Here is a 192796-nt window from a genome sequence, read left to right on the forward strand (position 1 = left end):
GGAACGGGGCGGGGGAGGTGTGCGTTCGGGTCTCACAGGGCGGAACCTGGCCCGGACCTGAGGGGTCCGTATCTGTTCTGCGACGGGGACGAGGCCGGTTCGACCACCGGCGTACGACGTGCCCTCGACGTCTCCACCATACTCCGGGGGCCGCGCCCGGGAGGCGGTCACGAGCGGTCCTCGTCCCTGCGGTCCTCGCGCGTCCACCGGTCCCTGTTCTGGCGGCGGTAGCGGCGGTCCCAGCGCTCCCGGCGCACCCGGTCGTCGCGGTACCGGGCGTAGTCGGAGTCGGTCTCGCCGCCCCGGCCGTCGAGGCGGGCCCGACCGCGGACGACGCCGAAGAGCAGCACCGCCCCGGCCAGCCACCACAGGGGGTTGACGAACCCGAGCCCGAAGAGGATCACAAGGAGAATGAGCGCGAGCACGAACACGGCGGGCCCCCTCGAAGCGGAACGGAGTCGGCGCTGCCGGGGGCTGGGGCCTCTGCGTCCAAAGTACTCCTCCGCCGGAGCGGGGTGCCCGCGGTTCAGCGCGGCAGCGCGAAGCGCAGGATGCGGCCCCAGGTGGAGCCGTACTGCCGCCACAGCGGGCCGGTGACGTACGGAATGCCGTACTTCTCGCAGAGTTCCCGCACGCGCGGGGCGATCTCGGCGTAGCGGTTGCTGGGCAGGTCGGGGAAGGCGTGGTGCTCGATCTGGTGGCCCAGGTTCCCGCTGAGCACGTGGAAGAGCCGGCTGCCCTCGATGTTGGCCGAACCCTGGACCTGCCGCAGGTACCACTCGCCGCGTGTCTCCCCCTCGACGGACTCCTCGGTGAAGGTGCGCACGTCGCCGGGGAAGTGGCCGCAGAAGATGATGGTGTGCGACCAGAGGTTGCGCACGGTGTTGGCGGTGGCGTTGCCGAGCAGGCAGGGCAGCGCGGACGGCCCCGCGAGCAGCGGGAAGAGCACGTAGTCCTTGGCGAGCTGCCGGGTGGCCTTGGCGGCGAGGGTGGTCAGGTCGGTGACGAGGGAACGCCACGGCTTGCGGCCCGCGACGACGGCGTCGGGCTCCAGGTCGTAGAGCGCGATGCCCCACTCGAAGAGCGGCGCGAGGACGAGGTTGTAGAGCGGTTGGACGGCGTGGCGCGGGAGCCATCGCTGGTCGGCGCTCATCCGGAAGACCACGTACCCGAGGTCCCGGTCGAGGTCGACGACGTTCGTCCAGGTGTGGTGCAGGTGGTTGTGGGTGTGCTTCCACGCCTCGGCGGGGGTCGGGAAGTCCCACTCCCAGGTGGCCGAGTGGATGGCCGGGTCGCCCATCCAGTCCCACTGGCCGTGCAGGATGTTGTGGCCCAGCTCCATGTTCTCCAGGATCTTGGCGAGCGAGAGCAGGGCGGTGCCCGCCGCCCAGGCGGGCGGGAAGAGCGAGACGCCGAGGGCGAGCCGGCCGCCCGCCTCCAGACCGCGCTGGGCGGCGACGACCGTGCGGATGTAGCGGGCGTCCTCGGCGCCGCGCGCGGCGATGATCTCGGCGCGGATCCGGTCCAGTTGCGCACCGAACTCCTCGCTGACGGGGTCGGCGGGCACGAGCGGGGTCGTGGTCACGGGTACTCCTCGGGTGACTGGGCGTCGAGGTCGGGTGACTGGGCGTCGAGGTCGGGTGACTAGGCGTCGAGGGTCAGGGGTCCGGCGGCGGCGACGACGCAGGTCTGGATCAACTCGCCCTGCCGGTCGATCACTTCACCGGTGCGCAGATCGCGTACCCGGCCGTGCGTCACGGGGGTGAGGCACCCGAAGCAGATGCCGCGCCGGCAGCCGTACCGCATCGGCACCCCCGCCGACTCGCCCACGACGAGGAGCGGGACGGCCGGGTCCGCAGTGGCCTCGGCGCCGGTGCGGGTGAACAACACCCGGTTCCCCGCGGCGCCTTGGGCGGTCCGCGGCGGGACGGGAGCGAGCCGGAAGCGTTCCACGTGGAGCCGCCCGGCGAGCCCCGCCGCGCGCCAGTGACGCTCCACGGCGTCGAGCAGGGCGGTCGGCCCGCAGGCCCAGGTCTCCCGCTCCCGCCAGTCGGGGCAGAGCCGCGTGAGCCCCTCGGGCGTGAGCCGGCCGAGCCGCCGCGAGTGGTGCTCGCGATAGTCCAGCCAGCTCAACTCGGCCTGCATGGCTTTCAGTTCGGAGCCGAAGATGCTGGCGCGGGCCGTGGGCGCGCTGTGCACCAGCGTCACGGCGGGGTGCGGCGGCGGACGGCGCGCCAGCGCGCGCACCATGCCCATGACCGGGGTGATCCCGCTGCCCGCGGTGACCATGAGGATGCGCGGCGGGGGACGCTCCGGGAGGACGAACCCGCCCTGTGCCGGGCCGATCCGGAGGAGCGTTCCCGGCGCGGTCCGGTGGGCGAGCCGCGGTGACACGGCGCCGCCGGGGGCCGCCTTGACGGTGATCGTCAGGAGCCCGTCCGGGCGCTGCGGCACCGAGGTCAAGGAGTAGGTCCGCCACTGCCACGCCCCGTCCGCCTCGACGCCGACGGGCAGATACTGCCCGGGCCGGTGCCCGGCCCAGCCCCGGCCGGGCCGCAGCGTGAGCGTGGTGGCGTCCGCGGTCTCCGCGCGCACCGCCGTGACCCGGCACGCCGGATGGCGGGCGCCGAGCAGCGGGTCGATCAGGGAGAGGTAGTCGTCCGGGGCGTGCGGGCTGGTCAGCCAGGAGGCGACGGTCATCAGCCTGTTCGTGAGGGCCGATAGCGCGGGCATGCACGGGTTCCTCTCAGAGGGCAGCACGACAGGTCGCGTACGTCGAGTCGTCCCGGGCCCGGCGGGGACAACGTAACCACGAGGGTGCGCACCGGCGCCGAACGGTGAGGCGCATCCCGCCACGCCCCAACTGCGGTGTCGGCCTCCGCGCGGCCGGGCGGTGCGGTGATCTGCACGGACGGGACGGGCCACGGGAGGGGTAAATGGCCGGAACCGAACACCGGTTGGCCGCAACCGGACATCGGCGGGATCGTCCCGGCGGGGCTAGACTGACGGACGAAGGCGCCGCACTCGGACGGCAGTCGGACCGCGTCCCTGTCGCCATCCCTTCTGCCCCCAGCCCCGGGCAGGCGGCCGCGATCCCGGGCGGCGTAGGGAATCCCTGTTCCGCCTTCACCCCCACTCCCCCCACCTTTGCCCCACCTTCAGATTCAGCAGCGATCGGTTCGCCCCACCCCTGCGAGAAATGCGCGGACCGCAGTGCTGCCGTAGTGCTTGGGACCACAGGCGCTCACGCGAGAGCGGCGTACCCGGGCACACCCCTGTCCCCGGCCTCCGCGCTCGCCGTCACACGCCGGCATCCGCCGGCAGTCACGCCGAGGAGGGCCCATGACAGGCCGACATTCCCATCACGACTCCCCCGACACCGCGCAGTCCTTCGCCCGGTTCGCCTCCTGCCCCGTCGGGCGCGAGCACGACGAGCTGTGCGCGGAACTGGTCGCGGCCTGGCTGCCCATGGCCCACCGCATCGCCAGCCGGTTCCGCAACAAGGGCGAGAACCTCGACGACCTCCGGCAGGTCGCCGCGCTGGGCCTGCTGAAGGCCGTACTCCGCTTCGATCCCGCGCGCGGCGCCTTCGAGATCTACGCGGTGCCCACCATCACCGGCGAACTGCGCCGCCACTTCCGCGACTACACGTGGGACGTCCGCGTGCCGCGCCGGGTCCAGGAACTCCGCTTCAAGATCCGTCTCGCCCGCACCGAGCTGGCCCAGCACCCCGGCCGCCTCGACGTCGAGCCCAGCGCGCAGGAGATGGCCACGCAGGCGGATCTCACGCTGGAGGAGGTCGGCGCCGGCATGCAGGCCCTGGAGAGTTACAGCGCCCTCTCCCTCGACGCGGACGTGCCCGCGGCGGGCGGCGGCTCCAGCATCGTCGACACGCTCGGCGAGGACGACCCCGGGTACGCCCTCGCCATCGACCGCAGCGCGGCCAAAGAGGCCCTGCACGACCTCCCCGTACGCGAACGCACCATTCTCTACCTGCGGTTCTTCGAGGACATGAGCCAGGCCCGCATCGGGGAGGAGATCGGGCTCTCCCAGATGCACGTGTCCCGGCTCATCGCCCGCAGCTGCGCCCACGTCCGGGCCTGTTCGACCTGACCGGGGCCCCGCCCTCACCGCCCGCTGGTGGGGCGGGGAATGGTGCGGGTGTCGAAGGTGCCGTCGGTGATGCCGACGGCGAGGGCGGTGATGGCCTGCTGGTGGGTGCGCGCGTAGGCGCGCATGAGGTGGAAGGCGGCGTCGGGCGTGGTGTTCCAGCGTTCGGCGAGGACCCCCTTGGCCTGCTCGACGGCGATGCGGCTGTGCAGGGCGTGCTGGAGCTGGTCGCGTTCGGTCTCCACCGCGTCGATGGTGCGCTGTTGCAGCAGGGCGATGGTGGCGACGTCGGCCAGCGCCTGCCCCAGGGCCAGATCGGAGTCGGTCAGCGGCTGCGGGCTGACGCTGAACAGCCCGAGCACGCCGATGGTGCGTCCGCGCAGCCTCAGCGGCACGGCACTGGCGCCGGACAGCCCGCCCTCCAGCGCGGCAGGGGTGAAGTGCGGCCACTCACGGGCCGCGTCGGCGGTGGTCAGATCGACACCGGTGCGGGCGGTGCCGGTGCGGTAGCACTCCTGGCAGGGGCCTTCGGTGTGCTGGAGGGCGAACAGCTCCAGCAGGCGGGTGTACTCGTCCGAGGCGGCCAGCACCTGGAGGACGTCGTCGGCGTCCGCGAGCATGACCCCCGCGGCGTCGATACGGAGCAGGTCCATGCAGTGGCCGCACAGGCGTTGCAGCAGGTCCAGCACGTCGAATTCCGCCGTGAGGGAGTCGGCCATCTCCACGAAGACGGGTGCCAGGAGCTGGTCGCGGTTCATGCGGGCGGGTCCTTGTCGTCAGAGGGGTCGCAGCCGGGGTCCGCGAAGTGCGGCCGTGACGGTGCCGTGCCCGGCGGGTTCACCGGCGGCGCCGAGGCCGCCTCGGGTGGTTCGGGTCGGCGGAACATCGGGCTCCCGGAGCGTGGAAGGTCGACACTCCCGGCCGGCCGGGCGCGACACCCGGGGGCCCTGCGCGACACACGGCATCGTGCGACGACATGGGGCATCCGGCACGGTGTGCCCGACGGACGAGGAGTCTTGGCCGACTGCCCGGAGGAACCGGAGCCGACGCACGTCGGGGGCTCGGACGCACCCCGAGCCTACCGCTCGTACGACCCGTGGGGACAGGGGCGCATCGGGCGGGCGACGCGCCCGCACGGTGGGCGGGACGCGGCTGGTCGAACGGCCCGGACGGCCCGGGCGGCACGCCGGGCGCGGGGCGCGCACCGGCCTCCGCACCCACACCCACACCCATGCCCGCCGGCCACATCGGTCTGGACACCGGCACCGGTTCGCACACGTGCCGCGCGTCCAGGGGCGCCGTCCGTCGTCCGGGCCGTCCGGTCGTGCCAGGGGGTCAGCCGACGGCTCGTCCGCGCAGCGGCGCTCCGGCCGCGTGGAGGCTCCTGAGCGCGAGCACGTAGGACTGGAACAGGCCGGTCTCCAGGTAGGGCACCCGCAGCTCCAGGCAGTGCGCCCGGACGATGTGCTGCGCGGCGCGCAGGTTCGGCGAGGGCATGTGCGGGAACAGGTGGTGCTCGATCTGGTAGTTGAGGCCGCCCAGGAGTACGTCGGTGAGCCGGCCGCCCCGCACGTTGCGCGAGGTCAGCACCTGACGGCGGAGGAAGTCGGGGCGTTCCTGCGCGCCGAGGATCGGCATGCCCTTGTGGTTGGGCGCGAAGATGGAGCCCAGATAGAGGCCGAACAGGCACTGGTGCACGAGGAGGAACACCACCGCCTTGCCCGCCGGGAGCACCAGGAACAGCGCGCCCGCGTACAGCGCGACGTGGCCGGTCAGCATGAGGGCTTCCGTCCGGCGCCGCTTCAGGGCGGGGTCGGCCAGTGACCGCAGGCCGGCGACGTGCAGGTTGAACCCTTCGAGGGCCAGCAGCGGGAAGAAGAGGTACGCCTGCCATCCGCCCAGGAGGCGCGGGAGGCCCTCCGCCCGCTCGGCCTGTGCCGGGGTCCAGACGAGGATGTCGGGCCGCACGTCCGGGTCCAGGTCCTCGTGGTTGGGGTGGGCGTGGTGCCGGGAGTGCTTGTCCTGCCACCAGCCGTACCCCATGCCGATGCCGAGGTTGCCGAGCAGCCGTCCCGCCCGCGCGCTGCGCTCGCCCCTGAGCCAGACCTGATGGTGCGCCACATCGTGGGCCAGCAGGGCGACCTGGCCGAAGGCGAACGCCAGCGCCGCCGCGAGAACCAGGGTCCACCAGGAGTTGCCGACCAGTGCGAACGTCGCCCACAGCAGACCGTACGCGGCCAGGACCGCCGTGATCCGGACCACGTAGTACCCGGGGCGTCGGTCCAGCAGCCCGGCGGCCTTGATCTTCTTCGACAGGAGCGTGAAGTCACTGCCCGAAGGGGTGACGGCGGAAGCGACGGGGGCGGCGGCGAAGGGAGGGGAGAGAGGGGAGAGAGGGGAGAGAGGGGAGAGAGGGGAGGGACCGGAGAGAGGGGAGAGTGGGGAGGTGTGGGGTGATGAGGGTGTGGAAGTGGCCATGGGCCCCGACTTTCAGAGACATCCACGTCCGGCGGCGGTCCCGGGAGAGCGGCGTGCGCACGGGGATGCCGTGCGGGTGAGGCCGCCGTCCGCGTTCGTGCCGGCGGATCGAATGGGCTGCCCGGGGCTGGGGGCCAGGGAGCGGCCGACGGCCGCCCCTTCCTCTTCAGAGTAACCGGACCGCGCCCGCCCATGTGTGCGGCCGGGACTCTGTCGGAACCGCTGCCCGGACCACCGTCGGACCGTCGTCGGGACGCCGTGGGAGGCGTCGCTGGAAAGCCGTCGGGACGCCGTCGGGACGCCGTCGGGACCGCCGAAGACCGGACACGAAGGGCCTCGCGTGCCCCGAACGGACGGAGGCTGTGAGTTACTGATGGCTTTGACCTGTTCCCACCGCGTTCCAGCGGTTTCCGGAAGGCGGCACATGACCGAAGCCATCCATATCGGGCGCAATCCCGCCCACGAGCCCGACCTCCAGAAGCTGATGACGCAGGTGGCGCAGGGCGATCAGGGGGCCTTCGCCGCGCTGTACGACGCCGCCGCCGGAGCGGTGTTCGGCATCGTCCGCAAGATCCTGCGCGATCACGCGCAGTCCGAGGAAGTGGCGCAGGAGGTGTGGCTGGAGGTGTGGCGCACCGCCCCCCGCTACCGCGTCGAGCGCGGGACGGTCCTCAACTGGCTGCTCACGCTGGCGCACCGCCGCACCGTCGACCGCGTCCGCTCCGCCGAGGCGACGACCGCCCGTGATCACAGGGCCGCGCTGCTGGAGCAGACGCCCGGTTTCGACGAGGTCTCCGAGCAGGTCCAGGCGCGGGCCGAGCGGGAGGAGCTGCGCCGCTGCCTGCGCACCCTCACGGAGATCCAGCGGCAGTCGGTGACACTGGCGTACTACCAGGGCCTCACGTACAAAGAAGTGGCCGAGCAACTGTCGACGCCTTTGGGCACGATCAAGACGCGGCTGCGGGACGGACTCATCCGGCTCCGCGACTGCCTGGGGGTGACGGCATGACCACCGACTCGACCGATCCGCACACGCTCACCGGCGCGTACGTGCTGGACGCGCTGGAGGACGACGAACGTGCGGCGTTCGAGGAGCACCTGGCCGGGTGCGGGACCTGCGCGCAGGAGGTGCGTGAGCTGTCCGCGACCGCGGGCCGTCTCGGCCTGGCCGCCACGACGGCGCCGCCCGATCACCTGAAGTCGCAGGTGCTGGGGATGATCGGCGAGGTCCGGCAGGAGCGGCCCCAGGACCCGCCGGCCCCCGTCTCCCGTAAGGGCCGGGGCCGGTTCGGGCGTGGCACGCACTGGGCGCTCGCCGCCTGTGTGGCCGCGATCGCCGGTCTGGGCGGGACGGCCGTGTGGCAGCACCAGCAGGCGGACGACGCCCGCCAGGAGGCGCGGTCGGCGCAGCGGCAGGCCGATCAGGTCGCGGCCGTGCTGTCGGCGCCGGACGCCGCGGTGACCTCGGCTTCGCTCGACGGCGGGGCGCATGGGTCCGTCGTCGTCTCGCGGGCCGGCGGAAAGGCCGTCTTCATCGCGTCCGGCATGGCCGCACCGCCGAAGGGCAAGGTCTACCAGCTGTGGTTCGCCGACGGCGGCCACATGCGGCCGGCCGGACTGATGAACCCCTCCCGCACCAGCCAGAGCGTCCTGATGGCGGGGAGCGTCGACGGCGCCTCGGGCATGGGGGTCACCCTCGAACCGGCCGGCGGCTCCCGGCAGCCGACCAGCCGGCCCCTCGCCACGATGAAGCTCCCGGCCTGACGTTTCGGGACGAGTTCGGGCCGCGCACCTCACCCGTTCGGGTGGGCACCGGGAATCCACCAATCCGTCGTCCGGAGCGCTCCGGATTCCCGGTGATGGAGGCGGATGGCCTTCACAGTTCTGATCGTTGAGGGATTCTCATGCAGACTCGCCTGCGCCGTGCCGCCGTTGTCGTCGCCGCTGCCGCCATGCTGCCGCTGGCGCTGACCGCCTGCTCCGACAGCGACTCCAAGGACAAGGCGTCCGACAGCTCCTCGGCCGCCGCGTCGAAGGGCTCGGACATGGCCAGCCCGTCCGACGACATGGCCGCCGCCGACGACGCGCCCTTCGGCACCGCCTGTTCGTCCGTGCCCAAGGACGGCGCCGGCTCCTTCGACGGCATGGCCAAGGACCCCGTCGCCACCGCCGCCTCGAACAACCCGGCCCTGTCCACCCTGGTCACCGCCGTGAAGAAGGCCGGCCTGGTCGACACCCTGAACAACGCCAAGAACATCACCGTCTTCGCCCCCACCAACGACGCCTTCGCCAAGATCCCGAAGGCCGACCTGGACAAGGTCCTCAACGACAAGGCCCAGCTCACCAAGATCCTCACGTACCACGTCGTGGGCCAGAAGCTGGCCCCCAAGGACCTGGAGAACGGCTCCTTCGCCACCCTGGAGAAGTCCAAGCTCACCACCATGGGCTCCGGCGACAAGTACAAGGTCAACGACACCGCCAACGTCGTCTGCGGCAACGTGAAGACCGCCAACGCCAACGTCTACATCATCGACTCGGTCCTCATGCCCAAGAGCTGACGACCCCTCGACCGACGCGACCGCGCGGCCCCGCCGACGGCCACGCACCCGCCCGCCTCGGCACCCGTGACGGGCGGGCGGCTCCCCGAACGACGGGGCGCCGCCCGCCCGTTGTGCCGAGGTGCGCCGACGCGCCGGAGGCCGGGACGACGCGATGCCGGAACACCGGCATATCGGGAGGGCGGAATACCGGGATGACGGGATGACGGGACGCGACCAATCCGGCGCCCGTGCGGGCTCCGGACTAGAGGCGTCAGAAGTTCGAGAATCCGACGCCGCCCCCGCGACCCACGAACGGGGCGGCACAGGAAAGAGGCTCGCTGTGACAGCCCGTCGCACCGCACGACTGACCATCCTCGCCGCGGCCCCCGCGGCCCTGGCGCTCTGCGCCGTTCCCGCCGTCGCGCACGAGGGCCACACCACGGCCGCGTCCGGCGACACCTACCAGGTCGACCTGGCGCCGCTGAACGACTCCGGCTCCAAGGGCACCGCGATGCTCTCCCTGGACGGCACCCGACTCACGGTGAAGATAGAGGCGTCGGGACTCGTCCCGGGCCAGCCGCACGCCCAGCACATCCACGGATCCACCACCGGGCACGACTTCCACTGCCCCGACGCGTCCGCGGACAAGAACAAGGACGGCATCGTCACCACCGCCGAGGGCCTGCCCTCCTACGGTGACATCAACATCTCCCTGACCACCAAGGGCGACACCTCCAAGGGCAGCGGCCTGGCCGTCGACCGCATGCCGACCGCCGACAAGAGCGGCAAGCTCTCCTACCAGCGCACCCTCACCGTCTCCCAGAAGGTCGCCGACCACATCAAGGACCTGCACGTGGTCCAGCACGGCATCGACCCCAACGGCAACGGCACGTACGACTTCGGCAAGGGCAAGAGCGAACTCGACCCGAAGCTGCCCCAGGAGGCCACCGCTCCCGCCGACTGCGGCATGCTCCAGGGAGCCGCGGTGGGCTCCATGCCCGTCGGCGGCGTGGAGACGGGCTCCGGCGGCACGGCAGGGGTCGAGGCCCCCGGCCTGATCGCCGGCGGGAGTGCTGCGGTCCTGGCCGGCGCCGGCGTGTTCCTCGCCCGTCGCCGCAGCAACCGGGCGACCAGCAGCGGAAGCTGACGGATCATCATGGACTCGCGTGACGCCCCGCGTGGTTCCTGGTGGCGCGGTGGCCGACAGCGCCTGCTGTCGGCCACCGCGGCCGCGGTTCTCATCGCCGCGGGGATCGTCGTCCTCACGGTCGCCCTGCTGCGCCAGACCCCGCCCCCGCCCGGAGCAGCCTCGGCCCGCTCCCCGGGCACGGCGACATCCCCCTCGGCGCCTCCTGCCACGGGGCACGACGGGAAGCACCGCCCCGAGGCGGCGCCCAGGACGATGCCTGCGTCGCCGCCGACCCGGCTGTCCATCCCGGTCATCGGGGTGAAGACCTCCTTGGAGCGGCTCGGGCTCGACGGGAAGGGGGCCATGCGCACGCCCGAGGATCCCGCCCGTGCGGGCTGGTTCACCCCCGGCCCCGCCCCGGGGGCGAAGGGACCCGCCGTCCTGGCGGGCCACGTCACCTGGAACCGGGCCCGGTCCGTCTTCTTCGACCTCGGCAGCCTGCGGGCGGGCGACCACGTCTATGTCGACCGCGAGGACGGCACCACCGCCCGCTTCACCGTGACCCGCACCGCGCAGTACGCGAAGGACCGGTTCCCGTCCGTCGAGGTCTACCGCAACACCGACTACGCCGCGCTCCGCCTGATCACCTGCGCCGGCACCTACCGCGACCACAGCTACGCCGACAACATCGTCGTCTACGCCCGCCTGGACACCGCGGGCACCTGAGCGTTATTCGACGGTGCGGGCGAGGATCCCGAGCGTGGCCCGCAGCCCGGCCTCCGGAATCACGGGGAAGATCCCCGCCTGCCGGTACTTGTCGTCGACCTGGCTCCAGTCGTAGTAGGAGGTGACGGCGGTACCGGTCCCGCTGGGCCGCAGGCGGTAGCCGTAGAGGTGGCGGATGGGCGGCTGGACGGTCCCCGAGATGGTCCACTCCAGGAGGGCGTCGCGTTCGTACCCGGTGATGATCACGGTCACGTCGTACCGCCCCATGGGCAGATCCCCGAGGGCCTCCCGGTCCATGTGCACGACGAACTCGTCCCCCACCGCACCGACGGGCTCCCCCTCCGCGGACTGCAACATCCCGGAACTGTCGATGCGCACGTGCCCCTGCGGCGACCGCAGCACATCGAAGATCACGGAGGGGGCGGCGTCGATCTGCCGCGTGACGTCAAATCGCTCTGCTGTCATGTACCACCCTTAACACCCCCACTCGGAGCCCGCGGCCGCAGGCCCGCGTACAGGTCAGGAGGATTCAACCCCTCTTGGCCTCTGCACCCACGAGTAGGCGAAAATCCCGACCGCCCACATCACCAACCGAGTACTGCCGACAGGGCGACGAGTGGCGCACACGCCAAGATTCCTACCCCCAGAGCGAGACCGACATCGAGCCGAACCTTCTTTTCGGAGGCCTGAACAAGGGCCAGGGCCACCGAGAGCCCCATCATAATCCCGAAAAGGAAGGAATCCACAACATTCCCCATTCTGATTCCAGGCACTACCAGCAGGCACCATCCGGCAGGAATCGCCACGCGATATCAATTACATGCAGCACTCACAGAACTTGCCCCAGGAAGCCTTATGCGCGGTCTCGATTTCGACTGCGAGAAGGCGCGGGAGCGGGCGGCGCCGAAAAGGAAGATATTTACTGCTCCTGACCGACTGACATGGACCAGCGAACCGAAGCGGGCGCTTCGACCTTCACGAAGGCGTCGCTCCGCCCCCGCCTGAGCTTTACCTGATTATAGGCACTGCTGACCTTCCCCGTCACACACTCCAACGGGAAAGATATTCCCATCGGCTGCATGGTCACTGTCAGCTCCCCCTTACCCTTGCAGTTGATTGCGATAGCGAGCGGAGCCGCGTTGCTGACTCCCTCCGATATTTCTATTTCTCGATTGCCGGTAACAGATTCGGCGTGGGCGAGAACCTTTCCTCCGGGGAGCGCCGGAGCGCGCGTCACCGATTCACCTGGGATGCCCGCCCGATCTTCCGTGGCATCGTCGCGATCGCCACTGCTCTTTCGAGCGGCGCCCGAAGGAGCCTCAGCACCGCCCTGTTCAGCACCAGTGCAACCGCTGACCACCACCGCGGCTGCCAGGACTCCCGCGCCGACCGCGACCCGAAGCCCACGCACATCCATCAGGATTCCCATATGTACCAACCAATTCTCTGGGGCTGTAGCTGGCGATCGTGTTCTTCGTACTCGCCTGGCAGTTGCTGTAGATGCGGTAGCTCTTGCCCGTGTTCTTGAGCCGGCAGACCCCGAACTTTCCGTTGACCACCCTGTTTACGGGCGTGAGAGATAGGCGTTGTACGTCTCCTCGATCTCGGCGACCATCACGCTCACCTTGGCCCTCAAATTGCCTGAGAGGGCGCCGTATTGACGTACGCGTAGTCGCCCGGCGTCGGCGTCGAGCCTGCGGCGCATGCGGTACCCTCCGCGCCGATCATCGGTGGTACATCTGCGGAAACCGCAATATGCCTTGGAGCGTTGATGTCCACAAGGAATCTTTCGACCGGGCCACCCCCCTGGGAGCCGGATGGGAGGAATTTACGCCCTTTGATCCCCCGAACTGGATGCCCGCCACCACCGCCCGCACATCGAACGCGCCTCCTGCGAACGAGGCCAGATCCGCGCCGTCCGCCAGCGCTCGGCACATCTCGAACGCCGGATCGGTCCGCCAATCCCTCACACCACACCCCCGCCATCGAATCCCCAAAGACTCGATCATGCCCCGCCCGGCTGCCCCCGACGGTCAGCTACCGGACATCCTTGGGCACAACCCGACGCGCCACCGCCTTCGTCTGGGCCTGCGTCACCGGAGGCGAGCCCCGTTTCGCTCCGCGACCCATCGAGGCCGAGCAGTCCGATGACGTCCGCCGGGCCTGGCTCCCCTGGCGCAGCAACACCTGGTTCCAGCTTTCACGATCCGATCCGCTCAACCACTACGCGGCCCTTCGAAGGCTCCTCATCCAACACGCTGAAGGCCTCACGCAGAGAATCAATCAGGGAGACGAAGCCGCGTGAAGGGCTTGCCGATGGAGCCATGCCCAGGCCTGACGCAGGCCAGCATCGGCCACCAATTTTCGCAGTTCGGTAGGCATATTGGGCGCATCCCGCCAGGCGCCCGCGGTCGCGATAAGCGCGTCCCACAGAACCTCGGCAGCAGCACCAGGCTGACCAGTATCGAGTTCGGTGAGCAGCCGCCTGCAGAGGACGTTGGTGACGTCATACACCGCGCCCGCAGCCCGGGCCGCATCGGCCACACCCGAGTCCGCGGGGTGAAACGGCTCGCCAGGAAGCCGAATGGCAACCGAACCAGCGGAGTGACTACGCCCGTGAACGAAGTCACGCAGAGCGCGGAGTTGCTCCCGGGTCGGCAGCGCCGTTCGCTCGGTCACGAGCCGACTCTATCGACGCCCGTGACTCAGCACGGTGCCGCCTGTTGCGGCCGGCCAGCGAGCACGAAGTCGCGGTACTCGTCCTGAGCCACACCCTGTTTGACCCAGCGGCCACGAACGGCGCCAGTTCGGTGCTCCGCAAGCGCGAGCGCGTCCCGCGGTCCCGCTGCCGTGGCGATCTCCAGGCCGAACTCGTCATCCTCGGACTCAGGATCCAGCGGTGGGAACTCGACGAGGTCGTAGAAGCCCTCGTTTCCGACGTCCGCCGACATGTGGAGAACGACCTTGAACTCAGAATTAGTCGGGACAACCTCGACCCAGCGGACCCCAGGAGCGTGGGCATCACCGACGGGCCCGAGGAACTGTTCGACCGATCGACCGCGGGTCAGGGCACTGACCGCGAAGGACTCGACTAGGTAGCGCACCTGGGCAGCATAGGGGCAAGGGGGGACAGTGCGCTTCAGCAGCGGCTGTGGGTGGACGATCGATTCCGCGCTGACCCGACAGTCAGCGTGCCGAGTTACGACGCTGTCCCCCTGCCACTCTCGGTGCCGCTTCCAACTCTCGTGACCAGGTTCCAACTATCGCGTCCCGGCTCAGGCATCCGCTCGACGGCGCGCGCAGGTGAGAGAGCACGCGGGCCGCGAAGTCAACGACCTCCGCGGCGCTGAGTTCCGCGATGAACTCAGCTGTCAGCCACGAGCACCAATCTGCAGTGACCTGCCAGCTGTCGTCATCGCTCCGAGCCAGCTCCAGCCACGCATCAGCACTGCCGAGGCGTATCCGCGGTTCTTCCATCGCCGCCCTCCGACATCGGTGCCCGGGCTCGCGCTCCTAGGCTCTCTGTCGTCAGACGTCATCGCACGCCATCCCCCCTCTCCCAAGCCGGCGAGCCTTCACGGACAGAGCGCTAGATGGTGGAGCGGACCTTCGCCTGGCTCCACGGCTTCCACCGACCCCGGGTCCATCGGGAACGCCGAGTCGGCATTCCCAGAGCCTTCCTCAAACTGGCCTGCTGCCACCCTGACCATCGGCCGCCGGGCCATGCCGCACAGCCGGTGGGATGACGGCGACATCGCCGACAGCAAGTTAGTTCGACCGGCTCCGCACCGAGCGCGAGGAGAGCCCAGGCGCCCGCCTACTCCTCACCGAGCGGGACGACGGGTAGGAGTGGCCGCTCCGCGAATGGCCCACCGAATCAGGGGCATCGAGTGGGCATGAATGACTTCTTGAAGCTCGTCCTCGCGCTCGTCGTCATTGGCATCGCGGGCCTCGGCATGTGGTTGCGGTCGACGAGCGCCCGCGACTTCTGGCGCCGCCGCCGCGCCCGCTGAGCGGTGGCCTACTCCTCAGGCTTCGGAGCTTGCCGGACACCGGACAATCGGCCGGAGCGCCGTTTCCACCTCGTGCCGGTCGAGGCCCTCTGCGGCGGCGTACTAGGTCACGGCGTCCTGCGCGCGGGCCCCTGCCTCGAACCAGGGCATCTGCTACCTCACCAAGGCGGACCCACAACCGAATCACCGCAAGAGCGACCGTGCCGCGGAAGGCAGCGGAAGGCATAGGCCCTCTTCTCCTAGCGAGTCGCCACGGCCCCGGAGCTTTCGAGGGCGCGGAAGCAGCGCTCGACTTCGTTCCTCCGCCCATAGGCAGTGCTGGCGACGCCGGCCAACCGCCGTCCACCGGGGCCGCCGTCACTCGCGAGATGAACCTTCGTCGTGCGACCACCCCGTGACCGACCGAGCGCCTCATCAAGGCGATGCTCGGCCGCACGACCCCGGCGCCCCAGCACCCGAGGCGGCGCGGCGATGAGCCCCGGCCACCGCCTGCTGGTCAGTCGTCCTTCTTGGCAGGCTCAAGAATCGCCACGCATTCCACATGGTGCGTCATCGGAAACAGATCGAACGCCCGAAGCGTCCGCACCCGGTACCCGCCCTCCCGGAAGTACCCCAGATCCCGGGCCAGCGCTGCCGGATCGCAGGCCACGTACGCGATGCGGCGGGCGCCCAGGGTCGAGAGGTGGGCGACCGTCTTCTTGCCGGCGCCCGCGCGCGGCGGGTCCAGGACGATGAGGTCGACCTCGGTGATGCCGGTGCGCGGGAGGACCGACTCGACCTTGCCCTGCTCGATGCGGACCCGGTCGAAGGCCTCCAGGTTGTGGCGGGCGTCCTCGACGGCGCGCTTGCCGGACTCGATGCCGAGCACCGCGCCCTTGTCGCCGATCCGGTCCGCGAGCGCGCCCGCGAAGAGGCCGACGCCGCAGTAGAGGTCCAGGGCCATGTCGCCCTTGCGCGGCAGCAGCCCCTGCATGACGGCCTTCATCAGGGTGTCCGCGGCCCTGGGGTGGACCTGCCAGAAGCCGCCGCTGCCCACCCGGTACGTACGGTCGTCGGCACGCTCGCGCACGAACGGGCGTCCGTGGACGCGGTGGACGCCGCCGTCCTTCTCGCCGATCCGCATCACGGAGACCGGCTTGTCCAGCTCCACGATCGGCAGGCGGGCGCCCACCAGCGGCTTGAGGATCACCTGGCGGTCCTGCGAGCCGCTGGCCGCGATCGCCTCGACCGACTCCATGCCGGTCCAGTCGCGCTGCTCGATGCCCAGCTCGGAGACGCCCTCGGCGGCGATCATGCAGTGCTCGATCGGCTCGACCTCGTGCGAGCGGTGGCGGCGCAGACCGGCGTGGCCGTCCTCGGTCACCGCGTACTGCACGCGCGTACGCCACTGCGGGACCTCGCCCGCCGGCAGCTTGTCGCCCTCGGCCGGCATGACCGTGCCGTCCCAGCCGGCCTCCTCGGGCGTGAGGCCCGCGAGGCGCTGCAACTGCTCGGCGATGACCTCGCCCTTCATGCGGCGCTGCGCGCCGGGCTTGGCGTGCTGCCAGTCGCAGCCGCCGCAGCGGCCGGGCCCGGCGTAGGGGCAGGGCGCCTCGACGCGGTCCTTGGCGGCGTCCAGGACCCGCACGGCGTCGGCGCGCAGGAAGCGGTCGCCGTCCTCGCCGTCCGTCACCCGCGCCACGACCCGCTCGCCGGGCAGCGTGTGCCGGACGAACAGGACCTGGCCCTCGGCCGTGCGCGCGATGCAGTGACCGCCGTGCGCGACGGGGCCGACCTCGACCTCGTACTCCTCCCCCACCAGTGACTTCTTCGGTTCTGCCTGCATGGCGGGGGCTCCAGTACGTCAGGGGGGAACTAAAAACGAGCAAAGACAAGCAAGGACAAGCAAGGACAAGCACGGTCAAGCACGGCCACGTGCCAGCGGCCGGACAACAGCCCACCAGTCTACGTGGCTGTCGCCCGGCCGCTCACCACGAGCCGACCGTCCGGGAACGGGGCTACTTGCCGGTCGGCTCCTTCGGGCGCTTCTCCACCGGGCCGCGGCGCACCGCACCCGGCGCACTCCACTCGGAGCGCCGGCGGGCCCGCTTCTTCGCGGCCTCGGACGACTCCAGCTGGTAGGGCACGGAGGTGACCATGATGCCGGGTGTGAAGAGCAGCCGGCCCTTCAGGCGCAGCGCGCTCTGGTTGTGCAGCAGGTGCTCGTACCAGTGGCCGACCACGTACTCGGGGATGATCACGCTGATCGCGTCGCGCGGCGACTCCCGGCGCAGGCTCTTCACGTATTCGATGATCGGCCGGGTGATCTCGCGGTAGGGCGAGTCGAGGACCTTCAGCGGTACGTCGATGCCGCGCCGCTCCCACTCCTCGCGCAGCGCCTTGGTCTCGGCCGGGTCGACGTTGACGCTGAGCGCTTCGAGGGTGTCCGTGCGCATCAGCTTGGCGTAGGCCAGGGCCCGCAGCGTGGGGCGGTGGATCCTCGACACGAGGACGATCGAGTGGACGCGGGACGGGCGGACGCTGTCGTCGGAGGGCGTCTCCGGCGCGGCGATCTCCTCGGCGACGCGGTCGTAGTGCTTCCGGATCGCGGTCATCGTCGCGTAGAAGATGCACATGCCGAGCAGTGCGACCCAGGCGCCGTGGGTGAACTTCGTGACGAGGACGACGACGAGGACCAGGCCGGTGAAGAAGGCGCCGAACGCGTTGATCGCGCGGGAGCGGATCATGTGGCGGCGCTTGTCGGCGTCCCGCTCGGAGCGCAGGTGGCGGTTCCAGTGCCGGACCATGCCGGTCTGGCTCAGCGTGAACGACACGAAGACGCCCACGATGTAGAGCTGGATCAGCCGGGTGGAGTCGGCGCCGTAGATGACGACCAGGAGCATCGCCGCGCCCGCGAGCAGCACGATGCCGTTCGAGAAGGCGAGGCGGTCGCCGCGGGTGTGCAGCTGGCGCGGCAGGTAGCGGTCCTGGGCGAGGATCGAGCCGAGCAGCGGGAAGCCGTTGTACGCCGTGTTGGCGGCCAGGAAGAGCACCAGGGCCGTCGCCGCGGCGAGGATGATGAAGAGGAAGCTGCCCTTGCCGAAGACGGCCTCGGCGACCTGGGAGATGACCGGGTTCTGGACGTAGCCGCCGCCGACCGCGAGACCGTTGTGGATCAGGTCGGTCGCCGGGTGCTCGGCCATGCGGACCTTGGTGGTCATGGCGAGCGCGATGATGCCGCAGAACATGGTGACGGCGAGCGCGCCCATGAGGGCCAGCGTCGACGCCGCGTTCTTCGACTTCGGCTTGCGGAACGCCGGTACGCCGTTGGAGATCGCCTCGACGCCGGTGAGCGCCGCACAGCCGGACGAGAAGGCGCGCAGCAGCAGGAAGACCAGGGCGAACCCGGCCAGCCCCTGGTGCTCGGCCTTGATGTGGAAGTCGGAGGTGGGGGCCCGCATGGTGTCGCCGAGGACCAGGCCGCGGAAGGCGCCCCAGGCGATCATGATGAAGACGCCGGCGACGAACACGTACGTCGGGATGGCGAAGAGCTTCCCGGACTCCTTCACCCCGCGCAGGTTCATCAGCGTCAGCAGGACGATGACGACGCAGGCGCAGAGCACCTTGTGCTCGACCACGAAGGGGACCGCGGAGCCGAGGTTCTCGATGCCGGAGGCGATGGAGACGGCGACGGTCAGGACGTAGTCGACGAGCAGGGCGCTGGCGACGGTGAGTCCGGCCTTGGGGCCGAGGTTGGTGTTGGCGACCTCGTAGTCGCCGCCACCGCTCGGGTAGGCGTGCACGTTCTGCCGGTACGAGGCGACGACCGTGAACATCAGCACGACGACCGCGACCGCGATCCAGGGGCTGAAGTGGTACGCCGACACGCCCGCGATGGACAGGACCAGCAGCACCTCGCCGGGCGCGTACGCGACGGAGGAGAGCGGGTCGGAGGCGAAAACGGGGAGTGCGATGCGCTTCGGCAGGAGCGTTTCTCCGAGCCGATCACTGCGCAGTGCGCGCCCGATCAAGATCCGTTTGGGCACGTCGGTCAGTTTGGACACGCAGAGGATCGTAAGCGTTCGAACGGGGGGCCGCCCACCCGCCACCCCCATTCGCCCCCAGCCCTCCTCGTGACCCTCCCCACGCCCTGCCCCGCGCCCCGCCCCGCGCGGCTCCCCCGAGCGCCCGTCGCCGCCCTCCCGCGCCCCCGGTCCGCCACCTCGTCCGGCCTCGCCTTTCCCCCGTTCCGTCCGTTCTCCCCCGTCCCCGTTCTCCCGTCGCTGCGCCCCCTTCCCCCGTCCCCGCGCCCCTTCCCCCGCCTCACGCCCCGGCTCCCGCCCCCTCTCCCACCCGTTGCCGCACTCCATCCGCGCTCGACCCGCCCTCCGCGCGGGCCGCTCCCCCTTCCCGTCCTCTCCCCGTCCCCCGCCCCTCTCCTCCGTCGTTCCTCCACCCTTCCCCCCTCGCCCACGTCCGGGCGTCCGGGCGGGCGCGGGCCCCGGACGGACGCCCGGACGATCTAGTGCCTCCACGCGAAGGTCGAGTTCGCGCCCATTGCCGATACGGTGGTCCAGAACGCGAGCCGCAACACAAGCCCGCACCGTGCCCGAGATCGAGCCAGACTGGCTGGGCCGAGCCGCGAGAGAGAGACATGAGCAGGACGTTTACGCAGGTCGGTAGGCCTATGAGGAGTGCGGGGTAGGGCCGTGCATATCGTGATCATGGGCTGTGGCCGAGTAGGGTCCCAGCTTGCCCAGACCCTGGAACAGCAGGGCCACACGGTCGCCGTGGTCGACCAGGATCCGACGGCCTTCCGCCGTCTGGGCTCCGGGTTCGGCGGCCGCCGTGTCACCGGTGTCGGTTTCGACCAGGACACCCTGCGCGAGGCGGGCATCGAGGAGGCCGGCGCCTTCGCCGCCGTCTCCAGCGGTGACAACTCGAACATCATCGCCGCCCGGGTGGCCCGCGAGATGTTCGGGATCGAGAACGTGGCGGCGCGGATCTACGACCCCCGCCGCGCCGAGGTCTACCAGCGCCTGGGCATTCCGACGGTCGCCACGGTCCGCTGGACCGCCGACCAGATGCTGCGCCGTCTGCTGCCGTCCGGTGCGGAGCCGCTGTGGCGCGACCCCACCGGCGGGGTCCAGCTCGCCGAGGTGCACGCCTCGGAGTCCTGGGTCGGCCAGCGGATCAGCCGTCTCCAGGAGGAGACGGGCGTCCGTGTCGCCTTCCTGACCCGGCTCGGCGAGGCGATCCTGCCCACGTCGCAGACGGTGCTCCAGGAGGGCGACCTCGTCCACGTGATGATGCGCACGGACGATGTCGAGAAGGTCGAGGCGGCGTTCGCCGACGGCCCTGAAGGGGAGGGCGGTCACTGATGAGGGTCGCCATTGCCGGAGCCGGTGCCGTCGGCCGCTCGATCGCGGGCGAGCTGCTGGAGAACGGGCACGAGGTCCTGCTCGTCGACAAGGCGCCGACCGCCATCTCGGTCGAGCGCGTCCCGCAGGCGGAGTGGCTGCTCGCCGACGCCTGCGAGATCACGTCCCTGGACGAGGCGGCGCTCCAGCGCTGCAACGTGGTCATCGCGGCCACCGGCGACGACAAGGTCAACCTGGTCGTCTCCCTGCTCGCGAAGACCGAGTACGGGGTCCCGCGCGTCGTCGCCCGGGTCAACAACCCCAAGAACGAGTGGCTGTTCAACGAGTCGTGGGGCGTGGACGTCGCCGTCTCCACCCCGCGCCTGATGTCCGCCCTGGTCGAAGAGGCCGTCAGCGTGGGCGACCTGGTCCGGCTGCTGCGCTTCAGCCACGGTGACGCGAACCTGGTCGAGCTGACGCTCCCGCCCGAGTCGGCGCTCGCCGGCACGCGCGTGGGTGACGTCCAGTGGCCGGAGGACACGTCCCTGGTGACGATCATCCGTGGCACGCGCGTCCTGGCGCCCAGCCAGGAGGACTCCCTGGAGGCGGGCGACGAGCTGCTGTTCGTGGCCGCCCAGGCCCGCGAGGAGCAGCTGGAGGACCTGCTGTCGGTCCGCCGCGCGGACGCATAGCGCACGAGGATCTTGGACAGGGGCGGGCCCCGGTGAGCGTGCTCACCGGGGCCCGCCCCTGTCCGATCGATTCGGTGCGACCGCGCGCGGGCCGCACCCGCACCCGCGAGCCGCGAACCGTCAGCCGTCAGCCGTCAGCCGTCAGCCGTCGCGACGATGCCGTGCGGGCCCGCCGGAGGCAGCGGTCCCCTCAGAGGCGGTGGCCCCCTCGGAGGCGGTCTCCCGCTCCTTGGCCGCGGCCTCCTCCGCCTCCATCTCCGCGAACACGTCGATGGGCGGCGGCGCCTTGGCGAGGAACACCCAGGTCAGCCACACGGCGAGCAGGAACGGCGGGATCTTCAGCGCGATGAGCACCCAGCCGAACTGCGTGTTGTCGGAGTCCGTGTCGGCCCAGAAGTACATCGGGAAGAGAATCGCGCACTTGGCGAGCAGGATGAGCCCCCAGGCCCAACTCGCCTTCGCGTAGGCCTTCTTGCGGCCCGGGTTCCGCGTCCGCCAGGACAGGTTCTCCTTGAACACCGGGCCGAGGATCAGCCCGATCAGCGGGACCCCGCACAGAGTGGTCACGATGTACGCGACCGCGAGCCCCAACGTGTAGAGCATGCCCGGCAGATAGAAGTCCTTGGCGTTGCCGGTCATCATCGCGAAGACGACACCGAAGGCGACGCCGAAGACCCCGCTGAAGGCGTGCTTGACCGTGCCCTTCCTGACCAGGCGCACGACCACCAGGACGAGGGACACCGCGAGGGCCGCGATGGCCGACACGTGCAGGTCCTTGTTGATCGTGAAGATGGTCACGAAGAGGAGGCCGGGGACCACGGTCTCCACCATGCCCCGCAGGCCACCGAAGGCCTCGAAGAGCGCGGCCTCGGTCACCGCCCTGTCCGTGGTCGCGTCGGCATCGACACCGGCTTCGCGATCGGTCGGCTTGTCGAGGGACGTCACCGGCTACTCCCGTCCGAGCGGTCTGAGTTCGTATTTGGGGTTGAAGAGCACCCTACGGCCCCGGATCATCGAGATCCGCCCCGATGCGATCAGCTTGCGGCCCGGCTCGATGCCCACGATCGAGCGCCGGCCGAGCCAGACCACGTCGAGCGCGGCCGAGCCGTCGAACAACTCCGCCTCCAGAGCGGGGACTCCGGCGCGTGGTCGCAGGGTCACCGTGCGCAACGTACCAGTAACGGTCACGATCTGTCGGTCGTGGCAGTCACCGATACGCGTACAGCCAGTGGTCTCCGAGTCCTCGCGCAGCTCCTCCGACTCCAGGTCCTCCTGCGAGGTGGAGAGTCGGTCGAGCATGCGCCGGAATCGGCCCGCAACAGCACTCATACAGGAAGCGTACCCGGGGCCACGGACACGGACGCAGGGGCTACTTCTCGAACCTGTAGCCCATTCCCGGCTCCGTGACGAAGTGCCGCGGATGCGAGGGGTCGGTCTCCAGCTTGCGGCGCAGCTGCGCCATGTACACCCGGAGGTAGTTCGTCTCCGTCCCGTAGGACGGCCCCCACACCTCCTGGAGCAACTGCTTCTGGCTCACCAGGCGTCCCGTGTTGCGCACCAGCACCTCCAGGAGGTGCCACTCGGTCGGGGTGAGCCGGACGTCCCGGCCGTCGCGGTGGACCTTCTTGGCGGCCATGTCGACGGTGAAGTCGGAGGTCTCGACGATCCCCTCGTCCTCGCCGCCGCCGGTCGGCTCGGCCCGCCGCACGGCCGCGCGCAGGCGTGCCAGCAGCTCGTCCATGCCGAACGGCTTGGTGACGTAGTCGTCGGCGCCCGCGTCGAGCGCCTCGACCTTCTCGTCCGAGGAGTGCCGGGCGGACAGCACCAGGATCGGCACCCGGGTCCAGCCGCGCAGGCCCCGGATCACCTTGACGCCGTCCATGTCGGGCAGCCCCAGGTCGAGCACCACGACGTCCGGGTGGCGCGCGGCGGCCAGCTGCAACGCCTGCGCGCCGTCGGAGGCGGCGTCCACCTCGTACTTGCGCGCCTTCAGGTTGATGACGAGGGCGCGGACGATCTGCGGCTCGTCGTCGACCACGAGCACCCGGGTCATGCGGACCTGCCTCTCTGAGCTGTCGTGCTGATCAATGGTTGATCAAGTGTGGGGTCCGGCGTCCGGCCGGCGTGCGCCGCGCGCAGGGTGAGGACCATGGTGAGGCCGCCGCCCGGGGTGTCCTCCGCGGTGAGGGTGCCGCCCATCGACTCGGCGAAGCCCCGCGCGACCGCGAGGCCGAGGCCCACTCCGGCGCCCCGGGGGGCGTCGCCGTAGCGCTGGAAGGGGGCGAAGATGCGGTCCTTCGCCTCGTCCGGGACGCCGGGGCCGCGGTCGACCACCCGCAGTTCCACGCGGTCGCCGAGCGTGCTGGCGGCGACCAGGACGGGCTCGTCGGGCGGGCTGTACTTGACGGCGTTCTCGACGATGTTCGCCACCGCGCGCTCCAGCAGCCCCTTGTCGACGCTCACCATCGGCAGCGTCTCGGGCACGTCCAGGTCGACGCTGAGGTCCGGGTCCGGTACGCCGACCAGGGCCAGCGGCACCACTTCGTCGAGGTCGATCTCCCGGATCAGCGGGGCGACCGTGCCCGTCTGGAGGCGCGACATGTCCAGGAGGTTGCCGACCAGGTGGTCGAGGCGGTCGGCGCCCTCCTCGATCCCGGCGAGCAGTTCCGCCTGGTCCTCGGGCGACCATTCGACGTCCTCGGAGCGCAGGGAGGACACCGACGCCTTGATGCCGGCCAGCGGGGTGCGCAGGTCGTGCGAGACGGCCGCCAGCAGGGCCGTGCGGATGCGGTTCCCCTCGGCGAGCGAGCGGGCCTGGTCCGCCTCGGAACGCAGCCGCTGCCGGTCGAGGACCACGGCGGCCTGCGCGGCGAAGGCGGCGAGCACCCGCCGGTCCTCGGCGGGCAGGACCCGGCCGGACAGGGCGAGGGCCAGGTGGTCCCCCACCGGCATGTCGACGTCCGCGTCCTCGGGGCGCCCCAGCGGGCGCGGTCCGGCGCTGCCCGCGCAGGTCCAGGGCTCGGTGTCGCTCTCCCGTTCGAGGAGGGCGACGGAGTCCATCGCGAAGGTCTCCCGTACGCGTTCCAGGAGCGCCTCCAGGCTGGTCTCGCCGCGCAGCACGCTGCCCGCGAGGAACGACAGGATCTCGGACTCGGCGCGCAGCCGGGCCGCCTGGTGGGTGCGCCGGGCCGCGAGGTCGACCACGGACGCCACCGCCACCGCGACCCCGACGAAGATCGAGATGGCCACGATGTTCTTCGGGTCCGCGACCGTCCACAGGTGCAGCGGCGGGGTGAAGTAGTAGTTCAGCAGGAGCGAGCCGAACGCGGCCGAGGCGAGCGCCGGGAGCAGCCCGCCGACCAGCGCCGACGCCACGATGAGCGACAGGAACAGCAGCATGTCGTTGGCGAGGCCGAGGTTGCTGTCCACGTTCGTGAGGATCAGGGCGAGCAGCGCGGGGCCGCCGACGCCGATGAGCCAGCCCCACACGACGCGGGAGCGGCCGAGCCGGGCGCCGCGTGCGACGGGCAGGCCGCGCCCCTTGGCGACCTCCTCGTGGGTGACGATGTGCACGTCGAGGTCGGGCCCCGACTCGCGGGCGACGGTGGCGCCGACGCCGGGCCCGAACACGTACTGCCAGGTCTTGCGGCGGGAGGAGCCGAGCACGATCTGGGTGGCGTTGACCCCGCGCGCGAACTCCAGGAGGGCGGCGGGGATGTCGTCGCCGATCACGTGGTGGAACGTTCCGCCGAGGTCCTCGACGAGGGTGCGCTGGAGCGCCAGTTCCTTGGGGGACGCGGCCGTGAGGCCGTCGCTGCGGGCGATGTACACGGCCAGGACCTCGCCCCCGGCGCCCTTCTCGGCGAGCCGCGCGGCCCGCCGGATCAGCGTCCGGCCCTCGGGGCCGCCGGTGAGGCCGACCACGATGCGCTCGCGGGCCTGCCAGGTGGAGCGGATGTTGTGCTCGCCCCGGTACTCCTGGAGGTAGGCGTCCGCGCGGTCGGCGACCCAGAGGAGGGCCAGTTCGCGCAGCGCGGTCAGATTGCCGGGGCGGAAGTAGTTGGAGAGGGCCGCGTCGACCTTGTCCGGCTTGTAGATGTTGCCGTGGGCCATGCGGCGGCGGAGCGCCTGGGGCGACATGTCGACCAGTTCGATCTGGTCGGCCCGGCGGACCATCTCGTCGGGGACGGTCTCGCGCTGGCGGACCCCGGTGATCGACTCGACGACGTCGCCCAGCGACTCCAGGTGCTGGATGTTGACGGTGGAGACGACGTCGATGCCGGCGGCGAGCAGCTCCTCGACGTCCTGCCACCGCTTGGCGTTGCCGGAGCCGGGCACGTTCGTGTGGGCCAGTTCGTCGACGAGGGCGACGGCCGGCGCCCGCCGCAGGACGGCCGCGACGTCCATCTCCTGGAAGGCCGCACCCCGGTACTCGACCCGCGCGCGCGGGACCTGCTCCAGGCCGTGCAGCATCACCTCGGTGCGGGTGCGCCCGTGGTGCTCGACGAACGCGACCACGCAGTCGGTGCCGCGCTCGACGCGCCGGTGCGCCTCGGAGAGCATCGCGTACGTCTTGCCGACGCCCGGTGCCGATCCGAGGTAGATCCGTAGCTTGCCGCGTCCCATGGCCCCATTGTCTTCCAGTCGGCGTCGTTCGGTCGGCGCTCCACGCAGCGTCGACTGTACGGCCGGTGATCCGGACAAAGGGGATGGTTGCCTGGTGGGCGGGCGGCTTTGACGCAACCCTGATGCGCCGGGGCCGCCCGCCCCCTCCGGTCAGCTCGGGTTCTCGGCGTGGGTCAGGGTCTCCCAGGCCACGAACAGGTTGTTCGAGCCCGCGGGCCGCTGCTGCTCGGTGAGCTTCTGGGTGTTGCTCATCGCGGTGCCGAGGCGGGTGTGCAGGGCGTTGTAGCCGACCTCCGTGACCGGGCCGAGTCCGCGGGTGACGCTGCCGCCGCACAGCCAGCCGGGCGGCGCCTCGCCGAGCTCGTACCTGGCCTGGAAGCCGAGCGCCTGCCGCAGCCGCTCGCCGACGTCCGTGCCGTACAGGTCCTGGCCCTGGATGCGGCTGGTCTCGGCGATGTGCGAGATGGCCGAGATGCCGTACCCGGTGTGCGTGAAGTCGCGGCAGGTCTCCTGCGTCAGACCCGCCACGAAGGTCGACTGCCCCTGCCAGTAGGCGACGATCTTCGCCTTGGTGTCGAGGTTCTGGCCGGGCACGGTTCTGGGGAGGGCGCCGTCGGTGGGCAGATAGACGTACGCGGCCGTGCGCGTCCGGAACGTCGCCATGGCCTTGTCGTACGAGGCCCTGTCCTCCAGGAAGACGGAGATCCCGACGGCGGCCTCCATCATCGACAGCTCCCAGTTGCCGTTGGAGTGGCTGCCGTTGATGACCTCGGCCAGGTAGACGTCGCGCAGCAGCGTCCGGAAGCGGCCCTCGTTCGCCCAGCCGCCGCTGTACGTGTATTTGATGATCTCGGCGGCCTTGGGCCAGGAGGAACCGGCCCAGCCGGTCTGGAGCGGCGCGTTGCTGTTGGTGTGGCTCTTGAGGGTGCCCGACCAGGCGTCCATGAGCGCGATGGACTTCTTCGCGTACCGCTCGTCGCGGGTGATGTACCAGGCGAGGGCGTCCGTGTACGCGGCTATCGCATCCTCGCGCTCGTCGGTGCAGCCGTAGTTGGGGTCGGAGTACGGGCCGCACTCGACGGTGGCGCGGGGCTTGGGGGTGCGGTTCAGGTCCGCGTACTTGCTGGCCATCATCTGGTCGAAGGCGCTCTTCCAGGGCTGCGCCCCGGCGGCGACCTTGGCCCTGGCGAAGTCCAGCTGTCCCTGGGAGACGGTGACTCCGGGGTGCGCGAAGGCGGCCGGCGCGGCGGCGGCGCGCTCGGCGCCGGGCCAGGCGAGGACGCCGGCGACGAGGGCGGTGACGGCGGTGGTGGTCGTCAGGGTGGCGAGCAGGGCGGTGCGCGAACGTCTGTGACGAGCCTGCATGGTGGGGGCCATCCGTTCCCGTATATGAACGTGGGGCGCCGATGTGAACTCCGGCGTTGGGCGGTGACCCTAGGTACGGACCAGCCTTCCGTCAAGACCTGAAGAAAGAACCGCGCCGGGGCGCGGGCAGCGAAAAGCCGGGGGCCGCGCACCCCTGAGGGATGCGCGGCCCCCGGCCGCGTACGACTGCCGAACCGCGTCAGCGGATCTCGGTGATCTCCGGACCGCGGGCCAGCTGGCCCATGCCGCCGGAGAAGCGCGAGGCCTCCTGGCTGTCCTGACCGGCACCCTCGGCGACCATCTGCGCGTCGTCCGGGAGCTTGAGGACGATCGGGTCGCGGGGGGCCATCGGACCGTCACCGCGCACCACGACCGTGTCCCGGAAGATCTGCTCCAGCAGACCGGCGGCCTGCGGCTGCACCGCGCCCTGACCGGAGATCACGCCCCGCAGGAACCAGCGCGGGCCGTCCACACCGATGAACCGGACGACCTGGAAGCCGCCCGTGCCGTCGGGCAGCTGCACCGGCACCTGGGCGCGCAGCTCCCAGCCGAGCGAGCCCTCGATCTCGTCGATGACACCACCCTGCTGGGTGATGCCCGAGGCGATCTCCTCGCGGACCTCGCCCCAGATGCCCTCCTTCTTGGGGGCGGCGAAGGCCTGCAACTGGATCGCGCTGTCCCGCAGGACGACGGTCGCGGCGACGATCGCGTCACCGGCGACCTCCACGCGCAGCTCCATGCCCTCCACACCGGGGACGAAGAGGCCGCCGAGGTCGACCCGGCCCTCGCCGGGCTCGCGCACCTCGGAGCCGTCCCAGGGGCCGTCGGGACGCGGCTCGGGCTCGAGTCGCACCCGCCGCGACCCGGTCGCGGCGTCGTCGTCGGCACTGTCGACGCTGTCGTCGACGACCTGCTCGGCCTCGCCCGCCGCGTCCACTGCGTCCTCAGCGGAGCTGTTCTTCTTGCGACGTCCGAACACGTCACTGTCCTTCCCGGTCGGATACGACCGAAGCGTATCGATTCCCACCCTTTTGACCGCCTGTGTCCTCGACGGCCCCGGCGGAGCCGCCCACAGAGGCATGCCCGCCGGTGGACCCGAAGCCCCCCTCGGCCCGCGCCGATCCGGGAAGCTCCGCGACCTCGTGGAAGCGGACCCTCTCGACCTGCTGGACGACCAGTTGGGCAATCCGGTCGAAGCGCTCGAACCGCACGCTCTCGCGCGGGTCGAGATTCACCACGATCACCTTGATCTCCCCACGGTACCCGGCATCCACCGTCCCCGGGGCATTCACCAGAGCGACACCGCAGCGTGCGGCGAGACCGGATCGTGGGTGCACGAAGGCCGCGTACCCCTCGGGGAGGGCGACAGACACTCCGGTGGGCAGCACGACGCGCTCGCCGGGGGCGAGTTCGTGCGCCTCGGTGGTCCGCAGATCGGCACCGGCGTCGCCGGGCTGCGCGTACGCGGGCAGCGGTACGTCGGGGTCGACGCGCCGGATGAGCACGTCGAGCGACTGCTGGGTCACGGGTTCACCTCGAAGGCACGGGCGCGCCGGATCCGATCCGGGTCGCTCATGGCAGCCCGGATCTCCTCCGGGCGGCCGTTGTCGATGAAGTGGTCGACCTTGACCTCGATGAAGAGGGCGTCGGCGCGGACGGCGACGGGCCCGTCGGGGCCGCCGATCCTGCCGGTCGCGGTCGAGTAGATCTTGCGCCCGGCCACCGCGGTGATCTCGGCGGACAGGTGCAGCACGGTGCCCACCGGCACGGGCCGCACATAGTCCGTCTCGAGGCGTCCGGTGACGGCGATGGCCTGCGTCAGCCAGTTCAGCGAGCCCAGCGTCTCGTCGAGCGCGGTGGCCAGCAGGCCGCCGTGTGCGAGACCGGGGGCACCCTGGTGCTCGGGGCGTACGGTGAACTCGGCGGTGACGGTGACGCCGTCGCCGGCCCGGGCGGCCAGGTGCAGCCCGTGCGGCTGTTCGCCGCCGCAGCCGAAACAGTGTCCGTAGTGCGGGCCGAGGAGGTCGCCGGGGGCGGGCGCGTCGGGGTGCCGCACCGGCGCTATCGCGTCGGCCGGGGGCGTCAGAGCTGCTGAAGTACCACTCACAGGCGCAGACCTTACCTGCGCGTCCAGCACCCGCACGCATCGTGCCAAGCTAGTCCGCATGGAGCTCTCGACTGTGCCGTACGAAGAACGACTCACCGCGCCCCGTTCGTGGTGGCTCATCACCTTTCTCGTCGGGGTCGCGGGCGGCATCATCGCGCTGCCCTTCGGCACGCTCCCGCTGCTGGGCGGCTTCGTCGTCTTCCTGCTCGTCGCGGCCGTCATCACCAGTTCGTACGGCTCTGTCCGCATCCGTGTCGTGGGCGACTCGCTGATCGCGGGCGACGCGAAGATCCCGCTGTCCGCACTGGGCACCGTGGAGATCCTGGACGCCGAGGAGGCGCGCGCCTGGCGCATGCACCGGGCCGACCCGCGCGCCTTCATGCTGCTGCGCAGCTATGTGCCGACGGCGGTGCGGGCCGAGGTCGTCGACCCGCAGGACCCCACCCCGTACGTGTATCTCTCGACCCGCGAACCTGAAGCTTTGGCAAAGGCTCTGGGCGGCGGGTCAGCCCTCTAGCTCCAGGGGGTCGCCCGGGGGCTCCAGGGGCGGCAGGTCGGCGAGGGCGTCCCACGGCACCTGGACGGGCCGCAGGTCCTTGCGGATCCGCTCGGCGAGCTTCTTGGTGTCGCGCCGGTTCATCACCGCGCCGACCGCGGCACCGACCATGAACGGCGTCAGGCTCGGCAGGTTCCGCACCATCCGCTTCATGATCTGCTGGCGCAGCTCGCGCTTCATCTGGCCGCCGAGCGCCGCGTTCACCGTCGTGGGCTTGGTCATGTCGATGCCGCGCTCGTCCGACCAGGAGTGCAGATAGGCCGTGCTGCGGTCCTTCAGACCGCCGGGCGGGCGCAGTCCGTAGACCTCGTGCAGTTCGGCGATGAGCTTGAGCTCGATGGCCGCGACGCCCGTGATCTCCGCGGCCAGCTCGGTGGGCATCGCGGGCGGTACGGGCAGCATCGCCGCGGCACCGACTCCGGCGCCCACGGTGGACGTCGCGTTCGCCGCGCCGGCGACCAGCTTGTCCGCGAGCCGCTCGGGCCCGAGGCCGGGGAACTGTTCGCGGAGGGTCGCGAGGTCCCGTACGGGCACCCGCGGCGCGTTCTTGATGATCTGGTCGGCGAGATAGCCGATACCGGCCCTGGCGGCGGCGCCGCCCTTGGCCATCCCCGTTCTCGCGGCACTGCCGCCTCTGGTCATCCCCGTTCTCGCGACGCCGCCGCTCTTGCGGACGCCGTCCCTGACGGCGGCCACCCGGCGTCGGGCCGCCTCTGCCCTGGGGTGCGTCCCGGTGGCCCGGTCGGCCTCCCGCAGCTCCACGGCGTCCACGGCTCCCGCCGACGCCGCTGCCGACAGGTCGCCCGTCACCTCGTGACCGTCCGCCACTTCGAGCGAGGCCTCTTCACCGGCTGCGCCGGGGAAAGAGCCCCGCTCGTCGTCACGCACGGCCTCCGACGGGCCTTGAGCCGCATCCCGCTGCCTACTGCGGATGCGGCGCTTCCAGGGCGGGGTCGAGCCAGTCATGCCCGACCCTGCCTCAGTCGCAGTCGCGACAGATCGGCTGCCCGTTCTTCTCCCGCGCGAGCTGGCTCCGGTGGTGCACCAGGAAGCAGCTCATGCAGGTGAACTCGTCCTGCTGCTTGGGCAGGACACGGACGGCCAGCTCCTCGTTCGAGAGGTCGGCGCCCGGGAGCTCCAGGCCCTCGGCCGCCTCGAACTCGTCCACGTCGACGTTCGACGCGGACTTGTCGTTCCGCCGGGACTTCAGTTCTTCGATGCTGTCCTCATTGAGGTCGTCATCGGTCTTGCGTGGAGTGTCGTAATCCGTTGCCATGTCGCCTCTCCCCCTCTGGGTGTATGCGGTGTCTCAGCGCACGTAACGCATGAGAGGCCGGACTTGTGCCCGACCTGAGGCGGAGATTTTGCCTCACATCAAGGTCTGTTACTCAATCGACACCCAACCGGATCCCCCGAGAGTGATCAGCTTGGGTGGCGAACGGGACCGTACACGGTCCCGATATCGCACTGCACGACCGCCATCCCGTGTACTTCCCGTGATCAAGGCGCCCGAAAACCCGGATTTTCCAGGCTTTCTACCGTCTTGAGCGATCACGGACCGTAGATGACCGGAAATTCGCCCATGTGATCGATCACACAGGATCCCTCCCGGCGCAGGTCCCGAAAATTCCGCTAAAAGCGAACTCCGTCAGCGCGTCGGCGGAAGCATGTCAGATCCGCACGCGCTGTGCATCTCGAACCGCTTCAGTACTCGCCCTAGAGGGGCAGGGTGACGCGCATCACCAGGCCACCCCCCTCGCGGGGTTCCGCCACGATCCGGCCGCCGTGGGCGCGCGCCACGGACCGGGCGATGGAGAGCCCGAGGCCCACGCCCTTGTCGCTGCCGGTCCGCTCGGTGCGCAGCCGCCGGAACGGTTCGAAGAGGTTGTCGATCTCGTACGCGGGGACCACCGGCCCGGTGTTGGCCACGAGGAGGACCGCCTGACCGTGCTGCGCCTCGGTGTCGACCTCGACCCAGCCGTCCTCCGGCACGTTGTACCGGATCGCGTTCTGTACGAGGTTGAGCGCGATGCGTTCCAGGAGCACGCCGTTGCCCTGGACGACGGCCTCCTTGCGCTCGCCGCGGATCTCCACGCCCTTGTCGTCCGCCTCCGACCTGGCCTGGTCGAGCGCCTGGGAGGCGACCTCCGCCAGGTTCACGGGCTTGCGCTCCACGATCTGGTTGTCGCTGCGGGCGAGCAGCAGCAGGCCCTCCACGAGCTGCTCGCTGCGCTCGTTGGTGGCCAGGAGGGTCTTGCCGAGCTGCTGGAGCTCGACGGGGGCGCCCGGGTCCGAGAGGTGGACCTCCAGGAGGGTGCGGTTGATCGCGAGCGGGGTGCGCAGCTCGTGCGAGGCGTTGCCGACGAAGCGCTGCTGGGCGGTGAACGCCCGCTCCAGGCGGTCGAGCATCTCGTCGAAGGTGTCCGCCAGCTCCTTGAGCTCGTCGTCCGGGCCGTCCAGTTCGATCCGGCGTGTCAGGTCCGTGCCGGCCACCCGGCGCGCGGTGCGCGTGATGCGGCCGAGCGGGGACAGCACGCGGCCGGCCATGGCGTAGCCGAAGGCGAACGCGATGATCGCGAGGCCGAGCAGCGCCATGAGCGAGCGGCTGAGGAGGACGTCGAGCGCGTGCTGGCGCTGCTGGTTGACGCAGGCGTTCAGCGCGTCGTTCAGCTGGGAGTCCGACGGGTTGGACGGGAAGCTGCACACATTGCTGACGATGTTGACCGTGCTGCCGTTGTCGACGATCTTGAACGGCAGTTCGCTGCCCACGTTCAGTGCCTGCGCCGCGAGCAGATAGATGATCGACAGCAACAGGATGCCCGCGATCAGGAACATGCCCCCGTAGAGGAGCGTGAGCCGTATCCGGATCGTGGGGCGCAGCCACGGGAAGGGCGGTTCGTCCTTCGGTCCTGGCAGCCAGGTCGGCTTCGGCGGCGTCGTGGGCCTGGGGGGCGCGGGCGAGGTGGCCATCGAGTGATCAGATCCGGTATCCCGAGCCCGGCACGGTGACGATCACAGCGGGTTCGCCGAGCTTGCGGCGCAGGGTCATGACGGTGACCCGCACGACGTTGGTGAACGGGTCCGTGTTCTCGTCCCAGGCCTTCTCCAGGAGCTGTTCGGCCGAGACCACCGCTCCCTCGCTGCGCAGCAGCACCTCCAGCACGGCGAACTCCTTGGGCGCCAGCTGGATCTCCTTGCCGTCGCGGAACACCTCGCGGCGGTTGGGGTCCAGCTTGATGCCGGCGCGCTCCAGGACGGGCGGCAGCGGCACGCTGGTGCGCCGGCCCAGGGCCCGGACCCGGGCCGTCAGCTCGCTGAACGCGAAGGGCTTGGGGAGGTAGTCGTCCGCGCCGAGCTCCAGGCCCTCCACCCGGTCGCTGACGTCGCCGGAGGCGGTCAGCATCAGGATGCGGGTGGACATGCCCAGCTCGACGATCTTGCGGGCGACGTCGTCGCCGTGGACGAGCGGGAGGTCGCGGTCGAGGACGACCACGTCGTAGTCGTTGACGCCGATGCGCTCCAGGGCGGCCGCTCCGTCGTACACGACGTCGACGGCCATGGCCTCCCGGCGCAGTCCGGTGGCCACCGCATCGGCGAGCAGTTGCTCGTCCTCGACGACGAGTACGCGCACGTCGCTTGTCCTTCCACTAAAGCCTTCGGTCGCCCACGGACAGCGCTCGGGCGCAGGTGGACAGGTCCGGTCACGGGGTTGTGGGTCACCATCCTGCCCCTTTCGGCCATAAACCGGCTGTAAGGCGGCCTGGCGTCCGGGGAATGCGGGATTTTCTCGCCGGGTTGAGGTTTCTGCGGAAGGGCCCGCGGGGAGGACGGAGCTACACCCGCGATCACGCTTTGTATGTGGCATGCCACGAGCCGCTGTCGAGTCCGCCTCCCGCACGGCGGGCCGATTCGTGATCGCCCCTTCCACAGGGCACACCCCCGTGCCACCGACCCACGACCCAGGACGAGGGGGCGCAACCATGGACGCATTCACCGCAGGCCTGCTCCAGCGCATAAAAGCGGCCGAGACCGACCTGACGCTGGCGCGCGAGACCGGCGACGACTTCCTCGCCGAGGTCGAGCAGGGCGAGCTGGACGATCTCCACCGCCTCGCGGCCGAGCACGGCGTGGAGATCCACGCCTCGGCCGTCTGACGCACGCACCGCTCCACGTACCGCACGCACCGCACACAGAGGCACACCGCACCACCACAGGGAAGGGCCCCGGCGCCTGGTTCGATCCAGGCGGGCGCCGGGGCCCTTCTCGCGCCCACCGTGGGGCTCGGGGAGATCAGTCGTGCCAGGCGCCGAGCTCTTCGAGGCGGTTCTGGAGCGCCTCGAAGAGGCCGGGCGGAGCGGCGACCGTCAGCTCGCCCGACAGCACGTCCCCGGGGCGGCCGCCGGTGCGGGCCCCCGCCTCGCGCGCGATGAGGTCGCCGGCCGCGAAGTCCCAGGGGTTCAGGCCGCGCTCGTAGTAGGCGTCGAGCCGGCCGAGGGCCACGTCGCACAGGTCGATGGCGGCCGAGCCGCCGCGCCGGATGTCGCGGACGTGCGGCACCAACTCCCGTACGACATCGGCCTGACGGGCCCGCCGCTGCGCGAGGTAGCCGAATCCCGTTCCGACCAGTGCCTGCTCGAAGGGCGGCGCCACGCGCACGCGCGCGGGCTCGTCGTTCACGAACGCGCCGCCGCCGAGGACCGCGCGGTAGGTCTCCCCGCGCATCGGGGCCGCGACGACGCCGACGAGTGTCTCGCCGTCCTTGCGGGCCGCGATCGACACGGACCACTCGGGGCGCCCGTACAGGTAGTTGACCGTGCCGTCGATGGGGTCGATCACCCACTCGACGCCGCTGGTGCCCTCCGTGGCGGCGCCCTCCTCGCCGAGCACGCCGTCCCCGGGGCGGCGCCCGGCCAGGAAGTCGGTGATCAGCTTCTCGGAGGCGATGTCCATCTCGGTGACCACGTCGACGGCGCTGGTCTTGGTGGCGGCGACGCCGAGGTCGGCCGGGCGGCCGTCGCGCAGGAAGGTGCCCGAGCGGGCCGCCGCCTCCAGGGCGACGTCGAGGAGCTCTGCCTTCAGATCGCTCACAGCGGTGTCCTTACGCGTACGGGCTGTCGGCGCCCGCGGCCGCGGGCTTGGGGGCGCGGGCCGGGCAGCAGCCCACCGGGCAGAGGTCGTGGCTCGGGCCGAGCGCGCCGAGTGCGCAGGGTGTGACGTTCCTGCCGCTCTCGGCGGCGGCGCGCTCCAGGATCAGCTCGCGCACGGCGGTGGCGAAGCGCGGGTCGGCGCCCACGGTGGCGGAGCGGCGCACCGGCAGGCCGATCTCCGCCGCCTTGTCCGTGGCCTCCGTGTCGAGGTCGTACAGGACCTCCATGTGGTCCGAGACGAAGCCGATGGGGGCCATGACGACGGCGGGCACGCCGGCGTCCCTGCGCTCCTCCAGGTGGTCGCAGATGTCGGGCTCCAGCCAGGGGATGTGCGGGGCGCCGGACCGCGACTGGTAGACGAGCCGCCAGGGGTGGTCGACGCCGGTCTCCTCGCGCACGGCGTCGGCGATCAGCCGCGCGACGGCCAGGTGCTGCGCCACGTACGCGCCGCCGTCGCCGTGGTCCTCGACGGGTCCCGAGGTGTCGGCCGCGGCGGTCGGGATGGAGTGCGTCGTGAAGGCGATGTGCGCGCCGTCGCGGACGTCGTCGGGGAGGTCGGCGAGCGAGGTCAGGACGCCGTCGACCATGGGGCGCACGAAGCCGGGGTGGTTGAAGTAGTGCCGCAGCTTGTCGACCCGCGGGACCTCCAGGCCCTCGGCCTCCAGGGCGGCCAGCGACTCCGCGAGGTTCTCCCGGTACTGGCGGCAGCCCGAGTAGGACGCGTAGGCGCTGGTGGCGAGGACCACGATGCGGCGGTGGCCGTCGGCGACCATCTCGCGCAGGGTGTCGGTCAGGTAGGGCGCCCAGTTCCTGTTGCCCCAGTAGACCGGCAGGTCCAGGCCGTGCTCGGCGAAGTCCTTGCGCAGGGCGTCGAGCAGCGCCCTGTTCTGGTCGTTGATCGGGCTGACCCCGCCGAACAGGAAGTAGTGCTGTCCGACTTCCTTGAGCCGTTCCTTGGGGATGCCGCGGCCCCGTGTCACGTTCTCCAGGAACGGGACGACGTCGTCGGGGCCCTCCGGGCCTCCGAAGGAGAGCAGGAGCAGGGCGTCGTACGGGCGGGCGTCGAGGCTGGCAGCGTGCGCTTCTGGCATGTGTTCGATCCTGCCACCCGTCACTGACAGGCGGAAAACTGCCATGCCGGTCGAACTCCGACACGCGTAAGCTGTTTGAGCCGCGTTCACGCCTTACCTGTTACGCCCCGCACCGTGCCGAGCCGCCCTCGGGCACACCGGGAGCCCGCTCGACCGGAGTCGCTTTGCCCAGCCCCTACCGCGCCATTTTCGCCCTGCCCGGCACCAAGAGCTTCTCGGTCGCCGGATTCCTGGGCCGGATGCCCCTGTCGATGATGGGCATCGGCATCGTGACGATGGTCTCGCAGCTGACCGGGCGCTACGGCCTCGCGGGCGCCCTGTCCGCGACGGTGGCGCTGTCCGCCGCGGCCATCGGGCCGCAGATCTCGCGCCTCGTCGACCTGCACGGCCAGCGGCGGGTGCTGCGCCCCGCCACGCTCGTCTCGCTCGTCGCGGTCACCGGGATGCTGCTGTGCGCGAAGTACGAGGCGCCGGACTGGACGCTGTTCGTGAGCGCCGCGTTCATCGGCTGCGTCCCGAGCGTCGGCTCGATGATCCGGGCCCGCTGGGCGGTGCTCTACCGGGACACCCCGCGGTCGCTGCACACGGCGTACTCCTTCGAGTCCGTGATCGACGAAGTCTGCTTCATCTTCGGGCCGATCATCTCGATCGGGCTGTCCACGGCCTGGTTCCCCGAGGCCGGTCCGCTGCTCGCGGGCTGTTTCCTGGCGGCCGGGGTCTTCTGGCTCACCGGGCAGCGCGCCACGGAGCCGCTGCCGCATCCGCGTACCCATGAGAGCTCGGGATCGGCGCTCCGCTCGCGCGGGTTGCAGGTCCTGGTGGCCACGTTCATCGCCACCGGCGCGATCTTCGGGTCGATCGACGTGGTGACGGTGGCCTTCGCCGACGACCAGGGGCACAAGTCGATGGCCAGCCTGGTGCTCGCCGTGTACGCGGCCGGCTCGTGCGTCGCCGGGGCCGTGTTCGGGCTGCTGCACTTCAGTGGCGCACCCGCCCGCAGGTGGCTGGTGGGTGTGTGCGTGATGGCCGTGAGTATGATCCCCCTCCAACTGGTCGGGAACCTGTCACTCCTGGCCGTGGCGCTCTTCGTAGCGGGCCTGACCGTCGCTCCCACGATGATCACGACGATGGCCCTCGTCGAGCAGCACGTACCGCGCGCGAAGCTGACCGAGGGCATGACCTGGGTGAGCACCGGACTCACCGCCGGTGTCGCGCTCGGCTCCTCCGTGTCCGGCTGGGTGATCGACGCCGCCGGTGCGAAGGCCGGGTACGGGGTGCCGGGAGTCTCCGGCGCCGTCGCGGTCCTGGTCGCGTTCCTGGGGTACCGCCGGCTGAAGCAGCCGGTTCCGCAGCGGGGAGGAACAACCGATGAGCACGGCGCAGACGGGCAGCAGCAGCAAGAGCGGCGCAGCGTGGCGTAACTGGGCGGGGAACGTCGTGTCGCGCCCGGTGCGCGAGGTGACGCCCGCCTCGGTCGAGGAACTGACCGAGGCCGTGCGCAGGGCCGCCGAGGACGGGCTGAAGGTGAAGGCCGTCGGCACGGGCCACTCCTTCACGGCCGCGGCGGCGACCGACGGTGTGTTGATCCGCCCTCAACTGTTGACGGGCATACGGAACATCGATCGCGACAAGGGCACTGTCACGGTCGAGGCCGGCACGCCGCTCAAGCGGCTCAACCTGGCTCTGGCCCGTGAGGGCCTGTCGCTCACGAACATGGGCGACATCATGGAGCAGACCGTCTCCGGTGCCACCAGCACCGGCACCCACGGCACGGGCCGCGACTCGGCGTCCATCGCCGCGCAGATCAAGGGGCTCGAACTGGTCACGGCGGCCGGTGAGCTGATCTCCTGCTCCGCGACGGAGAACCCCGAGGTCTTCGCGGCCGCGCGGATCGGCTTGGGCGCGCTGGGCATCGTCACGGCGATCACCTTCGCGGTGGAGCCGGTCTTCCTGCTCAGCGCCCGCGAGGAGCCGATGGCCTTCGACAGGGTGCTCGCGGACTTCGACGAGCTGCACGCCGAGAACGAGCACTTCGAGTTCTACTGGTTCCCGCACACCGGCAACTGCAACACCAAGCGCAACAACCGCAGTGCGGGGCCCGAGGCGCCGGTTTCGAGGGCCGGCAGCCTGTGGGAGGACGAGATCCTCTCCAACGGTCTGTTCCAGGTGGTCAATTCGATCGGCCGGGCGGTGCCCGCCACGATCCCGGCGATCGCCAAGGTCTCCAGCAAGGCGCTCTCCGCCCGGACCTACACCGACATCCCCTACAAGGTCTTCACCTCGCCGCGCCGGGTGCGCTTCGTGGAGATGGAGTACGCGGTTCCGCGCGAGGCCCTCGTGGCAACGCTGCGCGAGCTGAAGGCCATGGTGGACGGTTCGGACCTGCGGGTCAGCTTCCCCGTGGAGGTCCGCACCGCCCCGGCCGACGACATCGCGCTGTCCACGGCGTCGGGCCGGGAGAGCGCCTACGTCGCCGTCCACATGTACAGGGGCACGCCGTACCAGCGGTACTTCACGGCCGCCGAGCGCATCTTCACCGCCCACGAGGGCCGCCCGCACTGGGGCAAGGTGCACACCCGCGACGCCGAGTACTTCGCGGGGGCCTACCCGCGCTTCGGCGAGTTCACGGCGCTGCGCGACCGCCTGGACCCGGACCGCCTGTTCGGCAACGCCTACCTGCGCCGGGTCCTCGGCGACTGACCGCGCCTACTCCCCCGGCACCTGCGTGCCGGTGTCGCTGGTGGCACCGGTGTCCGGGCCCGTGCTCTGCGACGGGGTCGGCGTGGGCGTCGGGGTGGGCGACGCGCCGTCGTCACCGGTGTCCGAGCCGTGGTCGGACCCGCTGTCGGAGCCGTTGTCCGTGTCGCTCCCCGTGCCGGGGTCGCCGCCGCTCCGGCTGGGCGTCGGCGCGGGATCGACGCTTCCGCCGGTGGACGAGCCGTCGCCGTTCTCCGTGGCGCCGTCCGTGCCGGTGCCGCTAGTGCCGGACGGCTCCTGCGAGGTGCCGGGCTCGGGCCCGGTGTCGCGGCCGGAGGACCGGTTGTGCCCCTTGAAGGCGTCGCCGATGGTGGTGTCGCGGCCACCGCTGAAGCTCTGGCCGCTCACCACCTCGTACGTCGTGATGCCGCCCATGGTGACGCCGAAGACGACGGCCGCGGCGATCAGTGGCCGCTTCCAGCTCTTGACGCGGCTGCGGTGGACCGTGCCGTCGGTGAACTCCCCGTCGCCCGCGTCCGGGGTCCCCGGCTGTCCGGGTCCGTCGTCGGTGACGCGCAGCAGGCGCGTGGCCTCGTCGGCCTCTGCGGTGGCCGCGAGCAGCTGTGTCCTGTCCGGGTCGGCCGGGCGGACCGTGCCTAGGACGCGCGTGCGGTCGTCGTCGGCCACCGGGTCGGTGGCCGTCGGGCCCGTGGTGTCGGCCAGCAGGTCGGCCGTCGGGCCCGTGGTGTCGGCCAGCAGGTCGGCCACCGCGCCGGTGTCGAGCAGTTGCGTCCCGTCGAGGTCCGTCGCCGGGCCGGTGGAGACGTGCGGCAGCAGCGTGGTCCCGTCGGCTTCCGTGCCGCTCTCGGGTGTCGCGGTGTCCGCCGGATCGGGCCTGCCCCACGTCGTGGTGGTCGGCGTGGTGGGCAGCGCGCTCACGGCGGGCCGGGCCGCGCGCGGGGGCTCGCCCGTGACCATCGCCGCGGTGGCGTCCATCGAGGTGTCCGAGCGGAACGTGCGGGGAACGGGGCGTCCTTCGGCCGTCACCGGGACCTGTCGCCCCTTGGGCTTCGTGGTCACGGCGACGTCGCGTATCTGCTCGCCCGTGCGCCGGAAGAAGTGCTGGAAGACGGTGCCGCCGCAGGTGGCGAGGGCGCTGACCACGCCCGCGCCCAGGATGGTCCCGTAGACGCCGAAGCTGGAGGCCAGCTTCGCGGCCACGACGGCGGCGACCGCACTGCCCGCCACCTGGGGCACGCTCAGATCCAGCCGCTTCTTCTCCTTGGGCTCGCCCTGATCGTCCTTGGAGTTCTCCGGCTTCTCGCCCATTTCCCTACCTAGCCTGCCCTTCTCGACATACGCGAATGATTCGTACAGAAGTTCCCGAGGTTACGCGAACTACCTGTGTCGTATGAGAGAGGGACGTACATGAGGAGCACTCAGTTCCGGTTCCACGTTTTTCGTGAAGCACGCCACGCACAATCTCCACGAACGGGACGTCCGCGACCGTCGCCCCGTACCCAACTCCCCGCCAGCGTGAGAAGTTGAGCGGCGTGCCGATCCACGCAAGTGGCCCGAATGGAGTACTGTTGCGAGCCCTGGGTCCGGTCTCCCGCCAGGGTGTACCGGGGCCTGCCAGGACCGCCGGGAGGGGGCTCGTTGCACAGGGTGACGGACTCGGTCACTTAGCGTTGCGAACAAGTAACCGTGCCATAACGGCGATCTTGGGCCCATGCCCGACACGCCGGGCAACTCGGCAAGGTTGTGGCAGGCTGCACCCGGGCAGGCCACACTCGACTAGCGGAAGCAGCGACGCACGTGACGTCGGCAGGCACCACCCGGGAGGTCCCCATGCCCGAACTGCGTGTCGTGGCCGTCTCTAACGACGGCACACGGCTGGTGCTGAAGGCTGCGGACAGCACGGAGTACACGCTTCCGATCGACGAGCGCCTCCGGGCCGCCGTGCGCGGCGACCGTCCGCGTCTCGGCCAGATCGAGATCGAGGTGGAGAGCCACCTCCGCCCGCGTGACATCCAGGCACGCATACGAGCAGGAGCCTCCGCCGAGGAGGTCGCCCAGCTCGCAGGCATTCCGGTCGACCGCGTACGCCGTTTCGAGGGCCCTGTGCTCGCGGAGCGCGCGTTCATGGCCGAGCGGGCCCGGAAGACTCCCGTGCGCCGTCCCGGCGAGAACACCGGCCCCCAGCTCGGCGAGGCGGTGCAGGAGCGACTCCTGCTGCGCGGCGCCGACAAGGAAACCGTCCAGTGGGACTCCTGGCGCCGCGACGACGGCACCTGGGAAGTCCTGCTGGTCTACCGGGTCGCGGGCGAACCGCACGCGGCGAGCTGGACCTACGACCCGCCCCGCAGACTCGTCCAGGCCGTGGACGACGAGGCGCGCTCGCTGATCGGCGAGTCCGACGACATCGGCGCGCCCGAACCCACGTTCCCGTTCGTGCCGCGGATCGCCCGGCTGCCCCGGGACCGGCCGCTGGACCGCGCCCTGGACCGGCAGCTGGAACGTCCCGTTCCGCCGCCGGAGCCGTCCTCCGAGGAGAACCTGCCGGCGATCGCCTCCTCGGAGCGCGACTCGCTGACCAGCCTGCTGGAGGCGGTCCCCAGCTACCGCGGCGACATCGTGGTCCCGGAGCGTCCGACGGCGGCCCCCGAGCCGCCGGAGGAGTCGGAGCCGCCCGCGGCCGCCGAGCTGGAGGAGCCGCCCGCCGCGTCGGCCGGAGCCGGCGCGGCCTACGCGGACGTGCTGATGCCGCGCTCCGTCGCGGGCCACCGCGACCGCCTCACCGGCACCACCGACCGCCAGGCCGAGGCCGACGGGGTGCGCCCCGGCCGCCGGGCCGCGGTGCCGAGCTGGGACGAGATCGTCTTCGGCACGCGCCGCAAGAAGCAGGAGTAGCGACCAGAGGTACGCGAGCGGGGCCCCGGGTGTTCACCGCCCGGGGCCCCGCTCGCGTCACCGGGGACGGCTACTGCGGGTCGGGGCCGGTCGCCACGGGGCGCGAGGTGTCCGCCGACCACTGCGACCACGAACCGACGTACAGCTCCGCGTCGATCCCCGCGACCGCGAGCGCCAGCACCTCGTGGGCGCCCGAGACGCCGGAGCCGCAGTAGACGCCGACCCGGCCCGGGCCGCCGCTCGCGCCGAGCGCCCCGAAGCGCTCGGCGAGTTCGGCCGCGGGACGGAAACGGCCGTCGTCCGCGACGTTCTCGGTGGTCGGGGCCGACACGGCGCCGGGGATGTGGCCGCCGACCCGGTCGATGGGCTCCACGTCGCCCCGGTAGCGCTCGGCGCCCCGTGCGTCCAGGAGCAGTCCGGAACGGGCCAGCGCCGCCGCCCCGTCCGCGTCGAGGAGGCCGGTGGCACCGGGTGCAGGGGTGAAGGTGCCGGGCCGCGGCGCCGGGCTCGCGGTCTCCAGGTCGCCCTCCCAGGCGGGCAGCCCACCGTCCAGGACCCGGACGGACGGATGCCCCGTCCAGCGCAGCAGCCACCAGGCGCGCGCGGCGGCCCAGCCCTGTCCGCCGTCGTACACGACCACGTCGCGGTCCGCCGACACGCCCGCCGCCCGCATGGCGGCACCGAACACGTCGAGATCCGGCAGCGGGTGCCGGCCCGCCTCGGGGCCCGCCTTCCCGGCCAGTTCGTGATCCAGGTCGATGTAGACCGCACCGGGGACGTGACCTGCCGCATGAGCGGCGCGCCCGTCGAATTCCGGGGCTCCGGCGGCTTTCGCGAGGCTGAGCTGCCAACGGACGTCCAGCACGACGGGTGGGTGCTCCCCCGCCAACTCGCTCGCAAGTTCGGATGCGGTGATGATGGCATTCATGTGGGTCATCCTTGCTCATGCTCTGGCCCGAGCGCCCGCGTTCGGATAGCGTGCTCGATCGACTACACAGCGTCGACCGTCCGGTCACGGTCGGGTGATGGCGAGGCAACGTACGCGAAACGTCGTTGCGGGCATCCACGGCGCGGGGCCCGCTGGTTCCGGCGCGGTCAGGAAGCGCCGCGCGGCACTCGGTGCCACCATCAGCACGGGCGCGAAGCGCCGTGCGGGATCCCGACGCAGGGCCCGAGGGTTCTGGTCCGAGAAGTCCGAGGAGAGAGTGACGATGACCGAGGCAGCAGCCCGGCGCGTGCCCGGCACCCCTTGCTGGGTGAGTCTGATGGTGCACGACATGGCGGCGACCCAGGACTTCTACGGGGCGCTGTTCGGCTGGGAGTTCAAGCCAGGGCCGCAGCAGCTGGGGCCCTACGCGCGGGCCCTGCTGGACGGCCAGGAGGTGGCCGGCATCGGTCAGCTGCCGCCCGACCGGCAGCTGCCGATCGCCTGGACGCCGTATCTGGCCGCGGAGGACGTGGACGCGACGGCGGAGACGGTGCGGCACCGCGGCGGCACGGTGGGCGTCGGCCCTCTGGACGCCGGTGAGGCGGGCCGGATGGCGATGGCCTCCGACCCGGCGGGCGCGGTGTTCGGGCTGTGGCAGGCGGCCTCGCACCTGGGCATGGCGGTCACCGGCGTCCCCGGCTCGGTGGTGTGGAACGAGCTGGTGACCCGGGAGACCGCGAGCGTCGCCACGTTCTACCGGGCGGTCTTCGACTACACCGAAGAGGCCGTGGTCTCCGCCGACTTCGACCATCTGGAACTGTGCCTGGAGGGTCGGCCGGTGGCGTCCGTGCACGGTGTGGGGCACTCCCTGCCCCGTGACCGCGGATCGCACTGGATGACGTACTTCGAGGCCGCCGACGTGGACGAGGCCGTGGAGCGGCTCGCCGACCTGGGCGGGCACGTGGTCCAGCCGGCGCGGGAGGGCGCGCACGGGCGGGTGGCCACGGTCGCGGACCCGGAGGGGGCGCGGTTCGCGCTCGTGACGTCGCGGAAGGCCTGATCCGGCCGGACGGCCGGGCCGAAGCCGGTCGTCCGGGGTCGCGCGGGCGGCTCAGGCGGAGGCGACCGGCAGCACGTCGGGTGAGAGCGCGGCGGCGCGGGCGCCCGCGCTCGTCATCCGGCGCCGGTGGTGGCGGCGGCACAGCACCTCGTAGCCGATCCGGTCCTCGACCTCGTCGACATCGCCGACGACGACCTGGGCGCCCTCGACCACCATCTCCCCGTTGACGGTGCGCGCGTTGTGGGTGGCGCGCGCGCCGCACCAGCACAGCGCCTCGACCTGGAGCACCTCGACCCGGTCGGCGAGTTCGACCATGCGCTGGGAGCCGGGGAACAGCTTGGAGCGGAAGTCGGTCGTGATGCCGAAGGCGTAGACGTCCAGTTCGAGGTCGTCGACGATCCGGGCGAGCTGGTCGATCTGGCCGGGCGCGAGGAACTGTGCCTCGTCGGCGATCACGTAGTCCACCTTGCCGCCCTGGGACAGGTGATCGACGACGTACGCGTACACGTCCAGGTCGTCGGCGACCTCCACGGCGTCGGTGACCAGGCCGAGGCGTGAGGACAGCTTTCCCTGGCCGGCCCGGTCGTCCCGGGTGAAGATCATGCCCTGGAGGCCGCGCGCGGAGCGGTTGTGCTCGATCTGCAGAGCCAGGGTGCTCTTTCCGCAGTCCATCGTTCCGGAGAAGAACACCAGCTCGGGCATGGGGGGTCGAGCACCTTTCGGGTCGCGGGAGGGCGTGGGAGGTCGTGGGGGGACGGCGGCGGGGCGGGCTTCAGGTGCGGACCTCGAGGAGCGGTACGAGCTGTTCGGCCGGTGTCATGGAGCCGTGGTTGCCCACCATGAGGGACTCCTTCGGCTCGGACCGCGAGGCGATGATGAGCACGTCGTCGCGGGCGGCGGCGATCACGTCGCCGAGGCGGTCGCGGACCCGCTCGTCGACCTGGGGGCCGAACCAGCCGGCGGCGATCGCCTCGTCGCGGCTCGCGATCCAGAACTGCTCGCCGAGGACCTCGCGCCAGACGGCGAGGACGTCGCCCTGGGCACCGGGCACGGCGTAGACGTGGCGGGCGCGGCCCTCGCCGCCGAGCAGGGCGACACCGGCGCCCAGCTCCCAGTCCTCGTCGAAGTCGATCCGGGACTGCTCGTCGAAGGGGATGTCGACCATGCCGTGGTCGGCGGTGACGTACAGGGCGCTGCGCGGCGGCAGTTGCTCGGCGAGGCGCTGGGCGAGCCGGTCGACGTACATCAGCTGGCCGCGCCAGGGGTCGGAGTCGAGGCCGAAGCGGTGCCCCTTGCCGTCGACCTCGCTGTAGTACGTGTAGACCAACGACCGGTCGCCCGCCGCCAGTTGCTCGGCGGCCAGGTCCATCCGGTCCTCGCCGGAGAGCCGGCCGTAGAAGGTGCCGCCGCTCAGCGCGATCTTCGTGAGGGGGGTCGACTCGAAGGCGGGGGCGGACACCTGGGCGGTGCGCACGCCCGCGTCGTGCGCGCGCTGGAAGATCGTGGGGTGGGGCTGCCAGGCCTTCGGGTTCGTCCAGGGCTTCCAGCGGAGCTGGTTCATCAGCCGGCCGGTGTCGGGATCGCGCACCGTGTACCCGGGCAGGCCGTGGGCGCCCGGCGGCAGTCCGGTGCCGACGGAGGCGAGGGAGGTCGCGGTGGTCGCCGGATAGCCGGCGGTGATCGGGCGGCCCGTGCCCCCGCGCGAAGACGCTATGAGGGAGTGCAGGAAGGGCGCCTCGTCGGGGTGGTCCTTCAGCTGCTCCCAGCCGAGGCCGTCGATCAGGAAGACGCACGCGCGGTCGACGGGGGCCAGCTCGGTGATGGCCGGTGCGCAGTCGGGGACGCCCAGGTGGGCGCCGAGGGTGGGCAGCAGGTCCGCGAGGGATCCGGTGCCGTACGCCGGGACGGGAGCGGTGTGGACGGGCAGCGGCTCTACGTCGTCCCAGGCGGCCTGCGTCATCAGCGTCCCGCGCCCGCGGTGGCCTCGGAGAGGGACTGGGCGAAGGCGAGGGCCTGGCGCACGGTCTCCGGACCGTCGCCCGCCTCGCTGACGCGCAGGCTCAGGTCGTCCGCCGTCGAGCTGCCCGTGTAGCCGTGGTCGGCCTCGCAGTTGGGGTCGCCGCAGGCGGCGGGCTCCAGGTCGAGGCGGGAGACGGCGCCCCAGCCGATGGTGAGGACGACCTCGCGGGGCAGGGTGCCCGGGACGTACTTCTCCGGATTGGCGACGACACGGCTGAGCACGACCGAGGAGATCCGGTCGAGCTTGACCGATTCCGTGGACGTCGTCGCGTACGGGGTCGGGGAGGTGCTGTCGGCCGCCTGCTCGTCGGTGTGGCTGACGATGAAGCGGGTGTCGGTCAGGACCAGGACGGTGACGTGACGACGGACCTCGTTCGCGTCGAACGTGGTCTCCTGGTGGACGAGATACGACGAGATCGGCTCGCCGCCGACCGCGGCCTCCACCGCCTCGGCCACGAGGGCCGGGTAGTAGCCGCTGCGCTCGATCGCCGCTCGCAGCCCTTGGGTCGTCGTACTGGTCTTGGCCATGAGGTCCATCCTAAGGCCCGGGAAGAGGCTGCCGATGCCCCTGTGGATAACTCTCCGTGAGGGCGGATCGGCGCCGTGCCGGGGCGCGGGCCGGGTCAGTAGTCGCTGGGCAGCGTGCGCGGGCCCAGGTCGTCGCGGGCGGGCGGGGGCGCGAGCCGGACGGAGGCGCCGAGCACGGTCAGTCCGGCCTGCGCGACGACGACCGGTTCCAGGGTGACGCCGACGACCTCGGGGTGGTCGTCGACCAGCCGCGACACCCGCTGGAGCAGTTCCTCCAGAGCGGGGGTGTCGACGGGGGCGGCGCCGCGCCAGCCGAACAGGATGGGGGCCGTCTTGATCGATCGGACCATCGCCTGGGCGTCGCGGTCGGTCACCGGGACCAGGCGGTGCGCGTTGTCGCCGAGCAGTTCGGACGGGGCGCCGGCCAGACCGAAGGAGAGGACGGCGCCGGCGGCCGGGTCGATGACGGCGCGGACCACCGTGTCGACGCCGCGGGGTGCCATGGCCTGGACGACCGGCCGCAGTTCGGCGGGCCCGCCGAGCCGTTCGGTGAGGTCGTCGTAGGCGCGGCGCAGATCGTCCTCGTCGGCGAGGTCGAGGCGGACGCCGCCGAGGTCGGCGCGGTGGCGCAGGTGCGGGGCGGTCGTCTTGAGGGCCACCGGGTAGCCGAGCGTGCGGGCGGCCTCGGCGGCCCGGTCGGCGTCGGGGGCTGGCAGGGTCCGGCGGACGTCGATCCCGTAGAGGGCGAGCAGGTCGCGGGTGCCCTCGGGGGCGAGGTCCGTGCCGCGCGGGTCGTCCTCCTTGGCGAGCAGGGCGGTGATCAGGGCGGCCGCCGCCTGCTCGTCGAGACGGTCGTACTCGGGCACCTTGCCGGGCTCCGCCGCGTCGCGTCGCCACTGGGCGTACTTGGCCGCCTCGGAGAGGGCGCGGACGGCCCGCTCGGCCGCGGGGTAGGCGGGGATGAGGCGTGGGGCGCCCTCCCCCGGGGCGTCGGTGGCCGCGGGGGCCGGTCGCGACGGGGCGTTGGGTCCGGTGCTGGCAGCGGCCGACAGGGCCTCGGCCAGGCCGCCCAGTTCGACGTGGACGACGAGCACCGTCTTCGTGGGGGCGGTGGCCGCGGCCGCGCTCAGGGCGGCGGCCAGCTCGGCGTCCCCGGTGGGGTCCTCCCCCACCACCGGCATCGCCGTGACGACGACGGCGTCGGTCTTGTCGTCGGCCAGCGCCTCCTCCAGCGCAGCCCGGAAGTCCGCCGCGGAGGCCTGGGTGGTGAGGTCGCGCGGGGTCTTGGGCCGCAGTCCCTCGGAGAGGCAGACGTCGTAGGTGAGCAGGCCCAGTGACTCCGAGTTGCCCAGGATGGCGACGCGCGGGCCCGCGGGCAGCGGCTGACGCGCGAGGAGGAGTCCGGCGTCGACGAGTTCGGTGATCGTGTCGACGCGGATGACCCCCGCCTGGCGGAGCAGCGCGGAGACGGTGGCGTAGGGCAGGCGGGTGGCGCGGACGGCGTGGCCGGTCGGCGCGATGCCGCTGTGCCGGGCGCCCTGCACGACCACCAGCGGCTTGGCAGCCGCCGTGCGGCGGGCCAGGCGGGTGAACTTGCGCGGATTGCCTATCGATTCGAGGTACATCAGGGCGACGTCGGTGTCCGCGTCGTCGTACCAGTACTGAAGAACGTCGTTCCCGGACACGTCGGCGCGGTTGCCCGCCGAGACGAACGTGGAGACGCCGGTGACGCCGGTGACGCCGCCGCCCCTGCGGTGCAGCCGGGCCAGCAGGGCGATGCCGATGGCGCCGGACTGGGCGAACAGGCCGATGCGTCCGGCGCGGGGCATCTCGGGGGCGAGGGAGGCGTTGAGCCGGACGTCGGGGGAGGTGTTGACCACCCCGAAGGCGTTCGGCCCGATGAGGCGCATTCCGTAGGAGCGTGCCTGGCGGACGAGGTCGCGCTGGCGCTCGCGGCCCTCGGGGCCGCTCTCGGCGTATCCGGCGGACACGACGACCAGGCCCCGCACCCCGCGTGCGCCGCATTCGGCGACGACCTCGGGCACGTAGGGCGCGGGTACGGCGACGACGGCCAGGTCGACCGGCTCGGCGGGGTCGATGTCCTGCACGGAGCGGTGGGCGGGGACGCCGTCGACGTCGGTGAGGCCGGCGGGGAACGCCTTGTTCACGGCGTAGAGGCGGCCGGTGAATCCGGCCTCCCTGAGGTTGCCGAGGACGCTGAGGCCCACGCCTCCGGCGGTGCGTCCCACGCCGATCACGGCGACGGAGGAGGGGGCGAGCAGGCGCTGCACGGAGCGGGCCTCGGCGCGCTGCTCGCGCGCGTGCTGCACGGCGAGGGACGCCTCGGTGGGTTCGATGTCGAACTCCAGGCGGACGACGCCGTCCTCGAAGCTGCGCTTCTGGGTGTATCCGGCGTCCCGGAACACCTTGATCATCTTGGTGTTGGCGGGCAGCACCTCGGCGGCGAAGCGGCGGATGCCGCGCTCGCGCGCGACGGCCGCGACGTGCTCCAGGAGAGCCGAGGCGACACCGCGTCCCTGGTGGGCGTCCTGCACCAGGAAGGCGACCTCGGCCTCGTCGGCCGGGGCGGAGGCGGGCATCCCCCGCGCGTCGATCCGGTCGAAGCGGACCGTGGCGATGAACTCGCCGCCCACGGTGGCCGCGAGGCCGACCCGGTCCACGTAGTCGTGATGGGTGAAGCGGTGCACGTCCTTGGCGGACAGCCGGGGGTAGGGCGCGAAGAAGCGGTAGTACTTCGACTCGTCCGAGACCTGCTCGTAGAAGCTGGTCAGCCGCTCGGCGTCCGCGGTGGTGATGGGCCTGATCCGGGCGGTGCCGCCGTCGCGCAGCACCACGTCGGCCTCCCAGTGGGCGGGGTAGGCGTGCCGGTCCGACGGGGTGTCCATGCCGCAAGGGTAGGGCCGACCGCCGACAGTCGGAGGAGGCGCGTGCGGTGGTTTCACGGGTCGCGCCCCGCGCGCGCGGGAGGCAGGCTGAAGAAGGCCGCAGGGCCGTGCTCGCAGGGGACGTGGGTCCGCGTGGAGCACGGGCCACGGTGTGTGAGAATGGTCTAGACAACTGTGAGACACCTGAAGGGCAGCATCACATGGCTGAGCGCCGCGTCAACGTCGGCTGGGCCGAGGGCCTCCACGCCCGTCCCGCCTCCATCTTCGTCCGCGCGGCCACGGCGGCCGGCGTCCCCGTGACGATCGCCAAGGCCGACGGCAACCCCGTCAACGCCGCCTCCATGCTCGCGGTGCTGGGCCTGGGCGCCCAGGGCGGCGAGGAGGTCGTCCTGGCCTCGGACGCCGAGGGCGCGGACGCCGCGCTCGACCGTCTGGCCAAGCTGGTCGCCGAGGGGCTCGAGGAGCTCCCCGAGACCGTCTGACCCACGGCACCGTCCGCTGTGCGGACGCCTTTCGCCGGAGCCGCGCGTTTCCCCCCGGAGCGCGCGGCTCCGTCGTTCTCGTGGCGCGTATCGCTCTCCCTGTTCCACGCCCCGCCGAAAACCCGCACGGCAGAAAACGCAGGAGAAATCGACCGCACCGAATTCGATGCGAAAAGGCAGCGGAGAACGGGCCGCGAGCCTTTGCGCGAATAGTGCACTTCTTTGTATACGGCTCCCTTGTTAATGCTGGAGCCCCGCCGTGTTTACGGGATGTTGCGAAGTCCTCACACGGTCGCCCGCGCGCGGGACGCGCAGGCGGTGGGCCGCCGTCGCGCGCTCGGTGTGCTGGGCGGTCAGGGTGCGGGCCCGGTCCGCGTCACCGCGGGCCACGGCGTCGACGATGGCCCCGTGCTCGGCCCAGGAATCGGCCGGGCGGGCCGGGGTGTCGACCGCGTACATCCAGGCAATCTTGTACCGCAGCTGAGTGAGCAGGGCGATCAGGCCGGGGCTTCCGGATGCCCGGGCGAGCGTCTCGTGGAACCAGCCGCCCAGGGAGCGCAGGTCCTCGTTCTGCCCGCGCCGGGAGCGCTCCTGGCCCAGTCTGACCAGGCCGCGCAGCACTTTGAGGTGGGCCTCGGTGCGGCGCTGGGCCGCCCGGGCCGCACCCAGCGGTTCGAGCAGCATGCGGATCTCCAGGAGGTCGGCGGCCTCCTGCTCGGTGGGCTCGGCGACGCACGCGCCCGCATGGCGCCGCGTGACGACGAACCCTTCCGCCTCCAGGGTGCGCAGCGCCTCTCGGACCGGGACGCGCGAGACGCCGTAGCGCCGCGCGAGCAGTTCCTCGGTGAGTCTGCCGCCGCGCTCGTAGACTCCCGCGACGATGTCGTCGCGGATCGCCGTGCATACCGAGTGCGCGGGAATGCGCATGACCCGACCTCCGCCTTAATCCCCGCGAAACGCGGTCGATTGACGCCCCTGCCGGCGCGTTGAGTTCCGGTCAGCGCGCTTGGCCAACGACTCTATTCCACCGCGCTCGAATTTCCGACGGCAGCCCGGAATCCAGGGATATTTTTTGGACACCGGCGGGCTGCTCAGGACAGGCGACGCGAAAGCCCCGGCTCGGCGAGCCGGGGCTTTCGGGTGCTTCTGCGGGGGGGGGCGCGGTCAGACGTTCACGCCGTGCGCGCGCAGGTACGCGATGGGGTCCATGTCCGAGCCGTACTCGGGGCTGGTGCGGGCCTCGAAGTGGAGGTGCGGGCCCGTCACGTTGCCGGTGGCGCCGGAGAGGGCTATCTGCTGGCCCGGGGTGACCGACTGGCCGACGGAGACGCCGATGGACGACAGGTGACCGTACTGGGTGTACGTACCGTCGTTCATCTTGATGACGATGTTGTTGCCGTAGGCGCCGCCCCAGCCGGCCTCGACGACGGTGCCGGAGCCCACGGCGTGCACCGCGGTGCCGCTGGCGGCGTGGAAGTCGATGCCCGTGTGGCTGCCGGAGGACCACAGGCCGCTGCTGGCCTGGTAGGCGGTGGAGACGTACGAGCCGGAGACGGGCGCCACGAAGGAGTTGAGGCGCTTGCGCTCGGCCGCGCGGGCGGCGCGCTCCTTGGCCTCGCGCTCCTTCTCGGCCTTCTCCTCGGCCTTGCGCCGCGCCTCTTCCTTGCGCTTCTCGGCCTCGGCCTCCGCCTTCTTCTTCGCGGCGGCCGCGTCGGCGGCCTTCTTCTGGGCGGTGGCCTGGGCGTCGATCTGGTCGGCGAGGGAGTCGCCGATGGAGACGGCCTGCGTCAGGTTGTTCTGCTCCGGGGCCGCGGTGTCCGCGGCGAGCGCGGGAGCGGCGAGGCCGCCGACGACACCGGTCGTGGTGAGCGCGGCGACACTCGCGACCTGCGCGGTGGTACGCGTGATGCGGCTCGGACGACGGTGCTTCCCGGTGGCACGGGTGAACGCCATGGAGAGGCTGATCCTTTCCTTCCCTCTCGCCTACCGGGTTAGCTGACGGGTTCGGAGCAGGAAGGTCTCCTACGGGCCACTCCACGCGGAAGGGGCCCGATTCACCCCAGGGACTTCGGTGGGTCCCCGGCTCCCCTGGCTCGCGCCATGGGGACTCGGCGATGACTGCCCGGTGACGCGGCGCGGCACAGGTGCGGCGGACAGCCGGACCGACGCTAAGCGGGACATCTTTTATTCAACAAATGAATCCCGGCTTTTGTAGCGCACGCCACAGAGCAGACAGGCAACCTCCGCAGCAATTCGGACATTTACGAAGCATGGTGATCATGTTTGTGCACGTGAGGGACATCACGGACACGACCGGAGCCCCGGTGACCTCACGGGTCACCGGGGCTCCGGGGCGGTGCGGCCGAGGGCGTCCGGGTCAGCCGGCGACCACGGTCACCTCACCGATGCCGAGCGCCCTGACGGGCTCCTCGATCTGTGCCGCGTCCCCGACGAGGACCGTCACCAGCCGGTCCGCCGGGAAGGCGTTCACGACCGCGGCGGTGGCCTCCACGGTGCCCGTCTCCGCGAGCTGGCGGTACAGGCGGGCCTGGAAGTCGTCGGGGAGGTGCTGCTCGACCTGGTCGGCGAGGGTGCCCGCGACGTTCGCGGCGCTCTCGAACTTGAGCGGGGCCACCCCCACCAGGTTCTGCACCGCCGTGTCCCGCTCGGCGTCCGTCAGGCCCTCCACGGCCAGCGTGCGCAGCACCTTCCAGAGGTCGTCGAGCGCGGGGCCGGTGTTCGGGGTGTCCACGGAACCGCTGATGGCGAGCATCGAGGCGCCCGTGCCGTCCGGCGCGGAGCGCAGCACCTGCGCGAAGGAGCGCACCCCGTAGGTGTAGCCCTTCTCCTCGCGCAGGACCCGGTCCAGACGGGACGTCAGGGTGCCCCCCAGGCAGTACGTGCCGAGGATCTGCGCGGGCCAGACCCGGTCGTGCTTGTCGGGTCCGATGCGGCCGATCAGCAGTTGCGTCTGCACGGCGCCGGGGCGGTCCACGATGACGACTCGGCCGGTGTCGTCGGCCGTGACGGGCGGGACGGGCCGGGCTTCGGCCGTGTCGCCGGTCCAGGCGCCGAGCGTGTCGGCGAGCAGGCCGTCGAGGTCGACTCCGGTCAGGTCGCCCACCACCACGGCGGTGGCGGTGGCGGGGCGTACGTGCTTCTCGTAGAAGGCGCGTACGGCCGCCGCGTCGATCGCGGCGACGGTCTCCTCGGTGCCCTGGCGCGGGCGCGACATGCGCGCCTCGGCCGGGAAGAGCTGCTTGGAGAGCTCCTTGGCGGCGCGGCGGGCCGGGCTGGCGCTCTCGTGCGGGATCTCGTCGAGGCGGTTGGCCACCAGCCGCTCGATCTCGCCGTCGGCGAAGGCGGGCGCCCGCAGGGCGTCGGCCAGCAGGGCCAGCCCCTTGGGGAGCCGGGAGACCGGCACTTCGAGGGAGACGCGCACGCCCGGGTGGTCGGCGTGCGCGTCCATGGTGGCGCCGCAGCGCTCCAGCTCGGCCGCGAACTCCTCGGCCGAGTGCTTGTCCGTGCCCTCGTTGAAGGCCCGCGCCATGATCGTGGCGACCCCGTCGAGGCCCTGGGGCTCGGCCTCCAGGGGCGCCTCCAGGTTGACCTCCACGGCGACGACCTGCTGGCCGGGGCGGTGGCAGTGCAGCACGGTGAGGCCGTTGCCGAGCGCGCCGCGCTGCGGGGCGGGGAACGCCCAGGGCCTGGCCTCGCCGGGCTGCGGCTGCGGGTGGAAGTCCATGCTCGCGAGCTGTTCGGTCACTGGCCCGCCTCCTCGTCGTTCGCTGCGGTCTCGTCGTCGGCCTCGGCGGGGGCCGTGGGCTCGTACACCAGGACCGCGCGGTTGTCGGGCCGCAGTCGCGCCTTGGCGATCTCCTGGACCTCCTCGGCGCTCACGTCGAGGACGCGCCCCACGGCGGTGAGGGCGAGCTGCGGGTCGCCGAAGAGCACCGCGTAGCGGCACAGTTCGTCGGCGCGGCCGGCCACGGTGCTGAGGCGGTCCAGCCACTCGCGCTCCAACTGGGCCTGCGCGCGCTCCATCTCCTCGGGGCTCGGGCCCTCCTCGGCGAACCGGGCCAGCTCCTCGTCGACGGCCGCCTCGATGACGGGCACCTCGACGTCGCCGGAGGTCTTCACGTCCAGCCAGCCGAGGGAGGGCGCGCCGGCGAGCCGCAGCAGGCCGAAGCCCGCGGCGACGGCGGTGCGGTCCCGGCGGACCAGGCGGTTGTAGAGCCGCGAGGACTCGCCGCCGCCGAGCACGGTCAGCGCGAGGTCGGCGGCGTCGCACGCGCGCGAGCCGTCCGCGGGGAGGCGGTAGGCGGCCATCAGGGCACGGGCCGGCACCTCCTCCTCGACGACCTCGCGCAGCTGCTCGCCGATGACGTCCGGCAGGCCGCCGTCGCGCGGGACGGGCTTGCCGTCGTGGGCGGGGATGGAGCCGAAGTACTTCTCGACCCAGGCGAGCGTCTGCTCGGGGTCGATGTCGCCCACCACGGAGAGCACCGCGTTGTTCGGCGCGTAGTACGTGCGGAAGAAGCTCCGCGCGTCCTCCAGGGTGGCCGCGTCCAGGTCGGCCATGGAGCCGATGGGGGTGTGGTGGTACGGGTGGCCCTCGGGGTACATGAGGGCGGTCAGCTTCTCGAACGCGGTGCCGTACGGAACGTTGTCGTAGCGCTGCCTGCGCTCGTTCTTGACGACGTCGCGCTGGTTCTCCATCGACTCGTCGTCGAGGGCCGTGAGCAGCGAACCCATCCGGTCGGCCTCCAGCCAGAGCGCCAGCTCCAGCTGGTGGGCGGGCATGGTCTCGAAGTAGTTCGTGCGCTCGAAGCTCGTCGTGCCGTTGAGCGAACCGCCCGCGCCCTGGACCAGCTCGAAGTGTCCGTTGCCCGAGACCTGCTTCGAACCCTGGAACATCAGGTGCTCGAAAAGGTGAGCCAGGCCGGTCCGGCCCTTGACCTCGTGGCGCGAGCCGACGTCGTACCAGAGGCAGACCGCCGCGACCGGGGTCAGGTGATCCTCGGAGAGCACCACGCGCAGGCCGTTGGCCAGCCGGTGCTCGGTCGCTGTCAGGCCGCCGGAGCCGGCCTCGGCGGTGGCCGTGTGACCCATGGGCATGTACGTCCCTTCGATCGCGAAAAGTGCAGAAGTGCTGCCAGTCCTGCCACTGTATGCAAGCGCGCCGACCCCTGGCGAAGTTCCCGCCAGGGGTACGCCGTGAGCGAGCACGCGGTCCCCCGGGACCCCCGAACCGCACGGTACGGACGGGTCGCGAGCAGCGTTGTCAGTGCCGCGGTCCACAATGGTCCGCAACAGTTCCCGTTTCATGTACCCGTTCATGTTGGTGAAGGAGCCGCAGCAGCGATGGCCCGCCGCAGCACGAAGACCCCGCGACCCGATGACGACGCTGCCTTCGAGGAGAGGATCCTCGACATCGACGTGGTCGACGAAATGCAGGGCTCCTACCTGGAGTACGCGTACTCGGTCATCTACTCCCGTGCCCTGCCCGACGCACGCGACGGGATGAAGCCGGTCCACCGGCGCATCGTCTACCAGATGAACGAGATGGGGCTGCGCCCCGAGCGCGGCTACGTCAAGTGCGCCCGCGTCGTCGGCGAGGTCATGGGTAAGTTGCACCCCCATGGCGACGCGTCGATCTACGACGCGCTGGTGCGTCTGGCCCAGCCGTTCTCCATGCGCGTGCCGCTGGTGGACGGGCACGGGAACTTCGGCTCGCTCGGCAACGACGACCGCCCGGCGGCCATGCGGTACACCGAGTGCAAGATGGATCCCGCGGCTTCGCTGATGACGGAGTCGATCGAGGAGAACACGGTCGACTTCACGCCGAACTACGACGGCCAGGAGCAGGAGCCCCTGGTCCTCCCGGCGGCGTACCCGAACCTGCTGGTGAACGGCGCGTCGGGCATCGCGGTCGGCATGGCGACCAACATGCCGCCGCACAACCTGGGCGAAGTGATCGCCGCCGCACGGCATTTGATCAGGCACCCGGGCGCCGACCTCGACACGCTCATGAAGTTCGTGCCGGGGCCCGACCTGCCCACGGGCGGCCGGATCGTCGGCCTGTCGGGGATCAGGGACGCCTACGAGACGGGCCGCGGCACCTTCAAGATCCGCGCGACGGTCGCGGTGGAGAACGTGACGGCGCGCCGCAAGGGCCTCGTCGTGACCGAGCTGCCCTTCGCGGTCGGCCCCGAGAAGGTCATCACGAAGATCAAGGAACTGGTCGGTTCGAAGAAGCTCCAGGGCATCGCCGACGTCAAGGACCTGACCGACCGCGAGCACGGGCTGCGCCTGGTCATCGAGATCAAGAACGGCTTCGTGCCGGAGGCCGTCCTGGAGCAGCTCTACAAGCTGACGCCGATGGAGGAGTCCTTCGGCATCAACAACGTGGCGCTGGTCGACGGCCAGCCGCTCACCCTCGGCCTCAAGGAGCTCCTCGAGGTCTACCTGGACCACCGCTTCACCGTCGTGCGCCGGCGCAGCGAGTTCCGCCGCAGCAAGAAGCAGGACCGGCTGCACCTGGTGGAGGGCCTGCTCGTCGCCCTGGTCGACATCGACGAGGTCATCCGCATCATCCGCTCCAGCGAGAACAGCGCGGAGGCCAAGCAGCGCCTCATCGAGCGCTTCTCGCTGAGCGAGATCCAGACCCAGTACATCCTGGACACGCCGCTGCGCCGGCTCACCAGGTTCGACCGCATCGAGCTGGACGCGGAGCGCGACAAGCTCACCGGCGAGATCGACGAGCTGACCGGGATCCTCGACTCGGACACCGAGCTGCGCAAGCTGGTCTCCACCGAACTGGCCGCCGTGGCGAAGAAGTTCGGGTCCGACCGGCGCACGGTGCTCCTGGAGTCCGCGGGCACCGCGGTCGCCGCCGTGTCGCTCCAGGTGGCCGACGACCCGTGCCGCGTGCTGCTCTCCTCGACCGGCCTGCTGGCCCGTACGGCGAACGGCGAGCCGTTCCCCGCGGACGACGACGTCAAGCGCGTCAAGCACGACCTGATCGTCTCCGCGGTGCCGGCCACGGCCCGCGGCGAGATCGGCGTGGTCACCTCCGAGGGCCGGCTCCTGCGGCTGAACGTGATCGACCTGCCGCAGCTCCCGGACACGGCGTCCGCGCCGAACCTGTCGGGGGGCGCGCCCGTCACCGAGTTCCTGTCCTCCCTGGACCCCGACGAGAAGGTCGTCTGCCTGATGACGCTCGACGAGTCGTCACCGGGCCTGGCCATCGGCACCGAGCAGGGCGTGGTCAAGCGCGTGGTGCCGGACTATCCGAGCAACAAGGAGGAGCTGGAGGTCATCACCCTCAAGGACGGTGACCGGATCGTGGGCGCGATCGAGCTCCGGACGGGCGAGGAGGACCTCGTCTTCGTCACGGACGACGCGCAGCTGCTGCGATTCCAGGCGTCCATCGTGCGCCCGCAGGGCCGTCCCGCGGGGGGCATGGCCGGGGTGAAGCTGGCGACCGGCGCGAAGGTCATCTCGTTCACCGCGGTCGACCCGGCGGTCGACGCGGTGGTGTTCACCGTGGCCGGCTCGCGCGGCACGCTCGACGACTCGGTGCAGACGACGGCGAAGCTGACGCCGTTCGACCAGTATCCGCGCAAGGGGCGCGCCACCGGTGGTGTGCGCTGCCAGCGGTTCCTGAAGGGCGAGGACTGCCTGAGTCTGGCCTGGGCCGGTCCGGCGCCCGCCCGCGCGGCGCAGAAGAACGGCATCCCGGCCGAGCTGCCCGAGATGGACCCGCGACGCGACGGCTCGGGCCTGTCGCTGCCGAAGACGGTGGGGGCGGTGGCGGGGCCCGTGTAGGACGGCGGGGCCCGTGGCCCGTCGAGGGCTGTGGCGGGCCCCGTGCGGGGCACGTCTGTGGGGGCCGAAGTCGCGTGCGGGAGTCGTGTGCGGGGCTCGTGAGCAGGCGGCGGAGGCCCGTGGGGGCTGCCGCGAGGCCAGGGCCGTGCCGGGCATGCCAGTGGGCAGGGCCGAGGGCCCGCCCCGTGCGGGACCGGGGCCCGGGCCCGTCCGGGGCCGCTAGAAGGCGGCGTCCCCGTACAGGTCCGTCTCGTCCGCCCCGCTGCTCTTGTCCTGCACGTAGCGGAGCACGCCCCACATGCCGTGCTCGTCCGCCGCGTGCGGGGCGTCGTCGTTACCGCGGCGGCAGGCGGCGAGGGCGGCGCCGAGCGCCGTCGTATCGATGCCCGCGCCGATGAGGACGAGCTGGGTGCGGCGCGCGTCGCCGCTCGGCCACGGTTCCGGGTAGAAGCGCAGGAAGCGGCCGACGGCGTGCACGGCGTACCGGTTGCGCGGGTCCCCGGCGCCGAAGTCGACGTAGCCCTTGATCCGGTAGAGGCCCTCCGGCCTGCTGTCCAGGAAGGCCATCAGCCGGCGCGCGTCCAGGGGCGTCTCGGAGGTGAAGGCGACACTCTCGTACGCGTCGTGCAGATGCCCGGCGTGCGCCGAGCCCCCCGCCGCCGCGGGCCCGTCTTGGCGGTGCAGGTCGTCGAACGACAGCTGGCCGATGCGCTCCTCCCCCGGCCGGCAGTCGAAGAGCACCTCCGGGTCGACGCGCCCGAACGAGACCGGGACGACGGCGGCGCGCTCCGCCGCCTCCCGGACGACGCCCAGCACCCGCTCCCGCTCCGCCGCGTCCACCCGGTCGCCCTTGTTGACGACGACGAGATCCGCGAGGCCCAGATGGCGGGTCACCTCGGGATGCTTCTCCCGGGTCGCGTCGAACTCCGCGGCGTCGACGACCTCGACCAGACCGCCGTACACGATCCGCGGGTTCTCGCTGGCGAGCACCATGCGCACCAGCTCCTGCGGTTCCGCGATCCCGCTCGCCTCGATCACGATGACGTCGATGGCGTGCACGTCATTGACGGGACGGGTCAACTTGTCCAGATAGACGTCAAGCTCGCTCGCGTCGACGGCGCAGCACAGACATCCGTTGCCGAGCGACACGGTCGAGTCGCCCAGCTGCCCGGCGACGGCCATCGCGTCGATCTCGATCGCCCCGAAGTCGTTGACGACCGCGCCGATCCGGGTTCCGCCGCTGTGGTGGAGCAGGTGGTTCAGGACCGTGGTCTTCCCCGAGCCGAGGAAGCCCGCCAGGACGACGACCGGGATCTGCGGCGGGTTCGCCTTGCTCACGACGCGCGACCTCTCTCACTGTGCGGCACCGCCGGCCCGGTGGCCGGATCTCGTACGAAGGACGACTGCCGCCCCAGGATACGAGCGTCGTAATGGTCCCCCGGTGAACGATTGCCCACGCCGATCGCCGGGAAGATGTCCTGACATGGCGCCGGTGTGTGCGACCCGAGCTTCCCTCCGTGCGCCTCCTCTCCGCCCCCCTGCCGATCAGAGCCGCTCGGCATCCTGGGAGGCGGCAAGCGCACCGCCCACCGCTCGCCGGTCCCCGTCCTTGTCGACCCGCACCGACGACCGGCCCGCGGTCGCCTGAACCGGGGGTTGACATGGCCACTAAGAGTTATGGAGCACGGGCACGGGCCGCCGCGCTGGCGGCCGGTGCCGGGACGGCTGCGAGGTCACTGATCTCGCTGGTGACGCGCAGACGGCGGAACGCCGCCCTCACCGAACAGCATCGGCTCCACTTCGATCTGCTCTGCAAGGCCATGGACGATCCGGCGCTGGCCGCCGTCCTCGACACGTACGAGACACCGGTCCCGGCCGAACAGCAGCGCCAATTCCTGTTCGCCAACGCGCTCTACACGAACGCCCTCTACTTCCACCGCATCGGCGCCATGACCCGGCGCGAGCTCTACGGCCATCTGCGGGTGATCTGCCGGAATCCGGTCGTCCGGGCCTATCTGACGGCGACGCGCCACCACCGCGCCAGCCTCGACGGGACCTCCGCCGAGGCCGAGCTCGGCCGCATGGTCGAACAACTGCTCAAGGATCAGGACGACGCCGAGACGGACGAGTGGTGGGTCGTAGGCGAACCTCCTTGCGAATAAACCCAGTTGGCGCACAGCGCGCGCTTCACCAGGGCTCCCGAGCGGCTAATGTGTGCCCGCTCCTAACCCACACATAGCCCCAAGGACCGGGATCCTCTTGAAAATCGTGCGCCGCATTGGTGCGTCTCCCCGTCAACGCGGAAGCGCCACTGGTCAGACCTGCCCCGACATCTTCGAGCTGTCGGACGGCAACTTCGCGGTCATCGGCACGGACGTGACCGAGGCACTCGACACCGAACTGCCCGCCGACGCCGCGCGGGCCGACTACGAGCGGATCGTGGTCATCTCCCGCGACACGCTGGTGCGGGCCAAGGCGGACATCCCCGAGGCGTGATGCCCGCCGTCCGGACCGGCCGTCGGACCGGCCATCGGACCAAACCGTTCCACCCAGTGCGACGACGCAGCGCACACCTTCGCCGGGACGCCGCCGGACACGAACCAGGCGGCCACCACGGGCGACACCCCTCGCACCGGGACGCCGACGCCCTACCCCGGACGTCCGGCAGCGGCACGAGCGCGGCACCGGACGATCCGGACTCCCGCGGCACGGACCGCCCTCCGGACGGACCCGCTCCCCGATCGGGACCGCGCGACTCCCGCGCGGCCGGGCCCGGCGACCACCGTCGCCGGGCCCGGCCGCACCGGCACACGTCGTCGAGCACCCCGTAAGCACCCCGTACGACCACACCCGCCACAGAGCCCCGCGCGGCCGCACGGACCCCTGGACGGTCTTCGCAGCCGGACCGATCCCGGACGGCAGGCAGCGGCGCCGGCCCCGGCTCGCGGGTCACGAGGCGGGCGGCACCGCCACCGGCGGCTCCAGGCCAACATAGCGCGCGGCGGGTCGGATGATCTTCGAGTCCTCGGCCTGTTCGAGAATGTTGGCGCTCCAGCCGACGACCCGCGCCGCGGCGAACGTCGGCGTGAACATCGTGCGCGGCAGACCGCACAGCTCCATGACCACGCCCGCGTAGAACTCCACGTTCGTGTGCAGTTCCCGGCCCGGCTTCAGTTCGGCGAGGATCGCTTCGACCTGGCGTTCGACCTCGACCGCGAACTCCACCAGCGGTCCGCCGAACCCCTCGGCGATACCGCGCAGCATCCGTGACCGCGGGTCCTCCGTGCGGTACACGGGATGCCCGAAGCCCATGATCCGGTCCCCGGCCAGGACCCGCTCGCGGATCCAGGCGTCGATGCGGTCCGGAGTGCCGATCGCGTCCAGGGTGTCGAGCGCACGGCTGGGCGCCCCGCCGTGCAGCGGACCGGACAGCGCTCCCACCGCGCCCACCAGACAGGCGGCGACGTCGGCGCCGGTCGACGTGATGACGCGCGCGGTGAAGGTCGACGCGTTGAATCCATGATCAATGGTGGAGATGAGGTACTGCTCCACCGCACGCGCGTGCGCCGGGTCCGGCTCCGAACCCGTGAGCATGTACAGGTAGTTGGCGGCGTAGGACAGATCCGCGCGGGGCTCCACCGGTTCGAGCCCCTCGCCGAGCCGGTGCAGCGCGGTGAGCATCGTGGGGACCACGGCGGTCGCGGCGAGGGTGTCCTCGCGGCGCCGGTCCGTACCGATGTCGTAGACGGGCCGGAATCCCCGGGAGGCGCCGAACAGCGACAAGGCCGTGCGGAGCCCGGCGAGCGGCCCCGACAGCGAGCCGGCCGCGGCGATGGCGGGCAGGGCCACGGCCACCTCCGGCGGGAGCGCGCGCAGGGCGGCGGTCTCGCGGGCGAAGGCCGCGGAGCGCTCGGCGTCGGGCAGTTCGCCGTGGATCATCAGGTGCCAGACGTCCTCGAAGCCACGGTGCCGCGCGAGCTCGACGGCGGAGTACTGGCGGTAGTGGTAGAAGCCCTCGCGTCCCCTGACGTCCCCGAGCGCGGTCTCGGTGACGACGACACCGGCGAGCCCGCGCGGTACGTCGACGACAGGGGTGGCCGTGGTCCCGTTGATCGGCATGATTCCTCCCTTTACTTGATTCGACTGTCCATGCTTGACTCGGTCTCTGTCAATATTGATTCAATCAACTTGTTGTTGTCCGGATACGGTGACGCACATGAGGGATCACGAACCGGAATCACCGGCCGCCCACCAGGCCCGTCGGCTGAGCACCAGGGAGACCGCCGACCTGCTCGGGGTGAAGCCGGAGACCGTGTACGCGTACGTGAGCCGGGGCCAGCTCACGAGCCGGCGGGGCGAGGGGCGGCGCGGAAGCACCTTCGACGCCGCCGAGGTCGAGGCCCTGGCCCGGCGCAACAGGCGGGAGAGCACGACGGGTTCGGCGGCGAACGAGCTGACGGTGCGCACCCGTCTCACGCTCATCGAGACCGACAGGTACTTCTTCCGGGGGGTCGATGCCGTGGAGCTCGCGCAGCGTCACTCCTACGAGGAGGTGGCGGAGTGGCTGTGGACCGGGACCCTGTGCCCCGGCGCCCGGTTCATCGCACCGAAGGAGTCACGCGCGGCAGCCCGCCGCGCCGTCGCCGCACTGCCCGAATTCACCAGCCCCGTCGACCGGTTGCGGGTCGCGGCGGTCGCGGCGGCCACCGCGGACCCGCTGCGCTACGACCTGTCCGAGGAGTCCGTCCTCGGCGCGGCCCGCTCCCTCATCCCCACGCTCGCGACCGCCCTGCCCCTCGTGAACCCCACCTACGCGGACGGGGAGCCGATCGCGCGGCGCCTGTGGGGCCGGCTGACCCACCAGGTGCCCTCCGACGGGTCGGTGCGCGCGCTGGACATGGCACTCGCGCTCCTCGCCGACCACGATCTCGCCGCCTCCACGCTCGCCGTCCGCGTGGCGGCGTCGGCGCGCGCGCACGCGTACGCGGCCGTCTCCGCGGGCCTCGGCGTCCTGGAGGGGCCGCTGCACGGCGCGGCGAGCGGTCTGGCCCACCGGATGCTCCTGGACGTCCTGGAGCGCGGCGGCGCCGGTCCCGTGGTCTCCGACGAACTGCGGGCCGGGCGCCGCGTCCCCGGGCTCGGACACCGCCTCTACCCGGGCGAGGATCCACGCGCACAGGCGCTGTTCGCGGCCCTGGAGGAGCTGCCCGCGGCGCGGCCCGCGCTGGCCGCGGCCCGCGACGTGGTGGCGACGACGGCCCGCCACACCGATCTGCACGCCAACGTGGACCTCGCGCTCGCCGTGTTCACCGCCTCCTTCGGGATGCCGGCCGAGGCGGGCGAGACCCTGTTCGCCGTCGCACGGACGGCGGGCTGGATCGCGCATGCCCTTGAGGAGTACGGCGAGCGTCCTCTCCGGATGCGGCCCACGGGCCACTACGTGGGCGTGCGTCCGCCGCAGCCGCTGCCCACGCCTCCGGGTCGGGAGTGATCCGCACGGCGGATTAGGCTGCCCTGCGTGAGTACGTGCACGACCGCCTCCCGGGAACTCGACGAGCCTCTCGCGGGAACCGCGGCCACCGCCCGGACCTGGCTGCTGATCGAGCAGTCGGGCCCCTGGGGCGCCAAGGCCCTGACCTCCAGCCATCTGGACCCCGAGGTGGGCCGAGCCCTGGAGGCGGCCGCCGACGGCACCGGCGTGCGGGTCGCCCTCGTGCGCCGCCCCGGCCGGCACGCGGACCGCCACGGGCAGCCGCGACGGCAGGTCTTCGTCGCCCACACCGTCCCGGGCGACGCCTGGCTGCGGACCGCGACCGTCACGGCTCCCGAAGAACTGCTCACCCTCGACTTCGCCGCCCTGGGGGCGGGCGTCCACGGCGGTTTCGGCGCCCCGCACGAGGGCGCCCCGCTGGCGCTCGTGTGCACGAACGGAAAGCGCGACCGCTGCTGCGCCGTCCTGGGCAGGCCGCTCGCCACGGAACTCGCGCTCTGCGGGGAGGAGGGCGTCTGGGAGGTCACCCATCTCGGCGGGCACCGCTTCTCCCCCACCCTCCTGGTGCTGCCGTACGGCTACGCCTACGGGCGGGCCACGGCCGCGGAGGTCAAGGACATCCTGGAGGCCGTTCGCGCGGGCCGCGTGATCACCGAAGGGTGCCGGGGCAGCTCCGCCTGGGACCGCCCGGGCCAGGCGGCGGAGCTCGCGGTGCGCCGGACCGTGCACGAGGACGCGGCCGACGCCCTGACCGTCGTACGCAGCGAAGCCGCCGTACGTAACGACGGAGGCCCGCCGTGCTGGGAGGTGACGGTCGCCCACGTCGACGGGCGCCGCTGGCAGGTCACGGTGGCCCAGGGAACGTCGGCGCCGGCGCGGCCCGAGAGCTGCGGGGCCGCCCTCGGGTCCCCGGCCCGCATGGACGTCGTGGCGATCAGGACCGTTCCCGCGCGCCTCGGCTGACGCCGCTCCCGCTCCCTCGGGCGACCGCGTCCCGGCGCTCCCCGGCCGACACGGGGAGCCCGGGACCGTACGGCTGCCGCCGCAGGCCCACGGGGACGGCTCCGGTCCCTATGGGGACGGCCCGGGCCCGTACGAGATCCGCGCCACAAGGTCTTCGGCGGGGGCGCACGGGCCCGTAGCGTTCGTCCCCATGAGCACCACTCCGCCCGTCCGTCGCCTGCGCTTCGGCCTGCCCAGGCGCATGTTCGCGCAGGTCCTGGTCATGCAGCTGGCGGTCGCCGCCGGTGTGGCCGTGCTCGCCACCGGGCTGTTCCTGGCCCCGTTGGGCGACCAGCTGGACGACCAGGCGATGCGCCGGGCGCTGGCCATCGCACAGACCACCGCGGCCCAGCCGGGGATCGCCGACGACCTGCGGTCCACGCGGCCCACGGCCGGCGGGCCCGTGCAGTCCGCGGCCGAGCGGATCCGGCGGGCGAGCGGCGCCGAATACGTCGTGATCATGAACAAGGAAGGCGTGCGGTGGTCGCACACCGACACGGCCCAGATCGGCGAGGTCGTCTCGACGGACCCCAGCGAGGCGCTGGAGGGCCACGAGGTGATGCAGATCGACGACGGGACCCTGGGACGCTCCGCACGCGGCAAAGTGCCCCTCAGGGGCCGTGACGGCGCCATCGCGGGCGCGGTGTCGGTCGGCATCGAGTACGACACCGTCCGCGCCCGCCTCCTCCACGCGATCCCCGGCCTGTTCGCCTACGCGGGCGGGGCACTGGCCGTCGGCGCGCTCGCCGCCTACGTGATCTCCCGCCGGGTCCAGCGGCAGACGCGCGATCTCGCCTTCTCGGACATCGCCGCGCTGCTGGCCGAGCGCGAGGCGATGCTGCACGGCATTCGCGAGGGTGTCGTCGCCCTGGACCGCGACGGCCGGATACGGCTGCTGAACGACGAGGCGCAGCGGCTGCTCGGCCTCGGCCCCGCGTCGATCGGCGAGCCGCTGGAGACGGCCGTCGGCCCCGGGCGGACGACCGACGTGCTCGGCGGCCGGGTCACGGGCACCGATCTGCTCGCCGTGCGAGGCGAGCGCGTGCTCGTCGCCAACCGGATGCCCACGCACGACGGGGGCGCGGTCGCCACCCTGCGCGACCGGACCGAGCTGGAGCAGCTCGGCCGCGAACTCGACTCCACGCGCGGCCTGATCGACGCGCTGCGCGCTCAGGACCACGAGCACGCCAACCGGATGCACACGCTGCTGGGACTGCTCGAACTGGAGATGTACGACGACGCCGTGGAGTTCGTGGGCGAGGTGGTCGGTGACCACAGGGCGACGGCCGAACAGGTCACCGAGAAGGTCCACGATCCGCTGCTGGCCGCGCTGCTCGTCGGCAAGGCGGCCGTGGCGGCCGAGCGGGGCGTGGCGCTGCGGCTGTCCGACCGCACCCTGCTGCCCGACCGGTTGATCGACCCGCGCGGCCTGGTGACCGCGGTCGGCAACCTGGTCGACAACGCCCTGGACGCCGTCGCGGGCACGCCGCACGCGCGCGTGGAGGTCGCCCTGCGCGTGGACGGCACGACCGCCGTGGTGCGGGTGCGGGACACCGGATCCGGCGTCCCCGAGGATCAACGGGAACTGGTCTTCACCGAAGGATGGTCCACGAAGAAGCCGCCCGCGCACGGCAGGCGCGGAATCGGCCTGGCCCTGGTGCGCCGGCTCGCGGAGCGGCAGGGCGGCACCGCCACGGTCGCGGAGGCCCATGGCGGCGGAGCCGTGTTCACGATCGTGCTGCCCGACGCGCTCACCGCACCGGACTCCGGCGAAGGCCAGGGCGAGGGCGACACCGCCGGAGCCGGTTCGGACAGGGGCGCGGGCACCCCGGCGACGGAGGTTTCACGATGAGCGACGGACCGATCGACGTCCTGGTCGTGGACGACGACGTCCTGGTTGCCCGGGTCAACGCCGCCTACGTGGCGAAGGTCGCCGGATTCCGGGTCGCCGGTGAGGCGCACAACGCGGCCGAGGCACTGCGGGCGGTGGAGGAGCGGCCCGGGCTGGATCTGGTGCTCCTGGACCACTACCTGCCCGACGGGACGGGCCTCGACCTGGTGCGCGAGATGCGCCGCCGCGGCCACCAGACCGACGTGATCATGGTGACGGCGGCCCGGGACGTGGCCACGGTGCAGGCGGCGATGCGCCAGGGCGCGTTGCAGTACCTGGTCAAACCGTTCGCGTTCGCGGGGCTGCGCGCCAAGCTGGAGGCGTACGCGGCGCTGCGGCACACCTTCGCGGGCGGCGGCGAGGCCGAACAGGCGCAGGTGGACCGGATCTTCGGGGCGCTGTCGGCGACCGGGGCGCAGCCCCAACTGCCCAAGGGCCACTCGCCGGGCACGGCGGAACTGGTCCGCCGAACCCTGACCGACGCCGAACAGCCGCTGTCCGCGCAGGAGATCGCCGAACGGACCGGCCTGAGCCGGCAGACCGCGCAGCGCTATCTGAAGCTGCTGGAACGCACCGGCGGCGCGAAACTGACGCTGAAGTACGGCGACGCGGGCCGCCCCGAGCATCTCTACGTCTGGGCGAACCCACGGCCGGGCGCCGGGGCCTGATAGCGGCCCCGGCGCCCCGGGAACGGCCCCGACGGCCCGCCAGCGGCTGGTGCGGTCCGTCGGGGCCATGGACTCACACGGCGCCGGCGCCGGTGAGCGCCCGCACCTCGGTCTCCGCGTGCCTGGCCTCGTCCGGGGGCTCGTGCGAGGTCACGGTGCCCAGCCAGCCGGCCAGGAAGCCCAGGGGGATGGAGACCAGACCGGGGTTCTCCAGGGGGAAGTACTGGAAGTCCACCCCGGGGAACAGGGAGGTCGGGCTGCCCGAGACCACCGGCGACAGCACGACCAGCAGCAGCGCGGGCAGCAGGCCGCCGTAGACCGACCACACCGCGCCCCGCGTGGTGAAGTTCCGCCAGAACAGCGAGTACAGCAGCACCGGAAGGTTCGCGGACGCGGCCACGGCGAACGCCAGGCCCACCAGGAACGCCACGTTCAGATCGCGGGCCAGCAGTCCGAGCGCGATGGCGAGCACACCGATGCCGGCCGCGGCGACCCGCGCCACCGCGACCTCGCTGCGCTGCTTGCCCACCGGGTTGCCGTTCCGGTCGCGTCGCCGCAACGACGCGTACAGGTCGTGTGCGACGGACGCCGAGGAGGCCAGCGTGATGCCGGCGACGACGGCGAGGATGGTGGCGAAGGCGACGGCCGCGACGACGGCGAACAGCACCGTGCCGCCGGTGGAGTCGGCGCCGCCGCCCAGGTCGAGGGCGAGCAGCGGGACCGCGGTGTTCCCCGCCGCGTTCGACGCCCGTACCGCGCTGGAGCCGACGATGGCGGCCGCCCCGAACCCGAGCACGATCGTCATCAGGTAGAAGCTGCCGATGAGGCCGATCGACCAGACGACGGAACGCCGGGCGGCCCGGGCGGTGGGCACCGTGTAGAAGCGCGACAGGATGTGCGGGAGGCCCGCCGTGCCGAGCACCAGCGCGAGGCCGAGGCTGATGAAGTCGAAGCGTGCGGTCCAGCTTCCGCCGTACTTCAGGCCGGGCACGAGGAAGTCGGAACCGTGTCCGCTGCGGGCCGCCGCGGCCCGCAGCAATTCGTTGAAGTCACCGTGGAAGCGCGCCAGGACGAGCACCGTCAGGGCGATCGTGCCGCCCATGAGCAGAACGGCCTTCACGATCTGGATCCAGGTGGTGGCCCGCATCCCGCCCAGCGACACGTAGATGACCATGAGTGCGCCGACCCCGACGACCGTCCAGGCCTGTGCGGCTCCGCTCTTGCCGCCGAGCAGCAGCGCGACCAGGCTGCCCGCGCCCACCATCTGCGCCACCAGATAGAGAACGGAGACGGTGACCGAGGACGTTCCCGCCGCGATCCGCACGGGACGCTCCCGCATCCGCGCCGCCACGACGTCGGCGAGAGTGAACCGGCCGCAGTTGCGGACCAGTTCGGCCACCAGGAAAAGCACCACGAGCCAGGCGACGAGGAAGCCCACGGAGTAGAGCAGGCCGTCGTATCCGAAGAGCGCGATCACTCCCGAGATGCCGAGGAAGGACGCCGCCGACATGTAGTCACCGGCAATGGCGAACCCGTTCTCCATGGGCGAGAAGAGCCGGCCGCCGGCGTAGAACTCCTCCGCCGATCCGTGCCGGTTGCGGCTGACGAAGGTCGTGATCCCCAGCGTCACCGCCACGAAGGCGCTGAACAGCACCAACGCCAGAGTCTGATGCGTCCCGGTCACCACTGACCACCCTCGCCGCGGAACGTGCCGTTCGTGCTCGCGGAGCTCGCGATGCCGCGCGTCATCTCCTGGGTGTCCCAGCGCAGATCGAGTGCCGGACGGTCGCGGCGCAGCCGTGCGTGACGCACGTACAGCCACGTCAGCAGGAAGGTGCTGGCGAACTGGCCGAGCCCCGCCACCATCGCGACGTTCACCGCGCCCACGACCTGCTGGGCCATGAGGCCCGGTGCGGTCGTGGCCGCCACCACGTACGCCACGTACCAGGTGAAGAAGACCGCGCACGCGGGGACGACGAACCTCCGGTAGCGCCTGCGTACTTCTTGGAAGGCGTCGCTGCGCTGCACTTCCAGGTAGATGCCCGCCGCGCTCCGCTGTTCCGGCACGGGCTGGGCGGGTACGGCGGGCGCCGGCGCACCCGTGCCGTCCAACTCGCCCCATCCCGAGGCCAGCGCGTCGTACCAGGGATCGCCGATTCCGCCGCGATCACCGGCCCGGGGCTGCGCCGTCTCGCACCCGTCTTGCTTCTCCACCGAACTCTCCTTGTCCGCGGCCCACTGCGACCGCGTGCCAAGGATGGACAGATCGGGAAGATCCTGGACTCAGCTCACAAGTCGTTCACCCCATTAGGTGATGGCGAAATGCGGTTGGTTTCCAATGGGTTCGCAAGCCCGTGCCGATAGGCGTATCGCACGGCCTGTGCTCGGTCCTTGAGGCCGGTTTTGGCGAACAGATTATTGATGTGCGTTTTCACCGTCGCCGTGGAGACCTGGAGCGCGCGGGCGATCTCCTGGTTCGTCAGGCCGTCCGCGATGAGCCGGACGACCTCCGCCTCGCGCGCCGTCAGCCCGTCCGGCGGCTCCTCCGGTCCGCGCGGTGCGACGGGCTCGGACCGGGCCAGTCTCTCCAGGAGCCTCCGCTGGATCTGCGGGGAGAGCCCCGCGGCACCGGACAGCACGTCCTGGACCGCCTTGACGATCTCGTCCCCGCCCGCGTCCTTGGTGAGATATCCCCGTGCCCCCGCCGTCAGCGCCGGGAAAAGCGACTCGTCGTCGGCATAGGTGGTGAGGATGACGACCTGGGTCCCCGGATGCCCGGCCCGGATCCGCCGGGTCGCCTCCACCCCGTCGCAGCGCGGCATGCGCAGGTCCATGAGCACGACGTCCGGCGCCAGCTCCGCGACGAGCGCCAACGCCTCCTCGCCGTCCCTGGCCGAGCCGACCACCTCGATCCCGGGCAGCAGCCCGAGCAGCATCACGATGCCTTCACGCACCACCGTCTGGTCGTCGACCACCAGCACCCGGGCCGACGGCCCGCCCCGGCGCTCCCCCGCCTCGGCCCCGCTCACAGGGGCACCTTCAACGTGACCACGAAACCCTCCCCGCACGGCCCTGCCTCCAGCGTCCCGCCCAGCAGCTCGGCACGCTCCCTCATCCCCAACAGACCGTAACCGCCACCACTGACAGTGAGCTCGTCGTGCCGCCGGGCCGCTCCCGAGTCCCGTACCTCCAGGGCGACTTCACGCCCCTCGTACGTCAGCCGCATCGCCGTCCTGGCGCCGGGCGCGTGCTTGCGTACGTTCGTCAGCGCTTCCTGCGCGACCCTGCGCACCGCTTGCGAGGCCTCGGCGGGCAGCCGGCGGCGCTCCCCCTCCACGGCGAGGACGGCGCCGTCCTCGGACGCCACCAGGCCTTCCAGGAATTCCTCCAGGGGTGTCATCTCGCCGCGCAGCGCCGACAGGGCCTGCCGGGTCTCGGTGAGTCCGTCGCGCGCCATGCCGCGTGCCGCCACGACCCGGTCCAGGATCTGCTCGCGGTCGGCGCCCCGCTCGATGAGGAGGCGGGCGGCCTCCAGGTGGACGAGCTGTGCGGAGAGGCTGTGCGCGAGGACGTCGTGGATCTCCCGCGCGATCCGTGCCCGCTCGGCGAGGGCCGCCGATTCGGCCTCGGCTGCCCGGGCCGCCCGCTCCTGTATCAGCAGGCGCTGCGCGCTTCCTCTGGCCTCGGCGTCCAGCCGCAGGACGTAGCCGGACAGGCAGAGCCCCGCCATGATCGCCGCGGTGGTGAGCCACGGATCCTCGTTGACGACGGCGAACCCGGCGAGCGAGACACCGGTGGCGGGGATCGCGACGAGCAGCGGCAGACGTTGCAGGGCGGTGACCGCGCAGCCGCACCACAGGAGGGTGGCCGGCCCGAGGAATCCGATGCGGTGCGCCACGACCGCGGCGAGCAGCAGCAGGACGAACAGGCCGAGCGAGGGCCACAGCCGGTGGGCGAGGGTCGTCCAGTAGAAGCCCCAGGTCGCCGCCGCGCAGGCGATCAGCCCGACGGGGGCGGCCGCGACGGCCCACGGCCCGACGTCCCGCTGTGCCACCGCCGTCCACAGCAGCGTGCCCACCAGGGCGATCCGGACGGCCCAGGAGAGCCAGCGCCGGGCGCTGGTGCGCCCCACGCGGGAGAGCGCCTCCCGCGTGGGCCACGACGTCCAGAGAGCGACGTTCACCTGCGAGCCTCCCAGACCTGCTGCGGCGCGGCCACGACGTGTGCCGTCCGTTCCTGCCCGGCCCGCCAGAGCAGGACACCACCGCGGGCCAGGAGCGAGAGGGCGAGGCCCAGCATGAAGGAGGAGCTGCCCAGGTGGACGCCCATCGCCAGCCCGATCCCGATGACGGCTCCGCGGGCCGCGATACCGCCGACCCAGGCGCCGGCGGTGGCCATCGTGCCCCTGGTCCAGACGTCCCCGTGCTCGTCGGCCCAGATCCGGGTGGTGAACGCCCACCCGATCCCTATGCCGAGGCTGACCACCAGCTCGACGGCGAGCAGGACCGCCGACATCGCGGTGTGCCGCGGATCCATCAGGGAGTCGTCGGTGATCGCCACGCATCCGAGGATCGCGGGCAGGAGCCACCACTTGCGGTCCGTCGCCAGGCGCTCGGTCCTGAACTGGCGCACGACGACGAGCGCGACGACGGTGATGATCACGAGAACTTCGGTCGGCCCGGACATGGCTGCCTCCGTGGAGCGGTCGGAACGGAGTGGTTCAACACCGTCGACGCTACGGAAGAGTGCAGGTCAGGGGGATCGGAGCCGGGGTGGATCGTGGGTGGAAGTCGTGGCTCCACCCATGGGTGGAGCCGGCGGAGCGCGAGAGGGGGCGCGCCCAGGGCGCGCCCCCTCTCCTGCGCAGACGGACTCCTGCGCGTACGACCTGGTCGGCCGTCGGTCAGGTGTCGATCAGCCGTCGGTCAGGCGTCGATGCGTGAGCGGTCGAGCGTCGCCGCGGAGCTGCTGATGAACTCCTTGCGCGGCGCCACGTCGTTGCCCATCAGCAGGTCGAACACCTGCTCCGCGGCCTCCAGCTCGCCGATGTTGATCCGGCGCAGCGTGCGGTGGCGCGGATCCATCGTGGTCTCGGCCAGCTGGTCGGCGTCCATCTCGCCCAGTCCCTTGTAGCGCTGGATGGAGTCCTTGTACCGGACGCCCTTGCGCTGGAACTCGAGCAGCGTCTCGCGCAGCTCGCGGTCCGAGTACGTGTAGACGTACTTGTCCTGGCCCTTCTTCGGCTGGACCAGTTCGATGCGGTGCAGCGGCGGGACGGCGGCGAAGACCCGGCCGGCCTCGATCATGGGCCGCATGTAGCGCTGGAACAGCGTCAGCAGCAGCGTACGGATGTGGGCGCCGTCGACGTCGGCGTCGACGAGCAGGATGATCTTGCCGTACCGCGCCGCGTCGATGTCGAAGGTCCGGCCCGACCCGGCTCCTATGACCTGGATGATCGCGCCGCACTCGACGTTCTTCAGCATGTCCGAGACGGACGACTTCTGGACGTTGAGGATCTTGCCGCGGATCGGCAGCAGCGCCTGGAACTCGGAGTTCCGGGCGAGCTTGGCGGTGCCGAGCGCCGAGTCGCCCTCGACGATGAACAGCTCGCTGCGCTCCACGTCGTCGCTGCGGCAGTCCGCGAGCTTCGCGGGCAGCGACGAGGACTCCAGGGCCGTCTTGCGGCGCTGGGCGTCCTTGTGCTGACGGGCGGCGATGCGCGTGCGGGCGGCGGCGACGGCCTTCTCCATGACGGAGCGGGCCTGCGCCTTGGCGTCGCGCTTGGTGGACGTCAGGAACGCCTTGAGCTCCCTGGCGATCACGGTGGCGACGATCCGGTTCGCCGCCGAGGTGCCGAGGACCTCCTTGGTCTGGCCCTCGAACTGCGGCTCCGCGAGGCGCACCGTGACGACGGCCGTCAGGCCTTCCAGGGCGTCGTCCTTGACGATGTCATCCTCGGCGACGCGCAGCAGCTTCTGGGCGCGCAGCACCTCGTTCATCGTCTTCGTGAGGGAACGCTCGAAGCCGGTGACGTGGGTGCCGCCCTTGGGGGTGGCGATGATGTTCACGAACGACCTGAGGGTCGTGTCGTAGCCGGTGCCCCAGCGCATCGCGACGTCGACGGCCAGTTCGCGCTGGACCTCGGTCGGGGTCATCTGGCCGTGCTCGTCGAGCACGGGGACGGTCTCCTTGAAGGTGCCCTGTCCGGTCAGGCGGAGGACGTCGCACACCGGCTTGTCCTGGGCCAGGTACTCGCAGAACTCGCTGATGCCGCCGTCGAAGCGGAAGGACTCCTCGCCCTTGCTGCCGCCCTCGCCCAGGCCGAACTCGTCGCGGACGACGATGGTGAGTCCCGGCACCAGGAAGGCGGTCTGGCGGGCGCGCTGGTGCAGGTTCTCCAGCGAGAGCTTGGCGTCCTTGAGGAAGATCTGCCGGTCCGCCCAGTAGCGGATGCGCGTGCCCTGGCGGGCCTTCGGGACCTTCTTGGTCCTGCTCAGCCGCGCCGTGGTGTCGAACGGCGCGTCCGGGCCGGGCTTGGCGAAGGCGCCGGGGACGCCGCGCCGGAAGCTGATCGCGTGCGTGTGCCCGCCGCGGTCCACCTCGACGTCCAGACGCGCCGACAGCGCGTTCACGACGGAGGCGCCCACGCCGTGCAGGCCGCCGGAGGCGGCGTACGAGCCACCGCCGAACTTGCCGCCGGCGTGGAGCTTGGTCATGACGACCTCGACTCCGGACAGGCCGGTCTTGGGCTCCACGTCGACGGGGATGCCGCGGCCGTTGTCCCGGACCTCGACCGAGCCGTCGTCGTGCAGGATCACGTCGATATGGTCGCAGTAGCCACCGAGAGCCTCGTCGACGGAGTTGTCGATGATCTCCCAGAGACAGTGCATGAGACCGCGGCTGTCGGTCGAGCCGATGTACATGCCCGGCCGTTTGCGTACGGCCTCGAGCCCCTCGAGGACGAGGAGGTGCCGCGCGGTGTAGTTGGAACCGTCCCGGTCTGCTCCGGTCAGCAGCGCTGTGGACGGCACGGACGTTTCGGCGGTCACGCGGTTCGCTCCTCGCTGAATTTCAGATGGGGCCCTCGTGGGTACGGGGCCGGCGTCGGTCGACGCTCAGAGGGTACCGAGGCCTGGTAGAGCCGTTGTCACGCCACCCTCGCCTCCAACCCAGACTAATCCAAGGTCGCATGCGTGTTCGATCCCTCGATGGAGTGAAGCACACATCACGTTCCCTTCCAGGCATGAACCATTTAGGCTCCGGGCACGTCCTCATGAACAACCGGCAAGCCGGCCGGGAGGACCGACCTGACAGAACGCGCGAACCCGTAAGACACGTAAGAGACGCAATACGGCACATTCGCCGCCACCCGGCAGCACCTGGCCGGTCTCGGAGAAATTTTTCGAGAAAAGCCGCGAGCGGGAACGTTTTCGGCCTGGTTGGATGTTGACCCTGGTACGACAGCTCGTCGAGCTAGAGAAGAGGCGACGTGACTACTGTTCTGACCCCCGCGAGCCCGCTGACGGCCGCTGACCGCTGTGACCGTTGCGGCGCCCAGGCATACCTGCGCGTCGTTCTCATCAGCGGTGGTGAACTGCTCTTCTGCGCCCACCACGGTCGCAAGTTCGAGCCGGAACTCAAGAAGATCGCCGCTGAGATACAGGACGAGACGGAGCGACTCACCGCCGCTCCGGCAAGCGCCGAGACCGAGGAACGCTGACGCCTCGCATCCACGACGAGCCAGCTCCGGCACCAGGCCGGTGATCGGGCGGCCACCCCTGCACCCAGGGGCGGCCGCCCGTCCTCGTCTGCGCGGACTGCCTCAGGAGTGCTTGCGCAGCACGCGCAGCACCTCGGAGATCCGCGTGTAGACACCCGGGCTTCCGGCGCGCCCGCAGCCGCTGCCCCAGGACACGAGACCGATCAGCTTCCCGCGGGCGACCAGCGGGCCGCCGCTGTCCCCCTGACAGGCGTCCCTGCCGCCGCGCGGCTCGCCGGCGCACAGCATCGAGGCGGGCAGATACGTCCCGTCGGAGTTGCCGGGGTACGCCTCCTGGCAGACCGAGTCCGCCAGGACCCGGACCTGCGCCGCGCGCAGGGTCCGCGCGTAGTCACCCGCTCCCGTCGTGTCACCCCACCCGTAGACCTCGGCCTTCGTGCCGGGCTCGTAGGCCGGGTCACCCTCGTCCGCCATCGGGAGGACGTATCCCTCGGGCAGCGGAGTGGCCAGGGTGAGGACCGCCACGTCTCCGGAATTCGTCGAGCCGTCGTAGTCCGGATTGACCCATGCCTCCCGGACGGGGATCTCCGCACCCGTGTCGGCGCGCAGGTCGGTGCGCCCGGCGATCACCTTGAGGTCGCGCACCTCGCTGCGCGCCACCCCCAGCACGGTCCGGCTCATGCAGTGCGCCGCCGTGAGCACGGTGGTCCGCGCGACGACCACACCGCCGCAGAACTGCCCGGCGCGTGTACCCCCGAACCGGTCACGACTGGAGAGGGCTACCGTCCACGGGCTGTCGGACACCTGGACCTGACGGCCGCCGATGATCCCGCCGTCGGCGGCCGCGGGTACCGCCGAGGACACGGGCAGCACGGCCGCGGCCGTCAGCACGCTCAGCGACACGGTCAGCGCTCTCGCGAAGGGACGACTCATTCGGTCTCCTCACTCTCAGTTGCAGTGGCACACCCACAGTGATTCACCGGAGGGGCGCACGCACCGCGAGGATCGGCCCACAGTCCCGTACGCGGAAGGCCCGGCACTCTCCCTCTCGAGAGGAGTGCCGGGCCTTCTGGCGGCCGTACAGGGGCCTGTGACTAGTCGAGGTAGTCGCGCAGGACCTGCGAACGCGACGGGTGGCGTAGCTTCGACATCGTCTTGGACTCGATCTGGCGGATGCGCTCGCGCGTGACGCCGTAGACCTTGCCGATCTCGTCGAGGGTCTTCGGCTGGCCGTCGGTGAGACCGAAGCGCATCGAGACGACGCCCGCCTCGCGCTCGGACAGCGTGTCGAGGACCGAGTGCAGCTGCTCCTGGAGGAGCGTGAAGCTGACCGCGTCGGCCGGGACGACGGCCTCGGAGTCCTCGATGAGGTCACCGAACTCGCTGTCGCCGTCCTCGCCCAGCGGGGTGTGCAGGGAGATGGGCTCGCGGCCGTACTTCTGGACCTCGATGACCTTCTCGGGGGTCATGTCGAGTTCCTTGGCCAGCTCCTCCGGGGTGGGCTCGCGGCCCAGGTCCTGGAGCATCTGGCGCTGCACACGCGCGAGCTTGTTGATGACCTCGACCATGTGCACCGGGATACGGATGGTGCGGGCCTGGTCGGCCATCGCGCGGGTGATCGCCTGACGGATCCACCAGGTGGCGTACGTGGAGAACTTGTAGCCCTTGGTGTAGTCGAACTTCTCGACCGCGCGGATCAGACCGAGGTTGCCCTCCTGGATGAGGTCCAGGAAGAGCATGCCGCGGCCGGTGTAGCGCTTGGCCAGGGAGACCACCAGGCGGAGGTTGGCCTCCAGCAGGTGGTTCTTGGCGCGGCGTCCGTCCTCGGCGATGATCTCCAGCTCGCGCTTGAGCTTGGGGGCGAGCTTGTCGGCGTTGGCCAGCTTGTCCTCGGCGAACAGACCGGCCTCGATGCGCTTGGCGAGCTCGACCTCCTGCTCGGCGTTGAGCAGCGGGACCTTGCCGATCTGCTTCAGGTAGTCCTTGACGGGGTCGGCGGTGGCACCGGCGGCGGCGACCTGCTGCGCGGGCGCGTCGTCCTCGTCCTCGTCCGACAGGACGAAGCCCTGGCCCTCGGGGGTCTCCTCGTCGCCCGCCTTGGCGGTCGCGGGGGTCTCCTCGGTCGCCTCGTCCTCGAGAAGCTCGTCGTCCTTCTTGCCGCCCGCCTTCTTGACGGCGGTCTTCTTGGCGACCGTCTTCTTGGCGGTGGCCTTCTTGGCCGTGGTCTTCTTCGCCGCGGCCTTCTTCGCGGGCGCGGCCTCCTCGGCGGCGACCTCGGAGACCGTCGACTCGGTGGTGGTGGTCGCGGCGACCCTCTTGGCGGTGACCGTCTTGGCCGCGACCGTCTTGGTTGCGGTGCGCTTGACCGGACTCTTGGCTGCGACGCTCTTACGAGGACGCTTGGGCTCAGCGGCACTGACCATCAGCGTCACACCCTCTTCCTCGAGGATCTGATTGAGGCTGCGCAGAACGTTCTTCCACTGAGTGGCCGGAATCTGGTCGGCCTCGAACGCACGGCGTACGTCGTCGCCGGCGATCTGGCCATCAGCCTTTCCCCGCTCAATGAGCGCCATGACAGAGACGGACTCGGCGATCTCCGGCGGGAGCGTACGGGATGTGCTGGCCGACACGAACAACCTCTCGGAACGTTGGAAAACGGCTTCCGGCCCCGTCCTGTGTGGACCGGAGCCGACGACCGCCGGCTTGGGGATGGGCCGACGTCGTGGGCGGGGACCGGGGAGATAGTCAGCGCCGCAAGCGGCTGCCGTATTCCCTCCTCGGCTGTCACCTCTTAGGTCATCGCGTTGCCCCGAAGAGCGTTACGCCCAATCTGCGTGGCCCGAGTCACACCCCGTAAGCGGTCAAAAACTGACGGATACGGGCGAATGTGGTCACCCCGCGAGCTCCTGGAGCCTCTCGGTGAATCCCGGGCACCAAGCCCGGAAGACCCTCAACGACCGAGTCGCCGGATCGTGCCCACTTACACATGCTCGGCGCACATGGTGGGTCGGTCCGGCGACATCTGGTCACGACTGCCTCTGGTGGCGGCGCTCCGCGCGCTCAGTGCTCGCGCGGGGCGGGAACCACGCGCTCCCCCTCGGGGTGAACGGTGAGCAGATGGCGCATCGCGGTCTCGGCACCGGTGCCATCCCCGGCGGCGAGCGCGTCCACGATGCGCGCGTGGTGGCCGATCGCCGTCTCGTTCGGCCGGTCGCAGCCGGTGATGGGGCCACCGGAGACCTGGAGGGCGGAGGAGACGATGCCCGAGAGGTGCTCCAGCATCCGGTTGCCGGCGAGCTGGATCAGCAGCGAGTGGAACTCGGCATCGGCCCGGGAGAACGTGATCGCGTCCCCCTGCCCCAGGGCGTGTCCCATGATCTCGACCATGTCGGCAAGGCGCTGCTGCACGTCCTCACGGCCGTGCCCGGCGGCGAGCCGCGCGGCGAGGGGCTCGATCGTCCAGCGCAGCTCGTTCAGCTCACGGCGCTGGTCGTCGCGCTGCGGGCCGAAGGCACGCCACTCGATGATGTCCGGGTCCAGCAGGTTCCAGTCACTGACCGGCCGCACGCGCGTGCCGACGTTCGGCCGGGCGCTGACCAGGCCCTTGGCCTCAAGGACACGCAGGGACTCGCGGACGACAGTGCGGGACACCTCGAAACGCTGGCCGATCTCCTCGGGCACCAGCGGGCGGTCGGCACCCAGGTCGCCGGAGACGATCATCTGACCGAGCTGCTGAACGAGTTGACCGTGCAGACCGCGGCCCCGGTTGCCGGTGGCACGCCGGCCGACGCGGCCCAGATCATGGTCCGTGCTGTCCCAGGCGGAGGCGCGGACTCTGTCGGCGCCCGACTCGGGGAAGGGGTAGCGGTCGAGTTCGCCCGGTCCGGCGAGGCCGGAATCGGCGGAGCGGGCGGCGGTCATCATGGTGTGCGCAAGGGTACTCACGGAATCTGTTGTCGGCGCTGTTCCCAACTCCCTTGAGGTCTTTGGTGAAAAGCACACGAAAGGGTGATCGCCGCCCTCGCCGCAATTGACGCCTTATCGGAAAGAAATGGGCGTTCCAGAAGGAGTTGCGAACAGGGCGGCTCCGGACGGCCCCGGACGGTCGTCATCGCACCTTGGGGCGCAGCACTGTGAGCAGATATGCGCAGAGCAGCGCAGTGAGCGACAACATCAGCGCGCCGCCCACGGGTTGGGCGACCATGCGCACGGCGGCCGCGACGAACCGCTCCGCACCGAAAGGCGAGTGCAGCAGCGCGAGTTCCCTCAGGCGCCCCGGCATTCCCGCCGCCGTTCGCACAGACGGACCCTCAAGGGCCTTTTGTACGAGCGGCACGATGACGACCGGAACCGCCACCACGGCGGCGAGTCCAGCAGCCGTCGAACGGAAGACGCCGGACGCCAGAACCCCTGCCCACGCGCACGCCACGACCAGGGCGAACCAACTCGCGCTCAGCGACAGCCAGTCCGCGGGGACCTGCGTGAGCTCCTCCCCGTAGACGAGGTGAAGCAGCGCGGCATCACAGCCGACGACGAGGACGGCCATGAGGACGGCCGTGGCCGCGCCGACGACCAGCTTGGCCGTGAGCAGCCCCAGGCGGTGCGGGACGGTTCCGCGGTCGGCGGCGAGAGCGGGGTGGCGGAACTCGTCGCCGAAGGCGAAGGCGCCGAGCAGCCCCGCTCCCACGGCGGCGGGCGGCAGGGGAAGGATCTGGGGCCACGCCGCGAGGAGCCTCGGCTGCGGGGTGTGGCCCACTCGCGCGAGCAGGACGGCGAGGAGCCCGGAGACGGCGACGACGAGTGCCGCGGTGACGTAGCCGGTGGCGATGCCGGTCGCCCGGCGCAGCTCGTAGCGCAGCGGACGCAGGGGGCTGCGGGCGGGGCGGACCGTGATGGGCGGCGGCAGCGCAGCGGCGGTCGCACGAGGAGCGGCGGCGCCGCCTGCCCCATGTTCACCGGTCGTCCCGGCGCCGACGTCATCCGCGCTCGTGGCCGATGGTGCCGTCTCGGCGAGGGGCACGAAGATGCTGCCGGATTCGGAGTGTCCGGAGGCTTCAGCAGGCCCAGAGGGATCGGCAGGCCCGGAGGGGGCGGGGCGGGGGCGGTCGAACACGGGAGCGATGAACGGGGTGCGGGTGGCCGCGCCGGCCCCGGCCGCGGTCCCGAGACCGGAGGCGGTTCGGGTTCCGGATTCCGGGTCAGGGGAACCGGAGGCGGCCGCACCAGCGCCGGAGCCGACAGCACCATCGGCATCGGCATCGGCATCGGCATCGGCATCGGCATCGGCAAGAGGAGACAGCGCCACCATGGGGCCCGCGTCCCCGGTCTCGTCCGCGAGTTGGTGGACGAGGATGCCGTGCCGGAACGCCGTCTCGCCCACGTCCGCACAGGTGCTCCCGTAGACCGACAGCCGGTTGCCGTCCTCGGTGACGACCTCGACGGAGCGCTTCGCCGTGCGGGCCTCCTTGGCCAGCAGAACGCCGAGCCGCGCCGCGTAGGGGCTGCGGACGGCGACTCGGGGCCGCAGCCGGGTGCGTGCGAAGGCAGCGACATCCTGGTCGGCGATCACTCTGCCCTCGTCGAGGGTGACGACCCGGTCGGCGGTACGTGCCGCTTCCTTGGCGTCGTCGGTGGTGAACAGCACCGTGCCCCCGACGGTCGCGTGCGCCCGCAGGATCCCGTGCAGCCACCTGCCCTCGCGGCCCGACAGGCCGTCCGCCGGACCGTCGAGGACCAGCGTGTGCGGATCGGCCAGTAGCGCGCAGGCCAGGCCGAGACGGCGGTCCATGCCGCGCGACAGGGTGCCGAGCCGCAGGTCGCGCAGGCTCACGAGCCCTACGACCTCCAGCACTTCGTCCGCGCGCTGGACGGGCACACCGGCCGCGGAGCAGAGCATGCGCAGCTGGCCGCGCACGGTACGCGCCGGGTGCCCCGGCACGTCGCCGAGGAGCACGCCCACCTCGCGCGCGGGGTGGGTGATGCGGTGCAGGGGGCGGTTCCTGAAGTAGGTGATGCCCCGGCCCTGTTGGAGTTCGAGCATCAGCCGCACGACGGTCGTCTTGCCTGCCCCTCGGGCACCGAGCAGGGCTGTCACACGGCCCGTGGCCGCCTCGAACGACACGTCGTCCACCGTGGGCGGACGCTCCTTGCGGGCGGTGCTGGTCAGTCCGATGGCCTGGATCATCGCTTCTCTCGCAGGATGGGCGACCGCTCGGCGGCCGGGTCCCGCCCGCCGGTTCCCTGGCAGGCGAACCCCGTGGGTACCACAGCAAGATAACGCGACATTTCTGTCATTTAGGGCAGGGTAAGGCCTCGGGTGCCCGAAAAAACGTCAGCCGGAATCCCCTCCCCGCCCACCCCGCAGGACGTCCCCGCCGAACAGGGGGCTGGAGTCCGCCAGTTGCTCAGACCTCGGGCCGCAGCATCGGCGGATTGAGCAGCGTGGCGCCGCCCGCACGGAAGAGCTGGGCGGGACGACCTCCCTGGCGCGTCGTCGTACCGCCGGTGGGCACCAGGAAGCCGGGGGTCCCCGTGACTTTGCGGTGGAAGTTGCGTGGATCGAGCGCGACGCCCCACACCGCCTCGTAGACCCGGCGCAGCTCTCCGACGGTGAACTCCGGCGGGCAGAAAGCCGTGGCGAGCGAGGAGTACTCGATCTTCGACCGGGCCCGCTCCACCCCGTCGGCCAGGATCCGCGCGTGGTCGAAGGCGAGCGGCTCGGCCTGCTCGCCCTCGCGCCCGTACCCGCTGCGGTTGAGCAGTGCTTCGACGGGCGCCCAGCGAGCACTGTGCGCGTCTCCCCCCGCCCGCGGCGCGGGCAGGTCGGGCGCGAGCGCCAGGTGCGCGACGCTGACCACGCGCATGCGCGGGTCCCGCCCTGGGTCGCCGTAGGTGGCCAGCTGCTCCAGGTGGGCGCCGTGGTCCTGCGCGGGCGCGTCCGGGTCGTGGGCGTGCAGGCCCGTCTCCTCGGACAGCTCCCGCGCGGCCGCCGCGGTCAGATCCTCGTCGTCCCGCACGAATCCGCCGGGCAGGGCCCAACGTCCCTGAAACGGTGACTCGCCGCGCCGCACCGCCAGTGCGCACAGGGCGTGACGGCGCACGGTCAGCACGACCAGGTCGACGGTGACTGCGAAAGGCGGGAAGGCCGACGGGTCGTAGGGCGACATGGAACGATCATAGTCGTCTGCCTGACGATAAACACTCCCTTCGCTCGTGGTTCCCGCCGTGGTTCCGCCCCGGGTCGGCGCCCGGTGCCGGAGTCCCCGGAGCCGTCCTCGGAGGCGTCACACCCCCAGCTGCAGGCTGTCCGCCGCCTCCTCGATCATCCCGAGCCCCAGCCGGCTGACCCGCGCGGAGAACGCGTGTCCCCCGACGCTGAGGCCCGTCAGCCCCAGCTCGCCGAGCGGGGCTCCGCGCATGGGCGACAGCGCCACGGTTCCGGCGGGCACGTCCGGACGGATGCCGACGAGGGCGGCCAGCAGATGCACGCCCACCGCGGCCGCGACAGCGGCCGGTCTACAGGCGGCCGGGTGCGCCAGCGGGGCGCCGCCCTCGACACGCTGTTCCCCGGCGTACATCTCCGGCAGGCGGAGAGAGAAGGCCTCTGCCGCCGCCAGGGTGCCGCGCAACAGGGAGGCGGCTTCCTTCTCGTATCCCGCCGCGGACAGCCCCGCGACAGCGACGGCGGTCTCGTGCACCCGAACGGCGCCGGTCCGGTGCCCGAACGGGTTGTACAGCGACTCCTTCACTTCCAGCGTGCGCAACCCCCATCCGGAGTCGAGCCCGGGACCGCCGAACAGCCGCGCCACCTGCTCGGTCTGCACCTTGTCCAGGAGGCCCGGGGCAAGGACACCGGCGCCGAGCAGCCCGGTGTCCAGCAGATGTGCGGCACCGCTGCCCAGGTACGGGACCGGGTGGCCGGACGCGGTGCGGGCCGCCGCCGGGCGACCGCCGCCGCGGTCGTCCAGCCAGAAGTCCTCTCTGAACCGGCGTCTCAGCTCCTCCGCCCATTGCCGCAGCTCGGAGGCTCCCGGTCTGCCGTACGCGTCGAGCAGGTCCGCGCCGATCACCGCGGCGCGGTGTGCGTGTGCCTGTGTCTCGCAGCGGAGGGGACCGCCCGGGCCCGGGTCCGGCACATAGACCCCCTCGCACGCACTGGTGCGCAGCCACCGCAGGCACCGCTCGGCGGCGGGAAGCAGTTCGGCCGTCTCCTGCTCGGGAAGGCCCCAGCGTCTCGCCTCGGCAAGGAGCACCGGGAACAGCAGGGTGGCCTCGATACCGGTACAGCTGGGCGGGATCTGGGGTCCCGCGTGCCGCAGCGGGCCGGGCAGGCGACCGAAGTCCGCTCCCGACCGGGTCGACTGCGTGCGGGCGAGCGCACGCAACGTACCGGCGGCCAGGCGGGTGCCCAGCGGAAGCGTCATTCTGGCGGCTGCCAGCGACTCCGCCGGAGCCGGGCCGCAACGCCAGGGCGCGCCCGCCGCCAGGTGGACGTCCGACGGCTGCCCGGGGTCTCGCACCAGCAGCGCCTGGAGGTCGTCGACACTGGTGCGCAGCAGCGGGCCCACTCGCGGGTCGTCGCCCTGGGCCTGCGCCACGGCGAACGGCCGGACCGTACTGTGGCCGGCGCTCCTGGCGCTGCCCGTACCGTCCGCGCGGATCCGCAGTTCCACGGTCCGGGTGCCTCCCGGGGGCAGCTCGAACTCCCAGCGGAGCAGGCCCGCGGAGGCGAGTGCGTCCGTGGGGGCCGGCGTCGCCGTGACCACGGCGTGGCCCGTGGGTGACGACCAGCGCAGGCCGGCGTCATGCACCACGGCGGGCAGTTCGCGGCCGGGCTGTCCGGCGGCCACCGCTCCGAGTTCCGCCAGGTCCGTGCCGAGCGACACCTCCAGCGGGACCCGCAGGGGCCGGAGCGCCGAGCTGTGCAACGTGATCCGCTCCGTGCCGTCGGCGTGCCGCATCCGCTGCACGACGATGTCCGGGTCCGGGCCGGCGTCGGGGGACGCGCGCGCCACGGCGACGAAACGGGCGCGGTCGGCGGAGACCATGCGGGCCTGTACCGAGACCGGCTCGCGGCCGAAGAGGCGGATCTGGCAGCGCGACAGGAGCCGTCGCCCCGCGCGGTAGAAGCCTTCCAGGCCCTGAGTGGTCAGCTGGCCCTGGTCCGAGGAGATCGCGAGTCCGGGCAGGGACACGCAGATCAACGAGCGGTGCGCGGGAGGGAGTTCGCCGCCGCGACGCGGAGCGGCGGCGGGAGCCGGTGCCGGCGCCGCGGCAGGAGAACGAGCGGGCTCGGCCGGTTTCGGGTCGAGCCTGGTCTGGTTCTGCGGCTGCGGCATCGCACGGGGTTCGGCGAGGCGGTCCAACCGGTGGTCGTCGGTCTGCACGGAGTCCCGCGTCGCGCCGCTGGTCGGCCGTGTTGCGTCGGACGTCATGGCCGCTCGCCCTCCGCGTCCAGCCCGTCCCCCACCGCTCGCGGACCGCCCTCTGTCCACCGCTCGCCTCTCATGGGAGGTGTGGGAGCACCGCCGGGGCGAGCGGCGGCACAGGGCTCGCCCCGGAATATGGGACTGCCACCGGGGGTGCTGAGCAGCGGGTTCAACTCCCGCATGGGGCGCCTCCTTTCGCGCGCGGTCGCGCGAGGCGCCGGCATGCTGCCGGACGACTGGACCTGACAAGGAGAGCGGCGCGGCCCGGCCGTCGCTCCCGCTCCTCAGGTGAACGGAGCGCCCCCGTCCCAAGTAACGCCGCAGAGCGAGGAACCACCGTCGTCGGCCCGTGGCCGCACCCGCCCTCATCCGTCGCCCCGGGTCTGCGGACGTCCCGTACGTCGCCCTGCGGGCCGCCGGGGCGCCCGTGCCCCTGCCCGGGCGGGTCGGGTGCCGGCCCCCGAACGGCGCTCGCCCCTGCGACGCAACGCCGCTGCCAGCCCGCGGGCCGCCCGGGAGACCCCCGGGTCCGCCCCGCCCGGCACCGCGAGCGCCGAGCGTCGGGACTCCTCGCCCTCCGTGGCCGCCGAGAGGACCGCAGCCTCGTCAGCCGCGACGTCCGTGGGCACCTCGTCGTCGGCCGCGTCGGCTTCCACCGTGTCGGCCAGCGGGGACTCGGTCTCCCGGTCCGCCCTGATCTTGCGCAACGACTGCCGCACCGGTTCCGGGTCGATGCCCTCGGAGCGGGCCTCGTTGAGCAGGCGGGCGAACTTGTAGTGCGGATCGACGCCGAGCGCCATCTCCAGTGCCCGGTCCGCCTCCACGGTGTCGCCGAGCGACCATGCCACCCAGCCGGCCAGGGTCAGCGGCGCCGCGGCGTGCTCGCCGTAGCCCCCCACGCATCGCCTGGCCAGGGCCCGCCACAGGCGCAGCGCCGCGGGAGCCTCGTCGCCCTCCATCCACTCGGCCGCTCGATCCCTGGTCATTCTGTCCTGGAGGCCCAGAATCAGGACGGCGGCCTCGTCGTGCGCCAGGAGTTCGTCGTCCCTCAGATCCGCGTCGAGCGGGTCGTCGATGCCCGGGGCGTCGACGAGGCGCCGCAGGACGAGCCGGGCCAGGTCCAGGGTCTGCGCCTCCACCTCCTCGCGCGGGGCGCCGGCGAGGATCCTCGGCACGAGGTCCATCGCCGCCGCGTCCAGGGCGCGGGTCTGGTCCGCGACGAGCGCCGTCTCCAGGGGCGCGAGGCGCGCCGTCAGCTCGGCCACGGACTGTCGCACGTGAATGCCCGCGTAGGCGGCCGTCGCCGCCATCACCGACGTGCCGTCGGCAATGATCTCGTTGCCCTCGGGCGGGCAGCAGTCGGGGCGTGGGCAGCAGTAGCTCCAGTACCGCCCGTCGGAGAGGCACAGTGCCTCCGTCACCGGCACGTCGAGCACACCGCACTCGGTGCGCAGGAGTTGGGCGAGCGGGCGCAGGCGCTCCACGACCGATGGTCCGGGGGCCGCGATCCGGGCCCGGGAGTCCTGGCAGAGGAAGGCGACCACGCTGTCGGGCCGCCCGTCCCTGCGCTCGCACCCGCCCACCAGGCAGCGGGCCAGCTGCTGCGCGACGGAGGGCCAGTCTTCTGAACGCTCGGGGATTCCCAGCCGCACGCGGCCACCGAAGCGCCCCTTGTACAGGGCGACGAGAACGATGCTGTCGTCGGGCCGGAACCCGAGCAAGTACGGCAGCGCCTCCGCCAGTTCGCCGGCGGTACGCAGAGTGATCTTGGCCGCGCCGGACGCTCCGACGGGCTCGATGTGATTCGTCATGCGACGACCATGCACCGGATCGCAAAATCCCGTTTCACCCTGTGGATAACCAAGGTCAGGGACACGACAGGAGTTGTCCACAGGTCGGCGGGTTCATTCGCGCGATGTCAGTGCCATCGGGTTGCATGGGGGCATGAGCAACGAAGATCTGCGGATCGCGGCCGACACCGTGCTGGCCCGCCTCGTCGGGGACCCGACCGGCAGGGCACGGCTGCGCGAGGACCAGTGGCGGGCGATCGAGGCGCTGGTCGCCGACCACAGACGCGCTCTGGTCGTGCAGCGCACCGGCTGGGGCAAGTCCGCGGTGTACTTCGTCGCGACGGCCCTGCTGCGCGAGCGGGGCAGCGGCCCCACGGTGATCGTCTCTCCGCTGCTCGCCCTGATGCGCAACCAGGTGGAGGCGGCGGAGCGGGCCGGCATCCGCGCCCGGACGATCAACTCGTCCAACACGGAGGAGTGGGACTCCGTACGGGCCGAGGTCGCGGCCGGCGGCGTGGATGTGCTGCTGGTCAGCCCGGAGCGGTTGAACAACCCGGACTTCCGGGACAACGTACTGCCTCAGCTGGCGGCGGCCACCGGTCTGCTGGTCGTCGACGAGGCGCACTGCATCTCCGACTGGGGCCACGATTTCCGCCCCGACTACCGACGGCTGCGCACGATGCTCGCCGAGCTGCCGCAGGGTGTCCCGGTGCTGGCGACGACCGCGACGGCCAACGCACGCGTGACGGCCGACGTCGCCGACCAGCTCGGCACCGGCGGCGGCTCGGACGCGCTCGTGCTGCGTGGCCCGCTCGACCGCGAGAGCCTCAGCCTCGGCGTGCTGCAACTGCCCGACGCGGCCCACCGTCTGGCCTGGCTCGCCGACCATCTGAACGAGCTGCCGGGCTCCGGGATCATCTACACCCTCACGGTCGCCGCCGCCGAGGAGGTCACGGCCTACCTCCGTCAGTGCGGCCACGTCGTGACCTCGTACACGGGCAAGACGGAGAACGCGGACCGCCAGCAGGCCGAGGAGGACCTGCTGGCGAACAGGGTGAAGGCCCTGGTCGCGACTTCAGCGCTCGGCATGGGGTTCGACAAGCCGGACCTCGGCTTCGTCGTCCACCTCGGCTCTCCGTCGTCGCCCATCGCGTACTACCAGCAGGTGGGCCGCGCGGGGCGCGGCGTCGAGCACGCCGAGGTCCTGCTGCTCCCCGGCAAGGAGGACGAGGCGATCTGGCGCTACTTCGCCTCCCTCGCCTTCCCGCCGGAGGAGCAGGTGCGCCGCACGCTGGACGTGCTGGCCCAGTCCGATCGACCGCTCTCGCTACCGGCGCTCGAACCGCTGGTCGAGCTGCGTCGCTCGCGCCTGGAGACCATGCTCAAGGTCCTGGACGTGGACGGGGCCGTGCACCGCGTGAAGGGCGGCTGGATCGCCACGGGACAGCCGTGGGTGTACGACACCGAGCGTTACGCGTGGGTCGCCAAGCAGCGTGAGGCCGAGCAGCAGGCGATGCGCGAGTACGCGACCACCACCGGCTGCCGGATGGAGTTCCTGCGCCGTCAGCTGGACGACGAGGAGGCGGCACCGTGCGGCCGCTGCGACAACTGCGCGGGATCGCGGTTCGCGGCCGAGGTCTCCTCGACGGCGCTGGACTCGGCACGCGGCGAGCTGGGCCGCCCCGGAGTGGAGGTGGAGCCCCGCAAGATGTGGCCCACCGGTCTCGCCTCGGTCGGCATCGAGCTCAAGGGCCGCATCCCCGCGGGTGAGCAGGCCGGGACGGGGCGGGCCCTCGGCCGTCTCTCGGACATCGGCTGGGGCAATCGGCTGCGCCCCATGCTCGCGCCGCAGGCCCCGGACGGAAGAGTGCCCGACGACGTGGCACGGGCCGTCGTGGAGGTGCTGGCCGACTGGGCCAAGGGCCCCGGCGGCTGGGCCTCCGGCGCCCCGGACGCGCCCCCGCGCCCGGTGGGAGTCGTCACGCTGGCCTCGCACACCCGGCCCCAGCTCATCGACTCCCTCGGCGCGGGCATCGCCCAGGTCGGCCAGATGCCTCTGCTGGGCCGTGTCGACTACGCACCGGGCAGCGACACCGCCCACATCCCCCGGAGCAACAGCGCACAGCGGCTGCGCGCCCTCGACGGCACGCTGACCCTTTCGCCCGAGCTGGTGGAGGCACTCGCGCGCGCGAGCGGCCCGGTCCTGCTCGTCGACGACTTCACGGAGACCGGCTGGACACTGGCGATGGCCACGCGCCTCCTGCGTCGGGCCGGTGCGGACGGGGTGTTGCCGCTGGTCCTCGCGGTACAGGGCTGACCCAGGCATCCATGGCCGCCCTGTGGGCAGGGATATTGGCGACGCATCACCAAATACCGGTCCCGAGCCCCAATTGCTCGTTGCCGTGCGCCAGTACGACGGGAAGAATTGGAGTTGCTCCCCGCGCGGCTCCCCCGTGGCCCGGACAGAGCTGTGCCGCGGTGCGCTCCCCCAGTCCGACCCCGCCTGCCCTCAAGGGTGGCGTGTAGCCGAAGGGAGGACCGTGACCTTCGGATTCGCTCCGTCCTCGGCGTCTTCGATGCCCGCGTCCTCGATGCGCGCCGAGAGGCCCGCAGACTCCGCCGACCGACCTACCAGGCTGCTGGAGCCCGCGGAGTGGGCGGCGGCCGGAATCCCCTTGCTGCGCAACCCGCGCGAGGTCGTCAGCGGCCTGCACGCCCGCCACAGACCGATGGCGCGCACGGCCGTCGTGGCAGTACTCGATCCGGAGGAACGGCTGCGCGCGAGCGCGTCGTTCGCCCGTCGTGAGAACGGCACCGACGGCTGGACGTTCCGCAACGCCCTGCTGTCACAGCTGCGAAGGGTCATCCCGCACGATCTGCGCCGCCGTACCCCGGTCCGTACCGCCGTCCTGCTCTACTGCCGCGAGGGGGACACCCAGTGGACGGAGGAGGACGGTGCGTGGATGTGGGGGCTGCGCGACGCCTGCACGCTCCACGGCCTGCGCTGTGGCGCGTACATCACGATGACGCGTGACGGCTGGCAGGTGCTCGGCGAGGGCCGCGGCGGCCGCCGTCCCAGCGTCGGATCGGTGGCCGAGGTGCTCGGCGGCGGCGAGCAGTCCGCGCCGCGCACCGGCGGCGCCGCGACGGAGATGCTCCGTCGCGCCGCGGCACGTTGAGGCGCGCGGCCGAGGCCGCGCGCGGGCCTGCCGGGCTCCCCGGGCACCGTGGACCGATGCGGGCAGCCGGCAAGCCGCGCGTCAGACCCCGGCGCCCAGCAGCGTGTTGACGCGCTGCGGGTCGCCGCAGACGACCAGCAGGGCACCGGCCCGGCCGCGCGCGAGCGGCAGAGCCGTCGCAGCCGTCTCGTCGGCGCCGCCGTTGAGGGCGACGACGACGACCGGTCGCGCGGTGGCACGGTCGAGGGCGGTGGCGTCGGCGTAGAAGACGTCGTCTCCCGCGTCGTGCTGCGCCCAGTAGGCGGTCTCGCCGAACGACAGCTCGTGCGCGGCCCACGGGTGCGGGTCACCTGTGGTGATCACCAGCACCTCGCCCGGCGCGCGACCGGTGTCGAGCAGCAGGTCGACCGCTTCCTCCGCGGCGTCCAGCGCACCCTCGGCCGAAGCCGGAATGAGCTGGACCTGCGGCTGGGCCGTCGACGTCGAAGGGGTGGCCGGGGCGTTCGGCCCCGGTGTGGGAGGCCCGGCCGGCTCGCGCGATGTGCGCTGCGCGGGCGGTGCGGGCCTTGCGGGACCCGGACGGCCGGGTCGCGACGACACCGCGGGACGCGGGCCGGGAACAGGACGGGGGGTCGGCGCGGTGCGGCTGCTGGCCGGCGTGGCGCGGGGACCCTGGGCGCTCTCGTGAATCTGAGGCTCCTCGGGAATGAGAGGCATGGGTTGATATCTATCAAACGCGGGTGTGGTTCGCGCCAGCGGGTGGCACATCAGTGCGAACGCAAGAGTCAGAAGTCGAAGCCGAGCTGGCCTTCGATCTCCGGAGCGCTTGCCTCCGCCCAGCTACGGGCCTTCTTGAGGTGCCGCCACTGGGGCAGCGCATCAAGATACGCCCACGAAAGCCGGTGGTACGGGGTGGGGCCCCGCTCCTCCAGCGCGGCGCGATGCACCGGCGACGGGTATCCGGCGTTGGCCGCAAACCCGAAGTCTGCATGGTCGACACCCAGTTCGGCCATCATTTTGTCGCGACGAACCTTGGCGATCACCGACGCCGCGGCGACGGCGATGCAGGAACGGTCACCCTTGATCACCGTACGGACCTGCCAGGGAGCACCCAGGTAGTCGTGCTTCCCGTCGAGGATGACGGCGTCGGGCCGGACCGGCAGGGTCTCCAGGGCGCGCACGGCGGCGAGGCGCAGGGCCGCCGTCATCCCCATGTCGTCGATCTCGTCATGGGACGCGTGCCCCAGGGCGTGCGCGGTGACCCAGCCCTCCAGCTCCTGCGCGAGCGTCTCACGGCGCTTGGGACTGATCAGCTTGGAGTCGGTGAGGCCTTCGGGCGGGCGACGCAGACCCGTGACGGCGGCACAGACGGTGACCGGTCCGGCCCAGGCGCCGCGGCCGACCTCGTCGACACCGGCAATGATCTTGGCACCGGTGGTGGCGCGCAATGAGCGCTCGACGGTGTGAGTGGGTGCTTCGTACGGCATGGCGCCTGACAGCGTACGCCGCCGGACGACGGGCGCGACACCCGGCTCGCCTCAGTCCGCGTGCCTCGCCAGCAGGGGGACCATGACCTCGTCGATCATCTCCACCAGGTCCACGTCCTGCCATTCGCTTCCGCACACCTTCGAGCGATACATCATCATCGCCGGGATGACATCGCACACCGCTGCGCCCACCGCATCCTGACGCACGTCTCCGCGCGCGATCCCGCGGCCTACGACCTCCTTGATCAACTCGACGCCGGGCTCGATGATCCCCTGGATGATCACGCTGTGGAAGCGCTCCGCGGTGAGGGTGTCGCATTCGTGAATAACGGAAAGAAGCGCGGAGCCGGGGCGGGAGAACATGGCGTCACGCATCTGCCGGCAGAGCTCCAGCAGGTCCTCGCGGATGCTGCCGAGGTCCGGCACGGAGTCCACCTGCGGAAGTCCGGCCTGGAGGGCGTCGACGACGAGGTCTTCCTTCGACGGCCAGCGGCGGTACACCGCGGCTTTGCCGGTCTGCGCGCCGGCGGCGACACCCTCCATCGTGAGGCCGTTCCACCCGACCGTGCTGAGCTGGTCGAGGGTGGCTTCGAGGATGGCCCGCTCCAGCACGGGACCGCGCCTGCGCAGGGAGGCGGCCGACGGGGCGGAGGCGGCCGTCCAGCGCGAAGTAACCATCGTCTTCTCTCCGTTGAGCGGTTCGGGAGCAGTCCGGACGCGACGGGGGCGGGTTCGGCGAGCCATCAGGCCCGGCGAAGGGGACCCACCACCGTCGAGGCGAAGCGGACGGGCACGGTCAGCGGCACTCCCGTGGGGGATCCATGGTGACAACCTCTCCGCCGGCGCGGGCCCGGCCGACCCACGTCCGCTCACCAGGATGTCAGGCGGGAGAACTTCTTTCGACGGCCCGGACGCGGAAATCACCAGGCCGCACCCCTGGCCCGAGCATGCCTGCACCAGGCATCCACCGGAACCCTCAACCCCGGACCACTCGTCGGAGTCAACTCCGTTAGGGAACGCTTGTGTTCACCAAGGGTGGCTCGCTATGGTCTCGATTAGTGAACGCTTACGTTCACTACTTCGCTTCTGGGGGACATCCTGTGACGCACGATCAAATCCAGACGCACGACCCCGTACCCATCGCTCCGAAGCCGACCGCGCGCTCGCCCCGGCCGGGCATCGCTCTCGCGGTGATCGCCGCCTGCCAGCTCATGGTGGTGCTGGACGCCACCATCGTGAACATCGCGCTGCCACACATCCAGACCGCGCTCAGCTTCTCGACGACCGACCTGACCTGGGTGGTCAGCGCCTATACCCTCACCTTCGGCGGACTGCTGCTGCTGGGCGGCCGGGCCGGGGACATCCTGGGGCGTCGGCGGGTCTTCATCGCCGGCATCCTCCTGTTCACCTTCGCCTCACTGCTCGGCGGCCTCGCCCAGGAGCCCTGGCAGTTGCTCGCCGCACGTGTGCTTCAAGGCGTCGGCGGCGCGATCGCCTCGCCGACCTCGCTCGCCCTCATCACCACGACCTTCCCCGAAGGCCCCGAGCGGAACAGGGCGTTCGGCATCTTCGCCGCCGTCTCCGCGGGCGGCGGCGCCGTGGGGCTGCTGGCCGGTGGCGTCCTCACCGACTGGCTGGACTGGCGCTGGGTCCTGTTCGTGAACGTGCCGATCGGACTCCTGATCGCCGCGCTCGCGCCGCGCTACATCAAGGAGTCCGAGCGCCATCCCGGCCGCTTCGACCTCACCGGGGCGCTCACCTCGACGCTCGGCATGGTCGCGCTCGTCTACGGCTTCATCCGGGCGGCGTCCGACGGCTGGCGCGACGGACTCACCCTGGGCGCGTTCGCCGCGGCCGTGGTGTTCCTGGCCGCGTTCGTCCTCGTCGAGTCCCGCGCCAAGGAGCCGATCACTCCGCTGCGCATGTTCGCCGATCGCAACCGCTCCGGCACATACGTGATCATGATCAGTCTCGCCGCCGCGATGTTCGGCATGTTCTTCTACATCGTGCTCTTCGTGCAGAACGTGCTGGGTTACTCGCCCATCCGCGCCGGCCTGGCCTTCCTCCCGGTCACCGTGGTGATCGCCCTGGGAGCGGGGATATCCCAGCGGCTGCTGCCGACGTTCGGCCCGAAGCCGTTCCTGATCATCGGCGCCACCCTGGTCACCATCGGACTGGCCTGGCAGTCGATGATCGACCCGGGCAGCTCGTACGCGAGTGGTGTGCTCGGCCCGATGCTGATCTTCGGCTTCGGCATGGGGCTCAACTTCGTCACCGTCACGGTCACGGCCGTCTCCGGAGTGGCGCCGCACGAGGCGGGCGCGGCCTCCGCCCTGCTCAACACGACACAACAGGTCGGTGGCTCCCTCGGCCTGTCCATCCTGACCACGGTCTTCGGCAGCGCCAGCCGCGACGAGGCGACCAAGCAGGTCGCGTCGTTCATGTCCCAGGCGAGCCCGGAGCAGAAGGCCGCTTTCGCCAAGACGCACCAACTGCCCGCCCCCTGGGGCCACGAAGTGCTCGCCCACGGCATATCGACGGCCTTCATCCCCGCGGCTGCCATGGGTGTGCTCGCCCTCGTCGTCGCCACGGTCGTCATCCGGGTGCGCAAGAGCGACATGGACTCCCTCAGCGGCGTTCCGGCCCTGTAGCCGGTCGGGAGGCCCGACTCGCCCGAGCGCGACGGTCACGGACCCTGCGTCCGGCCCGCTCCTGGCAACAGGAACGGGCCGGGCACGCCTTCAGCACCGTGCGGGGGCCGTCCGCTGCCACGCCGGGGCCGCCACCCCTACCCGCTGCGGGAAGCCCGCGCCGGTCCGAGGGATGCCCGAGGCTGGTCAGGAGGCCGCCGAGGCGGGGACCCACCCCGGCAGCGGCTCCGTCCGTTCGATCCACTCGGGCGAGGGTTGGCCGCCCCGACCCGAGGCGACGATTCCGCCCACGATCGCGCAGGTCGTGTCCAGGTCTCCGCCCACCTGGGCAGTGCTCCAGAACGCGTGCTCGAAGTCACCGAGCCCGCGCGCCGCCGACCACAGGGCGAACGGCACGGTGTCATGGGCGGTCGTCCGCCGGCCGCAGCCGAGCACCGCCGCGACGGTGCCCGGGTCGCCGTAGTCGAGCATGTCCTTGGCGCGGCGCAGTCCGGCCTTCACCGCACTGCGCGGAATGAGCGCGATCACACCGTCCAGCAGGTCGTGCGGGGACATCGGCGGATCCTGCGGGGCAGCCGCGAGCGCCGCGGCGGCGGCCACCGCCATCGCGCCGACGACCGCCTCACGGTGCTGGTGCGTCGGATACGCGGAGATCTCGGCCTGATGTGTGGCCTGCTCGGGGTCGTCGGCGTAGTAGGCGCCGAGCGGGGCGATCCGCATCGACGCACCATTCCCCCACGATCCCTGTCCCTTGAACAGCGCGGACGCGAGGGCGCGCCAGTCGCCGCCGTCGCTGACCTGCCGCAGCAGGCGATCCACCGCGGGACCGTAGTCGCGGTCGGCGTCGTGGTGCTCCGCGAAGGAGCGCGCCAGGTCGTCCTGGTCGATCCGGTCATGAGCGGCGAGGACGGCGACGACGGAGCACGCCATCTCGGTGTCGTCGGTCCACCGCCAGACGCCGTCGGGCAGGACCCGGCTCCTGAGCAGCGGAAAATGGGCGGGGAGGAAGAACTGCGACCCCAGCGCGTCTCCTACGGAAAGTCCACGCAGGCTGGCCAGGGCGCGGCTCGTGCGCCGGTCGGGAGAGGAGTCAGCGATCATCGCTCAGCCACCCTATCCGGTGACCCCGTAGGGCCGCGGTTCGCACCAGCGTTCGAATGGACGGTCGAGTGCGTACTTACCGCCGCCCCCGAGCACCAACGACCTGGTCTCGGCGTTCCCCGGGTTCGACAGGGACTCGAAGTCCTGGACGGTCCAGTGGAACCACCGCATGCAGAACAGCCGCATGGTCAGGCCGTGCGTCACGAGGAGCACGTTCGGCGGATGGTCGGGGTCCTCGAAGCTGCGGTAGAGGCTCTCCAGGAAGGCGCCGACACGGTCGTAGACGTCCGCGCCGGACTCCCCCTGGGCGAAGCGGTAGAAGAAGTGCCCGTAGGCGTCGCGGTACACCTTCTGGAGGCGTACGTCATCGCGGTCCTGCCAGTTCCCCCAGTCCTGCTCCCGCAGGCGCGGCTCCTCGCGCACCCGCACCCGGTCGGGATCGAGGTGGAACGCGCGGAACGTCTCGTGCGTGCGCCGGTAGGGCGAGACGTAGACGCTCACCCGCTCACGTCCGAACAGGTCCCGCAGTTCCTTCCCGGTCTCCTCGGCCTGCTGCCAGCCGGTGTCGGTGAGCGCCAGAGCGTGGTCCGGCTCGCGCTCGTAGACGGTGTCGTCGGCGTTCCCCTCGGATTCGCCGTGCCGGACTAGAACGATGCGCCGCGGTCGTGCCATACCTCGACCCTAGATCGGATCGGGCCGATTCGAGCACTCGTACGGCCCGTCCGGCGCAGATCGAGCGGATCCTGCGGCACGCGCGCGTGGCGGAACGTTCCCGGACCCGGGCCGTCCACGCGGCCTCCGGGCGGCGGTCGGGTCCGTGCCGGCCAAACGATCAAGCAGGTGCCGACCAGACGGTCAGACCGGCCGTGTCAGACCAGCAGCGTGAGACCAGCAGCCTCAGACCGTCACCGTCAGACCGGCAGCGTCAGACCGTCCACGTCAGATCGGCCGTGTCAGCCCGACCAGGTCAGACCGTCCACGCCGACTCCAGCCGCACGATGTCGCCGGAGACGGCGGAGACGTCGGTCTCCGTCTCGGCCCGCAGAGACAGCCGCTCCACCCCGTCCCCCCGGTACTTGCCGCGCTCGGCCGCCGATCGCCACATGGACAGGACGAGGAACTCCTCGTCGGAGGCCGCGCCGAAAAGCCCCCGGACCATTCCAGGCGACCCCGCCATCGCCGGATTCCACACCTTCTGCTGCATCAAGGTGTAGTGCTCCGCCCGTTCGGCATGCACCCGGCAATGGGCCACCCGCACCACGTCCGCGTCGGTGAACAGCGGTTCGAATCCGGTCTTCACGTCGAAGCGGTGGTCGAAGAGCCTGACCTGCATGTCCTTGAACGTCCCCGACTGGCCGGCCGCGAGCCGGTCATGGGCACGCGCCATGAAGGAGTCGTAGAAGGCGCGGCTCTCCCAGAAGCCGAAGACGTGGGCCACGTCCGGCCGCTGCCTGCTCCATCCCCCGCCCTGCCCCCGGAAACCCGGCTCTCCAAGGAGCCCCGCCCATTTCCGCTGTCCCCGTTCGAACCCCCGACGGTCCACCACAGTGCAGCGAATCCACTTGACCAGCACCGCGCCATCGTACGGCGCGGTGCGTGACACGGGGTCGCTCTCGGGCGCAGTGCTCCGACCCGAATCACCGCCCGCCGACACCGCGGGCGCAATCTCGAACACGAGAGCGCCCGAAGGGCAACTCGCGTGCCGGGAACCCTCGTTCGTCCCGCACTTCCGAAACTGTGTTCGTGCAGAAGCAGGTTCACCGCACAATGATCACCATGACTGCGCTCTTCACGAACCCCGTTTCGGCCCGTCTCGCCGACGCACGGCGGGTTCTCGTCGCGGGCGCCGGAGGCGGCTTCGACATCTACTCCGGTCTGCCCGTCGCCCTTTCCTTGATCCATGAAGGCAAGGAGGTCCACCTGGCCAATCTCTCCTTCAGTGCCCTCGAAGGGCTGCCGACGGACGACTGGTTGGCGCCGGACGTCGCGCGGATCACGCCCGAGACGGCACCGCATCAGCGCTACTTCCCCGAGCGCTCCCTCGCCCAGTGGCTGCGGCAGCACGGCTATCCCGAAGCCGTGCACGCCTTCCCGCAGGTGGGCGTGCAACCACTGCGCGCCGCCTACCGGGAGCTCATCGAGCACTTCGACATCGACGCGGTCGTGCTGGTCGACGGCGGTACGGACATCCTGATGCGCGGCGACGAGTCCGGTATCGGCACACCGGAGGAGGACCTCACGAGTGTCGCGGCGCTCGCGGGCATCGACGGGCCCGAACGGCTCCTGCTCTCCCTCGGCTTCGGCGTGGACGCCCACCACGGGGTCAGTCACGGCCTCGTCCTGGAGAACATCGCCGCCCTGGAGCGTGCGGGCCACTACCTGGGGGCGTTCTCGCTCTCCCGCGCGTCGAGGGAGGGCGCTCTGTTCCTGGACGCGGTCGCCCACGCCCAGGCGCACACGCCCGAGCACCCGAGCATCGTGAGCGGGTCCATCGCCTCGGCGGTCCGGGGCGAGTTCGGGAACGCGCAGTTCACCGAACGCACCCGTGGCAGCGAGCTCTTCATCAATCCCCTGATGGCGCTCTACTTCGCCTTCGAACTCGATGGAGTGGCCCGGCACTGCCGCTACCTGGACCGGATCGAGAACACGCACCTCATGCGCCAGGTCAGCTCCGCCATCGAGTCCTTCCGCGACGGGATCCCGACCCGGCCGCCGCGGCGCATTCCCCACTGACGGTCCCGCGGACGGTGACCGGTCCCCCGTTGTCGGTGGGACGACGTAGCGTGTGAGGAGCACTCAATGTCGCACCGCGAAGGGGGAGTTCGGTGAGCAGTCTCCGCAAGGGGATCGAAAAGGTCGAGGTCGGACTGAAGTGGGATCCGAGTCCGGTCGGCTCGCCACCCGACGACCTGGACCTGGTCGCGGCCGCATACACCCGTGAGGACCCGCGCGGCACCCCGGCCTACGTCGTCCACTTCGACAGCCGTTCGCCCGACGGGACGATCACTCTGAACCGGGACAGCAGGAACGGCCAGGGCTTCGGGTACGACGAGGTCATGACGCTGGAGCTGGACCGCCTGGGCACCCAGTACGCGCGCGTGGTGGTGGGCGTCGCCCTCCAGCAGAACGAGGGGCCGACCGCAGGACAGAAGGCGTTCTCGCACGTCGCGAGCACGGCCGTGCGCATACGCGAGGGGTACACCAACCTGTCGGAGCACGACTTCTCGGCGGTGGCGGCGCACTCGGCGACCACCGTCGCGGAGTTCACCCGGGAACCCGACGGCGCGTGGGCGTTCCGGGAGGCCGTCCACGGCTTCGACGGCGACCTGAACGCGTTCACCTCGGTGATGGGTTCCCTGTAGCTCCGCCGGGAGCTCCACCGTTCGACCTGTGCGGGACACGCCGAAGGGCGGCGGAACCCCGAGGTTCCGCCGCCCTTCGGTCAGGTGGGCGGTCCGGCCGGCGGGCCGGACCGCCCACTCTGATCAGCTGCAACCGCTGGTCGAGCCGCAGCCCTCGCAGATGTAGCAGGAGCCGGCGCGCTGCATCTTCGTTCCGCAGGAGAAGCAGAGCGGGGCGTCGGCCTGGATGCCCAGCTGCATCTCGACGAGCTCGGCGCTGGTGTGCGCCTGCTGCGGCGCGGGCACCACGGCGGCGGCCTCGGCCTTGGGCGTCTCGACGGCCTTGACCTGGGCGAGCGGCGCCGACTGGGCCATGCCCTCGACGTCGACCTCGACCTCTTCGATGGACGGCTCGTACGAGCCCGTCTCCAGGTGGCGCTGACGCTCGTCGGCCGAGTGGATGCCGAGCGCGGAGCGCGTCTCGAAGGGCAGGAAGTCGAGCGCCAGGCGGCGGAAGATGTAGTCGACGATCGACTGCGCCATCCGCACGTCCGGGTCGTCCGTCATGCCGGCCGGCTCGAAGCGCATGTTGGTGAACTTCGAGACGTAGGTCTCCAGCGGCACGCCGTACTGGAGGCCGACCGAGACGGCGATGGAGAAGGCGTCCATCATGCCCGCGAGGGTGGAGCCCTGCTTGGACATCTTCAGGAAGACCTCGCCCAGACCGTCGTCCGGGTAGGAGTTGGCGGTCATGTAGCCCTCGGCGCCACCCACCGTGAAGGAGGTGGTGATGCCGGGACGGCCCTTGGGGAGGCGCTTGCGGACCGGGCGGTACTCGACGACCTTCTCGACGGCCTCACGGATCGTCGCCTCGGTCTTCGCGGTGACCTCGGTCTTCGCCTGCTCCTTCTTCTTCGCGGAGAGGGGCTGGCCGACCTTGCAGTTGTCGCGGTAGATGGCGAGCGCCTTGACGCCCATCTTCCAGGCCTCGAAGTAGACCTCCTCGACGTCCTCGACCGTCGCCGTCTCCGGCAGGTTGACGGTCTTGGAGAGGGCGCCGGAGATCCACGGCTGGATGGCGGCCATCATGCGGACGTGGCCCATCGCGGAGATGGAGCGCTCGCCCATCGCGCAGTCGAAGACCTCGTAGTGCGCGGGCTTGAGGCCGGGGGCGTCGATGACGTTCCCGTTCTCGGCGATGTGCGCGACGATCGCCTCGATCTGCTCCTCCTGGTAACCCAGGCGGCGCAGGGCCTGCGGGACGGTGCCGTTGACGATCTGCATCGAGCCGCCGCCGACGAGCTTCTTGAACTTGACCAGGGCGAGGTCGGGCTCCAGGCCGGTGGTGTCGCAGGACATCGCGAGACCGATGGTGCCGGTCGGCGCGATGACGGACGCCTGGGCGTTACGGAAACCGTTCTTCTCACCGAGGCGGACGACGTCCTGCCAGGCCTCCGTGGCGGCGGCCCAGATCGGGTTGTCCAGGTCGTCCATGCGGACGGCCGCGGTGTTGGCGTCGGCGTGCTGCCGCATGACGCGCTGGTGCGGGGTGGCGTTCTTGGCGTAGCCGTCGTACGGGCCGACGACCGCGGCCAGCTCGGCGGAACGCTTGTACGACGTGCCCGTCATCAGCGAGGTGATGGCGCCGGCGAGGGCGCGGCCGCCGTCCGAGTCGTAGGCGTGGCCGGTCGCCATGAGCAGGGCGCCCAGGTTCGCGTAGCCGATGCCGAGCTGACGGAAGGCGCGGGTGTTCTCACCGATCTTCTCGGTGGGGAAGTCCGCGAAGCAGATGGAGATGTCCATCGCGGTGATGACCAGCTCGACGACCTTGGCGAAGCGGTCGACGTCGAAGGACTGGTTGCCCTTGCCGTCGTCCTTGAGGAACTTCATCAGGTTCAGCGAGGCGAGGTTGCAGGACGTGTTGTCCAGGTGCATGTACTCGCTGCACGGGTTCGAGCCGTTGATGCGGCCGGACTCCGGGCACGTGTGCCAGTGGTTGATGGTGTCGTCGTACTGGATGCCGGGGTCGGCGCAGGCCCAGGCGGCTTCGGCCATCTTGCGGAAGAGCGACTTGGCGTCGACCTCCTCGATGGTCTCGCCGGTCATACGGGAGGTGAGGCCGAACTTGCCGCCCTGCTCGACGGCCTTCATGAAGGTGTCGTTCACGCGGACCGAGTTGTTGGCGTTCTGGTACTGGACGGACGTGATGTCGTCGCCGCCCAGGTCCATGTCGAAGCCCGCGTCGCGCAGGGCGCGGATCTTCTCCTCCTCCTTCACCTTGGTCTCGATGAAGTTCTCGATGTCGGGGTGGTCGACGTCGAGGATGACCATCTTGGCCGCACGGCGCGTGGCGCCGCCCGACTTGATCGTTCCTGCAGAGGCGTCGGCACCGCGCATGAAGGAGACCGGGCCCGAGGCGTTGCCGCCCGAGGACAGCAGTTCCTTGGAGGAGCGGATGCGGGAGAGGTTCAGGCCGGCGCCGGAGCCGCCCTTGAAGATCATTCCCTCTTCCTTGTACCACTCGAGGATCGACTCCATGGAGTCGTCGACGGCAAGGATGAAGCAGGCGGAGACCTGCTGCGGCTGCGGCGTGCCGACGTTGAACCACACCGGGGAGTTGAAGCTGAAGATCTGGTGCAGGAGGGCGTACGCCAGCTCGTGCTCGAAGATCTCGGCGTCGGCGGGCGACGCGAAGTACCTGTGGTCCTCGCCGGCCTTCCGATACGTCTTCACGATGCGGTCGATGAGCTGCTTGAGGCTCACCTCACGCTGCGGGGTGCCCACAGCTCCGCGGAAGTACTTGCTGGTGACGATGTTGACCGCGTTCACCGACCAGAACTCGGGGAACTCGACGCCACGCTGCTCGAAGTTGATCGAGCCGTCGCGCCAGTTGGTCATGACGACGTCGCGGTGCGCCCACTCCACCTCGTCGTACGGGTGCACGCCGGGGGTGGTGTGGATGCGCTCGATCCGCAGACCCTTGGTCGCCTTGGTCCCCTTGGTGCGGGAACCTCGCGCCGGGCCGCTCGCCGTCTCTGTCATGCCGCCTCCCATATCAGGCTAAAACGCCTTAAAGTGCCCGGTTCTTCCCATGGCACTGTGTATTTCTTGTGTTGCGGCCGCCGCTCTTGCCGCCCGCAACAGGTCTGTGGTTCGCCGCCGCCCGGCCCCTGCCGGTCAGTCGACGGCGTGCGCGGGCACGGGGACTTCGACAGTCCCTCCGGGCCCGCTGTCGCCCTGCGCGCACTCTCCGCCCGGACCGTCCGCTTCCCCGCCGGGCGCGCGGTCCCGCAGTTCCGAGATGGCCGACTCGAAGTCCTCCAGCGAGTCGAACGTCCGATAGACGGACGCGAACCGCAGATAGGCGACGAGGTCGAGCTCCCGCAGCGGGCCCAGTATGGCCAGGCCCACGTCATGAGTGGTCAGCTCGGCGCTGCCGGTGGCCCGCACCGCTTCCTCGACCCGCTGGCCGAGCAGGGCGAGGGCGTCCTCGGTCACGGGCCGGCCCTGGCACGCCTTGCGCACGCCGTTGATGACCTTGGTGCGGCTGAAGGGCTCGGTCACCCCGCTCCGCTTGACCACGATTAGTGAGCAGGTCTCCACCGTCGTGAAACGACGGGAGCAGTCCGGGCACTGGCGGCGTCGGCGGATCGAGGTGCCGTCGTCCGCGGTGCGGCTGTCGACGACACGGCTGTCGGGATGCCTACAGAAGGGGCAGTGCATAACTCCCAACCCTCCTTCATGGCACGACGCGATAGCCCCGAGAGGTCGTTTCCGCCCCTCGCAGCAGCCCCCAGCATAGGCGATGGCCACGGTCCCGGAAGACCGGGGACCACAACTTCTGGGCTGCTGATGCAATCCAACCACTACATCTGGGGTTTGGTCGCTTTTCCGGCCTCGGCGCGTGTCGCGGGCCCCGGACTCCCGGCACCCCCACGAGCGAGCCCCCACGGGCCACACGCGCCACAGCACGACGCACGCGAAGGCAGGGGCGGTGCCCGGCCGGAAGGGCGGCGGGTGGCAGACTGGACGAGCCCACGCGGCGGGTCTCGGTCTCGGCGGTGAAGCGTACCGGATTGAACCGAATTGCCGGTCTTTCGCGAGTGAAGCCATACACCTCTGTGCATGATCACAACAAGTAATCTGCGATTTTTCACTCGAACGTGTGTTTGGCGCAACCTTTCGAAAGGAACTACCGTTGGCTAGCTAGGGAGACATTCTGGAGAGGGGCCGACCGACGTGACCACGACCGCAGACAGCGCCACCATCACTGCCCAGGGCCGCGCCCAGGGCCGACTCGAGCCGGTGCATGCCATGAATGACGCAGCCATGAGCCAGGAGGGGCCCAAGCCGGGCCGCTCCCTGCCCGGCCGACCTCCAGGGATTCGCGCGGACAGTTCGGGGCTCACGGACCGGCAGCGCCGCGTGATCGAGGTCATTCGGGACTCGGTGCAGCGCAGGGGGTACCCGCCGTCGATGCGCGAGATCGGCCAGGCGGTGGGCCTGTCCAGCACGTCCTCGGTCGCCCACCAGCTGATGGCGCTCGAGCGCAAGGGTTTCCTGCGGCGTGACCCGCACCGCCCCCGGGCGTACGAGGTCCGCGGCTCGGACCAGCCCAGCGCGCAGCCGACGGACACCACCGGCAAGCCGGCCGCGTCGTACGTGCCTCTGGTCGGCCGGATCGCCGCCGGTGGGCCGATCCTCGCGGAGGAGTCGGTCGAGGACGTCTTCCCGCTCCCCCGACAGCTGGTCGGTGACGGCGAGCTGTTCGTCCTGAAGGTCGTCGGCGACTCGATGATCGAGGCCGCGATCTGCGACGGCGACTGGGTCACCGTCCGCCGCCAGCCGGTCGCGGAGAACGGCGACATCGTCGCGGCGATGCTCGACGGCGAAGCCACCGTCAAGCGCTTCAAGCGCGAGGACGGCCATGTCTGGCTGCTCCCGCACAACTCGGCGTACCAGCCGATTCCCGGTGACGAGGCGACCATCCTGGGCAAGGTGGTGGCCGTTCTGCGGCGCGTCTGACGCTCCTCCCCGACCGGGCCCCGGAACCAACTGCGCCGGTTCCGGGGCCCAGCGCTGTCCGCGCCCGGCCCCGGATCTCGGGTCACTCCTCGGCGGCCTTGGCCACCGCGTCGATCGCGGCCAGCGAACGGCGGACCTGGTTGCGATCCGTCGTGTACCAGAAGTTCGGCATGGACGCCCGCAGATAGTTGCCGTAGCGGGCCGTGGCGAGACGGGGGTCGAGGACCGCGACGACGCCACGGTCGTCCATCGCGCGGACGAGACGGCCCGCGCCCTGCGCCATGAGCAGCGCGGAGTGGGTCGCCGCCACCGCCATGAAGCCGTTGCCCCCCGCGTCCTCCACGGCCTTCTGGCGGGCGCTCATCAGCGGATCGTCGGGCCGGGGGAAGGGGATCTTGTCCATGACCACCAGCTGGCAGCTGGCGCCCGGCACGTCCACGCCCTGCCACAGGGAGAGCGTGCCGAACAGGCAGGTCTTCGGATCCGCCGCGAAGGCCTTGATCAGCTCGCCAAGGGTGTCCTCGCCCTGGAGCAGGATCGGGAATTCCGGGATCCTGCCGCGCAGCTCCTCGGCGGCGGCCTGCGCGCCCCGCATCGACGAGAAGAGCCCGAGGGTGCGGCCACCCGCGGCCTGCATCAGCTCGGTCAGCTCGTCCATCATGTCGGTACGGGTGCCTTCGCGCGCGGGGCGGGCGAGGTGCTTGGCGACGTAGAGGATGCCCTGCTTCGGATAGTCGAACGGTGATCCGACGTCGACGCCCTTCCACACCGGCAGGTCGTCACCCGTGGTGCCCTCGGGGGCGAGGCCCAGCGAGGCCCCCACCCCGTTGAAGTCGCCGCCGAGCTTCAGGGTCGCCGAGGTCAGGACCACCGAGCGGTCCGTGAAGAGCTTCTCGCGGAGCAGTCCCGAGACGGACATGGGGGCGACGCGCAGCGAGGCGCCGAAGCGGTCGTGGCGCTCGTACCAGACGACGTCCCACTCCGAGCCGTTCGTCACCCGCTCCGCCACGTCGTGGATCGTCTCGACCGAGGCGAGGGCCTGCTTGCGGACGGCGTCCTCGTCCTGGACGGACTTGTCCCGGGTCGAACCCAGGGCGGTGATCACCGTGCGGGCTGCGTCGCGCAGCGCCATCAGCGCGTAGCCGAGGTCCTCGGGGATCTCTTCGAGACGGCCCGGCAGTGCCAGCTCCATGATCCGCTCGAAGCCCTCGGCGGCGGTCTGCAACTGGTCGGCGGCCTTCTCGTTCACGAGCTTGGCGGCGCGGCGCACCGCGCGGTTGACCTGTCCCGGGGTCAGCTCGCCGGTGGCGACGCCGGTCACCCGCGAGACCAGCTCGTGGGCCTCGTCGACGATCAGCACCTCGTGCTGGGGCAGCACCGGGGCGCCCTCGATCGCGTCGATCGCGAGGAGCGCGTGGTTGGTGACGATGACGTCGGCGAGCTTGGCGCGCTCGCGGGCCATCTCGGCGAAGCACTCCTGCCCGTACGCGCATTTCGAGGCGCCGAGGCACTCGCGCGAGGAGACGGAGACCTGGGACCAGGCCTTGTCGGAGACGCCCGGCGTGAGGTTGTCCCGGTCCCCCGTCTCCGTCTCGTCCGCCCAGTCACGCATCCGCAGCAGGTCCTGGCCCAGCTTGCTGGTCGGCGCGGCCGCCTCGAACTGGTCGAACAGGCCCTCTTCCTCGTCCTGGGGCGCCCCCTCGTGGAGGCGGTGCAGGCACAGGTAGTTCGACCGACCCTTGAGCATGGCGAAGTCGGGACGGCGCCGCAGCAGCGGATGCAGCGACTCGACCGTGCGCGGCAGGTCCCGCTCCACGAGCTGGCGCTGCAACGCCAGGGTGGCGGTCGCCACCACGACGCGCTCCCCGTGGGCCAGGGCCGGCACCAGATAGCCGAGCGACTTTCCGGTGCCGGTGCCCGCCTGGACGAGCAGATGGGAACCGTCGTCGATCGCTTGGGCGACGGTCTCGGCCATGGTGACCTGGCCGGGGCGCTCGGTGCCGCCGACAGCGGTCACGGCGGCGTGCAGGAGATCGGGGAGTGAGGGCTTCGTCATAGCTCGACCACCCTAAGGGGCCCCGCTGACATTCCTGGGGTCACAGCTGGTGCAGGGGGTTGTCGACGGTACCGTGCACGGCCGCGTGCGGGCGGTGGGCGCGGTCGCGGTAGCCGTCGAGATGCAGCCGGTTGCGGTTGAGGCACAGGCGCTCGATCCGCGGCGTGAGCAGGTCGAACATCTCGTACCGCTCCTTCAGCTCGGGGAACCGGGCGTGGTGGTGCAGGATCTCGGCGCGCAGCAGCGACCAGAACTCGGTCTCCGGCACCCCGAGTTGTTGCTCGTACAGCGGAGCGAGGTAGCGGAAGACTCCGACGAACAGACCGGAATGGATGAACTGTGTGAGGAAGTCGGGACGCTCCGTGAGCAGGACGTCGCGCACCTCTTGCGGCATGGAGTCGTGCTCGGGAAGGGGCACCGCGCTGATGTTCACGTCGTCCACGAAGTCCTTGACGGCGAGCCGGACGGGGACGTCCCGGTCGTCGAAGACGACGATGGCGTTCTCTCCGTGGGGCGAGAACACGGTGCCGTAGCGGTAGAGGAAGCGCAGCAGGGGCGGCAGCAGGGCCGCGAAGAGCCTGCGCAGCCAGGTCCTCGGATCGAGGGCGGACCGGGCGACGAGTTCGGCGGTGAACGCACGCCCCTCGGGGTCGATGTGCAGCAAGGAGGCGAGCGTACGCGCGCGTTCTCCGGGGGCCAGCCGGCGGGAGACCGGCTCGCGCCAGATGGCGCCCAGCAATTCCTTGTACTGGTAGGGAACTTCGTCGAGCCCGTCGTACAGGGGGTGACTGACGGCGACCGACGCCACCTCCCCCAGCAGGACGACTCCGCATTCGTCGCGCAGGAAGGGGTCCGCGTCGCGCAGGGCGTGCATCCAGGTGGTGACGGCGGGTGCGGCGAGGGTGCGCTCGGTGGGGAGCCCGCGCCAGACAAGGGTGTTGAGGATGGACAGGGGCAGCTTCACCGTGAGGCGCTCGGGGTGCGAGGCGTTCAGGAACGTACGGATCGACTGCTGGGGCAGCCGCAGATCGTCGTCGGCGGGCAGCGGGACGATCGCGCCGGTGGCGACGGCGGGTGCGAACAGGGGCAGCACGACGTCGTCCCACTGCCACGGGTGGACGGGGAGGTAGAGGTACGCCGCCGGGTCCAGGCCGCGGGCGCGCAGGGTCTCGGCGAACAGGTGCCGGGTCTCCACGGGCAGTTCGCGGGCGTACAGAGCCTCGGCCGATTCCAGGCCCGCTCCCCGCGCACCGCGGTAGGTGGCGAGGTCGGTGCGGACGGCGATCCACGGAAGCCTGGTGGGGCGGCGGGCCTCGGGGGCCCAGAGTGCGGCGTCGGTCGCGGTGAAGCCGAGGCGCCCTTTGTTGATGACGATCCAGGGGTGGCCGGTCTGGTGCCCTTCGAGTTCCGCGTAGCCGAGGTCGGCGAGCTGGGACGAGGTCAGGGCGGCGTGGTCGAGGCGGGCGTCGGCGGCGAGCGTGACGGTGAGCTCGCGGATGAGGTGGCCGAGGGTGATCCCGTCGAGGCGGAGGGCGTGCTTGGCGCGGACGAGGAACGCGAGGGGGTCGGTCAAGGGCTGGGGTGCGCGGGTCGGCTCCGGGTCCTGCCCCGGCCCCGGACCCGGGTCCGGCGCCGCTCCCGGCTCGGGAGTCGGGGGCAGGGCCGCGGCCGGGCTCTCGTCGGCCCAGGTGATGCTCGCCGGATCGACCTGCCAGCTGCCGTACGCGCCTCGGCGGGCCCGGAATCGGAGGACGCCGCCGTCCGCGGCCCCGCTCCCGGGCGCTCCGGTCCTGGCGTGCTTACCCTCGTCCTTGTCCTTGTATTCGTACCTGTCCTTGGCCTTGTCCCTGTCCTCGTCCGCGCCGGGCACGGTCAGGGCGTAGGCGGAGTACGGGGTCTCCGCCGGGGTCGCTATGTCGTCGGGGAGCGGGTGGAGGATGCCCTCGTAGGCGAACTCTCCGATCAGTTTGGCCAGCAGCCTGGCGCCGGCCCGGCTCCAGGTGTCAGGGGCGAGTTCGGGCGGGGCGTAGAGGACGGGCGGCTCTCCGGAACTCGGGACGACGGGCGGATTCGGCACGGGGACTCCTCGGGCGGGAACCGGATCAGGTCGAGCATCGTTACTGAGAGTGACTGGGCTGGAGCGCGGTGCGCAAGGCCCGGTCGCGGATCATGAGCGCGGCCCGTTTGTCGGGGAGGTCCACTTCGGCGGAGAAGCGGAAGCCGGCGCTGAGGAAAGCGGAGACGGAGGGGGTGTTGCGCAGGTCGGGTTCGGCGACGACACGTGCGCATTGCGGGCGGTGGTCGAGGACGAGGTCGGAGACGGCCTTGAGCAGCGTGGTGCCGAGCCCTCGGCCCCGATGGGCGACGCCACCGATGAGGAGGTGGATACCGGTGTCGTGCGGGCGGGCGGGGTAGTGGCGGGCCAGCGGGTCGAGGTCCGCGCGGTAGACCTCCCAGTAGCTCATGGGCCTTCCGTCCAGGACGCCCAGGCAGGGGACGCTGCGTCCGTCGCCCTCGACCTGGGGTCGCAGATGGCGTTCGGTGACCTCGTCCGGGCCGGCCAGTTCCCAGAACGCGGCCACGGCCGGGTCGTTCATCCAGCGGCTGATGAGCGCCAGGTCACGGTCGATGCGGGCGGGGACGAGCTGGAACACGCCCGCGGTGGTGGTGACCGGACCCCACTCCCCCACATCGTCGAGGAGGTCGTGCTGGGCGAGGGCCGTGGCGTCCGGGGCGGCCTTGGTCATGGCCGCCCCGGCCGATGGGGTGTCGGTCGGGACGGGCCCGGCCGCGGGGGTCCCGGCTTCCGCGCCCGGGGCCGGAGCGTCCGACGGTGTGGCCCTCGGGGCGTCGCCGTGGGACCTGTCCTGCTCGGCGATGAGCGCGATCAGTTCGTCGGGCAGGCGCAGGTCCAGGGTGTCCTGGCAGTCGCTGTTCTCCGGACGGGCCGCGGGTTCGGGTGCGGGGCCGGCCGTGGGGTCGGGCGCGTCCGCGGTGTTGTCGCCGGGGTCGGCGGCAGGAGTGGTACCGGCGTCGGTGCGCGCGTCGGTCGAGGGCAAAGCGGCGCTCCTCTCGGAAGGTCGTGACGGAAGGTCGTGACGGGGGGTCGTGACGGGGGGCGTGTCGGAAGGCCGTGCGGGGCCGGGCCTCGGACGGGGGCTCAGGAATGGAGGGGGTTGGCGATGGTGACGTAGACGGACTGGGTGTCGACCGGGCCGACGAGTTCGTCGAGGCCGTGCAGCCGGGTGAGCAGGTTGGCCTTGCAGCGCAGCGTCGGCGTGTCGAGGAGCCGGCTCGGCAGCGGGCTGCGCAGCCGGGTGGGTCCGGTGGCGGCCTCGGTGAGGAAGCGCCGGAAGGCCGCGAGCAAGACCCGCTCGTCTGCGAGCTGTTGGGATCCGAAGGCGCCGATGAGGCCGAGGACGTTGTTGATGGCGAGGTAGTAGGCGAACCGCTCGTCGGTGACCTCGTCGGAGACGAAGGTGTCGCTGTGGGTGCCGATGCCGGGCAGGCGTCGGTCGAGTGCTTCGCGGTGGGACTCGCGGAAGTAGTAGCCCTGGTTGTCGCGGTAGCGGCCGCCGGTGGGCCAGCCGTCGGGGTCGAGCAGCAGCAGCGTGTTCTGCTGGTGGGCTTCGAGGGCGACACCGGCTTCGCTGTCGAGCCAGAGCACGGGGCGCACGACGTGTTCGAGGTAGCGCAGGAACCACTCGGCGGAGACCGCGCCGCAGGGGCGTCCGGTGCGGGCGGCGAGGCGGGTGACGACGGCTTCCAGGCGGGAGGCCACCGGTGTCCGGCCGAGCGGTCCGGCGGCGTCGATGTCGGCCGGCGGCCTGGGTGAGACGAATCCGGCGATGCAGGAGGCGTCGTCGGCCGGATCGAAGGGATTGTTGCGGATCATCACGTCGAGCCCGGGGGCCGCGCTGCCGTCGGGGAGGTCCACGGCGAGCCAGGCCGGATCGCGGACGATGTCGAAGCCCGGATGGGCCGCGCGCCACTGCTCGGCGACGCCGCTGCGCAGCAGCCGGTGGACCTCGACACCGCGGTGCAGTTCCTTGCGGAGGTTCTCGCGGCGGGAGTTGGTGATCCGCAGGCCGAGCGACAGCTTCAGCATGGCGGGTGCGCCGGAGCGGTACAGGGTGCGGACGGAGGAGGTGGGGTACCAGGGCTCGCCGTGCGGGCCGAGGTCGATCAGGTGTCCGGAGTCGAGGAGGTGGGCGACGGCGGGGCGGTGCCGCAGCTCCCGGATCTGCCAGGGGTGCAGCGGCAGGACGGCGTGGCCTGCGGGTACGGCGAGGTCCGGTCCGGCGAGCCGGGCCGTCAGGTCGGCGGCGGGGACCGTGCGGCCGCGTTCGGTCCAGGCGGAGTCCTGGGCGAGGACGTCCGGGGCGACAGCGAGCCAGTGCAGGGGGAAGGAGCCGCGCAACTCGGGTGAGTAGAGGCGCGATTCGGCCTCGGAGAGCCCCTCGCGGCTCTTCGGCGTCGGGTGCAGCGGGTGGCCGAGGAGGAGGGCCTGTTCGGCGGCGAGGAAGGTGTCGGGGGCGTCGGTCGGCCTGCGCCGGCGGTCGGCGATGAATTCGGCGGTGCGGCGCACCGAGTCGGCGACCCGGCCGACCAGGTCGCCGCCGTCGCCGGAGGGGCCCGGACCGGGGTCGGAGGAGGGAGTACCGAGGTCCGGGGAGCCGCCGGACGAGAGCGGCGTCGGGGCCGATGCGTCCGGGAGCACGCCCAGGGCGCTGAGGGGACGAGGGCTGCCGTTGGTGGTCCCGGTCGTTCCGTCGGTGTCCGCGGTCGTTCCATCGGTGTCCGCCGTCGTTCCGTCGGTGTCCGCCGTCGTTCCGTTCGCCGCGCCGCGGGCCGACTCGCGGCTGAGGAGTGCGGCCAGCGTCACGGCGTCCACGCACGGGGCGCCGCAAGGGCCGTCCTCCAGGAGGGGCAGGCCGAAGCGGTGCCAGCCGGTGGGCGACCAGTAGTGGACGGGGACCAGGAGCGCGGTGCCGCTGGCGGGCAGCGGGATCCGCAGGAGATCGAGGGAGGGAGGAGCCATGTCGTTCTCGCGCACCCAGCAGCGCAGCAGATTCTCGATGGCGGCCACCTGGGCGGCGGTCGCGGCGTCCGGGTGGTCCAGGAGGTCGACGGTGGACGTGTGCGGATACCCGGCCTCGTGGCCGCCGGCCTTCTGCCGGGGAACCGTTTCTCGTTCCTGCGCCTCCGGGGTCTGCGTGTCGCGGCTTCCGGCGGCGGTGGGACGTGGGCGGCCGTCGGATGCGGGAGTGGCGTTCAAGAGTGCTTCCTTGCTCGGTGGGGTGGGCTCCGTGCGGCGGTGGACCGGCTCTGCGCCGGTGCGCCATCGCGCGCGTCGGTGGTGCCTGGGGTGGGGCGTGGTCTGGGGCGGGGTGCGGAGCGCGCCGTGGGCTCCGGCGCGGCTAACGGGGCGGGGCTCACCTCGCGTCGGCACCGGTCGGGACCGGGGTGCGGGGACGCGGGAGGCCGGGCGCCGCCGGTCCCCGGGTCTGCGCTCCGTGCGGGCCGGGCAGCGGCGTGGGCACCGGTTCGCTCACAGGCACAGCTTTTGGTCCTCCCGCTCGGACGAGGGGTCGGCAGCGCGCGCCGACTCGTCTGTGGGTGGGACGAGCGGGCAGCCACAACCCCGGGAAGCCGTCCGGGCACGCACCAGGACGGGCCGGGCGCTGAGCGCCGACTACAGATCCCCCGTAGGTACGCAACGACGTCGCGCCGCGAAAGACACGGGCGCGTACGGGACTTGCCGGACAGATGACGGAGCGTTCGCCTCTGTCCGGCTGTCGGTGGGGCCCCCGGAGGGGGCATCGGTTCTAGCGGTGGGCCGCCGTCCGGGAGACGGCGGCGAGGGCGTCCGTGAGGCGGTCGACGACGGCCGCGGCCTGTTCGTCGGTGAGGGTGAGCGGGGGCAGGAGGCGTACGACGCTGGAGTGGCGGCCGCCCAGTTCGACGATCAGGCCCCGGTCCAGGCAGGCGTCGCGCACCGCGGCGGCCAGGTCGGGGGCGGCGGGGAGCGGCGCGGCCGAGGAGGCGCCGAGGAGCGGGTCGCCGGCCGGGTCGTCCGCGCCGGAGGCGGCCGGACCGGTCGGCTCGCCCGCCGGGTCGACGATCTCGATGCCGATCATCAGGCCGCGCCCGCGGACGTCCCCGACGCAGGCGAACTCCGTGGCGGCCTCGTCCAGTTGGCCGAGGATGCGGGCGCCGAGTTCGGCGGCGCGCTGGTCGAGCCGGTTCTCGCGGACGAAGGCGAGGGTGGCGGCGCCGGCGGCCATGGCGAGCTGGTTGCCGCGGAAGGTGCCGGCGTGGGCACCGGGGCTCCAGACGTCGAGGTCCTCGTGGTAGACGACCACGGCGAGCGGGAGGCTGCCGCCGACCGCTTTGGACAGGACCATGACGTCCGGCACGACACCGCTGTGGTCGACCGCCCAGAAGGCGCCGGTGCGGCCGACGCCGGTCTGCACCTCGTCGGCGATCAGCGGGATCGAGCGGTTCCGGGTGAGGGCCCGCATCCGGCGCAGCCAGGGGTCCGGGGCGGGGATGACGCCGCCCTCGCCCTGGACGGGTTCGAGGATCATGCCCGCGGGTCGCGGCACGCCGGATTTGGTGTCGTCGAGCAGCGACTCGGTCCAGCGGGCGGCGAGTTCGGCGCCGCGCGGCCCGCCGATGCCGAAGGGGCAGCGGTAGTCCTGGGGGTAGGGCAGGCGCGTGACGCGGACGTCGTGCGCGCCGCCGGAGGCTTCGAGGGCGCCCGCGGTCATGCCGTGGTAGGCCCCGGTGAAGGCGAGGAGGCCGGAGCGGCCGGTGGCGGTGCGGACGAGCTTGAGGGCGGCCTCGACGGCGTCCGTCCCGGCCGGTCCGCAGAACTGGATGCGGGCCCGGTCGGCGAGCCCGGCCGGCAGCGTGGCGAACAGCTCGGTGGTGAACGCGTCCTTCACCGGCGTGGCCAGGTCGAGCACGTGCAGCGGGGCGCCGGAGTCGAGGACCGTACGGATGGCTTCGAGCACGACCGGGTGGTTGTGGCCGAGCGCGAGGGTGCCCGCGCCGGAGAGGCAGTCCAGATAGCGGCGGCCGTCGGCGCCCTCGATGGTGAGCCCGCGGGCCCGCACGGGCACGATCGGCAGCGAGCGCGCGTAGGTGCGGGCCGCCGACTCCCGGGCGGACTGGCGGCGCAGGATCCCTTCGTGCACGGCGCTGTCGCATGCGGATGCCTCGCGGGCCGCGCCGTCGTGCGGAGCGGGCAGCGCCACGGGCGCAGGGTCGGTCACGGCCACGGCTGTTGGTCCTCCCGCTGGGATGTACGGCCGGCAGGGGCTGCCGACTCGCCTGTGGGCGGGGCGGTGCGCGGACGTGCCCGAGGCCCGCCCGGGCGGTGTGCCGGGACGGGCCGAGGACTGAACGCCTGATGCGGATCCCCCCACGTACCCAACGACGACGCGGGCGCAGAGCCACGGGTGGATCGGATACTCGTGTGACACATGACGAGAGCTTTGCCGGGAGGGGCGGTAACAACGAACGGGGTGGCGCCCAAGATCCCTCCGTGACGGAACCGTTGCTGTTCCGACGGTCGTCCCCGATGGCGTCGGCATAGGGTGGGACGCCGTTCGGACACGGGGTAGGCGGCGGAGGACGCCACTCGCCCACCGCGTCCGTACGGCGGCACAACCACCAAGAGGCCCAGGGGGATTCACGACATGCGACCCATACGCCCGTTGTTCGTCGCTCGGCGCGCCCGCGGTGCGCGCGGCAGGACGCGCCCGGTGGCGGCGGTGGTCGCGCTCGGTGCGGCGCTGGCCCTGACCGCCACGGCCTGCGGGTCGGGCGACGACGGCGCGGACGCGAAGCCGACGGTGTCCGCGACCGCGGGCGGGGACAAGCTCCAGATACCGGACGACATCAAGAGGCGGCTCAAGGAGCACGGCTTCGATCTGGACAAGTGGAAGGACGGCCAGTGGAAGAACTGGGACCGGGACAAGTGGCTGCGTGAGGCGCAGGACTTCGTCAATCCCATCATCGCCGGCCTGTGGGACACGGACCGGATGCGCGATGCCGACGAGAATCCGGGTGGCCAGGTCGACACCAGTGACCTCTCCGGCGACCAGGGCGTGACGGATCCGGAGCCGCGGCCCGTGAAGGCGGCGGCCGTACCGGCCACGTACCACCAGAACGTTCCGTATGCGGGCAAGCTGGTCTTCGACACCCCTGAGGGGCAGGCGCAGTGTTCGGCGACCGTCGTCACCGACCCCGCGCACCCCGGCCGGTCCAACATGGTGTGGACGGCCGGCCACTGCGTGCACGCGGGCAAGAGCGGCGGCTGGTACCGCAACCTGGCGTTCGTCCCCTCCTACAACGACAGCGACCTGTCGGGGGCCCGGTTGCAGGGCGCGACGCGTGAGCAGATCGCGCCGTACGGGGTCTGGTGGGCGGATGCCGCGCTGACGTCCGACCAGTGGATCGCCCAGGGTGGTCCGACGGGCGGGGCGGGCGCCTCGTACGACTTCGCGGTGCTGCATGTGAAGCCGGAGAAGGGCACCACCGACAAGTCGCTTGAGGAGATGACCGGTTCGGCCCTGCCGGTGAACTTCAGCGCGCCCGCCGTGCCGAAGATCTCGCAGTTGACGGCGAAGGGGTATCCGGCGGCGCCGCCGTTCGACGGGCAGAAGCTGTTCCAGTGCGCGGACAGGCCCGGCCGGCTCTCGCTGGCGGGGACCGCTCCGACGATGTACCGCATCGGCTGCACCATGACCGGCGGTTCGTCCGGCGGCGGCTGGATCGGGCAGGGGCCCGACGGCAAGCCGGCGCTGGTGTCGAACACGTCGATCGGCCCGGTGACGTCGGGGTGGCTCGCCGGTCCGCGCCTCGGCAAGGAGGCCAAGGCGGTCTACGAGGCCGTGAGCGAGAAGTTCGCCGACCAGTGACCCGGCGCGCCCCCAGCCCCCGGCCTCCAGCCCTCGGCCCCCGGTCCCCGGCCCTCGGCCTCCGGGCGAGGTGTCGGGAGGGGGCACGGCGGGTCGGCGGCACCGGCCGTGACAGATGAAGGGCCCGCCCCGGTCACCCGGGGCGGGCCCTTCATCGCTTCTCCTCGCGGCCGGACGTCAGCCGGCGGTCGCCGTCGGAACGTACGGCGCGAGCTCCGCCGCGAGTTCTTCGTGGACGCGCGCCTTGAGCAGGGTGCCCTCCGGGGTGTGCTCCTCGGAGATCACCTCGCCGTCGCTGTGCGCCCGCGCGATCAGCTGGCCGTGCGTGTACGGCACGAGTGCCTCGATCTCGACCTCGGGCCGCGGCAGTTCGGCGTCGATGAGCGCTAGCAGCTCCTCGATGCCGGCGCCGGTGCGGGCCGAGACGGCGATCGCGTGCTTCTCGACGCGCAGCAGCCGCTGGAGGACCAGGGGGTCCGCCGCGTCCGCCTTGTTGATCACCACGATCTCCGGTACGTCGGTGGCGCCGACGTCCCGGATCACCTCGCGCACGGCGGCGAGCTGCTCCTCGGGCACGGGGTGCGAGCCGTCGACCACGTGCAGGATCAGGTCGGAGTCGCCGACCTCCTCCATCGTGGAGCGGAACGCCTCGACGAGGTGGTGCGGCAGGTGCCGGACGAACCCGACCGTGTCGGCGAGCGTGTACAGGCGGCCGCTCGGCGTCTCGGCCCGGCGCACGGTCGGGTCGAGGGTGGCGAACAGCGCGTTCTCCACCAGGACGCCCGCGCCCGTGAGGCGGTTGAGCAGCGAGGACTTGCCCGCGTTCGTGTATCCGGCGATGGCGACCGAGGGCACCTTGTTGCGCTTGCGTTCCTGGCGCTTGATGTCGCGGCCGGTCTTCATCTCCGCGATCTCACGGCGCATCTTCGCCATCTTCTCGCGGATCCGCCGCCGGTCCGTCTCGATCTTGGTCTCACCGGGACCGCGGGTGGCCATGCCGCCACCGCCGCCGCCACCCATCTGCCGGGACAGCGACTGACCCCAGCCGCGCAGTCGCGGCAGCATGTACTGCATCTGCGCGAGGGCGACCTGCGCCTTGCCCTCTCGGGACTTGGCGTGCTGGGCGAAGATGTCGAGGATCAGGGCGGTCCGGTCGACCACCTTGACCTTGACGACGTCTTCGAGGTGGATGAGCTGGCCGGGGCTGAGCTCACCGTCGCAGACGACGGTGTCGGCCCCGGTCTCGAGGACGATGTCGCGCAGCTCCAGCGCCTTGCCGGAGCCGATGTACGTCGCCGCGTCGGGCTTGTCCCGGCGCTGGATGACGCCGTCGAGGACGAGCGCGCCCGCCGTCTCGGCGAGGGCCGCCAGCTCCGCGAGGGAGTTCTCCGCGTCGCCCACCGTGCCGGACGTCCACACGCCGACGAGGACCACGCGCTCCAGTCGGAGCTGGCGGTACTCGACCTCGGTGACGTCCTCCAGCTCGGTGGACAGACCGGCGACACGGCGCAGCGCCGCACGCGCGGAACGGTCGTACTGGTCACCGTCCCGGTCCGAGTCGATCTCGTGGCTCCAGGCGACGTCCTCTTCCATCAGGGCATCGGCCCGAAGACCTTCGGTGTGGGTCTGCGCGAAGCTCTGCGCGTCCTGGGAAGGGGAAGAAGAGGAGGTCATTGGATCCTTTACGTCGCTGGGATTCGAAGATCGCCCGGAGTGGTTCCGGAGCGCGGGGCGTGACCTGGGTCTCGCCCGTCCTTGCTGACAACGCTCGGGCCTCTCCCGGGATTCCCGGACGGCTGTCCCGGAAGCGGCGGACGACCGGCCCGCGCCGTCGACCTGAAGATGGTCGCACGGTACGGGCCGTCTCGTCACCCGGGTTATTTCCCGTGTCCGGCCTTCTGTCCGCCCTTCTGTCCGGCCTTGTCTCCCGCCTTGTCTCCCGCCTTGTCTCCCGCCTTCTGCACCGCGGCGGACTTCCAGTCCGGGTGTCCGGGCATGGGCGGCGTCTTCTTCGCGTACAGCCACTGCTGGAAGAAGCCGCTCAGGTCGCGTCCGGCCACCCGGGAGGCGAGGGCGGTGAAGTCCGCGGTCGTGGCGGTGGCGTCACGGTGCGTGGCCACCCACTCCCGCTCCAGGCGCTCGAACCTCTCCGCGCCGATCGTCTGGCGCAGCGCGTACAGGACGAGCGCGCTGCCGTCGTAGACGACCGGGCGGAAGATGCTGATCTTCGCGCCGGGCCGGGGGCCCTTCGGGGCGGCCGGCGCCCCGCCGGAGGCGCGCCAGCCGTCGGATTCCCGGTAGGCGTTGCGCAGCCGGGTCTCCATCGGCCGGTCCGCCGTCTCCTGCGCGTACAGGGCCTCGTACCAGGTGGCGTGTCCTTCGTTGAGCCAGAGGTCGGACCAGGTGCGCGGGCTGACGCTGTCCCCGAACCACTGGTGGGCCAGTTCGTGCACCATGACCGATTCGACGTACCAGGCCGGATATTCGGTGCGCACGAAGAGTTCCCGCTCGAAGAGCGAGAGGGTCTGCGTCTCCAGTTCGAAGCCGGTGCTGGCCTCGGCGATGAGCACCCCGTAGTTCTCGAAGGGGTATCGGCCGACCTTGTTCTCCATCCACGCGAGCTGCGCGGGCGTCTTGTCGACCCAGGGGCGCAGCGCCTTGACGTCCTTGGTCGGGACGACGTCGCGTACGTCCATGCCGTGCGGCCCCTTCTGGTGGAGCACGGTGGAGCGGCCGATGGAGACCTGGGCCAGTTCGGTGGCCATGGGGTGGACGGTGCGGTACGTGCGGTCGGTGGTGTCGCCCGCGCCGGGGGTGACGGAGGTGGGCAGTCCGTTGGCGACGGCCGTGTAGGCACGTGGCGTGTTCACGTGGAAGGTGAACACCGCCTTGTCGGACGGATGGTCGTTGCAGGGGAAGACCCGGTGCGCGGCGTCGGCCTGGTTCGCCATGGCGAGCCCGTCCTTGGTGCGGACCCAGCCCACGTCCTCCTTGCCGGGCATCGGGTCGCTGGTGTGCCGCACGGTGATGCGCATCGGCTGTCCGGCCAGGAGGGGCCGCGCCGGCGTGATGACCAGGTCCTCGCCGCCGGTGGCGAAGTCCGCACGCTCGCCGTCGACCTCGACGGAGCGCACGGTGCCGTGCGAGAAGTCGAGGTTGACCCGGTCGAGCCGGGACGTGGCGCGGGCGTCGATGCGGGTGACGGCGTCGAGCGGCTTGCTGTTGTCGCCCTTGTACGTGAGTGAGATGTCGTACGCGCGAACGTCGTACCCGGGGTTCCCCAGGGTCGGGAAGAGCCGGTCGCCGACGCCGAGCGGGGTGGCGGGCCCGGGCGGTGCGGCCCCGGCGAGCAGGGCGACGGAGGCACCGGCGGCGAGCAGCGCGGCGGTGCGGGGGGTGCGGGAGCTGAGCGGCATGAACTACGGCTATCAGCGCTGTCCCCGGTGGGTCCGGCGGCACGCGCCGCACCCACCCGAACGAGACCACGCCCGGTCCGTGCGCTCCGGAGCACGAACGCCCCGGGTCTCAGAGCGCTCCGGCCGCCGCGTGCTGGGCGCGCCCCACGTCGTACACCCCCGGGACGTTGCGCATGGCCCGCATCAGGCCCTGGAGGTGGGCGGAGCCGGGAAGCTGGAGGGTGTAGGTGTGCCGGACCCGGCCCTGGGCGGGGGGCTCCACGGTTGCCGAGATGATGGCGACTCCCTCAAGCGCTATGGCTTCGGTCAGGTCGGCCAGCAGGTGCGGGCGGCTGAAGGATTCGGCGATCAGGGTGACCCGGTACTCGGCGGTCTCGGCGTCGGCCCAGCGGACGCCGACCTCGGGCCGTCCCGCGCCGGTCATGCGGGCCACCGCGGGGCACTCCACGCGGTGCACGGTGACGGCGCCGCCGCGGACGGCGAAGGCGGTCACCTCGTCGGGCGGTACGGGCGTACAACAGCCCGCCAGCCGGACGGAGGCGCCCGGCTGGTCGACGACGGCGTGCGCCGCCGAGGGGCGGGCCGAGGGGCCGCTGTAGGGGGCGCGCGGCGCGGACTCCGGTGCGCTCGGCCCCTCCGGGTGGGCGGCGAGCCAGCGGCGGATGGCGATGCGGGCGGCGGGTGTGCGGGCGTGGTCGAGCCAGTCCAGGGAGGGTTCGGAGGCCGCCGCGGCGCCCTCCATGTGGTCCATGAGCGGCTGCACGGTGTCGCCGTCCTTGAGGACCGTGCTGAGGGTGGCCAGCCGGCCGTTGACCCGCGCGCCGATGACGGCGTGGGCGTCCTCGCCGTACTGCGCGTAGGCGGCGTCCACGCAGCTGGCGCCCGCGGGCAGGCCGATGGTGCCGCCGTCGGGGCGGAAGACGGTGATCTCGCGGTCCTGGGCGAGGTCCTCGCGCAACGTCGACCAGAAGGTGTCGGCGTCGGGCGCGGACTGCTGCCAGTCGAGGAGGCGGGAGAGCCAGCCCGGCCGGGTGGGGTCGGAGCGCTCGCCGACGGTGTCCAGGTGCTCCTCGGCGGAGGGCGCGTACGGGTTGCCGAGCGCGACCACGCCGGCCTCGGCGACCTTGTGCATCTGGTGGGTGCGGATGAGGACCTCGGCGACCTCTCCGTCGCCGCGGGCCACCGCGGTGTGCAGGGACTGGTACAGGTTGAACTTCGGTACGGCGATGAAGTCCTTGAACTCGGAGACCACCGGCGTGAAGCAGGTGTGCAGCTCGCCGAGGACCCCGTAGCAGTCGGCGTCCTCGGCGACGAGGACGAGCAGCCGGCCGAAGTCGGCGCCGCGCAGCTCGCCGCGTTTGCGCAGCACCCGGTGGACGGACACGGCGTGCCGGGGCCGGATGAGGACCTCGGCGCTCAGCCCGGCCTCGCGCAGCACGCCGCGGACCTCGTCGGCGATCTCCGCCAGCGGGTTCTCGGCCCGGGCGGCGTCGGCGGCGATGAGGGCCTGCGTCTGCGCGTACTCCTCGGGGCGCAGGATCGCGAAGACGAGGTCTTCCAGCTCGGTCTTCAGGGCCTGCACGCCGAGCCGCTCGGCGAGCGGGATGAGGACGTCGCTGGTGACCTTGGCGATGCGCTCCTGCTTCTCCTGGCGCATGACGCCGAGGGTGCGCATGTTGTGCAGGCGGTCGGCGAGCTTGATCGACATGACGCGGACGTCGTTGCCGGTGGCGACCAGCATCTTGCGGAAGGTCTCGGGCTCGGCCGCTGCGCCGTAGTCGACCTTCTCCAGTTTGGTCACGCCGTCGACCAGATAGGCGACCTCCGTGCCGAACTCGGTGCGCACCTGGTCGAGGGTGACGTCGGTGTCCTCGACGGTGTCGTGGAGGAGGGAGGCGGTCAGGGTCGTGGTCTCCGCGCCCAGCTCGGCCAGGATCAGTGTCACGGCGAGGGGGTGGGTGATGTACGGCTCGCCGCTCTTGCGCATCTGGCCGCGGTGCGAGGACTCGGCCAGGACGTAGGCACGGCGCAGTGGCTCCAGATCGGCGTCCGCGAAGTGGGCCCGGTGGGCCTCGGCCACATGGCCGATGGCGTCCGGCAGCCGGTCGCGTCCGGCCGGTCCGAGGAGCGCGGCACGGCCGAGACGTCGCAGATCGATCCGGGGACGGCCACGCCTTCGCTGGGCTCCGGGCGTGATCGGCCCCGGGGTCGCGGGGTTGGTCGCCTCCGCACTCATGAGCACCTCCGGCTGGGTCGACCGGTGGCGGGCTGGCGGGGGCACCCGTCCGGACCGGTGCTTGATGCTACCGAGCCCATCACGTGGTGCAGTCCAGCTCTCGCCCAGCGTGAAACGGATCACCCATTCGAGCGACAGTTCACGGGTTTACGGTTTCGATAGCGGCGAACCAGTCCGCGTCGATCTCGCCCTGGGCGACGATCACGGCCGGTCCGGTCATCTCGATCTCGCCGTCGGGCCGCTCGGTGATGCTGAGGCGGCCGCCGGGCACATCGATCTCGTACGTCACCGGGGTCCCGGTGACGGTGGGGTCGGCGCCGTCGCGGCGGGCCGTGGCGACGGCGACGGCGCAGGCGCCGGTGCCGCAGGACCGGGTCTCGCCGGAGCCGCGCTCGTGGACGCGCATGCCGACGTGTCCGGGGCCGCGGTCGACGACGAATTCCACGTTCACCCCCTGCGGGTAGGCGTCCGCCGGGGCGACCGGCGGCGGGTCGAGCAGGCGGCCCGCGTGCGCGAGGTCGGCCACGAAGGCCACGGCGTGCGGGTTGCCCATGTTCACGTTCCGGGCGGGCCAGGAGCGGTCGTCGACCGTGACCGTGACGTCGCCCTCGGGGAGCAGGGCCCGGCCCATACCGACCGTGACCAGGCCCTCCTTGTCGATGTGGACCTTCTTCACGCCGCCGCGCGTGGCGACGGCGAGGTCCCCTCCGCCGACGTGTCCGGCGTGCTGGAGGTACCGGGCGAAGACCCGGACGCCGTTGCCGCACATCTCGGCGATCGATCCGTCGCCGTTGCGGTAGTCCATGAACCACTCGGCCTCGCCGGCCAGGTCCCGTGCCTCGGGGTGGGCGGCGGAGCGCACGACGTGGAGCACGCCGTCGGCGCCGAGACCGGCGCGCCGGTCGCAGAGCGCGGCCACGGCCGCCGGGGGCAGCTCGATCGCGTTCTCCGGGTCCGGGATGATCACGAAGTCGTTCTCGGTGCCGTGGCCCTTCAGGAAGGGCAGCGGACGGCGCGACGCGCCTCGGCCGAGGTCGGCGGCGGACGACGGGTGGTCGGTCATTCGTCGATCGTACGAGATCGGTGCGGTGACCCGGGAAGCGGTGCGCCCTCAGCGCAGCCGGGCCACCCGCCACACGGCGAGGACGGTCACGGCGGCGACCACGACGACGTACGCGACCACGACCCGCCAGTCGGGCCGGCGGCCGGAGCCGCGCGGGGGGAACCCGGGCAGCGTGTAGCCCACCCGGCGGGCGGCCATCAGGCCCCAGCCCGCCGCGCAGGAGCTGATGAGCAGCCCCAGCATGGCCACGACCGCGCCGCCGTCGCCGAACTCGAAGAACAGCGGGAACGCGAACATCAGGGAGCCCAGGGTGGCGAGCATCACGATGGGGGCGAGCTGCCAGATCCGGAGCCTGCGCTGCGGGCGCAGCTCGACCTCGACCTCCGCCGCGCCGTCCTGCGCGGCGATCTCCTCGGCCGTGGGGCCGTCGGCGATCACGCCGTCCGGGGTCGCGTCGGGCCCGTCGGAGCTCAGCTGCTCTCCGCCTGGTGCGGTGTCTCGAGGGCCGGCCTCCATCGCCACGCGCCCTCCCACTCCGGACTGTCTCGGTCGATCGAGGTCGATGATGGCACGGCCGCGGGGGCCGGGATGACCGCCCGGGCGTCCCGATGCCATCACGTGATCAGGCTGTTATGGCCCAGCTTGACGGTTCACGCAGGTCAGGCACTTGCTACTGATCGGTGAGTCAGCAAAAGGTCAGCGATAACCCCTGGTCAGCAGCCGATTACACGTCGAGACTGATCTCGAAGAGGGGACCGCAACCACCGTGTCGAACAAGCTTGCGCGGGGCATGGGCAGCTTCTTCAAGCCCTGCGAGTGCCGCCGGCCCACCGGCTGCCCGCATCTCTACACCATCCGCTTCCGCAACTCCCGCGGCAGGCAGTCCGAGGAATCCGGCTACCCCACCCCAGGACACGGCCATCGAACGCCTGACCGCGCTCTACACAGCCCGCAAAACCACTCCACAAAGCATCGCCGAACAACAGGAAGTCCTCGGGGAGATGACCTTCGAGGAGTACGCGAAGGCATGGTTCGCCCGCAAGCGCGGCCTCACCGGCAGCACGAAGGCGACCACCGAGTCCCGGATGCGCACCCACGCCTATCCGGAGATCGGCTCCCGCAAGATACGCACCTTCGACAGCTTCGTCGTCGAGCGGTTCATCACCGTCATGGAACGCAGCAACGTCGGCGCCGCCACCCAGACATAGGTCTGCGAGTGAAAGGCATCCTCAAGGACGCCCACCGACGCGGAGTCACCGCCCTCGACCCGCTGCTCGACGTCAGCCCGCCCGAATACCGACCGGCCCCAACCGTCATCCCCACCAAGGAACAGGTCGGCCTGCTACGCACAGCCCGCGCAGACGACACCTTCCGCCTCATCGTCGACACCATGGCCGGCATGGGCCTGCGCAACGGCGAAGCACTCGCCGTCAACGTCAACAACATGGTCGCCAAAGACGTCTACCGCGTCCACGAACAGGTCCACGACCGAACCGCCACCCTCGAACCCCTCAAGCACAGGAAAACCGGCGAGTTCCGCGAAGTGCCCCTCCCAGCCTTCGTCCGAGAAGGCATCAAACAATTCGCCGCCACCCACCAGACCTTTCAAGGTGGATACCTCCTCAAAACCCTCCGCCCCAGCACCGGAAACGCCTTCCTCTCCCCCCACCCTCCGAAGGTGGTGGACCAACCTCCAGCAGCAAAAACCCGACCTCACCCTCAAGGGGATGACCATGTACGGCTTCCGCCACTACTTCGCCTCCAACGCCCTCGAACACGGCATCCCCATCACCGACGTCGCAGACTGGATGGGCCACTCCGACATCAACATCACCTACCGCACCTCCTCCCCGGATCCGTCTCCAAAGCCGTCACACTCCTCAACAACGGCCTCAACTTCACCACCCCCACCGCGGAAGAGCCCGAGACCGCCCCAGCCTGAAGCATCGACCGATTCAACACCCGCCCAACCGCCCGTCGCCAAGAGAACTACTCCGGGGCGCCACGCCTCAACGAGGGCGACGGGTCTGTCGGTCGCGTAGCTGAGTCACACTCAAGGAGCATGGGGCAGCCGGTCGACCTGAGCACGCAACAGTGAGTTCAGTGAGTTGCGGACATCCCGTACGGACTTCGCTTGATCGTCGACAGACTCTCCGTACGCGATCACCACCACGGAGCCGGACCGAACGACACCGACCACAACGTCCTGGGCGCGACGGTGCACTTCGTCCGCCGCGCTCCTGATGCGATACGCCACAGCCTCCTCGCCCAGCCCCTTCGGCGCAGCATCCAGCGAGACCTTCTTGCTGCGCCCGGCCATGTCTTTATAGCCGGAGCATTCGGCGACGTCAGACCGGAACTTACTCAAGGTCGCCCGAGCGTCGGTGTAGGTGTGGGCCTGTACCAGAAGCCGCAATAGCCCGATTCTCGACGTCGCCGGCATGCGCAGGTCGACGCCCGCGGATGTCAACTGGGACGCGGCCCTCGGCTCTGTCCTGCCCGCGAGTACGCCACCAACGGATCCGCAGGCCTCTTTGCCCACTGCCATCGCGCCCTCAGGGAGCTCACGCGGTCCCGTGACGTTGAAGCGCTTGGAATCGCCGTCACCGAGCGCGACCTTTTCCAGCTCAGCCTGGGAGAGTTGCTTGCGGGTCACCCCTCCCGCTGGCCCCGATTCCTTCGCTCCTTGCCCGCAGCCCGCCGCGAGCGCGCACACCGCAATTGCGATCGCCACCACCGGGCCGCGTCTGACACCAGCATCACGCTTCAAGTTGCCCACCCCTGTCTCCCACGCCCCTGCGCAGGCGGACCAGCAAGATAACCTGGCCTTCCCCGTAGAGGCTGACCCGCCCCCGGAGGCGGCCTGCCGCACCCGTCGCGGCAAGCAACGGCAAGCCGTCGGGGAAAGCCGTGCGGCCGGCTCCGCCGCCTATGACGGTGCGCTCCGCCGCATCCAGTTCCACGTCTCCGTCACTCGACCGCCACCCTCCTCCTGGAACAGGGGGTGAAACTCGTCACGCTAAAGGAGCTGTTGGGCCAAGCCCACCTCAACGTCACCGCCACCGTCTACGCCCACGTCCGACTCCGCCTCCAGCGCGACGCCATCGACCTCCTCGAACGCGCCCTCGACCACCCCTGACGCACGCACGGCAACGGCGGCGGACACCTGGTGTCCGCCGCCGTTGCCGTCATCTACTGCCGTCAAGCTACAAAACAGCTCCTGTAGGAGACATCGACAGGGGCCTACCTTTGCGCTTGTCTGCGTCGCGAATCGGAGGCCTAAATTGGCTCGCCCGCCACTCCACTGAATCCGACGAGACCGTTCCTTCTCGCCATGTCGAGAATCTCAGGAAGATAGTCCAGTTGGCGAACCGAGAGGGTCAGTAGAACGTACTTTCCCGCGTCATCTGGTTCCTCTTCCAGGTCGAATCGAGACGGCTCCAGAACGTCCTCCACATCTGGCCACCTGGTCAGCAACTCCTCCCGGAACCGCAAGACGTCGGGGCTCACGACAAGGTCGCTGGTGTCGCCCTCAGCAAGGCTGTCGAAGACTTCCTCAGAGTTCCCGGCAGAGCGCTTCCAGAACCCGAAGTCGCTGCTCACAAGTCATCCTCTCAGGTTAGGGGTTGCAGATTGGACATGCTGTACCGCGCCGGACGACCGATGTTTTAAAGCCGTACGTCTTCGCTAGCCACTCGTCCTTCCTACGCTGCCCCTTGGTGTAATTCGATTTATTCACCTTCACCTCGTAAAGGTGGAGGTTTCCATCTGAATTCCGGACCGCAATATCCACTTGACGCCTGCCGTAAGGAGTCCACAAATCAAGTCCATTCCCGTAGCTCTCGCTGTAGATATCAGACTTGTTGTAGAACTTCTCAAACGTCTCCGTCATTTCATCGACACCGGCAGCGCCACGGGCTTTGTCATGCGGGCGATTGCCGCAGTTGCTGTTGTGAACGAGGACCGGAGTCCCGCCCGCCAGCACATAGTACGTGTGCTGGTCCTTGACGGTCAGATTGTAGGTACGTGCCGCGTCCTCGTAGCGGCGGACCTTGGTGACCTCGAGGGTGTGGCCGGAACTGGTCCGCAGTCTCGTGCCGGGCTTGAGCTTGCCAGCTTCGACCCACCTCTTCTCTGTTACGGACCAGAAGGGGTGTTCGCTGGTTGCGACAAGACGCTCTTCCCCGTCGGCCGCTGAGAGGGTCAGTTCGGCGAAGTGCTTGTCATTTTCTGTGGTGATTGTTGCAGTGACTTCACTCTCGGCTGTCTTTCCCGTCCTGGGATCTGTTGCGAGAACTTTATCGCCGAGTTTGATGTCCTGAATCTTCTTCGTGCTGCCGTTCGCCATGAGGACTTCGGTGTCGGCGAGGAAGCAGTTACAGCCGCGACCGAGAGCGCGCTTCAGGTCGGAGCCCTTTGCCGCCAGTTTTCCAACGGGAGGACCTGCATCGTCCTCGTACATTCCGTGGGCGACCATGCGGGCGAGCTCGACATCTTCGAAATAGTCACGCAGCTCTTGTGAGCAGCCGATGTCCTTATGGACCCAGCAGACGTTTGTAGCGACTCCTATTGCATTGTCTGCGGTTACACCTTCCGCTCCGTATTTGCCGTACCACTTTTGCATGTCTTGGCGATAGGCGTCGAGCCATGCCTCGTTCTGCTTTGGTGTGGCTATTTCAGCCACTGCCGCGTAGATCTGCTTCTGTGAATCGCGCACTTCGTTGCGGTTTGTTGCGATGTAGCCGACCTTGGTGGGGTCGGGATCGCGGTCACCGCAGGTGTAGTAGCAGTTGCCTGGCCCTGTTCCGCCGGCTGGGATGCCTTGGTTCTTGGGTTTGGGGCCGGTCGCTTTGGGGTGCTGTTCGCTGTGTCCAGTGCCGTCGTCGGTGTATAGGCCGCTGGGGTCAGAGAAAGTGGTGGGGTTGTTATTACTGTATGCGTATCCGTTGATCTGCTGGGGGTCGGTGAGGTCCATCACGGGGTCCGCGGAGATGAACCTGCCGGTGGCAGGGTCGTATTCGCGGGCGCCGAGGTGGGTGAGTCCGGTGTCGGTATCGGTCGTTCCGCCGACGAAGCCCTTGGTGCCGGGCCATGTTCCCGTGCTGGTGCCGCGGGAGTTTCCGAAGGGTGTGGTGCGTCGTTGCGACAGGCTCAGATCGGATGCCTTGATGGCGAGTTGGCCGGTGCCGAGGTGGTCGGCGATGGTGATGGAAACGCTGCCGTCATCGGCCTGGACGGCTTGGCTGCCTGCGAGGGGGATGTATCGGGTGGCCTTCGGTTTCGTTGCTCCCTTGGGTAGGACGAGTTCGCCTTGGCCGAGGTAGAGAGTGGTGGCGTCTGGGCCGCGGGAGATCAGGCGGTTGCCCGCAGTGTCGTAGATGTATTCGGTGACGGCGTCAGCCTTGCCCTCGACGGGCTGGGTGACCTTTGCGAGATGCCCTTCGGCATCCCATTCCAGGGTTTGTGTGTCGCCGTTGATGACGCGGGTTTTGGTGTCGCCGGTGTCGTTGTAGGTGTAGCTGCTCTTCTTCGTGCCGGACGGACCAGTCTCGGTGACGTCGGTGAGGGTGTGGGGCTGGGCGGTCCCAGGGGTCGGGTACTTGTAGTCCTTTGTGGTGTCCTTGGCCGTGTTGCCGGTGAGGTCATGCTGGATCTCTGTCTTGCGGTTGCCGACGGCGTCGTAGGTGTACGACGTCCAGTACGGTGCGACACCGCCTGTCGCACTGGCTGAGGGCGTGCCGGTGCAGGTTGCGTCGCCTTCGGCCCAGGACTCGTTCATGCGCCGCAGGTAGTCGTAGGTGAAGCACTGATTGTCGGTGCCGGCCCGGGAGACGTCGGAAATCGCCAGGACGTTGCCTGACTCGTCGTACTTGTAGGTGTTGAGGCGGTCGACTCCGGCGACGTCCTGGCGGTCGACGCGGGAGGTGGCCAGGCGCTGGGTGCCCAACTCGTAGGTGTTGGTCGCCCAGGCCTTCTTCGCTCCGGCGGCAGTGGAGCCATAGGTGTACTGCAGTGGCTTGCCGGTCAGCGAATATTTGCTGATGTCGGCCTTGATTCCGTCGCCGAGGATCGAGATCGGGCGCAGGGTGTCGTCGTAGGTGTAGGAGTAGCCGCCGCCCGGCAGGGAGCCAGCCGCGGAGTAGGAGACGCCCGCGACAAGGCCGGAGGTCTTGTAGCTGGTGCTGGTGGAGTAGGTCCCGGCTAGGGCCTTTTCCGCCTCGGGGATGACGACTGAGGTGCGAGTGGGCCGGTAGAGCTGGTCGTACTGAGTGACCTTGCTCGTGTATTCGTCCTTGCCGACGTAGCGGGTGGAGGAGGCTGGCTGGCCCTTGGCTCCGGCGATCGTGTCGTAGGCCCACGACGCGCGCAGCGGACCGTTCACGTCCTTCTCGCGGGTCTCGGTCGGTCGGCCGAGCTCGTCGTAGGCGTGGTAGAGGACGGTGCCGCGGGCGTCCGTGGTGGTGACGAGCTGATTGCGGTCGTCGTAGGTGCTCTTGGTCTCTCCCGTGTCGGGGTCGACCGCGAGCGTCTGGTTGCCGCGCTGGTCGTAGCCGTACTTCCAGGTGTTTCCGGCCGGATCGGTGACCGTGTCCAGCTGGTTGGCGAGGGTGTACGTGTAGTGGGTGGTGTCGTAGGCGGCGTTCGCGTTGCGGCTGTGGAGTTGGCGCAGATCGGTGATCTTGCCGCGGGCATCGGTCAGGGTCGTGGTGGCGGTTGCTCCTACGGGCGGGATGACTGTCGTGCGGTCGCCGCCGTAGATGGTTGTGGTGGTACCCAGTACGGCGCCGCCGTCGCCATTCCCGGCGATCTGCTTGCTCTCGATCGCCCGGCCGAGCCCGTCGTAGGTGGTGCGGGTCTGAGTTTCGACCTTGAGTGCGTCGTCGGGCTTGACCAGGTCCTTTTCCTGGAAGGGGGCGCCTTCGGCGTAGTAGGGGGCGAAGGTCTTTGCCGTCAGGCCGCGTTCGTCGTAGAAGGTGTCGGTGAGCAGGCGCCCACCGTCCGGTCCCACGTCCTGGGTCTGGCGCGGACGGAGCTGTCCGTCGTACAGGGTGTAGGAGGCGATCTGCCCGCCCTCGTTGTTGAGGGTCAGGGTGCGGATGGTTGCAGGTTTGCCGTCCTCGATGAAGTAGTCATAGTCGTAGGACGGTGTCTGGCCGGTCTTGCGGTCGGCGAGCCACACCTTGTCGCTGCGTCCCAGCGCGTCATACGTGAACGCGGTGACCTTGTTGTTGGTGTCCGTCGAGGTCAGAGGCTGACCCCGCAGGGGGTCCCACGTGATGGTTGTGGTCTGCGCCGTGGTGTTGTCGCCGGCTTCGGCCGGCGGTGTGGTGGTGGTGGTTGAGGTCGGGAAGCCCGTTGTCGGGGTGTAGGCGGTTGTGGTGGCGCGTCCGTCCAAGCGCGCGGTGCGTACGGGGGTGCTGTCTCCCTTGGCGGTGACGTCGGCGCTGGTGTCGGTGGTCTTCAGGGCGCGGCCGTAGGAGTCGTAGGTCGTGCCTGTTTCCAGGTAGGTGGCGGTGGTGCCGTCGTGCTTGGTGAGTACGGCTGTCGCAGTGGCGTCGCCCTTGGTGGGTGCGGCGCCGTAGGCGCCGCCGTCGTAGGCGGTGCGGACGTCGGCGATGACGGCCTTGCTGCGGTCCGGGGTGTCCGTGCAGGCGGCGGCGACTGTTTCGACGCGGGCGATCCTGTCGAGGATGTTGTCGCCTGTGTTGGTCGCGTAGGTGGTGCGGCTGCACCGGTTGTCGGTGGCGGTGGACGTGTCGCCCGCGTCGTGCTGCATGACGACGCGGCCGGTCCCGTCGTGGCTGTAGGAGGCGTACGTCTTGCGCCAGTTGGCGCCTGCGCCGTTGTCGAGGGAGGTCCAGTTATAAGTGTTGAGGGTGCCGGTCTGGTTGGCGGTGATCGTGCCCCAGTCACGGACCTTCTTTGCGGTCTCGTGGTGCCAGGGCTGGTTCACCGTCTTGGCCAGAACCTTGCCGTCTGGGCCGGAGTAGGTCTCGGTTTTGTAGGTGAATCCGGTTCCGGACGGATCATCAGTGATCGCAGTGCCTTCGCCGGTGCCGAGGCTGACGGTGACCGACTTGGTTTTGCTGCCGTCCTCGTTTTGGCGGTCGCCGTCCATACCGCGCAGGTAGTAGGAGTCGGCCTGCGACTTCAGGGCCGTGCCGCCACCCTGTCCGCCGGTTTTGACGCGGACGTGGCCGTAGCCGCGCCAGTCGGACCAGGTTTTGTTCTTCTCCAGGGTCAGGCCGTCATCGTCGTCGTAGTGCCAGGCCGCATCGTCCAGGTACTCGTACGCGGTCACCGCGTCAGGGGAGCCACCGGTGCGGTCTTTTTGCGTTATCGAGGTGGTGACGTACTTGTTGAACCAGTTCGTCGTCGGTTTCTCATCGATGGATCCGCCGAGCATCTGGGGGAAGCAGCGGGTGGTGTTGGTCGCCGGCGTGGGAGTTGTGGCGAAAGTGCAGGCCGGGGAGGAGTAGTTGACGTTGAGCTGGCCGCTGGTCTCGTCGTCGATGGTCGACAGGCGGGCCTTGATGTACGGGGCGTAGCCGTCGCCGGTCTTGTCGAGGCGGTTGGCGAGCTGGGTGTAGGAGAAGGTGGTTTTCTGCTCTGTGATCTCGGGTGCTGCTGTGGGGCCGGTGTGGCCAGTGTGCTGGATGGAGTCGAGCAGGAGCTGGTAGTCGACGTCAGCCTGGCCCCATCGGTGCGTCAGCTTCCAGGAGTCGATGTCGCTGTACCCGGCGCCGTTGAGGACCTGCGTGGTGATGCCGGTCAGCCGCTTGCGGGTGAAGAACGTGGGCGAGAACCGGCCCTTGTCGCAGTCGGCGTCCGCCTCACAGTTCATGTCCCACGGGGTGTCGTACCAGTAGGCGGAGTCCTTGGAGATCGAGGAGCAGTCCGTGTGCGTGTCGGGAAGGCACCGCTCTGAGCTGCTGAAGTCGACTTTGGCCAGCGCCTTGGTGCCGTAGATGGAGGAGGATTTCAGGCCGTACTCAATGCGGTCCAGGTAGCCGCCGCGGGTGTAGCGGCTGTCATCTGCAGCGGTGAGGTTACGGCCGTAGGAGTTGTCCTCCTTGGTGTAGTAGTAGGCGATCGCGTTGCCGTGGGGGTCGACGGCGTAGTCGAGGTTCCACCGCCATGCCTGCTGGCAGTAGGAGGCGGCGAAGGTGTCTTTGTGGCAGGGTTCGTCCGCGTCATCACCGAAGACGGGCACGGTCCAGGCCGAGTCGGTGGTTTCCTTGCCGTCGGCCCAACCAGGAAGCCTGTTGTAGCCGAAGTAGTACCGCGTCCCGTTCGCCAGGGTGAGGCGCCAATACTCACCGTCCGTATCGCCGTTGGCCCGGTCGGTGGACTTCAGGCGGGCGACGCGGGTGCCGTCGTCGTTCTTCAGCTTGAGCTCGTCGGCCTTGCCGGTCGGGACGAGTTCGCCGCCTTTGCCGTTGAAGGTGAGGTAGGCGTTGTCGTAGCCCCAGCACAGATCGCCGGGCCGGCTGACGCCGTCGTCGGCCTTCTGCCCGTCGTCGGCGCACGGCTTGTAGCGGCGCTCGATGAATCCGGGTGAGAGGTCGAATCCGTCGCCGATCCAGGACGACTGGTTGTTGGTGTTGCCGGTGCGGCCGTCGATTGTGCCCGAGGAGTACGACAGGCCGACGCTTGGGGCCAGACCGCCCGGCACCGACGGGATTCCGAAGTTGTAGGACCAGTTGAAGTCACCGGTGTTGAGGCTGGTGCTCCAGGACGCGGACGGTGACAACGGGCTGGCCTGGTAGCTGCCGGTCTTGGCAGTATCGCCTGCGACCGCGGCAAGTACCGTCGCGGTGCCGGACGTCAGCGCTACGGACTCGGCGGTGAGCGTCTGCTGCTCGGTGTCGTTGGTGGTGGCGACGGGCTTGGTGGTACGGCATTTGGCCTTGGCGGGGGTGGTCAGCGCGCAGGCGGGCAGTTCGACCAGGGTGAGGCGGGAGCCGAAGTTGCCGCCGTACGCCTGGGCGAAGGTGCCGTAGTCGAGGCTCGCGCCGACGCTGCCGCTGTCTTTCGCTGTCTGGGGCTGCAAGGTGAACAGCAGTCCGGTGACACCGGCCTTCTGGGCCGCCTTGTGCGACAGGATCCGGGTGGTGACGTTGCCGCCGAGGGGATTCTTGGCCTGCTTCGTGGATGGCTTGTTCAGCTGTAGCGGCAGGTTCTTGGCCCGGACGGCCCTGCCCGTCTTCGAGCCCGCGTCATTGAGCGCGACGACTGCATCGCCGGCGGCGGACCAGGTTGCTTCCGGCGTCTTGTGGGGAGTGCGCGGGCCCTTTTGCAGCTTGCGTGACTCAAGGTTCGTTGCCTTGTGGACCGCAACCGGCTTGTCCGGATCGGTGGTCCCGGGCCGTCCCGTGCCGGATGCGTCGGCGGTCGGCGCGAACGCGACTGCCTGGACGAGGGTGGCCACCATGACCGTGGAAGCGCCCAGCGCGATCCTGCGCCGGATCCTTCCCGCGACAGGAAGCGGCCGTCTTGTGGAGGACATTTTTGGATGAATCCCCTGAGGAAAAGGTGTGCGGAGCCGCAGCGTTGCAGCACACGTGATGAATCGGACGATGCCGGGGCGTCAGGTCATGGCCTGACGCCCCGACACGAGAGGGCCGGTCAGCTGCCCGGCACCGAAGTGGGAATGTCGAAGGTGTTGGTCCACATACGATTGACCTGGTCGTCACTCAGCGCGCTCTGGAACAGCCACACGTCATCGATGACGCCCGGGAAGTAGTTCTGCACGGCGCTCCCGGCGCCTTCACGGCCTATCTGCAGAGACGTGGCCTTGAAGGCGAGGGCGTTCTCAGCCCACGGGATCGCGTCCTGGCAGGTTGGACTGTCCGCGCTGCCGCTGCCGTCGGCGTCCACGCAGGCGGCTTCCTCCAGGCTGCCGTCGACATACAGACGTGCCTGCTTGGCGAACCCGTCGTAGACCACAGTCAGCAGGTTCCACTCGCGTACGTCGTAGAAGTTGCTGTTGTCGACCGTGGCCACGGTGACCACGTCCTTGTCGTCAGCGGGCCCGTTTTTGTCAGCCACGCTCAGTTGCCAGCGCCCGGAGTTGTTCTCCGGGTCTGTCGCATCGGGCACGAAGCGCACCGTGAACGCCGACTGCTTGGTTCCCTCGGCACTGACTACTGCAACATCCCCGTCAGGCAGCGCGGATGCTTGCGCCCAAGCGGACAGAGTGAAACTCCCGGAGGTATCGACCGGAACACTGCTGCTGGATGCGTAGCTGTGAGTTCCGTCGAGCTGGAGGCCACCCATGACGCCCGCCGTCTCGATGGTGCCGATTCCGTCCGCCCGCTTGGCGCCGCCATTCAGCGTGAGTACGGGTGCACCGGTCACTTCGTTCGGCGTGGTGACCGGGTTGGTTCCACTGGTCTTGTCGAACATCCACCGCGACCTGACCGACGGGCGCTGCAGGTACATCTGCTGAACCTCCTCTGCGGAGGCGGGCCGGTCGAAGAGCCGTACGTCGTCGACGATTCCGGGGAAGTAGGCGGCCATGGCGCCGCTGTAGTTGCTGGCGCCCATGTACATCGACTGGTCCGCGTAGAACGCGTCGGTCAGCGGTGTGGAGCCGGCCTTTACGCCGTTGACGTAGAGGGTGAGCGTGTTGGCTACGGTGTCGTGCACGCCCACCAGGTGCGCCCAGCTGCCAACGTTGGCAGTGGTTCCGTCCGGCTGCATTGCGCGGATGGGGGTGGCGTCCGGTGCGTCCTTGGAGTACTGGTTGAACGCCCATCGGTCATAGGCCGAGGAGTAGTACAGCTCGAAGCCGGGTTTGTCCTTGCCTGCTTGGGCTGTGATCACAGCAGCGGTGGTCGGCTTCTTGTCGAGCTTGGCCCAGGCCGAGACGGTGAAGCTGCGCTCGGTGTTGACGTGCGGGCCGCTGGTCTGTCCGATCTTTGCGTACCCGGTGGCGCCGTCGAAGCGTGCAGCGTTGCCGGCGATGCCTTCGACGCCGGGAGTCACCTTGCCGCTGTACATAGCCGGAAGGACCCCGCCGTGGCCGGAGATCTCGGTCGCGTCAGCCGGCTCGTCCAGATTGAACACGGCGACGGCGGGACGGCCCGGATCACCGATGGTGTTGTGGGCCTTCAGCGCGTCGACTTCGTTCTGCGTCAGAGGCTTGTCGAACATCTGCAATTCGTCGATAGTGCCCGGGAACAGGGAGATTGGAGTGGTCCCGGTGAGTAGCTTGCCGCCGATCTGCAGGCCGCGCCGGGCCTCCCACGGCGTACTGTGGGTCACAGACTCAACCATTTGGCCGTCCACGAACAGCTGGAGCTGATCACTGGTCGAGGAATAAGAACCCACCAAATGCGTCCAGACTCCGGCCTTGACCTTGCCGGGATCGCCTTGATCCGCGCGCACCAGCCCTCCGGCTGCGTCGTCGGACTTGTACTGGTTGAACGCCCAGCCGTACGAGGTCGAGTAGTACAGCTCGAGCCCGGGGGCGCTGTTGCCCGGCATGAGAGCGATGTCCGCGGTGGCGTCAGGAATCTTGTCCAGCTTCACCCATGTCGAGACGGCAAACCCACCCGTGGTGTTCACCGGGGACAGGTCGGTAGAGGCGTAGCCGTCGGCGCCGTTGAAGTGCACCGCCGTTTTTTCGACACCCGCCTCGCCCGGCGTGGCACCACCGTGCAAAGCCAGGGTGCGTGCTGGGGTTGAGCCGCCGGCCTGGCTCGCGTCCGAGCCCTCGTCCATCTGCCAGGTCGCCCGTTCGGGCTGGCCTGCCTTCACACGGTACTGGTAGGTGCGGATCTCGCTGCTGGCGTTGCCCGCGGAGTCGAAGGCCTGTGCAGTGAAGAAGTTGATGCCCGGCTTGGCGGGCAGTACCTTGACTTGCTTTGCGGCGCCGCCTGTTGTAGCAATTTCGTTCTTCGGGGACGGATCACCGTTGATCCCGTAGTAGTACTTCGTCACGTCGTTGTCGGCGCCCTTCATCTCGAAGGTGCCGTAGTGGCCCACCCCGTCGTACCAGGGATCGTTGGGGTCGGCCGAGTCCGAGGCGGGGTACTCACCGGAGGTGACCGAGGGGGCTTTGGGCACCTTGGTGTCGTAGACGAAGTAACAGGCTTGTGGATCACCGGCGTAGGACCAGGGTGAGTAGGTACTGCCGTCCCAGACGCGTGCGTACCAGTTGACGGTCTTGCCGGGCGGGATCGATGACGGCAGTGACAGGTTGAAGCTGTAGCCTGATCTGGTTGCCGTGGTCCTGGCCGGTTTCCACTGCACCTTACCGTCCCAGGCGGCCTGGACCTCCAGGGCCACGGGGTCGCCGTCCGGGTCCGTCACGTTGTTCACATTGATCTTGCCGAGGGTACGGACGCGGGCGGGATTGGACGCTGGCTTGCAGGTACCGCCGTATTCCATGATCAGCTGCGAAGACTTCAGCTGCGGCGGAGGGCGGTTGTAGGTGACGCGCAGGGATGCCTTGTCGGAGAACCGCTTCCAGCCGTACCCGTCCCCCTCATCACCGGCCCGCAGGCCGAACGTCATGGTTGAGTCATGGCTGTTCGCCGCTGACTGCACGGCGGACTTCACACTGAACTCGGCGTCCTTGGCGCTACAGCCGGTGTAGCCGTAGGCGAACGAATCCGATGCAAGCTTCTTGGTCCAGAATCCGGACGCATTTTGCGAGTTCCACGTGGTCTTATCGGAGATGTCCTTGGTCTGCCAGAGCTCGACCTCGCGTTTTCCGCAGGAGGCGGACCACGTGTTGTGGACCACGAACTCGGCCTTCAGGATCGACTTTCCGGCAAACTTGGAGACTGCGATGCGATAGAAGAGCCGCTTGGTGTCGTTCGGCTTGCAGTAGCTCCAGTTGCAGTAGCCCAGGCCGGAGTCGTGGTCGCCGTTGAACTTCCACTGCGGTTCCGAGGCCCAGTACTTAGAGGCCATCGTCCACGCTGTTGCGCGTGGCGCGGAAAACTGCGGGTCGATGAACACCGGGTAGGTGGTGTCCTTGCCCTTGAGCACGTCCACGTCCGGGGTCAGGACAAGCTCGTCCTGACCGCTGGGTACGCTCACCTCCACAGGTGCGAGCTTGCCCGACTCGCCGGCTCCCGGCTCTTCTTCGTCGGGAGTTGCTGCCGAGCGGGCCGTCTTGGTGTCAGCCGGAGCTTCGGCGTCCGCGACGCCGGAGCTGGAGTCCCACATCATCGGCTTGGGTGCCTCGAACACGGTGCCCTTGGCGCCGGGGTCTATCGCCTTGAGGCCTCCGTCCGGTGTCTCGTTGACGTCCATGCCTTCCGCAGCCAGCTGCAGGCGCAGCTCGGCCAGGTCCGCATTGGCCGCCGCCTCGGCGGACTTGACCACAAGGAGCTGGGTGAAGCCGTCCTCTTGCGCTCCCATCCGCAAGTCCACGCCGGGGAGCACTTCGCGGTAGGTGGCGGTGTCACCGCTCACTTCGGGCACCGGCAGCGATCGCGGCCATCTAAGCGACAACGTGCGCCCGGCCCGCGCTAGTTGGACGAGCGGTACCTTATCGCCACCGTCGGAGAACTGCAGGTCCACAGTGGCAGCCTTCGGAGCTACTGTCCCCCGCGACGTCGCTTCCAGGCTGGTGTCGACGCGCTTCCACTCGCCATCGCCCCGCGTCCACACCGGACGGAGGTACTCGCGAGCCTCCAGGTCGCCCTGGGGAGTCGCGTAGACCTCCCGCGACTCCCCCCGCTGCGAGAGGACCTCAACGGGTTCTCCCGACTTCTTGGCTTGCGCGAAAGCCTCATCCTCGGACGCTTGCGCCTTCGGCCCGCCGGTCTCGGCCGAACTCGCCGCCGCTGCAGGCGCATCACCGATGGCGGAGACCGCCGGGAGCATCCCAATACCGAGCGTGGCGCTGACGATCACCCCCCAGCGACGGCACCTTGGACGTCCCCACCCCTGTCTCCGCATTTACCTCACGCTTTTCTCACTAAGTTCTCATCATTATCAGCCTGAACTTAACTGAGGGTTACAGATGTTCACCAGGCGTAGATACTGCGCCGAACGAGACACACGGGACGAACGGTCCGTGACGCACGTCTCAATCGCGAAGGGTTGTACCCGGATTCTGTGGCATATGCCACAGAATCCACGCCGGGCAGCTCCCAAGGCATCCGTTCACTTAGCCAGTCTGCGGTGACATATGAGGGTTGCGGCGATGGCAGTGAAGGTCAGGAATAGTTCTGGCTTGCGCTCATGGCAGCGGTGTAGGCGGCGACAGCCGGACAGTCAGGACATGGTCCGTTCCACGACTCAGCGATGTCGTCCCAGGTTCTGGGACGACTCGACGCTCCTGCGCGCGAGGCGGTGCCGGATATCACGGGAAGCCAGCCATCGCCGCAGATGGCGATAGTCGTAGCCCTTGTCGCCGTGCAGTTTCCCGGGCCTTCGGCGTCGCGGTCCGCGGCGGGGGAGCGAATGGGCGGGATGTCACGGACCAGTGGGATGAGGGCCTGGCTGTCGTGAGGTTGGCGGCGGAGGTGCCGATCGACAGGGGCAGGCCCTGCTGGTCGACGATGAGGTGGATTTTCGATTCCTTTTTGCCGCGGTCGGTCGGATTCGGTCCTGTCAGGGGCCCCTTTGAGGGCTCGGATGCTGACGGAGTCGATCGCACACCGCGTCCGGTCCAGCCCGCCTTGGGCGCCGAGTTCGTCCACGACCAGGATGCAGCCCGAGGTGGCCGCGAAGATGATCGCTGCCAGTACCTCGCGGTCACCTCGTCGACGATAGCCTCCACCCTGCGGGCGCACCGGCGCCGGCGGCGCCACCCGCTGGAACAACTCCCACAGGTCTTCCGGCGCCATCCGCTCGACAAGCGCAGCAGCCATCACCCCAGACTGGCGCAAGGTCGCACCAACTGAAACGGCCTCTAGGGCGTCCGTTGCTATTACTCGCCAGGACGGCGCTCTTCGCGAGGAAACGGGAGAGCAGGTTCATTACCGTTCGCCGACCTCGCGAACATGCTGCGCCGCCGGGCCGACCGCGCGCACCGTGCTGAGCCGGACACCCGCGGCCGTCCACTGCGCAAGGCGCATGGCCCAACGGTCCTGCTTCTTGCCGGTGAGTTGAGAAGCATGATCGCCACGAAGCCGTTTCCTCGTTGGGGAAGTGCCGGTCGTTCTCCGACAGCAGATCTTGTCTGTCCGTTTTGAGTGGCCGGCGCTCGTGTGCTGCCTTTTCAAACCACCCGCATGCCCCTGGCGGGGGCTGACCCAATCGGCATTCCGCGCGTCATCAGTAGTCCGCCGCCGCGCCCGGCCACGAGCCAGCGGCTACGCGTCGCCAGTGTCAGCGAGAGGTCAGCGCCGGGAAGCGCTACGTCACCCTTGAGCGACGCTTTCCGACGAGGCCGCAACCGAGTAACTCGCGCTGATCTGGTGCGACTTACCGAGAAGGCATCCAGTCGCGCCATCAATCTTCCTCGTGCGATCAGGCTGTAACCGGTCGTTCGACCAACGCCATTGCCCGTCCCGGGAGTTCCGCGCGATCGGCCACGGCCCCACTGAGCCAGTGCACCCGAGGGTCCCGGCGGAACCACGAGTCCTGGCGGCGCGCGAAGCGCTTGGTGGCCCGCACGGTCTCCGTGCGCGCCTCCTCCTCGGTGCACTCTCCGGCGAGCGCGTCGAGAACCTGCTGGTAGCCGAGGGCGCGGGAGGCGGTACGGCCCTCGCGCAGGCCCCGGGCCTCCAGCGCGCGCACCTCGTCGACGAGTCCGGCGTCCCACATGCGGTCCACGCGCGTGGTGATGCGTTCGTCGAGTTCGGGGCGCTCGACGTCGACCCCGATCTGGACGGTGTCGTAGACGGAGTCGTGTCCCGGCAGGTTGGCCGTGAAGGGCTTTCCGGTGATCTCGATGACTTCGAGGGCGCGCACGATGCGCCGGCCGTTGCCGGGGAGGATCGCCCTGGCGGCCTCGGGGTCGGCGGCGGCGAGGCGGGTGTGCAGGGTGCCGGATCCGTGCTCGGCCAGCTCGGCCTCCAGGCGGGCGCGGACCTCGGGGTCGGTGCCGGGGAACTCCATCTTGTCGACGGCGCCCCGGACGTAGAGCCCCGATCCGCCGACGAGGACCGGCCAGCGGCCCGCGGCGAGGAGGCGGTCGATCTCGGTTCGCGCGAGGCGCTGGTACTCGGCGACGCTCGCCGCCTCCGTGACGTCCCAGATGTCCAGGAGGTGGTGCGGGACGCCGGCGCGCTCCTCGGGCGTCAGCTTGGCGGTGCCGATGTCCATTCCTCGGTACAGCTGCATGGAATCGGCGTTGACGACCTCGCCTCCGAGTTCTCTGGCCAGGAAGACGCCGAGATCCGACTTTCCGGCCGCGGTGGGACCGACTACGGCGATGACCCGCGGGGCGGGAGCTGCGCTACTCACCGCCCCAGTCTCGCAAATCGCGGGCCCGCTTCTCGAACGAGCTACGTGACGGGGCCGGTGCGGGGTCGTTGCCTGTTGCGAGGTCCCAGCCGCCGGTTGTGCGGACCGGTGACCCGGGTGACGCAATGGGGCGCACCGGGCAGGGCGGGATTTCGCTCGCACGAGTCACGTATGGAGTTGAAATGGGCGTTTTTGCGATGTTTCGCCGCAAGGCCAAGGACACCGATGAGGTGGCGGCCGCCGAGGGGCAGGCTGCCGCTCTGACGGCCGAGCCGGAGGCGGAGGGCACCGCGGACGCCGCATCGGCTCCTGAGGCCCCAGAGGCCGCGGAGGGGGCCGCTGAGGCCACGCAGGAACCGCCCGCGGCGGAGGCGGAGGCGGAGGCGGAGGCGGAGGCCCCAGAGTTCGCCGAGGCCACCGAGGTCGCCGAGGCCGCCGGGGCCGGGGTGGTCCCCGAGGCCGGTGTGGGCGCCGTGGAGATCCCGAAGCAGCAGTCGGCGGAGCAGGCGGCCGACAACGGCGCCGGTGAGAGCGCCCGCAAGTAGCCCGAAGCGCCGGTGCGGCGCACCTGGCGGACGGCCGTGGAGCCCTCGGGTTCCGCGGCCGTCGCCGTGTCCGGGCCCGGTGTCGGGGTCGGTGTCGGGGTCGGGGTCGGTCAGTCGCCGGCCGGCCGGGTCCAGGAGGCGACGGTGTAGCCGACCCCGTAGGGGGCGTCCTCGTAGAGCAGGTCGCCGGTGCCGCGGCCGCCGTCCCAGGCGGCCGACAGGATCTGCCAGGGGTCGCGGCCGGAGATCTTCAGCTCGCGGGACAGTCCGGCGTCGAGCCGCGCGAGCGTGCCGTCCGTGTCGAGGTCGCGCAGGGCGGCGGCGATCCGCGCGTCGACGCCTTCGGCGCGCTCGTCGAGGTAGCCGGGGGCCTTCACCGTGCGGCAGGCCGTGCCGTCGCCCATGACGAGCAGGCCCACCCGGTCGGCCAGGGATGCCAGGCGCGTGCCGTCCTCGGCGTTGGCCTGCGGGGGCCGGCCGCTCTCCACCTCGTATCCGCGCACGGGGCCGGTCCATCCCGCACGCGTGAGCAGCCACGCGCCCACCGCGAGGGAGGGCGGCAGCGTGACGGCCGGGGTGCCGGAGGGCGTTCCGAGGGTCACGTCGACGTCGACGCCGAACGGCTGGAAGGAGCCGCGGGAGCCGACCTCGTGGAACGTGGTGCGCGCGCCCGCGCCGACGACGACGAGCAGGTCCGGCGCGGCGGCGGCGACCCGGGCGAGCGCCTCGTCGCAGGCCGCACGCGCGGCGTCCAGCTCCGGGGCCGCCCCGGCGGCGACCTCGGGCACGAGCAGCGGCGGGCAGGGGCACACGGCGGCGGCGACAAGCATGATCGTCAGCCTACTGCGCGGGCGCGGTGGCCCTCCGCCGCGCCCGGACCGGGTGTCAGTCGATCGCGCAGCCGCCGGTGACGGCGGGCAGCGGCTCGGGGACGCCCACCTTGGGCAGGCCGAGCAGGACGCCCTGCTGCTTGTCCTGGGTCTCCTTGGTGCGCCTCTCCCAGGCGTCGCCCGCGCGCGTGGGGCGCACGTTCAGGACGGCGCCCTCGGCGAGGAGGTGGTGCGGGGCGGCGTAGGTGATCTCTACGGTGACCATGTCGCCGGGGCGGACCTCCTGGTCCGGCTTGGTGAAGTGGACCAGGCGGTTGTCGGGGGCGCGGCCGGAGAGGCGGTGCGTGGAGCCGTCCTTGCGGCCCTCGCCCTCGGCGACCATCAGGTCCAGGGTGCGGCCGACCTGCTTCTTGTTCTCCTCCCAGGAGATCTCCTCCTGGAGGGCGACCAGACGCTCGTAGCGGGCCTGCACGACCTCCTTGGGGATCTGGCCGTCCATGGTCGCGGCCGGGGTCCCGGGGCGCTTGGAGTACTGGAAGGTGAAGGCGGCGGAGAAGCGGGCCTCGCGCACGGCGTGCATCGTCTGCTCGAAGTCCTCCTCGGTCTCGCCGGGGAAGCCCACGATGATGTCGGTGGTGATCGCGGCGTCCGGGATGGCGGCGCGGACCTTCTCGATGATGCCGAGGTAGCGCTCCTGGCGGTACGAGCGGCGCATCGCCTTCAGGACGGTGTCCGAACCGGACTGCATCGGCATGTGCAGCTGCGGCATCACGTTCGGCGTCTCGGCCATGGCGGCGATCACGTCGTCGGTGAAGTCGCGCGGGTGCGGGGAGGTGAAGCGGACCCGCTCCAGGCCCTCGATGGAGCCGCAGGCGCGCAGCAGCTTGCTGAAGGCCTCGCGGTCGCCGATGTCGCTCCCGTACGCGTTCACGTTCTGGCCGAGGAGGGTGATCTCGGAGACGCCCTCGCCGACCAGGGCCTCGATCTCGGCGAGGATGTCGCCGGTCCTGCGGTCCTTCTCCTTGCCGCGCAGCGCGGGGACGATGCAGAAGGTGCAGGTGTTGTTGCAGCCGACCGAGATGGAGACCCAGGCCGCGTAGGCGCTCTCGCGGCGGGTGGGCAGCGTGGAGGGGAACGCCTCCAGCGACTCGGCGATCTCGACCTGCGCCTCTTCCTGGACGCGGGCGCGCTCCAGGAGGACGGGGAGCTTGCCGATGTTGTGGGTGCCGAAGACGACGTCCACCCAGGGTGCCTTCTTCACGATGGTGTCGCGGTCCTTCTGGGCGAGACAGCCGCCGACGGCGATCTGCATGCCCGGCCGGGACACCTTGCGCGGAGCGAGCCGCCCCAGGTTGCCGTAGAGGCGGTTGTCGGCGTTCTCCCGCACCGCGCAAGTGTTGAAGACGACCACGTCGGCGTCGCCGTCGGAGCCCTCGGGTGCGCGGACGTACCCGGCGTTCTCCAGGAGGCCGGACAAGCGCTCGGAGTCGTGGACGTTCATCTGGCACCCGTAGGTGAGCACTTCGTACGTCTTGGGGTCCGCTACGTCCACTGCCTGGCTCCGGTCGCTGCTGCTGGTCATGCACACCAGGGTAGGCCGTTGCGGGCACGCCCCGGTCGCCGAGCCCGCCGGGGGCCCGCCTCACGGTGTGACCCGGGCTCCTTCCGCGGGCTCGGCGTCGGCCTCGTCGATGAGGAAGCCGCCGGACTGGTGGTGCCAGAGCTTGGCGTAGACGCCGTCCGCGCCGAGGAGGTCGTGGTGGGTGCCCTGCTCCACGACGCGGCCGTGGTCGAGGACGACTAGGCGGTCCATGCCCGCGACGGTGCTCAGGCGGTGGGCCACGACCAGCGCGGTGCGGCCCTCCATGAGACGCCACAGGGCCTCCTGGACGAGCCGCTCGCTCTCGGAGTCCAGGGCGCTCGTCGCCTCGTCGAGGAGGAGGACGGGGGCGTCGCGCAGGATGGCGCGGGCCAGGGCGACGCGCTGGCGCTGGCCGCCGGAGAGCTTGACGCCGCGCTCGCCGACGAGGGTGGCGAAGCCGTCCGGCAGGGTGTCGGCGAACTCCGTGACGTGGGCGGCCTCCGCCGCGCGGCGGATGTCCGCGTCGGTGGCGTCCGGGCGGGCGAAGGCGATGTTGTCGCGCAGGCTGCGGTGGAACATGGCCGGGCTCTGCGGGACGTACGCGATCAGCTCGCGCAGGTCCCGCTGGCGGAGCCGGCTGATGTCCTGGCCGCCGAGCCGGATGCGGCCGCCCTGGACGTCGGACATGCGCAGCAGCAGCCGGGTCAGGGTGGTCTTGCCGCCGCCGGACCGGCCGACGAAGCCGACCTTGGAACCGCCGGGCACCTCCAGGTCCAGGCCGTCGAAGAGCCGGGGCGCGCCCGCGTGCGCGAAGGTCACCTTCTCGAAGCGGACGTCGGTGCGGACGGGGTGGGCGGGCCGGGGCGCGGGCGGGTCGAGGACGGTCGCCGGCACCATCAGCAGCTCCGTGAACTGGGCGGCCTCCGTCGTCGAGCTCTCCAGACGGCGGTAGATCTGGTTGAACTCGAACATGATCCGGGTGGCGTTCGAGTAGTAGGTGAACGCCACCACGACGCCCTCGACGCCGTGGCCGCCGCCGAGCGTGACCGCCAGGAGCAGGCCCAGCGCGTTGGTGAGCACGGACAGCGGGGCGACGAGCGTGTCGATGCGCAGGTTGCTGTAGTCCCACGACATGAGTGTCCAGCGCCGGGACTCGGCGACCCTGCCGCGGTGCTCGGCGGCCTCGCGGTCCTCGGCGGCGAACGCCCGGATCGTCTCCATGTTCGACAGGCTGTCGGCGACATGGCCCGACACCCGGGCGATCGCCGCCTCCCGCGCCTCCACGATCCGCTGTCTGCGCCGGATCAGCGGCGCGACGATCAGTCCGGTGAGGGTGAGCATCGTCAACAGGCCGCCGACGAGCCAGGGTTCGTAGCTCCACAGCACCACCGAGCCGAAGACCAGTGGAACCAGGCTTCCGATCACCTGGAAGACGAGGGTGTCGGCGAACTCCTCGAAGCGGGCGGCGAAGCTGGACACCCGCTTGGTCAGCGAGCCGGCGAAGTTGTCGTGGAAGAACGTAGCGTCCTTGGCGTACAGCTCGTCCATGCCGTGGACGTACAGCCGCTCGATGCCGCGCGCGTCCACCCGGTTGAGGCAGTGGATGCCCACGCGCCACAGTGCCTCGGCGAGCAGCAGCACTCCGGCGAAGGCGGCGACGTACGGCAGGGCTCCCGCGGTGTCGATCCTGCCGTCCCCCGCGAAGCGGCCGACGAGGTGGGCGACGAGGAGGGGTGCCACGTAGTTGATGCCTACGTTGCCGAGCGCGGGCAGCAGCACCGCGGGGACGGACAGACGGCGCTGGCGGGCCATCTCGCGGAGGTAGATGCGCCAGGCGAGCAGCATCGCGCTGCGGCCTGGCGGCGCCGTCGTCGGTTCTCCGGGTTTCTCCACGTCCCACCCCCGTGGCACAGCGGGCCGGACCGGCCGTTCGCGCGGTCGGCAGGGGTGGAATTGTCCCGTGGCGGGGGTGACGGGGTCCAAGGGTTTTCTAGCCCCTTGTCCGCCTTGTTCCGGGGCTCCGGCGCCGTCTTGGTGATCCGGCGCCGTCTTGGTGATCCGGCGCCGTCTTGGTGATCCGGCGCCGTCTTGGCGGTGCTGGACCGTCTTGGCGGTGCTGGACCGTCTCGGCGGTGCTGGACCGTCTCGGCGGTGCTGGACCGTCTCGGCGGTCCGGCGGTCCGGTGGTCTCACCGGGCCGCCGGGACGGACGGCCGTCACGCCCTGGGACGAGGGGGGTTCAGGTCACGTCGAGGGCGGCGTCCACGATGTGTTCGGCGATCGCCAGAGAGGCCGTCGCGGCGGGCGAGGGCGCGTTGCGCACGGCCGTGATCCGGCCGGCCCGGTGCAGCCGGAAATCGTCGACGAGGGTGCCGTCGCGGTCCAGCGCCTGCGCGCGCACCCCGGCGCCGCCGCGCACGACGTCGTCGACGCCGACCCCGGGGACGTACAGTTTCGCGTCCTTCATGAAGGCGGCCGTGGAGAAGGAACCCTTGTACTCCTTGACGCCGGTGCGCCAGTGCCGGGCGGCCATGCGCCAGACGCCGGGATAGGCGGCGAGCCCCACGAGGTCCTTCGGGGAGACGCGGGCGCGGGTGTATCCCTCGCGGGCGAGGGCGAGCACGGCGTTCGGGCCGACCTCGACCGACCCGTCGACGCGCGGGGTGAAGTGCACGCCGAGGAACGGGTACCGGGGGTCGGGCACCGGGTAGATCAGCCCGCGCACCAGGTCCGCCCGCTCCGGTTTGAGCAGCATGTACTCGCCGCGGAACGGGACGATCCGGGGTTCGGGTCCGCCCCGCGCGAGCCGGGCGACGGAGTCGGAGTGCAGCCCGGCGCACAGCACGAGCCGGTCGACGGTGATCCGCTCCTGCCCGGTCGCCACCTCGATGCCGCCGGTGACCTCGGTGATGCCGGTGACGCGACGCCCGAGCCGCACCTCGCCCCCGGACCGCTCGATGTCCTGGGCGAACGCGCGGGCGACGGCCGGGTAGTCGGTGATGGCGGTGCGCGGGGAGTGCAGGGCCGCGATGCCGCCCGCCTGCGGTTCGAGTTCGGCGATCTCCTCGCGCGCGACCTTGCGCAGATCCGGCACGTGGTTGTTCCTGGCCCGCTCGTAGAGGGCGTTCATGCGGCCCAGCTCGTCCTCGCGGACGGCCATCACGAGCTTGCCGATCTCCCGGTACGGGAGCCGGTGCTCCTGGCAGTACTCGCGCAGCAGGCCGACGCCCCGTACGGTCAGGTCCGCCTTGAGGCTGCCGGGCGTGTAGTAGATCCCGGCGTGCACGACGCCGGAGTTGTGGCCGGTCTGATGGTGTGCGACGTCCTGTTCCTTCTCGAACACGACGACACGGGTGCCGGGGCGGCGCAGGGTGATCTCGCGAGCGGTCGCGAGGCCCACGATGCCGGCTCCCACGATGCCTATCGTCTCGTCGGCCAACATCCGCCTCCTTTCTGGAAGATGTGCGGATGACGCGCTTGCGCCATACCTAACTACGCGCCGTAGTGGATCGGGCCGTCTTCGCAGGGAAGGGCGGTTCCCCCGTACGAAGAAGCTTCCACGGACGGAGAAGTTCCCGCGGAAGGCGACATTCCCCCGGAAGGGGAAGGGCGGCGCGTCGGGGCCCTGAGCACGCACCGCCCCCCGGCTCGCTTCTCAGCACACCGCACGCTAATTTGAACACGTTCAATTCTTGCGGGTCACTCATGCGAGTCGTTCAGGGGGCGCAATGAAGGTCGTACTGCCAGGGGGCACGGGACAGGTCGGCGGAGTGCTGCGCCGGGCGCTGGCGGCCGCGGGGCACGAGGTCGTCGTGCTGAGCAGGCACCCCACGCGCGCGGGCGAGGTGCAGTGGGACGGCCGCACGCCCGGCGCCTGGGCGCGGGAGATCGACGGCAGCGACGTGGTGGTCAACCTGGCCGGGCGCAGCGTCAGCTGCCGCTACACGCACGAGAATCTGCGCGCCATGATGGACTCCCGGGTCGAGTCGGCCCGCGCCGTCGGCGAGGCCATCGGCGCCGCGGCCCGGCCGCCCGCGCTGTGGCTCCAGATGAGCACCGCCACGATCTACGCCCATGCGTACGACAGCGCGCAGGACGAGACGTCCGGCGTCCTCGGGGGCACCGAGCCCGGCGTCCCCGGCTACTGGTCGTACAGCGTGGACATCGCCCGGGCCTGGGAGCGTGCGCAGCGGGAGGCCCGCACCCCGGGCACCCGCAAGGTCGCGCTGCGGGCGGCGATGGTGATGAGCCCGGACCGCGGCGGCGTCTTCGACGTGCTGTCGTGGCTCGCGCGGCTCGGCCTCGGCGGGCCGGTCGCGGGCGGCCGGCAGTACATGTCCTGGATCCACGACCGGGACTTCGTGCGGGCCGTCGAGTTCCTGATCGCCCACGAGGAGCTGACCGGTCCGGTGAACCTGGCCGCCCCGCATCCGCTCCCCCAGCGCGACTTCATGCGCACCCTGCGCCGGGCCCACCGGGTCCCGCTCGGCCTGCCCGCCGCCCGCTGGATGGCCGAGGTGGGCGCCTTCGCGCTGCGCTCGGACACGGAGCTGCTGCTCAAGAGCCGCCGGGTGGTACCGGGCCGGCTCCTCGACGCCGGCTTCTCCTTCGACCACGAGCGGTGGGGGACGGCGGCCTGGGACCTCGCACGACGTCGGCGCCGGCTGTGACGTGGGGCGACGGGCCACCACCCCCGGCCCGCGCGCCCCCTCACCCCCCGTCACCGGGCGGCAGCGCTCCGCCCCTGGTCAGCCCCGGCGGCACCTGGCAGGATCACGGCATGCCGCAGGCCCCCTTCCCGTCGTTCCCGCTGACCCGTCGCCGCGTCCTCACCGGCTCGGTGGCGGCGCTCGTGGTGTTCGGGCTGCTGCTGTGGTGGCTGCTGCCGCTGGGCGACGAGACGCCGTCCGGCGAGGTCAGGTTCAGCACCGGTACGCAGAACGGCGTGTACGTGCGCTACGGCAATCTCCTCGACGAGGCGCTGGCCCGCGATCTGCCCCGGCTCGACGTCCGGCTGAAGGAGAGCGAGGGCTCGTGGGACAACGTCACGCGGGTCGCCACCGGCAAGGCGGACTTCACCATCGCCGCGGCGGACGCCGTCGCCAAGTACCAGGAGGAGAACCGGCCCGGCGCGGACCGGCTGCGCGGCTGCGCCCGCCTCTACGACGACTACATGCAGCTCGTCGTGCCCAGCGGCTCCAGCATCGAGAAGGTGCGTGACCTGCGCGGCAAGAAGGTCGCCGTGGGCGGCCCGCGCTCCGGGGTGCGGCTGATCGCCGAGAAGGTGCTGGCGGCGGCGGGCCTGGACATCCACAAGGACATCGTGCCGGTCAGCCTCGGCATCAGCGGCATGGCCGACGCCCTCAGAACCGGCACGATCGACGCCTTCTTCTGGTCGGGCGGACTGCCCACCAACAACGTGAAGGACCTCTCCCGACACTTCCCGGTCCGGCTGGTGGAGATGGGCAGCCTGCTGGACCGCCTGCGCACCATGAGCGACCCGTCGGCCCGCTACTACCGCGCCGCCGTGATGCCCGCCGACACCTACCCGGACGCCCAGCGCGGCCGGGCGGTCAGCACCCTGGCGGTGGCGAACCTGCTGGTCACCACGGACCGCATGGACCCGGCGCTGATGGAGGCCGTGACCCGTACGGTCATCGACAGCCGCGACTCGATCGGCCACGAGGTGCACGCGGCGCAGCTCGTGGATCTGCGGACGGCGGTGTACACGGACCCGCTCGCCCTGCACGAGGGCGCGCGCCGCTACTACCGCTCGGTCAAGCCCTGACACCGCTCGGTCAAGCCCTGACCGACGGCCCGCACCTCCGCCCTGACGTCACTGACCCGCCGCCCGACGTCACCGGCCGGTGAGATCGCTGACCGGCCGCTCCCGAGGCACCCGCACGGTCACTTCCAGGCCGTGCGGCGCGTGCGACGCGTACGTGAGGGAGCCGCCGCCCGCCGTGAGCAGCGCGCGGGAGATCGACAGGCCGAGGCCCGAGCCCTTGATGTTCTGGTGCCGGCCGCTGCGCCAGAAGCGGTCCCCGATGCGGGACAGCTCGTCCTCCCGCAGCCCGGGCCCGCCGTCGGCGACCACGACGGCGGTGCTGTCGCCGTTCGCCGTGACGGCGACGCTGACCTCCTCGCCCCGCGGCGTGAACTTCAGCGCGTTGTCGACGACGGCGTCCAGCGCGCTGGACAGCGCGACCGGGTCGGCCCAGCCGGTCACGGCGGGGCAGTCCGCGACGAGGCGCACCCCCTTGTCCCGCGCGGTCAGCCGCCACGCCTCGACGCGCTCGGCCGCCAGTTCACCGATGTCGGTGAGCTGGAGGTCGGCGGCCGCGTGCTCGGCGAGCGCCAGGTCCAGCAGGTCGTCGAGGACCCGGGCCAGCCGCTTGCCCTCGGCCTGTACGGACGCGATCTCCTCGTTCCCCTCCGGCAGTTCGTAGGACAGCACCTCGATACGGAGCATCAGCGCGGCGAGCGGATTGCGCAGCTGGTGCGAGGCGTCGGCGACGAAGGCGCGCTGCTGCTCCAGCACGTCCTCGACGTTGTCCGCCATCTCGTTGAACGACCGGGCCAGGCGTCTGAGTTCCGGCGGACCGCCGGCGGCCGCGACCCGCGACTTGAGCCGGCCGGTGGCGATGTCGTGCGTGGTCGCGTCGAGTACCCGTACGGGCCGCAGGACCCAGCCGGTCAGGCGCAGCGCGGCGCCCACGGCGAGCAGCATGGCGGCCGCCTCGCCGAGCGCGATCACGGCCCAGCCGCGGACCGTCTTGGCCCGCATCGTGGCGGTGGGCGAGTCCGTGACGACGACGGCGACGACATCGCCGTCCCGGATGACGGGAGAGGCGACGACGATGCGGCCCCCGCTCTGCCACGGCCACACCTGCGGCGGGTCGTGGCTCCCGCGCGAGTACAGCGCTTCCTCGAAGGCCTCACGCAGTTGGCCGCTGAGCGGTACCCGGAACGCGGTGGGCGCCCGGCCCATGGGCAGCACGTTCAGGTCCCGGTAGAAGACGCCGGCCTTTATGCCGTAGACGTCGTAGTAGCGGGCGAGTTCCTTCTGGAGCGTCTGCCGCCGCTCGTCGGTCTCCGCCTCGTCGCTGCCCTCGGAGCGGGTGGTGACGAACTGCGCGAGGGAGGCGAAGCGGGCGGTGTCGTCGATGCGGTCCACGACGACCTTCTGTTGCTGCGCGGACGCCAGGCTCACCGCGAGCGGGAAGCCGAGCGCGAGCAGGACACCCGCCATGAGGACGATGAGCAGCGGAAGCAGCCGTGCGCGCACCCGGGGTCGTCCCGTCCGCTACACGGCCGGGGCGACGAGCCGGTACCCGACGCCCCGCACGGTCTCGATGAGGGCCGGCATGCGCAGCTTGGAGCGCAGGGACGCCACGTGCACCTCCAGGGTGCGCCCGGTCCCCTCCCAACTGGTCTGCCACACCTCGGAGATGATCTGCTCCCGGCGGAAGACGACGCCCGGCCGCTGGGCGAGCAGCGCCAGCAGGTCGAACTCCTTGCGGGTGAGCTGCACCGCGGCCCCGTCCACCGTCACCCGGCGGGTGGGCAGATCGAGGGCGACGCCGCCGAACCGCACCTCGTGGCCGACGGGCGCGGCGGCCTCGTCGGGCACGCTGCGCCGGCTGACGGCGTGGATGCGCGCGAGCAGTTCCCCGGTGTCGTAGGGCTTCACCACGTAGTCGTCCGCGCCGAGGTTGAGGCCGTGGATGCGGGACCGCACGTCCGCGCGCGCGGTCACCATGATCACGGGGGTCGACGTGCGCTTGCGGATCTTGCCGCACACCTCGTAGCCGTCCTGGTCGGGCAGGCCGAGGTCGAGGAGGACGACTCCGAACGCGGCGGCCTCCGGGACGAGCGCCTGGAGCGCCTCCTCGCCGTTGCGCGCGTGGTGCACCTCGAAGCCGTGGCGGGACAGGACGGCCGACAGGGCCGCGGCCACGTGATCGTCGTCCTCGACGAGCAGCAGTCTCATTCCGGCCCCCTTAGGTTCATCGTCCGTCGGTCCGCGCGACTCGGTCCCGCGCGACGCTCAAGGCATCCACGCCGATGGACGAGGACGGCGTCAAGGGGGTTCCGGTGACGCCCGTGTTCCGTTATGCACCCGGTACGCGGACCGGCACCCCCTTCACGCATAGTGTCCGGTTGCGGCCGGATCGTTATGCTCAATTTCCCCTCAGATGTAATGACGCTGGTCTTACGGGGTTACTACTGTCCTCCCAACCGAGGAGGATGGAGCAAGACCCCGATGACCGAAGTTTCGGTGACCAAGGACGCCACTCCCCCCGCGGGCGACGCGCTGGTCGCGCTGAGCCGGGTGAACAAGCACTTCGGCTCGCTGCACGTGCTCCAGGACATCGACCTGACCATCGCGCGAGGCGAGGTCGTGGTCGTCATCGGCCCGTCGGGTTCCGGTAAGTCCACGCTGTGCCGCACGATCAACCGCCTGGAGACCATCGACTCCGGCGACATCTCGATCGACGGCAAGCCGTTGCCCCAGGAGGGCAAGGAGCTGGCCCGGCTGCGCGCGGACGTGGGCATGGTCTTCCAGTCCTTCAACCTCTTCGCGCACAAGACGGTGCTGGAGAACGTGATGCTGGGGCAGATCAAGGTCCGCAAGGCGTCCAAGAGCCAGGCCGAGGAGAAGGCCCGCGCCCTCCTCGACCGGGTCGGCGTCGGCGCCCAGGCGGACAAGTACCCGGCGCAGCTCTCCGGCGGCCAGCAGCAACGCGTCGCGATCGCGAGGGCGTTGGCGATGGACCCGAAGGTGATGCTCTTCGACGAGCCGACGTCCGCGCTCGACCCGGAGATGATCAACGAAGTCCTCGAAGTGATGCAGCAGCTCGCCCGGGACGGCATGACGATGGTCGTGGTCACCCACGAGATGGGCTTCGCCCGCTCGGCCGCGAACCGGGTCGTCTTCATGGCGGACGGCCGCATCGTCGAAGAGGCCGTTCCCGACCAGTTCTTCAGCAACCCGCGCAGTGATCGGGCCAAGGACTTCCTGTCGAAGATCCTGCACCACTGACGCGCGCCGCACACGCGCCCCCATGTGAGGCCCCGCGCGCGCGTGTCGAGATTTCCGACTGCCGATTCTTCCGACACGAAGGATGTTCACCATGAAGCTCCGCAAGTCCGCCGCGATCGCCGCCACGGTCGCCGCTCTCGCCCTGACCGCCACCGCCTGCGGTGGCGACGACGGTGACGACAAGGGATCGTCGGGCGGCAAGAAGATCACCATCGGGATCAAGTTCGACCAGCCGGGCATCGGCCAGAAGACCCCGGACGGCAAGTACGAGGGCTTCGACGTCGACGTCGCCTCGTACGTCGCCAAGGAGCTGGGTTACGCCACGGGCGACATCCAGTGGAAGGAAGCCAAGAGCGCCGACCGCGAGACGATGCTCCAGCGCGGCGACGTGGACTTCATCGCCGCCTCGTACTCGATCAACGACGAGCGCGCCGCCAAGGTCGACTTCGCCGGCCCGTACCTCCTGGCCCACCAGGACGTCCTGATCCGCGCCGACGACAGCTCGATCAAGGCTCCGGCGGACCTGAACAACAAGAAGCTGTGTTCGGTCACCGGTTCGACGTCCGCCCAGAACGTCAAGGACAAGCTGGCGCCCAAGGCGCAGCTTCAGGAGTACGGCGGCTACTCGGAGTGCCTGACGGGCGTCGAGAACAAGGCGATCGACGCGCTGACCACGGATGACTCGATCCTCGCCGGTTACGCCTCGCAGGCCGACTTCAAGGGCAAGTTCAAGCTCGGCGGCTTCAAGATGACCAACGAGAACTACGGCATCGGCGTCAAGAAGGGCAGCGACCTCAAGGGCAAGATCAACACCGCCCTGGAGAAGATGGTCAAGGACGGTTCGTGGGACAAGGCCGTGAAGAAGAACTTCGGCCCGGCCGGCTACAAGAACGAGCCCGCGCCGAAGATCGGCAACGTCGTCAAGTGACGCGGTGACGCAAGTGCGGCGGTCTGCCCGGACGGGCGGGCCGCCGTACCCCGTACACCCCCTGGCAGCCCTCCAGACACGCGGAAGCGCGGGAGATCGTGTTCGACTTTCTTGAAGGTTACGACCTACTGGGAGCGTTCTGGATGACGGTGAAGCTCACCGTCCTCTCAGCCGTCGGCTCCCTCATATGGGGAACTCTTCTGGCCGGCATGCGCGTGGGCCCCGTGCCCCTGCTGCGCGGCTTCGGCACGGCGTACGTGAATATCGTGCGGAACATTCCGCTGACGATCATCATCGTCTTCACCTCGCTCGGCCTGAACCAGACCCTGCTCATCAGTCTCGGCGCCTCGGACTTCAAGACGATCAACTTCCGCCTGGCGGTGCTCGGACTGATCGCCTACACGTCCGCGTTCGTGTGCGAGGCCCTGCGGTCCGGCATCAACACGGTGCCGATCGGCCAGGCCGAGGCCGCCCGGGCGATCGGTCTGAGCTTCGGCCAGGTGCTGCGCCTGATCGTGCTGCCGCAGGCGTTCCGCTCGGTCATGGGCCCGATGACGAACGTGCTGATCGCCCTCACCAAGAACACCACGGTGGCCGCCGCGATCGGCGTGGCGGAAGCCGCGTACCTCATGAAGAGCATGATCGAGAATGAGGCCGAACTCATCCTGATCTCGGCCGTCTTCGCGCTCGGTTTCATCATCCTGACGCTCCCGACCGGCCTCATCCTCAACTGGGTCGGCAGGAAGGTGGCGGTGAAGCGATGACATCGGTCCTCTACGACGCCCCCGGCCCCCGGGCCAAGTGGCGCAACGTCCTCTACTCGATCCTCTTCCTGCTCGCCTTCGCGGCCGTGATCTGGTGGGTGGTCGTCCAGCTCAACGACAAGAACCAGCTCGACTGGGTCAAGTGGAAGCCGTTCTTCACCGACAGCCGCCCCTGGCAGACGTACATCTGGCCGGGCCTGGAGAACACGCTCAAGGCCGCCGCCTTCGCCATGATCATCGCGTTGCCGCTCGGCGCGTTCTTCGGCATCTCACGCCTCTCGGACCACCTGGGAGTGCGCCTTCCGTCCGGCGCGGTCGTCGAGTTCTTCCGGGCCATCCCGGTCCTCATCCTGATGATCTTCGCGAACGCCGCGTACTCCGAGTTCACGAACGTCTCCTCGGACGACCGGCCGCTGTACGCCGTCGTCACCGGACTCGTGCTCTACAACTCGTCCGTCCTCGCCGAGATCGTCCGCGCCGGCGTCCTGGCACTGCCCAGGGGACAGGCGGAGGCCGCGTACGCCATCGGGCTGCGCAAGGGTCAGACGATGCGCTCGATCCTGCTCCCGCAGTCGGTGACGGCGATGCTGCCCGCGATCGTCAGCCAGCTCGTGGTCATCGTGAAGGACACCGCCCTGGGCGGCGCGATGCTGACGTTCTCCGACCTCCTCGCGGCCGTCCGCCCGATGAGTGCCGCCTACGGGGCGAACACCATCGCATGCTTCACGATCGTGGCGGTCATCTTCGTCGCGATCAACTTCACCCTGACGACGTTCGCCTCATGGCTGGAGCGCCGTCTGCGCCGGGCGAAGAAGACGACGGGTGCGGTGCTGTCGGCCACGGACATCGAGGACGCGAAGCCGACCCTCTAGGGCCTGTCCGGCGGCGAGACCACCAGGCCGACCGCTGCCCCGGCAGCGGAGGAACGCACGCGGAAGCGGCCCGCCGAACCAACGGCGGGCCGCTTCCGTGTCGACCCGTCCGGGTCTCCCGGACGGGTCGGGTCAGGTCAGGTCAGGTCAGGTCAGGTCAGGCGTACTTGTACGAGACGTGCGCGACGCTCGACGTCGGCCACGACAGGTCGCCCTCGCCCCAGTCGGGACCGGAGGCCGTGCCGTCCGAGGAGGCCCGGAAGGTCCACCCCTTCTTCCCCGGCAGGGTGATCGTCTTGGTGGTGCAGCTCTTCGCGGACGGGCAGCCCTTCAGGTTGCTCTTGAAGGTCTTGCCGTTCTCCCCGGACAGCGCCACGCTCGCCCGCACGACGAGCTGTTCCTTGCTGCACCGCAACTTGCCGTAGGCGTACATCTTTCCGCTGTCACGCCACATCACGACGCTGTTCTTGCAGCCCTTGTAGGACTTGCCGCCCCCGGACTTGAGGTGACTCACCGCCGCCTGCGACTGGACGACGGGAAGGAAGGCCAACGCGCCGGTCGCGATACCGACGGCGATCCCCCTGAGTGCCTTGCCCATGCTTCTCCTCCGTACGTATGGCCCTTCGGCCATCCCTCTCCTACTGGGCGCTTGGTCAGACGCCCGCCACGAGGTTAGCTGCGTAATGCACATAACTGTTGTGTTTTGAGTTAAATATGAGGTTCGGGAACTCGCGGTTCCGCCGAGACATCGGTGACGACGCCACTGCCTCCGTCACTTGACGCAAGCACCGGCAATGGGTTGCATACGCTCTGTGAACGCGCACCCCGCTCCAACTGCCCCTTCCTGTAGGTCCAGCACTTTCTCCGCGCTCCACCGCGCGGCGCCGCACGGGGCAGGAGGGTCCGCGCCGTGGATCCGGTGATCGTCGTCGGAGCGGGGCCGGTGGGACTCACGCTGTCCCTGGCCCTCGCCCGCCACGGCGTACCGTCCGTGCTCCTCGACGAGGGGCCCGGCAAGGACGAGCCGCGGCCCGCCCGCACGGTCGTCCTGCGCGAGGACACCGCCGCGCTCACCGAGCGGCTGTCCGGCACCTCCTTCGACACGCTCGGCTCCCGCTGGACCGGCTGGCGCTCGCTGCGCCGCAAGCAGGAGATGCGGGTCCTCACCTTCGGCGAGCCGGACGACCCGCTGCCCGCGCCGCTGCACATCGCCCAGCACGACCTCACCGGCGCCCTGCGCGCCGCGGCCGCCAGGGAGCGGCTGGTCAAGATCTCCACCGACAGCCGGCTCGACTCCCTCGAAGAGGACAAGGGCGGACTGACCGCCCACACGCGCGGCCCCAAGGGCACCTGGTGGCGGGGCAGTTATCTGGTCGGCTGCGACGGTCCCCGCTCGACCGTCCGCAAGCTCCTCGACATCCGCTTCCCGGGCCGCACCGCCGTCGAGCGGCACGCGGTCGCCGCGCTGCGCACGGAACTTCCCTGGCCCGGTCAGGCGTTGCTCCATCGCAACCCCCCGTGGCGGACGTCGGGCCCGTCCGGCGCCGAAGTCGTCGGCCGCCCGCTGGGCGACGGCGTCTGGCGCCTGGACTGGCTGCTGCCGCCGCGCAGCGATCTGGTCACCCCCGACGTCCTGGTGACCCGCATCCGGGAGACCCTCGCCGGCTGGTGCGGCGGCTCCACACCCCCGTACGAACTGCTGGACACGGGCGTGCACACCGTGCACCACCGCCTCGCCCGGCGCTGGCGGGTGGGCCGTGCCTTCCTCGCCGGGGACTCCGCCCACCTGCTCGGCGCACTCGGGACGCAGGGGCTCGACGAGGGCCTGCGCGACGCCGACAACCTCGCCTGGAAACTGGCCCTGGCCTGGCACGACGACCGCCGGCCGACCGCCGAAGCCCTCCTCGACAGCTACCAGACGGAGCGGCGCGCCGCCGTCGCCGGCCGGCTGCGCGCCGCCGATCAGGCGCTGCCGATACTGCGGGGTGGCGGCGGTCTGCGCTCGTACGTCCCCGGGTCCGCCCGGGGCCATGACGCGCTGCTCACGGACGGCCACCTGGGGCTCGGCCAGCTGGGCACGCCCGGCGCGTACGCCGATTCCCCGCTCACGCCGGAGCGCACGGAGTCGCAGGTGGACGTGGGCACGGCGCCCGGCGCCCCGGTCGCCGACGTGCGGGTGACGGCGCCCGACGGCTCGTTCGTCGACCTGCGCGACCGGTTCGGCCTCGGGCCGCTGCTCGTGGTCCTGGTGGCACCCGGCACCGGCGTGTGGGACCGCAAGCACTGGATGTCGGCGGGGCTGATGCCCCGGCTCGCGGCCGCCGTCTCCGCGCTCCCCCACGAGGCCGAACTGCTCGTCGCCGAGAGCTATCCGGAGGCCCCCGCCCACACCGTGCTGCTGATCCGCCCCGACGGGCATCTCGTCACCGCGCTGAGCGGGGTGCGGCCCGCGGAGCTGTACGAGGCGGCGCGCACGGCGCTCGGCGGCCCTGAGCCGTCCGTGGCGGAGCCCGCGCAGGCCGCGTCGGAGGTGAGCGGCGCGTCGTGAGCTTCGCGCGCCCCGTGAACAAGAGTTGACCGGCCCCTACCGCCATGGTGTACTCCGGAACGTGACGACGATCGACACGAATGTGCGCCTGTGGCGGAGGGTCCATATGGACCTGGTCCGCTACGCGGGCTGCGTGTGTCGTCCGTCCTGCTGAATTCGCTCTTCTCCTTCCGCGCCCCACCGCCTCCCGGCCCGCCGCCGGGCCGGTGGCGCGCGCGGGCCTTTCGCGAACACCAGGACGGTTTCCATGTCTGCACCCGCTTCTGTACCTGCCTCGGTGCCCACGTCCGCACCCACCGCAGCCGCCGCACCCCCCACGTCCTCCGCTCCCTCGCCCCTTCCCGCGGTAGGCGCGCAGGCCGCGTCCTCGGCCGCGGCGCCCAACCAGGCCGACCTCTACGACTTCGTCCGCCGCACGGCGGCGGACGAGGAGCTCATCGCCTCCCTGCCGCTCGACCCCGAAGGCCGCACGTGGGTGCGGCTGGAGGGGCCCGGTGGCAGCGAGGCGTGGCTGATCGGCTGGCCGCCCGGCACCGGCACCGGCTGGCACGACCACGCCGACTCGGTCGGCGCCTTCCTCACCGCCTCCGGCGCGCTGACGGAGAAGTCACTCGCCGCCCGGCTGCCCACCGACGGCTGGAAGACCCTGGAACTGTCCGAAGGCTTCGACAGGGAGCGCCGGCTGACGAAGGGGCAGGGCCGCGCCTTCGGCCGCCACCACGTCCACGAGGTCCTGAACGAGTCCACCGCCGAGCACGCCATCTCGGTGCACGCCTACTACCCCCCGCTCCCGCAGATCCGGCGCTACAGCCGCACCGGCCCGCTGCTGCGCCTGGAGTCGGTGGAGCGCCCGGAGGACTGGCAGTGAGCGCCACGGACGGCCCGGTGGGCATCGACGACCTGCTGGAGCGCGTACGGGCCGGCCTCGACCGGGTCGAGGCGCGGGAGGCGCACGCGGCCGCCACGGCGGGCGAGGCCCTGCTCGTCGACATCCGGTACGCGGCCCTGCGCGAGCGCGACGGGCTCATTCCCGGTGCCCTCGTGGTCGAGCGCAACGAACTGGAGTGGCGCCTCGATCCGCAGGGCAGCCACCGCGCCCCGGAGGCGACCGGCCACGACCTGCGCGTCGTGGTGGTCTGCAACGAGGGGTACGCGTCGAGCCTCGCGGCGGTCTCCCTGCGGCAGTTGGGGCTGCACCGGGCGACCGACCTGGTGGGCGGGTTCCAGGCGTGGCGCACGGCGGGGCTGCCGGTGTCCACGCGCTGACCGCGGCCGTGCTCCGGACGGCCGCGCGCGCTGATCGGGCCCGCTCTGGGGGGGGCGGGGCGCCACCCGGAATATCGCACGCCTGATCGGAGATGAGCCCCTAGGGTGTGCCGCATGACGTTGCAGCTTGTTCAGGTGAACTTCAAGGCGCGGGACGATGCGGCGCTCGGCCGGTTCTGGGCGGAGGCGCTCGGCTGGGGTCTTTCCAGCGAGGGGCCCGGCGTCACCAACCTGGAGCCCGTGGGCTTCGCCTGGCCGGACCCGTCCGCCGTCTGCATCGACCTGGTCCGCGTCCCGGATCCGGAGACGGTGCACTACCGCGTGCACCTCGAACTTGCCACCACCTCCACCGGCCACCACGCCGAACTGGTCGCCCGCCTGAAGGACCTCGGAGCGACACCCGCCGGCACCGGTGGGGACGACGCGCCGTGGACGGCGCTGGCCGACCCGGAGGGCAACGCGTTCCGGGTCCTTGAGCCCCGGGACCGCTACCGGGACACCGGGCCGATCGCCGCCGTGGTGGTCGCCTGCGCGGACCCGCGGGCCTCGGTCCGGTTCTGGGCCGAGGCCCTCGACTGGACCGTCCACGAACTGTCCGACGACCGCGCCCTGCTGCGCTCCGTCAAGGGGGTCGGCCCGTTCCTGGAGTTCCGCCGCACGCCCGAGGACGAGGCCGTACGGAGCCGCGTCCATCTCGACCTGATGTCCGACCCCGTCGCGGACCAGGCGCGCGAGGTCGCCCGGCTCGAAGGTCTCGGCGCGGTGCGGGCCGATGTCGGACAGGGCGACGTCTCCTGGGTCGTCCTGGCCGATCCGTCGGGCGACGAGTTCTGCGTCCTCGGCCGGGGCTGACCCACGCCGGCCCCGGCCGCGACGGCAGCCCCCTCTCGCCCCCTTCCTGCCTTCCTGCCGCACTCGCACCGCCTGCACCGCCTGCACCGCCTGCACCGCCTGCACCGCCTGCACCGCCTGCACCGACGGGAGCGCGGGATCGCGGGATCACTCCTTCGCGGTCGCCATGGTCACCGGCCGGACCCGCAGGGCCACCCGGCCCGGCATCGCCGTCGCGGTGAGTGCGAGCACGGCGGCGGCCGCGACCACGGTGACGTACGTCAGGGGCAGGACGGCCGGAGCGGCCGTGCCGGTCATGCCGAGACTGAACGCGCTGAGCACGGCGGCCGCGATCCCGCTCCCGAGGCCCACGCCCATCAGGACCACGGTCAGCGCCTCCACCCGCAGCATGCGCAGCACTTGGTGGCGCGTCGCCCCGGCGAGCCGGAGGAGGGCGAACTCGCGGATCCGCTCGGACACCGACATCGCGAGGGTGTTGACGACGGCGATGGCGGTGAAGGCGAGGACCAGGGCCATCGCGATGATGTTCACCTCGGCGTCGTCCTGCTGCCGCTCGGCCCGGAGCCCGTCGGCGTCGCCCGGCGAGAGGACGCGGACGCCCGGGAACTCGCGCAGGGTGTGCGCGAGTTGTTCCTGTGAGCGGCTGGTGGAGACGAGGACGGAGGAGGCGAGCGGATTGTCGACATGGCGTGCGAGCAGATCGTGGGCGACCGTCAGATCGCCGAAGCCGAGACCCCGCGCGTAGACGGCGGCGACGGTGAGGCTGACGGGAGTGCCGTCCCCGAGTGTCAGCTTCAGGGTGCTGCCCGGCTTCAGGTGCTGCTGGTCGGCGGCGAGCCGGCTGACGGCGACCGAGCGCGCCCCGAACCCCTCCAATGATCCCGCGGTGACGTCCGGGTCCCAGGTCCGGGTGACGCCGGCCGCAGTGAGGCCCTGCGCCGGGTACTTGTCGAGACCGACGCGGACGGTGGAGCGGACGATCTCGGTGGCGGTGGTCCCCGGCGCCCGGCGCACTTCGCGCACGGCCGCCTGCGGGATGCCGGGGCCCTGGGCGCCGAGCACCCAGTCGGCGCGGACGCCGGCCCGGGTCTGGGCCCGGGCGGCGTCGCCCAGAGTGGGCTGCACGAACAGGACGGTGCAGGTCATGCCGACGAGCAGGGTGAGCGGGGTGACGACGGCAGCCATGCGCGCCGCGTGCCCCTTGAGGTTCGCGGTGGCGAGCCGGGCGGCCGGACCGGCCGTCCGCAGCGGGCGCCCCAGGACGGCGGCGGTCGCCCGGACCAGCAGCGGGCCGAGGAGGGCGACGGCCACCGCGAGCACGACGACGGACAGGAACGTCACGGGCGTCGAGGCGGCCTCGGTGCGCAGTCCGGCCAGGACGATGACGAGCACGGTGCCCCCGGCCAGGGCGACGAGCCCGGCGACGGTCCGCGCCAGAGCGGGCCGCACCGGCGCGGCACTCGCCTCGGAAAGAGCGGCGGCGGGCCTGATCCTGCCGATGCGCCGGGCGGCGACGCGGGTGGCGGCCCAGGCGCCGAAGAGCGTGGCGGCGAGCCCGGCGGCCACCGGGAAGAGACTCACGGTGCGCTCAAGGGTGGGCGGCACGGACCCGAGTGCGACGAACCGCCCGTACAGCCAGCCGCCGAGCGGCAACCCGGCGAGGGAGCCGATGATCCCGGCGGCGGCGCCGACGAGCAGCGCCTCGCAGCCGAGCAGGCTGCGGATCTGGCGCGGGGTGGCGGCGATGGCACGCAGCAGGGCCAGCTCGCGATGCCGCTGCTGCACGGACAGGGCGAAGGTGCCGACGACCACCAGGACGGCGACGAGCAGCGAGGTCCCGCCCATGGCCCCGCCCATGCTGACGAGCTTCACGCGGGCGGCGGACGCGTCCAGGAACTCGACGGGCCCGCGCCCGCCCCCGGTCGTGACCTGAGCCGTCGTCCCGTCGAGCGCGGCGGCGACGGCCTCCTTCAACGCGCCGACGTCCCGGCCCCGTTCGGGCACGACACCGATCGCCGTCACCTGCCCGGGGTGCGCGGCGAGCCGCTCGGCCTCGGCGGTGGAGAAGAACAGCGAGGTCTGGTGGGTGACCGTCGCCCCGGCGCCGGGCTCGGCGATCCCCGTCACCCGGTACGTACGGGGCTCCTGGGTGGACTGCACCGTGAGCCGGCCGCCGACCGTGAGGTGGGCGCGGTCGGCGAGGACGCGATCCACGACGACGTCCCCGCCGGACCGGGGCGCGGTGCCCGCGGCCAGGGTGTACGGGGTCAGGGCGGCGGAGTCCCAGGCGTGACCGTGGGCGGGCCGGTCCGGATCGGCGGCGCCCGCCGCCAACGGCTCGGCGGGGAAGGTGAGTTCGGGCACGGCCCGTCGCACACCGGGCACCGCCCGCACCTTGCGCACGATGTCGTGTGCCAGCCAGGCCCGCTCGGCGAGAGGCTTGGCCTTGTGCTTGACCTTCGTCTTGCCCTTCTTGTGCTTGACGACGGTCCGGTGCACGTTCTGGTCGGCGGAGACCAGCACCGGGGCGGCGCCGTAGCGTTCGGTGCGCACGGTGCCGCGCAGGCCCGTCTCCAGCAGGGTGCCGCAGGCGGTGATGAGGGCGGCGGCGCACAGCAGGGCGAGAAAGGCCCCCAGGAACCCGCCCTTCCGGTCTCGCACGGTCTGGAGTGCGTAGCGCAGCATCATGGCGTCCCCCGGTGAACCGTGCGCAGCTTCAAGGTCATGCGCCCACGATGGCCTCCGCACCACACCCGGCACACTGCGGCGCCCAGGCGTCTTGGGGTGGGGAAAACCCCACCGGCGTCGGGGCGGAGCCGCTCGGAGCCGGGGTGATGTCCGCACCGGGATGATGACCGAGGGCCACATGCTCGAAGCCGGGGCACGACCCGCGCCCGGACGGCCCACACGCCGACCGGCCCCGCTCAGCCACGGCCCAGCGCGCCGGTACTCCGCGACTCCCCTGCCGGCGACCTTCCGCTCGGCGATGTCCTGTCTCGGAGGCGTACCGGCTCCGCGACGTCCCGGCTCGAAGGCGTCCCCGCTCGTCAACATCCCCGCTCGGCGACACCCCGACTCGAAGGCATCCCAGCTCGGAGGCGTCCCCGCTCGTCAACATCCCCGCTCGGCGACGCCCCGCCTCGAAGGCATCCCAGCTCGGAAGCGTCCCCGCTCGTCAACATCCCCGCTCGGCGACGCCCCGCCTCAGAGGTGTCCTCGCTCGGCGACGCCCCGGCCCAGAGGCATCCCCGCTCAGCGACGCCCCGACCCCCATCGATGCGACGACCCGAGCCGACCCGAGCCCCTGCCGAAGCCAGCCGACGAACCCGAGGCCCCTGTTCCCCGCTCCTCCCGCTCCCCCTGATCCCCCGCTCCCCGAACTACTCCGCGAACCCCAAATCCTCGGTCTCCTCCCCCTCTTCCTCCAACGCCTGCCGGACCACCCGGAGCGCCAGGCCCTCGGGATAGCCCTTGCGCGCGAGCATCCCCGCGAGCCGGCGCAGCCGCTTGTCACGGTCGAGGCCGCGTGTGGAGCGGAGCTTGCGGGCGACGAGGTCGCGCGCCGTCTCCTCCTCCTGCTCGGAGTCGAGCTGCCCCACCGCTTCGTCGATCACCGCGGAGTCCACCCCCTTGGTCCGCAGCTCGCGCGCGAGCGCCCGGCGGGCCAGGCCCCGCCCGTGATGCCGGGATTCGACCCAGGCGTCGGCGAAGGCACTGTCGTTGATCAGTCCGACCTCCTCGAACCGGGACAGCACCTCCTCGGCCACGTCGTCCGGGATCTCCCGCTTGCGCAGGGCGTCGGCGAGCTGCTTGCGCGTGCGCGGGGTCCCGGTGAGCAGACGCAGGCAGATGTTCCGCGCCCGCTCCGCCGGGTCCCCTGACGGCTCCCCCCGCTCGGCCCTCAACGAGTCGGAGGGGCCGTCGTCCCGTGCGGCGCCGGACGGATCCCCGAATCCGCCCCTGCGCCGACGTCCGCGCGGTCCGGCCCCGCCACGCGAACGTCCACCTCTGCGCGGCCCGTCCGCCGCGCCGTCCCCCGTCGCGGGGTCATGACCGGCCGCCCCGTCCACGGCATCGTCGTACGCCCCTGCTCCCGCACCGCCCCGATCGGCGGTGGGGAAGGCGTCGTACTCGGCCCAGTCGGTTCGTCGTGCCACGGACTAGCTCTTGGCCGCCGCGGCCTTGGTCTTGGCAGCCTTGGGCGCGGGGACGGTCTTCGCGTCCTCGGCGGGGGCGGCCGCCGCTTCCTCGGCCGGCTCGACGGCCGGCTCCTCCACCTTCTTGACGCCGACGCCCAGCTTCTCCTTGATCTTCCGCTCGATCTCGTCGGCCAGGTCGGGGTTGTCCTTCAGGAAGTTGCGCGCGTTCTCCTTGCCCTGGCCGAGCTGGTCGCCCTCGTACGTGTACCAGGCACCGGCCTTGCGGACGAAGCCGTGCTCCACGCCCATGTCGATCAGGCCGCCCTCGCGGGAGATGCCCTGGCCGTAGAGGATGTCGAACTCGGCCTGCTTGAAGGGCGGCGCGACCTTGTTCTTGACGACCTTGACGCGCGTGCGGTTGCCCACCGCGTCCGTGCCGTCCTTCAGGGTCTCGATGCGGCGGATGTCCATGCGCACCGAGGCGTAGAACTTCAGCGCGCGGCCACCGGTCGTGGTCTCCGGCGAGCCGAACATCACGCCGATCTTCTCGCGGAGCTGGTTGATGAAGATCGCGGTGGTCTTGGACTGGTTGAGCGCGCTGGTGATCTTCCGGAGCGCCTGGCTCATCAGGCGGGCCTGGAGACCCACGTGCGAGTCACCCATCTCGCCCTCGATCTCCGCGCGCGGGACGAGCGCCGCGACGGAGTCGATGACGATCAGGTCGAGGGCGCCGGAGCGGACCAGCATGTCGACGATCTCCAGCGCCTGCTCGCCGTTGTCCGGCTGGGACAGGATCAGGTTGTCGATGTCGACGCCGAGCTTCTTGGCGTACTCCGGGTCGAGGGCGTGCTCGGCGTCCACGAAGGCCACCGCGCCGCCGGCCCGCTGGGCGTTGGCGACGGCGTGCAGGGTCAGGGTCGTCTTGCCGGAGGACTCCGGGCCGTACACCTCCACCACGCGGCCGCGCGGGATGCCGCCGACGCCGAGGGCGATGTCGAGGGCCGTCGAGCCGGTGGAGATCACCTCGATGGGCTCGTTGGGCCGCTCGCCCATGCGCATGACCGCGCCCTTGCCGAATTGCCGTTCAATCTGTGCGAGCGCGGCGTCGAGCGCCTTCTCGCGGTCGGTTCCTGCCATGGGTTCCACCCGATTTGCTTGAGTCGATCGCTTCACGTCAAAGACGCTAACGCCTGCCACTGACAATCGGCCTCGACGCCCGTCCGCCTGTGGATAACTCGAGGCTCTTCGTCCGGCGACTCTCTCCGAATCCCTTGGGATTACTGGCAAGAGGAGTCCCTGGTCCCTCCATAAGAAAGGATGTTCGATTTTGGTGTCAAGCGCACCACGCGGCACAGGAGCAAGTCCCCGGTCCGCCGTCCGGGGGCCCTGAACCGCACGGCGCCCCTACTCCCGGCGGGGTACGTCGGGTGCCTCCGGCCGGACGACGCCGTCGCGGCTGCGCGCTGCGAGCCTGGTCCCCATGGAGACCCCCGGACCCGGCACCACCCACCGCGCTCTCTCCGACCCCTGCCCCGCGGAGCCCCGGCTCACCCCGGCCGAGCGGCTCTGTCACACGACCGGCGCCGTCCTGGTCGTGTCGGGGCTCGTCCACCTCGTGGTGTTCGCGGTCGACGGCGGCCCGTGGGACGGTCCCGTCTCCTGGCGCAAGCCCTTCACCTTCGGGCTGTCCTTCGGCCTGACGCTGACGGCCCTCACCTGGGTGACGTCGTACCTGCGCGTCGGCGCGCGGCTGCGGAGCGCCCTGCTCGTGGTGTTCGCCGCGGACTGCGTCCTGGAGGTCGGCGGCATCACCCTCCAGGCCTGGCGCGGGGTGCCGTCCCACCTCGACATGGAAACCCCCTTCGACACCGCCGTCTCCCTGTCCCTGGCCGTGGGCGGCGGTGTCCTGGTGGTGCTCCTGACGGTCTTCGCCCTCCTCGCGTTCCGCCGCCGCCCGGGCGGCGGCACGGGCATGCCGCTGGCGGTCCGCGCCGGTTTCGCGGTCCTGCTGGTGGGGCTCGCCTCGGGCGCGGCGATGATCGCGCGCGGTGTGGCGCTGACCAGGAGCGGACACCAGGAGGCGGCGTACCGCTCGACGGCCGCGCTCAAGCCGCTGCACGGGGTGAGCCTGCACGCCGTGCTCGTCCTGCCGGCACTCGCCTGGCTGATGTCGCGTACGGGATGGCGGGAGCGCACGAAGGAACGGGTCATGTACGGCGCGGTGGCCGCCTGCACGGCGGCGGTCCTCGTGGCGGGCGCCCGGGCCGCCGTGACCTACTGACCGCCCCGGCCGCGGCGCGCAGCCGCTCCCGAAGAGGCCGGGCCCGCGGGCGCGGAGCCTTCCGCGCCGTCTCGGGATCGCGAGCGCGGGGCGGCTACGAGGGCCCGGCCCCGCGGGCCTCGGCTTCGGCAACGGACTCGGCGTCCGGCTCGTTCGGCCCCCTCAGGCCGTGCCGCACGCGCGCGAGGAACGACGTGCCGCCCCGCCTTCGGCGTCCCCGCATGCGCGGGTCGTCCGTCACGTCGTACCGCTTCACGTACGCCCCCAGGAACGCTTGCAGGGTGGCGACGGCGGGGATCGCGATGAGCGCGCCCACGGCGCCGAGCAGGGCGGTGCCCGCGATGACCGACCCGAAGGCGACCGCGGGGTGGATGTCCACCGTCTTCGCGGTCAGCTTGGGTTGCAGCATGTAGTTCTCGAACTGCTGGTAGACGACGACGAAGATGAGCACCCACAGGGCGTACCAGGGGTCCACCGTGAAGGCGATCAGCATGGGCAGCGCACCCGCCAGGTAGGTGCCGATCGTCGGGATGAACTGGGAGACGAGCCCGACCCACACGCCGAGCACGGGCGCGTACGGCACGCCGAGCGCCTGCAACAGGATGTAGTGCGCGATCCCGGAGATGAGCGCCATCAGGCCGCGCGAGTACAGATAGCCGCCCGTCTTGTCGACGGCGATCTCCCAGGCGCGCACCACCTCGGCCTGCTTGGCGGGCGGCAGCACCGAGCACAACGCGCGGCGCAGGCGCGGTCCGTCAGCGGCGAAGTAGAACGAGAAGAGGGTGATCGTCAGCAGCTGGAAGAGCGCGCCGAGCACCTGCCCCGACACGTCCAGGACACCGGTCGCGCTGTTCTGCACGTATTTCTGCAACCAGTCCGAGTGCAGCAGGCTGTCCTGGACCTCGACGCGGTTCAGGTCCGTGTGGAACGTCGTGTTGACCCAGCTGATGACCTGGTCGAGATACTTCGGGAAGTCCTCCACCATGTCGACGACCTGGCCGGCCAGCATCGAGCTGAGCAGGAAGACGAATCCGGCGGTCGCGATCATCACGCCGAGGAAGACGAGCCCGGTGGCCAGGCCGCGGCGCATGCCGCGCCCCGCCATCCAGCTCACCGCGGGTTCGATGGCGAGCGCGAGGAAGAACGCGATCAGTACGTTGATCAGCAGGCCGGTGAGCTGGTGGAAGGCCCAGCTGCCCAGCTGGAAACAGGCGATGAGGGCCAGGGCGAGCACCATGGCGCGCGGCAGCCAGCGCGGCATGCCCGCGCGCGGGGCCGCCGCCGCGTCCGAGGGCGGCTCGGGCGGCGTCGTGCCGGAGGGTGCGGCGTCGGTCGTCACCTGGAGATTCTCGTCTGTCGCTGCCACGCTGCCCAGTCTCGCCCACAGCGCGGACAATCGGTGCCACGCGTCGGGGATCGAGACCGCTCAGCGGCTTTTCAGCGGCTCTCCTGGGGCACGTCCATCGTGGTGCAGACCACGCGCCAGACGTCCTTCGCCTCCCAGCCCGCGTCCAGCGCCTCGTGGATCGTGCGCCCGCCGAGCCCCGCCATCACGTGGTCGCGCGCGAAGGTGTCGGCATAGCCGGACCCGAAGTGATCCGCCATCCGCTGCCAGAAGACCGTCAACCGCATGACTCCAGTATCCCGCCCCTGAGAGTGCAGCCGTGCCGGGGAGTCTTGTTGAGAACGCTTTCCGTCCTACGGTCGGTGCATGGCCGAAACCGGAGCATCCCCACTCCCCGCATCGCCGTCGTCCCAGAGCCCGCTCGCCCGTGCCGAACACTTCATCTGGCTGACCGCGCGCGTCCTGGAGCAGCGCCGCTTCGCCCATGACTTCCTGGCGGGCTCGTCCGCCGCGGCGGACGCCGTGGAGACCGCTCTGACCGCGTACCGCAACGAGGACGGCGGGTACGGGCACGGCCTCGAACCGGACCTGCGCGGCCCCGTCAGCCAGCCCCTGCACACCGCTCACGCGCTGCGCGTGCTGGATTCCATCGGGCGTTGCGGGGGGCAGCGGGTGGAGCGCGTGTGCCGGTACCTGACGACGATCTCGACGCCGGACGGCGCCCTCCCTGCGGTGCATCCCAGCCAGCGTGGCTACCCCTGCGCCCCGTTCGTGCCCCTCGTGGACGTCCCGCCGAGCGCTCTGCTCGCCACCGGTCCGGTCGTCGGACTGCTGCACCGCAACGAGGTCTGGCACGCCTGGCTGTTCCGGGCCACCGACTTCTGCTGGTCGGCCGTCGAGTCGCTGGAGGTCTCGCACCCGTACGAGGTACGGGCGGCGGTCGCCTTCCTCGACGGTGTGCCGGACCGCTCACGCGCGCGGGCGGCCGCCGACCGGCTCGGCCGCCTGCTGCGCGAGCAGCGGCTCGTCGTGCTCGATCCGGAGCAGGAGGGCGACCGCCCGGTGGCCGCCGGTGACGCGACGGGCGAGCACCACTATCCGTACGACTACGCGAGGGCGCCGGAGTCGCTGGCGCGCTCCTGGTTCACCGACGAGGAGATGGCCCGCGCCCTCGACCACCTGCGGAGCGCGCAGCAGGAGGACGGCGGCTGGCCGGCGCGCCGGCCGGGGTGGGCGCCGGGGCCCGACCGGGAGGCGCGCTCCGTGGTGACGGTCGAGGCCCTGCGCGTCCTGCGCGCGCACGGCCGCCCCTTGTAGCGGCCCGTAGTAGCGGCCCGTACGCGGCAGCGGCCCGTACGCGCCGAGGGCCTGTCACCCGGTGAGTGCCCGCACTCCCGCCGTGACCACCACGGCGGCCGCGACGATGACGAGGAAGGGCGCGCGCAGCAGCAGGGCCACGGCGGCCGCGGCGAGACCCGCCGCCTTGGCGTCGAGGACGAGCGCGCGGCCGTCCGCGAACGTCTGCTGGGCGGTGAGCGCCGCGAGCAGGGCGACCGGCAGCAGGGCGGCCAGCCGTTTCACCACGGGACGTTCCAGGGCCCCGGCCGGCACGAGCAGGCCGATCAGCTTGACGGCGTAGCAGCCCACCGCGGTGACGCCGATGGCGATCCAGATGTTCAACGGTTCTCTCCTTGCGGCGTGTTCGGGGTGGCGCCGCGGCGGCGGCCCTCTATGTAGAGCACCGCCGGTGCGGCGAGCGCGGCCACGAGCACCGGCACCCCGGCGGGCAGTACGGGCAGCAGTCCGAGGATCAGGAGGACGGCGAGGGCCGCCACGGCGCGTTCCGTGGTGGTCTTCAGCATCGGGGCCAGCAGCGCGAGGAACACCGCGGGACCCGCCGCGTCGATCCCCCAGGCGTCGGTGTCGCCGACGGCCTCGGCCCCGAGGGCGCCGAGCAGGGTGGTCAGGTTCCACAGCACGTACAGGCTCAGCCCGGTGACGGTGAAGCCCAGCCGCACGCTGCGCCGGTCGGGCTGGGCGAGCGAGACGGCCGACGTCTCGTCGATGACCCAGTGCGCGGCGAACGGCCGCACCGCGCGCGGGAGCGCGAGCAGCTGCGACAGACGCAGTCCGTAGAAGGCGTTGCGCACTCCCAGGAAGAAGGCTCCCGCGGCGGCCGTGAGCGGGTTGCCGCCCGCGGCGAGCGCGCCGACCAGCGCGAACTGCGAGGCGCCGGTGAAGACGAGGAGGCTGAGCGCACAGCTCTGGAGCACGCTGAGGCCGCTGCCCGCCGAGGTCACCCCGAAGGCGAATCCCGACAGTCCGACGGCGATCCCGACGCCGAGCGCGTCCCGTACGACGGCGCCGGTCGGCTTTCCCGCCGTTCCGGGCCGTCCGGCGTGCCCGCCGCCGGACCCGTCGTGCTCGTCGTGCTCGTCGTGCTCGTCGTGCTCGTCGAGGGTTCCGGCGGGCGCCCCTCCCGCTGTGCGGATGTCCGTGCGTGTCGTCTGTTCTGCCACGCCTCGGACGGTACGAGCAGGTGTCCGTCGCGGTCTTGTACGTTCTTGCGCTCCCGCTGGTACGCCCCCGGGGGCACGCCGACGATCCGGGTGAAGTGCCGGTTCAGGTGCGGCTGGTCGGTGAAGCCGACGGCGACCGCGGCCTCGGCCGGGGCCGTCCCCGCCTCCAGGAGGCGCCGGGCGGCCCGCACCCGCGCGCTGGTGAGCCAGGTGTGCGGCGGCATCCCGTAGGCGTCGCGGAAGGCCCGCAGCAGTGCGAAGGGGCTGGTGCCGATTTCCGCGGCGAGGGCTTCCAGCGTCGGCGGGTCGGCCATGCGCTCTTCGAGGAACTCACGCGCGCGTGCCGCCGCCCCGACCCCCGCGGTCGTGCGGGGCCGCTGGGCGAGCGCCGTGCCGTGGTCGCGCAGCAGCCGGGCGACCACGACGCGCAGGAGGCTGTCGGCGGCCAGCGCGTTGCCCTGTTCGGCGGCGCGGTGCACCTCGCTGATCATCCGGGCGGCCTGCGGGTCGGTGACGATGGGCTCGCCGAAACCGGGGGTCCCGCGGACCGTGCTGGTCTCGGCGGCGATCTCGGCGACGACCCCCGCCGAGGGGTAGAGCGTGGAGTACGCCCAGCCGTCGGGGCCGCCCGCCTGCGCGGTGTGCGCCACCTCCGGATTGATCATGACGACGCTGCCGGGCCCGGCGTGCAGGGTGCCGTCGGGCATGCCGACCTCCTCGATGCCGCGGGTGACGGCGCCGAAGACGTAGCCGTCGTGGCTGTGGCGCGGGAAGGTGTGGCGGAGGTAGCGGGCGCGCAGCAGGTCGAGGCCCGGCAGGTGCTCGTACCGCCAGTGCCGTGCCCATTCGCCCTTGCCCGCCATGCCGTCCATTGTGCGCCGGGCCCGGTCCGGCGAACCACCCGTCTGCGCTGGTCACGGCAGTTGTCAGTGGTGGGGTGCAGGATGGACCCATGGTCAGGTCCACTCAGGGGGCGAACAGCGCCCACAGCGCGCCCGGCGCCCTCGACGGGTTCTCGCCCGCGACCCGCGGGTGGTTCACCGGTGCCTTCTCCGCGCCCACGTCCGCGCAGGCCGGGGCGTGGCGGGCGATCGGCGAGGGCTCGGACGTGCTGGTGGTCGCGCCGACCGGCTCCGGCAAGACGCTGGCCGCGTTCCTGGCGGCCCTGGACCAGCTGGCCTCCACGCCACCGCCCGCCGACCCCAAGAAGCGCTGCCGGGTCCTGTACGTGTCACCGCTGAAGGCCCTCGCGGTCGACGTGGAGCGCAATCTGCGCAGCCCGCTCACCGGCATCCGTCAGGAGGCGGTGCGGCTCGGGCTGCCGGAGCCCGAGGTGAAGGTCGGCATCCGCTCCGGCGACACCCCGCCCGCCGAGCGCCGCGCCCTGGCCACCCGCCCGCCGGACATCCTGATCACGACGCCCGAGTCGCTGTTCCTGATGCTGACGTCGGCCACGCGCGACGCGCTGACCGGCATCGACACGGTGATCCTGGACGAGGTGCACGCGGTCGCCGGCACCAAGCGCGGCGCCCATCTGGCGCTCTCCCTGGAGCGCCTGGACCGGCTGCTGCCCCGGCCCGCCCGCCGCATCGGCCTGTCGGCGACGGTCCGCCCGGTCGACGAGGTGGCGCGCTATCTGTCGCCCCAGCGCCGGGTGGAGATCGTGCAGCCGCCCTCGGGCAAGGAGTTCGACCTGTCGGTGGTCGTCCCGGTCGAGGACCTGGGCGAGCTGGGCGGCTCCCCGGCGGCCGACAAGGAGCAGGGCGCCGAGCGCCCCTCGATCTGGCCGCACGTCGAGGAGCGCATCACGGACCTCATCGAGGCCCACCGCTCGACGATCGTGTTCGCGAACTCCCGCCGCCTCGCGGAGCGCCTGTGCAACCGGCTCAACGAGATCGCGTACGAGCGCGCCACCGGCGAGGCGCTTCCGGAGGACCACAGCCCGGCCGAGCTGATGGCGGAGTCGGGCGCCGCGAAGGGCGCCCCGCCGGTCATCGCGCGCGCCCACCACGGATCGGTCTCCAAGGAGCAGCGCGCCCAGGTCGAGGAGGACCTGAAAGCGGGCCGGCTGCCCGCGGTCGTGGCCACGTCCAGCCTGGAGCTGGGCATCGACATGGGCGCCGTGGATCTCGTCGTCCAGGTGGAGTCGCCGCCGTCCGTGGCCTCCGGCCTCCAGCGGGTCGGCCGGGCCGGCCACCAGGTGGGCGCGGTCTCCACCGGGGTCGTCTTCCCGAAGTACCGGGGCGACCTGGTGCAGTCGGCGGTCGTGACGGAGCGCATGCGGACCGGCTCCATCGAGTCGCTGCGCGTCCCGGCCAATCCGCTGGACGTCCTCGCCCAGCAGCTGGTCGCGATCACCGCGCTCGACAGCTGGCAGGTCGACGACCTGCTCGCCCTGGTCCGTGGCGCGGCGTCGTTCGCCTCGCTGCCCGAGTCGGCGTTCACCGGCGTCCTGGACATGCTGGCGGGCCGCTATCCGTCGGACGCCTTCGCCGAGCTGCGGCCGCGCGTCGTCTGGGACCGCGTCGCGGGCACCGTCACCGGCCGCCCCGGGGCGCAGCGCCTGGCCGTCACCTCAGGCGGCACGATCCCCGACCGCGGCCTCTTCGGAGTCTTCCTCGCCGGAGCCGACCCCAAGAAGGGCGGCGGCCGCGTCGGCGAGCTGGACGAGGAGATGGTCTACGAGTCGCGGGTCGGCGACGTCTTCACCCTCGGCACGAGCTCCTGGCGGATCGAGGACATCACGCGCGATCGCGTCCTGGTCTCCCCGGCCCCCGGAGTCCCCGGCCGGCTCCCGTTCTGGAAGGGCGACCAGCTGGGCCGCCCGCTCGAACTGGGCCGTGCGGTGGGCGCTTTCCTCCGCGAGATCGGCTCCCAGGAACCCGACGAGGCACGCGCGCGGCTCAGCGCGGCGGGCCTGGACACCTGGGCCGCGGACAACGTCCTCGCGTATCTGGGCGAGCAGCGTGAGGCGTGCGGCCACATCCCGGACGACCGCACCATCGTGGTCGAGCGTTTCCGCGACGAGCTGGGTGACTGGCGGGTCGTCGTCCACTCCCCCTTCGGCGCCCAGGTGCACGCCCCTTGGGCGCTCGCCCTCGGCGCCCGCCTCAGCGAGAAGTACGGCATGGACGCGCAGGTCATGCACGCCGACGACGGCATCGTGCTGCGCCTGCCGGACGCGGACCTGATGAGCCTGGACCTCCTCGACCAGGAGCCCGCCAAGCCGGACCTCGAGTACGACGCCGAGCAGGCCCCGATCGGCGCGGCGGACGTCGCCTTCGACAAGGGCGAGGTCGACCAGATCGTCACCGAGCAGGTGGGCGGCTCCGCCCTGTTCGCCTCCCGGTTCCGCGAGTGTGCGGCCCGCGCGCTGCTGCTCCCCAAGCGCAACCCGGGCAAGCGCACCCCGCTGTGGCAGCAGCGTCAGCGCGCCTCGCAGCTCCTGGAGGTGGCCAGCGAGTTCGGCTCGTTCCCGATCGTCCTGGAGGCGGTCCGCGAATGCCTCCAGGACGTCTTCGACGTCCCCGGGCTCGCCGAGCTGATGGGCGACATCGAGTCCCGCAAGGTGCGCCTGGTCGAGGTCACCACCCCGGAGGCGTCCCCCTTCGCCCGCTCGCTGCTGTTCGGCTACGTGGCGCAGTTCCTGTACGAGGGCGACTCGCCGCTCGCCGAGCGCCGCGCCGCCGCGCTGTCCCTGGACTCGCACCTCCTGGCCGAGCTGCTGGGCCGGGCCGAGCTGCGCGAGCTGCTCGACGCGGACGTCCTGGCCGAGCTGGAGCAGGAGCTTCAGTGGCGCACCGAGGACCGCCGCATCAAGGACGCCGAGGGCGTCGCCGACCGGCTGCGTCTCCTCGGACCGCTCACGGACGCCGAGCTGACCGAGCGCGGCGCCGAGCCCGGCTGGGCCGAGGAGCTGGCCGCCGCGCGGCGGGCCATCCGCGTCCGGATCGCGGGCACCGACCACTGGGCGGCGATCGAGGACTCAGGACGGCTCCGCGACGCCCTGGGCACCGCGCTGCCCGTGGGCGTCCCCGAGGCGTTCACGGAGCCGGTGAAGGATCCGCTGGGCGACCTCCTGGCCCGGTACGCCCGCACGCACGGCCCGTTCACGTCGGCGCAGGCCGCCGCCCGCTTCGGCCTGGGCACCGCGGTCACCGAGGGCGCCCTGCAACGCCTGGCGACGAACGGCCGGGTGGTGCAGGGCGAGTTCCATCCGGCCGGCATCGGCCAGGAGTGGTGCGAAGCCACCGTGCTGCGCCGCCTGCGCCGCCGTTCCCTGGCCGCGCTCCGGCACGAGCTGGAGCCGGTCCCGCCGGCCGCGCTGGCCCAGTTCCTGCCGCAGTGGCAGCACCTGGGCGGCCACGGCCTGCGCGGTGTCGACGGTCTGGTCCGCGCCGTCGAGCAGCTCCAGGGCGCCTCCGTCCCCGCCTCGGCGCTGGAGAAGCTGGTCCTCCCCTCCCGGGTCTCCGGGTACGTACCGGCGATGCTGGACGAACTCACCACGTCCGGCGAGGTGGTGTGGGCCGGAGCGGGATCCCTGCCCGGCAAGGACGGCTGGGTCAGCCTCTACCTGGCGGACGCCGCGCCGCTGCTCCTGCCGCCCCCGCACCCGCTGGAGCCGACGGCGCTCCACCAGGCGGTCCTGGACACCCTCGCGGGCGGCTACGGCCTGTTCTTCCGGCAGATCGCCGACCAGGTCCGCGCCACCACGCACCCCGAGGCCACCGATTCCCACCTGGCCGACGCCCTGTGGGAGCTGGCCTGGTCGGGCCGGCTCACGAACGACACGCTGGCGCCGATGCGCGCCGTCCTGGGCTCCGGCCGCACCGCGGGATCCACGGCCCACCGGGCCCGCCGGTCCGTCCCGCGCGGCCGTTACGGCGGTCTCGCGGCGGCGGCCCGCACCGGCTCGCGCAGCGGCCCGCCCACGGTCGCCGGCCGCTGGTCCCTGCTGCCCTCCCCGGAGCCCGACCCGACGCTGCGCGCCCACGCCCTGGCCCGCACCCTCCTCGACCGGCACGGCGTGGTGACCCGCGGCGCCGTGGCCGCCGAAGGCGTCGAGGGCGGCTTCTCCGCGGTGTACCGAGTGCTTTCCGTCTTCGAGGAGAGCGGGCAGGCGCGGCGCGGTTATGTCGTGGAGGGACTCGGCGCGGCCCAGTTCGCCATGGACGGCGCCGTGGACCGCCTGCGTGCGGCGGCGACCGCGACCGAGCGCGGCACGCCCGCGACGGACCCCTACGCCCCGAAGGGCGGCGCGCCCCGGGCCTTCGTCCTGGCGGCGGCCGACCCGGCGAACGCGTACGGGGCAGCCCTGTCCTGGCCCGAGCCCCCCACCGGCGCCGGCCACAAGCCGGGCCGCAAGGCGGGCTCCCTCGTGGTCCTCGTCGACGGCGAGCTGACGCTCTACATGGAGCGCGGCGGCAAGACCCTGCTGTCCTGGCCGGCCACCGAGGGCACGCCCGCGTCGGAGTCCGCACCCCCGACCCCCGCCGAGCTGGCCGACGACCCCCGTCTGCCCGCGGCGGCCCAGGCCCTCGCCGACGCGGCCCGCTCCGGCGCCCTCGGCACGATCACGGTCGAGCGGATCAACGGCACGGCCGCGCTGACCTCTCCGTACTCCTCGCTCCTGGAATCCAACGGCTTCCACGCGACACCCCGGGGCCTGCGCCTGAGAGCCTGACCCGCCCCACCCGGCCGCACCCGGCCGCACCCGCCGGGCCGGGCCGAGCCGGGCCGCCCCACTCCCCCGCTCCGGCCCACACAACCGCGCACGCCAATTGACGACCCGTCAGAAATACTCGTACGGTCGGAGCATGCCTGTCACGGCGTACGACCTCACCGGCCGCACCGCATTCGTCACCGGCGCGGCGAGCGGCATCGGCCGCTCCTCGGCCGTCCTGTTCGCCCGGGCGGGAGCCACCGTGCACTGCGCGGACCGCGACGAACAGGGCCTGCACGCGACGACGGACCTCATCAAGCAGGAGGGCGGCACCGCCCACGCCCATCCCCTCGACGTCAGCGACCGCGCCCAGCTCACCGCGGCGATCGCCACCGCCGCCCGCCCACCCGGCGCGGACGCCGGTACCGGTACCGGCGTCGGCGGTCTCGACATCATGGCCGCGATCGCGGGGGTCATGCACTCCAGCCCGGTCCTGGAGACCAGGGACGAAGACCTCGACCGCGTGTTCGCCATCAACTTCAAGGGCATCCTGTACGCCTGCCAGGAGGCGGCCCGCACCATGATCGCGAACGGCACCCGCGGCAGCATCGTCACGATGGCGTCGGGCGCCGTCGACACCGGCGGCCCGGGGCTCCTCTGCTACGGCGTCGCGAAGGCGGCCGTCGTCCAGCTGACGAAGACGCTCGCCACCGAGGTCGGCCCGCACGGCATCCGGGTCAACGCGGTTGCGCCCGGCTGGATCCGCACCCCGATGACGACCCGCCACGACGACCGCGCCCAGGCCCACACCGAGTCGCTGATGACGCGGATGGCCCCGCTCGGCCGGGTCGGCGAGCCCGACGAGATCGCGCACGCGGTCCTGCACCTCGCCTCGGACGCCGCATCATTCACGACGGGCCAGATCCTCCGCCCCAACGGAGGCGTCGCCATGCCCTGGTGACCCAGTCGCCATGCCCTGGTGGCCCACCCCACCACCCGGCCCGGCCCACCACCCGGCCCGGCCCACCGGGCCACACCACTCACCGCCCACACCACTCACCCCCGCCCGGCCCACCGGGCCACACCAATCACCGCCCACACCCCCCACACCCGCCTCACCCCCGCCCGGACCCCCCACCCGACCGGAACCGACGCCCCACCCTGGCGGCCAGCCCCGCCACCCCGCCCACCGCCTCGTGCCCCGCCCGCAGCGCCCGCGTCCGCACCTTCCGCGCCCCGTGGCGACCCGGCACCCCCGCGACCCCGGCGGCCTTCGCCTTCGGCAGCGCGTGCACCGGCAGCAGGCTCAGCCCCCAGCCTCCCGCGGCGACCGCCCCCTCGAACGCCCCCGCGTCCGGCGCGAACGCCAGCCGCAGCACTCCCCACCACCAGACCACCCCGAGCAGCACGGCGGGTATCCAGCGCAGCAGTACTCGCCACCGGCCCACCGTCACCGCCCGCTCACCTCCGCCCGTACCGCATCACGCACCAGCCAGCACCCACCACGCACGCGCATCACGCACGCACCACACGCGACATTGCGACGCTAACGACACCCGCACCCCGCGAACAGGGCGCACCGGGAGCGCGCCACCGTCGTGACGGCACGCCCCCGCGCTCACCCAACGTCCAACGTCCGGCATCCGGGATCCGGCGCCCGGCTCAGCCGCCGTTCTCGGCCTGGAACATCCAGTGGTGCTTCTCCAGGTCGGCCGTGATGGCGATGAAGATGTCCTGGCTCACGGGATCCGCCTCACCGGTCGCCTCGATCCGCTCCCGCATCCGGGTGATCACGGCGCCGAGGGCGTCCACGAGCGCGCCCACCGCGTCCACGTCCTTGACCCAGCCGTCGGAGACCGTGGCGATCCCGCTCGTGGCGGCCACGGTCTGGGCCCGGCCGTCCGGCGACACCCCGAGGGTGGAGGCCCGCTCGGCCACCGTGTCGGAGTGCAGGCGCGCGGTGTCCACGACCTCGTCGAGTTGCAGATGCACGGACCGGAAGCGAGGACCCACCACGTTCCAGTGGACCTGCTTCGCCACCAGCGAGAGGTCCACCAGGTCGACCAAGGCGCCCTGGAGTGCCTCGGAGACGGTCTTCAGATCAGCATCGGACAGCGGGCTCTTCACGACGTACATCCGTCACCTCCGTATCGAAACCATCACCAACAATGACATATACGTACTAGAACGGACATACGGCGGAGGCGGGAGAGCACACACAACGGCACCACAAGGGCACCACAAGGGCACGCAGACAGCAGAAAGCCCCGGCCGAGAGTGTGTCTCGGCCGGGGCTTTCCCCAAACTCTTGCTGAGCGCAGGCGCTACGCCGCTACGACGTCCACGGCCTCCGCAGGTGCCTTGATCGTCACCCGTTCCGGCGGGACGCCGGTCACGGAGACGGCGTTCAGCATCGGGCGAACCGGTGCCGGCACCGGCTCCGACGGGACCGCTGCCGCCGACGCGGCCAGCTCGGCGAGAGCGAGCTCGTCGCTCACCTCGCGCATCAACTCGGACATCCGTACGTCAAGCGCGTCGCAGATCGCGGAGAGCAGCTCGGAGGAAGCCTCCTTCTGCCCCCGCTCCACCTCGGAGAGATAGCCGAGCGAGACTCGGGCGGACGAGGAGACTTCGCGCAGAGTACGGCCCTGGCGCTGGCGCTGCCGACGCAGCACGTCACCCAGCAGGCGACGGAGCAGAATCATCGGTGGCTCCCTCCTCGGACCGCGTAGCCGCATCCTTCACGCCCCACCGTACCGCCTCGGGCGGCGGCCGTGCGGGGAGCGATGTCGTGTTCACTCAGGGCTGCAAACATCAAAACCCCCCGTTCTGTTCCGTATCCTGTGCCCGCGCATTCCCAGTACGTTCGCCGGAATGCCCTCCGACCAGCTCTTCCGTGAGCAGCCCGAGCACGCTCCGCACGCTCTCTCTACGAATTTCCGCCCGGCTGCCGTTCAACCGCAGCGCGAGCACTTTGCGGCTACCAGCGAAATCCGGGGCGGGCCCGGACCGGTCGGTGCCCGGCCCCTCGGGACCGGCCACCGCGACGAACACGGTGCCCACGGGCTGCCCGTCCTGGGGGTCGGGCCCCGCGACACCGGTGGTGGCGATCCCCCAGTCCGCGCCGAGCGCGTCGCGCACGCCTGCCGCCATCTGGAGCGCCACGTCCGGGTGAACGGCGCCGTGCGCGGCGAGCAGCCGCGCGTCCACGCCGAGCACCGTGTGCTTCAGCTCGGTCGCGTACGCGGTGACGGAGCCGCGGAAGACCTTCGAGGCCCCGGGCACGGACACCAGCTCCGCGGCCACCAGACCGCCGGTCAGCGACTCGGCGACGGCAAGGGTCTCCCCCCGCTCCGTCAACAGCCGCAGCGCCCCGGCAGCCCCGTCCGTCACTTCTCGGCCGTCTCCGAAGCCCCCGTAGGACCCGAAGTCCCCGTAGGACCCGAGGTCCCCGTAGGACCCGAGGTCCCCGAAGCGTCGGAAGCCCCGGAAGGTCCCTGCCCGCTCGCCGCGGCCTGCGAGAGCGCCGCGGCGGCCTGCGCCTCGGCCAGCCCGGCGCGGCGCAGGACGACCGCCTGTCGTACGTAGTCGAGGCCGGTCACCACGGTGAGCACCACGGCCACCGCCATCACCCAGAACCGGAAGGTGGCGAGCGGGCCGGTCAGCGCGAGCACGTACATGCCCACGGCCGTGCCCTGGGCCAGGGTCTTCATCTTGCCGCCGCGACTGGCGGGAATGACTCCGTACCTGATCACCACGAAGCGCAGCAGGGTGATCCCCAGCTCACGCCCGAGGATCACGCCGGTGACCCACCACGGCAGGTCACCGAGCGACGACAGACAGATCAGGGCCGCACCCATGATCGCCTTGTCGGCGATGGGGTCGGCGATCTTCCCGAAGTCGGTGACCAGGTTGTACGTGCGCGCCAGATGGCCGTCGAAGACATCCGTGATCATGGCGACGGCGAACGCCGCCCAGGCCCACGCCCGCATCGCCGGGTCGTAGCCCCCGTCGGCGAGCATCAGCGCCACGAAACCCGGCACCAGGAGCAGCCGGACCATGGTCAGGATGTTCGCGATGTTCCACAGGCTGGCCTGGTTCACGGCCGCAGTGCCCAGCTTGCCGCCGGGCGCCGGCCTCCCGGTGCCACCCGCGGCGGATGCCGGCACTCCGGTCATCTGCCTGCCTCCTCGAAGCCGTCGAGCGGCTCGGCGACGAGGTCCACACCCTCGGTACCGACCACCTTTGCCACGACCATACGGCCGACGCTCAGTCCTTCGCCGCCCGTGAGCCGCACCTGGCCGTCCGTCTCCGGAGCCTGGTGCGCGCCCCGGCCGAGCACGCCCTCCTCGGCGTCCACCGACTCCACGAGCACCTCGACGGTCTCGCCCAGGCGCTCCTCGGCCCGCTGCGACACCAGCTGCTCGGCGAGGCGGGACACGCGCGCGAGCCGCTCGGCGACGACGTCCTCGTCCAGCTTGTTCTCATACGTGGCCGCTTCGGTGCCCTCCTCGTCGGAGTAGCCGAAGACGCCGATGGCGTCCAGCCTCGCGCCGTTCAGGAACCGCTCCAGCTCGGCGAAATCGGCCGCGGACTCACCGGGGAAGCCCACGATGAAGTTGGACCGGACACCCGCCTGCGGCGCCTTGCTCCGAATGGTGTCCAGCAGCTCCAGGAAGCGGTCGGTGTCGCCGAAGCGCCGCATCGCGCGCAGCACGCCGGGCGCGGAGTGCTGGAAGGAGAGATCGAAGTACGGGACGACCTTGTCGGTGCCGGTCAGGACGTCGATCAGCCCCGGCCGCATCTCGGCGGGCTGCAAGTAGCTGACGCGGACCCGCTCGATCCCGTCGACGGCGGCCAGCTCGGGCAGCAGCGTCTCCAGGAGCCGGATGTCGCCGAGGTCCTTGCCGTACGAGGTGTTGTTCTCGGAGACCAGCATGACCTCCTTGACGCCCTGCTCGGCCAGCCAGCGCGTCTCCCCCAGCACGTCGGAGGGGCGGCGCGAGATGAACGAGCCGCGGAAGGAGGGGATGGCGCAGAAGGTGCACCGCCGGTCGCACCCGGAGGCCAGCTTCACGGAGGCCACGGGCGCCCCGTCGAGCCGGCGCCGCAGCGGCGCGCGCGGTCCGGACGCGGGCGCGACACCCTGCGGAAGATCCACCGGGGCGTGGCCCGGCAGCGCGACCCCGGAGCCCGCCTCCTGGCGCTCGGCCGGGCTGATGGGCAGCAGCTTGCGGCGGTCGCGCGGGGCGTGGGCCTCCACGCTCCCGCCCGACAGGATGGTCTGGAGACGGCCGGAGATGTCCTCGTAGTCGTCGAAGCCGAGCACGCCGTCGGCCTCGGGAAGCGCCTCGGCCAGCTCCTTGCCGTACCGCTCGGCCATGCAGCCCACCGCCACGACGGCCTGGGTTCTGCCGTGGCCCTTGAGGTCATTGGCTTCGAGGAGGGCGTCGACGGAGTCCTTCTTGGCGGCCTCGACGAAGCCACAGGTGTTCACGACGGCGACATCGGCGGCCTCGGCGTCCTCGACGAGCTCCCAGCCGTCCGCCTCCAAGCGGCCTGCGAGCTCCTCCGAGTCCACCTCGTTACGGGCGCAGCCAAGGGTGACAAGTGCGACGGTACGGCGTTCGGGCATGGACTCAAGACTACTTCGTCCCACCGACAGCCCTCGCCGGGAGGGTTACCGGGCGATCCCCGGGGGGCCGCCAGGAGGGTCCCGGGAGATCGCCGCGAGGGTCGCCGGTCGAGCGCCGGGCCCGCGGGCCGGGGCCTCAGCCGACCTCGGGGTCGCCCTTGGTGTACGTCAGCCGCTCGACCTGGCCGGCCTGGAACTCGTCCGGGATCTTCTTCCCGTTCACGTACAGCCGGACGGCACCGGCGTCGCCCAGCACCACGTCGACCTTCGTCGTGTCCTGGAACGTCTTCGACTGACCCTGTTCGAGCACCCCATCGAACAGAAGTCGTCCGTTGTGGTCCTTCGCGGAGATCCAGCTGCGCCCGTCCGCCGCGTTGATCTTGACCGTGACCTTGTCGCGCGGGGCGGCCGCGATGGCGCTGTCCGAGGGGTTCGGCTTCGGGTCGGAGGGCTTCTTGGCGCTGGGCTTCGGCTGGGGCGTGGCGGGCTTGGAGGTGCTGGGCGTCGCGCCCTCGGCGGCCTGCTGCTTGTCGCCGTCGTCCCCGCCGCTCACCACCGTGTAGCCCACGAAGGCGATGACCGCGACGATCGCGGCGACCATGGCGGCCGTCCAGTTGGGGCGGCGCGGCTCGGAGCGGATGCGCTCGGCTTCGAACAGGGGCGTGGCGGGCGTCGGCGCGGGCTGTCCGCCGCGCTCGGCGCCGAACTGCGCGAGCAGGGGTTCCGGGTCGATCCGGACGGCGCGCGCGAGCGTGCGGATGTGGCCACGCGCGTACACGTCGCCACCGCAGCGCGAGAAGTCGTCCTGTTCGATCGCGTGCACGATCGGGATGCGCACCCGGGTCGACTGGCTGATCTCGTCGACGGTGAGCCCCGCGGCGACGCGCGCCTGTTGCAGGACCTGACCGATCGAGGGCCGGTCGTCGGCCGGTCGCGGAGTGGGGTCTTCCGAAGGGCGGTCGTCTTCAGGGGAGTTGCCGATGGACACGAGGGCGCCTTTCGAGCGTGTAGCCACCTGCTGGGGGTTCAGTCTAGGGGGGGTACGAAAGGGTGGGGCAACCGGGCGGTCGGACTTTGTACGCCATCAGAGCACCCGGCGGGACCGGATTTCCCGATGATCGACAAGGGCGTCGCCCCCTCCCCTCAACTTGACGTACGCGGAGGGGAAACGGTTGCCCTGATTCCCTTACGAGTGAGATCGGCGGATGACATCGACGGTGGCAGCGGCAGGTGACAGCGGCAGGTGACAGCGGCGGACGTCGCCGTCGGATCGGTCCGGGCCCTGGGCCGATCAGGTCGCAGCCGGGTGGCCCGCGCACTTCCGTGACCCGCGCCCGCGACAGGATCCGCCGGACAGGCCCTAGCCCTGAGCCTCCCCGCGGATCACCGCGAGCACGCCATCGATCTCGTCCGGCTTCACGAGCACGTCCCGCGCCTTGGAGCCCTCGGTCGGGCCGACGATGTTCCGCGACTCCATGAGGTCCATCAGGCGGCCGGCCTTCGCGAAGCCCACGCGGAGCTTGCGCTGGAGCATCGACGTGGACCCGAACTGGGTGGAGACGACCAGCTCGGCCGCGGCGCACAGCAGCTCCAGGTCGTCGCCGATGTCCTCGTCGATCTCCTTCTTCTGCTTGGTGCCGACGACGACGTCCTCCCGGAAGACCGGCGCCATCTGGTCCTTGCAGTGCTGCACGACGGCGTGGATCTCGTCCTCGGTGACGAAGGCGCCCTGCATACGGGTCGGCTTGTTCGCACCCATCGGGAGGAAGAGCCCGTCGCCCTTGCCGATCAGCTTCTCGGCGCCCGGCTGGTCCAGGATGACGCGGCTGTCGGCGAGCGAGGAGGTGGCGAACGCGAGACGCGAGGGCACGTTGGCCTTGATCAGGCCGGTGACGACGTCGACGGACGGCCGCTGGGTGGCGAGCACCAGGTGGATGCCGGCCGCACGCGCGAGCTGCGTGATGCGCACGATGGCGTCCTCCACGTCCCGCGGCGCGACCATCATCAGGTCGGCGAGCTCGTCGACGATGACCAGCAGGTACGGGTACGGCTTCAGCTCCCGCTCACTGCCGTCGGGCGTCGTGAGCTTGCCGTCCCGGATGGCCTTGTTGAAGTCGTCGATGTGCCGGTAGCCGAAGGCCGCGAGGTCGTCGTAGCGCAGGTCCATCTCGCGCACGACCCACTGGAGCGCCTCGGCGGCCCGCTTGGGGTTGGTGATGATCGGCGTGATGAGGTGCGGAATCCCCTCGTACGCGGTCAGCTCGACGCGCTTGGGGTCGACGAGGACCATCCGTACGTCCTCGGGGGTCGCCCGCACCATGATCGAGGTGATCAGGCAGTTGATGCAGGACGACTTGCCGGAGCCGGTGGCGCCCGCGACGAGGATGTGCGGCATCTTGGCCATGTTCGCCATGACATAGCCGCCCTCGACGTCCTTGCCGAGCGCGACCAGCATCGGGTGGTCGTCCTCGGCGGCGTCCGCGAGGCGCAGCACGTCCCCGACGTTGACCATCTCGCGGTCCGTGTTCGGGATCTCGATGCCGACCGCGGACTTGCCGGGGATCGGGCTGATGATCCGCACGTCCGGGGAGGCGACGGCGTACGCGATGTTCTTGGCCAGCGCCGTGATCTTCTCGACCTTCACGGCGGGGCCGAGCTCGACCTCGTACCGGGTGACCGTCGGACCGCGCGTGAAGCCGGTGACGGCGGCGTCGACCTTGAACTCGGTGAAGACGGTCGTGAGCGATTCGACGACGGCGTCGTTGGCCGCGCTGCGGGACTTGCCGGGCCCGCCGCGGGTCAGCAGGTCGAGCGAGGGCAGCGCGTAGGTGATGTCCCCGGCGAGCTGGAGCTGCTCGGCACGCGGCGGCAGCTCGCGCGGCGCGTCCGGCGCGGACTTGGTCAGATCGGGCACGGCGAGCCGGGACGGCGTCTCGGGCTCCGGGGCGGCCGGCGGTGCGGCCTTCCTGCCGCGCGCCGTCGGCACGGGCGCCGTGCGCTCCGGCGCGGAGGTGTCCCCGGTCCGCTCCCCCGTGCGCTCCCCGCCGACGCCCTGCGTGAGGTCGGCGACCAGCGGCGACGGCGGCATGCCGTGCAGCACGGCCCCGTCGAGCGCCGCCGCGGCGGCCGCGGCCACGTCCACGGCGTCCATGGGGCGGTCCATCGACGGCTGCACCGACGCGCGCCGGGGCCTGCGCCGCTTGGACAGCGCGTCTTCCTCTATCCGGTCGGGGTCGTACCCCAGCGGCTCCTCGTGGGCCGCCGGGCGGCGCCTGCCGCGCGCGGCCGGGGCCTCGCGCCACTCGTCGTCGTACTCGCCCTCCACGGCCTCGCCGACGAGCGTGTCGTCGTGCACGATGCCGAGGCGCACCCCGAGCAGCCGCAGCCGCTGCGGGATGGCGTTGACGGGTGTCGCGGTCACCACGAGCAGCCCGAAGACGGTGAGCAGGACGAGCATGGGGACCGCGAGCACCTGGGTCATGGTGAAGCTCAGCGGGGTCGCGGCGGCCCAGCCGATCAGACCGCCCGCGTCCTGTATGGCCTGCATGCCCTCGCTGCGCGCGGGCGAGCCGCAGGCGATGTGGACCTGCCCGAGCACGCCGACGACCAGCGCCGACAGGCCGATGACGATCCGCCCGTTCGCCTCGGGTTTCTCGGGGTGCAGGATCAGGCGCACCGCGATGAAGCCGAGCAACAGCGGCACCAGCAGATCGAGCCGGCCGAACGCGCCGGTCACCAGCATCTCGACGAGGTCCCCGACGGGGCCGCGCAGATTGGACCAGGTCCCGGCGGCGCAGATCAGCGCGAGACCGAGCAGCAGCAGCGCCAGCCCGTCCTTGCGGTGCGCCGGATCGAGCCCCTTCGCGCCCCGCCCTATGCCGCGGAACATCGCGCCCACGCTGTGGGCGACGCCGAGCCACACGGCGCGGACGAGCCGGTAGAGCCCGCCGGTGGGGCTGGGGGCCGGCCTCGGCGCGGGCTTCTTGGCGACGGCCTTCCTGACCGGCGCCTTCTTCGCGACGGCCTTCTTGGCGGGCGCCCTTTTCGCGACGGCCTTCTTCGCCGGAGCCTTGGTCGGCGCCGCCGTCTTCTTCGCGGGCGTCTTCTTGGCTGCGGGACGTGAGGCCATAGGTGTGAGGTTACCGGGGGAGGACGCCGGGGACACGTGTGGTCGGGCCTTCACCCGTTCGTGTCGCGCGCTGATGGTGCGTGAAGTGACGCGCCCTCAGTGCCGGTGCGCCTGCTCAGTTCTGGGACGGGACGGACGGCGCACCGCTGCCCGTGCCGGGCTCCAGCGCGTCGAGTGCCCTGCGCAGACCGGTGAGTTTGCGCTCCAGGTGGGCGGCGGTGGCCACCGCCGCCGCGTCCGCCGAGTCGTCGTCGAGCTGCTTGGAGAGCGCTTCGGCCTGCTCCTCGACGGCGGCGAGCCGCGCGGACAGCTCGGCGAGCAGCCCCGCGGGCTCCTTCGCCTCCCCGACCGCCCTGCCGCCGCCCTCCAGCTGGAGCCGGAGCAGCGCCGCCTGCTCCCTCAGCTGGCAGTTCTTCATGTACAGCTCGACGAAGACCGAGACCTTCGCTCGCAGCACCCACGGGTCGAACGGCTTGGAGATGTAGTCCACCGCGCCGGCCGCGTACCCCCGGAAGGTGTGGTGCGGCCCGTGGTTGATCGCTGTGAGGAAGATGATCGGGATGTCCCGGGTCCGCTCCCGGCGCTTGATGTGCGCCGCGGTCTCGAACCCGTCCATTCCCGGCATCTGAACGTCGAGCAGAATGACCGCGAAGTCGTCCGTGAGCAGCGCCTTGAGCGCTTCCTCCCCGGACGATGCCCGCACCAGCGTCTGATCGAGCGCGGAGAGGATGGCCTCCAGCGCCAGCAGATTCTCCGGCCGGTCATCGACCAGGAGGATCTTGGCCTTCTGCACCATGGCCCGCCCTCCTCGCCCCGGCATGGGGCCGCCCCTGTCCGCAGGACTCGGGGAGGCTCCTTTCGCCGCCCCGGGGAACGACTCCCTTGCGCCGCCCGTCCTTGTGCCGGTCATGGTAGCCGCACCCCGCCTGTCGCCACACCCTGTCACCGCGATGTCACTGTGCACGTAGCAGAAACGCGGTGGGGGACCAGAAGGTTCCCCGTACACCGCACTTCTACACGGCCCTGGCCACAGTCAGTCAGCGACGATGCGTGAAAATTCCCTTCGCCGGTCACTCACCGCGCATCCACTGTTCCATCACAGAGAGCAAATGATCCGGGTCCACCGGCTTCGTCACGTAGTCGGAGGCGCCCGATTCGATGGCCTTCTCCCGGTCGCCCTTCATCGCCTTCGCGGTGAGCGCGATGATCGGCAGACCGGCGAACTGCGGCATCCTGCGGATCGCCGTGGTCGTCGCGTAACCGTCCATCTCCGGCATCATGATGTCCATCAGCACCACGGTCACGTCGTCGTGCTGCTCCAGGACCTCGATGCCCTCGCGGCCGTTCTCCGCGTACAGGACCGACAGCCCGTGCTGCTCCAGGACGCTGGTGAGCGCGAAGACGTTGCGGATGTCGTCGTCGACGATCAGCACCTTCTCGCCGCCGAACGAGTAACCGCGCCGCGGCTGCGGCGCGGCCTCCTCGGCCACGTCCTCCCACGGCTCCTGGGCGGGCTCGGGCCGGCTCGGCAGGACCGGTCGCCGCTCGGGGGCCGCGGCGGCCCTGCGACGGCGCCTGAAGAGCGCGGCGGCGCCGTTCTGCGTCTCCCGGTACGACGTGACCTCGGCCGGGGTCTCCACCTCGGCGACCGGCTCCGGCGCCGCCTCCAGGGCGAGCGGGCGGCCCGGCTCGACGGCCGGGGCCAGCTGCGCGTACCCCTGGGGCGGCAGCTCGCTCGGGTGCAGCGGCAGGTACAGCGTGAACGTGGAGCCGCGGCCCGGCTCGCTCGCCGCGTGGATCTCACCGCCCAACAGGCGCGCGATCTCCCGGCTGATGGACAGGCCGAGGCCCGTGCCGCCGTACTTGCGGCTGGTCGTGCCGTCGGCCTGCTTGAACGCCTCGAAGATGACCCGCATCTTGCTCGCCGCGATACCGATACCGGTATCGGTGACGGAGAACGCGATCAGGTCGGCGTCCGCGTCCCGCAACGACCCCGCTTCCAGGAGCTGTTCGCGGATCGCGTTCGGTACGTCGTTCCCGGCCGGCCTGATGACCAGCTCGACGGCGCCGGAGTCGGTGAACTTCACCGCGTTGGAGAGCAGGTTGCGCAGCACCTGGAGGAGGCGCTGCTCGTCGGTGTGCAGTGTGGTGGGCAGCTCCGGCGACACCCGTACGGAGAAGTCGAGTTGCTTCTCCGCGGTCAGCGGCCGGAACGTGGCCTCCACGTAGTCGACCAGCTGCACCAGCGCGATCCGGGTCGGCGAGACGTCCATCTTGCCCGCCTCGACCTTCGACAGGTCCAGGATGTCGTTGATCAGCTGGAGCAGGTCGGAGCCAGCGCCGTGGATCGTCTCGGCGAACTCGACCTGCTTCGGGGTGAGGTTCGCGTCGGCGTTGTCGGCGAGCAGCTTGGCCAGGATCAGCAGCGAGTTGAGCGGCGTGCGCAGTTCGTGCGACATGTTGGCGAGGAACTCGCTCTTGTAGCGCATCGACACCGCGAGCTGTTCGGCGCGCTCCTCCAGGACCTGCCGCGCCTCCTCGATCTCGGTGTTCTTGACCTCGATGTCCCGGTTCTGCCGGGCCAGCAGTTCGGCCTTCTCCTCCAGCTCCGCGTTGGACGCCTGGAGGGCCTTCTGCCGGTTCTCCAACTCGGCCGAGCGCTCGCGCAGTTGCTCGGTGAGCTCCTGGGACTGCTTCAGCAGCACCTCGGTCTTGGTGTTCACGGAGATGGTGTTGACGCTCGTCGCGATCATCTCGGCGATCTGGTTGAGGAAGTCCTTCTGGATCTGCGCGAACGGCGTGAAGGACGCCAGCTCGATCACGCCGAGCACGGTGCCCTCGAAGAGCACCGGGATCACGATGACCTGCGCGGGCGGTGCCTCCCCGAGACCGGACGCGATCTTCAGATAGCCGCTGGGCGCGTTGTCCACCAGGATCGTGCGCTTCTCCTGCGCGGCCGTGCCGATGAGCGTCTCACCGGGCCGGAAGGAGGTCGGCATCGAGCCCATGGAGTAGCCGTAGCTGCCCAGCATGCGCAGCTCGTACGCGTTCTCGTCGCTGGTCGCCGCGTCGGCGCCGTCGTCAAGGGGCATCGCCAGGAAGAACGCACCGTGCTGGGCGGAGACCACCGGCGTCAGCTCGCTCATGATCAGCGAGGCCACGTCGTCGAGGTCGCGGCGGCCCTGGAGCAGACCCGAGATGCGGGCCAGGTTGCCCTTGAGCCAGTCCTGCTCCTCGTTGGCGATCGTGGTGTCCCGCAGGTTCGAGATCATCTTGTTGATGTTGTCCTGGAGGACCTGGATCTCGCCCGCCGCGTCGACGTCGATCTTGAGGTTCAGATCGCCGCGGGTCACCGCGGTGGCCACGGCCGCGATGGCGCGCACCTGACGCGTCAGGTTCCCGGCCATCTCGTTCACGGACTCGGTCAGGTCGCGCCAGGTGCCGTCGACGTCACGCACGCGTGCCTGGCCGCCCAGCTGGCCCTCGGTGCCCACCTCGCGGGCGACCCGGGTGACCTGGTCGGCGAAGGACGACAGCTGGTCGACCATCGTGTTGATCGTCGTCTTCAGTTCGAGGATCTCGCCCCGCGCGTCGATGTCGATCTTCTTGGTCAGGTCGCCCTTGGCGATGGCGGTCGTGACCATCGCGATGTTGCGCACCTGGCCGGTGAGGTTCGAGGCCATGCCGTTCACGGACTCGGTGAGGTCCTTCCACGTACCGGCGACGCCGGGGACGCGGGCCTGGCCGCCGAGGATGCCGTCCGTGCCCACCTCGCGCGCCACCTTGGTGACCTGGTCGGCGAACGAACTCAGCGTCTTCACCATCGTGTTGAACGTGTCGGCGAGCTGCGCGACCTCGCCGCGCGCCTCGATGGTGACCGTCCGGGTCAGGTCACCGTTGGCCACGGCGTTGGCGACCTGGGAGATGTTGCGCACCTGCATGGTCAGGTTGTTGGCCATCAGGTTGACGTTGTCGCTCAGGTCCTTCCAGATGCCGGTGACGCCCGGCACCCGCGCCTGGCCGCCCAGCTGGCCCTCGGTGCCCACCTCACGGGCGACCCGGTTCACCTGCTCCGCGAACGACGACAGCTGGTCGACCATCGTGTTCACCGTGGTGACGAGTTCGAGGATCTCGCCCTTGGCGTCGACGGTGATCTTCTTGGAGAGGTCGCCGCGGGCGACCGCCGTGGTGACCTCGGCGATGTTGCGCACCTGGAGCGTCAGGTTGTTCGCCATGAAGTTCACCGACTGGGTGAGGTCCTTCCACGTGCCGGACACCCCCTGCACCTCGGCCTGACCACCCAGGATGCCGTCCGTACCCACCTCGCGGGCCACCCGCGTGACCTGCTCGGCGAACGCGGACAGCTGGTCCACCATCGTGTTGAGGGTGTTCTTCAGCTCCAGGATCTCGCCGCGCGCGTCCACGTCGATCTTCTGCGACAGGTCACCGCGCGCGACCGCGGTGGCGACCTGCGCGATGTTGCGCACCTGGGCCGTGAGGTTGCCGGCCATGCCGTTCACGGAGTCCGTCAGGTCGCGCCACACACCGGCGACGCCGGGCACCTGCGCCTGGCCGCCCAGGCGCCCTTCCGTACCCACCTCGCGGGCCACCCGGGTGACCTGGTCGGCGAACGCGGACAGCTGGTCGACCATCGTGTTGATGGTGTTCTTCAGCTCCAGGATCTCGCCGCGCGCGTCCACGTCGATCTTCTGCGACAGGTCACCGCGCGCCACGGCCGTGGTGACCTGCGCGATCTGGCGCACCTGCGAGGTCAGGTTCCCGGCCATGAAGTTGACCGAGTCGGTGAGTTCCTTCCAGGTCCCGCTCACCCCGTCGACCCGGGCCTGGCCGCCGAGCCGGCCCTCCGTGCCCACGTCCCGGGCCATCCGGGTCACCTGGTCGGCGAACGACGACAGCTGGTCCACCATCGTGTTCACGGTGTTCTTCAACTGAAGCATCTCGCCGGAGACGTCCACGGTGACCTTCTGCGACAGATCGCCGTTGGCCACCGCCGTCGTCACCTGGGCGATGTTGCGCACCTGCCCGGTCAGGTTGCGGAAGGCCGTGTTGACGGAGTCCGTCAGGTCCTTCCACGTCCCGGCGGCGCCCACGACGAGCGCCTGACCGCCCAGCTCGCCCTCGACGCCGATCTCCCGTGCCACGCGCGTCACTTCGGAACCGAAGGCGGACAGCTGGTCCACCATCGTGTTGACGGTGTTCTTCAGCTCCAGCATCTCGCCCGCGACGTCGACGGTGACCTTCTGCGAGAGGTCGCCGTTGGCCACCGCCGTGGTGACGGTCGCGATGTCACGGACCTGGGTCGTGAGGTTCCTGAAGACGGTGTTGACGGAGTCGGTCAGGTCCTTCCAGGTACCGGCCGCGCCCGGCACGTTGGCCTGGCCGCCGAGCTGGCCCTCGGCCCCGACCTCGTTGGCGACCCGGGTGACCTCGTCCGCGAACGTGCGCAGCGTCTCGGTCATCTGGTTGATCGTCTCGGCGAGCTGGGCGACCTCGCCCCGCGCGGACACCGTCACCTTCTGCGACAGGTCGCCGTTGGCCACCGCCGTGGTGACCTGGGCGATCCCGCGCACCTGGGCCGTCAGGTTGCCGGCCATGAGGTTCACCGAGTCGGTGAGGTCCTTCCACACGCCGGCCACACCGGGCACCTGCGCCTGCCCGCCGAGCTCACCCTCCGTGCCCACCTCGCGCGCGACGCGCGTGACCTCCGAGGAGAAGGACGACAACTGGTCGACCATGGTGTTCACGGTGTTCTTCAGTTCGAGCATCTCGCCCGCGACGTGAACCGTGACCTTCCGGGACAGGTCGCCCTTGGCCACCGCGGTGGTGACGAGAGCAATGTCACGCACCTGTGCCGTCAGCCGGTACGCCATCGTGTTGACCGAATCGGTCAGGTCTTTCCACGAACCGGACATTCCGCGCACGCGGGCCTGCCCACCGAGCTTGCCCTCGGTGCCGACCTCGCTCGCGACGCGGGTGACCTCGTCGGTGAAGGTGGAGAGCTGGTCGACGAGGTTGTTGACCGTCCGGCCGACCTTCAGGAACTCCCCGCGCAGCGGGTGCCCCGCCCCCTCGGGCACCTGCGCCCGCAGCTCCATGCGGGGCGACAGATCGCCCTCGGCGACCGCGGTGAGCACCCGTCCCACCTCGGAGACGGGGCGCACGAGATCGTCGACCAGCGCGTTCGACGCGTCGATCGCGCTGGCCCACGAGCCCTCGCAGGCGCCCGCTTCCAGCCGTTCCGTGAGCTTTCCCTCACGCCCGACCATCCGCCGCACCCGCGACAGCTCGCCGGTCAGGTGCAGGTTCCGGTCGGCCACCTCGTTGAACACCGCGGCGATCTCCGACATCACGCCGTCGCCGTTGACGGTGAGGCGCTTGCGGAAATTGCCGTCGCGCATGGCGACGAGACCGGCGAGCAGCCGGTTCAGCGCCGCGCTGTCGACGGTCGTCGTCCCACTGCCGTTGCGCGTTTTGCGCTGTTTCGTCAGGGACTGTCCGCCTTCTGCGCGCGCTTTCCTGCCCCGCGTCGCTGCGCCAGACTCCACTGTGTCCCTCCCGCAGGGATCGACCTGTACTGCTCGGGTAGCTCGCCGTTGCCCAGATGCGCTTCTACCTCCGCACCCGTACTTCGATGCGTTCTCGTCAGAAGCTTGCCCAGTGTTTCACCATGGCTGAACCAGGCCATAACAGTTCGGCAGCTTCGCACACCCTCCGCACACCCTCCGGGCGGAAACAGAGGCGACCGGCATCCGCACGGACGGCGAAGGTAAGTAACCTGGCATACGGCTGTCCACCCACCCCGGTCGGCCGGACCTGGGCGGTGGCGGAAAACGAGCGGGCTATCGAGCGGGCATCGGAGGGGCGGCCGAGACATGGGTACGGGAGACCTGGGCCTCGACATCGACACGGCGAGTGCGTCAGGTACGGCGAGTACATCGGGTTCAACGCGTCCAGGGAGTTCTGTGATCACCGCGCGTGCGGCTGCCACCTTCGAGCCCGTCGGCCGGTCCGTCGCGACCGCACGGTCGTTCGTGCGCGACACCCTCCAGGGGTGGGGTCACGCCGACGTCATCGACGACGCCGTGGTGCTGACCAGCGAGCTGGTGACGAACGCCGTCGTGCACGCCGGCACCGCCGCGGAGGTGCTGTGCCTGCGCAGCGACGACCACGTCCGCATCGAGGTCTCCGACCGCTATCCGGAGCGTGAGATCCCGCTCCAGTCGTCGGCGCTCACCATGGGCAGCCCCGACCGCGAGGGCGGCCGCGGCCTCCAGCTCTGCGCGGCGCTCGCGGGCCGCTGGGGCGTGGACTATTCGGCCACGCACAAGCAGGTGTGGTTCCAACTCGACCTGCCCGAGCGCTCGGTGGGCACGCGCGCCGCCGGCCCCGTCGTCCCGACCGAGCTGCTGCCGCTCGCCGACGAGCGGGTGCGGGTCGCCGTCGTCCAGATCGACCGGGCCGGCGCGGTCACGTCGTGGAGCGAGGACGCGGAGCATCTTTTCGGCTACTCCGCCGAGCAGGTCACCGGCAAGCCCCTCACCGACTTCGCGGCCTGGCCGCACACGCCGGGCACCAGCACGGGCATCGCCGACGCGCTCCGGCTCTCGCGCTGGGAGGGCAGCTACGGCCTGCGCAGCGCCAGCGGCCGCGTCCTGCCCGTCTACGCGTCCCACCTGCGGGTCCGCGACACCGACGGCGAGCCGTCCACGGTCTGTCTCCTCGTACGCGATCACGAGCGCGCGGTGCTCCAGACGCCGCTGCGCGTCCCGGCGCCCGACTCCGGTTCGTCGGACAACCAGGGCTCCGACCCCTTCGAGGTCTTCATCGGCTCCCCCGCCCCCGACGATCTGGACGGCCTGCTCCAGCGCACGGTCGAGCGGGCCCGCGACATGCTCGACGGCGACTCGGCGTTCCTGCTGCTGGCCACGGACGACGAGACGGAGCTCGAGGTCCGCGCCTCCACGGGCCTGCCGTCGGCGCGCCAGCGCTTCGCCCGCGTCCCGGTCGAGGTCGGCCCGGGCCGCTACGGCTCGGCGCGGATGCCGGCCGTCCACGAGGACCTCACCCAAGTGCCGGGCGCCGTACCGCTGTTGAACGGCACGGGCATGCGCTCGGTCGTGACGGTCCCCCTCAAGGTCGAGGGCCGGCTGACCGGTTCGCTGGGGGTCGCGGCGGAGTCCCCCGACCGCTACTCGAACGAGGAGGCGCTGCGGCTCCAGTTCGCGGCGGACCGCATCGCGCTGGCCGTCGAGTCGGCCCGGCTGGGCGAGCTGGAGAAGCTGCGCCGCGGTTCGCTGAGCTTCCTGGTGGAGGCGTCCGACCTGCTGGCGGGCACCCTCGACCGGGATCAGACGCTGGCGCTGATGGCCCAGATGACGGTGCCGACGCTGGCGACCTGGTGCGCGGTGTACACGATCGCCGACCAGGCCTCGGACCCGTACCTCTCGTACGTCCTGCACGAGGACGAGGAGCGCATCGACGGCCTCAAGGCGCTGCTCGCCAAGATCGCCCCGCCGGAGCCGGTGCCCACCCCGGGCGCCCGCGTCTGGCCCGCGCCCGCGGAGGCGGCCCATCAGGCGGCGCTGCGCACGTCGATGAGGAGCCTCGGCCTCAACGAGCCGACGAACGTGACGGGCGGCATCGGCACGACGCTCGCGACGGCGGCCGCGGTCGGCGGCGAGACGGTCGTCCTTCCCCTGGTCGCCCGCAACCGCGTGATCGGCATGCTGACGCTCGGCAAGCCGACGGACGAGCACTTCCGGCAGGAGATCCTGGAGCTGGCGGAGGACTTGAGCCGCAGGGCGGCCCTGGCCCTCGACAACGCCCGCCTGTACTCGGAGCGCGTGGCGATCAGCCAGTCCCTCCAGCGCAGCCTGCTGCCACCGGAGCTGCCCGACGTCCCGGGCGTCGAGGTGGAGGTCATCTACCGCGCGGCCGGCGAGGGCAACGAGGTGGGCGGCGACTTCTACGACCTGTTCCCGATCCGCGACGGCGCGTACGGCTTCGCGATCGGCGACGTGTGCGGCACGGGCCCGGAGGCGGCGGCGGTGACGGGCCTGGCCCGCCATGCCCTGCGCCTGCTGGCCCGCGAGGGCTTCGGCGGCCCGGCGGTCCTGGAGCGGCTGAACGCGGCGATCCTCGACGAGGGCGCCCGCAGCCGCTTCCTCACCCTGCTCTACGGGGAGTTGTGGCCGCAGGAGGACGGCTCGGCGGTCCTGAAGATGGTCTGCGCCGGCCATCCGCTTCCGCTGCGTCTGCGCCAGGACGGCACGGTCGTCCCGTTCGCGGAGCCGCAGCCGCTGCTGGGTGTCATGGACGACCTGGAGCTGTACGAGCAGACGATGACGCTCGACGCCGGCGATGTCCTGCTGTGCGTCACGGACGGCATCACGGAGCGCCGTGAGGGCACGCGCATGCTGGGCGACGACGGTCTCGCCGAGGTCCTGTCGACGTGCACGGGTCTGACGGCCGGCGCGGTGGCCGCTCGCATCATGCGCGCGGTGGAGCGTTTCGCCGCCGACGCCCCGTCCGACGACATGGCGATTCTGACGATGCGGGTGCCGGGTCCACAGCACGACTGACGCGGGAAGGGGCGGGGGAAAAGGCGAAAGGCCCCCGCCCTGTTTCCCGGGCGGGGGCCTTCAATTCCTGAGCCCCCAAGCGGAATCGAACCGCTGACCTTCTCCTTACCATGGAGACGCTCTACCGACTGAGCTATAGGGGCCTGTCGCTTTCGCGGTTTCCCGCGCGTTGACGAGTTAAAGCATACCCGAAGATCAGGTCGCTTCGAACCATCGATCGCACGACCGCGAAGGCCGCTCTAGAAGGCGGGTTGAAGCAATCCACCGAGCGCGTTGCAGGCGGAGACGACCCGCTGCAACTGCCTCTTGGACAGTTCCGTGTCGATGGGCAGCGCCAGCGTCTCGTCGGCCGCGCGTTCCGTCTCGGGCAGTTCCACGTCCCTCCGGAACGCGGGCATGCGGTGCACCGGCGTCTTCACCGGCACGCTGCAATGCACTCCCTTGCTTCGCAGGGCTCGGGCGAAGGCGTCCCGGTCGGGCCGCCCGTTGCCGGGTACGCGCACGACGTACTGCTGGTAGGTGTGCCCTTCGCCGCCCGCGGGCGTCCGCAGCCCGTTGAGCCGCCCGTCGAGGTACGCGGCGTACGCGCGTCGCCGGCCGGTCTCTTCGAACGGCTGCTGCGATTCGCCCTGTTCCAGCAGGAACAGCCCGTGGCGCCGGGTGACTCCCGCCAGCCGCTCGATGTCGGCGCGGCGGCCGAAGCGGTGCACGGCGACCACGGCGGCGGTCCGCTCGTTCACGCAGGCGGCGACGTGCGCGGCGTCGATGCAGTAGGTGTCGGGGTCGATGTCCGCGAAGACGGGAGCGGCTCCCGCCCGGACGACGGCTTCGGCGACCTCGGGGTTGCCGTAGGCCGGCACGATCACTTCGTCACCGGCGCCGATGCCGGCGGCTTGCAGCATTCCAACTGTGCCCATGGCACTGAATGGTCATCGTGCTACGTGAACGCCAAGTAAAGGAAAACAAAAAAGAGCTGGTCCCCGAACCAAAGGTTCGGGGACCAGCTCTTTATCAAAAGGAGTTCGGCGGCGTCCTACTCTCCCACAGGGTCCCCCCTGCAGTACCATCGGCGCTGTAAGGCTTAGCTTCCGGGTTCGGAATGTAACCGGGCGTTT

Annotated in this window: 148 protein-coding genes, 1 tRNA gene, 1 rRNA gene, 3 pseudogenes and 1 riboswitch (1 of these 154 only partly in view); of the genes and pseudogenes, 49 read left to right on the top strand and 104 right to left on the bottom strand. The window is 71.0% G+C overall.

What is annotated here, in order from left to right; translation table 11 throughout:
* The 4 genes from ACIP5K_RS18105 to ACIP5K_RS18120 form a co-directional block, all read right to left on the bottom strand.
* Nucleotides 1-36: the beginning of a hypothetical protein gene (locus ACIP5K_RS18105; RefSeq protein WP_401410586.1), read on the bottom strand. The gene continues 261 nt to the left of window position 1, outside the view; the window shows 36 of its 297 coding nt (coding positions 1-36); its start codon is at nucleotides 34-36; its stop codon lies beyond the left edge, outside the window.
* A gap of 131 nt (nucleotides 37-167) precedes the next feature.
* Nucleotides 168-431: a hypothetical protein gene (locus ACIP5K_RS18110; RefSeq protein ID WP_401410587.1), complete on the bottom strand. Its 264-nt coding sequence runs from the start codon at nucleotides 429-431 to the stop codon at nucleotides 168-170.
* Between the two features lie 95 nt (nucleotides 432-526).
* A complete protein-coding gene (locus ACIP5K_RS18115; RefSeq protein WP_401410588.1) occupies nucleotides 527-1585 on the bottom strand; it encodes a fatty acid desaturase family protein in 1059 nt (352 codons plus the stop codon).
* 59 nt (nucleotides 1586-1644) lie between these two features.
* A complete protein-coding gene (locus ACIP5K_RS18120) occupies nucleotides 1645-2733 on the bottom strand; it encodes a ferredoxin reductase (protein ID WP_401410590.1) in 1089 nt (362 codons plus the stop codon).
* A 609-nt stretch (nucleotides 2734-3342) separates the two neighbouring features.
* Here ACIP5K_RS18120 and ACIP5K_RS18125 point away from each other — a divergent pair.
* Nucleotides 3343-4113, top strand: a complete 771-nt coding sequence (locus tag ACIP5K_RS18125) for a SigB/SigF/SigG family RNA polymerase sigma factor (protein WP_401410591.1) — start codon at nucleotides 3343-3345, stop codon at nucleotides 4111-4113.
* 14 nt (nucleotides 4114-4127) lie between these two features.
* On the opposite strand, the gene ACIP5K_RS18130 is transcribed toward ACIP5K_RS18125, so the two are convergent.
* Together ACIP5K_RS18130 and ACIP5K_RS18135 are read right to left on the bottom strand one after the other, a co-directional pair.
* Nucleotides 4128-4868: a GAF domain-containing protein gene (locus ACIP5K_RS18130; RefSeq protein ID WP_401410593.1), complete on the bottom strand. Its 741-nt coding sequence runs from the start codon at nucleotides 4866-4868 to the stop codon at nucleotides 4128-4130.
* Nucleotides 4869-5445: 577 nt separating this feature from the next.
* Complete coding sequence (locus ACIP5K_RS18135) at nucleotides 5446-6372, bottom strand: fatty acid desaturase family protein (RefSeq protein ID WP_401410595.1); 927 nt, start codon at nucleotides 6370-6372, stop codon at nucleotides 5446-5448.
* A gap of 640 nt (nucleotides 6373-7012) precedes the next feature.
* Between ACIP5K_RS18135 and sigK the strand changes: the two genes are divergently transcribed.
* The 5 genes from sigK (at nucleotide 7013) to ACIP5K_RS18160 (ending at nucleotide 10983) form a co-directional block, all read left to right on the top strand.
* Nucleotides 7013-7597, top strand: a complete 585-nt coding sequence (gene sigK, locus ACIP5K_RS18140; RefSeq protein WP_401410596.1) for an ECF RNA polymerase sigma factor SigK — start codon at nucleotides 7013-7015, stop codon at nucleotides 7595-7597.
* Nucleotides 7594-8352, top strand: coding sequence for an anti-sigma factor domain-containing protein (locus ACIP5K_RS18145; protein WP_401410598.1), 759 nt, complete (start codon nucleotides 7594-7596; stop codon nucleotides 8350-8352). The genes sigK and ACIP5K_RS18145 overlap by 4 nt, the downstream gene beginning before the upstream one ends.
* Before the next feature lie 140 nt (nucleotides 8353-8492).
* Nucleotides 8493-9146 (top strand): fasciclin domain-containing protein, encoded by a 654-nt coding sequence (locus ACIP5K_RS18150; RefSeq protein WP_401408559.1) that lies wholly within the window; start codon nucleotides 8493-8495, stop codon nucleotides 9144-9146.
* Nucleotides 9147-9468: 322 nt separating this feature from the next.
* Nucleotides 9469-10275, top strand: coding sequence for a hypothetical protein (locus ACIP5K_RS18155; protein ID WP_401410600.1), 807 nt, complete (start codon nucleotides 9469-9471; stop codon nucleotides 10273-10275).
* Nucleotides 10276-10284: 9 nt separating this feature from the next.
* The gene (locus tag ACIP5K_RS18160; RefSeq protein WP_401410602.1) at nucleotides 10285-10983 is read left to right on the top strand and encodes a class F sortase; all 699 of its coding nucleotides are present in this window, start codon (nucleotides 10285-10287) and stop codon (nucleotides 10981-10983) included.
* 3 nt (nucleotides 10984-10986) lie between these two features.
* Here the strand turns inward: ACIP5K_RS18160 and ACIP5K_RS18165 are convergent, their stop codons facing one another.
* The 6 genes and pseudogenes from ACIP5K_RS18165 to ACIP5K_RS18190 all read right to left on the bottom strand — a co-directional run bounded on the left by ACIP5K_RS18165 (nucleotide 10987) and on the right by ACIP5K_RS18190 (nucleotide 19039).
* Nucleotides 10987-11448, bottom strand: coding sequence for an SRPBCC family protein (locus ACIP5K_RS18165; protein WP_401410604.1), 462 nt, complete (start codon nucleotides 11446-11448; stop codon nucleotides 10987-10989).
* Between the two features lie 1818 nt (nucleotides 11449-13266).
* A complete protein-coding gene (locus ACIP5K_RS18170) occupies nucleotides 13267-13662 on the bottom strand; it encodes a hypothetical protein (RefSeq protein WP_401410606.1) in 396 nt (131 codons plus the stop codon).
* A 26-nt stretch (nucleotides 13663-13688) separates the two neighbouring features.
* On the bottom strand, nucleotides 13689-14087 hold the full coding sequence (locus ACIP5K_RS18175) for a hypothetical protein (RefSeq protein ID WP_401410607.1): 399 nt from the start codon (nucleotides 14085-14087) through the stop codon (nucleotides 13689-13691).
* Nucleotides 14088-15352: 1265 nt separating this feature from the next.
* A pseudogene (locus ACIP5K_RS18180) lies at nucleotides 15353-15445 on the bottom strand (IS5/IS1182 family transposase); the annotation flags it as partial.
* Between the two features lie 47 nt (nucleotides 15446-15492).
* Nucleotides 15493-16821 (bottom strand): class I SAM-dependent RNA methyltransferase, encoded by a 1329-nt coding sequence (locus tag ACIP5K_RS18185; protein ID WP_401410609.1) that lies wholly within the window; start codon nucleotides 16819-16821, stop codon nucleotides 15493-15495.
* Between the two features lie 172 nt (nucleotides 16822-16993).
* Nucleotides 16994-19039: an APC family permease gene (locus ACIP5K_RS18190; RefSeq protein ID WP_401410611.1), complete on the bottom strand. Its 2046-nt coding sequence runs from the start codon at nucleotides 19037-19039 to the stop codon at nucleotides 16994-16996.
* Between the two features lie 645 nt (nucleotides 19040-19684).
* On the opposite strand from ACIP5K_RS18190, the gene ACIP5K_RS18195 reads away from it, so the two are divergent.
* Together ACIP5K_RS18195 and ACIP5K_RS18200 are read left to right on the top strand one after the other, a co-directional pair.
* Nucleotides 19685-20356 carry a potassium channel family protein gene (locus ACIP5K_RS18195; RefSeq protein WP_401410613.1) on the top strand — a complete coding sequence of 224 codons (672 nt, stop codon included), beginning with the start codon at nucleotides 19685-19687 and terminating at the stop codon, nucleotides 20354-20356.
* The gene (locus ACIP5K_RS18200; RefSeq protein ID WP_401410615.1) at nucleotides 20356-21027 is read left to right on the top strand and encodes a potassium channel family protein; all 672 of its coding nucleotides are present in this window, start codon (nucleotides 20356-20358) and stop codon (nucleotides 21025-21027) included. The genes ACIP5K_RS18195 and ACIP5K_RS18200 overlap by 1 nt, the downstream gene beginning before the upstream one ends.
* Before the next feature lie 141 nt (nucleotides 21028-21168).
* On the opposite strand, the gene ACIP5K_RS18205 is transcribed toward ACIP5K_RS18200, so the two are convergent.
* The 8 genes from ACIP5K_RS18205 to ACIP5K_RS18240 all read right to left on the bottom strand — a co-directional run bounded on the left by ACIP5K_RS18205 (nucleotide 21169) and on the right by ACIP5K_RS18240 (nucleotide 29125).
* A complete protein-coding gene (locus ACIP5K_RS18205; protein ID WP_401410616.1) occupies nucleotides 21169-21972 on the bottom strand; it encodes a DUF3159 domain-containing protein in 804 nt (267 codons plus the stop codon).
* Between the two features lie 3 nt (nucleotides 21973-21975).
* Nucleotides 21976-22356: an OB-fold nucleic acid binding domain-containing protein gene (locus ACIP5K_RS18210; RefSeq protein ID WP_401410618.1), complete on the bottom strand. Its 381-nt coding sequence runs from the start codon at nucleotides 22354-22356 to the stop codon at nucleotides 21976-21978.
* Between the two features lie 40 nt (nucleotides 22357-22396).
* Nucleotides 22397-23080 carry a response regulator gene (locus ACIP5K_RS18215; RefSeq protein WP_401410620.1) on the bottom strand — a complete coding sequence of 228 codons (684 nt, stop codon included), beginning with the start codon at nucleotides 23078-23080 and terminating at the stop codon, nucleotides 22397-22399.
* Entirely contained in the window at nucleotides 23077-25653 is a 2577-nt protein-coding gene (locus ACIP5K_RS18220; RefSeq protein WP_401410622.1) for an ATP-binding protein, read from the bottom strand. The genes ACIP5K_RS18215 and ACIP5K_RS18220 overlap by 4 nt, the downstream gene beginning before the upstream one ends.
* 150 nt (nucleotides 25654-25803) lie before the next feature.
* Nucleotides 25804-27018 carry an alginate lyase family protein gene (locus ACIP5K_RS18225; RefSeq protein ID WP_401410624.1) on the bottom strand — a complete coding sequence of 405 codons (1215 nt, stop codon included), beginning with the start codon at nucleotides 27016-27018 and terminating at the stop codon, nucleotides 25804-25806.
* 199 nt (nucleotides 27019-27217) lie between these two features.
* Nucleotides 27218-27997 (bottom strand): DUF3710 domain-containing protein, encoded by a 780-nt coding sequence (locus ACIP5K_RS18230; protein WP_401410625.1) that lies wholly within the window; start codon nucleotides 27995-27997, stop codon nucleotides 27218-27220.
* Nucleotide 27998: 1 nt separating this feature from the next.
* Nucleotides 27999-28544 carry a dUTP diphosphatase gene (gene dut, locus ACIP5K_RS18235; RefSeq protein ID WP_401410627.1) on the bottom strand — a complete coding sequence of 182 codons (546 nt, stop codon included), beginning with the start codon at nucleotides 28542-28544 and terminating at the stop codon, nucleotides 27999-28001.
* Nucleotides 28541-29125 carry a PaaI family thioesterase gene (locus ACIP5K_RS18240; protein ID WP_401410628.1) on the bottom strand — a complete coding sequence of 195 codons (585 nt, stop codon included), beginning with the start codon at nucleotides 29123-29125 and terminating at the stop codon, nucleotides 28541-28543. The genes dut and ACIP5K_RS18240 overlap by 4 nt, the downstream gene beginning before the upstream one ends.
* 58 nt (nucleotides 29126-29183) lie before the next feature.
* On the opposite strand from ACIP5K_RS18240, the gene ACIP5K_RS18245 reads away from it, so the two are divergent.
* On the top strand, nucleotides 29184-29642 hold the full coding sequence (locus ACIP5K_RS18245; protein ID WP_401410629.1) for a DUF3093 domain-containing protein: 459 nt from the start codon (nucleotides 29184-29186) through the stop codon (nucleotides 29640-29642).
* On the opposite strand, the gene ACIP5K_RS18250 is transcribed toward ACIP5K_RS18245, so the two are convergent.
* The 4 genes from ACIP5K_RS18250 to ACIP5K_RS18265 form a co-directional block, all read right to left on the bottom strand.
* Nucleotides 29631-30647 carry a hypothetical protein gene (locus ACIP5K_RS18250; protein WP_401410631.1) on the bottom strand — a complete coding sequence of 339 codons (1017 nt, stop codon included), beginning with the start codon at nucleotides 30645-30647 and terminating at the stop codon, nucleotides 29631-29633. The genes ACIP5K_RS18245 and ACIP5K_RS18250 overlap by 12 nt on opposite strands.
* A gap of 13 nt (nucleotides 30648-30660) precedes the next feature.
* Nucleotides 30661-30957, bottom strand: a complete 297-nt coding sequence (locus ACIP5K_RS18255) for a DUF4193 domain-containing protein (RefSeq protein WP_018535993.1) — start codon at nucleotides 30955-30957, stop codon at nucleotides 30661-30663.
* A gap of 440 nt (nucleotides 30958-31397) precedes the next feature.
* The gene (locus ACIP5K_RS18260; protein ID WP_401410633.1) at nucleotides 31398-32651 is read right to left on the bottom strand and encodes a sensor histidine kinase; all 1254 of its coding nucleotides are present in this window, start codon (nucleotides 32649-32651) and stop codon (nucleotides 31398-31400) included.
* Nucleotides 32652-32658: 7 nt separating this feature from the next.
* The gene (locus ACIP5K_RS18265; RefSeq protein WP_111662538.1) at nucleotides 32659-33312 is read right to left on the bottom strand and encodes a response regulator transcription factor; all 654 of its coding nucleotides are present in this window, start codon (nucleotides 33310-33312) and stop codon (nucleotides 32659-32661) included.
* A 349-nt stretch (nucleotides 33313-33661) separates the two neighbouring features.
* Between ACIP5K_RS18265 and ACIP5K_RS18270 the strand changes: the two genes are divergently transcribed.
* A complete protein-coding gene (locus ACIP5K_RS18270) occupies nucleotides 33662-33835 on the top strand; it encodes a hypothetical protein (RefSeq protein WP_401410635.1) in 174 nt (57 codons plus the stop codon).
* A gap of 136 nt (nucleotides 33836-33971) precedes the next feature.
* Here the strand turns inward: ACIP5K_RS18270 and ACIP5K_RS18275 are convergent, their stop codons facing one another.
* Together ACIP5K_RS18275 and ACIP5K_RS18280 are read right to left on the bottom strand one after the other, a co-directional pair.
* Nucleotides 33972-34769, bottom strand: coding sequence for an inositol monophosphatase family protein (locus ACIP5K_RS18275; RefSeq protein WP_401410637.1), 798 nt, complete (start codon nucleotides 34767-34769; stop codon nucleotides 33972-33974).
* Nucleotides 34770-34779: 10 nt separating this feature from the next.
* Nucleotides 34780-35919, bottom strand: coding sequence for a ferrochelatase (locus tag ACIP5K_RS18280; RefSeq protein ID WP_401410638.1), 1140 nt, complete (start codon nucleotides 35917-35919; stop codon nucleotides 34780-34782).
* Between the two features lie 164 nt (nucleotides 35920-36083).
* On the opposite strand from ACIP5K_RS18280, the gene ACIP5K_RS18285 reads away from it, so the two are divergent.
* Both ACIP5K_RS18285 and ACIP5K_RS18290 read left to right on the top strand, forming a co-directional pair.
* Nucleotides 36084-37340: an MFS transporter gene (locus ACIP5K_RS18285; protein WP_401410640.1), complete on the top strand. Its 1257-nt coding sequence runs from the start codon at nucleotides 36084-36086 to the stop codon at nucleotides 37338-37340.
* The gene (locus tag ACIP5K_RS18290) at nucleotides 37288-38619 is read left to right on the top strand and encodes a D-arabinono-1,4-lactone oxidase (protein WP_401410642.1); all 1332 of its coding nucleotides are present in this window, start codon (nucleotides 37288-37290) and stop codon (nucleotides 38617-38619) included. Before ACIP5K_RS18285 ends, ACIP5K_RS18290 begins: the two co-directional genes overlap by 53 nt.
* A gap of 6 nt (nucleotides 38620-38625) precedes the next feature.
* On the opposite strand, the gene ACIP5K_RS18295 is transcribed toward ACIP5K_RS18290, so the two are convergent.
* Nucleotides 38626-39945 (bottom strand): hypothetical protein, encoded by a 1320-nt coding sequence (locus tag ACIP5K_RS18295; protein WP_401410644.1) that lies wholly within the window; start codon nucleotides 39943-39945, stop codon nucleotides 38626-38628.
* A gap of 522 nt (nucleotides 39946-40467) precedes the next feature.
* Here ACIP5K_RS18295 and sepH point away from each other — a divergent pair.
* Complete coding sequence (gene sepH, locus ACIP5K_RS18300) at nucleotides 40468-41529, top strand: septation protein SepH (RefSeq protein WP_401410646.1); 1062 nt, start codon at nucleotides 40468-40470, stop codon at nucleotides 41527-41529.
* 70 nt (nucleotides 41530-41599) lie between these two features.
* Here the strand turns inward: sepH and ACIP5K_RS18305 are convergent, their stop codons facing one another.
* A complete protein-coding gene (locus ACIP5K_RS18305; protein ID WP_401410648.1) occupies nucleotides 41600-42457 on the bottom strand; it encodes a sulfurtransferase in 858 nt (285 codons plus the stop codon).
* Between the two features lie 283 nt (nucleotides 42458-42740).
* Here ACIP5K_RS18305 and ACIP5K_RS18310 point away from each other — a divergent pair, with 283 nt between their 5' ends.
* Complete coding sequence (locus tag ACIP5K_RS18310; protein ID WP_401410650.1) at nucleotides 42741-43517, top strand: VOC family protein; 777 nt, start codon at nucleotides 42741-42743, stop codon at nucleotides 43515-43517.
* A gap of 51 nt (nucleotides 43518-43568) precedes the next feature.
* Here ACIP5K_RS18310 and ACIP5K_RS18315 read toward each other — a convergent pair whose 3' ends face one another.
* From ACIP5K_RS18315 to ACIP5K_RS18330, 4 genes are all read right to left on the bottom strand, one after another.
* A complete protein-coding gene (locus ACIP5K_RS18315; RefSeq protein WP_401410652.1) occupies nucleotides 43569-44219 on the bottom strand; it encodes a thymidine kinase in 651 nt (216 codons plus the stop codon).
* A gap of 70 nt (nucleotides 44220-44289) precedes the next feature.
* The gene (locus ACIP5K_RS18320; RefSeq protein ID WP_401410654.1) at nucleotides 44290-45477 is read right to left on the bottom strand and encodes an alkaline phosphatase family protein; all 1188 of its coding nucleotides are present in this window, start codon (nucleotides 45475-45477) and stop codon (nucleotides 44290-44292) included.
* Entirely contained in the window at nucleotides 45477-46064 is a 588-nt protein-coding gene (locus tag ACIP5K_RS18325) for a DUF5998 family protein (RefSeq protein WP_401410656.1), read from the bottom strand. The genes ACIP5K_RS18320 and ACIP5K_RS18325 overlap by 1 nt, the downstream gene beginning before the upstream one ends.
* 95 nt (nucleotides 46065-46159) lie before the next feature.
* A complete protein-coding gene (locus ACIP5K_RS18330; protein ID WP_401410658.1) occupies nucleotides 46160-48970 on the bottom strand; it encodes a GNAT family N-acetyltransferase in 2811 nt (936 codons plus the stop codon).
* Nucleotides 48971-49170: 200 nt separating this feature from the next.
* On the opposite strand from ACIP5K_RS18330, the gene ACIP5K_RS18335 reads away from it, so the two are divergent.
* Entirely contained in the window at nucleotides 49171-49452 is a 282-nt protein-coding gene (locus ACIP5K_RS18335; RefSeq protein ID WP_055697115.1) for an HPr family phosphocarrier protein, read from the top strand.
* A gap of 240 nt (nucleotides 49453-49692) precedes the next feature.
* Here ACIP5K_RS18335 and ACIP5K_RS18340 read toward each other — a convergent pair whose 3' ends face one another.
* The 4 genes from ACIP5K_RS18340 to ACIP5K_RS18355 all read right to left on the bottom strand — a co-directional run bounded on the left by ACIP5K_RS18340 (nucleotide 49693) and on the right by ACIP5K_RS18355 (nucleotide 54570).
* A complete protein-coding gene (locus ACIP5K_RS18340) occupies nucleotides 49693-50379 on the bottom strand; it encodes a GntR family transcriptional regulator (RefSeq protein ID WP_401410660.1) in 687 nt (228 codons plus the stop codon).
* Nucleotides 50380-50616: 237 nt separating this feature from the next.
* The gene (locus ACIP5K_RS18345) at nucleotides 50617-51405 is read right to left on the bottom strand and encodes a M23 family metallopeptidase (protein WP_401410662.1); all 789 of its coding nucleotides are present in this window, start codon (nucleotides 51403-51405) and stop codon (nucleotides 50617-50619) included.
* Nucleotides 51406-51417: 12 nt separating this feature from the next.
* A riboswitch (cyclic di-AMP (ydaO/yuaA leader) is annotated at nucleotides 51418-51576 on the bottom strand.
* 253 nt (nucleotides 51577-51829) lie between these two features.
* Entirely contained in the window at nucleotides 51830-53197 is a 1368-nt protein-coding gene (locus tag ACIP5K_RS18350; RefSeq protein WP_401410830.1) for a M16 family metallopeptidase, read from the bottom strand.
* A gap of 17 nt (nucleotides 53198-53214) precedes the next feature.
* Nucleotides 53215-54570 carry a M16 family metallopeptidase gene (locus ACIP5K_RS18355; protein ID WP_401410664.1) on the bottom strand — a complete coding sequence of 452 codons (1356 nt, stop codon included), beginning with the start codon at nucleotides 54568-54570 and terminating at the stop codon, nucleotides 53215-53217.
* Nucleotides 54571-54816: 246 nt separating this feature from the next.
* On the opposite strand from ACIP5K_RS18355, the gene ACIP5K_RS18360 reads away from it, so the two are divergent.
* Nucleotides 54817-57282 (top strand): DNA topoisomerase (ATP-hydrolyzing) subunit A, encoded by a 2466-nt coding sequence (locus ACIP5K_RS18360; RefSeq protein WP_401410666.1) that lies wholly within the window; start codon nucleotides 54817-54819, stop codon nucleotides 57280-57282.
* 219 nt (nucleotides 57283-57501) lie between these two features.
* Here the strand turns inward: ACIP5K_RS18360 and ACIP5K_RS18365 are convergent, their stop codons facing one another.
* Nucleotides 57502-58620 (bottom strand): CobW family GTP-binding protein, encoded by a 1119-nt coding sequence (locus ACIP5K_RS18365; protein ID WP_401410669.1) that lies wholly within the window; start codon nucleotides 58618-58620, stop codon nucleotides 57502-57504.
* A 323-nt stretch (nucleotides 58621-58943) separates the two neighbouring features.
* On the opposite strand from ACIP5K_RS18365, the gene ACIP5K_RS18370 reads away from it, so the two are divergent.
* Nucleotides 58944-59444, top strand: coding sequence for a DUF6082 family protein (locus tag ACIP5K_RS18370; RefSeq protein WP_401410671.1), 501 nt, complete (start codon nucleotides 58944-58946; stop codon nucleotides 59442-59444).
* 97 nt (nucleotides 59445-59541) lie between these two features.
* Nucleotides 59542-59778 (top strand): hypothetical protein, encoded by a 237-nt coding sequence (locus ACIP5K_RS18375; RefSeq protein ID WP_401410673.1) that lies wholly within the window; start codon nucleotides 59542-59544, stop codon nucleotides 59776-59778.
* Between the two features lie 453 nt (nucleotides 59779-60231).
* Here ACIP5K_RS18375 and ACIP5K_RS18380 read toward each other — a convergent pair whose 3' ends face one another.
* Complete coding sequence (locus tag ACIP5K_RS18380; RefSeq protein WP_401410675.1) at nucleotides 60232-61401, bottom strand: citrate synthase/methylcitrate synthase; 1170 nt, start codon at nucleotides 61399-61401, stop codon at nucleotides 60232-60234.
* 97 nt (nucleotides 61402-61498) lie between these two features.
* Between ACIP5K_RS18380 and ACIP5K_RS18385 the strand changes: the two genes are divergently transcribed.
* The 4 genes from ACIP5K_RS18385 to ACIP5K_RS18400 all read left to right on the top strand — a co-directional run bounded on the left by ACIP5K_RS18385 (nucleotide 61499) and on the right by ACIP5K_RS18400 (nucleotide 66334).
* Complete coding sequence (locus tag ACIP5K_RS18385; protein WP_401410677.1) at nucleotides 61499-62773, top strand: citrate synthase; 1275 nt, start codon at nucleotides 61499-61501, stop codon at nucleotides 62771-62773.
* A gap of 27 nt (nucleotides 62774-62800) precedes the next feature.
* On the top strand, nucleotides 62801-63736 hold the full coding sequence (locus ACIP5K_RS18390) for a sucrase ferredoxin (protein WP_401410678.1): 936 nt from the start codon (nucleotides 62801-62803) through the stop codon (nucleotides 63734-63736).
* Nucleotides 63737-63926: 190 nt separating this feature from the next.
* Nucleotides 63927-65627: an ATP-binding protein gene (locus tag ACIP5K_RS18395; RefSeq protein ID WP_401410680.1), complete on the top strand. Its 1701-nt coding sequence runs from the start codon at nucleotides 63927-63929 to the stop codon at nucleotides 65625-65627.
* Complete coding sequence (locus ACIP5K_RS18400) at nucleotides 65624-66334, top strand: response regulator (protein ID WP_401410682.1); 711 nt, start codon at nucleotides 65624-65626, stop codon at nucleotides 66332-66334. The genes ACIP5K_RS18395 and ACIP5K_RS18400 overlap by 4 nt, the downstream gene beginning before the upstream one ends.
* 73 nt (nucleotides 66335-66407) lie before the next feature.
* On the opposite strand, the gene ACIP5K_RS18405 is transcribed toward ACIP5K_RS18400, so the two are convergent.
* The 6 genes from ACIP5K_RS18405 to ACIP5K_RS18430 form a co-directional block, all read right to left on the bottom strand.
* On the bottom strand, nucleotides 66408-68018 hold the full coding sequence (locus ACIP5K_RS18405) for a cation acetate symporter (protein WP_401410683.1): 1611 nt from the start codon (nucleotides 68016-68018) through the stop codon (nucleotides 66408-66410).
* Nucleotides 68015-68548, bottom strand: a complete 534-nt coding sequence (locus ACIP5K_RS18410) for a DUF485 domain-containing protein (RefSeq protein ID WP_401410685.1) — start codon at nucleotides 68546-68548, stop codon at nucleotides 68015-68017. The genes ACIP5K_RS18405 and ACIP5K_RS18410 overlap by 4 nt, the downstream gene beginning before the upstream one ends.
* A gap of 74 nt (nucleotides 68549-68622) precedes the next feature.
* Complete coding sequence (locus tag ACIP5K_RS18415) at nucleotides 68623-69363, bottom strand: response regulator (protein WP_401410687.1); 741 nt, start codon at nucleotides 69361-69363, stop codon at nucleotides 68623-68625.
* On the bottom strand, nucleotides 69360-70517 hold the full coding sequence (locus ACIP5K_RS18420) for a sensor histidine kinase (RefSeq protein WP_401410688.1): 1158 nt from the start codon (nucleotides 70515-70517) through the stop codon (nucleotides 69360-69362). The genes ACIP5K_RS18415 and ACIP5K_RS18420 overlap by 4 nt, the downstream gene beginning before the upstream one ends.
* Nucleotides 70514-71020: a DUF1453 domain-containing protein gene (locus tag ACIP5K_RS18425; RefSeq protein ID WP_401410690.1), complete on the bottom strand. Its 507-nt coding sequence runs from the start codon at nucleotides 71018-71020 to the stop codon at nucleotides 70514-70516. Before ACIP5K_RS18425 ends, ACIP5K_RS18420 begins: the two co-directional genes overlap by 4 nt.
* A 239-nt stretch (nucleotides 71021-71259) precedes the next feature.
* Nucleotides 71260-73383, bottom strand: coding sequence for a type IIA DNA topoisomerase subunit B (locus ACIP5K_RS18430; protein ID WP_401410692.1), 2124 nt, complete (start codon nucleotides 73381-73383; stop codon nucleotides 71260-71262).
* A gap of 440 nt (nucleotides 73384-73823) precedes the next feature.
* On the opposite strand from ACIP5K_RS18430, the gene ACIP5K_RS18435 reads away from it, so the two are divergent.
* Complete coding sequence (locus tag ACIP5K_RS18435) at nucleotides 73824-74054, top strand: hypothetical protein (protein WP_018535956.1); 231 nt, start codon at nucleotides 73824-73826, stop codon at nucleotides 74052-74054.
* Between the two features lie 102 nt (nucleotides 74055-74156).
* On the opposite strand, the gene ACIP5K_RS18440 is transcribed toward ACIP5K_RS18435, so the two are convergent.
* From ACIP5K_RS18440 to ACIP5K_RS18470, 7 genes are all read right to left on the bottom strand, one after another.
* Nucleotides 74157-74987, bottom strand: coding sequence for a S1 family peptidase (locus tag ACIP5K_RS18440; RefSeq protein ID WP_401410694.1), 831 nt, complete (start codon nucleotides 74985-74987; stop codon nucleotides 74157-74159).
* Nucleotides 74988-75148: 161 nt separating this feature from the next.
* Nucleotides 75149-76684, bottom strand: a complete 1536-nt coding sequence (locus tag ACIP5K_RS18445; RefSeq protein ID WP_401410696.1) for an RNA polymerase sigma factor — start codon at nucleotides 76682-76684, stop codon at nucleotides 75149-75151.
* Between the two features lie 430 nt (nucleotides 76685-77114).
* Nucleotides 77115-77999 (bottom strand): FadR/GntR family transcriptional regulator, encoded by an 885-nt coding sequence (locus tag ACIP5K_RS18450; protein ID WP_401410698.1) that lies wholly within the window; start codon nucleotides 77997-77999, stop codon nucleotides 77115-77117.
* Between the two features lie 163 nt (nucleotides 78000-78162).
* Complete coding sequence (locus tag ACIP5K_RS18455) at nucleotides 78163-80238, bottom strand: ATP-binding cassette domain-containing protein (protein ID WP_401410701.1); 2076 nt, start codon at nucleotides 80236-80238, stop codon at nucleotides 78163-78165.
* A 220-nt stretch (nucleotides 80239-80458) separates the two neighbouring features.
* On the bottom strand, nucleotides 80459-81220 hold the full coding sequence (locus ACIP5K_RS18460; RefSeq protein ID WP_401410703.1) for an NUDIX domain-containing protein: 762 nt from the start codon (nucleotides 81218-81220) through the stop codon (nucleotides 80459-80461).
* A 117-nt stretch (nucleotides 81221-81337) separates the two neighbouring features.
* The gene (locus ACIP5K_RS18465) at nucleotides 81338-83392 is read right to left on the bottom strand and encodes a glycogen debranching N-terminal domain-containing protein (protein WP_401410832.1); all 2055 of its coding nucleotides are present in this window, start codon (nucleotides 83390-83392) and stop codon (nucleotides 81338-81340) included.
* Nucleotides 83393-83847: 455 nt separating this feature from the next.
* Nucleotides 83848-85293 carry a DUF4192 domain-containing protein gene (locus ACIP5K_RS18470; protein ID WP_401410705.1) on the bottom strand — a complete coding sequence of 482 codons (1446 nt, stop codon included), beginning with the start codon at nucleotides 85291-85293 and terminating at the stop codon, nucleotides 83848-83850.
* 133 nt (nucleotides 85294-85426) lie between these two features.
* Here ACIP5K_RS18470 and ACIP5K_RS18475 point away from each other — a divergent pair, with 133 nt between their 5' ends.
* Both ACIP5K_RS18475 and ACIP5K_RS18480 read left to right on the top strand, forming a co-directional pair.
* The gene (locus tag ACIP5K_RS18475) at nucleotides 85427-87589 is read left to right on the top strand and encodes a RecQ family ATP-dependent DNA helicase (protein WP_401410706.1); all 2163 of its coding nucleotides are present in this window, start codon (nucleotides 85427-85429) and stop codon (nucleotides 87587-87589) included.
* Nucleotides 87590-87812: 223 nt separating this feature from the next.
* A complete protein-coding gene (locus ACIP5K_RS18480) occupies nucleotides 87813-88451 on the top strand; it encodes a hypothetical protein (protein ID WP_401410707.1) in 639 nt (212 codons plus the stop codon).
* A gap of 81 nt (nucleotides 88452-88532) precedes the next feature.
* On the opposite strand, the gene ACIP5K_RS18485 is transcribed toward ACIP5K_RS18480, so the two are convergent.
* The 3 genes from ACIP5K_RS18485 to ACIP5K_RS18495 form a co-directional block, all read right to left on the bottom strand.
* Complete coding sequence (locus tag ACIP5K_RS18485; protein WP_401410708.1) at nucleotides 88533-89168, bottom strand: hypothetical protein; 636 nt, start codon at nucleotides 89166-89168, stop codon at nucleotides 88533-88535.
* 68 nt (nucleotides 89169-89236) lie between these two features.
* Nucleotides 89237-89938: a ribonuclease HII gene (locus tag ACIP5K_RS18490; protein WP_401410710.1), complete on the bottom strand. Its 702-nt coding sequence runs from the start codon at nucleotides 89936-89938 to the stop codon at nucleotides 89237-89239.
* A 51-nt stretch (nucleotides 89939-89989) separates the two neighbouring features.
* Nucleotides 89990-90616, bottom strand: a complete 627-nt coding sequence (locus ACIP5K_RS18495; protein WP_401410711.1) for a TetR/AcrR family transcriptional regulator — start codon at nucleotides 90614-90616, stop codon at nucleotides 89990-89992.
* Nucleotides 90617-91149: 533 nt separating this feature from the next.
* Between ACIP5K_RS18495 and ACIP5K_RS18500 the strand changes: the two genes are divergently transcribed.
* The gene (locus tag ACIP5K_RS18500) at nucleotides 91150-92589 is read left to right on the top strand and encodes an MFS transporter (protein ID WP_401410834.1); all 1440 of its coding nucleotides are present in this window, start codon (nucleotides 91150-91152) and stop codon (nucleotides 92587-92589) included.
* Between the two features lie 186 nt (nucleotides 92590-92775).
* Here ACIP5K_RS18500 and ACIP5K_RS18505 read toward each other — a convergent pair whose 3' ends face one another.
* From ACIP5K_RS18505 to ACIP5K_RS18515, 3 genes are all read right to left on the bottom strand, one after another.
* Nucleotides 92776-93690: an ADP-ribosylglycohydrolase family protein gene (locus ACIP5K_RS18505; RefSeq protein ID WP_401410713.1), complete on the bottom strand. Its 915-nt coding sequence runs from the start codon at nucleotides 93688-93690 to the stop codon at nucleotides 92776-92778.
* Between the two features lie 12 nt (nucleotides 93691-93702).
* The gene (locus ACIP5K_RS18510) at nucleotides 93703-94362 is read right to left on the bottom strand and encodes a histidine phosphatase family protein (RefSeq protein WP_401410715.1); all 660 of its coding nucleotides are present in this window, start codon (nucleotides 94360-94362) and stop codon (nucleotides 93703-93705) included.
* Nucleotides 94363-94657: 295 nt separating this feature from the next.
* On the bottom strand, nucleotides 94658-95263 hold the full coding sequence (locus ACIP5K_RS18515; RefSeq protein WP_401410836.1) for a YdbC family protein: 606 nt from the start codon (nucleotides 95261-95263) through the stop codon (nucleotides 94658-94660).
* A gap of 203 nt (nucleotides 95264-95466) precedes the next feature.
* Between ACIP5K_RS18515 and ACIP5K_RS18520 the strand changes: the two genes are divergently transcribed.
* A complete protein-coding gene (locus ACIP5K_RS18520) occupies nucleotides 95467-96423 on the top strand; it encodes a DUF1152 domain-containing protein (protein ID WP_401410717.1) in 957 nt (318 codons plus the stop codon).
* Nucleotides 96424-96515: 92 nt separating this feature from the next.
* A complete protein-coding gene (locus tag ACIP5K_RS18525) occupies nucleotides 96516-97052 on the top strand; it encodes a TerD family protein (protein WP_401410718.1) in 537 nt (178 codons plus the stop codon).
* A gap of 123 nt (nucleotides 97053-97175) precedes the next feature.
* On the opposite strand, the gene ACIP5K_RS18530 is transcribed toward ACIP5K_RS18525, so the two are convergent.
* Together ACIP5K_RS18530 and nrdR are read right to left on the bottom strand one after the other, a co-directional pair.
* On the bottom strand, nucleotides 97176-100073 hold the full coding sequence (locus ACIP5K_RS18530) for a vitamin B12-dependent ribonucleotide reductase (RefSeq protein ID WP_401410720.1): 2898 nt from the start codon (nucleotides 100071-100073) through the stop codon (nucleotides 97176-97178).
* 135 nt (nucleotides 100074-100208) lie between these two features.
* Nucleotides 100209-100754 (bottom strand): transcriptional regulator NrdR, encoded by a 546-nt coding sequence (gene nrdR, locus ACIP5K_RS18535; protein ID WP_401410722.1) that lies wholly within the window; start codon nucleotides 100752-100754, stop codon nucleotides 100209-100211.
* A gap of 516 nt (nucleotides 100755-101270) precedes the next feature.
* Between nrdR and lexA the strand changes: the two genes are divergently transcribed.
* A complete protein-coding gene (gene lexA, locus ACIP5K_RS18540; RefSeq protein WP_351455876.1) occupies nucleotides 101271-102056 on the top strand; it encodes a transcriptional repressor LexA in 786 nt (261 codons plus the stop codon).
* A gap of 82 nt (nucleotides 102057-102138) precedes the next feature.
* On the opposite strand, the gene ACIP5K_RS18545 is transcribed toward lexA, so the two are convergent.
* The 5 genes from ACIP5K_RS18545 to ACIP5K_RS18565 form a co-directional block, all read right to left on the bottom strand.
* On the bottom strand, nucleotides 102139-104112 hold the full coding sequence (locus ACIP5K_RS18545) for an ATP-dependent DNA helicase (protein WP_401410726.1): 1974 nt from the start codon (nucleotides 104110-104112) through the stop codon (nucleotides 102139-102141).
* Nucleotides 104113-104152: 40 nt separating this feature from the next.
* On the bottom strand, nucleotides 104153-106189 hold the full coding sequence (locus ACIP5K_RS18550; protein ID WP_401410727.1) for an IucA/IucC family protein: 2037 nt from the start codon (nucleotides 106187-106189) through the stop codon (nucleotides 104153-104155).
* Nucleotides 106190-106229: 40 nt separating this feature from the next.
* The gene (locus ACIP5K_RS18555) at nucleotides 106230-107171 is read right to left on the bottom strand and encodes a GNAT family N-acetyltransferase (protein ID WP_401410729.1); all 942 of its coding nucleotides are present in this window, start codon (nucleotides 107169-107171) and stop codon (nucleotides 106230-106232) included.
* 101 nt (nucleotides 107172-107272) lie between these two features.
* Nucleotides 107273-109390: an IucA/IucC family protein gene (locus ACIP5K_RS18560; protein ID WP_401410730.1), complete on the bottom strand. Its 2118-nt coding sequence runs from the start codon at nucleotides 109388-109390 to the stop codon at nucleotides 107273-107275.
* A gap of 550 nt (nucleotides 109391-109940) precedes the next feature.
* Nucleotides 109941-111398: a diaminobutyrate--2-oxoglutarate transaminase family protein gene (locus ACIP5K_RS18565; RefSeq protein WP_401410732.1), complete on the bottom strand. Its 1458-nt coding sequence runs from the start codon at nucleotides 111396-111398 to the stop codon at nucleotides 109941-109943.
* A 420-nt stretch (nucleotides 111399-111818) separates the two neighbouring features.
* Here ACIP5K_RS18565 and ACIP5K_RS18570 point away from each other — a divergent pair, with 420 nt between their 5' ends.
* Entirely contained in the window at nucleotides 111819-113042 is a 1224-nt protein-coding gene (locus ACIP5K_RS18570; protein WP_401410734.1) for a trypsin-like serine peptidase, read from the top strand.
* A 177-nt stretch (nucleotides 113043-113219) separates the two neighbouring features.
* Here ACIP5K_RS18570 and hflX read toward each other — a convergent pair whose 3' ends face one another.
* The 5 genes from hflX to ACIP5K_RS18595 all read right to left on the bottom strand — a co-directional run bounded on the left by hflX (nucleotide 113220) and on the right by ACIP5K_RS18595 (nucleotide 120273).
* Nucleotides 113220-114716, bottom strand: a complete 1497-nt coding sequence (gene hflX / locus ACIP5K_RS18575; protein ID WP_401410735.1) for a GTPase HflX — start codon at nucleotides 114714-114716, stop codon at nucleotides 113220-113222.
* A gap of 203 nt (nucleotides 114717-114919) precedes the next feature.
* Complete coding sequence (locus ACIP5K_RS18580) at nucleotides 114920-116458, bottom strand: M1 family metallopeptidase (RefSeq protein WP_401410736.1); 1539 nt, start codon at nucleotides 116456-116458, stop codon at nucleotides 114920-114922.
* Between the two features lie 109 nt (nucleotides 116459-116567).
* Nucleotides 116568-118694, bottom strand: a complete 2127-nt coding sequence (locus tag ACIP5K_RS18585; protein ID WP_401410737.1) for a RelA/SpoT family protein — start codon at nucleotides 118692-118694, stop codon at nucleotides 116568-116570.
* Between the two features lie 139 nt (nucleotides 118695-118833).
* A complete protein-coding gene (dapF, locus tag ACIP5K_RS18590; protein WP_401410739.1) occupies nucleotides 118834-119757 on the bottom strand; it encodes a diaminopimelate epimerase in 924 nt (307 codons plus the stop codon).
* Nucleotides 119758-119805: 48 nt separating this feature from the next.
* Complete coding sequence (locus tag ACIP5K_RS18595; RefSeq protein WP_401410838.1) at nucleotides 119806-120273, bottom strand: hypothetical protein; 468 nt, start codon at nucleotides 120271-120273, stop codon at nucleotides 119806-119808.
* Nucleotides 120274-120758: 485 nt separating this feature from the next.
* Between ACIP5K_RS18595 and ACIP5K_RS18600 the strand changes: the two genes are divergently transcribed.
* The gene (locus ACIP5K_RS18600; protein WP_401410740.1) at nucleotides 120759-120965 is read left to right on the top strand and encodes a phage integrase central domain-containing protein; all 207 of its coding nucleotides are present in this window, start codon (nucleotides 120759-120761) and stop codon (nucleotides 120963-120965) included.
* A gap of 134 nt (nucleotides 120966-121099) precedes the next feature.
* Here ACIP5K_RS18600 and ACIP5K_RS18605 read toward each other — a convergent pair whose 3' ends face one another.
* Nucleotides 121100-121426 (bottom strand): hypothetical protein, encoded by a 327-nt coding sequence (locus ACIP5K_RS18605; protein ID WP_401410742.1) that lies wholly within the window; start codon nucleotides 121424-121426, stop codon nucleotides 121100-121102.
* Between the two features lie 64 nt (nucleotides 121427-121490).
* On the opposite strand from ACIP5K_RS18605, the gene ACIP5K_RS18610 reads away from it, so the two are divergent.
* Nucleotides 121491-121799, top strand: coding sequence for a tyrosine-type recombinase/integrase (locus ACIP5K_RS18610; RefSeq protein ID WP_401410839.1), 309 nt, complete (start codon nucleotides 121491-121493; stop codon nucleotides 121797-121799).
* An 11-nt stretch (nucleotides 121800-121810) separates the two neighbouring features.
* Here the strand turns inward: ACIP5K_RS18610 and ACIP5K_RS18615 are convergent, their stop codons facing one another.
* The 6 genes and pseudogenes from ACIP5K_RS18615 to miaA all read right to left on the bottom strand — a co-directional run bounded on the left by ACIP5K_RS18615 (nucleotide 121811) and on the right by miaA (nucleotide 137136).
* A complete protein-coding gene (locus ACIP5K_RS18615) occupies nucleotides 121811-122536 on the bottom strand; it encodes a hypothetical protein (protein ID WP_401410744.1) in 726 nt (241 codons plus the stop codon).
* A gap of 500 nt (nucleotides 122537-123036) precedes the next feature.
* Complete coding sequence (locus ACIP5K_RS18620; RefSeq protein ID WP_401410746.1) at nucleotides 123037-123360, bottom strand: hypothetical protein; 324 nt, start codon at nucleotides 123358-123360, stop codon at nucleotides 123037-123039.
* 16 nt (nucleotides 123361-123376) lie between these two features.
* Nucleotides 123377-130192: a polymorphic toxin-type HINT domain-containing protein gene (locus tag ACIP5K_RS18625; RefSeq protein ID WP_401410748.1), complete on the bottom strand. Its 6816-nt coding sequence runs from the start codon at nucleotides 130190-130192 to the stop codon at nucleotides 123377-123379.
* 194 nt (nucleotides 130193-130386) lie between these two features.
* Complete coding sequence (locus tag ACIP5K_RS18630; protein ID WP_401410841.1) at nucleotides 130387-134604, bottom strand: LamG domain-containing protein; 4218 nt, start codon at nucleotides 134602-134604, stop codon at nucleotides 130387-130389.
* A gap of 282 nt (nucleotides 134605-134886) precedes the next feature.
* Nucleotides 134887-135596, bottom strand: a pseudogene (locus tag ACIP5K_RS18635) (IS5 family transposase).
* A 601-nt stretch (nucleotides 135597-136197) separates the two neighbouring features.
* Nucleotides 136198-137136 carry a tRNA (adenosine(37)-N6)-dimethylallyltransferase MiaA gene (miaA, locus tag ACIP5K_RS18640; RefSeq protein ID WP_401410750.1) on the bottom strand — a complete coding sequence of 313 codons (939 nt, stop codon included), beginning with the start codon at nucleotides 137134-137136 and terminating at the stop codon, nucleotides 136198-136200.
* Nucleotides 137137-137318: 182 nt separating this feature from the next.
* Between miaA and ACIP5K_RS18645 the strand changes: the two genes are divergently transcribed.
* Nucleotides 137319-137681 carry a hypothetical protein gene (locus tag ACIP5K_RS18645; RefSeq protein ID WP_401410751.1) on the top strand — a complete coding sequence of 121 codons (363 nt, stop codon included), beginning with the start codon at nucleotides 137319-137321 and terminating at the stop codon, nucleotides 137679-137681.
* Nucleotides 137682-137791: 110 nt separating this feature from the next.
* Here the strand turns inward: ACIP5K_RS18645 and ACIP5K_RS18650 are convergent, their stop codons facing one another.
* The 4 genes from ACIP5K_RS18650 to lhgO form a co-directional block, all read right to left on the bottom strand.
* Complete coding sequence (locus tag ACIP5K_RS18650; protein ID WP_401410753.1) at nucleotides 137792-138511, bottom strand: class III extradiol dioxygenase subunit B-like domain-containing protein; 720 nt, start codon at nucleotides 138509-138511, stop codon at nucleotides 137792-137794.
* Nucleotides 138512-138566: 55 nt separating this feature from the next.
* Nucleotides 138567-140093: a tRNA (N6-isopentenyl adenosine(37)-C2)-methylthiotransferase MiaB gene (miaB, locus tag ACIP5K_RS18655; protein WP_401410754.1), complete on the bottom strand. Its 1527-nt coding sequence runs from the start codon at nucleotides 140091-140093 to the stop codon at nucleotides 138567-138569.
* A 60-nt stretch (nucleotides 140094-140153) separates the two neighbouring features.
* Entirely contained in the window at nucleotides 140154-141938 is a 1785-nt protein-coding gene (locus ACIP5K_RS18660; protein ID WP_401410843.1) for an ABC transporter ATP-binding protein, read from the bottom strand.
* Between the two features lie 394 nt (nucleotides 141939-142332).
* Nucleotides 142333-143532, bottom strand: a complete 1200-nt coding sequence (gene lhgO / locus ACIP5K_RS18665; RefSeq protein ID WP_401410756.1) for an L-2-hydroxyglutarate oxidase — start codon at nucleotides 143530-143532, stop codon at nucleotides 142333-142335.
* Between the two features lie 289 nt (nucleotides 143533-143821).
* On the opposite strand from lhgO, the gene ACIP5K_RS18670 reads away from it, so the two are divergent.
* A complete protein-coding gene (locus ACIP5K_RS18670) occupies nucleotides 143822-144763 on the top strand; it encodes a TIGR01777 family oxidoreductase (RefSeq protein ID WP_401410758.1) in 942 nt (313 codons plus the stop codon).
* 110 nt (nucleotides 144764-144873) lie between these two features.
* A complete protein-coding gene (locus ACIP5K_RS18675; RefSeq protein WP_401410759.1) occupies nucleotides 144874-145881 on the top strand; it encodes a TAXI family TRAP transporter solute-binding subunit in 1008 nt (335 codons plus the stop codon).
* Nucleotides 145882-145950: 69 nt separating this feature from the next.
* On the opposite strand, the gene ACIP5K_RS18680 is transcribed toward ACIP5K_RS18675, so the two are convergent.
* Both ACIP5K_RS18680 and ACIP5K_RS18685 read right to left on the bottom strand, forming a co-directional pair.
* Nucleotides 145951-147381, bottom strand: coding sequence for an ATP-binding protein (locus ACIP5K_RS18680; protein ID WP_401410762.1), 1431 nt, complete (start codon nucleotides 147379-147381; stop codon nucleotides 145951-145953).
* A gap of 18 nt (nucleotides 147382-147399) precedes the next feature.
* Entirely contained in the window at nucleotides 147400-148086 is a 687-nt protein-coding gene (locus tag ACIP5K_RS18685) for a response regulator transcription factor (RefSeq protein WP_401410764.1), read from the bottom strand.
* A gap of 273 nt (nucleotides 148087-148359) precedes the next feature.
* Between ACIP5K_RS18685 and ACIP5K_RS18690 the strand changes: the two genes are divergently transcribed.
* The 4 genes from ACIP5K_RS18690 (at nucleotide 148360) to ACIP5K_RS18705 (ending at nucleotide 151703) form a co-directional block, all read left to right on the top strand.
* On the top strand, nucleotides 148360-149139 hold the full coding sequence (locus ACIP5K_RS18690) for an amino acid ABC transporter ATP-binding protein (protein ID WP_401410766.1): 780 nt from the start codon (nucleotides 148360-148362) through the stop codon (nucleotides 149137-149139).
* Nucleotides 149140-149230: 91 nt separating this feature from the next.
* On the top strand, nucleotides 149231-150067 hold the full coding sequence (locus ACIP5K_RS18695) for a glutamate ABC transporter substrate-binding protein (protein WP_401410768.1): 837 nt from the start codon (nucleotides 149231-149233) through the stop codon (nucleotides 150065-150067).
* A 98-nt stretch (nucleotides 150068-150165) separates the two neighbouring features.
* A complete protein-coding gene (locus tag ACIP5K_RS18700) occupies nucleotides 150166-150831 on the top strand; it encodes an amino acid ABC transporter permease (RefSeq protein ID WP_401410769.1) in 666 nt (221 codons plus the stop codon).
* Nucleotides 150828-151703: an amino acid ABC transporter permease gene (locus ACIP5K_RS18705; protein WP_401410771.1), complete on the top strand. Its 876-nt coding sequence runs from the start codon at nucleotides 150828-150830 to the stop codon at nucleotides 151701-151703. Before ACIP5K_RS18700 ends, ACIP5K_RS18705 begins: the two co-directional genes overlap by 4 nt.
* A 157-nt stretch (nucleotides 151704-151860) precedes the next feature.
* Here the strand turns inward: ACIP5K_RS18705 and ACIP5K_RS18710 are convergent, their stop codons facing one another.
* Complete coding sequence (locus ACIP5K_RS18710) at nucleotides 151861-152301, bottom strand: hypothetical protein (RefSeq protein ID WP_401410774.1); 441 nt, start codon at nucleotides 152299-152301, stop codon at nucleotides 151861-151863.
* Between the two features lie 312 nt (nucleotides 152302-152613).
* On the opposite strand from ACIP5K_RS18710, the gene ACIP5K_RS18715 reads away from it, so the two are divergent.
* The 5 genes from ACIP5K_RS18715 (at nucleotide 152614) to ACIP5K_RS18735 (ending at nucleotide 156369) form a co-directional block, all read left to right on the top strand.
* Nucleotides 152614-154251 (top strand): FAD-dependent monooxygenase, encoded by a 1638-nt coding sequence (locus ACIP5K_RS18715; RefSeq protein ID WP_401410777.1) that lies wholly within the window; start codon nucleotides 152614-152616, stop codon nucleotides 154249-154251.
* Between the two features lie 82 nt (nucleotides 154252-154333).
* Nucleotides 154334-154405 carry a putative leader peptide gene (locus ACIP5K_RS18720; RefSeq protein ID WP_309544753.1) on the top strand — a complete coding sequence of 24 codons (72 nt, stop codon included), beginning with the start codon at nucleotides 154334-154336 and terminating at the stop codon, nucleotides 154403-154405.
* 93 nt (nucleotides 154406-154498) lie between these two features.
* Complete coding sequence (locus tag ACIP5K_RS18725) at nucleotides 154499-155119, top strand: cysteine dioxygenase (protein ID WP_401410778.1); 621 nt, start codon at nucleotides 154499-154501, stop codon at nucleotides 155117-155119.
* A complete protein-coding gene (locus ACIP5K_RS18730; protein WP_401410780.1) occupies nucleotides 155116-155517 on the top strand; it encodes a rhodanese-like domain-containing protein in 402 nt (133 codons plus the stop codon). Before ACIP5K_RS18725 ends, ACIP5K_RS18730 begins: the two co-directional genes overlap by 4 nt.
* Before the next feature lie 114 nt (nucleotides 155518-155631).
* Nucleotides 155632-156369 carry a VOC family protein gene (locus tag ACIP5K_RS18735; RefSeq protein ID WP_401410782.1) on the top strand — a complete coding sequence of 246 codons (738 nt, stop codon included), beginning with the start codon at nucleotides 155632-155634 and terminating at the stop codon, nucleotides 156367-156369.
* A 147-nt stretch (nucleotides 156370-156516) separates the two neighbouring features.
* On the opposite strand, the gene ACIP5K_RS18740 is transcribed toward ACIP5K_RS18735, so the two are convergent.
* The 3 genes from ACIP5K_RS18740 to recA all read right to left on the bottom strand — a co-directional run bounded on the left by ACIP5K_RS18740 (nucleotide 156517) and on the right by recA (nucleotide 161645).
* Nucleotides 156517-159057, bottom strand: a complete 2541-nt coding sequence (locus tag ACIP5K_RS18740) for an ABC transporter permease (RefSeq protein ID WP_401410784.1) — start codon at nucleotides 159055-159057, stop codon at nucleotides 156517-156519.
* Nucleotides 159058-159749: 692 nt separating this feature from the next.
* Nucleotides 159750-160526 (bottom strand): recombination regulator RecX, encoded by a 777-nt coding sequence (gene recX, locus ACIP5K_RS18745; RefSeq protein ID WP_401410786.1) that lies wholly within the window; start codon nucleotides 160524-160526, stop codon nucleotides 159750-159752.
* A gap of 3 nt (nucleotides 160527-160529) precedes the next feature.
* Nucleotides 160530-161645, bottom strand: coding sequence for a recombinase RecA (recA, locus tag ACIP5K_RS18750; protein WP_401410788.1), 1116 nt, complete (start codon nucleotides 161643-161645; stop codon nucleotides 160530-160532).
* A 343-nt stretch (nucleotides 161646-161988) separates the two neighbouring features.
* On the opposite strand from recA, the gene ACIP5K_RS18755 reads away from it, so the two are divergent.
* A complete protein-coding gene (locus ACIP5K_RS18755; protein WP_401410789.1) occupies nucleotides 161989-162789 on the top strand; it encodes a hypothetical protein in 801 nt (266 codons plus the stop codon).
* A gap of 94 nt (nucleotides 162790-162883) precedes the next feature.
* Here the strand turns inward: ACIP5K_RS18755 and ACIP5K_RS18760 are convergent, their stop codons facing one another.
* Together ACIP5K_RS18760 and ACIP5K_RS18765 are read right to left on the bottom strand one after the other, a co-directional pair.
* Nucleotides 162884-164155, bottom strand: coding sequence for an AI-2E family transporter (locus tag ACIP5K_RS18760; RefSeq protein ID WP_401410791.1), 1272 nt, complete (start codon nucleotides 164153-164155; stop codon nucleotides 162884-162886).
* 71 nt (nucleotides 164156-164226) lie between these two features.
* The gene (locus ACIP5K_RS18765) at nucleotides 164227-164421 is read right to left on the bottom strand and encodes a DUF3046 domain-containing protein (RefSeq protein WP_401410793.1); all 195 of its coding nucleotides are present in this window, start codon (nucleotides 164419-164421) and stop codon (nucleotides 164227-164229) included.
* Nucleotides 164422-164500: 79 nt separating this feature from the next.
* Between ACIP5K_RS18765 and ACIP5K_RS18770 the strand changes: the two genes are divergently transcribed.
* The gene (locus ACIP5K_RS18770) at nucleotides 164501-165451 is read left to right on the top strand and encodes a hypothetical protein (protein ID WP_401410795.1); all 951 of its coding nucleotides are present in this window, start codon (nucleotides 164501-164503) and stop codon (nucleotides 165449-165451) included.
* 54 nt (nucleotides 165452-165505) lie between these two features.
* Here ACIP5K_RS18770 and ACIP5K_RS18775 read toward each other — a convergent pair whose 3' ends face one another.
* The 3 genes and pseudogenes from ACIP5K_RS18775 to ACIP5K_RS18785 form a co-directional block, all read right to left on the bottom strand.
* The gene (locus ACIP5K_RS18775) at nucleotides 165506-165814 is read right to left on the bottom strand and encodes an AzlD domain-containing protein (protein WP_401410797.1); all 309 of its coding nucleotides are present in this window, start codon (nucleotides 165812-165814) and stop codon (nucleotides 165506-165508) included.
* Complete coding sequence (locus ACIP5K_RS18780; protein WP_401410799.1) at nucleotides 165811-166653, bottom strand: AzlC family ABC transporter permease; 843 nt, start codon at nucleotides 166651-166653, stop codon at nucleotides 165811-165813. Before ACIP5K_RS18780 ends, ACIP5K_RS18775 begins: the two co-directional genes overlap by 4 nt.
* A gap of 113 nt (nucleotides 166654-166766) precedes the next feature.
* Nucleotides 166767-167525 (bottom strand): annotated as a pseudogene (locus ACIP5K_RS18785) (AraC family transcriptional regulator); the annotation flags it as partial.
* 80 nt (nucleotides 167526-167605) lie between these two features.
* Here ACIP5K_RS18785 and ACIP5K_RS18790 point away from each other — a divergent pair.
* Both ACIP5K_RS18790 and ACIP5K_RS18795 read left to right on the top strand, forming a co-directional pair.
* Entirely contained in the window at nucleotides 167606-172336 is a 4731-nt protein-coding gene (locus ACIP5K_RS18790; protein ID WP_401410802.1) for an ATP-dependent helicase, read from the top strand.
* Nucleotides 172337-172469: 133 nt separating this feature from the next.
* Nucleotides 172470-173276 carry an SDR family NAD(P)-dependent oxidoreductase gene (locus tag ACIP5K_RS18795; RefSeq protein ID WP_401410804.1) on the top strand — a complete coding sequence of 269 codons (807 nt, stop codon included), beginning with the start codon at nucleotides 172470-172472 and terminating at the stop codon, nucleotides 173274-173276.
* Between the two features lie 154 nt (nucleotides 173277-173430).
* On the opposite strand, the gene ACIP5K_RS18800 is transcribed toward ACIP5K_RS18795, so the two are convergent.
* From ACIP5K_RS18800 to ACIP5K_RS18845, 10 genes are all read right to left on the bottom strand, one after another.
* Nucleotides 173431-173769, bottom strand: a complete 339-nt coding sequence (locus ACIP5K_RS18800) for a hypothetical protein (RefSeq protein ID WP_401410805.1) — start codon at nucleotides 173767-173769, stop codon at nucleotides 173431-173433.
* Nucleotides 173770-173977: 208 nt separating this feature from the next.
* Nucleotides 173978-174451, bottom strand: a complete 474-nt coding sequence (locus ACIP5K_RS18805; protein ID WP_401410807.1) for a Dps family protein — start codon at nucleotides 174449-174451, stop codon at nucleotides 173978-173980.
* Nucleotides 174452-174639: 188 nt separating this feature from the next.
* Nucleotides 174640-175020 carry a helix-turn-helix domain-containing protein gene (locus ACIP5K_RS18810; RefSeq protein ID WP_383493878.1) on the bottom strand — a complete coding sequence of 127 codons (381 nt, stop codon included), beginning with the start codon at nucleotides 175018-175020 and terminating at the stop codon, nucleotides 174640-174642.
* Between the two features lie 109 nt (nucleotides 175021-175129).
* Nucleotides 175130-175708, bottom strand: a complete 579-nt coding sequence (locus ACIP5K_RS18815; protein WP_401410809.1) for a CinA family protein — start codon at nucleotides 175706-175708, stop codon at nucleotides 175130-175132.
* On the bottom strand, nucleotides 175705-176493 hold the full coding sequence (gene pgsA, locus ACIP5K_RS18820) for a CDP-diacylglycerol--glycerol-3-phosphate 3-phosphatidyltransferase (protein WP_401410811.1): 789 nt from the start codon (nucleotides 176491-176493) through the stop codon (nucleotides 175705-175707). Before pgsA ends, ACIP5K_RS18815 begins: the two co-directional genes overlap by 4 nt.
* On the bottom strand, nucleotides 176490-177950 hold the full coding sequence (gene rimO / locus ACIP5K_RS18825) for a 30S ribosomal protein S12 methylthiotransferase RimO (RefSeq protein ID WP_401410812.1): 1461 nt from the start codon (nucleotides 177948-177950) through the stop codon (nucleotides 176490-176492). Before rimO ends, pgsA begins: the two co-directional genes overlap by 4 nt.
* Nucleotides 177951-178086: 136 nt before the next feature.
* Entirely contained in the window at nucleotides 178087-178938 is an 852-nt protein-coding gene (locus ACIP5K_RS18830; RefSeq protein ID WP_401410813.1) for a helix-turn-helix domain-containing protein, read from the bottom strand.
* A gap of 372 nt (nucleotides 178939-179310) precedes the next feature.
* Nucleotides 179311-182079 carry a DNA translocase FtsK gene (locus tag ACIP5K_RS18835; protein ID WP_401410814.1) on the bottom strand — a complete coding sequence of 923 codons (2769 nt, stop codon included), beginning with the start codon at nucleotides 182077-182079 and terminating at the stop codon, nucleotides 179311-179313.
* 115 nt (nucleotides 182080-182194) lie between these two features.
* Nucleotides 182195-182875 (bottom strand): two-component system response regulator, encoded by a 681-nt coding sequence (locus ACIP5K_RS18840; RefSeq protein WP_401410815.1) that lies wholly within the window; start codon nucleotides 182873-182875, stop codon nucleotides 182195-182197.
* A 274-nt stretch (nucleotides 182876-183149) separates the two neighbouring features.
* Nucleotides 183150-188645, bottom strand: a complete 5496-nt coding sequence (locus ACIP5K_RS18845) for a HAMP domain-containing protein (RefSeq protein ID WP_401410817.1) — start codon at nucleotides 188643-188645, stop codon at nucleotides 183150-183152.
* Nucleotides 188646-189062: 417 nt separating this feature from the next.
* On the opposite strand from ACIP5K_RS18845, the gene ACIP5K_RS18850 reads away from it, so the two are divergent.
* Entirely contained in the window at nucleotides 189063-191681 is a 2619-nt protein-coding gene (locus ACIP5K_RS18850) for a SpoIIE family protein phosphatase (protein WP_401410819.1), read from the top strand.
* Between the two features lie 70 nt (nucleotides 191682-191751).
* Here ACIP5K_RS18850 and ACIP5K_RS18855 read toward each other — a convergent pair.
* From ACIP5K_RS18855 to rrf, 3 genes are all read right to left on the bottom strand, one after another.
* A tRNA-Thr gene (locus ACIP5K_RS18855) sits at nucleotides 191752-191824 on the bottom strand.
* Nucleotides 191825-191920: 96 nt separating this feature from the next.
* Nucleotides 191921-192583, bottom strand: coding sequence for a DegT/DnrJ/EryC1/StrS family aminotransferase (locus ACIP5K_RS18860; protein ID WP_401410844.1), 663 nt, complete (start codon nucleotides 192581-192583; stop codon nucleotides 191921-191923).
* A gap of 118 nt (nucleotides 192584-192701) precedes the next feature.
* Nucleotides 192702-192796 (bottom strand): 5S ribosomal RNA (gene rrf, locus ACIP5K_RS18865); the annotation flags it as partial.

The sequence above is a fragment of the Streptomyces sp. NPDC088785 genome (genome assembly GCF_044750685.1).
GTDB lineage: Bacteria > Actinomycetota > Actinomycetes > Streptomycetales > Streptomycetaceae > Streptomyces.

Bases quoted from the DNA above. Each gene is read 5' to 3' on its own strand.
- ACIP5K_RS18120 (WP_401410590.1), bottom strand. From the start codon at position 2,733: ATGCCCGCGCTATCGGCCCTCACGAACAGGCTGATGACCGTCGCCTCC.
- ACIP5K_RS18125 (WP_401410591.1), top strand. From the start codon at position 3,343: ATGACAGGCCGACATTCCCATCACGACTCCCCCGACACCGCGCAGTCC.
- ACIP5K_RS18130 (WP_401410593.1), bottom strand. From the start codon at position 4,868: ATGAACCGCGACCAGCTCCTGGCACCCGTCTTCGTGGAGATGGCCGAC.
- sigK (WP_401410596.1), top strand. From the start codon at position 7,013: ATGACCGAAGCCATCCATATCGGGCGCAATCCCGCCCACGAGCCCGAC.
- ACIP5K_RS18145 (WP_401410598.1), top strand. From the start codon at position 7,594: ATGACCACCGACTCGACCGATCCGCACACGCTCACCGGCGCGTACGTG.
- ACIP5K_RS18150 (WP_401408559.1), top strand. From the start codon at position 8,493: ATGCAGACTCGCCTGCGCCGTGCCGCCGTTGTCGTCGCCGCTGCCGCC.
- ACIP5K_RS18160 (WP_401410602.1), top strand. From the start codon at position 10,285: ATGGACTCGCGTGACGCCCCGCGTGGTTCCTGGTGGCGCGGTGGCCGA.
- ACIP5K_RS18165 (WP_401410604.1), bottom strand. From the start codon at position 11,448: ATGACAGCAGAGCGATTTGACGTCACGCGGCAGATCGACGCCGCCCCC.
- ACIP5K_RS18185 (WP_401410609.1), bottom strand. From the start codon at position 16,821: ATGCAGGCAGAACCGAAGAAGTCACTGGTGGGGGAGGAGTACGAGGTC.
- ACIP5K_RS18200 (WP_401410615.1), top strand. From the start codon at position 20,356: ATGAGGGTCGCCATTGCCGGAGCCGGTGCCGTCGGCCGCTCGATCGCG.
- ACIP5K_RS18210 (WP_401410618.1), bottom strand. From the start codon at position 22,356: ATGAGTGCTGTTGCGGGCCGATTCCGGCGCATGCTCGACCGACTCTCC.
- ACIP5K_RS18215 (WP_401410620.1), bottom strand. From the start codon at position 23,080: ATGACCCGGGTGCTCGTGGTCGACGACGAGCCGCAGATCGTCCGCGCC.
- ACIP5K_RS18220 (WP_401410622.1), bottom strand. From the start codon at position 25,653: ATGGGACGCGGCAAGCTACGGATCTACCTCGGATCGGCACCGGGCGTC.
- ACIP5K_RS18225 (WP_401410624.1), bottom strand. From the start codon at position 27,018: ATGCAGGCTCGTCACAGACGTTCGCGCACCGCCCTGCTCGCCACCCTG.
- ACIP5K_RS18245 (WP_401410629.1), top strand. From the start codon at position 29,184: ATGGAGCTCTCGACTGTGCCGTACGAAGAACGACTCACCGCGCCCCGT.
- ACIP5K_RS18250 (WP_401410631.1), bottom strand. From the start codon at position 30,647: ATGACTGGCTCGACCCCGCCCTGGAAGCGCCGCATCCGCAGTAGGCAG.
- ACIP5K_RS18255 (WP_018535993.1), bottom strand. From the start codon at position 30,957: ATGGCAACGGATTACGACACTCCACGCAAGACCGATGACGACCTCAAT.
- ACIP5K_RS18260 (WP_401410633.1), bottom strand. From the start codon at position 32,651: ATGGCCACCTCGCCCGCGCCCCCCAGGCCCACGACGCCGCCGAAGCCG.
- ACIP5K_RS18270 (WP_401410635.1), top strand. From the start codon at position 33,662: ATGGACGCATTCACCGCAGGCCTGCTCCAGCGCATAAAAGCGGCCGAG.
- ACIP5K_RS18280 (WP_401410638.1), bottom strand. From the start codon at position 35,919: ATGCCAGAAGCGCACGCTGCCAGCCTCGACGCCCGCCCGTACGACGCC.
- ACIP5K_RS18290 (WP_401410642.1), top strand. From the start codon at position 37,288: ATGAGCACGGCGCAGACGGGCAGCAGCAGCAAGAGCGGCGCAGCGTGG.
- ACIP5K_RS18295 (WP_401410644.1), bottom strand. From the start codon at position 39,945: ATGGGCGAGAAGCCGGAGAACTCCAAGGACGATCAGGGCGAGCCCAAG.
- sepH (WP_401410646.1), top strand. From the start codon at position 40,468: ATGCCCGAACTGCGTGTCGTGGCCGTCTCTAACGACGGCACACGGCTG.
- ACIP5K_RS18305 (WP_401410648.1), bottom strand. From the start codon at position 42,457: ATGAATGCCATCATCACCGCATCCGAACTTGCGAGCGAGTTGGCGGGG.
- ACIP5K_RS18310 (WP_401410650.1), top strand. From the start codon at position 42,741: ATGACCGAGGCAGCAGCCCGGCGCGTGCCCGGCACCCCTTGCTGGGTG.
- ACIP5K_RS18315 (WP_401410652.1), bottom strand. From the start codon at position 44,219: ATGCCCGAGCTGGTGTTCTTCTCCGGAACGATGGACTGCGGAAAGAGC.
- ACIP5K_RS18320 (WP_401410654.1), bottom strand. From the start codon at position 45,477: ATGACGCAGGCCGCCTGGGACGACGTAGAGCCGCTGCCCGTCCACACC.
- ACIP5K_RS18325 (WP_401410656.1), bottom strand. From the start codon at position 46,064: ATGGCCAAGACCAGTACGACGACCCAAGGGCTGCGAGCGGCGATCGAG.
- ACIP5K_RS18330 (WP_401410658.1), bottom strand. From the start codon at position 48,970: ATGGACACCCCGTCGGACCGGCACGCCTACCCCGCCCACTGGGAGGCC.
- ACIP5K_RS18335 (WP_055697115.1), top strand. From the start codon at position 49,171: ATGGCTGAGCGCCGCGTCAACGTCGGCTGGGCCGAGGGCCTCCACGCC.
- ACIP5K_RS18340 (WP_401410660.1), bottom strand. From the start codon at position 50,379: ATGCGCATTCCCGCGCACTCGGTATGCACGGCGATCCGCGACGACATC.
- ACIP5K_RS18345 (WP_401410662.1), bottom strand. From the start codon at position 51,405: ATGGCGTTCACCCGTGCCACCGGGAAGCACCGTCGTCCGAGCCGCATC.
- ACIP5K_RS18350 (WP_401410830.1), bottom strand. From the start codon at position 53,197: ATGGACTTCCACCCGCAGCCGCAGCCCGGCGAGGCCAGGCCCTGGGCG.
- ACIP5K_RS18355 (WP_401410664.1), bottom strand. From the start codon at position 54,570: ATGCCCATGGGTCACACGGCCACCGCCGAGGCCGGCTCCGGCGGCCTG.
- ACIP5K_RS18360 (WP_401410666.1), top strand. From the start codon at position 54,817: ATGGCCCGCCGCAGCACGAAGACCCCGCGACCCGATGACGACGCTGCC.
- ACIP5K_RS18370 (WP_401410671.1), top strand. From the start codon at position 58,944: ATGGCCACTAAGAGTTATGGAGCACGGGCACGGGCCGCCGCGCTGGCG.
- ACIP5K_RS18380 (WP_401410675.1), bottom strand. From the start codon at position 61,401: ATGCCGATCAACGGGACCACGGCCACCCCTGTCGTCGACGTACCGCGC.
- ACIP5K_RS18385 (WP_401410677.1), top strand. From the start codon at position 61,499: ATGAGGGATCACGAACCGGAATCACCGGCCGCCCACCAGGCCCGTCGG.
- ACIP5K_RS18395 (WP_401410680.1), top strand. From the start codon at position 63,927: ATGAGCACCACTCCGCCCGTCCGTCGCCTGCGCTTCGGCCTGCCCAGG.
- ACIP5K_RS18400 (WP_401410682.1), top strand. From the start codon at position 65,624: ATGAGCGACGGACCGATCGACGTCCTGGTCGTGGACGACGACGTCCTG.
- ACIP5K_RS18425 (WP_401410690.1), bottom strand. From the start codon at position 71,020: ATGTCCGGGCCGACCGAAGTTCTCGTGATCATCACCGTCGTCGCGCTC.
- ACIP5K_RS18440 (WP_401410694.1), bottom strand. From the start codon at position 74,987: ATGAGTCGTCCCTTCGCGAGAGCGCTGACCGTGTCGCTGAGCGTGCTG.
- ACIP5K_RS18455 (WP_401410701.1), bottom strand. From the start codon at position 80,238: ATGATCCAGGCCATCGGACTGACCAGCACCGCCCGCAAGGAGCGTCCG.
- ACIP5K_RS18460 (WP_401410703.1), bottom strand. From the start codon at position 81,220: ATGTCGCCCTACGACCCGTCGGCCTTCCCGCCTTTCGCAGTCACCGTC.
- ACIP5K_RS18465 (WP_401410832.1), bottom strand. From the start codon at position 83,392: ATGCCGCAGCCGCAGAACCAGACCAGGCTCGACCCGAAACCGGCCGAG.
- ACIP5K_RS18470 (WP_401410705.1), bottom strand. From the start codon at position 85,293: ATGACGAATCACATCGAGCCCGTCGGAGCGTCCGGCGCGGCCAAGATC.
- ACIP5K_RS18475 (WP_401410706.1), top strand. From the start codon at position 85,427: ATGAGCAACGAAGATCTGCGGATCGCGGCCGACACCGTGCTGGCCCGC.
- ACIP5K_RS18485 (WP_401410708.1), bottom strand. From the start codon at position 89,168: ATGCCTCTCATTCCCGAGGAGCCTCAGATTCACGAGAGCGCCCAGGGT.
- ACIP5K_RS18490 (WP_401410710.1), bottom strand. From the start codon at position 89,938: ATGCCGTACGAAGCACCCACTCACACCGTCGAGCGCTCATTGCGCGCC.
- ACIP5K_RS18495 (WP_401410711.1), bottom strand. From the start codon at position 90,616: ATGGTTACTTCGCGCTGGACGGCCGCCTCCGCCCCGTCGGCCGCCTCC.
- ACIP5K_RS18500 (WP_401410834.1), top strand. From the start codon at position 91,150: ATGGTGGTGCTGGACGCCACCATCGTGAACATCGCGCTGCCACACATC.
- ACIP5K_RS18505 (WP_401410713.1), bottom strand. From the start codon at position 93,690: ATGATCGCTGACTCCTCTCCCGACCGGCGCACGAGCCGCGCCCTGGCC.
- ACIP5K_RS18510 (WP_401410715.1), bottom strand. From the start codon at position 94,362: ATGGCACGACCGCGGCGCATCGTTCTAGTCCGGCACGGCGAATCCGAG.
- ACIP5K_RS18520 (WP_401410717.1), top strand. From the start codon at position 95,467: ATGACTGCGCTCTTCACGAACCCCGTTTCGGCCCGTCTCGCCGACGCA.
- ACIP5K_RS18530 (WP_401410720.1), bottom strand. From the start codon at position 100,073: ATGACAGAGACGGCGAGCGGCCCGGCGCGAGGTTCCCGCACCAAGGGG.
- nrdR (WP_401410722.1), bottom strand. From the start codon at position 100,754: ATGCACTGCCCCTTCTGTAGGCATCCCGACAGCCGTGTCGTCGACAGC.
- ACIP5K_RS18545 (WP_401410726.1), bottom strand. From the start codon at position 104,112: ATGACGAAGCCCTCACTCCCCGATCTCCTGCACGCCGCCGTGACCGCT.
- ACIP5K_RS18570 (WP_401410734.1), top strand. From the start codon at position 111,819: ATGCGACCCATACGCCCGTTGTTCGTCGCTCGGCGCGCCCGCGGTGCG.
- hflX (WP_401410735.1), bottom strand. From the start codon at position 114,716: ATGACCTCCTCTTCTTCCCCTTCCCAGGACGCGCAGAGCTTCGCGCAG.
- ACIP5K_RS18580 (WP_401410736.1), bottom strand. From the start codon at position 116,458: ATGCCGCTCAGCTCCCGCACCCCCCGCACCGCCGCGCTGCTCGCCGCC.
- ACIP5K_RS18585 (WP_401410737.1), bottom strand. From the start codon at position 118,694: ATGAGTGCGGAGGCGACCAACCCCGCGACCCCGGGGCCGATCACGCCC.
- dapF (WP_401410739.1), bottom strand. From the start codon at position 119,757: ATGACCGACCACCCGTCGTCCGCCGCCGACCTCGGCCGAGGCGCGTCG.
- ACIP5K_RS18595 (WP_401410838.1), bottom strand. From the start codon at position 120,273: ATGGAGGCCGGCCCTCGAGACACCGCACCAGGCGGAGAGCAGCTGAGC.
- ACIP5K_RS18600 (WP_401410740.1), top strand. From the start codon at position 120,759: ATGACCTTCGAGGAGTACGCGAAGGCATGGTTCGCCCGCAAGCGCGGC.
- ACIP5K_RS18610 (WP_401410839.1), top strand. From the start codon at position 121,491: ATGTACGGCTTCCGCCACTACTTCGCCTCCAACGCCCTCGAACACGGC.
- ACIP5K_RS18625 (WP_401410748.1), bottom strand. From the start codon at position 130,192: ATGGTGGCCACCCTCGTCCAGGCAGTCGCGTTCGCGCCGACCGCCGAC.
- ACIP5K_RS18630 (WP_401410841.1), bottom strand. From the start codon at position 134,604: ATGCTCCCGGCGGTCTCCGCCATCGGTGATGCGCCTGCAGCGGCGGCG.
- ACIP5K_RS18645 (WP_401410751.1), top strand. From the start codon at position 137,319: ATGGGCGTTTTTGCGATGTTTCGCCGCAAGGCCAAGGACACCGATGAG.
- ACIP5K_RS18650 (WP_401410753.1), bottom strand. From the start codon at position 138,511: ATGCTTGTCGCCGCCGCCGTGTGCCCCTGCCCGCCGCTGCTCGTGCCC.
- miaB (WP_401410754.1), bottom strand. From the start codon at position 140,093: ATGACCAGCAGCAGCGACCGGAGCCAGGCAGTGGACGTAGCGGACCCC.
- ACIP5K_RS18660 (WP_401410843.1), bottom strand. From the start codon at position 141,938: ATGCTGCTCGCCTGGCGCATCTACCTCCGCGAGATGGCCCGCCAGCGC.
- ACIP5K_RS18670 (WP_401410758.1), top strand. From the start codon at position 143,822: ATGAAGGTCGTACTGCCAGGGGGCACGGGACAGGTCGGCGGAGTGCTG.
- ACIP5K_RS18675 (WP_401410759.1), top strand. From the start codon at position 144,874: ATGCCGCAGGCCCCCTTCCCGTCGTTCCCGCTGACCCGTCGCCGCGTC.
- ACIP5K_RS18685 (WP_401410764.1), bottom strand. From the start codon at position 148,086: ATGAGACTGCTGCTCGTCGAGGACGACGATCACGTGGCCGCGGCCCTG.
- ACIP5K_RS18690 (WP_401410766.1), top strand. From the start codon at position 148,360: ATGACCGAAGTTTCGGTGACCAAGGACGCCACTCCCCCCGCGGGCGAC.
- ACIP5K_RS18695 (WP_401410768.1), top strand. From the start codon at position 149,231: ATGAAGCTCCGCAAGTCCGCCGCGATCGCCGCCACGGTCGCCGCTCTC.
- ACIP5K_RS18705 (WP_401410771.1), top strand. From the start codon at position 150,828: ATGACATCGGTCCTCTACGACGCCCCCGGCCCCCGGGCCAAGTGGCGC.
- ACIP5K_RS18710 (WP_401410774.1), bottom strand. From the start codon at position 152,301: ATGGGCAAGGCACTCAGGGGGATCGCCGTCGGTATCGCGACCGGCGCG.
- ACIP5K_RS18725 (WP_401410778.1), top strand. From the start codon at position 154,499: ATGTCTGCACCCGCTTCTGTACCTGCCTCGGTGCCCACGTCCGCACCC.
- ACIP5K_RS18735 (WP_401410782.1), top strand. From the start codon at position 155,632: ATGACGTTGCAGCTTGTTCAGGTGAACTTCAAGGCGCGGGACGATGCG.
- ACIP5K_RS18740 (WP_401410784.1), bottom strand. From the start codon at position 159,057: ATGATGCTGCGCTACGCACTCCAGACCGTGCGAGACCGGAAGGGCGGG.
- recA (WP_401410788.1), bottom strand. From the start codon at position 161,645: ATGGCAGGAACCGACCGCGAGAAGGCGCTCGACGCCGCGCTCGCACAG.
- ACIP5K_RS18755 (WP_401410789.1), top strand. From the start codon at position 161,989: ATGGAGACCCCCGGACCCGGCACCACCCACCGCGCTCTCTCCGACCCC.
- ACIP5K_RS18765 (WP_401410793.1), bottom strand. From the start codon at position 164,421: ATGCGGTTGACGGTCTTCTGGCAGCGGATGGCGGATCACTTCGGGTCC.
- ACIP5K_RS18770 (WP_401410795.1), top strand. From the start codon at position 164,501: ATGGCCGAAACCGGAGCATCCCCACTCCCCGCATCGCCGTCGTCCCAG.
- ACIP5K_RS18790 (WP_401410802.1), top strand. From the start codon at position 167,606: ATGGTCAGGTCCACTCAGGGGGCGAACAGCGCCCACAGCGCGCCCGGC.
- ACIP5K_RS18795 (WP_401410804.1), top strand. From the start codon at position 172,470: ATGCCTGTCACGGCGTACGACCTCACCGGCCGCACCGCATTCGTCACC.
- ACIP5K_RS18805 (WP_401410807.1), bottom strand. From the start codon at position 174,451: ATGTACGTCGTGAAGAGCCCGCTGTCCGATGCTGATCTGAAGACCGTC.
- ACIP5K_RS18810 (WP_383493878.1), bottom strand. From the start codon at position 175,020: ATGATTCTGCTCCGTCGCCTGCTGGGTGACGTGCTGCGTCGGCAGCGC.
- pgsA (WP_401410811.1), bottom strand. From the start codon at position 176,493: ATGACCGGAGTGCCGGCATCCGCCGCGGGTGGCACCGGGAGGCCGGCG.
- rimO (WP_401410812.1), bottom strand. From the start codon at position 177,950: ATGCCCGAACGCCGTACCGTCGCACTTGTCACCCTTGGCTGCGCCCGT.
- ACIP5K_RS18835 (WP_401410814.1), bottom strand. From the start codon at position 182,079: ATGGCCTCACGTCCCGCAGCCAAGAAGACGCCCGCGAAGAAGACGGCG.
- ACIP5K_RS18840 (WP_401410815.1), bottom strand. From the start codon at position 182,875: ATGGTGCAGAAGGCCAAGATCCTCCTGGTCGATGACCGGCCGGAGAAT.
- ACIP5K_RS18860 (WP_401410844.1), bottom strand. From the start codon at position 192,583: ATGCTGCAAGCCGCCGGCATCGGCGCCGGTGACGAAGTGATCGTGCCG.